At 55.8% G+C, this 170,387-nt stretch carries 142 protein-coding genes, 1 other RNA gene, 1 pseudogene and 2 CRISPR repeat arrays; of the genes and pseudogenes, 80 read left to right on the plus strand and 64 right to left on the minus strand.

The genetic code is table 11. From position 1 onward, the window contains the following. Positions 1-30 precede the first annotated feature (30 nt). Positions 31-774 carry an SDR family oxidoreductase gene (locus ACKC9G_RS13295; RefSeq protein WP_411406155.1) on the minus strand — a complete coding sequence of 248 codons (744 nt, stop codon included), beginning with the start codon at positions 772-774 and terminating at the stop codon, positions 31-33. Between the two features lie 339 nt (positions 775-1,113). Between ACKC9G_RS13295 and ACKC9G_RS13300 the strand changes: the two genes are divergently transcribed. The 5 genes from ACKC9G_RS13300 to ACKC9G_RS13320 all read left to right on the plus strand — a co-directional run bounded on the left by ACKC9G_RS13300 (position 1,114) and on the right by ACKC9G_RS13320 (position 7,945). Beyond that, positions 1,114-1,728: a glutathione S-transferase family protein gene (locus ACKC9G_RS13300; protein WP_411406157.1), complete on the plus strand. Its 615-nt coding sequence runs from the start codon at positions 1,114-1,116 to the stop codon at positions 1,726-1,728. A 219-nt stretch (positions 1,729-1,947) separates the two neighbouring features. Next, positions 1,948-2,904, plus strand: coding sequence for an MBL fold metallo-hydrolase (locus tag ACKC9G_RS13305; RefSeq protein WP_411406159.1), 957 nt, complete (start codon positions 1,948-1,950; stop codon positions 2,902-2,904). Positions 2,905-3,203: 299 nt separating this feature from the next. Further along, a complete protein-coding gene (locus tag ACKC9G_RS13310; RefSeq protein WP_411406161.1) occupies positions 3,204-5,771 on the plus strand; it encodes a CHASE domain-containing protein in 2,568 nt (855 codons plus the stop codon). Further along, a complete protein-coding gene (locus ACKC9G_RS13315; protein WP_411406163.1) occupies positions 5,761-6,213 on the plus strand; it encodes a response regulator in 453 nt (150 codons plus the stop codon). Before ACKC9G_RS13310 ends, ACKC9G_RS13315 begins: the two co-directional genes overlap by 11 nt. Continuing rightward, positions 6,194-7,945, plus strand: a complete 1,752-nt coding sequence (locus ACKC9G_RS13320) for a putative bifunctional diguanylate cyclase/phosphodiesterase (protein WP_411406165.1) — start codon at positions 6,194-6,196, stop codon at positions 7,943-7,945. The genes ACKC9G_RS13315 and ACKC9G_RS13320 overlap by 20 nt, the downstream gene beginning before the upstream one ends. On the opposite strand, the gene ACKC9G_RS13325 is transcribed toward ACKC9G_RS13320, so the two are convergent. Together ACKC9G_RS13325 and ACKC9G_RS13330 are read right to left on the minus strand one after the other, a co-directional pair. After that, positions 7,908-8,849 carry a DMT family transporter gene (locus tag ACKC9G_RS13325; protein ID WP_411406167.1) on the minus strand — a complete coding sequence of 314 codons (942 nt, stop codon included), beginning with the start codon at positions 8,847-8,849 and terminating at the stop codon, positions 7,908-7,910. The two genes, ACKC9G_RS13320 and ACKC9G_RS13325, sit on opposite strands and share 38 nt — an antisense overlap. A gap of 21 nt (positions 8,850-8,870) precedes the next feature. Further along, positions 8,871-9,776 (minus strand): EamA family transporter, encoded by a 906-nt coding sequence (locus tag ACKC9G_RS13330; protein WP_411406169.1) that lies wholly within the window; start codon positions 9,774-9,776, stop codon positions 8,871-8,873. Positions 9,777-10,018: 242 nt separating this feature from the next. Between ACKC9G_RS13330 and ACKC9G_RS13335 the strand changes: the two genes are divergently transcribed. Further along, positions 10,019-11,446 (plus strand): PLP-dependent aminotransferase family protein, encoded by a 1,428-nt coding sequence (locus ACKC9G_RS13335; protein WP_411406171.1) that lies wholly within the window; start codon positions 10,019-10,021, stop codon positions 11,444-11,446. Between the two features lie 12 nt (positions 11,447-11,458). On the opposite strand, the gene ACKC9G_RS13340 is transcribed toward ACKC9G_RS13335, so the two are convergent. The 3 genes from ACKC9G_RS13340 to ACKC9G_RS13350 all read right to left on the minus strand — a co-directional run bounded on the left by ACKC9G_RS13340 (position 11,459) and on the right by ACKC9G_RS13350 (position 16,693). Further along, positions 11,459-12,487: a hypothetical protein gene (locus ACKC9G_RS13340; RefSeq protein WP_411406173.1), complete on the minus strand. Its 1,029-nt coding sequence runs from the start codon at positions 12,485-12,487 to the stop codon at positions 11,459-11,461. Positions 12,488-13,298: 811 nt separating this feature from the next. Then, complete coding sequence (locus ACKC9G_RS13345) at positions 13,299-15,017, minus strand: thiamine pyrophosphate-dependent enzyme (RefSeq protein ID WP_411406175.1); 1,719 nt, start codon at positions 15,015-15,017, stop codon at positions 13,299-13,301. Continuing rightward, complete coding sequence (locus tag ACKC9G_RS13350; protein WP_411406177.1) at positions 15,014-16,693, minus strand: FMN-binding glutamate synthase family protein; 1,680 nt, start codon at positions 16,691-16,693, stop codon at positions 15,014-15,016. The genes ACKC9G_RS13345 and ACKC9G_RS13350 overlap by 4 nt, the downstream gene beginning before the upstream one ends. Positions 16,694-17,116: 423 nt before the next feature. Between ACKC9G_RS13350 and ACKC9G_RS13355 the strand changes: the two genes are divergently transcribed. Then, entirely contained in the window at positions 17,117-17,563 is a 447-nt protein-coding gene (locus tag ACKC9G_RS13355) for a hypothetical protein (RefSeq protein WP_411406179.1), read from the plus strand. A gap of 88 nt (positions 17,564-17,651) precedes the next feature. On the opposite strand, the gene ACKC9G_RS13360 is transcribed toward ACKC9G_RS13355, so the two are convergent. The 10 genes from ACKC9G_RS13360 to ACKC9G_RS13405 all read right to left on the minus strand — a co-directional run bounded on the left by ACKC9G_RS13360 (position 17,652) and on the right by ACKC9G_RS13405 (position 27,365). Next, on the minus strand, positions 17,652-19,304 hold the full coding sequence (locus ACKC9G_RS13360; RefSeq protein WP_411406181.1) for a phosphoethanolamine transferase: 1,653 nt from the start codon (positions 19,302-19,304) through the stop codon (positions 17,652-17,654). Positions 19,305-19,334: 30 nt separating this feature from the next. Beyond that, a complete protein-coding gene (locus tag ACKC9G_RS13365; protein ID WP_411406183.1) occupies positions 19,335-20,105 on the minus strand; it encodes a phosphatase PAP2 family protein in 771 nt (256 codons plus the stop codon). Continuing rightward, the gene (locus ACKC9G_RS13370) at positions 20,090-20,446 is read right to left on the minus strand and encodes a diacylglycerol kinase (RefSeq protein WP_411406185.1); all 357 of its coding nucleotides are present in this window, start codon (positions 20,444-20,446) and stop codon (positions 20,090-20,092) included. The genes ACKC9G_RS13365 and ACKC9G_RS13370 overlap by 16 nt, the downstream gene beginning before the upstream one ends. A gap of 160 nt (positions 20,447-20,606) precedes the next feature. Further along, positions 20,607-21,035: an META domain-containing protein gene (locus ACKC9G_RS13375; RefSeq protein WP_411406187.1), complete on the minus strand. Its 429-nt coding sequence runs from the start codon at positions 21,033-21,035 to the stop codon at positions 20,607-20,609. A gap of 9 nt (positions 21,036-21,044) precedes the next feature. Beyond that, complete coding sequence (locus ACKC9G_RS13380; RefSeq protein ID WP_411406189.1) at positions 21,045-23,390, minus strand: FdhF/YdeP family oxidoreductase; 2,346 nt, start codon at positions 23,388-23,390, stop codon at positions 21,045-21,047. Continuing rightward, on the minus strand, positions 23,383-24,273 hold the full coding sequence (fdhD, locus tag ACKC9G_RS13385; protein ID WP_411406191.1) for a formate dehydrogenase accessory sulfurtransferase FdhD: 891 nt from the start codon (positions 24,271-24,273) through the stop codon (positions 23,383-23,385). The genes ACKC9G_RS13380 and fdhD overlap by 8 nt, the downstream gene beginning before the upstream one ends. Before the next feature lie 191 nt (positions 24,274-24,464). After that, on the minus strand, positions 24,465-25,526 hold the full coding sequence (locus ACKC9G_RS13390; protein WP_411406193.1) for a LysR family transcriptional regulator: 1,062 nt from the start codon (positions 25,524-25,526) through the stop codon (positions 24,465-24,467). Then, complete coding sequence (locus ACKC9G_RS13395) at positions 25,441-25,959, minus strand: DUF6515 family protein (RefSeq protein WP_411406195.1); 519 nt, start codon at positions 25,957-25,959, stop codon at positions 25,441-25,443. Before ACKC9G_RS13395 ends, ACKC9G_RS13390 begins: the two co-directional genes overlap by 86 nt. Before the next feature lie 165 nt (positions 25,960-26,124). Further along, the gene (locus tag ACKC9G_RS13400; RefSeq protein WP_411406197.1) at positions 26,125-26,607 is read right to left on the minus strand and encodes a hypothetical protein; all 483 of its coding nucleotides are present in this window, start codon (positions 26,605-26,607) and stop codon (positions 26,125-26,127) included. Positions 26,608-26,669: 62 nt separating this feature from the next. Further along, the gene (locus ACKC9G_RS13405) at positions 26,670-27,365 is read right to left on the minus strand and encodes a TetR/AcrR family transcriptional regulator (protein ID WP_411406199.1); all 696 of its coding nucleotides are present in this window, start codon (positions 27,363-27,365) and stop codon (positions 26,670-26,672) included. Positions 27,366-27,727: 362 nt separating this feature from the next. Between ACKC9G_RS13405 and ACKC9G_RS13410 the strand changes: the two genes are divergently transcribed. From ACKC9G_RS13410 to ACKC9G_RS13425, 4 genes are all read left to right on the plus strand, one after another. Continuing rightward, positions 27,728-28,804: a BMP family ABC transporter substrate-binding protein gene (locus tag ACKC9G_RS13410; RefSeq protein ID WP_411406201.1), complete on the plus strand. Its 1,077-nt coding sequence runs from the start codon at positions 27,728-27,730 to the stop codon at positions 28,802-28,804. Positions 28,805-28,877: 73 nt separating this feature from the next. Further along, entirely contained in the window at positions 28,878-29,843 is a 966-nt protein-coding gene (locus tag ACKC9G_RS13415; protein WP_411406203.1) for an isopenicillin N synthase family dioxygenase, read from the plus strand. A 52-nt stretch (positions 29,844-29,895) separates the two neighbouring features. Beyond that, positions 29,896-30,096 carry a hypothetical protein gene (locus ACKC9G_RS13420; protein ID WP_411406205.1) on the plus strand — a complete coding sequence of 67 codons (201 nt, stop codon included), beginning with the start codon at positions 29,896-29,898 and terminating at the stop codon, positions 30,094-30,096. Positions 30,097-30,649: 553 nt separating this feature from the next. Continuing rightward, positions 30,650-31,624, plus strand: coding sequence for a porin (locus ACKC9G_RS13425; RefSeq protein WP_411406207.1), 975 nt, complete (start codon positions 30,650-30,652; stop codon positions 31,622-31,624). Positions 31,625-31,830: 206 nt separating this feature from the next. Here the strand turns inward: ACKC9G_RS13425 and ACKC9G_RS13430 are convergent, their stop codons facing one another. Next, positions 31,831-32,466 (minus strand): C40 family peptidase, encoded by a 636-nt coding sequence (locus ACKC9G_RS13430; protein WP_411406209.1) that lies wholly within the window; start codon positions 32,464-32,466, stop codon positions 31,831-31,833. A 310-nt stretch (positions 32,467-32,776) separates the two neighbouring features. On the opposite strand from ACKC9G_RS13430, the gene ACKC9G_RS13435 reads away from it, so the two are divergent. Genes ACKC9G_RS13435 through ACKC9G_RS13445 form a run of 3 tightly spaced genes read left to right on the plus strand, consistent with a single transcriptional unit; the run spans position 32,777 to position 35,125 of the window. Next, positions 32,777-33,508: a 5-oxoprolinase subunit PxpA gene (locus ACKC9G_RS13435; protein ID WP_411406211.1), complete on the plus strand. Its 732-nt coding sequence runs from the start codon at positions 32,777-32,779 to the stop codon at positions 33,506-33,508. Between the two features lie 10 nt (positions 33,509-33,518). Next, the gene (pxpB, locus tag ACKC9G_RS13440; RefSeq protein WP_411406213.1) at positions 33,519-34,208 is read left to right on the plus strand and encodes a 5-oxoprolinase subunit PxpB; all 690 of its coding nucleotides are present in this window, start codon (positions 33,519-33,521) and stop codon (positions 34,206-34,208) included. Next, positions 34,205-35,125: a biotin-dependent carboxyltransferase family protein gene (locus ACKC9G_RS13445; RefSeq protein WP_411406215.1), complete on the plus strand. Its 921-nt coding sequence runs from the start codon at positions 34,205-34,207 to the stop codon at positions 35,123-35,125. Before pxpB ends, ACKC9G_RS13445 begins: the two co-directional genes overlap by 4 nt. Positions 35,126-35,192: 67 nt before the next feature. Here the strand turns inward: ACKC9G_RS13445 and ACKC9G_RS13450 are convergent, their stop codons facing one another. Then, on the minus strand, positions 35,193-37,019 hold the full coding sequence (locus ACKC9G_RS13450; RefSeq protein ID WP_411406217.1) for a DEAD/DEAH box helicase: 1,827 nt from the start codon (positions 37,017-37,019) through the stop codon (positions 35,193-35,195). A gap of 535 nt (positions 37,020-37,554) precedes the next feature. On the opposite strand from ACKC9G_RS13450, the gene ACKC9G_RS13455 reads away from it, so the two are divergent. Together ACKC9G_RS13455 and ACKC9G_RS13460 are read left to right on the plus strand one after the other, a co-directional pair. Next, positions 37,555-37,767 (plus strand): cold-shock protein, encoded by a 213-nt coding sequence (locus ACKC9G_RS13455; RefSeq protein ID WP_411406219.1) that lies wholly within the window; start codon positions 37,555-37,557, stop codon positions 37,765-37,767. A 398-nt stretch (positions 37,768-38,165) separates the two neighbouring features. Then, complete coding sequence (locus ACKC9G_RS13460) at positions 38,166-39,581, plus strand: sugar porter family MFS transporter (RefSeq protein WP_411406221.1); 1,416 nt, start codon at positions 38,166-38,168, stop codon at positions 39,579-39,581. A gap of 81 nt (positions 39,582-39,662) precedes the next feature. Here ACKC9G_RS13460 and ACKC9G_RS13465 read toward each other — a convergent pair whose 3' ends face one another. From ACKC9G_RS13465 to ACKC9G_RS13510, 10 genes are all read right to left on the minus strand, one after another. Continuing rightward, positions 39,663-40,943, minus strand: a complete 1,281-nt coding sequence (locus ACKC9G_RS13465) for an amino acid aminotransferase (RefSeq protein WP_411406223.1) — start codon at positions 40,941-40,943, stop codon at positions 39,663-39,665. A gap of 64 nt (positions 40,944-41,007) precedes the next feature. Then, the gene (locus ACKC9G_RS13470) at positions 41,008-41,607 is read right to left on the minus strand and encodes a DUF924 family protein (RefSeq protein WP_411406225.1); all 600 of its coding nucleotides are present in this window, start codon (positions 41,605-41,607) and stop codon (positions 41,008-41,010) included. 20 nt (positions 41,608-41,627) lie between these two features. Beyond that, positions 41,628-42,068 carry a hypothetical protein gene (locus ACKC9G_RS13475; protein WP_411406227.1) on the minus strand — a complete coding sequence of 147 codons (441 nt, stop codon included), beginning with the start codon at positions 42,066-42,068 and terminating at the stop codon, positions 41,628-41,630. Next, on the minus strand, positions 42,022-42,594 hold the full coding sequence (locus ACKC9G_RS13480; RefSeq protein ID WP_411406229.1) for an O-acetyl-ADP-ribose deacetylase: 573 nt from the start codon (positions 42,592-42,594) through the stop codon (positions 42,022-42,024). Before ACKC9G_RS13480 ends, ACKC9G_RS13475 begins: the two co-directional genes overlap by 47 nt. A gap of 18 nt (positions 42,595-42,612) precedes the next feature. Next, the gene (locus tag ACKC9G_RS13485) at positions 42,613-46,467 is read right to left on the minus strand and encodes a translocation/assembly module TamB domain-containing protein (protein WP_411406231.1); all 3,855 of its coding nucleotides are present in this window, start codon (positions 46,465-46,467) and stop codon (positions 42,613-42,615) included. Then, the gene (locus tag ACKC9G_RS13490; RefSeq protein WP_411406233.1) at positions 46,464-48,326 is read right to left on the minus strand and encodes an autotransporter assembly complex protein TamA; all 1,863 of its coding nucleotides are present in this window, start codon (positions 48,324-48,326) and stop codon (positions 46,464-46,466) included. The genes ACKC9G_RS13485 and ACKC9G_RS13490 overlap by 4 nt, the downstream gene beginning before the upstream one ends. Positions 48,327-48,533: 207 nt before the next feature. Next, positions 48,534-50,456 (minus strand): diguanylate cyclase domain-containing protein, encoded by a 1,923-nt coding sequence (locus tag ACKC9G_RS13495; RefSeq protein WP_411406235.1) that lies wholly within the window; start codon positions 50,454-50,456, stop codon positions 48,534-48,536. An 84-nt stretch (positions 50,457-50,540) separates the two neighbouring features. After that, complete coding sequence (locus ACKC9G_RS13500; RefSeq protein WP_411406237.1) at positions 50,541-51,140, minus strand: histidine phosphatase family protein; 600 nt, start codon at positions 51,138-51,140, stop codon at positions 50,541-50,543. Beyond that, positions 51,140-52,279 (minus strand): glycosyltransferase family 4 protein, encoded by a 1,140-nt coding sequence (locus ACKC9G_RS13505; protein ID WP_411406239.1) that lies wholly within the window; start codon positions 52,277-52,279, stop codon positions 51,140-51,142. Before ACKC9G_RS13505 ends, ACKC9G_RS13500 begins: the two co-directional genes overlap by 1 nt. Next, positions 52,249-53,544, minus strand: a complete 1,296-nt coding sequence (locus ACKC9G_RS13510; protein ID WP_411406241.1) for a glycosyltransferase family 4 protein — start codon at positions 53,542-53,544, stop codon at positions 52,249-52,251. Before ACKC9G_RS13510 ends, ACKC9G_RS13505 begins: the two co-directional genes overlap by 31 nt. Before the next feature lie 156 nt (positions 53,545-53,700). Between ACKC9G_RS13510 and ACKC9G_RS13515 the strand changes: the two genes are divergently transcribed. The 4 genes from ACKC9G_RS13515 to ACKC9G_RS13530 all read left to right on the plus strand — a co-directional run bounded on the left by ACKC9G_RS13515 (position 53,701) and on the right by ACKC9G_RS13530 (position 60,306). After that, the gene (locus ACKC9G_RS13515; RefSeq protein WP_411406243.1) at positions 53,701-56,316 is read left to right on the plus strand and encodes an ABC transporter transmembrane domain-containing protein; all 2,616 of its coding nucleotides are present in this window, start codon (positions 53,701-53,703) and stop codon (positions 56,314-56,316) included. 42 nt (positions 56,317-56,358) lie between these two features. Continuing rightward, a complete protein-coding gene (locus ACKC9G_RS13520) occupies positions 56,359-58,539 on the plus strand; it encodes a mechanosensitive ion channel family protein (protein WP_411406245.1) in 2,181 nt (726 codons plus the stop codon). 39 nt (positions 58,540-58,578) lie between these two features. Next, positions 58,579-59,538, plus strand: a complete 960-nt coding sequence (locus tag ACKC9G_RS13525; RefSeq protein WP_411406247.1) for a LysR family transcriptional regulator — start codon at positions 58,579-58,581, stop codon at positions 59,536-59,538. A gap of 315 nt (positions 59,539-59,853) precedes the next feature. Further along, positions 59,854-60,306, plus strand: a complete 453-nt coding sequence (locus ACKC9G_RS13530) for a NirD/YgiW/YdeI family stress tolerance protein (RefSeq protein ID WP_411406249.1) — start codon at positions 59,854-59,856, stop codon at positions 60,304-60,306. 238 nt (positions 60,307-60,544) lie between these two features. Here the strand turns inward: ACKC9G_RS13530 and ACKC9G_RS13535 are convergent, their stop codons facing one another. After that, the gene (locus ACKC9G_RS13535; protein ID WP_411406251.1) at positions 60,545-61,999 is read right to left on the minus strand and encodes an NAD-dependent succinate-semialdehyde dehydrogenase; all 1,455 of its coding nucleotides are present in this window, start codon (positions 61,997-61,999) and stop codon (positions 60,545-60,547) included. A gap of 398 nt (positions 62,000-62,397) precedes the next feature. Here ACKC9G_RS13535 and ACKC9G_RS13540 point away from each other — a divergent pair, with 398 nt between their 5' ends. Continuing rightward, complete coding sequence (locus tag ACKC9G_RS13540; protein ID WP_411406253.1) at positions 62,398-63,150, plus strand: sulfite exporter TauE/SafE family protein; 753 nt, start codon at positions 62,398-62,400, stop codon at positions 63,148-63,150. 24 nt (positions 63,151-63,174) lie between these two features. Here the strand turns inward: ACKC9G_RS13540 and ACKC9G_RS13545 are convergent, their stop codons facing one another. After that, complete coding sequence (locus ACKC9G_RS13545) at positions 63,175-64,071, minus strand: LysR family transcriptional regulator (protein WP_411406255.1); 897 nt, start codon at positions 64,069-64,071, stop codon at positions 63,175-63,177. Between the two features lie 163 nt (positions 64,072-64,234). On the opposite strand from ACKC9G_RS13545, the gene ACKC9G_RS13550 reads away from it, so the two are divergent. Further along, positions 64,235-65,485, plus strand: coding sequence for an MFS transporter (locus ACKC9G_RS13550; RefSeq protein ID WP_411406257.1), 1,251 nt, complete (start codon positions 64,235-64,237; stop codon positions 65,483-65,485). Between the two features lie 18 nt (positions 65,486-65,503). On the opposite strand, the gene ACKC9G_RS13555 is transcribed toward ACKC9G_RS13550, so the two are convergent. Together ACKC9G_RS13555 and ACKC9G_RS13560 are read right to left on the minus strand one after the other, a co-directional pair. Beyond that, complete coding sequence (locus ACKC9G_RS13555; RefSeq protein WP_411406259.1) at positions 65,504-66,076, minus strand: GNAT family N-acetyltransferase; 573 nt, start codon at positions 66,074-66,076, stop codon at positions 65,504-65,506. Then, positions 66,076-66,549 (minus strand): Lrp/AsnC family transcriptional regulator, encoded by a 474-nt coding sequence (locus ACKC9G_RS13560; RefSeq protein WP_411406261.1) that lies wholly within the window; start codon positions 66,547-66,549, stop codon positions 66,076-66,078. The genes ACKC9G_RS13555 and ACKC9G_RS13560 overlap by 1 nt, the downstream gene beginning before the upstream one ends. A 267-nt stretch (positions 66,550-66,816) precedes the next feature. Between ACKC9G_RS13560 and exbB the strand changes: the two genes are divergently transcribed. From exbB to leuA, 4 genes are all read left to right on the plus strand, one after another. Next, a complete protein-coding gene (gene exbB / locus ACKC9G_RS13565; RefSeq protein ID WP_411406263.1) occupies positions 66,817-67,824 on the plus strand; it encodes a tonB-system energizer ExbB in 1,008 nt (335 codons plus the stop codon). Positions 67,825-67,826: 2 nt separating this feature from the next. Then, on the plus strand, positions 67,827-68,249 hold the full coding sequence (gene exbD, locus ACKC9G_RS13570) for a TonB system transport protein ExbD (protein ID WP_411406265.1): 423 nt from the start codon (positions 67,827-67,829) through the stop codon (positions 68,247-68,249). Then, complete coding sequence (locus tag ACKC9G_RS13575; RefSeq protein ID WP_411406267.1) at positions 68,249-69,103, plus strand: energy transducer TonB; 855 nt, start codon at positions 68,249-68,251, stop codon at positions 69,101-69,103. Before exbD ends, ACKC9G_RS13575 begins: the two co-directional genes overlap by 1 nt. Positions 69,104-69,598: 495 nt before the next feature. Then, positions 69,599-71,263 carry a 2-isopropylmalate synthase gene (gene leuA, locus ACKC9G_RS13580; RefSeq protein WP_411406269.1) on the plus strand — a complete coding sequence of 555 codons (1,665 nt, stop codon included), beginning with the start codon at positions 69,599-69,601 and terminating at the stop codon, positions 71,261-71,263. A 119-nt stretch (positions 71,264-71,382) separates the two neighbouring features. Here leuA and ACKC9G_RS13585 read toward each other — a convergent pair whose 3' ends face one another. Both ACKC9G_RS13585 and ACKC9G_RS13590 read right to left on the minus strand, forming a co-directional pair. Further along, positions 71,383-74,928, minus strand: a complete 3,546-nt coding sequence (locus ACKC9G_RS13585) for a mechanosensitive ion channel domain-containing protein (protein WP_411406271.1) — start codon at positions 74,926-74,928, stop codon at positions 71,383-71,385. Positions 74,929-75,115: 187 nt separating this feature from the next. Then, positions 75,116-77,440: a PAS domain S-box protein gene (locus ACKC9G_RS13590; RefSeq protein WP_411406273.1), complete on the minus strand. Its 2,325-nt coding sequence runs from the start codon at positions 77,438-77,440 to the stop codon at positions 75,116-75,118. A gap of 201 nt (positions 77,441-77,641) precedes the next feature. On the opposite strand from ACKC9G_RS13590, the gene ACKC9G_RS13595 reads away from it, so the two are divergent. After that, positions 77,642-78,571, plus strand: coding sequence for an AEC family transporter (locus ACKC9G_RS13595; RefSeq protein WP_411406275.1), 930 nt, complete (start codon positions 77,642-77,644; stop codon positions 78,569-78,571). Between the two features lie 78 nt (positions 78,572-78,649). On the opposite strand, the gene ACKC9G_RS13600 is transcribed toward ACKC9G_RS13595, so the two are convergent. Beyond that, positions 78,650-79,111, minus strand: coding sequence for an EVE domain-containing protein (locus tag ACKC9G_RS13600; RefSeq protein ID WP_411406277.1), 462 nt, complete (start codon positions 79,109-79,111; stop codon positions 78,650-78,652). 293 nt (positions 79,112-79,404) lie between these two features. Between ACKC9G_RS13600 and ACKC9G_RS13605 the strand changes: the two genes are divergently transcribed. Further along, positions 79,405-79,536, plus strand: a complete 132-nt coding sequence (locus tag ACKC9G_RS13605; protein ID WP_411406279.1) for a hypothetical protein — start codon at positions 79,405-79,407, stop codon at positions 79,534-79,536. Between the two features lie 152 nt (positions 79,537-79,688). Here the strand turns inward: ACKC9G_RS13605 and ACKC9G_RS13610 are convergent, their stop codons facing one another. From ACKC9G_RS13610 to ACKC9G_RS13620, 3 genes are all read right to left on the minus strand, one after another. After that, entirely contained in the window at positions 79,689-80,366 is a 678-nt protein-coding gene (locus ACKC9G_RS13610; protein ID WP_411406281.1) for a 5-formyltetrahydrofolate cyclo-ligase, read from the minus strand. 29 nt (positions 80,367-80,395) lie between these two features. Then, a non-coding RNA gene (gene ssrS / locus ACKC9G_RS13615) (6S RNA) lies at positions 80,396-80,579 on the minus strand. A gap of 50 nt (positions 80,580-80,629) precedes the next feature. Beyond that, positions 80,630-80,947, minus strand: coding sequence for a cell division protein ZapA (locus ACKC9G_RS13620; protein ID WP_411406283.1), 318 nt, complete (start codon positions 80,945-80,947; stop codon positions 80,630-80,632). A gap of 335 nt (positions 80,948-81,282) precedes the next feature. On the opposite strand from ACKC9G_RS13620, the gene ACKC9G_RS13625 reads away from it, so the two are divergent. From ACKC9G_RS13625 to gcvH, 5 genes are all read left to right on the plus strand, one after another. Next, positions 81,283-81,879 carry a UPF0149 family protein gene (locus ACKC9G_RS13625; RefSeq protein ID WP_411406285.1) on the plus strand — a complete coding sequence of 199 codons (597 nt, stop codon included), beginning with the start codon at positions 81,283-81,285 and terminating at the stop codon, positions 81,877-81,879. An 87-nt stretch (positions 81,880-81,966) separates the two neighbouring features. Then, positions 81,967-83,304 carry an aminopeptidase P N-terminal domain-containing protein gene (locus ACKC9G_RS13630; RefSeq protein WP_411406287.1) on the plus strand — a complete coding sequence of 446 codons (1,338 nt, stop codon included), beginning with the start codon at positions 81,967-81,969 and terminating at the stop codon, positions 83,302-83,304. 20 nt (positions 83,305-83,324) lie between these two features. Next, on the plus strand, positions 83,325-84,587 hold the full coding sequence (ubiH, locus tag ACKC9G_RS13635; RefSeq protein WP_411406289.1) for a 2-octaprenyl-6-methoxyphenyl hydroxylase: 1,263 nt from the start codon (positions 83,325-83,327) through the stop codon (positions 84,585-84,587). A 20-nt stretch (positions 84,588-84,607) separates the two neighbouring features. After that, on the plus strand, positions 84,608-85,828 hold the full coding sequence (locus ACKC9G_RS13640) for a UbiH/UbiF/VisC/COQ6 family ubiquinone biosynthesis hydroxylase (protein WP_411406291.1): 1,221 nt from the start codon (positions 84,608-84,610) through the stop codon (positions 85,826-85,828). Positions 85,829-85,848: 20 nt separating this feature from the next. After that, positions 85,849-86,241, plus strand: coding sequence for a glycine cleavage system protein GcvH (gcvH, locus tag ACKC9G_RS13645; protein WP_411406293.1), 393 nt, complete (start codon positions 85,849-85,851; stop codon positions 86,239-86,241). Positions 86,242-86,352: 111 nt separating this feature from the next. On the opposite strand, the gene ACKC9G_RS13650 is transcribed toward gcvH, so the two are convergent. Next, positions 86,353-87,234 carry an HDOD domain-containing protein gene (locus ACKC9G_RS13650; RefSeq protein WP_411406295.1) on the minus strand — a complete coding sequence of 294 codons (882 nt, stop codon included), beginning with the start codon at positions 87,232-87,234 and terminating at the stop codon, positions 86,353-86,355. Positions 87,235-87,515: 281 nt separating this feature from the next. On the opposite strand from ACKC9G_RS13650, the gene ACKC9G_RS13655 reads away from it, so the two are divergent. After that, complete coding sequence (locus tag ACKC9G_RS13655) at positions 87,516-88,712, plus strand: class I SAM-dependent rRNA methyltransferase (protein WP_411406297.1); 1,197 nt, start codon at positions 87,516-87,518, stop codon at positions 88,710-88,712. 136 nt (positions 88,713-88,848) lie between these two features. On the opposite strand, the gene ACKC9G_RS13660 is transcribed toward ACKC9G_RS13655, so the two are convergent. Continuing rightward, on the minus strand, positions 88,849-89,763 hold the full coding sequence (locus ACKC9G_RS13660) for an alpha/beta fold hydrolase (protein ID WP_411406299.1): 915 nt from the start codon (positions 89,761-89,763) through the stop codon (positions 88,849-88,851). Between the two features lie 117 nt (positions 89,764-89,880). Here ACKC9G_RS13660 and ACKC9G_RS13665 point away from each other — a divergent pair, with 117 nt between their 5' ends. Next, positions 89,881-90,249 (plus strand): MerR family transcriptional regulator, encoded by a 369-nt coding sequence (locus tag ACKC9G_RS13665; protein WP_411406301.1) that lies wholly within the window; start codon positions 89,881-89,883, stop codon positions 90,247-90,249. A gap of 70 nt (positions 90,250-90,319) precedes the next feature. Here the strand turns inward: ACKC9G_RS13665 and maoP are convergent, their stop codons facing one another. Beyond that, positions 90,320-90,679 (minus strand): DUF413 domain-containing protein, encoded by a 360-nt coding sequence (maoP, locus tag ACKC9G_RS13670; RefSeq protein WP_411406303.1) that lies wholly within the window; start codon positions 90,677-90,679, stop codon positions 90,320-90,322. A gap of 134 nt (positions 90,680-90,813) precedes the next feature. Then, on the minus strand, positions 90,814-91,710 hold the full coding sequence (locus ACKC9G_RS13675; protein WP_411406305.1) for a LysR substrate-binding domain-containing protein: 897 nt from the start codon (positions 91,708-91,710) through the stop codon (positions 90,814-90,816). Positions 91,711-91,908: 198 nt separating this feature from the next. Here ACKC9G_RS13675 and ACKC9G_RS13680 point away from each other — a divergent pair, with 198 nt between their 5' ends. The 5 genes from ACKC9G_RS13680 (at position 91,909) to hemW (ending at position 97,076) form a co-directional block, all read left to right on the plus strand. Next, the gene (locus ACKC9G_RS13680; RefSeq protein WP_411406307.1) at positions 91,909-92,949 is read left to right on the plus strand and encodes an NADP(H)-dependent aldo-keto reductase; all 1,041 of its coding nucleotides are present in this window, start codon (positions 91,909-91,911) and stop codon (positions 92,947-92,949) included. 70 nt (positions 92,950-93,019) lie between these two features. Next, a complete protein-coding gene (locus ACKC9G_RS13685; RefSeq protein WP_411406309.1) occupies positions 93,020-93,727 on the plus strand; it encodes a response regulator in 708 nt (235 codons plus the stop codon). Then, positions 93,717-95,177, plus strand: coding sequence for an ATP-binding protein (locus ACKC9G_RS13690; protein WP_411406311.1), 1,461 nt, complete (start codon positions 93,717-93,719; stop codon positions 95,175-95,177). The genes ACKC9G_RS13685 and ACKC9G_RS13690 overlap by 11 nt, the downstream gene beginning before the upstream one ends. 77 nt (positions 95,178-95,254) lie before the next feature. Continuing rightward, entirely contained in the window at positions 95,255-95,845 is a 591-nt protein-coding gene (gene rdgB / locus ACKC9G_RS13695; protein WP_411406313.1) for an RdgB/HAM1 family non-canonical purine NTP pyrophosphatase, read from the plus strand. A 94-nt stretch (positions 95,846-95,939) separates the two neighbouring features. Continuing rightward, positions 95,940-97,076, plus strand: a complete 1,137-nt coding sequence (gene hemW / locus ACKC9G_RS13700; RefSeq protein WP_411406315.1) for a radical SAM family heme chaperone HemW — start codon at positions 95,940-95,942, stop codon at positions 97,074-97,076. Positions 97,077-97,316: 240 nt separating this feature from the next. Here the strand turns inward: hemW and ACKC9G_RS13705 are convergent, their stop codons facing one another. After that, on the minus strand, positions 97,317-97,940 hold the full coding sequence (locus ACKC9G_RS13705) for an arylesterase (RefSeq protein WP_411406317.1): 624 nt from the start codon (positions 97,938-97,940) through the stop codon (positions 97,317-97,319). Between the two features lie 19 nt (positions 97,941-97,959). Here ACKC9G_RS13705 and ACKC9G_RS13710 point away from each other — a divergent pair, with 19 nt between their 5' ends. From ACKC9G_RS13710 to ubiA, 6 genes are all read left to right on the plus strand, one after another. Beyond that, a complete protein-coding gene (locus ACKC9G_RS13710) occupies positions 97,960-98,667 on the plus strand; it encodes an ABC transporter ATP-binding protein (protein ID WP_411406319.1) in 708 nt (235 codons plus the stop codon). Further along, positions 98,657-101,146 (plus strand): ABC transporter permease, encoded by a 2,490-nt coding sequence (locus ACKC9G_RS13715; RefSeq protein WP_411406321.1) that lies wholly within the window; start codon positions 98,657-98,659, stop codon positions 101,144-101,146. Before ACKC9G_RS13710 ends, ACKC9G_RS13715 begins: the two co-directional genes overlap by 11 nt. A gap of 159 nt (positions 101,147-101,305) precedes the next feature. Further along, on the plus strand, positions 101,306-101,770 hold the full coding sequence (gene trmL / locus ACKC9G_RS13720; protein WP_411406323.1) for a tRNA (uridine(34)/cytosine(34)/5-carboxymethylaminomethyluridine(34)-2'-O)-methyltransferase TrmL: 465 nt from the start codon (positions 101,306-101,308) through the stop codon (positions 101,768-101,770). A gap of 137 nt (positions 101,771-101,907) precedes the next feature. After that, complete coding sequence (locus ACKC9G_RS13725; RefSeq protein WP_411406325.1) at positions 101,908-103,182, plus strand: HDOD domain-containing protein; 1,275 nt, start codon at positions 101,908-101,910, stop codon at positions 103,180-103,182. Positions 103,183-103,229: 47 nt separating this feature from the next. Next, positions 103,230-103,751 carry a chorismate--pyruvate lyase family protein gene (locus tag ACKC9G_RS13730; protein WP_411406327.1) on the plus strand — a complete coding sequence of 174 codons (522 nt, stop codon included), beginning with the start codon at positions 103,230-103,232 and terminating at the stop codon, positions 103,749-103,751. Positions 103,752-103,875: 124 nt separating this feature from the next. Beyond that, complete coding sequence (gene ubiA / locus ACKC9G_RS13735; protein ID WP_411406329.1) at positions 103,876-104,748, plus strand: 4-hydroxybenzoate octaprenyltransferase; 873 nt, start codon at positions 103,876-103,878, stop codon at positions 104,746-104,748. A gap of 31 nt (positions 104,749-104,779) precedes the next feature. On the opposite strand, the gene cysQ is transcribed toward ubiA, so the two are convergent. Further along, entirely contained in the window at positions 104,780-105,613 is an 834-nt protein-coding gene (gene cysQ, locus ACKC9G_RS13740) for a 3'(2'),5'-bisphosphate nucleotidase CysQ (protein ID WP_411406331.1), read from the minus strand. A 268-nt stretch (positions 105,614-105,881) separates the two neighbouring features. Here cysQ and yrfG point away from each other — a divergent pair, with 268 nt between their 5' ends. The 5 genes from yrfG (at position 105,882) to ACKC9G_RS13765 (ending at position 111,385) form a co-directional block, all read left to right on the plus strand. After that, entirely contained in the window at positions 105,882-106,541 is a 660-nt protein-coding gene (gene yrfG, locus ACKC9G_RS13745; protein WP_411406333.1) for a GMP/IMP nucleotidase, read from the plus strand. An 80-nt stretch (positions 106,542-106,621) separates the two neighbouring features. After that, positions 106,622-107,047, plus strand: coding sequence for a ribosome-associated heat shock protein Hsp15 (gene hslR, locus ACKC9G_RS13750; protein WP_411406335.1), 426 nt, complete (start codon positions 106,622-106,624; stop codon positions 107,045-107,047). Positions 107,048-107,154: 107 nt separating this feature from the next. Beyond that, entirely contained in the window at positions 107,155-108,045 is an 891-nt protein-coding gene (gene hslO / locus ACKC9G_RS13755) for an Hsp33 family molecular chaperone HslO (protein WP_411406337.1), read from the plus strand. A gap of 264 nt (positions 108,046-108,309) precedes the next feature. Continuing rightward, a complete protein-coding gene (locus ACKC9G_RS13760) occupies positions 108,310-109,875 on the plus strand; it encodes a phosphoenolpyruvate carboxykinase (protein ID WP_411406339.1) in 1,566 nt (521 codons plus the stop codon). A 250-nt stretch (positions 109,876-110,125) separates the two neighbouring features. Next, a complete protein-coding gene (locus ACKC9G_RS13765; RefSeq protein ID WP_411406341.1) occupies positions 110,126-111,385 on the plus strand; it encodes a malic enzyme-like NAD(P)-binding protein in 1,260 nt (419 codons plus the stop codon). A gap of 98 nt (positions 111,386-111,483) precedes the next feature. Here the strand turns inward: ACKC9G_RS13765 and ACKC9G_RS13770 are convergent, their stop codons facing one another. Both ACKC9G_RS13770 and ACKC9G_RS13775 read right to left on the minus strand, forming a co-directional pair. Then, a complete protein-coding gene (locus ACKC9G_RS13770) occupies positions 111,484-112,836 on the minus strand; it encodes an ATP-binding protein (protein ID WP_411406343.1) in 1,353 nt (450 codons plus the stop codon). 20 nt (positions 112,837-112,856) lie between these two features. Then, positions 112,857-113,567, minus strand: coding sequence for a response regulator (locus ACKC9G_RS13775; RefSeq protein WP_411406345.1), 711 nt, complete (start codon positions 113,565-113,567; stop codon positions 112,857-112,859). Positions 113,568-113,809: 242 nt separating this feature from the next. Between ACKC9G_RS13775 and ACKC9G_RS13780 the strand changes: the two genes are divergently transcribed. Next, complete coding sequence (locus tag ACKC9G_RS13780; RefSeq protein WP_411406347.1) at positions 113,810-116,593, plus strand: putative bifunctional diguanylate cyclase/phosphodiesterase; 2,784 nt, start codon at positions 113,810-113,812, stop codon at positions 116,591-116,593. Between the two features lie 13 nt (positions 116,594-116,606). Here the strand turns inward: ACKC9G_RS13780 and ACKC9G_RS13785 are convergent, their stop codons facing one another. Next, complete coding sequence (locus ACKC9G_RS13785) at positions 116,607-116,972, minus strand: diacylglycerol kinase (protein ID WP_411406349.1); 366 nt, start codon at positions 116,970-116,972, stop codon at positions 116,607-116,609. Positions 116,973-117,080: 108 nt separating this feature from the next. Between ACKC9G_RS13785 and ACKC9G_RS13790 the strand changes: the two genes are divergently transcribed. After that, positions 117,081-119,432 carry a Tex family protein gene (locus ACKC9G_RS13790; RefSeq protein ID WP_411406351.1) on the plus strand — a complete coding sequence of 784 codons (2,352 nt, stop codon included), beginning with the start codon at positions 117,081-117,083 and terminating at the stop codon, positions 119,430-119,432. 192 nt (positions 119,433-119,624) lie between these two features. Next, positions 119,625-121,205 carry a glutamate--cysteine ligase gene (gshA, locus tag ACKC9G_RS13795; protein ID WP_411406353.1) on the plus strand — a complete coding sequence of 527 codons (1,581 nt, stop codon included), beginning with the start codon at positions 119,625-119,627 and terminating at the stop codon, positions 121,203-121,205. Positions 121,206-121,319: 114 nt separating this feature from the next. On the opposite strand, the gene ACKC9G_RS13800 is transcribed toward gshA, so the two are convergent. Beyond that, positions 121,320-121,751, minus strand: a complete 432-nt coding sequence (locus ACKC9G_RS13800; RefSeq protein WP_411406355.1) for a flagellar basal body-associated FliL family protein — start codon at positions 121,749-121,751, stop codon at positions 121,320-121,322. 144 nt (positions 121,752-121,895) lie between these two features. Between ACKC9G_RS13800 and ACKC9G_RS13805 the strand changes: the two genes are divergently transcribed. Beyond that, entirely contained in the window at positions 121,896-122,384 is a 489-nt protein-coding gene (locus ACKC9G_RS13805; protein ID WP_411406357.1) for a disulfide bond formation protein B, read from the plus strand. Between the two features lie 115 nt (positions 122,385-122,499). Then, on the plus strand, positions 122,500-123,012 hold the full coding sequence (rsd, locus tag ACKC9G_RS13810) for a sigma D regulator (protein WP_411406359.1): 513 nt from the start codon (positions 122,500-122,502) through the stop codon (positions 123,010-123,012). Between the two features lie 219 nt (positions 123,013-123,231). Next, positions 123,232-123,919: direct repeats of the CRISPR family, unit length 28 nt; unit sequence TTTCTGAGCTGCCTATTCGGCAGTGAAC. Positions 123,920-124,049: 130 nt separating this feature from the next. Here the strand turns inward: rsd and cas6f are convergent. The 8 genes from cas6f to ACKC9G_RS13850 form a co-directional block, all read right to left on the minus strand. Continuing rightward, complete coding sequence (gene cas6f / locus ACKC9G_RS13815) at positions 124,050-124,613, minus strand: type I-F CRISPR-associated endoribonuclease Cas6/Csy4 (RefSeq protein WP_411406361.1); 564 nt, start codon at positions 124,611-124,613, stop codon at positions 124,050-124,052. A 2-nt stretch (positions 124,614-124,615) separates the two neighbouring features. Then, positions 124,616-125,638 carry a type I-F CRISPR-associated protein Csy3 gene (gene csy3 / locus ACKC9G_RS13820; protein WP_411406363.1) on the minus strand — a complete coding sequence of 341 codons (1,023 nt, stop codon included), beginning with the start codon at positions 125,636-125,638 and terminating at the stop codon, positions 124,616-124,618. 17 nt (positions 125,639-125,655) lie between these two features. Beyond that, positions 125,656-126,627 (minus strand): type I-F CRISPR-associated protein Csy2, encoded by a 972-nt coding sequence (gene csy2 / locus ACKC9G_RS13825; protein WP_411406365.1) that lies wholly within the window; start codon positions 126,625-126,627, stop codon positions 125,656-125,658. Beyond that, positions 126,620-127,966 carry a type I-F CRISPR-associated protein Csy1 gene (gene csy1 / locus ACKC9G_RS13830; protein ID WP_411406367.1) on the minus strand — a complete coding sequence of 449 codons (1,347 nt, stop codon included), beginning with the start codon at positions 127,964-127,966 and terminating at the stop codon, positions 126,620-126,622. The genes csy2 and csy1 overlap by 8 nt, the downstream gene beginning before the upstream one ends. A 33-nt stretch (positions 127,967-127,999) precedes the next feature. After that, positions 128,000-131,401 (minus strand): type I-F CRISPR-associated helicase Cas3f, encoded by a 3,402-nt coding sequence (gene cas3f / locus ACKC9G_RS13835; RefSeq protein WP_411406369.1) that lies wholly within the window; start codon positions 131,399-131,401, stop codon positions 128,000-128,002. Continuing rightward, positions 131,398-132,390, minus strand: a complete 993-nt coding sequence (gene cas1f / locus ACKC9G_RS13840; RefSeq protein WP_411406371.1) for a type I-F CRISPR-associated endonuclease Cas1f — start codon at positions 132,388-132,390, stop codon at positions 131,398-131,400. The genes cas3f and cas1f overlap by 4 nt, the downstream gene beginning before the upstream one ends. Before the next feature lie 207 nt (positions 132,391-132,597). Continuing rightward, entirely contained in the window at positions 132,598-133,083 is a 486-nt protein-coding gene (locus ACKC9G_RS13845; protein ID WP_411406373.1) for a hypothetical protein, read from the minus strand. Next, positions 133,067-133,276, minus strand: a complete 210-nt coding sequence (locus ACKC9G_RS13850; RefSeq protein ID WP_411406375.1) for a hypothetical protein — start codon at positions 133,274-133,276, stop codon at positions 133,067-133,069. The genes ACKC9G_RS13845 and ACKC9G_RS13850 overlap by 17 nt, the downstream gene beginning before the upstream one ends. A gap of 195 nt (positions 133,277-133,471) precedes the next feature. On the opposite strand from ACKC9G_RS13850, the pseudogene ACKC9G_RS13855 reads away from it, so the two are divergent. The 8 genes and pseudogenes from ACKC9G_RS13855 to ACKC9G_RS13890 all read left to right on the plus strand — a co-directional run. Next, positions 133,472-133,585: pseudogene (locus ACKC9G_RS13855) on the plus strand (IS5/IS1182 family transposase); the annotation flags it as partial. Between the two features lie 5 nt (positions 133,586-133,590). Further along, positions 133,591-135,783: direct repeats of the CRISPR family, unit length 28 nt; unit sequence TTTCTAAGCTGCCTACTCGGCAGTGAAC. Between the two features lie 221 nt (positions 135,784-136,004). Beyond that, complete coding sequence (locus ACKC9G_RS13860) at positions 136,005-136,631, plus strand: hypothetical protein (protein WP_411406377.1); 627 nt, start codon at positions 136,005-136,007, stop codon at positions 136,629-136,631. A 171-nt stretch (positions 136,632-136,802) separates the two neighbouring features. After that, a complete protein-coding gene (locus tag ACKC9G_RS13865) occupies positions 136,803-137,726 on the plus strand; it encodes a nuclease-related domain-containing protein (RefSeq protein WP_411406379.1) in 924 nt (307 codons plus the stop codon). A 146-nt stretch (positions 137,727-137,872) separates the two neighbouring features. Beyond that, positions 137,873-138,886 (plus strand): ABC transporter substrate-binding protein, encoded by a 1,014-nt coding sequence (locus ACKC9G_RS13870; protein WP_411406381.1) that lies wholly within the window; start codon positions 137,873-137,875, stop codon positions 138,884-138,886. After that, positions 138,883-139,650 (plus strand): ABC transporter permease, encoded by a 768-nt coding sequence (locus ACKC9G_RS13875; RefSeq protein WP_411406383.1) that lies wholly within the window; start codon positions 138,883-138,885, stop codon positions 139,648-139,650. Before ACKC9G_RS13870 ends, ACKC9G_RS13875 begins: the two co-directional genes overlap by 4 nt. Continuing rightward, positions 139,635-140,372 carry an ABC transporter ATP-binding protein gene (locus ACKC9G_RS13880; protein ID WP_411406385.1) on the plus strand — a complete coding sequence of 246 codons (738 nt, stop codon included), beginning with the start codon at positions 139,635-139,637 and terminating at the stop codon, positions 140,370-140,372. Before ACKC9G_RS13875 ends, ACKC9G_RS13880 begins: the two co-directional genes overlap by 16 nt. Positions 140,373-140,419: 47 nt before the next feature. Then, positions 140,420-140,722, plus strand: a complete 303-nt coding sequence (locus ACKC9G_RS13885; protein ID WP_411406387.1) for a hypothetical protein — start codon at positions 140,420-140,422, stop codon at positions 140,720-140,722. 136 nt (positions 140,723-140,858) lie between these two features. Continuing rightward, positions 140,859-141,299, plus strand: coding sequence for a hypothetical protein (locus ACKC9G_RS13890; RefSeq protein WP_411406389.1), 441 nt, complete (start codon positions 140,859-140,861; stop codon positions 141,297-141,299). Positions 141,300-141,372: 73 nt separating this feature from the next. Here the strand turns inward: ACKC9G_RS13890 and ACKC9G_RS13895 are convergent, their stop codons facing one another. Then, entirely contained in the window at positions 141,373-142,140 is a 768-nt protein-coding gene (locus ACKC9G_RS13895) for a siderophore ferric iron reductase (protein ID WP_411406391.1), read from the minus strand. Then, positions 142,127-143,446 carry an MFS transporter gene (locus tag ACKC9G_RS13900; RefSeq protein WP_411406393.1) on the minus strand — a complete coding sequence of 440 codons (1,320 nt, stop codon included), beginning with the start codon at positions 143,444-143,446 and terminating at the stop codon, positions 142,127-142,129. Before ACKC9G_RS13900 ends, ACKC9G_RS13895 begins: the two co-directional genes overlap by 14 nt. Positions 143,447-143,746: 300 nt before the next feature. Here ACKC9G_RS13900 and ACKC9G_RS13905 point away from each other — a divergent pair, with 300 nt between their 5' ends. Genes ACKC9G_RS13905 through ACKC9G_RS13915 form a run of 3 tightly spaced genes read left to right on the plus strand, consistent with a single transcriptional unit; the run spans position 143,747 to position 147,554 of the window. Continuing rightward, positions 143,747-144,514 (plus strand): ABC transporter ATP-binding protein, encoded by a 768-nt coding sequence (locus ACKC9G_RS13905; RefSeq protein ID WP_411406395.1) that lies wholly within the window; start codon positions 143,747-143,749, stop codon positions 144,512-144,514. A 38-nt stretch (positions 144,515-144,552) separates the two neighbouring features. Continuing rightward, positions 144,553-146,583 (plus strand): Fe(3+)-hydroxamate ABC transporter permease FhuB, encoded by a 2,031-nt coding sequence (gene fhuB / locus ACKC9G_RS13910; protein ID WP_411406397.1) that lies wholly within the window; start codon positions 144,553-144,555, stop codon positions 146,581-146,583. Continuing rightward, the gene (locus ACKC9G_RS13915; RefSeq protein ID WP_411406399.1) at positions 146,580-147,554 is read left to right on the plus strand and encodes an iron-siderophore ABC transporter substrate-binding protein; all 975 of its coding nucleotides are present in this window, start codon (positions 146,580-146,582) and stop codon (positions 147,552-147,554) included. Before fhuB ends, ACKC9G_RS13915 begins: the two co-directional genes overlap by 4 nt. Positions 147,555-147,596: 42 nt before the next feature. On the opposite strand, the gene ACKC9G_RS13920 is transcribed toward ACKC9G_RS13915, so the two are convergent. Next, the gene (locus ACKC9G_RS13920; protein ID WP_411406401.1) at positions 147,597-148,631 is read right to left on the minus strand and encodes a LacI family DNA-binding transcriptional regulator; all 1,035 of its coding nucleotides are present in this window, start codon (positions 148,629-148,631) and stop codon (positions 147,597-147,599) included. A 204-nt stretch (positions 148,632-148,835) separates the two neighbouring features. On the opposite strand from ACKC9G_RS13920, the gene ACKC9G_RS13925 reads away from it, so the two are divergent. The 6 genes from ACKC9G_RS13925 to ACKC9G_RS13950 all read left to right on the plus strand — a co-directional run bounded on the left by ACKC9G_RS13925 (position 148,836) and on the right by ACKC9G_RS13950 (position 155,005). Then, complete coding sequence (locus tag ACKC9G_RS13925) at positions 148,836-149,339, plus strand: gluconokinase (protein ID WP_411406403.1); 504 nt, start codon at positions 148,836-148,838, stop codon at positions 149,337-149,339. Between the two features lie 99 nt (positions 149,340-149,438). After that, complete coding sequence (locus ACKC9G_RS13930; RefSeq protein WP_411406405.1) at positions 149,439-149,996, plus strand: TRAP transporter small permease; 558 nt, start codon at positions 149,439-149,441, stop codon at positions 149,994-149,996. Beyond that, positions 149,993-151,270, plus strand: a complete 1,278-nt coding sequence (locus tag ACKC9G_RS13935; RefSeq protein ID WP_411406407.1) for a TRAP transporter large permease — start codon at positions 149,993-149,995, stop codon at positions 151,268-151,270. Before ACKC9G_RS13930 ends, ACKC9G_RS13935 begins: the two co-directional genes overlap by 4 nt. 162 nt (positions 151,271-151,432) lie before the next feature. After that, complete coding sequence (locus ACKC9G_RS13940) at positions 151,433-152,458, plus strand: TRAP transporter substrate-binding protein (RefSeq protein WP_411406409.1); 1,026 nt, start codon at positions 151,433-151,435, stop codon at positions 152,456-152,458. A gap of 246 nt (positions 152,459-152,704) precedes the next feature. Next, positions 152,705-154,312, plus strand: a complete 1,608-nt coding sequence (locus ACKC9G_RS13945; protein ID WP_411406411.1) for a Na/Pi cotransporter family protein — start codon at positions 152,705-152,707, stop codon at positions 154,310-154,312. Positions 154,313-154,366: 54 nt separating this feature from the next. Next, on the plus strand, positions 154,367-155,005 hold the full coding sequence (locus ACKC9G_RS13950; protein WP_411406413.1) for a hypothetical protein: 639 nt from the start codon (positions 154,367-154,369) through the stop codon (positions 155,003-155,005). 61 nt (positions 155,006-155,066) lie between these two features. Here ACKC9G_RS13950 and ACKC9G_RS13955 read toward each other — a convergent pair whose 3' ends face one another. The 4 genes from ACKC9G_RS13955 to ACKC9G_RS13970 form a co-directional block, all read right to left on the minus strand. Next, complete coding sequence (locus tag ACKC9G_RS13955; RefSeq protein ID WP_411406415.1) at positions 155,067-155,912, minus strand: 23S rRNA (adenine(2030)-N(6))-methyltransferase RlmJ; 846 nt, start codon at positions 155,910-155,912, stop codon at positions 155,067-155,069. An 88-nt stretch (positions 155,913-156,000) separates the two neighbouring features. Continuing rightward, complete coding sequence (locus ACKC9G_RS13960; RefSeq protein WP_411406417.1) at positions 156,001-157,968, minus strand: transglutaminaseTgpA domain-containing protein; 1,968 nt, start codon at positions 157,966-157,968, stop codon at positions 156,001-156,003. After that, positions 157,965-158,981, minus strand: coding sequence for a DUF58 domain-containing protein (locus ACKC9G_RS13965; RefSeq protein WP_411406419.1), 1,017 nt, complete (start codon positions 158,979-158,981; stop codon positions 157,965-157,967). Before ACKC9G_RS13965 ends, ACKC9G_RS13960 begins: the two co-directional genes overlap by 4 nt. Positions 158,982-158,985: 4 nt before the next feature. Next, positions 158,986-159,900 (minus strand): AAA family ATPase, encoded by a 915-nt coding sequence (locus ACKC9G_RS13970; protein WP_411406421.1) that lies wholly within the window; start codon positions 159,898-159,900, stop codon positions 158,986-158,988. A gap of 404 nt (positions 159,901-160,304) precedes the next feature. On the opposite strand from ACKC9G_RS13970, the gene hemB reads away from it, so the two are divergent. The 3 genes from hemB to ACKC9G_RS13985 all read left to right on the plus strand — a co-directional run bounded on the left by hemB (position 160,305) and on the right by ACKC9G_RS13985 (position 164,119). Next, positions 160,305-161,318 carry a porphobilinogen synthase gene (gene hemB, locus ACKC9G_RS13975; protein WP_411406423.1) on the plus strand — a complete coding sequence of 338 codons (1,014 nt, stop codon included), beginning with the start codon at positions 160,305-160,307 and terminating at the stop codon, positions 161,316-161,318. 45 nt (positions 161,319-161,363) lie between these two features. Continuing rightward, a complete protein-coding gene (gene ppk1 / locus ACKC9G_RS13980) occupies positions 161,364-163,523 on the plus strand; it encodes a polyphosphate kinase 1 (RefSeq protein ID WP_411406425.1) in 2,160 nt (719 codons plus the stop codon). A 113-nt stretch (positions 163,524-163,636) separates the two neighbouring features. Continuing rightward, positions 163,637-164,119 (plus strand): CreA family protein, encoded by a 483-nt coding sequence (locus ACKC9G_RS13985; protein WP_411406437.1) that lies wholly within the window; start codon positions 163,637-163,639, stop codon positions 164,117-164,119. A gap of 76 nt (positions 164,120-164,195) precedes the next feature. On the opposite strand, the gene ppx is transcribed toward ACKC9G_RS13985, so the two are convergent. Continuing rightward, positions 164,196-165,716 (minus strand): exopolyphosphatase, encoded by a 1,521-nt coding sequence (ppx, locus tag ACKC9G_RS13990; RefSeq protein WP_411406427.1) that lies wholly within the window; start codon positions 165,714-165,716, stop codon positions 164,196-164,198. Between the two features lie 224 nt (positions 165,717-165,940). Between ppx and trxA the strand changes: the two genes are divergently transcribed. The 4 genes from trxA (at position 165,941) to ACKC9G_RS14010 (ending at position 170,327) form a co-directional block, all read left to right on the plus strand. Next, on the plus strand, positions 165,941-166,264 hold the full coding sequence (gene trxA, locus ACKC9G_RS13995; RefSeq protein ID WP_411406429.1) for a thioredoxin TrxA: 324 nt from the start codon (positions 165,941-165,943) through the stop codon (positions 166,262-166,264). Positions 166,265-166,659: 395 nt separating this feature from the next. Next, positions 166,660-167,919, plus strand: coding sequence for a transcription termination factor Rho (rho, locus tag ACKC9G_RS14000; protein ID WP_411406431.1), 1,260 nt, complete (start codon positions 166,660-166,662; stop codon positions 167,917-167,919). Positions 167,920-168,074: 155 nt separating this feature from the next. Next, positions 168,075-169,544 (plus strand): 4-hydroxy-3-polyprenylbenzoate decarboxylase, encoded by a 1,470-nt coding sequence (gene ubiD, locus ACKC9G_RS14005; protein WP_411406433.1) that lies wholly within the window; start codon positions 168,075-168,077, stop codon positions 169,542-169,544. 60 nt (positions 169,545-169,604) lie between these two features. Beyond that, on the plus strand, positions 169,605-170,327 hold the full coding sequence (locus ACKC9G_RS14010) for an NAD(P)H-flavin reductase (RefSeq protein WP_411406435.1): 723 nt from the start codon (positions 169,605-169,607) through the stop codon (positions 170,325-170,327). The last annotated feature ends 60 nt before the right edge of the window (positions 170,328-170,387 follow it).

The raw sequence follows: 170,387 nt of genomic DNA on the forward strand, positions 1-170,387 counted from the left end.
GCGCCTGACAGCGAGCCCTTTTTACGACGATTACAGGTCGAAATTGGTGGGCATCAGCACCACATCCCGAATGGTCACATGGCGCGGACGAGTCAGCATAAAGAGGATGGTGTCCGCCACTTCGCTGGGTTCAATCAGGCTGCCACTTTCACGGGCTTCCTTGAGTTTTTCTGCGGGCCAGTCAGACAGCAAACCTGTCGCCACCGGGCCGGGAGACACCGAGCCAACGCGCAGGCCGTGCTTGAAGACCTGACGGCGCACCGTCTGTACAAAGCAATTGATTGCCCATTTGGAGGAGGCGTAGACCGGCTCCCACGGCGTGGGATAGTGCGCGGCCAGTGAGCTGGTGACGATAATATCGCCGACGCCGCGTTCAATCATGTGAGGCAGCACGTCGTGGACATTCTTCATCACCACGTTAACGTTGAGGTTCAGCATGCGGTCGATGGCGCTGCTGTCGGCATCGACCAGATCACCACCAACGTAAATGCCAGCATTAGCGTGGAAAATATCCAGCTGGCCCGCCATTTCCAGAATCCTCGGCAGCAGGGTCGCGCAGGCGGCCGGATCCAGCAGGTCCAGCGGCAGTGCCATCAGCTGATCACCGTGTTTTTCAATCAGCGCTGCCATCGCTTGCTCATCACGATCGACCATGATGACGCGGGCGCCCGCCGCCAGCAGCATTTCTGTGCTTGCCAGACCAATACCGGACGCTGCGCCGGTGACGGCGGCGACTTTGCCTGCCAGAGGGTGAATACCTTGTCCGTTTGTCATTATTTTCTCCTTGAAGGGACAGAAGCCACCGGGGATCTCTGTGGGTGAGACTCATCGGTGCTGAGTAAAAGCAGAATGGATTCAGCCTGCAGGGTATTTGGGAGAGATTCCCGCGCAGGCAAGGGGGAAAGGCGTCCTGAGTCGGGCTTTCCGATGCTCTGCAATTTACATACGAAACATGAGGATTACCATACATTCTTGTCATCGCCAAGGTCGGTATCACTGCCCGCCTGTAGGCATGGCGATAACCCCTGCGGCGTGGTAAAAACGTGGCTCGGAATACGATCGGTTACCGGCGAGCCATCGCCGCTTTTCACGCCAGCCTTCAGGGGAATCGTTATGTTGAAAGTCTTTGGGATGTTGCAATCGGGCAACTGCTTCAAGGTCAAAATGCTGCTGACCTTTTTGGGTATCGAGCATGAATGGATCAACACGGATGTGATGAAAGGCGAGAGCCGCACACCTGAGTTTCTGGCGATGAATCCCAATGGCAAGATTCCCAGTGTGCTGCTGGAAGATGGCCGGGTACTGAGTGAGTCCAACGCCATTCTTGGCTATTTCGCCGAAGATACGCCGTTTTTACCCAGTGATCGTTACACCAAAGCCAAGGTGTATGAATGGCTGTTCTTCGAGCAGTACAGCCATGAACCGAAAATTGCCGTGGCGCGCTTTATCAAGGTATTCCAGAACATGCCCGAAGCGCGTAAGGCCGAATACGAGAAACTGTTTGAGGGCGGTTACAAGGCTCTGGACCTGATGGAAGCAACCCTGTCCAAACAGGATTATCTGGTGGGCGATAGTCTGACCATCGCTGATATCTGCCTCTATGGTTATACCCACGTGGCGGATGAAGGCGGCTTTGATATGAGCCGTTATCCCGGCATTCGCGCCTGGTGCGAGCGTATCGCCAGCCGCGAGGGTTATCGCGATATGAATGATCAGCCGCGCAGCTAATAGTTTTACTCACTCACTCATTAAATCAGTTAGTCGCGCTGATATCAGAGCGCCTGCCGGGAAACCTGCAGGCGCTTTTGCTTGATATGTGCGCATTGAGTCCACAGTGAAGGAAGGTTGCCATTAGGCGGCGTGTCGGGGGTTAACCGGTGCGTCGATATCTCAAAGGCACTGTCACAACCTTGTGCCAGCTGCCTGACGACCTCTGGAGACTTCCCTGTGACTCGACTTTTTCCCGCACGATCTTCCCACGCTTCGGCGTATCCCGGGCTATCCCGACGCGCTTCATGGCTGATGACGCTGAGCACCGCGCTCATGCTGATGGCGTCTTTGCTGGCAGCGCCCGTTCAGGCGGCACCGGCGTACACCATCGACAAAATGAAGGACAACGTCTATCGCTATACCGCCGGTAACTACCGCTCGGTCTTTATGGTGACCACCGAAGGCATTGTTGTGACGGACCCGATTAACCCGGAAGCGGCAGCCTCGCTCAAGGCGGCGCTACAGAAAGAATTTAACCTGCCCATTAAGTACATGATCTACAGCCATAACCATGCTGATCACACTCTGGGGGGGGAGGTTTTTAAGGCGGCCGGAGCCACGGTGGTTGCTCAGCGTTATGCCGCTGAAGATATCGCCTGGACCAGGTTGCCGACGGCGATGCCGGAAGTCACCTTTAAGGACAAGATGACTGTCTCTCTGGGCAACAGCTGGGTTGATCTTGAGTACCACGGGCCGAATAACGGCCGGGGCTCCATCAGCATGCGGTTTATGCCCGCCAATGTGATGTATGTGGTCGACTGGATTGTGATTGGCCGCATGCCCTACAAGGATCTGCAGGGATATGACATCCACGGCATGATTCGCTCGACGCGCGAAATTCTGGCCGAGCCGGATTTTGATCTCTTTGTCGGGGGCCATGCTGAGAAGGGCAGCCGTGAAGATGTTGAGCAGTATCTCGGTTACATCGAGGCGCTTTATACCGCAGTGCGCGACGGCATGCTGGCGGGGAAAGACCTGCCGACCCTCCAGCAGGAAATCCGCCTGCCTGCCTATAAAGACCTCAAGATGTACGATGCCTGGTTACCGCTCAACATCGAGGGGGTCTATAACACCTTTATCAACGACTCCTACTTCAGGTTCCGCACAGACATTCCGGGGCAGGAGAAGTCCTGATCTCGATTATTATCAGCACTCACCCGGCGCGGTTCGGGTGAGTGCTTTGCGGTTCACTCTGGCAGTCTTATGACGACACAGGCTCAGATGGATTGTTTGCTGCTGTCTTCCTGACGCATTGATTTCTCATGATGTTTGCCCTGATTACGGGGTTGTGATGAGTTTCTGAGGCCTCCCGCTGCTGAGTGCCAGTTTGTTGGTTGATATTTCCTTTGTATTTTTTGATCAGATTGAGTGGCAGAAGTGCGTTTCTTGGTCAGGCTATAAGGGAGAGTATTCAGCGACTCCCTGAGAGGCACATGGAATATCAACGTTCTTCCCTGCCAGCATTGCACTTTTCTCGCTCCTCACGCCTGCACTGGTGGCACTGGCTGGTGGTGGGCTTGTCGCTCGCCATTACCTTTATTGCCTGGTTGATTACCTCAGAGCAGGCGCAGGAAAAGTCGAAGGCGAAATTCGCAGCCGAATCTGCTCAGCTGCTGGAGCTGGTGCAGGAGCGGATGGCCATGTACGAAGAGGCATTGTGGTCAGGGGTGGCGGCATTGCATGTGATGGCCGCACCGGCGACAAGGCAGCAGTGGCGAACCTTTGCTGCGAGCCTTGAGATCGAACGGCGCTATCCGGGGGTGAATGGCATGGGTGTCATTCACCATGTGCCGCCGACGCAACTGCCTGAGTATCTGCGCTGGCAGCGCGAGCAGTTGCCGGACTTTGACATTCACCCTGAGCACACTACGCCGGATCATTGGACTATCAGTTATATCGAGCCTGAGCCCGGTAACCGGCAGGCGGTGGGGCTGGATATGGCGCATGAACGTAACCGCTATGAGGCCGTGCAAAAGGCGCGGGATACCGGCAAGGCCACCATTACCGGGCCGATTATTCTGGTGCAGGATGCGAAGAAAACCCCGGGATTCTTACTATTCGTACCCTGGTATCGCGATATTCAGGTACCGACAAGTCTGGAAGATCGCCGTCAAAGCATTATTGGCCTGGCTTACGCTCCCTTTGTGATGGCTTCCCTGATGGATGGCACGCTGGCGAAAACCCGGCGTTATATCCATTTCAGCATCCGCGATGGCGAGGTGCCGCTCTATAGCGAGCTGAATGATGAGACGCCGGGTTTTGATGCCCAACCGCTATTTCGCAAAGAGCAAAATGTCGCCATGTATGGTCGGCCCTGGCAGTTTACCTTTCAGAGCAGCGCACTGTTTCGGCAGGAAAATACCACTCAGCAGCCGCTCTTCATCCTGATCGGCGGCCTGCTGATTGATGCCATTCTCCTGTCATTTTTCATTATGCTGGGGCGCTCCAGCACTCGCGCGCATGCCTATGCCGATAAAGCCACTGAACATATACGCCAGCAGCAGACCCTGCTTGAACGAACCCACCAGCGTCTGAATAGCGCCATGAATGCGATGATCGACGGGCTGGTCGTGATCGACACCCAGGGCATTATCCGCGACAGCAACAGTACTACGTATGAGATCTTTGGTTATCCGCCGGGTTCGCTGATCGGCAAAAACATCAGCGTACTCATGTCGCCCGACAGCGCTTCAGTGCACGATATGTTTTTACAGCGTGCCCGTGATCACTCCAATAACGAGCTGGCGGCGATCGGCAAACATCGGGCACTGACGGCACTGCGCGCGGATGGCAGAGAAATCCCCATCAAGGTTTGTATTACCCGTGGTGATACCGAAGAGGGTCAGTTCTTTACGGGCATCATTCATGACCTCTCAGCGCTGACCGATACCCGCCAACGCAATGAGGAGCTGAGTAACATCATGCAGGCGGCGGTCCATGCGGCGGGAGCAGGCTTTCTGCTGTTGTCGCCGGATAATCGTATTTTGCAAGCCAATGAGGCGCTGCTGGACTGGCTCGGTTTCTCTTTGGAAGAAGCTCCGCTTAAGCAGCTGGAAGACATTATTGTGAGCCGTGCTGAGCTGCTGCTATTGCAGGAGCGGCTGCGTCAGGAAATCGTCCAGGCCCTGTCGTGCAATCTGGTGTTTTTCAGTGCGGATGGAAGCCCGCGCTGGGGTTATGCGACGCTGGCCAAGGTCCATGACCAGCGCGGCCAGATTACCTACTGGGTACTGCAGGTCATTGATATTGATGAGGAAGTTCGCTTGGCGCGGGATTTGGCTCAGCGCAACACCGAGCTGGAAGAGGCCAATAAAGAGCTGGACCAGTTTGCCTTTGTGGCCTCCCATGACCTGAAAGCCCCCCTTCGTGGTATCCAGCAGTTACTGGAGTGGATTGAAGAGGAGCATCCTGCGCAGCAGAGCAATGAGGTAAAGGAATACTTTGCGCTGGCCTTCAGCCGTATTGGCCGCCTGCAACGGTTGCTGGATGACCTGCTGGATTATTCCCGCGTTGGTCGTAAAGCCGATAGCTTCAAGACTATTCACCTCAGAACCACGGTGGAGGAGGAGTTCAGAGTGCTTGGCGCTGGTCAGCACGTGACCTTGCATAATGGCGTTACCCTCGGGGAAATCACCACGCTGGCGGCGCCCCTTGAGCTGATCCTGCGTAACCTCATGAGCAATGCCATCAAGCATCATGATCAGCCCACCGGCAATATCTGGGTACGAGGCTGGGCGGAAGAAGACTCCTATCACTTTGCCGTGGAGGATGATGGGCCGGGGATTGCGCCAGAGCATCAGCAGCAGGTTTTCGGACTCTTTAACACTCTCAAACCCCGTGACGAAGTCGAGGGCAGTGGTATCGGCCTGACCGTGATCAAGAAGATACTGGACCGTTACGAGTGCCAGTATCTGCTGGAATCGGACGGCGTGCGCGGGACCTGTTTTCATTTCACCTGGCCCGCTGAAGAAGTGCTAAGGAGAAGCAGCCATGCCAGCTAGCCCCCATGCACTGGTCAGCATCCTGCTGATTGAGGATGACGATATTGATGCACGGGGTGTCGAGCGGGCGCTGAAAAAACGCCAGTGGACTAACCCGCTACTGCGAGCACGCAGTGCGACCGAGGCGCTTTGTCTGTTGCGAGATGGCAGGGTGGTATCGCCTTTTGTGGTGTTACTTGATCTAAACCTGCCGGGCATGAGCGGTATTGAATTCCTGAAACAACTTCGTCATGACCCTTCCTTGGCACAGACTATAGTTTTTGTATTGACCACTTCGCGCCGCGATGAAGACATTACTGCGGCTTATCATCAGCACGTCGCCGGCTATATTGTGAAATCCTGTATGGACAGGGACTACAACGCCCTGCTGTCGATGCTGGAATCCTATTGCCGTGTGTTGGCGTTTCCTATAAGGAGATCGGATGGACGTCCTGATCATTGATGATGATGCCGTAGATCGAATTGCCGCGAAGAAAACCCTGCGCTCTGCTGGTCTGCAGGTTCGCCATATCGTTGAGACCAGCTCCGCCGAAGCAGGCATCGAGCATGCCCATGCCCATCGCTTTGATCTGGTGCTACTGGATTACCGTCTGCCACCCACCAACGGCATTGAAGTCACCCGCCGGTTACGTGAGCAGGGCATGACGTCTATGGCCATCATCATGCTGAGCCACAGTCAGGATGAAAGTATCGCTATCGAAAGCGTGGAGGCCGGGGCGCAGGACTTTCTTATGAAGTCTGAACTCTCCGGGATGCGTCTGAAGCGGGCCATTCTCATGGCGCGGGAACGTTACCAGATGGAGCAGCAGATTCGCTCCAGCCATGATCAGCTCAAGCAACTGGCCGAGTGCGATACGCTGACCGGGCTGGCCAACCGCTATTATTTTGAGCAGAGCCTGAAAGTGGCGCTGGACACTGCCGGAGCCTCGGAGGGTAACGAGGTCGCGCTGTTATTGCTCGACCTCGACAAGTTCAAGGACATTAACGATACCCTCGGCCATGCGATCGGGGACCGCTTTTTACGGGAAGTCGCTAAACGTCTGTCTCTGTGTATGCGCGAAGGGGATCTGCTCAGCCGACTCGGGGGCGATGAGTTCTGTATCCTCATTCGGCGGGATGCCAATATCGGTCGTATCCGTATGATTTTGCATCGGATTTTTGACAGCTTTCGCGAGCCTGTGAGGCTCCTTGGCCATGAACAGCGCATCAGTAGCAGTATTGGGGTGGCGACTTTCCCGGAAAGTGCGACGACCCCGGAGGAGTTGATGAAGTGCGCCGATGTGGCGATGTACAGGGCCAAGGAGTCAGGCAAGAATCAGGCGCATCACTATTCCCGTCATATTCATAACGAGCTGCAAAAGCGCATTCGCCTAGAAGGCGAAATTCAGGCGGCACTGGCGCAAAAACAGTTCGAGCTCTACTACCAGCCGCAAGTCAGTGGCGAAACGCTGCAACTGGTCGGCGTTGAAGCGCTAATTCGCTGGAATCATCCACGGTATGGGCTTTTAGCGCCGGATCAGTTTATCTCCATCGCAGAAGAGTCAGACCTGATTAACCAGCTTGGGCGCTGGGTGCTGCAGGAGGCATGCCGGCAGTTTAATGACTGGGCGGACGTGCTGGAGCCGCGTGGCCTGCAGTTCACCATCGCGGTGAATCTCTCTGCCCGGCAGCTGCGTAATTCGGGTCTGCTCGACGACTTGAGAAAACTGATTGCGCACTATGACATTCCGCCTGAACTCTTGGAGCTTGAGTTGACAGAAAGCTCGCTGGAAACCAGCCTGTCGGCGATGGAAACCCTGAACGAGATTACAGCGATGGGGATTCAGCTAGCGCTGGATGACTTTGGCACCGGCTATTCATCACTTTCTCATCTGCACGAATACCCGTTTCATGTTCTTAAGATCGACAAATCCTTTGTACAGAGTGCAGAGACTCCGGCACGGGCGAATTTTTTGCGCGCCGTTAGCGCCTTTGCCCATTCACTGGAATTTGCCACCGTCGCCGAAGGGGTGGAAACCGAAGCTCAGAGTGAGCTGTGTCAGAGCCTCGGAATCCATCGATTGCAGGGTTACTACTTCGCCAAACCGATGCCAGCCAGTGAGCTGAAAGCCCAGTGGCTCATGGAGTCGGGCGAGTTTAGCGGCGCGCCAGCCAAAGCAGGGCAAGTACACTAGCGGCGACCAGCCCCGTCATCCACTGCCAGGGTTCATCGAACAGCACCATGGCGTAGCCGTAGGTGAAAAAGGGCTGCAACAGCTGAATCTGGCTGATACGGGCCACTCCACCTTCAGCCAGCGCACGGTTCCAGGCAAAGAAGCCGAGTAGCGAGCTGACCAGTCCCACGTACAGAAGCGCACACCAGCTACCTGCATCCAGCGCGGACAGGGATTGCAGCCAGACGCTCGGCTCCATCACCCACCAGCACCCTAATGCCAGCGGCAGTCCAAGGGCATTGCTCCAGCAGCTGACCTGCCAGCCCGGCATCTTCTGACTTAAAAGCGCGCCCTGGCTGTAGCCGCAGCCGCAGAGAATCACTGCGCCGATCAGCGCCAGATCGCCCCAGTACAGATCATTCGCGCCGCTCTGCCAGAGGTTGTAACCCAGCACAATCGCGGCGCCGCTACAGGCATAACCCCAGAATTTCGGATGTGGCGGATGCATGCCGTTGATCAGCGCAGCACAGCTGGCGGTGGCCAGTGGCAGCAGGGCGATGGTTAACGCGCCATGACTCACCGGCAGGTAGTTCATGCCCACTGCAATCAGCACCGGGAAGCCGATGTTATTGCAGATCAGCACATGGGAAATCAGCCACCACTGACGACGGCTCGGTAAGGGCGCTCGCCCCAGCCACAAGAGAGGAACCGCGACCAGCGATGCGATGATGATGCGAAGTACGGTGATCGCCAGCGGCGAGAGCTGACCGGCCAGTACTTTGGTGGCGGGCAAGGTCATGGCAAAGCTGGCAACAGCAATAAAACCCAGCACGACCGCCCGTTGCTGGCGGCGTTTCTCGGTGCTGAGGTCATCCGCAGTGACCGAAGTCACTGCTGTGTCGTTGGCGGAGATAAGGCTACTCATGATCAGGATTCCCTGCGGTGATCAGCTTGGGGTGGAGAGGGATAGCTCGCGGCGCTTCAGTCGGGCCTGCTGCCAGCGCGGGCCAAACATGTTGATCACCACGGCCAGCAGAATCAGCACCACGGCCAGGGTTTTGTGCGCATCAATGGTTTCGCCAAACATCAGGTACGAACCGAGAAAGCCAAAGATCGGCACCAGCAACGTCAGCGGCGCAACGGTGGCGGCGGGATACTTGACCATGAGCGAGTTCCAGATCCAGTAGCCGATTAGCGTGGTCGGGTAGACCTGTACCAGCAGCGAGATCACCGCATCACGGTCAAAGGCTTGCCAGGTGGCGACAAAGACCTCTGGCCCCTGCGTCAGCCAGGCCAGCGCAAACAGTGGAATCGGCGCGAAAAGACTGGTCCAGACCACAAAGGAAAACTGCGCCTGGACGCGGATTTTCTTCACCAGAATATTGGTGCCCGCACGGGAAACCGTCGCCAGGATTACCAGCAGAAAGCCTGCGACGGTCATACTGCCATCGGTCACACCCATCACCAGCAGCAGGCCAAGCAGGGCAAAGGCCATGGAGATCAGGTTAAAGCGGCTGAGCTTTTCATTGAGTAGCACCGCGGCCATGAAGATCGTCACAAACACATGAAACTGCATCACCAGCGCGGCCAGCCCCGCCGACAAACCAAAGTGAATACCCAGAAAGGCCATGCCCCAGAGGCCGACGCCAAAGAGCACGCCATAGAGCGCCATCCAGCCCATGTGAATGGCGGGTCGCTTGATAAAAAACACCAGCGGCAGGGCGCTCAGGCTAAAGCGAAGCCCGGCAAGAACGAAGGGATCGAGGCTTTTCAGCCCGAGTTTGATAAAGGAGAAGTTGATACCCCAAAGCGCCATAACACTGATGCCCAGGGCCAGATCGCGGAATTTCATGATGGCCTCTCGCTCAAATCCCGTTTTGGAATTCGTGGTGATGAATTCTCAGAGGGCGCCGTTTGAAAGCGCCATGAAACCTCATGCTAGCGAAGTGTTAGGTCGATGAACCTAGACAGTTGCGGACACTTTTTACAAACTGTTAGGTGTTATTACCAATACACTTTGCGGGCCGGGTCGCAGTACACTGGGCACTTTGCGGATGTGATAGGCCCGTTATGAAGCCGGGCGGGAGCAGCACGATGATTTCACTGGATCGGGACAGCAGCGTCCCGCTGGTTAACCAGATCTGTGATGGGGTGATTGATGCCATCGCCCGTCAGGTGTTTATCGCCGGTGCCAAGTTGCCCTCGGTGCGACGGTTGGCGGATCAGTTGGCGGTCAGCAGCTTTACCATTGCCAGCGCTTACGACCGGCTTTCCGGCCTTGGCATCATTCAGTCCCGGCGCGGCAGCGGTTATTACGTGATGCCACCGGCTAAGCGACCTTCTGCCCCGGCGACACGGGCCATTACCACCGATGACCTGCCGAGTAGCGGCAGCGTTTCCGTCGACTTCTTCCGCGAAGCCCTGAATACCCGCCACTTTGCCTTACCTGTCAGCTGTGGATTCCTGCCGCCCAGCTGGATCGGCGATGCACTGTCGCCGGTCGTGACCGGCAAGCTGATGCGTCAGGCCTTTATGCAGGGCGAGCCTGCGGCCATTGCCGGGGGTGAAGTACTGCGGGAACGACTGGCCCAGCGCCTGCGTGAGCTTGGCCTGACTGCCGATGCATCACGAGTGCTGATCACCAGCGGCGCGACTCACAGTTTTTACCTGATCGTGCAGACGCTGCTCTCGCCTGAGGATGTGGTGGTCGTGGAAGATCCGAGCTATTTCCTGCTGCAGATGCGCCGCTCTGATGCCCGGATCTCTGCGCGCATGATGTCGGTGCCGCGAAAAGAGGATGGGCCGGATCTTGATGCGCTGGAAGCGCTCTGCAAAACCCATCGGCCAAAGCTGATCCTGACTCAGACGCTGGCGCACAATCCGCTGGGCGGGAATACCTCCATGGCAGTGGGGCATCGTCTGCTGCGACTGGCGGAAGAGTACGATTTCTACATTATCGAAGATGACATCTTCGGCGACCTGGCGGGCAAAGACCGGTTCTATTTATCGCAATTGAACGGCTCGGGCACGAAACAGCGGGTGTTTTATATCAGCAGTTTCAGCAAGACACTGAGCGCCTCGGTGCGTGTTGGTTTTATGCTGGCACCGCCAGAGCTGATGTCGCCTCTGCTGGAGACCAAAGTGGCCACGGTGCTTTCCGGTTCACTGCTCGATGAAACCCTGGTTCAGCACGTGCTGGAATCCGGCCGTTTTCAGCGTCATACGGAAAAGCTGCGTGAGCGCGTTTGGCAGGCGCGGGCCAAAACGGTTCAGGCACTGAAAAAGATGGGCGTCATGGAGAATGACCCGCCGCAGGATGGGCTGTTCCTCTGGGCAAAAATGCCCGATGGCGTCGATGTGCCCGCACTGATTGATGAGGCGCGCCAGCGCAGCATCTTCCTCTGTAGCGGCGATATCTTCAGCCAGAAACCGGGCGCAGAACGATACCTGCGCCTTAACGTCAGCTACGCCTGCCAACCGGCCTTTCTTGAGTGGCTGGCAGGAGTGGTTGCACAGTCTTAGAAGGGAAGAATCTTATTTTTTCTCCTTGGCTTTGATCTGCTCGCGCAGTTGTTTATAGACATCATCCGGCATATCACGCCAGTAGCGTTCAGGGCGTCCAGTGAGTTTGTCATGGTGAGAGGTGGTTGGATCAAGAGGGCGCCACGCCTCGAAGGAAGGAATATCCGGCAAAGGTCGGGTCACATCCATGTACTGCTGCAGAAAATCCCAGCAGATTTTGGCTTGATCGATAGTGTTGGCGAAAGGAAAGAAGCCACGCGTAAGTCGGATCGTGTGGTTTGGGCTATCGACCTGCCGCAGGTCCATTTTTACCCCGATCTGAATACCGTTATCCGCCATCATATCGCTGCATTCTGCAACCATGCGACTAAAAGGTACCTCGGCTTTGACACGCCCCCGTTGTCCACTGGTGTCGTAGAGAATAACCATGCCGGTACGGCGGTTAAAGGCAAATGCTGGGCGGGCAAGTTTGACTACCAAGCGGGCAAACAGCGGCATGGCCCAATAGGAAATAAACCAAGCAGCTCCGAATATTAAAGCTCCAATTAAAGGGACTCTAGCCAACCCAACCGCTGCCTCTTGATCTACTGAAGTCCCTATAAGATACAAAGGTAAGATGAAAATGATGCTTAGCCAGAATAAAACACGAGAAAACCCGTAAAACAAAGGGAATAGTCCTATTAAGTAGTCTAGTTTTCCTGTAGAAAAATGGCGCATCATTTCGCAATCCATCCGAATAGGGTGGTCTACGATATCCGGATTTTTTAAATCATCTAGTTTCGCATTTCTTAGTTTATGACTATCTTCGATGGTATTGGCTGAGACAGCCCCTTCCACTAAATAACTGGAAGGAATTCTATTGGTATAAGGGCGGCCCTTCGGTAGAACATAGTGTGTAAGACGAGGGCTATAATTATTCAGACTATCGTCATATTGGGCACGGTAGACGGTTGTGGAATAGAAAATATCCTCTGATGTTTCGGTATAGCCTGATTTGCCCTGAAGAGCATACTTCTGAATGGCGAGAGTCTGAGTCGACATTTAAATTCCATCCCTGAGAATTTAAGTAGATAGGAGGGCCTGCGTAAGGGCGTATCCTAGCAAACGGGACGCTGTTCTCCTAATCAGACGACAGGTCACTTTTATGGTCTGGTAGCTTGGAGTTCTAACAACACATGTGCATCATGGGCTTCATAAGCGCTAGATGAAGTTACAGGAGTTGATATTGATGCTGATGGTTGGGGGGCAAAACTCCTAGAAAACTTGGTGCTCATATTCTCTTACTTGAGAGAAGACATCCCCCCTCTAAAAAAGCGCCAGTCACAGTATTGCCCAAACAAGCAAGTTGGTAATGGATATGAATAAGTTATTTTATCTAATCGCGATATTGATTACAGGATGTGCAGGCTTAATGAAAAATGATGAATACCCATTTGATAAAGTTGAAGTGATAAATTCTGCTATTGTTGGGGAGTAATTGCATTTAAATTATAATACTTTTTTGGAAACGATGTTTTACTCTCCTGGGATTAATGTAGAACATAATAAGAATGCATTGATACTTCATGTGGTTCGCTGTGAGCTCAATGCTGCATGTGATGTCGATGTGAAGTCTAAAACTGAAAATGGCGGATACTTGGCAATAATTAATGTTCCAGAGAATACTAAGCATATTTATATTTTTAGTGAGAAAGATTCAAATAGAATTTCTATTGACTCACCATAATAGACAGTGGGTTGCTCAGAATTTTTCATATACGAAGTGATGACTAAAAAACTCATTTTCGTTCTGATTTTTAATTAAAAATCCCCACTTCATGCAAATATAAGCGTTCTGAAGTGGGGATATGTTTTATCGCAAAAAATTATCCCGCAGTAGCGATACCACTTCATCGGCGCGGCCATTTAGTACGGCTTTGACGCCAAAGAGAGCGGTGGAGGCGACTTGTCCTGCTTCAATTTTAGGTGGCATGACCAGCTCCATGCGGCTGACCCGCACATCCAGTAAAGCCGGGCCGGGTGCGGCGAGCCACTGGCTCATGGCGCCTTCGAGCTGCTCCATCTTTTCGACGCGCCAGCCATCCATGCCGACCGCCTGAGCGACGCGGGCAAAGTCCGGGTTTTTCAGATCCGTAAAGGCATCCAGCAACCCCGAGACGCGCTGTTCCATTTCCACAAATGCGAGAGACTCGTTATTGAAAATCAATAACTTAACGGGGATTTGCTCTTGCACCAGTGTGAGTAAATCGCCCATCAGCATGGTCATGCCGCCATCGCCGCACATGGCGATGACCTGCCGGTCGGGATAGGCTTTGCTGATACCGAGGGCTTCGGGATAGGCATTGGCCATGGTGCCGTGCAGCAGGCTGGTGAGGAACCGACGCTGGCCAGAGGTGCGCAAATGGCGCAGTAGCCAGACCATGGGCGAGCCGCCATCAGCGGTGAAAATCGCATCGGGCGCAGCCATCCGGTTGAGTTGGTGAGCAACGGTTTGCGGGTGGATCAGGCCATGCTCAGAGACCGATTCGCTCTCGTAGCTTTTCAGGTCTTTTTGCCATTGTTCAAGGGCACGCTGAAGATGCTTGTCACTGCGACTTTTCTGCTGATCAATCAGGGGCATCAGCGCTTTGAGTGTCGTGGCCACATCGCCGACCAGACCCAGATGCACCGGGCTGCGGCGGCCAAGGTTCTGGGCTTCAATATCGATCTGCACGACCCTGGCTTTCTCAGGATAAAACTGGGTATAAGCGAAATCCGTGCCGAGGCAGAGCAGCAGATCGCAGTCGGCAACCGCTTCCATGCCGGCCTGATTGCCGAGAATCCCGGTCATGCCGATGTGATAAGGATTGTTGGGCTCGATAAATTCTTTGGAGCGAGTGCTGTGAGCAATCGGGGCGTTCAGGGTTTTGGCGAGGGCCAGCAGTTCCTGATGAGCGTCTTTGGCGCCAATACCTGCATAGAGGGTAATGCGTTCAGCCTCGTTGATCAGACCGGCCAGTTGCTGTAGCTCGGTGTCGCTGGGCAGCGCACGGGGCGCAGGGCGGTGTACTGACCAGGCCAATGCATCCTTGGTGGTTTCCTCAAACATGTCGCCATTGACGATAATGACCGCCACGCCTTTCTTGTTGAGCGCCGCCTGGGCGGCCTGAACGGTGATACGCTTGGCCTGATCCGGATGGCTGATGCGTGCACAGAACACCGAACATTGTTCATAAAGTTTGGCCTGATCGACTTCCTGCGGGAAGTTAAGGCCTTCCTGGGTGCGGTCGACGGTGGAGGCAATCAGCAGCACGGGCGCACCGTTACGGTGGCTCTCAAAGATGCCGTTGATAAAGTGCAGGCTACCGGGGCCGCACGTGCCCGCACAGACGGCCAGTTCGCCGGTCATATAGGCTTCGCCACCGGCGGCCATGGCGCCGACTTCCTCATGGCGCACATGTATCCATTCCAGTTCAGAGTCGCGAATGGTGTCCGTCAGGTGGTTAATGGTATCGCCGACGATGCCGTAGCAGCGCTGGGCACCTGCCTCAAGCAGGGTATCGACAATAATGCGCGAAACGTTCCGGCTCATAGTTCGTATCCTTTCTGCTGATTAATTTTGCTCTTGCGGAAGGCGTCCACCAGATCCGTGCGTGGCGCGAACGTATCCGCATCAGCGGCCTTCCACCAGGCGGCGTAAGGCGTTTCTTCAGGTTCATCCAGCAGGATGTTACGGGGCAGGAAGGGGTGGATTTCGATGAGGGGTTTGGACTGAGTGGCATCAATGCGTGCGGTGAGGTGATGGGCATCCAGATCCTTGGGGTGGGTGTGGCCCGCGGAGGAGACGATATCCATCAGTGCTTCGATCGTTTTTTCATGGAAGCGGGCGGCGCGTTCCGCCTGCACATCAACGACCAGGCCGCGCTGACGCCAGGCATCCTGTGTGGTGATGCCAGTGGGGCAGGTGCCTAGATGGCAACGTTTGGCCTGAATACAGCCGATGGAGAACATAAAGGCGCGGGCCGCATTACACCAGTCAGCGCCGAGGGCGAGGTTTTTGGCAAGGCCCATGCCGGAGTAGATTTTGCCGCTGGCCGCGAGTTTCACATGCTGACGAAGACCTGTGCCGACGAGGGCATTACGCACCAGCACCAACCCTTCGGTGAGCGGCATGCCCACCCAGTCGGAGAGTTCCTGGGGCGCTGCGCCGGTGCCGCCTTCGCCGCCGTCAACGACGATATAGTCCGGGTAGATGCCCGTCTTGAGCATGGCTTTCATCAGCGCAAAGACTTCATGCGGCAAACCCACGCAGAACTTGAGACCGACAGGTTTGCCGCCGGATAGCTCACGCATTTTGGCAACAAACTCCAGCATCTCCACGGGGGTTGAGAAGGCGGAATGGCCGTGGGGTGAGAGGCAGTCCTGGAAGACGGGAATGCGGCGGGCCTCAGCGATTTCCGGTGTGACCTTGGCGCCGGGCAGCATACCGCCATGGCCGGGTTTGGCACCCTGATTCAGTTTGATTTCGGTCATCTTCACCACATCCTGCTGGGCCTGATCGGCAAAGAGGTGTGGGTCAAAATTGCCCTTGTCATCGCGGCAGCCGAAGTAACCGGTACCCAGTTCCCAAACGATATCGCCGCCGTGTTTAAGGTGGTATTTACTGAGGCCGCCTTCGCCGGTGTCATGGTAGAAGTTGCCGATCTTCGCGCCCTTGTTCAGGGCTTCAATGGCTTTGGCGGAGAGGGCGCCAAAACTCATGGCGGAGATATTCAGTACCGAGGCATCGTAGGGTTTGCTGGTCTGCTCGTTGCCGATGGTGACGCGGGGGTCTTTTTCCGGCTCATTGGCGGGTGCCATGGAATGGGAAACCCAGATATAGCCTTCACGGTCGACTTCCTGTTCGGTGCCGAAAGGCTGGGTATCGGTTTTGCCGCGAGCACGGGCATGCACCAGGTTGCGGGCTTCAAAGGAGTAGGGCGTCCCCTCCAGATCCCCTTCAACAATGTACTGGCGAAGGAAAGGGCGCAGATCGTAAAACAGCCAGCGAATGCGAGCGGCGACGGGATAGTTACGGGTCAGGGTGAATTCACGCTGGTTGAAGTCATAGATGCCGAAAATGATCACGGCAACACTGACGACAGCGATAATCCAGAACCAGGGGCCGGGATAGAGCGAAATGCTGGCGAGAATCAGCACCAGTACGGCGACCAGTGGCACGATGGCCCGAATAGCAAATTCAGAAAGGTGGTTTAACAAGCTTTTCATACGCAAGGTTCCTTATCGAGCGTGGCGAAGCAACAGGAGGTTCCTGACTCTTGGGGAGCTGGCTCAGGAATCACAGGTCGTCCGTGCCGGTGTTTCGCTGCCATGGGTTACTAATCCAGCCAGCGCGAGGTGAAGCTGTGCAGGAAAAGGGTAAATGTGCGGCAACCATGAAGGTGATGCCTGACGAAGCAGGCGACTTGAGCATAGACCTTCGGCTGCGGCTTTGCTGCTGAGGAGAGCACGGAGCATGCCGCAAGTGTTGCGCAAGGGGCTACAGAATGGGCGGGAAGCATAAATGTGCAAGAAAATGGAACTTCTGCTGAATGGCAGCCACTTACTTTCACGATGGGACTTTTGTACTGTCTCGCCCGGCGTTAAGAGCTGGTAAACTGACGACGTTTTTCTATCCACAGGTAATGCTTTATGGACCGTGTAGCCTCCATGACCTCACAGATGAGCCCGTTCGCTGATGCGTTCAACGGCGGTTCGTCCATGTTTGGCGATCAGGGTGGTTTACTCGGTAAAGGGCCTACCGAACTGGGTGGCACTCAGGCGCTGGATTTTGGCGGCGGTCAGGATGCTCCCAAGGAAAACTTCTCGCAGAACGCGCCTTCTCCGGGTGGAGCTGATCTCTTCGGCTCCGGTTCAGACAAGGTCTCCGATCTGCTGAAGGATATGCTTTCCTCCTTTTTTCAGTCGTTTAAAACCGATACCCAGAACGGTGTGAACCCCTCAAGTCAGGGTGGCTTTGGTGCCAGCATCGGCCCTGTCGGCGGCAAAACGGGTGGTAATACACTGGCCGTGGCCGGTGCCGATCAGGGCGCTGCGGGTCAGTTTAATACCCGCTATCAACGCCCCGTCGAATACTGATTCACTTCACCGCATCGATTGCCGGTGAATGAAAAAAAGGCGACCCAATGGGTCGCCTTTTTTATTGTCTGCATTATTTACCGCAGGATTAGCTGCCGGTGGCGCAGCCGTGGAACATGTCATCCTTGGATTCATATACGGAGGTCTGAATTTTCAGCATGCCGAGCATGGTGGAGAAAAGGTTGTCCTGACTGAAGGGCTCCTTGGTCTTGTCGCGCATACAGCTTTGGTTGATGCCGTAAGTGGCAGTGAATCCTTGCGATAGCCAATAGAACATGGGGACATGCTTCTGCTCGATGGGCGCCAGCATGTAAGGCATGCCATGCAGATAAATGCCGTTCTCTCCCAGCGACTCACCGTGATCCGCCAGATAGACCATGGCGGTGTTGTAGTCGCCATTTTCCTGTTTCAGCCAGTCAATAACGCCTGCCAGGAAAGTATCGGTGTAGCGCATGGTGTTGTCGTAAGTGTTGATCAGTGCTTCGCTGCTGCAATTCTGCAGCTGATTGGTTTCACACTCGGGCGTGTAGACTTTGAACGCCGATGGGTAGCGGTGGTAGTAGTCCGGCCCATGGCTGCCATGCTGATGCAGCACGATAAAGACATCTTTGTTGTCGGCGGGCAGTGCCTCTTTCAGCTTGTCGAGCATCACCAGATCAAAGCACTCGCGATCATTACAGTGCTCGGGGTCTTTCCAATGGCGCATATCGGTCTCGCCAACACGGTCGCAGGCGCCATAGCAGCCGGAGTTGTTGTCACGCCAGATCACATCGACACCGGCATGATTCAGCACATCCAGCAGACCTTCCTGTGCCAGCCCTTTGCGGGTGTCATAGTCATCACGGTGATAGGCCGAGAACATGCAGGGGACGGAAACGGCAGTGTTGGTGCCGCAGGACGTAAACTGCTCGAAATTCACCAGCTCATCTTTCATGGCGGCCAGCTTGGGCGTGGTTTCACGGCGGTAACCATTCAAACCAAAGTGATCGGCGCGGCCGGTTTCACCCACTACCAGTACAGTCAGTGTCGGCTTATCGCGATGGGTCAGTACCTGTTTTGCATCGGTGCCATAAGGCTTGGCAATGATAGGCCCGGTCGGTTCCTTGAAGGCATAAGCACCCGCAGCGTAGAGGTAGCTCATGGGAATGACTTTCTGACGGACTTCCTTGTGGTTACGGAAGAAGGAGGCGTAATCCTGCGACATGCTAAAGAGCAGGCCGACCAGTACCGCGAGCACGCCAACCATGAGTGCCGGGCGCTGCCAGAGCTCGCGTTTGAAACGAGGGAACGTCGGTTTAATACGCAGCACCACAAGGGTTGGAATCACGCCAAGCACCAGCAGATACGCCAGCAGCTGTGGGCTGAACAGGGCGCCGGCTTCAGCCGGGTCGGTTGACATCGTGTTCTGCATCATCGAGCTGTCAAAGACTATGCCGTACGTCTGCATAAAGTAGGACACCGCCGCGCCGGTAAAGAACAGGAAGATGGCGATTGGCTTGTTCAGCCTGGGCAATGAAATCAGCGTGAGCACCAGAAAGGTCAGACCGCCCACCAACAGGCTGATATTGACAGTGAAAAGCACACCGCGAACGCTGTTGGGCGCATCAACCTGCCATAGCGCTTTATAGAATGGCGCGTTGTAGGCCAGGGTCATAAAAGCGCTGATGAGCGCATTAAACAGGTGATGGTTCATTCGCCAGGCAGGGCGGAACCAGCGGCGTAATTCGTTTGCGAAAGCCATGGGTAAGACTATCCAGCTAATTGTTATTCGTTAATTCGATGATGCTGCGAACACCGTGGTGCTGGAGACAGCAGCACGGCGTGGGGCAAAGAAAAACCAGTAAAGGCAAAGGCTGATGCTCCAGCAGATCGTCAGCGTCCATACGTCATGCATGATGAAGTGGGCACCGCGTAACTGTTGGGAAAAGCCAAACACCAGCCCAAGACCGAGTCCGAACGCCAGAGCGGCAAAGCGCCAGCGAGGAAATGCCTGACGGGCAAAGAAGTACAGCGCGACCCAGATATACCCGGCTGTCGCATGGCCTGCCGGAAAGCAGCGGCCGGGGCCGGGGTTATTGGGGTCGAGTAATTGTGAGATTAGTGTGCGGTAGGGCAGCCCGCCACCATAGCGGGTGAATTCCCACGGACAATTCACATGGGTGAAGCCTTTGAGCAAGGGAATTGTCATTGAGCCTAAAATCAGGCTTAAAAGAAGGACGCCCAGTGCACGGCAATAACCACGGAGTTTTTCAATACGGAAGCTGGCCAACCAGCAAGCAAATACCACGACAGCCAGCACAATGGAGAAATTTTTGCCGATCTGGTGGATCAGGTCATCTGTGAACCAGTTGCGCTTGAGCGCCCATTGATGGCCTTCGAGGTTGTAGAAGAAGTCAGCCAGCAGTACGTCCAGATCCCAGTGGGTACTGGCAAACAGGATGATGCTCAAGGTCAGTAACGGGCACAGTAGATGTCCCTGCCAGAATGCCCAGCCGTTGGCGTCAGGCTTTGTCGCCTCAGTCAGTCTTACACGAGAATACATAGCCACACTCCGGCTGCGACCAGCAGGGCCACAGTGACTGCGGCGGAGCCGATGTCTTTGGCCATGCCGCTTAAGGGGTGATGCTCGTGACCGATACGGTCGATGGTCGCTTCGATGGCGCTGTTGAGCAGCTCAACAATCAGCACCAGGCCGAGAGAGGCAATCATCAGCGCGCGCTCAACCCCGGTCACTGGCAGAAAGCACGCCGTAGGAACCAGCACCAGTAGCGCAAGAATTTCCTGACGTACGGCCGCTTCGTTTTGCCAGGCGGCGCGAAGGCCCTGCCAGCTGTACCGTGAGGCATGCCAGAGGCGAGTCAAACCGGGGGCTTGCTGTTTCATCGAAAGGCTCCGATAGCAGTTTGGAGCCCATTGTGGTGAGTGAAACTTAACTCTTGCTTAAGGGATCATGAAACGAAAAAGGCCGGATCATTGCGTTGATCCGGCCTTGGGAGAAAAGCGCTTCACTGCGCGATGCAGTGGAGCGTTATCTGAAAGGAGGTTACATCTCAGGTGCAGCCTTGAAGCGTAGCAGCGGCTGCTGGTCTGCGTTCATCAGCCACAGCTCAGTGCCTTTGGCTTCCCAGCTGCGTACGGAGCTCAGGGCATCCATATAACGCTGCTCGGTGTTCATGTCACGGCAGGCCATCTTGGTGGAGATCAGCGGTTCAAAGCTCATGCGACCACCATAGAGGCTGTATGTGCCGCTAAAGCGGTTACAGCCACTGTAACCCGATACCTGATTGCCCTGAGTGGCAAACTGAATCGATAGAGGTCGCGTCGTCTCCACGGTCACAGGCTGATCCAGCACCTGATAAAGCTGCCAGTCTGTACCCTGTAATGGCTCGGTCTGACCGCGCTCATTGGCAGGAGTCAGTGAACAGCCAGCGATCAGGGCGACCGCTGGCAAGACAAGTAGCAAACGCGTCATTCGACGTCCTCAGGTAATGCGTCCGGACTCATGACGAGCCAGGCGGACCGCGACAGATTTGGAAGTCGGGGTCAGGCTGGTTTGGCCCACACTCTCCATCGGGATGAGCGGGTTGGTTTCCGGGTAGTATGCCGCCAGATTGCCCCTGGGTATGTCATAAGGCACTAATTTGAATCCTTCAATAGTGCGCTCACGTCCATCGTTCCAGATACTGGTGACGTTAACCTGCTGGCCCGCTGTAAAACCGAGGCGAGCCATGTCTTCAGGATTAATGAAAATCACGTCACGGTCGCCTTTGATGCCGCGATAGCGGTCGTTGTAGCCATACACCGTGGTGTTGTACTGATCGTGTGAACGCAGGGTCTGCATGATCAGGGTTTCGGCATCAAACCGGGCGGCGACTTCATCAGGCACCAAATGGTTAGGTAGCTTGTGAGTGAAGAAGTTGGCCTTGCCGGTCGCGGTTTTCCAGTTCAAGTCGCGAGCGCTGTTGCCAAGATAGAAACCGCCAGGCTGACGAATACGCTCGTTATAGCCGGTAAAGCCCGGAATCACCGCAGCGATATGATCACGAATCAGGTCATAGTCGCCGGCCAGCTCCAGCCAGTTAACCGGATAGTCGCCCAGCACGGCCTGCGCCATACCCGCAATGATGGCCGGTTCAGAGCGCATCTCGGAAGACAGTGGCTCAAGACGGCCGGCGGAAGCGTGAATCATGCTGAAGGAGTCTTCCACGGTCACTTGCTGTGGACCCTTGGCCTGCACGTCGATATCGGTACGACCCAGGCACGGCAGGATCAGAGCATCCGCACCGGGAACCAGATGGGAGCGGTTCAGCTTGGTGCTGACCTGCACGGTCAGCTGGCAGGTCCGCATGGCGGCTTCGGTACGGGCGCTATCCGGTGTGGCGCGGACGAAGTTGCCACCCATGCCGATAAAGACCTTGCTCTCACCGTTTTCGATGGCATGCAGGGATTCTGTGACGGCATGGCCGTTTTCACGGGGCGGCTCGAAGCCAAAGCGGTCACGAATGGCGTTCAACAGGGCTTCTGAAGGACGCTCGTTAATCCCTACCGTGCGGTCACCCTGCACGTTGGAGTGACCACGAACCGGGCAGAGGCCATTACCTTCACGACCAATGTGGCCGCACAGCAGCATCAGGTTGGTGATTTCCTGAATGGTCTGAACGGAATGGCGGTGCTGAGTGACACCCATCGCCCAGGTGGTAATAACATTCTTGCTGGCAACATAGACTTCAGCGGCTTCGGTGATCTCTTCACGGGTGAGGCCAGACTGCGCCAGAATCATTTCCCACGGTGTGGCTTCCACTTCAGCAAGATAGTCTTCCATCCCCTGGGTGTGAGTGGCGATGAACTCATCATCAAAGACTTTGGAGCCTTTCTCGCGCGCGGCTTCATCCATGGCTTTGACGACTTTCGCCATGCCACGAACGACGGCCATATCACCACCCAGTTTCGGGCAGTAATAATGGGTGTTCATTGGCGTGGCGCGGTTAGTCAGCATTTCATCCACATGTTGAGGATGCTGGAAGCGCTCCAGACCACGCTCTTTCAGGTTGTTGAAACACAGCACCTTGCTGCCGGCTTTCAGGGCTTCGCGCAGGGTTTCCAGCATACGTGGATGGTTGGTGCCGGGGTTCTGACCAAAGACGAAAATGGCATTAGCCTTGGGGAAATCATCAATGGTGGTAGTGCCTTTACCGATACCAATAGCAGGTGTCAGGGCGCGGCCAGAGGCCTCATGACACATATTGGAGCAGTCAGGGAAGTTGTTGGTGCCATAAGCGCGACCAAACAGCTGCCACAGGAATGCGGCTTCGTTGCTGGTTCGGCCAGAGGTGTAAAACTCCACTTCGTTAGGGGACGACATGGATTTCAGCGTCTTGGCAATCAGCGCGTAAGCATTGTCCCAGCTGATGGGCTCATAATGATCGGTTTCAGCGTTATAGCGCATCGGTTCAACCAGACGGCCCTGAAACTCCAGAAAATAATCAGTCTGCTGATACAGCCAGCTGACAGAATGCTCGGCGAAAAACTCACGACCTACCTTGCGGCTGGTGGCTTCCCAGTTCACCGCTTTGGCGCCGTTCTCACAGAAGCGGATCGCAGCATTCTCATGCTTTTCACCCCAGGCGCAGCCCGGGCAGTCAAAGCCGGTAGGCTGGTTGGTTTTCAGCAGGGTGGAAATATTGCGAACGGCATTATCACTTTTAAGCCAGTGGGTTGCCGTCGCCTTCAGTGCACCCCAGCCACCCGCCGGGCCGCTGTAAGGTTTGTAATAAGGCATGTCCTTGGCAACGGCCTGATAGGCTTTGGTTTCAGTCGTACTACTCATGGTGGGCTCCTGATTCCATGTCCGTAATAGTGTGGGCGGCGTGAGAAAACACGCGCGGGCTGCCATGACGTGGCAGATGAATAAGAGTGAGGCCATAGCGCTGTGCGCTGGCCACAGCCAGGGTGCTGGGTGATGCCAGACTGATCAGCGTCGACAGTCCGGCGCGTACTGCTTTCTGGACCAGTTCCAGTGAGCAGCGACTACTGATAATGAGTGTACGTTGGTACAGGCTGATGCTCTCTCGCAGGCTGTGTCCCACCAGCTTGTCGAGCGCGTTATGGCGACCAATGTCTTCGCGCACGATCGCCGGGGTGTCGGAATGCAAGTCTTTGGGCAGCAGCCAGACGCCGTGTAAGGCTCCGGTCACAGAACCCACAGGGCGAAGCTCATCAATGCGTGACCGCCATGCTCCGAGTGCGTCCAGAGGAGGGAGATCAGCCGGAGGCAATTTTTCCAGCTCAGGGAGGGCGCGCTCCAGGCTGTCAACGCCACAAAGTCCGCAACCTGTTGCGCCAAGACGTTGGCGACGGTCCTGTCGGTAAGCTTGCTGGCGGCGTGCCGTCAGTGTGACATCGACCTGCCAGGTCAGGATATCGCCCTCGGGACAGTGCCAATGGAGATCCAGAATATCCGGACGGGCTTCAATCACGCCTTCAGCCAGCGCAAAACCATAGACGAAGTCCTCAAGATCGACGGGCGTGACCATCATCACCGCATGGGCAAGACCGCCAAAGCTGATGGCCAGGGCAATTTCTTCTACCAAAGGGATCCCGGCAAGTGCTGAAGTGTCAGCATCGCCTGATGAGTTCAATGTGATTGATCGATAACCGGGATGACTTTTTGGGAAACTGCTGGTGTCTGCCGGTATGACCTGATCCTGCATGCCAAGTTCCTCGCCTGTTTCCACGACCCGGAGGGGCTAGAAACCTTTTTCCCAGACTACCCCGCAGTACGTACAGCGTCCAATCATTCACCATGATGAATCAATAGAGGCTGTCTATTGAAATCGCCAGTAGTGAGGCGTGAAGTTGCAAAAAGGCTTATCGGATAAAGGAAATACAGGTGTTTGCTCTGCTATGCCAAAGGGAGAAGCGATTGCGCTCTTTGCATGAACAGTCTGGTGTTTTCGCGTTCGTCGTCATTGCGACAGGCAAGCACCAGTGTTGGCGGAGTTAATGCGCTGTCGATTTCGCGTAGGCGAAGTTCCGGATCGCGGTGCATTTCACCGGTTGGAAAGACGCTGCAGCAGATGCCCTGACGAACGTAGTCCATCAGCAACGAGGCTGAGTCGACTTCAATTTTTGGGCGAACCTGTAAGTTGCTTGAGTGCAGGCACTGCTCAATACGTTGGCGAAAACGCATTTGGCTGGTGAGTAAACCGAGGGGGTAGTCCAATACCTGAGACCAGGACAGGGGCAAGTCGCGGCCGGTGGCCTCGGCTATTTGCGGAAAATGCTGCGGGTGATAGAGCAAGGCAAATCGGGAAGGTATCAGAATCAGTGTTTGCAGGCCGGTCGCTTCCACGTCTTCAAGATAAGTAAGAACGATATCAAGGCGGTTGGAGCGCACATCATCCAGCAGCGCCTGGGCACTTTGGATGCTGAGTTGCAGGCTGACTTCGGGGGCTTCTTCGCCCATGTCTTTTAACAACGGTGCCAGATTTACCGCACTTAACGGCACCATGCCAAGCCGCAGCGTGCCGGTCAGCTGGCCTTTTAGCACGCGTGCTTCACTTTGAACTCCCTGAAAAGCCCGCAAGCTCTGTCGTGCCCAGGGTAACAGTCGTTCACCTTCCAGAGTCAGGCCTTCGAAGCGGCTGCCACGGCGAATCAGTGTCAGTCCAAGCTCTTCCTCAAGTTGACGCAGACGCATCGACAAGGTCGGTTGAGTAACGTTGCATTGTTGAGCCGCGCGGCCAAAATGCTGGCAATCGGCGAGGGCGCAGAGGAACTGTAGCTGTCGAATATCCATAAAAAAGCCGCCCAGCGAGACTGAGCGGCCATTATGCCAAAGGCGTTTATTCGCCTCCAGCGCATCACCCGAGGGTGAATTACATATCCAGTACCAGGCGGAAGCCCGAGCTGAATGAATCGTACCAGTAATAGCGGTCGTGATAGCGATAATAGGGCTGACCACCCACACTCACCCGCACCGCTGCCGATGGCAGGTTGAGCATCAGCTCACCGAGCGGAGCATTTACCACACGGTAACGTCCATCATGGTGACGGTAAAAGTGGTTATCGCGAACGTAATAAACACGATCCCGATACACCACCCGACGGCCAAAGTCCCGGCGGGGCTCCTCACGATGAATCACTACGGTTCGTCGTTCTTCTTTCCAGTGATGACGGTCACGATCATGGTGATCCCACCGGTCATCCCTGTCCCAGCGACCTCCATGGTCATTATTTCCCTGCTGGTTATCCCAGTGCGGATTGCCATGGCCATTGCCTGGATTCGCCTCGGCAAGAACCGGACTAAGTGCCAGGCAGATTCCGGCTGCAGCTAATAAGCGAACCAGAGTAGAGCGCTGTTTTTTCATTGTTGTACGAGCCGACAAAATACTCATGGATAGTCTCCATGACTGCCTATGGATTGCCTAAGCGATCCTTGCCACCCGATTACTTCTGTAACCACCCGTTTAGGGGTCAGGCAAGCCACGCCACATGGCTTGCTGATATTGCTAACTTTTCTTGCTTGGTACAGGTGAAGCGTTGGCTTCAACTGAGCTGCTTCAGGCCAGAACTGGCAGATGAATCTGGAATCGGGTTCCACCCAAATGGGATTCAGTCTGCTCAATGTAGCCATGGTGAGCATCAACCACTTCGAGCAGCTCGCTCAGGGGACGCAGGTCATTTAGCGGCTGGTCCTGATCCAGAGTCAGCGTGATTTCGTTTTTAACCACATCCATCTTTACCAGGACATAACGCTTGGCAGCATCAATACTGACCTTGATCATTTCCAGCAGGCTGCCGCCCAGGCGCTGACGATCAAAGCAAGCAGAAGTGCTGTCTTCTGGGTAGCTGACGGACAACATCTTGTCAGTGTCGGCATGCAGGGGCAGGGTAATCTTTTCCAGCCATGCACTCATGTCTTCCACAACGCGCAAGGGCTCACGGGTAACCCGGCTGGTAAAGCTCGGGATAACCTTGATGCCATTGCCCATGGAGTTAGGCAGAACATTCAACAGCAGTGATGTTGCACTAGTGGTGTTCATAGTTTTCAGACTTTGTGTATTGCTCATGGCGGCCATAATCCACCCCCTCTCTCGAAATCTTGTTAGTGGCTCGCCAGCTGGGTGGCTGACGATGCGCGAGCAGCCCGATGGCATGCTGTACCGGAGACAGGTGCCGTAATGCTGCTGGTAATAAAACCGTTAATCATGTCCAAGAAGTCTTCCAATGTGACATCAGAATTAGGGACTTCCTGGAATTCGTTACGCCAGACTTTCGCCATCGCTCCGTCGAAAATGGAGTGAATTGGCAGAATCAATTGCTCAACAGGGCGTACCGGAATTTGTCCGTTCGCCATGCCTTGCTGAAGTACATCAGCAAAGAATCCAAAAAATGCCGCATCCAGTTGCTCTCCACGAATACGCAACGGATCAGGTAAGCCCTGAATAAAACTGCTACCGCGGCAGGTATAACTGACACGCGCTGCTGCTGGGTGAGCGATGTAGTGTTCAAAAGCTCGACGGATCATGTCCTGAATGAGTTGCAGAGCGTCATCGTTAGGCAGTGCGGCATCGAAGCTTTTCAGCAGGCCTTCATGGAAGTCCAGCATAATTCGGCCACAAAGCTCTTCTTTACTAACGAAGTGTTTGTAGACCGTGCCTTTGGCAATCTGTGCTTCCTTGGCGATATCTGCCACGGTGACCTGCTGCCAATGGTCCTGATCAAACAGTTTGAGCGCGGCGCAAATAATGGCGTCTTCGCGTTCCTGAAACTGTTTTTGTTTAAGACTCGGTGCGGTCATGGTTTTTCCTGTGCTTGGCATGGGAATAAACAACGTTGTGACTGGTAGTCATTTTATGACCGCTGGTCACGAAATAAAAGGGGGGAGTGTATTTTCTTTTGCTTCAGCGCATTGACAAAGCTGTGACACACCGTTGCGTATAAGTGGTTGATCGAATTTGGTGCGTGGTCTGGCCTATTCATGCACCGTGATTGCACGGAGCTTGGCGAGCATGCGAGAGTAATTCTGTTTGTCGCGTGATAATGCAAGGTTTTACATTATCTGACCGATTGGCCGGATTTTTGCTTTTAAACAGCCATTCATTGTGAACCCGATGGATTCACTGGTGACGACTAATCCTTCTATATAAGAGAGTGAGAGTAATGAAACGCAAAGTGCAGCAGTGGCTTGCGGGCGTAGGCATGATGACATGCGCTGCCCTGGTTCATGCAGAAGACCCAATGAAAGTGGGCTTCGTTTATGTCGGCCCTGTGGGCGACCTCGGTTGGAGCTATGAGCACGACCAGGGCCGTCAGGAAATGGAAAAGCATTTCGACGGGAAAGTGAAAACCACCTACGTGGAAAACGTCCCTGAAGGAGCCGATGCTGAGCGTGTTATTACTCAGTTGGCGAAAGACGGCAACAAGATCATCTTCACGACTTCTTTTGGTTTCATGAATCCGACCTATAAGGTCGCGCGTAAATTCCCTAATGTCATTTTCGAACATGCGACCGGCTACAAGCGCGCCAAGAATATGGGAACTTATGTACTGCGTACTTATGAAGGCCGTTATGTTTCCGGTGTGGCGGCAGGCATGCTGACTAAGTCCAACACCATTGGCTATATCGGCTCCTTCCCGATTCCTGAGGTTATTCGCGATATCGATGCCGTTTACATGGGCGCCAAGAGCGTTAACCCAAACATTAAGCTGAAAATCGTCTGGGCAAATACCTGGTACGATCCCGGCAAGGAAGCTGATGCCGCCAATGCGTTGATGGATCAGGGCGTGGATGTGCTGATCCAGCACACCGACAGTCCGGCTCCGCTGATCGAAGCCGAAAAACGGGGTGGTGTACGTGCGATTGGCCAGGCTTCTGATATGTCCAAGTTTGCCCCGAATGCGCATGTGTTCTCTGTGCGTGACCACTGGGCACCTTACTATACCAAGGTGGTGCAGTCTGTAATGGATGGTACCTATAAGCCTCAGGATTTCTGGGGTGGCTTCCATGAAGACATGCTGCAGCTGGCTTCCGTCAACGATAACCTGCCTGAGGATGTCAAAACGGCGATCCACAGCACCTATGAAAAAATCAAAACCGGCGACTTTAAGCCCTTCACTGGTCCTATCACGGATAACACCGGCAAGGTTGTTGTCCCCGCTGGTCACTCTTTGACAGATGAAGAACTGGCCAAGGTGAACTGGTACGTTGAAGGTATCGACGACAAGCTGCCTCAGTAAGTCGCTCGCGCACCTGTCGTTTTACTGCGAAGGCTCCGTTAGGGGCCTTCTTCTTTCTATATAGGTAGTTGTGATGGCCTCACTTCCGCTCATCGACATTTCGGCCTTATTAAACCCTGAGGCTGACCCGCAACAGGTACAAGAAGTCGTCGCTACTATTGATGCGGCCTGTCGGGATGTCGGCTTCTTCTACATCACCGGCTATGGCATTGATGAGGCGCTGATTAGTAATGCCTTTGATGTTGCATCGGCCTTCTTTGCGCTGTCGGAAGCGGAGAAGCTCAGGATTGATATCACCCAAAGCCCTAATCATCGTGGCTATGGCTCAATTGGTGCAGAGCAGCTTGAGGCCGGTATTCCTGCGGACTGGAAAGAAACCTTCGATATGGCGCTCGATCTTCCGGTAACGCATCCCTACGTGCAGAAAAGCCCGGCCTTTTATGGGCCTAACCGGTATCCGGACTCAAACGACTTTGTGGTCGCCATGGAGGCCTACTATCAAGCGCTCTTCCCGGTGGCCATGCGTTTGCTGGAGGCGATGGCTCAGGGGCTGGGAGAGGCGTCTGATTATTTCACGCGCTACTTCACAACTCATGTCAGCGTGTTGCGTATGATTCACTACCCACCACGTCCTTCTCAGACCCACGAAAATGGCGCTGGTGCTCATACGGACTATGGTTGCATTACATTGCTGCGTCAGGATGAGGTTGGAGGCCTGCAGGTCAAAGGTAAGAGTGGTGAATGGCTGGCCGCACCGCCTATCCCCAAAAGCTTTGTGGTGAATATTGGGGATCTGATGCAGCGCTGGACCAATGATGTTTATCGCTCTACAGCCCATCGGGTGATGAGTCCGGGAAGTCAGATTCATCGCTACTCAAGCCCTTTTTTTGTCGAGCCTGACTTCGACACGCCGGTATCTACGTTACCGGGCTGTGTCAGTAAAGAGCGTCCGCTGCAGTATGACACTGTGAGTAGTGGTGAATGGATTCAGTCACGCTTTGCCGCAACCTATGCCTATAAGTCGGGTTCTTCTGCCTAGCTGGTACGCTTATTGCTGTTTAAATTGTGAACAGTCATTAAGGAGAGCCGCTATGGGGATTACTCTGACTTCTATGGGCCGTGGTTTGCATCGTTTGTTGAGTTATTCCGCCAAGGCGGCCAGAACGCCACTGGTGGAAGATGATGAGCTGTCCGGGCAGAGTTTGCGAAAGCCAAGAGATGCTGGTTCGACTGCGGCATCAGCTAACGGTGCTTATCGCGCTGGCAGTGGGCGTTTTATTCATCCTCTTTAGTTATCAAAGAGCACTGTCGGACAGGCCGTGGATCTGTCCGAGGTGTTTCATTAGGACGCAGTCTGCCTTGAGTAAAAATGTTACCTGCAGGTAGTAAATACCCAATTACCCCAGGCAGAACCCTATCCCACTTCCGTCTTTCAGGCGTTTGATTGCTGATTCGCCGCTATTGTTCCTTCTAGTGTTCCTATCATTACTACTGTCTTAAAAAGTGCAGATATTATGCATCGTTTTGCAGAACTATTTGTTTAGTGACCGTTAAATAAAGTGCAAGAGGAATATCAAAGTGGTTCAAGGCTGGCCACAGTTTGGGTATCTTGTATCCCAGATTTTATTAATTTAATGATCAATACAAATATTCGGCACTTCTTAAGGTAAGTGTCTACTATTGCCTGTTTGCACAGGGAAATAGATCGTCGAAGTTATGAATGTGAACTTTTGCTTAGATACCTGAGCGTGGTGACTCCAAAGGGGTTGCCAGAAGCGATGGGAGTTATTGCAGCAACGTGCTGGCACTCCCGCATTCGATTTCAGGATTAAGGAAGGTCTCTTCATGAAGAAGTCCCTGTTAGCCATTGCCATCGCCAGTGCCAGCATTCTGCCGGTGGTGGCCAATGCCGACGCAACCCTGTATGGCCGTCTGCATTTCCGTGTGAACTTTGATGATGGTAAAGATGCAAGCATCAACAATGCTGGCCATCGTCTGGGTGTTAAGGGTGAGAGCGAGCTGGACTCCGGTCTGACTGCTTTCTACCAGCTGGAAACCGAATACCACAATGACCGTGATGGTCAGTCCAGTGCTACTTCTGGTGCAGCTGATGCCAACCTGGCAGTACGTCATGCTAACGCTGGTGTGAAAGGTGATTTCGGTAAAGTGACTATCGGTCGCTTCGAGAACCCCATGTACCGCACTATTGTTGGTGACGTTTTCGAGCGTACTTCTGCAGCCTTCACTCAGACTCAGGAACGTATCGGCAGCGCGCTGTCCTATGAAACTCCCTCTTTCGCTGGCCTGAATGCTTACGCGACCGTTGTTGCAGCGGGCGAAGGCGACAGCAGCGACTACAAAGATGTTGATGCTTACTCTGCAGGTCTGAACTACGAGAACAACGGCTTCTACGCTGGTATCGGTTACTGGCAGGCTGAGTTCACTGAAGACCAGACCAACCATGACAAACAAGACCTGTCTGTGGGTGTGAGCTACAACTTCAACAACATCTATGTTGCGGGTAACTACGAGCACAACGAAGAAAGCCTGACTGATGATGGCGGCATCGACGTATGGGACGTAGCAGCAAGCTACACCATCGACAAGACCCGTTTCGGTATCAACTACAGCGAAGCTGATCCTGATCAGGGTAGCAAAATGACCCGTGGTATGGTCGGTGTGTATCACGACCTGGGTGGCGGTGCAGACGTTTATGCTGAGTATGCAAACGTTAACGGCGCAGCCGAAGACGGTAACGATGCCTGGGGTATCGATGGCCTGTCTGATAGCGTAACTCTGGGTTACCGCGTTAAGTTCTAAGCAGTATCCTGCTTGAATAAAAAAGGGCCGCTTTGCAGAGCGGCCCTTTTAAGACAGTTGGCAATCATTCCCCGTTGCCTACTGGCTGTACACCATAACGTGCTAATGATGTGACAGATTGCGATTTATTCAAGCTCGATAAAACCCTGGTTTCGCACCCAGGGTTTTTTTTCGTCTGCAAACAATGCCGACAAATGGCTTTGGAATCAAGAGCCTGAGGCAATTACGCGTTTGGCTTCCAGATAGGTTTTCTGCCAGTAGCTGGTGCGCAGATTATCAATTCTTACGCTGCCACCGGAGTGGTTAGAGTGAATGAATTTATTTCCACCCAGATAGATGCCAACGTGGCTTACGCGTCCGCGGCCATTAGCGCTGAAAAACACCAGATCGCCCGGCTTGAGGGACGTGCGGGCAATTTTTGCCATAGGCATGCGGATCAGCTCGCGTGTTGTGCGTGGTAGTTCTATCCCTGCAGCTTCGTTATAGACGTAATTAAGAAAGCCGCTGCAGTCAAAGCCAGAGTCAGGGGTTGTGCCGCCCCACTGATAAGGCGTGCCTTTTAGTGACAGAGCTTCTTGCAATACTCTATTAACTGTTGGGCCGCCCAGCTGGTAATCGCTACCTGGTAATGCGGGTTTGTCACGTTTGGTGACGTCGTAGTCGATCGCATCGCTGCCATCCGTCAGGGAATCGGTCGCTTCCTGATCTGCGGCGATGGCTGCATCACCATAGATGTCGGTTTCAGCCGCTGCAGAAGTCGATGGGCGGGTGCCATTGGAAGAGCAGGCCGCGAGCGTTACAGAACATAATATGACTAGTAAAGGTAAAAAACGTTGCCGCATTAAGTCACCTGCTGCGCCCCCGAACTGATGACTGCAGAGCCACGATTTTGCTCTGCCACCCCGGCGCAATCGAAAATAATGAAAATCCGATGAACTCTACAGCAACGCCCCTGCCAAAGTCTTGCCTCAACACAAGATTTTGCAGGGTTTTTTGTTTCTGCGGCGGTAATGGTGGTTTTTTAATCCCTGTGCAATAGTCTTTTCTATAGAGTTATTCCGGACTGAGCAAATTCCGGCAGGTGGTTTGCATCGGTTTGTGCTCAGAACATTGACGGCGCATTGCCAGAATATGCATCAGGAGAGAACACAAATGTGGCTTAACTGCGATATGGGGGAAAGTTTTGGTGCCTGGAAGATGGGGTTGGATGAGCAGGTCATGCCCTTTATAGATCAGGCCAATATCGCCTGCGGTTTCCATGCCTCAGACCCCCTGATCATGCAAAAGACGGTGCGCCATGCCCTGCAGCATGATGTGATGATTGGTGCGCATCCTTCCTATCCGGATCTGGTGGGATTTGGTCGCCGCTCCATGCAGTGCTCACCCACTGAGGTCACCGCGATGATTCGTTATCAGACCGGGGCGCTACAGGCGATTGCCGTGGCTGAAGGGGGGCAGGTGGCATACATCAAGCCCCATGGTGCGCTTCATAATGACATGATGAAGCAGCCTAAAGTGCTGGAGGCTGTCATGGAGGCGGTCGCCACCTTTGAGGTACCCCTGATGATTATGACGACGGCAGATAACTCGGCTGTCGAGGCGATGGCCAAGCGTATTGGTGTTGATCTCTGGTTTGAGGCTTTTGCTGATCGGGCCTATGACGCAGAAGGCTATCTGGTCTCTCGCAGTATTCCGGGCGCAGTTCACCATGATGAGTCCACTATCGTGCGTCAGGCGATCACCCTGGCGCGTGGGGAGGCGCTGAATTCCATTGATAACCGACCGCTTTATCTGCAGGCAGTGACGCTCTGTGTGCATGGTGATAACCCGGAGTCAGTGCGGGCGGTAAAAGCGATTCGTGAACAGCTGTCGGCATCAGCCTGAGGAGGAAGATGTGTCCTGGCAGATTACGGTCAGTGGTGTGGATACCCTGACAATTTATTTTGGCGACCAGATCGACGAGCAGCTTAGTCCGCGAATTTTGCAGGCCAGGCGGTGTATTGAGAAAAAGCTCCATGATCGGGTGCTGGAAATGGTCCCGTCATACACCAGCCTGCTGGTGCAGTATGATCTTCTCAAGGATGACCGCGCTTCGATCACGGCCGCTCTGGAGAAATGTCTTGCATCGCTTTCTGCCACAGGGCTGCAAACGTCCTCGGGCGAGCTGAAAATTATCCCCGTTTGTTATGACAAGGTGCTTGCGCCGGATCTGGAATTGCTGGCGCATGACAAAAGACTGTCGGTCGAGGAAGTGATTCAGCGCCATTGTGCCAAGCGTTACGTCGTCTTTGCGGTGGGCTTCATGCCTGGTTTTGCCTTTCTTGGAAAGGTTGATCCGTCTATTGCTACGCCACGCATCGCAACTCCCAGAAGTCGTGTCCCTAAAGGTGCTGTCGGTATTGCTGATCAACAAACAGGTATCTACCCAAGTCCCTCGCCGGGTGGCTGGAATCTGATTGGACGAACGCCTGTCGACATGTTTGATCCTAAGCGCGCTCAGGCGGCTTTTTTGCAGGTAGGGGATCAGGTTAGCTTTGAAGCGATCAGTCTTGAGCAGTTTGACGCGATGGGAGGTGAGCGATGAGTCAGTTACGCATCATTGATCCCGGTCGATTATCGATGGTTCAGGATCAGGGGCGGCGCGGCGTGATGGCGGCCGGACTGTCGGTCGGCGGTGCTGTGGATGGTCATGCCGCCGCCTGGGCCAACCATGTGCTGGGTAATGATCCACAAAGTGCTCTGATTGAGGTGACTCTGGGTGGTCTGGTGGTGGAATTCTGTGAAGCGACAAGTTTTAGTCTGACGGGGGCTGACTGTGGTGCTCTGCTGGACGGTCGTCCGGTGTCATTGTGGCAAACCCAAAAGGCTCAGGCGGGTGAAGTGCTAAAGCTTGGGTTTCCTCGCGCCGGCTTACGCAGTTATCTGGCGGTGGCAGGAGGCTTTTTGGTGACTAAAAGCTTGGGCGGAAGCTGTACCACGGTAATGCGTGAGGGGACAGGAGGGCTGTGTCAGGATGGCAGCAGTTTAAAAGCACAGGATGCGCTGTCTTACTCTCCGGGCTTTGTTGAAGATCATGCGATGAGTACGCGCTTTATACCGGACTATCAGCAGACGCTGACGTTGAGAGTCATCCTGGGCGCCCAACAGGAACTGTTTTCCAATGAGGCTTTGTCGCGCTTTTTTAGTCAAACCTACCGGGTGTCGCCCAAGAGTGATCGCATGGGTGTGCGTCTTGAGGGAGCGCCTGTATCAGCTAACAAGCAGGGGTTGGTGTCAGAGGGGATTGCGCTGGGAGCGATTCAGGTGCCTGCGGATGGGCAGCCTATTATTCTAATGCAGGATCGACAGACGATTGGTGGCTATCCCAAGCTTGGAGCGGTCTTGCCACTGGATCTGTATGCTTTGGCTCAGCGGCCGCCTGGTGCGACATTACGCTTTCAGCCTGTAGCGCTGTTTGAAGCACAAGGTTTGATGCAAACCTTCCTGCGCTTCTTTCACTAGTTGCAGCACCCGTAATACGCAGCCATAAAAAAACGCCCCGAGGGGCGTTTTTTCTTACTGTGAAAGCTTAGCGCTGACGGCTGCTGCTACGACCAGAGAAGCGGTCTTCACGCTTGCCGCCAAAACGGTCTTCGCGGTTGCCTGCAGGGCGGTCATCGCGACGACGTGGCGCGCCACGGTCCTGACGAGGACGGCGTGGGCCGCGATCCTGAGCGTCATCCGGACCTTCTGCCCAGGGAGACAGCTCCATGGACTGGTTACGGATGCTGCAGCCAGTCAGAGCGGAACGCTGGTTAGCATTCAGGTTCTCAGGCAGGTAAACGGTAGAGTAGTTACCGTACAGCTTGATGTGGCCGATGCGGCTACCGGAAATGCCTGCTTCGTTAGCGATGGCACCAACGATGTCGCGTGGTTCAACGCGCTGATCACGACCCAGAGCAATGCGATAACGAGTCATTGGCTCGGTGTCCTGAGGACGCTGGCGACGTTCACGTGGTTCGCCACGCTCATTGTTGCGGCCTCCACGGTCATTAGCACCGCGACGGGCTTCGTGTTCGATGATGTCAACGTCAGTAGAACGTGGAGCTGCCTTGGAGTCGCGAGCCATCCAGTACAGTGCTGCTGCTACATCGTTCAGGCTGACACCCTGCTCTTCGCACAGGCGGCTCAGAATGTTGCGACCTTCTTCCTGGCGCGCATCTTCCATGGAGTTCAGAACCTGTTTCAGGAACTGAGTCTCACGCAGTTGTGCCATTTCTTTCTTGGTTGGCAGCTTGTAGCGGTCCAGAGACTTGCCGATATGGCGCTCCAGAGCCTGCAGTGAACGACGCTCACGAGGAGTGATCAGTACCAGTGCGCGACCGTCACGGCCTGCGCGACCGGTACGGCCAACACGGTGAACATAGGCTTCACGATCCATCGGCAGATCGTAGTTAACAACGTGGCTGATACGCTCAACGTCCAGACCTCGTGCTGCTACGTCAGTCGCCACGATGATATCGATCTTGTTTTCTTTCAGGCGATCAACCACTTTTTCACGCAGAGGCTGGCTCAGGTCACCGTGCAGAGCCGCAGCGCGGTAGCCGAAGTGATCCAGCTTGTCAGCCAGTTCCTGAGTGGTGCTCTTGGTGCGAGCGAAGATGATCAGGCCGTCAAATTCTTCAACTTCCAGCAAACGAGCCAGAGCGTCGAACTTCTGGTGGCCGCTGACTTCAACGTACAGCTGCTCAATAGAAGAAACGGTTGCGGTTTTGCTGTGAATCTTGATCTGTTCGGCATCACGCAGATGACGATCAGCAACTTCACGGATAACCTGCGGCATGGTTGCAGAGAACAGGGCGATCTGACGGGTGGCAGGAGTCTTTTCCAGAATCCACTCAACATCGTCGATAAAGCCCATTTTCAGCATTTCGTCAGCTTCGTCGAGAACCAGTGTTTTCAGGTCGTCGAGTTTCAGCGTGCCGCGCTCCATATGGTCCATAACGCGACCGGGGGTGCCGACAACAACATGGACGCCGTCACGCAGGCCGCGAAGCTGGGTACGGTAATCCTGGCCACCGTAAACAGACAGAATGCGAATACCGCGCATCTTGGAAGCATATTCTTCCAGAGCGGTAGTGACCTGCAGGGCAAGTTCACGAGTAGGAGTAAGAATCAGCGCCTGAGGAGCGTTGTTTTTCAGGTCAATTTTAGCCAGCAATGGCAGGGCGAAAGCCGCAGTTTTACCGGTACCTGTCTGAGCCTGGCCCAGCATGTCCTTGCCTTTCAGTAGGGCAGGAATACTCTGCGCCTGAATAGGGGAAGGAGACTCGTAGCCCATGGTAGCCAGTGGCTCCAGCAGAAATTCAGGCAGGCCGAGATCAGCAAAGTTCAAAGTCGTTGCTTGTGCAGACATTTAATTATGAGTTCCGTATGAGTGAACGCTAAGTAGACCCAGTAGGGTCGTGAAAGACATATCGGAACTCACGGAAGGGCCCGGCCAGCTTCTCTGATTAAAGCTGGGCGATAAAGACCTGAATCAGACACGTCATTGGCAAACGGCTCGTTACCGAGTCGCTTCAACAAAACGCTGTCAGCAGGGATTTTATAGCGGCATCGGCCTCTCTGGTTAGGAGGCGCCGCGGGAACCGGACTGAACGGGAGTGCGATACATCGAGGGCGAGTATTCTATAGACTTTATGTTGATTTGGCAATCCGACCAGACAGGTCAGTTTTATCTTTTGACGCCAGGGATGGCGTTATTTACGACGATTGACCCGCATCATGGCCTCAACCATTAAATTTCATTGGCTGGCTAGTAATTGCGGGGATATACTCGGCTTCTGGTATCTTTTGAGGTACCCTACGATTGTTCGGTCGCGCGTGTGCGCGGACGCACAATGCTTCCTTGTACGCTGACGATGTCAGCACGTTATATTAAAGAGAGTTATATGTCTCAGTTAGTTACCGGCACCGTAAAGTGGTTTAACGAAGAGAAAGGCTACGGCTTCATCGCTCGTGAAGGTGGTTCAGACGTTTTCGTTCATTTCCGTGCTATCAACGGCACTGGCCGTCGTACCCTGCACGAAGGCCAGAAGGTTACTTTTGAAGTAACTCAAGGTCAGAAAGGTCCTCAGGCTGAAAACGTAACTGTTGTTGCCTAATAGACCGCTTTTTTCCTGGCCCAATATGCAGCGCATCGTCATTGTTTGAGCCCTGTAGGTTGCCCAGGTAACTAAAGCAAAAAACCCTGAAGTAAGCTTCGGGGTTTTTTTGTGCCTGAAATCCGCAAATAACGATATTTCTGCCTTATTTGTTGCCAAAAAATGAGGCGTATTACCAAGTTGTAAGGTCGCGTTCCAGACTGAATAACTCCGCGACCATCCACGGCACTAAACTCCTTTGCCCTTGAGTAAATCACCGTTAGAAGAACGGTGTTCGCTAAGGATCGGCTGGTCACAGCAGGCGCAATGCCTGAAGGCCATCTGCAAAATGACAATAACCCCTAAAGCCTGGCCAAGGGGAAATCAGCAGATTGTGCTGTATGTTCTAGGAGAGTGTTATGGCTTATGTTCCCGCTCAGGAGCGCAAAGACGGCAGCATGCCTGAGTCGCACCGTCTTGTCCCAATGGTTCTTCTAAGCTGCTTTCTGGCAGCTCTGGCCGGATTGTTGTTCGGTCTGGATATCGGCGTCATTTCTGGCGCTCTTCCTTTTATTGCTGACGATTTCAAAATCGATGACCAGATGCAGGAGTGGATTGTTAGCTCCATGATGTTTGGGGCAGCGGTGGGTGCCTTGTTGGCAGGCTGGCTGTCCAAACGTCTTGGACGCAAGTACGGCCTGATGGTTGGCGCATTGCTGTTTATTCTCGGCTCAGCGCTGGCTGCCGGAGCCTGGAGTCCCGAGGTGCTGATTTTCGCTCGTGTCATTCTGGGCCTGGCCGTCGGTATCGCGTCCTTTACTGCGCCACTTTATCTTTCTGAAATTGCGCCTGAGCACTTTCGAGGCTCGATGATCTCGCTTTATCAGCTGATGATTACCATCGGTATTCTGGCGGCCTTCCTGTCCAACACGGCGTTCAGCTATCTCGAGAGCTGGCGCTGGATGCTTGGCGTGATCATATTTCCTGCGGCAATTCTGTTTATCGGAGTGCTGGCCCTGCCGCGAAGCCCTCGCTGGCTGGCAACGCAGGATCGCTTTGATGAGGCCAAGGAAGTGCTCACCAAGCTGCGCGAGTCTTCTCAGGAAGTCTCAACTGAACTTCAGGAGATTCGCGATAATCTGAAAGAAAAAACCGGCGGCTGGGCGATGCTCAAGTCCAACCCAAACTTTCGCCGCACACTGATGCTGGGGATTGTGCTGCAGATCGTTCAGCAGTTCACGGGCATCAACGCGGTGATGTATTACGCACCACGTATCTTTGAAATGGCCGGCTTTGCCTCGACTGAGTCCCAGCTGTGGTCAACGGTATCCGTCGGTGTGGTGAATGTGCTGGCGACTTTCATTGCGATTGGCTTGGTGGATCGCTGGGGCCGTAAGCCGATCCTTTACAGCGGCTTTGTGGTGATGGGTATTGGTATGGCGGTGCTTGGCACGCTATTAAATATTGGTGTTGCATCAGGCCCGCTACAGATCTTCGCTGTCGCAATGCTACTGATTTTCGTGGCAGGTTTTGCCATGTCTGCAGGGCCGCTGATCTGGATTCTTTGCTCAGAAATTCAGCCGCAGGCAGGTCGTGACTTTGGTATCACCTGCTCCACGGTCACCAACTGGATCATGAATATGCTGATCGGTGCCTACTTCCTGACGACACTGAATACGCTGGGCGGGCCAATGACCTTCTGGGCATTTGCGGTACTGAACGTGGTCTTTATCATCATTACAATCAAGTATGTGCCTGAGACCAAAGGGGTTTCTCTGGAGCATATCGAGCGTAATGTGATGCGTGGCGAGGCGTTGGTAAATCTGGGGAAATGACCTTCAGAATACTGTAATCGGCCAATGAAAAAGGCACTCTGTTGAGTGCCTTTTTTGTATTCCTTACACAGCAACCGATGCTTAGCCGGCCAGAACCTTCGCAATGGATTCCGTCACGTAGCCGATATTGCCGCTATTCAATGCGGCGACACAGATGCGACCGGAGTCCAGGGCATAAATGCCGAACTCATCACGCAGGCGGATCACTTGCTCAAGGGTTAGGCCAGAGTAAGAGAACATGCCTCGCTGCTCACGTACAAAGCTGAAATCCTGGTTGACGCCCAGCGCCTGCAGACGGTCAATCATTTCTTCGCGCATGGCTTTGATGCGGGTGCGCATCTCGCCCAGCTCTTCTTCCCACATAGCACGCAGGGAAGCATCTTTCAGTACAGAGGCAACAACAGTTGCGCCGTGTGTGGGCGGGTTCGAGTAGTTGGTGCGAATAACGCGTTTAAGCTGCGACAGTACTCGTACCTTCTCTTCCTTGCTGGAGGTGACTAGTGACAGCGCGCCAACACGCTCGCCATAAAGTGAGAAGGATTTGGAGAAGGAGCTGGAGACAAAAAAGTTCATGCCTGAGGCTGACATGATGTTGACTGCCGTCGCATCCTCAGCAATACCGTCGCCAAAGCCCTGATAGGCCATATCCAGGAAAGGTACGTGGTTTCTGGCTTTCAGCACTTCGACTACCTGATGCCAGTTGTCCTCGGTCAGGTCAACACCAGTCGGGTTATGGCAGCAGGCGTGGAGGACTACGATAGTCTGCTCTGGCAATGACCGCAGGCACGCCAGCATGGCTTCGACATCGGCTCCATGGGTGCTTGGGTCGTAGTAGGGGTAGTCAACGACATCAAAGCCAGCGCTGGTGAAGAGCGCGCGATGGTTTTCCCAGGAAGGGTTGCTAATGGCCACTGCAGAATTCGGCAGCAGACGCTTAAGGAAGTCCGCGCCGATTTTCAGTGCGCCGGTACCACCGATGGCCTGCGTCGTAATGACACGGTCTTCCGTCACCAGGGCTGACTCTGCCCCGAACAGCAGATGTTGTACTGCGGTGTCGTAATCTGCGATGCCTTCGATGGGCAGGTAGCCACGGGGGGCAGCTGCCTGAATACGTGCCAGCTCTGCGGCCTGGACAGCACGCAGCAGGGGCAAGCGGCCCTGATCATCAAAATAAACGCCGACGCTCAGGTTGACCTTGGTCTCACGGGGGTCAGCTCGGAAAGCTTCGTTCAGGCCCAAAATAGGGTCGCGGGGGGCCAGCTCGACGGAAGAAAACAGACTCATGACGTAGTAGCTCACAGGTTGGCAAGGGGCGGGCGAGTCATCAGCGGCAGCATTGGGCTGCGTTCTGATTGATGGCACGCTGCCATCATTGATTCAGAGGCATCAGTATAGCGAAGTGCGATGCACGATACAGTGTTAAAGGTCAATTTCCTGTGTCGAAATGCTCCGCCTCACGGGGCGAGTTTGCCCGGCCAAGGGCTGCGTTTCGGTAGGGAAAACGTCCAAAATTGAGAATGTCCTGATAGTGCTGCTGAGCGAACTGCTCGAACTGCTCAAAGGCTTCAGCAAGATTGGGATACTGAGCCTCACCTTGCTGGCGCAGATAGCGGAACAGGGTCAGGGATTGTTGCTGATCACTCAGGTTCTCGCTGTGCTCGAAGGGCAGATAGAAGAAGAGGCGCTGTAGCGGCGGAATTTGCTGATCCATGCCTTGAGCAATGCCATCCCGAGCGAGCATCAGCGCTTTGCCATCCTGACTGTAGGCTGAGGCGCTGCCGCGATAGAGTTGCCGCGAGACCTGATCGAGCAGAATGATCAGGGCAAGTCTGCCTACCGGGTCATTTGCCCAGCCATCCAGCTCACCCAGACACGCGCGGCGGTGAAGCTCGCCCAGCTCCTCTGCGACCCTCTCATCCTCCCTTGCCGTGGCGTTAAACCATAGCGACTGCTTTTGGGAAAGAATCTCTGCCGGGTCCGTGTGTGAACCAAACCAGCAGAACAGGACGGGACGCCAAGGGGTCATAAGGTCTCCAGCGGTGATGGTCAGGGAATGAATGCACGTAACATATCAATGCCCATTTGGCCCTGGGCGTTATTCATGTCGCGCTCGTCACTGTCGTCAGCGGACTGCCAGTAGTAATTACTTAGTGGTGGCTTGAGGCGGATTTGCCAACGTCCTGCCTTAGCATAGATCCTGTCTTTCTGTTGCACAAAACCGAGCAGTACGCCTTCTTCGACATCCCTTTCTGCCAGAACTTCCTGGTCTGACTTGCGGATCAGTTTCCAGTGACTGTTCTCGGTGATAGGCCGAAGTGAGCTTTCTGGGCCGGTAGCGCAGCCTGCCAGGGCAAGGAGAAATACGGACAGCAGGGCCAGGCCGGCGCCGCGTAGTGCAGAAGTGTGCCGTACAGAACTGCGTCGGGAAAAGGCTGGTCGGTCAGGGCGGCGTAAATTGCGCCAGATGCTGATGGGAGAGAAAGACATGGGCATCGCTCTCAGTAAAAAAGATCAGTCGGATCAATTGGATAATACGGCCGACCTCTTCACGCGCCAACCGCTCCTGAAGTACCGAGGATACGATTTCTGCTGCCTGTTCGCGAGGGAAACCAAAGACACCGGTGGAGATCGCCGGAATCGCCAAAGAGTGAAAGCCGCGGCTGGCTGCCAGATCAATCACACTGCGGTAGCAGTTGGCGAGTAACCGCGCAGCATCACTGGGTTTGTGCTCATGATAGACCGGACCTACGGTGTGAATGACCCATGGGGCAGAAAGTCGTCCACCGGGAGTGATGACGGCTTCCCCCGTAGGCAGGCCGTTAGGGTAGCGGGTTTGCCTCAGCCGCTGACAGGCGCTCTGAATCACGGGGCCACCGGCGCGATGAATAGCGCCATCAACGCCTCCGCCGCCGAGCAGGGTGCTATTGGCGGCGTTGACCAAGGCGTCAACACTGGCTTTTGTAAGGTCTCCGCATTCGACGGAAACTCTGGCGGTCAGGCGTACTGGTTCCATGGCGCTGGTTCGTCTGGCTTAACGTTCAAGGGTATAGAATATATCCGCACCACTTGAGGTGGTACCTGCCTGTGACTCGAAATTGACATGGTTAGTCAGTTTGTAGCGCACCAGGAAGGTATTTGCCGGGTCCACCAGACCCACGCCGTACTTGATGTACAGGGACGGAGTCAGATACTTGCCAATATACACCGAGGCTGCATCAAGGCTGTCGCCGGTATCGATACCGATATCATCCAGATTAAAGGTATCGCCAATCCCGCCCAGTATCTTGTTACTGCCGCTGGCACCCAGCGCGAGGGCTGCCTTCATCATCATTTCCTGCTCAGAGCTGGAAGCCGCATCCGGGCCACGGCCCAGAATAAGGTAGGAAAGCTGGGCGCTGTTTGGCATCGCGGGGGTGGAGAAAAGATCGAGCTTGGGTGCCTTGATGGTGCCACTGACCCGCGCGCCAACGGTTACGCCATCATCCTCGAAGTCACGAGTGACGCGCATATCCAGTCCTGGGTTACTCACCGGTCCGCCGGTAAAGACCAGGCTGCCGCGGTCAATGTTGAGATCCTGTCCGTAAATGCGGTACTGGCCAGCGGCGACATTGATATTCCCGCTGGCAGTCGCCGCGCGATTGGCACTTTGATTGACCATCAGGCTGCCTTCGAGGCGACCATTAAAGCCAAAGGCATTTACGCGCACATCTTTGCCGAGGTTAAGTCGCAGGGCGACATTCAGCGCCTGCTGGCCGGGCAGCTGGCTAACATCATCTCCTTCGCCTTTGACGATCACCGCATCGCTGGAGCTGGTGATCGCGGAGGTATAGGTTGGCGGGCTGATCATCGCTTTGGGTACGGTAATCTCGCCTGTCACATCAATGCTTTGCGGCGCCACTTTGACCTGCATGTCCGGGCTGATGTAAGCCTGAATTTCCTCTGTTCCCATCGCCTGGAAGTTGTCACCCTTGATCTGCAGATTCACCTTGCCCGCCAGTGGCTCAAGATCGCCACTGAGATTGAGTTTACCCTTGCCGGACGTCACCGCACCGGTAAGGAGCATCTGCTCGGGATTGGCCGGATCATCGGCAAGGTTCAGGCTCATGTCTTTCAGCTCAAGCCCTGCCATCGGGATGGCCGCGCTGGCATTTTGCAGAGCAAGCTGGCCGGAAACCTTGGGTTTGGCGAGTGTACCGGCCAGGTTGATATCACCGTTGAGCTGACCTTTGATCTCCTGCACTTGTGGGGCAAAGACGCTGATCAGTGTCAGATCCTGAAGGTTCGTGTTGAGGTTGCCACTGAGCTGGCCTTTCTTGCTGACACCGGTGACTTTGACGTTGGCATCCAGTTGGCCATCCAGCTCCTTCAGTGCCAAACGCAGGCGGGCCGTGAGATTATCCTTCGCGCCCTCCGCATGGACGCTGACGTCATTCAGGCTCAGGCGCGTGTTCTGTGCCGCGGCGACCGTCATCGCTGCGCCTTGCAGGTTCACATCCGCCTGATAGGTGGGAAAGCCTGTGGCTCCCTGTGAAAAGTTAGCTTTGGCGTTCACTGTGCCTTCGACGCTGTCGGTGCCTGGCAGGAAGCCTGTGAGCTGCGATAATGGCAGGGCGCTCAGCTCGACGTTTGCCTTGGTGCCGGATTTCTGGCTCCAGTTGGCCGTCGAGCACAGGCGGCCATCACCGCCACGTTCCTGCTGCAGGCACAGATTGGTGAGTTTGGCGCTGCTGGCGCTGGCTTCAAGCGGGGTGGCTGAGGCCATCGCCCAGGGCCCGATCAGCTCCTGGAAAACACTCAGCTTGCTGATCTGGCCTTTCCATACCTGCGAATCCTGCCAGTCGCCATTGAGCTGGGTGTCGAGGCTGAGGTTCGGGCCTTTGGCCTGAACGGCCAGCTGATGCTGATGCTGACGGCCACTACCCTGCACCTTCAGGCTATCAATACGCTGGGTTCCCGCCTGAATACCGGAGGCGTTGAGCTGAATATCCGCAGGCTTGCTCCAGCCAAGGTCGACAAAGACCTGGGTATCGAGGTTCGCCAGACGATTCTGGCCATAGCCCAGGTCTTTTGCCGTCCCTTTGGCATTAATGATGGGGGCTTGTCGTGTGCCGGTCACTGTGCCGTTGAGGCTTAATGCGCCGCGAGCAGCAGGCATCAGCGCGTGAAGATCAGTGGCGCTCAGTGCCCAGTCCAGATTGACCGCATCACCGAGTTTGCCGCTACTGATCAGCTTGGCATTACCCCAGCTGACGTTGAGCTGGTTGATATCCACACTCTGACCCGCCAGTTGCAGACTGCCGGTGCCGGCGATCTTCTGCTGATGCAGCTCACCGTCCAGTTTTTCGATGGTCATGGCGACAGTGGGTGAGCCTGCCTTGATGGTGCCGTCGGTTTGCAGACGGGCGTTCAACTGGCCTTTCATATCCGGCCACTTGGCGCCGGGATTGATCTTGTCTGCGGTCACCGCCAATTTCCACAATGGCTGAGGAGCCCAGCCTGCCTGGCCGCTGGCTTTCAGCTGACCTTCCAGCGTATTGAGAACCAGATCCAGCTGGCTGAACCCTTCCGTGTTGCCGATGCCATCCAGTGTCAGATCTGTGGGGGGAATATCCTGACCCGCGACACTGGCGGTGGTGTTGAGCCTAAATTTATCCAGCGGCCCGGTGACGGCCAACGTGCCCTTGCTGCTTTTTACCGTGGGCGTTGCTGAAACAGGGTAAGCCAGCTGCTGCCATTTGCCCTTGAGATCCAGCACTGGGGTGCCGGTTAGCTCGGTGACTTTACCTTCGAGGTGAATCCGGGCTTGTTGGTCTTCCTGCTCAGCAGAGTCCGGCAGCAGCAGATCCAGCGTATCGAGGGTGACGGAGCTGAAGTCGGATGCCAGACGGCTATCGAGCTGCGTTTTACCGACTTCAGGCAGGCTGGTTTCCAGATGAATCACTGCAGAAGCCTCAGACAGGCTGCCTTTGCCTTCAATGGTGCCGTCCAGTTCGCTGCCTTCGAGGCTGGGAGTTGCCGCACTCAGGGCGACTTTTTCTGCGGTGATTTTCGCCTGCCAGGTCAGCTCGCTCAGCACCTTGTTGAGCGTAGCATTGAGGTCCAGATCACCGGCGCCAGTGATGTGCTGGTCGACGGTTAACTGTTCTGTGAGATTGCCTGACACCTTACCCTGACCGGTCAGCGTTGGGCGGTCAGGCAATGTCAGGGTCCAGTCCAGATTCATGGCCAGCGGATAGTTACCCTGCGGGGTCAGTTGGCCGGTCAGACTGGCTTTCCCCTGAGGCGCATCCACCGCGAGCTGCTGCAACTGCCACTCATCGCCATCAACAGACAGCGACAGTCGGGCATTATTGATGACGATGGTGCTGCCGCTGGCCTGATGGATCTGGGCGTTATTCAGGCTGATGTCCTGGATATCCAGCGCAACAGGCAGCTGAATATCAGGCAGGGTAAAGGGTTCATTACTGGCGGGCGTTTCGGTGGGCGGGGGCAGCGTAAGCTCCAATCCGTTGGCGCTCAACGTGTTGAGACGCAGGCGCGGCGTCAGGCTGATCAGTCCAAGAGGGCGCCAATCCAGCACGATGTCTTGCAGGGCGACCTTGAGCCCCTGTTCATTCTGATAACTGAGATTGGAGAATTCCAGCCGGTCACTGAGGCTGCCTTCGACGCTTTCATAGCTGAGCTTTCCGGGAATAACGCCTTGCACCTGTCCGAGCAGCCAGCGTGTGCCGGAGGCTGTGCTCACCAGCCAGCTGAGGCCGACTGCTACCATCAGGATCAGACCAAAGAGCACGGCCAGCAGCCAGTGCCACCAGCGTAAACCCTTGCGGGGAGAAGCGGGCGGTGGCGTTGGCGGTGTTGCAGGTGAAGCGGAGGGTTGGCTCACAGGTCAGGTCCCAGACTGAAATGAAGACGAACGGTTCGGTCCTCGTTAAGGGGATGGGCAAGGTCGACCCGCACGGGGCCAACGGGCGATTGCCAGCGCACGCCAACACCTACGGCAGAGTTCATGGATTCGCTGTAGTCATCAAAGGCATTTCCGGAGTCGAAGAACACGGCGGCACGCCAGTCTTCCTTGACCTGATAGTCGGCCTCAAGGCTGCCCACCAGCAGGTACTGGCCGCCGACGACGTCGCCATCGCTGTTGGTCGGGCCGAGGCTCTTGTAGGCATAGCCACGTACGCTGTTATCACCACCGGCATAGAAGCGGTGGGAAGTGGGGATCTTGTTGAAGTCATCGGCCCAGGTCGAGCCGACATCGGCACGGGCGAGCAGGCGCATCTTTGGCGTGACCGAGAAAATGTATTTGCCGTGGGCGGCACCCTGCACAAAGGTGGTATCCGACAAGGCACCCTCAAGCCCGCCCAGCACATTGAAACTCAGGCGATAACCCTGACGCGGGTTCAGCGGGTTCCTGGCTTTGGTATAGCTCCATTCTGCCCCCGGTAGCAGGAATAAAGAGGATTTATCCTCGTTATCCAGCGTGTAGTTTTCCTGCTCAAGATCGATGGACAGGGTGCGTTGCCAGTTGTTGTCCAGTGTCTTCTGCCAGCTTGAGCCAACCGAGAGGGTTTCTGACTTGGTGGTGTCAGAGTCTTCGGTGGCATAGCTGGTGGTAAAGCGGTACTCATCCGTCTGCGGTTGTTCTCCGGGGATGATGTAGTTCAGGGTCAGGTCATTTTTGACCTCGGACAGCAGCAGCGAGGTATTGAACTTGTGGCCGCGGTCATTCACCCAGCGGCGGGTCTGATCGAAGCGCATACGGGCGCCGGTATCGGTGCCATAGCCAAGGCCAAAACGGTAGCGGCTGCGTTTATTGGGTTCGAGGGTGACATCAATGGGCACCACGCCATCTTTGGCCTGATCCCAGCGAGGCTGCACTTCAATACGGCCGAAGTATTCGCTGTCGGCCAGCGCACTCTGCAGATTTAAAAGCTTGCGCGAGTTGATGTAGTCGCCTTCCTTGAAGGTGAGGTAGCGTTCCAGCAGCTCCTGCCGAACAGGAGAGTCGGAGAAACTGATCTTGCCAATGCGATAACGCGGCCCGGTTTTCAGCACCAGTGTGACGCTGGCTTCGTAAGTGTCGAGGTTAATGCCGAGACGTTGGGTTGAGTAGGTCGCATCGTAATAGCCGCGCTCAATCGCCTCATTCTGCAGGTAGGTTTTAAACCCTTCATAGTCAGCATGGCTCAGAGGCTGGCCGGTTTTCAGCGGCGACTTGTCCAGCAGGCGTTCCAGATAGCGGTCATCCTTGCCTTCACCTTCTAAAGCAATGGAAATTTTGCCATAGGGCATGACGGTGCCGGGGGTAATGGTATAGGTCGCCTGCCAGCGGTCGCCGTCCTGCTTGAGTGAGGTGTCAATTTCGGGATGGTAGTAGCCAAAGGGCGCCATGGCTTGACGAATATCACTCTCTGCCTGCTGATGCAGGTAGCGCAGACGCGCCGTTCCGGGAACGGTTTTGCCGTTAAAGCGGTAAATGCCCAGCAGCGCGCGAATGTTCTCGGCAACTTTGTCCGGTACGCCGGTAATGGTGACATTCAGGGTATTGGCTTTACTGGCCGGCTTGGTGCTCGTGGGCTGGGCTTTATCTGCCGCCGCACCATCGGCAGCGTGACTCCTGGCTGGAATGACGAGTAGCGCAATCGCTGCAAAAACGATCGTTAGCAGGAGAAGACGCCAGTGGTTGGAGATCGATTCGCTGCGAGGACAGCGAAGCGTCCGGGTCACTAAAGCCTGAGTCACAATGAGTCCTTGCATTGCGGCATGGGACGACTGAACGCTCGTCCGAACAACGGCCAGTCGATAAAGCCTGTGGGGTTAAATGCGCTTTTCATTATGTAGGGATAAGTGATCACAAGTAAAAGCATCTGCCTGCATTGAAACATCAAGACCCAATTGTCAGTGCCCGTTCAAAGCGAAAGAAGGCGAAAGAAGGCCAGGTCGTGCAGATCAGTTTAGCCGTTCATTGCGTGGAGCGAGGGTGGAGTTTGGCTGAGACAGATAATGGGACAAGACCCGATCAAGACTTTCGCCCTTGCTGAAGCGCGTACCTTGCAGAAGATCGGCACCGGGGGTGGGAGGGAGCGGTTTGCCTTCATCGTCGGTGGCAAAGGCCAACAGACGAATGCCCAACTGATCGGCCATTTCTGAGAAAACCGACAGTACTGTGTGATAGCGCGGCTGCGAGGCACTTTCGCGGCTCAGGCGTGGTTCAATCATCAGAATATCCAGAGGCAGGTTGGCAACCATTTGCAGACTGTCGTAGCTCTCGCCGGTGCTGTACAGCTGAGTACGAATCCCCATGGCACGCATCTCATTCATGATCGGAATGCCACGCGATACATCATCGCGGAACATGCGCTCGTTAAAGCCGACAATCAGCTGTGAGGCATTAATAACATGACGTTGCAGCGTCTGTGCGACCCAGCTTGGCAACATGGGGGTCAGCAGTGAGGGCGGCACATCCAGCTGGATATCCAGATGCAGGGGCAGCGGATTCTCACTGTGATGGTAATCGTAGGTCAGGCGTTCAAACACCCAGTGCGCCAGATTCTGCGAGAGGTTGGCAGGCTCGGTCAGGGCCAGAATGCCGTAGGCATCAATGGAACCCTGTGTAGGGTGGTGCCAGACCGGATGGGCGCGCAGTGCCTTAAGTTCGCCGGTGGATTGGCTCTCGATGGGGGTGTAGGTCAGCTGCAGGGTCGAGTTCTCATCACAGAAACTCAGCTGCTCGCGCAGCTCCATCATCAATTGGCGCTGACGCTGGGCTTCATCGGCCAGCGCCTGTTGGTATAACTCAACGTGATCCGACGTTGCACGGCGTGCCAGCTCCTGCGCCTTATAACCGTTACTCAGCAGCTCCTGCGGCGTGGTGCCGTGAATCGGATAAATACAGATGCCAATACGGGTGTCGAGCTGGGTCTGGCGGCCGCTCATCTGATAATCAAACACCAGTGACTGGCGGAAGAAACGCGCCTTTTCCAGTGCCTCAGCTTCGCTTCTGACCTGGCGCAGAATGACCGCAAAGCTGTCCTGCTCAAGCCTTGCGACCATGTCCTGACTACGAATGTGTTCACGCAGGCGCTGGGCAACCTTAATCAACAGCTCATCGCCCTGAGCATGGCCAAGCCGCTGGTTCAGCTCTTTAAAGCCGTTCAGCTTGATCATCACCAGCGCAAAATAGGGCATGTCCGGTTGCGCGCGATGAATCAGCTCGTTGAGTTGATCCTGCAAACGGGCACGGTTGGCCACACCGGTAAGCGCATCCTGATGGGCCAGGCGGCCGTAGAGATTAACCCGACGAATCAGTACGTAAATCAATGCCAGTGTCAGGATAAAAAGCCCTGCCAGCAGCCAGGCCATGTGCTTTTGCGAGGCCAGAATCCCCTCATACATCTTGGTGGATTCTTTGCCGGTGAAATTCATCATCACCAGTTCGCGGACCTGATCGAGAAAGGGGAAGAAGGCCTTTTCCAGCCCGCGAATACTGCTTTGATCATCCGCCTTGAGCTGGGTGATGGTCTCTTCATTGTTCTGCAGTGTGGTATAGAGATTGCGAATCTTGGATTCAGCATCAAAGCGGGCGCGCAGGGTGCGGTTTTCCTTGCCGATCAGAAAGACATTGAGCCGATTCCACAGCAGGTCATAGGAAAACATCAACTTGTCATGATCGATATTGCCCGCATCGTAGAGGGCAATATTGGTGTAGAACTTCTGCAGCTCCAGCTCCATTTGTGCCAGAGACCAGGCCGAATACTGGATGTGGTTGGAGACCAGACGGGCAGTACGGTACTGATTGACCATCGACACGCTGGTCGCCGTCATCAGGACAATAAGTATGGTGATAAGAATGACGAGAGGAAGACGCTTCATCACGTTATCCGGCTAGCTGATAAAAAGCCCAGTCACGCAGAGGTGTTGAAGGCGCGAATACGCCGAACATAGCACGCCGGTCGATTATCGCCAATCATCCTCATGGCCTAGATTGGCGGCCTGCAGGCGTAACTGGCCATTCTCGTAGTGAAAAAGCTGTGCGGCTTCCCAGTCCAGACGCACCGGCGCTTTCCCCAGCATGGGCCAGCCGGTGGCCAGCGCCAGCGCCGAACGGATCACACCTTTATGGCACACAGCGCCGACGTCGCTGAATCCTTCCAGCAGGCGCTGCTCGCAAAAAGCCAGCAATCGCTGGCCGACTTCACGGGGGCTTTCTCCCCGAGGCGGGCGCATATCCAGACCCTGATCCTCCATTTGCTGCATCTCGTCGCCCAAGCGTGCGCGAAGTTCTGGCAGGCGCTCACCTTCCCAGTCGCCCCAGTCCATTTCGATGAGTAGCGGGTCGATGCTGACGTTCAGTCCCAGCGCCTCTGCCGTTTGCCGGGTGCGAATCAGCGGGCTGCTAAACCAGCTCAGATGCTGGCTGCGCTTTGGCAGAATGCGGGTTGCCTGAGCATCCCTGCCTGCTTCACTCAGCGGAATATCCGTTCGGCCCTGAATGCGCTTTTCGCCATTCCATTCAGTAGGGCCATGACGTAATAAAAGCAGGTGAAGTCCGGCCATCAGTGAGTCTCCAAAAGGGGGCGAAGAGTGTTGGCCAGTTGCTGGCTGGCGGCGGTAAGACTATGACGTTTCGCCATTTGCTCCCTGGCGTGCTGGCCTCGTTGTGCAAGTTGCGCGGCCCAGTCATCGGCTAACAGTAGCGTCTCCAGCTGGCGGGCAAGGGCATCGGCATCACGCCTGGGCGTCAGCAGGCTGGCCGGTGTGGCGACGACATTGGCGACGCCGCCTTCCTCCCCGGCCAGTACCGCCGTCCCCATTGCCTGGGCTTCCAGGAGTGCCATACCAAACGCTTCGTTGACCGCAGGCCAGACGAAGAGATCGGCGGCGGCAAGCCAGGTGTACACCTGCTCGGGCGGCTGTTGGCCGAGGTAGTGCACGGGCAGCCCGGCAAGTGTTGCTTCCACCTCGGGTCGAGCCTGACCATCGCCAATGACGATCAGCTCAAAAGGCGCGGTGAGCTGTGCCAGCGCTTTGCCCAGCAGCGTAAAAGAGGCGAGCTTATCACCCGGACGCATCATGGCCACGCTGATCAGCCAGGGCCGCTCGGATGTGATGCCCTGTTGCGCTGCCAGCTTAGCCTTGGTGGGCAGTGCCTCAGCCGCAGGCAGACTGGCTAAGTCCATAAAGGGCGGTAATGCGACCAAGGGCGCCTGCTCGCCCAGCACGGTGCTTAACCCCTGCTGATCCTTCGGATTGAGACAAAAAAGTGCTTGCGCTGCGCGCAGGGCATCCAGTGAGTGAGACCAGTTAAAGTGCCAGGGGCCATGGGCCTTTCGCTCTGACCAGGAGCCCTCGGCAATCACATAGGGAATCCCCAGCGCCTGGGCTACCCGCGGGCCGATCCAGTCCGGTGCCTTGTGATAATGATGGTAGGTAAACCACAGGCGCGGGCGCAGCTGCGCGGGAAGTCGCTGATAGCGCCGCACCAGCCGGTCCGCGAGCTTCTCGGCCACGCTTTTGAGTCGGCGCTGATAGCCCTCATCACCTTTGCCATCGCGACTGCGCAGCCGTGATGCCAGATGAACCTCGAAGCCTGCCAGCGTTAAGGCCTGACAAAACAGCCGCGCCAGTGCCCGGTCACCCGATGGGTTGGGGTGATCTGGTGCCTTTAGTGGGGCGTAGAAGGCGATGGGCAGCATGATGCGCTATCAGTATGCGGGTGGTCGTGATGGAACAGATGCTGAAGCTGATCAATACCGCGATCCATGGCGAATACCTCCCGCACGCGCTCATAGCCCCCATTTGCCAGACGCTGACGCAGTTCAGGCTCGCGGATCAGCCGGGCGAGGGCGGTGGCCAGCGCCGGTGCATCACTCTGCGGCACCAGCAGGCCGGTCTCTTCATGACGGATCAGCTCGGGGATGCCGGAAATGTCGGTGGAGAGGCAGGAAAGCCGCTGGCTTTGGGCCTCCATCAGTACGTTGGGCAGGCCATCGCGGTCGCCATCTTCAGTGATGCGCGAGGCCAGTACAAAAAGATCAGACTGGCGGTAGGCCTCCAGAACTTCAACCTGCGCCAGTGCCCCTTGCCAGTGAATATGCTCGCTGATGCCGAGGCGCTCCGCTTGTGCTTTTAGTGTCTCAAGCTCGCTACCGCCGCCGATGTGGGTGAATTGCCAGTGCAGGTCTTTGGGCAGGCTGGCCAGTGCTTCGAGCAGGATGTCATAGCCTTTTTTCGGTACGGCCCGACCCACAGAGACCAGACGTACTGGCTGCGAGGCATCACTGCCGTCACGCTGGGAGTGCTCCGTCGGCGGCGTATCAAAGCGGTTAAAGTCCAGCCCGTGGTAGACCAGATTGACCCGCGCCGGTTCCGCGGCAAGGCTCTGCAGGTAGTGATAGTTTGCCTCGGTGCAGGTCGCGATCCACTCCAGCTCCTGCAGCTTTTCCTTCAGTTCCCAGCTTTCCAGCGTCCAGATATCCTTGGCGTGGGCGGAAGCGGACCAGGGCAGGTCTTTCAGCAACGCTGTGTAGCGTGTTACCGAGGCGGGGGTGTGAATAAAATGCGCGTACAAATGCTGGTACTCAGGCGGCAGCTCATGCGCCAGCACCAACGCCTGCCCGAAACGCCGAACCCGGTTGCGGTTCAGGTCGCGGCGCAGGTCCCGCCAGAAACTTTTCAGCGCTTTGCCAAACCCTGGCGCTCGCAGGCTACCGAACAGCGCTTTCAGCACACGCAGCGGCTCTTCATGCAGATACTCTGGCAGATAGAGTACCGGCGCCTGGATCTCATCATGGATCGGGTGCGTGCGTTTATCGGTGGGGTGACGCAGGGACACCAGCAGAATCTTCATGCCCCGCTTTTCCAGCGCACGAATTTCCTGAGCGATAAAAGTTTCCGATAGACGTGGATAGCCTTTTAGAATGAGGGCTATAGTGTTGGGTTTGCCGTCAGTGTGATTCAAGCACAGGCTCCTTGCGAAATTCGGTCGGCCACAGGCGGATCAGAGCGGGAGCGGCAGTTTTCCACGGCATCCAGACCACCTTGCGGCGTGACGGGCCTTCTCGGCGCGCAGGCCAGAGTGTGGTGGGGCGCTCCCCAGAGGTCAACAGGCAGGATCATGGAATCATCGATCTTCAGATACATCCTTAAGCATACCAAGCGGGATCAGGTCATCATCCTGTTGCTGACCGTGGCATCTCTGCCTTTTATGTATGCCACGCTCGAAGTTCCCAAGAAAATCATCAACGATGCCATCGGTGGCGCCAACATCCCGGACCAGATTCTGGGTTTCCCCATGGAGCAGATCACCTATCTGGTCGTGCTCTGCGTGGTCTTTCTGGTGCTGGTGATTATCAACGGCGTCATGAAGTACATTCTGAATGTCTACCGCGGGGTGGTGGGCGAGCGCATGTTGCGCCGTCTGCGTTTTGAGCTGTTCGGGCAGATGCTGCGTTTCCCGCTGCCGCACTACAAAAAAATCTCCCAGGGCGAGATGCTGCCCATCCTCATTTCCGAGACTGAGCCGATTGGTGGTTTTGTCGGTGAGGCCTTCGCCTTGCCAGCCTTTCAGGGTGGCATGCTGCTGACCTACATCTTCTTTATTTTTAACCAGTCGATCTGGCTGGGCCTGCTGGCGACGGCGCTCTATCCCTTTCAGTTCTGGCTGATTCCGAAACTACAGGCGGTGGTGAACCGGCTGGCCAAAGAGCGCGTGCTGACGGTGCGTAAACTCGGCGATCGCCTAAGCGATTCCATTAATGGCATGCAGGAAATCCACGCCAATAATACTGCGCGCTATGAGCGAGCGGTCATCAGCTCCTGGCTTGGCACGATCTTTCGTATCCGTTACGACATTTACAAGCGCAAGTTCTTCATCAAGTTTCTGAACAACTTTCTGGCGCAGGTGACACCGTTCTTTTTCTATCTCGTCGGTGGTTATTACGTCATTAACGGGCAGCTGTCCCTCGGGGCACTGGTCACTGCTATCGCGGCCTTCAAAGAGCTGAATGACCCCTGGAAAGAGCTGCTGACCTATTACCAGACCCGTGAAGATGTGCGCATCAAGTACGAGCAGATCATCGAGCAGTTTCACCCCAACGGCATGCTTGATACCGAGCTGCAGGAAGCGCCAACGGCACCGCTCAGGTTTGGCAAGGAATCCTGGCATGCCAGTAATCTGGGCTACGCCGAACATGCCGGTTACCAGTTGCTGGAGCGGCTGAACTTTCGTCTGCCGATGAACCAGAGCATCGCTATTGTCGGTAATGCCTCCAGCGGCAAGGATGAGCTGGCGCGTTTGCTGGCGCGGCTTTACTGGCCGACCCAGGGCAAGCTGACGCTGGGGGAGGCGGACATTCGCCAGTTACCTCAGTCGACGTTGGGGCACCAGCTCGGTTATGTCAGCGACAGCGCCCATATTTTCTCCGGCAGCCTGCGCAATAACCTGTTTTACGGCCTGTTCTCGGCGGCGCGTGCCTATGCTGAAGAGCAACAGTGGCAGGTCAAACAGGCCCAGCTTTCCGGTAATGCCGAGGATGATCCGGGTCAGGACTGGACCGACCTTGACCGTCTGGGGATTGAGAACGAACACCAGCTTCACGCCAAACTGGTGGATGTGCTGGAGCTAGTGGATCTCAAACAGGATGTGTTGCAACTGGGGCTCTTTGGCAAGCTGGCCGAGGAAGATCCGGCATTGAGTGAGCAGATTGTCTCGGCGCGTCATGTGCTGCGCCAGCGTCTGCAGGAAGACGACTATCAGGGGCTGGTTGAGGTCTTTGATGAGCGTATCTACAACGAAAACCTGAACGTGATTGAAAACCTCATGTTTGGCATCGTCGCCAACAATCAGTGGAGCTACGAAGAGCTGGCGGCGCGGCAGGGACTGCAGGATTTTCTGCGCGAGCAGGAGTTGTTCAGGCCTTTCGTGAAGATCGGAATCGAGATTACCTCCACCATGGTGGATCTCTTCTCGGACATGGAAGAGAACGCTGATCTGTTCGAGCGTTTCAGTTTCATCCAGTTTGATGAGCTGCCGGAATACCGCGCCATGCTCTCGCGCATTCGCGATACCGATAATCTGGAGTCGCTGGGTAGCGAAACCGTGGCCAAATTGCTGGCGCTCACCTTCCAGCTGTCCGTGGCCCGCCATCGTTTGGGACTGGTCGACAAAAGCCTGCAGGGGCGCATTCTCTATGCAAGGCAGCACTTCGCCACCCGCATGAAGCGCATTGGTATTGAGTTCTATCCCTTTGATCCTGAGGCCTACAACATCGGTCTCAGTGTGCAGGATAACCTGCTGTTCGGTCGCACCGCCTTTGGTCAGGCTCGTGCTCAGAGCCGCATTGGTACCCTGATGCGCGAGGTGGTGGACTCCGAGGGGCTGGAAGGCAGCCTGTTGGAAATCGGTCTGGACTTTCATGTGGGGACGGCCGGTTCACGTCTCTCGGTCACCCAGCGCCAGAAAACGGCGATCGCCCGTGCGCTGCTCAAGCAGCCGGATATTCTTATTTTCAATCAGGCCACCTCCGGTCTGGACCCCAGCGCGGAAGTGCGTCTGATCGACCGTATTCTGGCGAGCTACCATGAGACGACTCAGGTATGGGTGCTGAATCGGGCGGATCTGGCCAGTCGTATGGATCAGGTGCTGGTCATGGAACGTGGACAACTGGTCGATCAGGGCAGTTACGAAGAAGTCAGTCGGGAAGGTTCCACCTTTAGCCAGCTCAGCGGCTAGGTGATCTTTACCTCTTACAGGGAATGCGGGCAGGAGCAGGAAATGATCGCAAAGGGGCGTGATTTTCGGTGGTTGTGGTGTCGGTTAGGTCTTTTGTTGCTGTGTTGCCTTGCGGGTGTGAGCTCCGCCGCAACATTGCAGAGCAGTGATTACAATACCCAGGCCAATGCCCGCGCAGCGACCATGCTGCAGCAGGTACGTGAGCAGTCCAGCATGTTTCAGGGGCGGGTCGATGAGGCCCGTCAGGCGCTGAGCGATTTTTCTCCGCTGGAGCCCGTCTGGGGGCGCATCACCGATTACCGCGGAACCAGCGGCGTCCTGATGCTGGTCGGGTTATTGATCGGTATGGTGCTGGTGGGCTATCTGGTCGAGCGGCTGGTGAGCTGGCGTATGAGGTCGGTGGAGGCGCGCCTTGAAGATGCCCGCTCGGAAGAGCTGGCGACCCGCCTGGGTTACATTGGCCTCAGGCTGATGATGGATCTGATCCGGGTGTTGTTCTATGGGCTGGGCGCCTGGTTTTTTGCCCTGTACAGCGTCGAGGAGGATAACCCTATGCGGGTCGTCTTGCTGGCGGCATTACCGGTGGCCATGACGTTCCGGCTGGTGCGGGTTTTCTCCCGCGCCCTCTTTGCTCCTCATGCCAAGGGCATTCGCATGCTGCCACTGGCGTGCCATCCTGCCCAGTCCTTTCATCACTGGGTGCTGCTGTTTACGCTGGTGGTGGCCCTGAATACCCACGGTGCTAATCTGCTGTTTGATATGGGCACGCCGGAGATTTATCTGAATCTGCTGGTGCCCATCAATGGCCTGATCATGACGGCGATTGCCCTGGTCTGCCTGGTGCGCAATCGCGCTTCTCTGGAATTTATCTTCAATGACAGCACGCGCTGTCAGAACGACACGGTGCGCCGTGCCATCCTGCAAAGCTGGCCGGTCATGGCGACGGTCTGGCTGCTGGTGCTCTGGCTGGTGTGGAGCTACAACATTTTCACGGGCAACGACATGCTGGCCGAGCGGTTATCGCGGGCATGGTGGCTGACGATTCTGTTCCCGCTGATTGACCGGGTGTTTAATGCCTGTCTTCGCAAGCTGGTGGCCCTGCCCTTCCTGCAAAGCCAGACCTTCCGTGCCCGTAGCGAGCGCTTCATCAGCATCCTGCAAAATGGCCTGCGGCTTCTGATGCTGTCAGTGGCGCTGGTGACGCTTCTGGATGTGCTGGGTTACGGTGCCTGGCGCATGATGGAAAACTCCATGGTGCACCAGCTTGGTCAGGCGCTGATCAACGTACTCATTATTGCGCTGGTGGCCTACGTTGCCTGGGAGATGATTCAGTCGCTGATTGAACGGCATTTGCCGGAAGAATCGCTGGAAGGCGGTAATCTGGAAGGTGAGGGCGGCGGTACCGGCGCGACCCGCACCGAAACCCTGCTGCCGCTGCTGCGCTCCTTTATTCTCGTGATTCTTGTGGTCACGACCGTGCTTAGCATGCTGAACGCCTTGGGCGTGCAAATCGGCCCGCTGCTCGCCGGTGCCGGTGTGGTCGGTATCGCGGTCGGCTTTGGTGCCCAGAAACTGGTGCAGGACATTATCTCCGGTGTGTTTTTTCTGGTCGATGATGCCTTTCGCCGGGGCGAATATATCGAGGTGGCCGGCCTCAAGGGCACGGTCGAGAAAATCGCCCTGCGCTCCATGCGCTTGCGCCATCACCTCGGTGCGGTGCAAACCATTCCTTACAGCGAAATTGCCACGGTCAAAAACCTGAGCCGTGACTGGGTCACCATGAAGCTGGAGTTCCGGCTGCCTTATGACACGGATGTGGAGCAGGTGCGCAGGATCGTTAAAAAAGTCGGTCTTAAAATGCTGGAAGATGAGGAAATGGGCCCCTCTTTCCTGTTGCCTCTCAAATCTCAGGGGGTGATGCGGGTGGAAGAGTCCGCACTGATCTTCCGTATGAAGTTCACGACCAAGCCCGGTGAGCAATGGGTGATTCGCCGTGAAGCTTACCGGTTGGTGAAAGAGGCGCTGGAAGCCGCCGGGCTGTCGTTTGCCCACCGTGCTGTGCATGTGCTGATGCCGGGGGCTGCCAGTGCTGAAACCCTGACGCCCGAGGAAATGGAAGCGCAGGCTTCAGCCGCCGCAACGGCGGTGGCCAGCAGTGTGGCGGCGGAAGAGGCGCGGCGCCAGTCCCGGGTGGATGAAACCACGCCCTCGGATGACCGCTAATCGTTCGGCTGTCTAACTCATTGCAGACAAGGAGACCGCGTGGCCACGTCCGGATTCGGTTTTGATCTCAAGGCATTGCAGGTGTTTGTGCAGGTCGTGGAAACCGGCAACCTGACCTATGCTGCCGAGCGTCTGGGGCTGACCCAATCGTCGGTCTCCCAGACCCTGTCGAACCTGGAGCGCAGCATGGAGGCGCAGCTGCTTGATCGCTCGGTGCGACCGCTGCATGTCACTACCGCAGGGCGCTTCTTTTACGACCGGGCCTGTCAGTTACTGGATGAGGCGCGCAAGACCAGCCTGGATATGCAGCGCGGTCACTTTAAACTGCGTCATGTGCGCATTGCGCTGGTGGACTCGATGGCGACCGCTATTGGTCGTCCGTTGGTGGACATGGTGCGCAAGCGTACCGAAGACTGGTCGATCAGCACCGGCCTTTCCCATATGCACGCCCAGTCGCTGCTGAGCCGTCAGGTGGATATCGTCATCTCTGATGATGCGCTGGTGGATTACGATGACCTCTCACGCCACCCGATTCTGCGCGAGCCTCTGGTCATCGCCTTGCCGCCCCATTTCGAGGGTGACATTTCCAGTCTGGGGGCGATTCAAAAGCGGCTGGAGTTTGTACGTTACCAACCCCACTCGCTGATTGGTCAATCCGTGGAGCGCTATCTTCGCCGGGTGCAGATCAACCTGCCGCCAAGGCTTTATCTGGATAACACCTACGCCATCATGTCGATGGTCGCGGCCGGCGTCGGCTGGACCATTACCACTCCGCTTTGTCTCTATCAGACCGGCCTGATGCAGCATCAGGTGCGCTGTGTTCCTCTGCCCGGTGAGCCGGTGTATCGCGAGCTGACGCTGGTTTCACGTCGGAATGAGCTGTGGGATCTGCCCCGGGTGATCGCCGAGGACAGCCGTCAGATTTTGCAGGAGCAGTTCCTTACCCACATTCTCGACAACCTGCCGTGGCTGGCGGATCGTATTCAGATCGGCGAATAAACCGCGCTGATACATGCCTCACTTCTTGCTGCTGTTGATCGAGGAAAAATCTGCGCTTTCCCGTGCGCAATGATGGCTTTCAGGAAAGGCTGCTTGTGGATGGTTTTTCTGAGGCCCAGGCACGGCGCACCCTGGCGGCCAGCCCGCTGATGAGACAGAGCGAATCCTTGCTGAGGTTGGCACAGATGGCAATGAGGATGGAGGCCTTGGCAATGGCTCTGTGTAAATCGCGCATCGGCAGGAATCGCACAGAAACAGCTGGGTTAACAGGCGGGTGCTAGTATCGCTTCACCTTCCACCTCAGGTGATTGCACCATGAAAACCCTAACAAAACTTGGCGTATTAGCGATGGCAAGCACGTTTTCTGTGATGGCGGCGGCAGCGGAAACTGCTCCGGCCTCAACAGCAACGGCGGCTCCCCTGACTCACCAGAGTGCACCGGTTTCTTCCGGGAAAACGGCTGAAGCAAAAACCACGGCGACGAAGAAAGTGGCTGCTGAAAAGCAGGCGACCGCCAAGAAAGTCAGCACGGCCTACACCACGCCTGTCACGCTGCAGGGTCGTATCACCAAGCATCATTCCGGTGATCTCTACAGCATGAAGACTGACCAGGGCAAAGTGGTTTCCGTTCATATCCCGGGCAAGGTGCTGGCAAAGCACAAGCTGGCAGTGAACGATGAAGTCATGATCCACGGCAAACAGAGCAAGGCGAAAACCGTGATGGCCAGCAAACTGGACTTCGCGCCAAAAAAGGCCAAAGCCAGCTAAGCCCAAAACCTTCCGGCTCGGATGATGCCTCAGACTGGCCCGGCAGTGCGGGTTTGGGGTATCAGTCAGCACCGCAAGGTGAAGTGATGAGTCCGACAGACAAGGGTTAGCCCTTCCAGCAGGTAAAACGCAGCAGGCAAGACCGTTTCATTACAAAAGCCCGGGTTAGGTCACTCAGGGAAAACAAAAAGGGAGAGCTAATGCTCTCCCTTTTTTATGTGTGCAGGGTTAGCTGCTTTTAAAGCCCGGCAAGGCAGACGTATTTGATATTGAGGTAATCCTCGATGCCGTATTTGGAGCCTTCACGGCCCACACCGGATTCCTTGTAGCCACCAAAAGGGGCGACCTCTGAAGAGATTGCGCCGGTATTCACGCCGACAATACCGCTTTGCAGCGCCTCGGCGACCTTCCAGATACGACCGACATCACGGGCATAAAAGTACGAGGCCAAACCAAACTCGGTATCGTTGGCCAGGGTGATCACCTCATCATCTTTCTCAAATTTGAAGACGGGCGCCAGCGGGCCGAAGGTTTCTTCGCGGGCAAACTTCATCTGCGCAGTGGCATCGGCAATCACCGTGGGCTGGAAGAAATTTCCCCCCAGTGCATGTGGCTTGCCGCCGGTGATAAGTTTGCCACCTTTGCCGAGGGCATCCTCAATATGCTCTTTCACCTTGGTGACTGCATCGCCATTGATCAGCGGGCCCTGATCGACCCCTTCCTCAGTACCTTCGCCCACTTTAAGCGCTTCCACGGCGGTTTTCAGCTTGCTGACAAAGGCATCGTAGACGCCTGCCTGAACATACAGGCGGTTGGCGCACACGCAGGTTTGGCCGGAGTTACGGAACTTCGAGGCAATCGCACCTTCGACTGCCGCATCAATATCGGCATCGTCAAAGACGATAAAGGGCGCATTACCGCCAAGCTCCATGGAAACTTTCTTCACCGTGTCTGCGCTGGCACGCATGAGTGCTTTGCCCACATCGGTGGAGCCGGTGAAGGTGAGTTTGCGCACGATGGGAGAGTCAGTGAGGGTTTTACCAATGTCGGAAGAGGAGCCCGTGATCACGTTCAGTACACCGGCGGGCACGCCTGCCTCCTCTGCCAGTACCGCCATCGCCAGTGCGGTAAGCGGTGTCGCCGAGGCAGGCTTGACGACTAGGGTGCAGCCAGAGGCCAGCGCCGGGCCGGCTTTACGGGTAATCATCGCGGCAGGGAAATTCCAAGGGGTGATGGCGGCGCACACACCGACAGGCTCTTTCATCACCAGCACACGACGATCATTGGCAAAAGTCGGGATGGTATCGCCATAGATACGTTTGCCTTCCTCGGCAAACCACTCAATAAAGGAGGCCGCATAGCTCACTTCGCCTTTGGCTTCCTTCAGGCTTTTACCCTGCTCAGTGGTCATAAGCAGGGCCAGATCATCGGCGTGCTCATTCATCAGTTCAAACCAGCGACGCAGAATGCCGGAGCGTTCCTTGGCGGTTTTGGCGCGCCAGGCGGGCAGGGCTTTCTCTGCCGCCGCAATGGCCTGAGTTGTTTCCTTGCTGCCCAGCTTGGGCACTGTGCAGATCCGCTTGTCGGTCGCAGGGTTGGTGACTTCAATGGTCTCGCCGTTAATGGCATCAACCCATTCACCGTTGATCAGACACTGGGTTTTCAACAAGTCGGTTTTTTTCAGATTCAGCATGACAATCCTCATCCTATCCGGGGCATGTGAAAGGGCAGTCAGGTGAGAGAGGGACTCCCGACCTTGTCCTGGCTGTCCTGTCCAGGCAGTGGGTTCTTGCAGGCCCGCCATCAAGGCGCGTTACCTGTAAAACATCGTGTTGTTATTTGTGGGGCAGGGCGGTCCGGCTTTAAAGGGCGTCAGGCTATGAGAAAAGCGGGTGTGACGCGCAAGCGTACGCATGACGTGCTCCGGCCGGGATGTGCGCAAGCGTGTAAGTGTGTTTCCTGACGGCAGAGCGTTTCCGGATTTGCCGCAGTCAAGTGTGCGCCTAAGGTGTTAGCATGGTGTGTTCTTTGATGTGCCATCCGACAAACCGGTGGCGGTCACTACCTCAGTTTCTGCGATAGCGAGAAAGCATGAGCCCCGTCGATATTATCGTCACCCTTGGGTTGGTGGCGCTTGGCAGTTATGTCCAGACCCTCACAGGATTTGCCTTTGGGCTTATCGTGATCGGCAGTATGACCCTGACGGGCATGGCGCCGATTGCCACCTCGGCGGTGGTGATCAGTGCATTGAGCCTGTTTAACAGCCTTTGCTCTGTGTGGGGAAAGCAGCGCTCGATTCGCTGGCCGCTACTGTGGCTGCTGCTTGCAGGCTCGGTACCAACGATTGCGCTGGGGCTGTGGCTACTCACGGTACTGGGCGATTACACCGGCAGGCTCGAAGCCGGGCTTGGGGCGTTGATTGTGGCCTGTAGCCTGCTGATGACCTGGAAGCCAGCACCACGCACGACCCTGGCAGGCAAAGGCACCTTTGTGTTCACAGGCTTGCTCTCAGGGGTGATGGGTGGCTTGTTTGCGACTTCCGGCCCGCCCTCGGCCTTTACTCTCTACCGTCAGCCATTGCCGATGGCGGAAATCCGCGCGACCCTGCAGACCCTGTTTATCTTCACTGCGCTCATTCGTATCGGTATGGCGATTCCCACCGGGCAGGTGAATCACACCACGCTAATGCTGAGCCTTGCCGGCATGCCCGTGGTGTTTGTGGCCACCATGATAGCGCGGCGTTTTCGTCCGCCGGTGAGTGATGAAGGCCTGCGGCGCATTGCTTTTGGTTTGCTGATGCTGACCGGTTTCAGTTTGATGGCCGCCGGTTTAATGGCGCACTGAGAACGATCACATCAGACGGCCACTTCAGACTGGAGTGGCGCGATGCTGCTCATCGCTCTGCTCCAGCACAAAGTCGACAAAAGCCTGATTGGCGCGGGACAGATAACCCTCCCGGCGCCAGGCCAGGCAGAGATCGAGAATAATCGGCGGGTTAAAGGACAGAGTGATCAGCTCCGGATCATCCTCGATGGCCATCTTCAGCAGGGTGGAGATCCCGAAACCGTGTTTGACGATGGAGCGAATCAGCGGCACCAGATTGGTTTCAAAGCTGATATTGGGCGTGCAGCCCACCTCGCCAGCCAGGCGATCCAGCACCTTGCGGTGAAAGTAACCCTGACGAAACATCACCAGTTCTTCCTGAAAGAACTCCTGCAGAGTGACGCTGGAAGTGTCAGCAAAACGATGGTCACGGCTGACGGTGACCAGCATTTCCTCGCGCAGAATGGTGCGCGCTTCCAGCTCCGGCGGCACCAGTTCGGACTCAATCACCGCCAGATCCAGCTCACCTTTTTCCAGCATTTGCTGCAGTTGCCAGGTGCCGCCTTCCTGCACGGAAAAAGTCAGGTTGGGATAGCGGTGTTTAAAGGCCATTAGAATCGGCGGGAAATGGAAGGAGCCGAGCATGCTCGGGATACCAACACGTACCGTGCCCTGGGTCAGGCCCTTCAGCTCCTGCATTTCCAACTGTGCATCCTGCACCACCTGAAGGATTCGCCCTGCCTGCTCAAACAGACGTTTGCCTTCATCAGTCAGGGCAATGGTGCGTTCATGACGGTGAAACAGGGTCAGTTCGAGTTCGGCTTCCAGCTTGCGAATCGCCATGCTGACGGCGGGTTGGGCGAGCTTTAACTGCTCTGCGGCACGGGTAAAACTGCCAAGACGTGCGACTTCATAAAAGTAGCGCAGCGGTTTGATTTCCATGGCGGGGCCTGCGGGCGTTCAACACGGGCGCCAACCCGGCGAAGCCATAAGTGATAATTATTGGTTTGATAATAGGCATATATTTTAATTATGGAAAGCCGGTCGCTATAGTGCCCAGCATTCGCTATTGCGGATTCACTCAAGCACGACAAGGGTACTGATCATGACCGAAGCACGCATTCATGCTGGCAGCCGCGCGTACTGGCGGGCCACACTGGCGTTGTGCCTCGGCTCATTCATGATTTTCTCGAACCTTTATGTCACACAGCCGCTGCTGCCCATGCTGGCGCACACCTTTGGTATCTCGGCGCTGGAAGCCTCAGCCAGCTTCACCATCTCGACCCTGACGCTGGGAATCTCCCTGCTGGTGTACGGCCCTTTGTCCGATGCGCTTGGGCGCCGCGGCATCATGCTGTTCACCATGGCAGGCGTGTTGCTGACAACGCTTTGCCTATCGCAGGTGCAGGAATATTCCTGGCTGATAGTGCTGCGTGCCTTGCAGGGCTTTTTCCTCGGAGGCCTGCCGGCCATTGCTGTGGCCTATATGGGCGATGAGTTTGACCGCGAAGCCTTGGTCATGGCGGTTGGGCTGTATATCTCGGCCAACTCTTTAGGGGGCATTGGTGGTCGTCTGATGGGTGGCTTCTTTGGTGAAGCCTTTGGCTGGTCGACCACCTTTCTGATCGTCGGGGTGGTGAGCCTGATCATACTGGCGGTGTTTTTTGCCCTCCTGCCGCATTCGCGCCATTTTCAGCCGCAGCGTTTCCGCCTTGGTGTCTCCCTTGGCAACATGGGCGCTCATCTTAAGAACCCGCTACTGATCCTCGCTTATCTGATTGGCGGCTTTAACTTCTTTATCTTTATTAACCAGTACAGCTACATCACCTTTGTGCTGGGCAGCGAGCCGTATTCACTCTCGCCCAAATACCTGGGCCTGCTGTTTCTGACGTATCTCACCGGTACTCTGGCATCGACCGTTGCCGGTAAGGTCGGGCGGCATGTGCCCCAGCCGCTTTGCATGGCGGGCGGTATCGTCATTTTGATGATTGGTACGCTGGTGACCCTGTCTCATGCGCTGCCGCTGATTATTCTTGGCTTCTTTATCAACAGCTTCGGCTTCTTCTTTGCGCATTCCACGGCGAGTAGCTGGGTCAGCCGTAATGCGCTGAAAGCCAAGGCCAGCGCCAGCTCCATGTACCTGGTGTTCTATTACATCGGCGCCAGTACGGGAGGGCTCTATCTGCATCCCTTCTGGGAGTGGATGGGTTGGCAGGGTGTCGTGATGGGCTCGTGGATTGTGCTGGCAGGAACGCTGACGGCGGCGCTCTGTCTTTACCGACTGTCAGTGAAAGCGCAGGACAAGGACACGCAGAGCGTGTCGGCGGCAGCCAGCGCCGTCGGGCAAGGCAGCTGAGTTCGTCACGCGACTCACTCAGTTATCGCCGACCAGTTTCCACCACCAGTGCCGCAGAACGGAGCGGCTATGGCGGTATTCCCAGGCATCCGTAAGGGTTGGCTGTCGATAGAGATAGCGCACACGCACGAAACCGCGTTTTTCCAGCACCCGCTGTGAGGCATGGTTATCCACATTCACCGTCGCGGTCAGATAGCGAAAGCCCTGAGTGCGATAGGCCAGTTCCATCAGCTCAGTCAGCGCCTGCGTCGCAATCCCCTGATTACAGGCATGTTCGGCAATACGGTAACCCACTGAACCGCCACGACGGTCGCGGCTTAGACGCCGCAGATTGGCGCGGCCGACCAGTTCGCCATCATCACTGAATACCAGCAGTGGCCAGATGCGGCCATGACGGTGATCTTCCCCCAGCTCGGCAATATGGTTACGCACACCCTTGTGCGAATAAAAGTCGGGCTCGCGATCTTCCCCGGTGCGGCGAAACCATTCGCGGTTGGCATTCTCAAAGGCCAGCAAGACTTTGGCATGGTGTGTTCCCAATGCTGAGAAGCGCACGCCATCAATAGGGTGGGGAAAGTGGTGGGGTGCCATCAGTCCAGATGATCAGTGCTGATGGCGGACTTGTTGATCGGCGACTTCATGACGAAGCTTGAGTGCACGCCGGTCACCCCTTCAATGGTGGTGATGCGGTTCAGCAGAAAGTCCTGAAAGGCATCCATATCCTTCACCAGAATCTTAAGCACATAGTCGGCGGACTGGCCGGTGATCAGGTGGCATTCCAGCACTTCAGGATAGCTACCCACCAGCTGTTCAAAGTTGGCAAAGCGCGCGGGCGTGTGGCGGTCCATACTGATCTGAATAAAGGCCATCAGACTCAGGCCAAGTTTGCGGGCATTCAGGTGCGCCCGATAACCTTCGATAATGCCTTCATCTTCCAGCCGTTTGACCCGGCGAAGGCATGGGGAGGGGGAGAGCTGAATGCGATCAGCCAGATCCTGATTGCTGATGCGGCCTTCCTGCTGAAGGATATCCAGAATGCGGCGATCATAACGGTTAAAGCTCATGACGCTGAACGTGCCCTGTCCTGAGTGAAAGTCTTCTGGGCTATGATGCGGTGGGTCGCTGGTAAAAGGCAATGCCTGAGAAGGGCTGCCTGGAAAATGCCTGCTCTCTGCGACAGAGCGATGCGCCATTCATAAGCGAACGAGGGTTGTAAGTGATAATGAGAGAAATTATCATTACCAAATACCTTACTGAACGATATGCCTCTGACTGGCCATTATTCGTCTTATTGCAAGCGAGCCAGAACTGAGCAGGATGGATGCAGGCTTATGAAACTCACCTCTTGGGTACTCCGGGTTCTCTTCCTGACAGCAGCGCTGGCAGGAACCTCCATGCAGGCTTCGGCCGATGAAGAGCCGGGTAGTACACCGCCTGCAACACTCTCGGCTCCCGCCGAAAACGCCACTCCTTCTGTCTCTAATGTCACTGAGCCTTCTGATAACACCGGTCTTTTGGATTCAGCAGCTCCTAGCCAGGCAGCTTCTACTGAACAAGCCAATGCAGACACTTCACTGGCGACCGCACCAGATGCCGCGCCTGCCGAAGAAAACAGTCCACAGGCGATTGAAGCACTGCTTCCTCATGACCTGACCCCGATGGGCATGTTCAATGCTGCCGACTGGGTGGTTAAGGCGGTGATGCTGGGTCTGGCCTTCGCCTCTCTGGTAACCTGGACCGTCGCGCTCTATAAAGGCATCGAGATTCTGCGCGCCAAGCGCCGTGCCCGTCAGCTGTTAAACGGACTGGGTGAGAGTGGCACCTTGCGCGATGCTCTGGCCGTGGTGAAAGGAGACAACTCCCAAAGTGCGGTAATGGTGCAGGCTGCGGAGTACGAGCTGGTGCTGTCTGCACGCCATGAAGCCTTCGACAAGGAAGGGGTCAAAGAGCGTGTGGATTCCCGTCTCAATCGAGTTGAAGCCCAGGCGGCGCGCCGTATGAACCTTGGCACAGGCGTGCTGGCAACCATCGGCTCGACCTCTCCCTTTGTCGGTCTTTTTGGTACCGTCTGGGGCATTATGAACAGCTTTATTGGTATCTCTCAGTCGCAGACGACCAATCTTGCGGTTGTCGCTCCCGGTATTGCCGAAGCACTGCTCGCCACAGCGATTGGCCTGGTGGCGGCAATTCCTGCCGTTGTGCTCTACAACCACTTCGCCCGCAGCATTGGTGCCTACAAGGCACTGATGGCAGACACCTCGGCGGAGGTCGGCCGTATTGTTTCCCGTGATCTGGATCGCCAGCCGATTGCCACTCCCCTGCGTAAAGTCGGGAGCTGAGCATGGCCGGTGGACTCCATCACGGTGATGATGACCTCACCGAAAACCACGAAATCAACGTCACTCCTTTTATCGACGTCATTCTGGTGCTGTTGATTATCTTTATGGTGGCTGCGCCGCTGGCGACTGTGAGTGTGCCGGTGGACCTGCCAAGCTCCAGTGCTAAGCCTGTGCCTCAGCCGGAAAAGCCCATTTACCTTACGCTGAAGGACGATCTTTCGGTGGTGCTCGGTGAAGCGCCGGTCGCCAAGGGCAGCCTTAAGGCGATGCTGGATCAGGCCACGGGTTCTGATCATGACAAGCGACTCTTCCTGCGTGCAGACAAAGGCGTGCCTTACGGTGAGCTGATGACGTTGATGAATCAGCTGCGCGCAGCAGGTTATCTCAAGATCGGACTGGTCGGGCTGGAACAGGCGAGTCATTGATGATCCCCGGAATCACAGAACCCCAGGGTATCCGCTGGCGTAAGGTCGCGGGCATCAGTGCCTGCGCTTTGGTTATCGCAGCGCTGCATGCGGCTATCTTGCTGCCCTTGGTGATGGCCGATGCTGAGCCACCGCTGCCGCCCACCGCACCGGAAGCCATCATGATTGAGCTGGCGCCGATGCCGGAAGCTCCCAAGGTGGCAGAAGAAATCGCGCCGACGCCACCTCCGCCTCCACCAGAAGAAGAGCCACCTGCACCGCCCGAGCCGGAGGTGTTGCCTGAACCTGAGCCTGTGGAAGAAACCCCGGAACCACCGCCTGAGGTGAAGCCCGAGGTGGTGATTCCCAAGGTGGAAAAGAAGGTTGAGAAAAAGCCTGAGCCCAGGGTAGAGAAAAAACCGGAGCCTAAACCCGAACCTAAGCCAAAGCCCAGACCCAAGCCACCTGAGCCGCCCAAAAAAGTCGAGCCGCAGCCTGAGCAGCCACCCAAGGCGCAGGCTAAAGAAGCGAAACAGGCCGAAGTCGCCAAAGCAGCCCCTGTGGATCCGGGAGTGCTGGCTCAGCGCAAGCAGGCCGAGCGCTCATGGAAAAGCGAGCTGATGGCGCATCTGGCGCGTAACTACCGTTATCCGCGGGCGGCAAGGATTCGGCATCAGTCCGGTATCGTGACTGTCAGCGTGACGGTTAGTCGCAGCGGTGAGGTGCTGTCTGCCCGAGTGGTTAAAAGTGCGGGTTCTGAAATTCTCGATGACGATGCCGTCCAGCTGTTGCACCGTTCGAGCCCGTTGCCAGCACCGCCTTCGCATCAGTCGGAAAGCTTCAGTATTCCGATCCGCTATAGTCTCAATCGCTAGGCGCGAGCTTCTCCTCTGACTTTCCTCTCCAGACAGGCCACCTTCGGGTGGCCTTGTTGTTGCTGCTGCCTGTGATTTTCACCTCTGCCTATTGAAGCTTTGCTTAAAGTGGTTAATTGCGCTTAATTTTTTAAAGTGTGGAATATTGTGCTCGTATATTTATTTTTATGGCATTTAAATAGCTGTTTATCGTGATTGTTCGTGTAATAACGCAAGCACCTGCTACTTGGCTTTACCTATAATGGTTTCCATGATCAGAGACGCCGAGGGCGATTTCTGACTGGCTGGTGACACTTCACAAGAGTAAGCTGGCAGGCCCGTTATCCTCGGGTGGGTGAGTGGTTTAAGGTGGCTTCATCAGCCCTTATAAAACCTGAACCCCACGTTTACAGTGGCTGGCTACCCGCCGGCATTGTGGATGAAAGAGTGATCCATCTTTCATGAGCGTCCAAACGGGCGCTCGAAAATAACAGCAAGAACATCAGGACAACTTCCATGAGCTTTGACCATCGCAAATACCGTCCCGCGCCTACCATTGCTTTGTCTGACCGTACCTGGCCTGACCAGGTGATCGACAAGGCGCCGCTATGGTGTGCCGTTGACCTACGTGACGGTAATCAGGCGCTGGTTGAGCCCATGAATGTGTCCCAGAAGCGCCAGATGTGGGACCTGATGGTTCGCGTTGGCCTGAAAGAAATTGAGGTGGGTTTCCCTGCCGCTTCTCAGCCGGATTTCGACTTTGTCCGTGTACTGATTGAAGAAAACCTGATTCCTGAGGACGTCACCATTCAGGTACTGGTGCAGGCTCGCGAAGACCTGATCGCCCGTACCTATGAGGCCCTGAAAGGTGCCAAGCGTGCCGTCGTTCACGTCTATAACTCGACCAACCCGACCCAGCGCAACTATGTCTTTAACAAAGACAAGGATGGCATCAAGGCTATCGCCGTGCAGGGAGCCAAATGGGTGCGTGAATACGCCGAGAAAAACCCCGGTACTGACTGGAGCTTCCAGTATTCCCCTGAAAGTTTCTCCAGCACCGAAGTGGATTACGCCGTTGAGGTCTGTGATGCGGTTATCGACGAATGGCGTGGCGCCAATGTAGGCAAGCTGATCCTTAACCTGCCTGCAACGGTGGAAATCAGCACTCCTAACGTCTTTGCTGACCAGATCGAATGGTTCTGCCGCCATCTGAAATCCCGCGCGGAAGTGCTGATCTCCATCCATACCCACAATGACCGTGGCTGTGGTGTGGCGGCAGCTGAGCTGGCTGTCATGGCCGGTGCAGACCGTATCGAGGGTACCTTGCTGGGTAACGGCGAGCGTACCGGTAACATGGACCTGGTCACTATGGCCATGAACCTGTACAGCCAAGGCGTTGATCCTGAGCTGGACCTGTCCGATATCGATGGCATCATCGCCACCGTGACCTCCTGTACCCAGATCGCTCTGCATCCTCGTCATCCTTACGCCGGTGAGCTGGTGTACACCGCCTTCTCCGGCAGTCACCAGGATGCGATCCGTAAATCGCTGGCGGCGACCAAGCCTGATGAATTCTGGGATGTGGCTTATCTGCCCATCGATCCAGCCGATCTTGGCCGTACCTACGAAGCGGTGATCCGTATCAACAGCCAGTCCGGTAAGGGCGGTGTGACCTATGTGCTTGAGCGCGACCTGGGTCTGCAGTTGCCACGCTGGTTGCAGATCGACTTCAGCCGCAAGATTCAGGCGGCTGCAGAAAGCTCTTCCAGCGAGGTCAGTCCGGCTCAGATCTGTGGCATTTTTGAGGATACTTACCTCAAGCCCGAGCATGGCTACAAAATTGGCCGCTTCCAGTTAGGTCATGACGAGCAGGAAACCCTGCAGGTGGAAGTCAATACGCCGACTGGCGTGGTGAAGCTCTCCGGCGAAGGTGAAGGCGCGATTACTGCCCTGACCAATGCCTGGCAGAACGAAACCGGCGTTCATATCGACGTACTGGATTACAGCGAACATGCCCTGACCGAAGGTACGGACTCCCGTGCCGCGGCCTATGTACTCTTGTCCGTTGAAGGCAACCGCGTGTGCGGTGTCGCCATCGGCCATGATGTGGTGAACGCCTCCATGCAGGCAGTCATCAATGCTGCAGCCTCTGTACCGAGCCTGCGTCAAAAGATCGCCTGACGATCACACCCAGGCGGCGCCTTGAGTGACCGCCGGGATAAAAAACCAAACCTGTGAATGACAAAAGGAGGACATGATGTCCTCCTTTTTTTATGCGCTGTTTTTGAGTTGTAGTGCGTCTAGCCACCGTCCTGCGGACGGCTGGCGCCCATATCGCCGGTGTCCTTGCTGTAAGGCGGAAGTTCTGGACGAGGGTTCGACATGATCACTGCACCTTCAGGCAGCATGGGTTTGACGCGATCCTGCTTGATATGGATATCCAGCTGCGGGAAGGCAATCTCGACACCATTTTCTTTAAACAGGCTGTTGATGCGGTTCAGAATCATGTGCTTCGAGGGCAGCAGATGGCCCAGATCATTGACGAAATAACGCAGGTCAAAGTCCAGGGTCGAGTTATTGAAGCGCATAAAGAACACTTCCGGCGGCGGCGTATCCAGCACCAGCTCACATTCGCTGGTGGCCTGCATGATCAGCTTTTCGGCAAGCTCGGTGTCGGCGCCGTAGGCAATGCCCACGGTGGTGACGACACGGGCAATATCATCCGTCAGTGACCAGTTCACCACCTGTTGAGTGATAAAGGTCTTGTTCGGCATCACGATCTCTTTGCGATCCCAGTCGACGATGGTGGTCGCGCGAATCTGAATCTTGGTGATGGTGCCGGTCAGACCATTGATGGTGACTGTGTCCCCAATACGGATCGGCTTTTCAAACAGCAGGATCAGGCCGGAGATAAAGTTGGCGAAGATTTCCTGCAGACCAAAACCCAGTCCCACACCCAGCGCGGCCACCAGCCACTGCAGTTTCGACCAGTCAAAGCCCAGAATCGAGAAACCGGCCAGCACCCCGATAATCACCAGAATGTATTTGCTCAGCGTGGTGATGGCGTAACCGGTGCCGGGAGTCAGCTCGATACGCTGCAGAATCAACAGCTCCAGCACACCCGGCAGGTTGCGCACGCCAACAAAGGTGACGATAAAGACCAGCAACGCCAGCAGCGCCGCTTTGAGGGAGATGGGCGCCAGCTCTGCGGTGCCATTGACCATGGTGCTGGCATCCCAGAGTTTGACCTGATCCAGGAAGCTCAGCGAGGTGAAGAGATCCGACCAGATACCCCAGAGGGTCACGATCAGGCCGGCAAACATCAGCAGGTTCAGAACCTTGCGCGACTGCTCGGATACTGTTTGCAGGTCAATCAGGTTCTCTTCCGGCGCCTCGATGGTGGACTCTGCGCTGGCCACCTGACCGGCGGCTTCCGCTTCTTTTTCCTTGGCACGTTGGGCCAGTACATCGGCGCGGCGGGCTTTGGCGCGGCTGAAGGCAAGACGGCGTTCCTCGATCAGCAGCCAGCGAATCGCCAGGCTCTGGACAATGTAAAACACCGAGGCGGCAAAGAAGGACATGTGCAGCTTGATGTTGATCAGCAGGGCACTGAAGTAATAACCCTGAATGGTCAGACCCAGCAGAATCAGCTGACTGAGAGGGAAACCCCAGTGCAGCAACAGATAGCCGCGCTTGCGCGCGCCGGTCGGCTCATCGCCCAGCCACAGGCGGCGATCTTTGAAGATGCGCCAGTAATAGAGGGCCAACCCGGCGCTCAGCACCATAAAGGCCAGTCGCCCCAGGGTATTGCGCAGCTGATCATCCAGATGGTTCTCAGTCAGGGTAATAAAGAAGATGGCTGGCATCGCCACCCAGAACAGGCGCCGGGAGATGCGACGAATCAGCGCCACCTGTGCCGCGGGCCAGTTAAAGTGGGTGATGTACAAATGCTCAGGACTGGAGAAGCGGCGGTTCAGCAGGTGCAGGGTCGCCAGTGCACCCAGCACCAGCAATCCCTGTTGCATCGCCAGCACGATATTGGCATCCGAGTTCTGATGCACCAGCCAGGCCAGTGCCATAAAGGCCAGACCCCAAGGTGCGCTGGCCAGCAGCGCCAGAGAGATCAGCTGCAGGGTGAGGCCAAAGCCATCCTGACTGACCTTGCCCAAACGGGCGGCAAGCTTGCTGGCCTGACTATCATTCCGGCGCCGGGCAATATGTGCCAGAGCGAGCAGGGCAATAATCAACACGCCCACCACCAGACTTTTGACCTGATCAGCAGCGAGGGAATCCCACAAAGGTGCCCACTGGTGCGGTGAAAACAGTACCGTGGCGGCATGGGCCATGCCGCTGATCCAGCTCAGGCTAATGGTGCGTGCGGAAGGCACCCACAGCAGGTGTTCATCCACCAGATTGTGAAACTGGTCAAGCTGCTGTTGTAGCTGGCTGTTGGACAGATCCAGCTGAGCCAGAGTGCTGATATAACTGCTGGCGGAGTCACTCAGTTTGCTCAGGATTTGCTCACGCACATCCAGCAACTGACGGAAGGTCTTGCGGTCTTCCTCGCTGAGCGCCTGAAAGTCCGGGTCGTTGCTGTAGCCTTCCAGAATCTTGTCTTTGTTCTGCAGCTTGTCGAGTCGCTGGTCGTAGTCGTAGACCTTTACCTGCAGCTCGGTCAGTTCGGTATTCAGTTCCTTGGTCGACATGGCCTGAGGCAGGTCACGGACTTCATTGCGCAGGGTCTCGCCAAAGGCCACGCTGACCTTCAGCAGATCAAGCTGTTTGCGCAGTTCCTGATAACGCTGAGACAGACGGCGAGTCTGTTGCTCAATCTGGTCGTTCTTGGCCTGACCTTTCTCGATGTCGCTGGTCAGCTCGGTAAGATCCTGACTCAGGCTTTCGTTTTCAGCGAGCTGCTGCTTGATCAGCGGCGGGCTGTCGGTCGCCTGGTCCGACAGCTTGCGGTTGGCCTCGACTGTGCGCTCGGTATCCTGTCGGCGCAGCAGGCTGATCTGCTTCTGCAGGGCATCGACCTGTTGGCTGACATCATCGGCCTGCAGTTGTAGCAATTGGCGGCGCTGTTCTGCCAGCGTTGCGCGGTTAGGCACACTCAGCAGCTCCAGCTCCAGCATGCGAATTTCCGACTGCAGTGAACCGCGTTTGGCCTGCAGCTCCATCCCCTGCGCATCGCCCAATGGCTCGCCGGTACTGGCCGGTTGCTGGGAAATGGCATCATTGACCTGATCCAGCTCGGTCTTGCGCTGGTTGAGTTCCTCGCGGGCGGTCAGGCTGCGGTCATTGATGGAGGTGATGTTATTGCGTGCCGCGGAGAGATTATTTTGCAGGTTGTAGAGATCAGCGTTCTTAATGGATAACGCCTGCTGTAACTGTTCCAGACTCTGGTTGGCATAAGAGTTGGTAGTGGCTGCGCGGTAGTTCTGAATGCGCCGCTGCAGCTCACGGGTTTGCTCGGAGAAATTCTTCAGCTGCTGATCGTAGGCATTGGCCTGACGCTGGTACTGCTGCTGATCCTGACTGAGCTGGATAATGTCGTTGTAGATTTCGCGCAGCTGCTGGGTATCGCTGCTGGTGTCTTCACTATCCAGCGCCGAGAGCTTGCGCTGGGCCACGTCAGCCGGAGCATTGCTGTTGTTGTGATTGGGAGAGCCGCCACTCGTGGCGCTCACAGAGCCATCGCCCCCGGCGCTGCTGGCAGCTTCAGCCATTGGCTGCATCAATAACGAGACGGCCAGTGTCATTAGCAGACCAAAAGCCACAGGCAACGAGCGCCCGTGCAGATGGCGAGACAGGCGCAGCCAGACGCTGGCGTGGTGTGGAAAAAGCATCGTGCGTCCTTCGGACTGAGTGCGCATGCGCGAAAGGCTCCAGAATCCCTGACAAGAAGCTAATGAGCAAAAGCAAATGTGCAAATGGTATGTAAGCCAGCCCGTAGGCTCAAGGCCCGGAGTGACAAGCGTCACCAACTGACACCATAACAGCGGGTTTTTACCGTCGTAAGCCTGCCTTTTTGGCTTAGCCGATCATCGGGCCGCGTTTTACTGGCGATGCCTTGGGCAGAACAATACGGAAAATAGCGCCACCCTCGGGGTGGTTACCGGCATCCAGAATGCCGCCCAGATGCTCAATGATCCGGTGCGAAATCGACAGGCCAATACCCAGTCCCTGCCCCGTGGGCTTGGTGGTGAAAAAAGGCTCGAACAAGCGCTGTAGGTGCGCCTGGTCAATCCCCGGTCCATGATCACGAATCATCAGGCAATGCATATCGGTACCGGAGGCAGATGCCTCTGTCGCCACGTCTGGCTGCCCGGAATAAATCTCTATCCGCACCAAAGGCTGCGGCTCCGCCGTCGACATGGCTTGCAGGGCGTTGGTCAGAATATTGATGAGCACCTGCTCTAGTTGCAGCATGTCGCCCAGTACCCAGGTGCTGGCGGCATCCTCGTCGATCTCGATTACCGCCTGCTGCTTCTCCAGTGTCGGGCCGAGAATGGCCAGCGCGCCATCCAGTACCTGTCGCCATTGCAGAGGCTCAGGTTGGCCGCTGGATTTGCGGGCAAAGACTTTGAACTGGGCGACCAGACGGCTCATACGGTCCGTCAGCTGGACGATAGTATCGAGGTTGCCACGGGTTTTGGCTTCGTCGCCACGAGCAAGAAAAGCGCGGGCGTTATCCGAGTAACTGCGAATGGCCGCCAGTGGCTGGTTCAGTTCATGGTTAATCCCGGCGGACATCTGCCCCAGCAGGGCCAGTTTGGCAGTCTGAATCAGCTCATTCTGGGTATGCTGATGTTCATCCATTTCATGGGTCAGGCGCTCATTGGCGAGGGTCAGATCGCGGGTGCGTTCCTCAACCCGATGCTCCAGTTGCTCACGGGCCTGATGTAGCGCGTGCTCATAGCGTTTGCGCTCGGTGATGTCGTGCAAGGTCAGCAGCAACTGGCGCTGATCCGACAAGTGCATGTCGCCGATGATCCACTCCAGCGGGAACAGGCTGCCATCCTGCCTGCGCCCCTGCATTTCCTGCACCGTGCTGGTGACAAAGGTCTCCGGTTGCTCGGTCATGAGGTTGGCAATCTGGCGACGACAGCGTTCGCGGTACGCCGGGTCAAACAGGAAATCCACATGCTTGCCACGCACTTGCTGCCACTGATAGCCAAAAAGACGCTCGGCGGTGGGGTTAAACGACAGAATTTCGCCAGCAGGGTTGAGGGTCACCAAGCCCGCGTGGGTGTTGTCGATAATGGCCTGAATGCGGGCCTCGTTAAGTTGTCGGGTCTGGCTGGTCTGCTGACGAAAGGCGGCGCGTTCTTTATAGAGGCGTCGGCGCAGCATCAGAACCCCCGCGATCATCAGGGCGATCACAAACAGGGTTGAGACCAGTACGGTATGGCTGATCACCTGACGATACACACCGCCAAGGCGGGTGAAATTCATCAGGGTGAAGCCGTAATCCGGCACGGGCTGGGTCTGGCGCAGATAATCGACGCTTTGCAGACTGGCAGGAGCGCCAGCAGCGGCTGGTTTACCGGGCTCAAGCAGCGTGACCAGCGAAGTGCCGGGGTTAAGCTGGCGCTGTTCAATCATCGACAGTGAGCGCAGTTCGTCCTCGCCATAGCGCAGGCTTTCCTGAATACGCAGACGGTCACTGCCGGTCAGAGGGCGCAGGGTTTTGAGCTGCCATTCCGGGCGGGTCGAGATAAAGATGACGCCGTCCTTGTCCACCAGCACTGTGGAGGACTGCTCGCTGTGCCAGAGGGTTTCCAGCTGGGAAACGGCCACCTTAAGCACCAGCACACCAATGATGCGGCCATCGCGTTTTAGCGGGTAAGCGAAGAAATAGCCACGAATCTTGGACGTCGTGCCCAGGGCAAAGTAGCGGCCGGTACGGCCTTCCATTGCCTGGGTGAAATAGGGGCGGTAGTTGAAGTTTTTACCGACGAAGGAGTCACTTTGCTGCCAGTTACTGGAAGCGAGGGTATTGCCCTGAGTGTCCATCAGATAGATGACAGAAGCCTCGGCGACGTCATTAAAGTGCGCCAGTTGGCGATTGATGCGCTGCACTTCTTCGGGGTTATCAGGCCGGGCCAGTAAAGCCTCAAGACGTGGATCGCTGGCAAGCAGTTCAGGCAGGTATTCGTACTTGGACAGTTCCCGCTCAAGACTGGCGCGAAAACGCTCCATCAGGTCTTCCCCCTGAAGTTCCATTTCGTCCAGTGCCTGCTGGTAGCTCACCAGCGCCGTGAGGCCAATCAACAGCGCGCCTGAAGCCACAATCGCCAGCGCAATTAGCCAGAGCGTCGGGCGGCGAAGGGTGGAGGAAAAGGGCGAAAGCGTCATGGGCGGCGAAGGCTCGTCATGGAAGATGGCTGCAACGTGCGTTAAACAGCCAGTCTATCTGCCGTGGCAGGCTTTGTCCCGGTATCCTTTGGTCCCGTCATTGCGGCTGAAAGTGTTGTCCGGCAAAAGGTGCATTGAGAGCGCAGAACCAAGGGGGTATAACTGCCTGAGGTGTCAGCAAATCCATCCACGAGTGGCCCCATGATCTCTTCCCTGAATGCTCTTGGTCCTATTTTCCTTGTTGTGCTTGTTGGTTTTCTCCTGCGTCGGCTGGCCTTTCCGGGAGAGAGCTTCTGGCCAGCAGCTGAGCGCCTGACCTATTACCTGCTGTTCCCGGCGCTACTGGTGAACAACCTCGCCAGCGCGCATTTTGGCGAAGTGGCACTGGGCGATGTGGTGTTGATGGTGGTTTTACTGCTGGTCATCATGACACTGGTACTGGCAGCGCTTCGGCCCTGGGTTGCGCCCACTGCGGCGGCTTTCACCTCGGTTTATCAGGGTGGCGTGCGTTTTAACACCTATGTTGGACTGGCTGCGGCCAAAAGCCTGTATGGCGATGCCGGGCTGGTGGTGGCGGCAATTGCCATTGCCATCATGATTCCGTTGGTTAATGTGCTTTGTGTGCTGATCTTCGCGCTTTACTCTGATCGGCAAGGCAAGATCAGCTGGCTCGCGACTTTCAAACAGATGGGCAAGAACCCGCTGATTCTGGGGTGTCTTGCCGGAATACTGCTGAATATCACAGGCATTGGTTTGCCGTTCTGGAGCCAGCCGATGCTGAAGATTCTTGGTCAGGCGGCGCTACCGCTGGGATTGCTGGCGGTAGGGGTGGCGCTTGATCTTCGCGCACTGCGGGGTGGAATGTTGCCACTGGCGTGGTCGAGCCTGATCAAGTTTGTAGCGATGCCGCTGACGGCGGCAGGGCTTGGCGTGCTGCTTGGCGCTTCCACTCTGGTGATTCAGGTGATGGTGCTCTTTGCGGCGCTACCGACGGCATCGTCGGCCTATATTCTTGCCCGCCAAATGGGGGGAGATGCGCCGCTGATGGCGGGCATCATCACTGCGCAGACGTTGCTGGCAATGCTGACGCTGCCTGTCACGCTGGCGCTTTTAAACTATGGACTGGGCTGAAGAGGTCTTTGGCTTAAGCCAGGCGCACAGTCCTGCTGTGGTCAAACGTACAGCCATAGTGTGGTCAAACGTAAAGCCTTAGTGTGGATAGTTGGCGAGGATGTGCTGCCACTCTTCTGCGGAAACCGGCTGCACCGAAAGACGGCTGCGATTCAGCAGGGCCATGTCGCTAAGCGCGCTGTCCTGCTTTAACGCCTGCAATGGAATGACCTGGGCAAAGCGGGTTTTCAGCTTGACCTGCACCTCAAACCAGCGCGGAGTCTCCTCGCTGTGCTTCTCATCATAAAGCGGAGATTCTGGCTGACTGGCGGCTTTTTCCGGTTGTCCGTTGGCGCTGATGTCGACGATACCGGCAATGCCAGGCACCTTGCAGCTGGAATGATAAAAGAAGGCCTGGTCACCTGCTTTGAGCTCATCGCGCAGAAAGTTGCGTGCCTGATAGTTACGAACCCCATCCCAGGGCGCTTGCTGGTCGGGCAGTGCCGCTAAATGGTCAATCCCAAAAGTGTCAGGCTCGGATTTCAACAACCAGTATTTCATTGAGTTCCTGTTTTATTGTTAAAAAAAGTAATTTTATGAAGCCTGAGTTACACAGGTGGAACCCCGACTTTACTCCGCCGGCGGGCGCGTTTTCAAACAGTTAGCCGCATCCGAAAAGTGCGGCTACCGGAACTTTGTAGCGAGGTGTCGTCATCCGTGCATGGATTATGCGCCAAGCGCTCGCAGAGGTAATAGAACGTTACAAAGACCGGTTTTGCATCGCCGTAATAGGTGATAACTTCCTCTTGCAGTTTTTTACTTGGCGTCGGTTGAATTAGAGGATTATTAACGCCATGAAAAGTCGTTTTGACTTGCTTACTATTCTTTTTTTCGCCTTTATTATCGGCGTCTGCGTGACTGGCTATACACAGAGTGATGTGCAGCTGGCTTCGTTATGGCAGTACATTTTTGGCGCCGTCAGTTAACCCTTTTACAAGAGTCTTTAATCACCCGGTACAGTTAAACAATAAGATCACTCAAACCTCACAACAGCGCGCCTTCGGGAGCGCTGTTGTCGTTTTGGGCGTAGCCAAAATTCAGGGGCTATGTAATTCAGAAGCTCTTTAAGGTTCAGGGGTTATTTATTGAAGCGGAAAATGCCCTGATCGGTGGCAATCGCTGCCAGCGGGATATCCCAGCTGCCTGTCGGAACATGCTCAACCTGCTGGCAGTGATGGGCCAGTCCGACCAGCGGTACCTGCCAGCTCCCCTGTTTCAGAAAAGCAAAAGCGCGGTCGTAAAAGCCGCCTCCCATTCCCAGCCGGTGCCCGGCATGATCAAAAGCAACCAATGGCATAAATACCAGATTCAGCTGCTGCGGACGCAGCCGGTCAGTCGGGTTAAATGCAGGTTCTGCGATGCCAAAACGGTTATTGACCAGAGGCGTGTCTTCATCAAAGTGCTGAAAGTGCATTTGTGTGCCAACAAGCGGATCCAGTACCGGTAAATACACCGACTTGTTGCTGGCCAGTGCCAGCTCAATCAGCGGTTGGGTGTCAATTTCGCCATCGCTGCTGAGAAACAGCGCGATACGTTTGGCGCGGCGATAAAGCGGGTCGGCGACCAGGTGATGGGCTAACGCCAATCCCGCCAGATGCTGTTGTTCCTGAGTCAGGCTATTGCGACGATCCCGCACCATGCGGCGAATCGCCTGCTTTTGCTTGTCGAGCAGTGTTTTTTCATCTGCCAGCGGGGCGCCAGAGGAATCAGTAGAGGAAGTTAAAGAGGTATCTGGGGTATCGCCGGTCATCGTCATGGGGATTCTCATCGGCGGAAAGAAAGGTGGGGCTCCCCGGTGATGCCGTTCTCCACATGTACCCTGAACCCAAGGTTCAGAGCGGGAAAGTATGAGTTACCAGAAGGCTTTCCGACAAGCGGACATGCGCAGAGGTAACACCGAAACTTTCCCTGGTAGAAGTGATTATCGGCTCAAGGGATGTAGTGGAAGTGTCGAACACCCCAGGGAGCAAAAGGAATTATACATACTTGCCATGGGATGTCAGGACTTGAAATTTGGCGTTATTGTTCTTCCGTTACATCGTTGTCGTGATCGTTGTTTAAAACCTGATCAACACGATCTGCCAACGCGCGCGCTTGCTGATCAGCGGCTTCATTGGCTTTTTGCAACGTAAGTAATTCGTAGGAAAGATTGAGCGCGGTCATCACTGCAATGCGTTCCAGACCGTAAACTTTGCCGGTCTGACGTACCTGACGCATGCGCTGGTCAAGCAGTCGGGCGGATTGCAGCAGCTCGTCCTTGTTCTCATCAGGGCAGTTGATGAGAAATTCCTTGTCGAGAATGGTGATAGCCACTGTAGTGCTATTTTGACGATTCATGGCTTGTGACGCTCCGAACCCTGTCTGGTTTATGGTGGGCTATTTCTTTGCGTAGGGTTCTGCCTGTGCAGTGTACCTTACTGACAAATAAATGGGAGACTGCCTTTCCCTTCGCACCCGCGAATTTGCGAGTGTAACCCAGAGAAAAGGGTAACAAACGTATCGAATTGTCGCCATGTGGATGTGTCATGCCCGAGTATGCGCTGACGAGTCTGTCGCCGTGGATGGGGTCAATCCCGGCAGCGGAGTATGATAGACTGGCGCTTTGTTTCGGCGGGTTCTCCTGCCCACATTCCAGATTGCTGCCTCGCAGCGACACAAGCCTGAGAGATTTCATGTCTGACGCAACCGTCACGCCCGATTTCGAGACCCTAAGCAACACCTTGCTGCAACTGGGAGCCCTGGGTTCACCTGCTGAACTTCACGGTGCGCTTTGCGGCTATCTCAGTGCCAGCCTTAACACCAATAAAGACTCCAATGAAGAAGGCTGGCAACGCATTGCCCGCCAGATTCTGGATGTCGAGAATCTGGGTAGCGAGGCGCAGCAGGCCCTTTTTAACAAGCTGTTTGCCGCAACGGATGAACAGCTGCGTCAGGGCGTTTTCGAGTTCGAATTACTGCTGCCGGAAGATGACTACAGCATCGCCCAGCGCTCCGAAGCCTTGGGCTTCTGGTGCAGTGGCTTTATGAATGGATTTGCCCTGGCGGGCGGTCGCATTGATGAAAAAGCCGATGATGATGTGCGCGAAGCCTTCACTGACCTGTCACGCTTTACCCAGCTGACCACCATGTCGCTGGAAGAGCAGGAATCAGACGAGGCGGACCTGATGGAGCTTACCGAGTACGTTCGTGTGGTTGCGGTCATGCTCTACACCGAAATGCACGGTGTGCAACAGGACCCACAGGCAGACCAGCCACCGCTGCTGCACTAAGGCGCACCGGGTATCCAGGAGTGTTGTATCGGTCGGCCAGAACCTTCTCTGGTCAGTGAATATTGTTGTGGATAAGGAAGCTGCATCATGCTGAAGATGCCGGAATTGTGGGAGCAACAGCTGCAGGAGTGTGCGGATCGTCGTGAGCGCCTGATGGAGAAGATGGCTCCCGACAGTTTGCTGATTCTGGCCGGAGCGGAACTACAGCGGCGCAACAGCGATGTGGACTATTATTTCCGTCAGGACAGTGACTTTGCTTACCTGAGCGAATTCCATGAGCCGGGCGCCTGGCTGGTGCTGGCTCCCGGTCGTGAAGAGGGCGAATTCTTGCTGTTCTGCCCCGACCGTGATCCGGCAACGGAGCAGTGGACAGGCTATCGCCTCGGCGTGGAAGGCTGTGAAGAGGAGTTGGACGCCGATCAGGCCTTTACGCTGGATGAGCTGGAAGAACTCATGCCGGAGCTGATGCTTGGCATCACCACACTCTACACGTCCTGGTCGAGTGCGCAGGATGTTCAGCCCATGGTGCAGGAGTGGTTAAAGTCTGCCCGCAGTAGCGCTCGCGGCAAACAGCCAACGCCTGTCCAGTGGCTAAACAGCGATGATGTGCTGCATCCACTGCGTTTGATTAAGTCCCCGTTTGAACAATCCCTGATGCGCACCGCTGGCAACATCAGCGCCGAGGCGCATATTGCCGCCATGAAAGCCTCAAGAGCGGGTCTGGCTGAATTCCAGCTGGAAGCCGAGCTGCATTATCACTTCGCCAAACAGGGTGCCCGCTGGCCGGCGTATGACTCCATTGTGGGTGGCGGAGCGAACGCCTGTATCCTTCATTACCTCAACAATGACCAGCCGCTGGTCGATGGTGACATGGTGCTGATTGATGCAGGAGCAGAGTGGCAGGGCTACGCCGGGGATATTACCCGCACCTTCCCGATTAATGGCCGTTTTAGCCCGACGCAGCGCCTGCTGTATGAGCGTGTACTCAAAGTGGAGAAAGCCTGTATTGAGGCTGCCCGTCCCGGAGTCACCGTGGATAGTCTGCAACGGCTGGCAGCGCGCATGCTGTGCGATGCCTTGCTGGAGCTGGGGATTCTTGAGGGCAAGCTTGAAACTCTCATTAAGGAAGAGGCTTACCGGCCCTATTACATGCACAGCATCGGTCACTGGCTGGGACGCGATGTACATGATGTGGGTGCCTACCGAGTTGCTGGGGAATCCGTGGTGCTGCAGCCCGGCATGGTCATGACCATCGAACCCGGCCTGTATTTACCGCTGGATGATGAAAATCTGGCACCTCAGTGGCGTGGTCTGGGTATCCGTATAGAAGACAATATTCTGATCACCGAAACCGGCGCAGAAGTGCTGACGGGTGCAGTACCTGTCGATCCCGATGAGATTGAAGCGCTGATGGCCAAGGCCTGATTTCTGTGGAGAACAACGCTGTGAGCGAAAACGCACATCAGGTGGACATTCTGATTGTTGGTGGGGGGCTGGTAGGTGCCAGTCTGGCTTGCGCACTGCTGCCTTATGCCCGCTCAACGGGCTTGTCGATTGCGGTGGTTGAACAGGTGGCTTTGCCTTCGGAGCAGAGCCAGCCGTGGCAGCCAAGCTATGATGCGCGGGGCACGGCGTTGTCTTTCGGCACACGTCTGATTTATGAGGATATGGGCCTCTGGCAGCAACTCAGCGAACATGCGAGTCCGATTGAACACATTCATGTGTCTGATCAGGGCCACTACGGCACCACGCGCCTGCATGCCGAGGAAGAGGGTGTGCCTGCTCTGGGGTATGTGGTGGAAAACCATTGGGTCGGCCGTGTGCTTCATGGGGCGCTCAGCAATGAAGAGGCCATCGAATGGCTGTGTCCTGCCACGGTAACGGGCATTGTGATGCAGGCGGATGGCGCCGCCGTCACGATTGATCAGCAGGGCGGGAAAAAGACGCTCAAGGCTTCGCTGGTGGTCATGGCCGATGGCGGGCGTTCGGCGCTGGCCACCGAGCTGGGTCTCGACTATCTGGAAATGCCCTATCACCAGAGTGCGCTGGTCTCGACCATTACCCCTTCTCATCACCATAACCAGGTGGCTTACGAGCGTTTTACCGAGGAAGGCCCACTGGCGCTGTTGCCATTAGAGAATGGTGCGGATGGCAAACCGCGCATGGCGCTGGTCTGGACCACGCCCGAGGAAGAACTCGAGGCGCGCATGGAATGGGTTGAGGACGATTTTCTCGCCGCCGTGCAGGATGCTTTTGGTTATAGGCTTGGCCGCTTTGAAAAAATGGGCGAGCGCTATGCTTATCCGTTGGCGCTAAAACAGGCGCGTGAGCAGATTCGCTCGCGACTGGTGGTGCTGGGGAATGCGGCGCATTCGTTACACCCGATTGCTGGCCAGGGCTATAACCTGGCGCTTCGCAGCGTGGCCATGCTGGCGCAACTGCTGCAAGAGGCGCATCAGCAAGGTCGTGATGTCGGCCATCTGGATACCTTGCAGCGCTTCCTTGAGATGCGCCAGCAGGACCAGCTGTTAACCATCGGCTTTAGTGACAAAGTGATGAAACTGTTCAGTCAGCCACGTTGGCCTGCCCGTCTGGCGCGGGATACAGGGCTGGTGGCACTTAATCTGTTCGCACCTGCGCGCCATCGACTGGCCAGAGCCGCGATGGGTCTGGATGCTCCCCGTGCGCGTTTTCGTTTTCTCTTCTGAGCTTCAAGGTGAGTGATGCCATGAGTGAAATGCACACCGAAATCGCTGTGGTTGGCGCGGGCATGGTCGGTGCCGCGGTCGCCCTGGGCGCGGCGCAGCAAGGTTGGCAGGTGACGTTGATTGATCCGCGTCCGGCGCCAATGACCTCGTTGCCTTCTATAGACGCCAGCGCTGGCGATGAGGTCAGCAGTTATGACGTGCGTGTCAGTGCGCTGACCGAATCGAGCCGCCGCTTGCTGGAGCAGCTGGGGGTCTGGGAAGCCATGGCACGCACGCGCATCAGTCCATACCAGCACATGCATGTCTGGGATAGCGAAGGCATCGGTAAGATTCATTTTGATGCTGCCGAAATGCATTGCCATACCCTGGGGCATATTGTCGAAAACCGGGTAACGGTGATGGCATTGCATCAGCAGTTGGAGCAGGCCGGTGTTCGCTGGTTGAGCGGCAAGGTAAAGAGCCTGTCGCTGCCTGAGAGCGGTATGCGGTGTATTCAGCTCGAAAGCGGCGAGCGTCTTCAGGCCAAAGTGATTGTGGGTGCCGACGGTGCCGAGTCACGTGTCCGTCAGCTCTCGGGCATTGCACGTGTTGATCGTGACTATGGCCATTCTGCGCTGGTAGCCACTGTTAAAACATCCGGGACGCACCAGTACACAGCATGGCAGCGCTTTATGCCCAAAGGGCCATTGGCCCTGCTGCCTCTGGCGGACCCGCATTTGGTTTCCATCGTCTGGTCCAGTGAACCTGAACATTGCCGGGAACTCATGGCACTGGATGATGACTCATTCTGTGGTTTGCTGACCGAGTGCAGTGAAGCGGTGCTGGGCACCGTGGAGGCCGTCAGTGAACGTACCAGTGTGCCACTTAAAATGCGCCATGCTCTCAGCTATCAGACTGATCAGGTCGTGATGGTGGGCGATGCAGCGCATACGATTCACCCGCTGGCCGGGCAAGGCGTCAATCTGGGCTTTAAGGATGTCGAAGCCTTGTTGACTCAATGGCAGCAGGCAAAGGCCCGGAAACGATCTCCCGGTGAGGCACGTTGGTTGCAGGCCTATCAGCGTCAGCGCAAGGCCGATAACTGGCTGACCATGGCCGGAATGAGCGGTTTTAAACATTTGTTTGGCAGTCGTCAGCCTGTACTGACGCTGGCCAGAAACCTTGGTTTAACGTGGACGGATCAGCTACCCTTGCTGAAACGTCAGATGGCAGCCCGGGCAATGGGCTTGTCTGAATTTTAATGTCGAGAGGATGAGTAATCATGAGCCAGATTCCCAGTGAGCTCAAATATGTCAGCACCCATGAGTGGATCCGCATGGAAGACGATGGCACCGTTACTATCGGTATCACCGATCACGCACAGGAACTGCTGGGAGACGTGGTCTATGTCGAAGTTCCTGAAGTGGAAACGTCCTTTGCCAGCGGTGAAGAGTCGGGTGTGGTCGAGTCTGTTAAAGCGGCCTCTGACATTTATGCGCCACTGAGCGGCGAAGTCGTGGAAGTGAACGAAGATCTGGCCGATTCACCTGAGCTGGTGAACAAGGACCCTTACGGTGCCGGCTGGATTTTCCGTCTGCGTCTGACTGACAGTGATGAGCTGCAGGATCTGATGGACGCCGAAGCCTACGCTGAGCTTTGCGAGGAAGAAGCCTGATTTCAGGGCCGTCTTCATAAAAAAACACCGCTTCGGCGGTGTTTTTTGTTTTATGTGAGGTAGTCCCGACGAGGAATTTTATCGATGTGATCGCCGGTTAATGGGCACGACTTAATAGTCGCTGCGCAGCCCCATGTCATTTAAGCGGTCAATCAGATCCGCCAGTTCATCTTCATCCAGATGCAGCTGCTCCAGAATCGGCTCCTTATAGCCTTCCCATTCGCGGTCCACACTCTGGTTACCCAGCAGACGATAAGCACCGCACACGTGCTCGGCGACTTTCAGAATGGCGATCAGGCTGCGCCGCTTGTCGTTAACAGCGGGGCCCTGAAAAATCTCCGCCAGATTATGGTGCTGCAGAATGCTCTCAGTCAGATCCTCCGGCAGATGCCACACCCGTGCCATGTAATAACCCACGGTCGCATGGTCCGTTTTCAGGAACTGGTCCTCGACGGGAATAATGCGGCCTTTCTTGTAGGCGACCGTCATCACCGCGCGGTAGTCCTTGAAGCGTGTCAGCATCAGCGGTACGCCAACGTTATGAAACAGTCCCAGGGTGTAGGCTTCTTCCGGTGTCGAGAAGTTCAACTCGCGGGCAATGGTGACGCAGGCCTGAGCGATGTCCTGCTGCATGTCCCAGAATTTGACCAGCAGCGGATCTTCATCGAAGTTGGCCATGGCCTGACGCAGAGCCAGCGCATTGGCAATGTTCAGGGCATTTTCCAGACCGAGCATCGCTAAGGCATGCTGTACGGTGCTGACCTTGCGGGCGAGTCCAAAAAAGGGCGAGTTTACCGTTTTGATGATGGCGGCCGTCAGTCCCACGTCCTGACTGATGATATTGATAATTTCGCTCAGGCTGGGTTCAGGCTGGGCGCTTTCCAGATGTAAATCGACCAGTACCTGCGGACGGGGCGGAATGGTGATGCCCTGCAGGGTTTTGGAGATGTCTTCGTCAGCGAGTGTATTTGGGGCTTTTGGTGTGTCGGCCATTACGGCAGGTCCTTTGAACTGGCAAGGGCAGGGTGAAAACAAGTGCAATGACTATTCTGGCAGCAGCTGCACACCCTCGTAGTGATCCCAATCGTTAATCAGCACGAACTGTCTGAAGGAACTTTCACTATAGTCTAGACGTTGATGGGCGCCTATAGCGGATTTGCCGTTGAGATGGCCGTCAGTCGCACTATAATTGCCGCCTTTGTGAGTCTTAGGCAGCGTCGGTGAGCTGGCGCTCGGTGCTCACTCCATCGGCCGATCCAACAAGAGGTGATCTCATGAGTTTCCCCATTCTGCGCCTGCAGTCCAACGCAGATCGTCGCCTTCGCGCCGGTCACCTCTGGATCTATTCCAACGAAGTCGATGTGGCTAAAACTCCTCTGACCCAGTTTCAGGCTGGCCAGCAGGTCATGGTCGAAAACGCCAAAGGCAAGGCCCTGGGGCTCGCGTACATCAACCCTAATACGCTGATTTGTGCACGACTTTTCAGCCGCGATACGGATCTTGGACTGACCCGCTCCTTGTTGGTTCACCGACTGAATCAGGCACTGTCTCTGCGTGAACGCGCTTTTGACAAGCCCTGCTACCGTCTGGTTTTTGGCGAGGCGGATGGTCTGTCCGGTTTGGTGGTGGATCGCTTTTATGACTATCTCGTGGTGCAGATCTCTACCGCTGGTATGGAAGCCGTGCGGGATGACATCATTGATGCGTTGCTGAAAGTGATCAAGCCCGCAGGTATTTTGCTGAAGAATGATGGCAAGATGCGCGCAGTGGAAGGGCTGGATGAGTATATCGCCGAAGCCTATGGTCAGGTGCCTGACTTTCTGGAACTGGAAGAAAATGGCGTCAAGTTTATGGCCCCCGTGCGTGAAGGGCAGAAAACGGGCTGGTTCTATGATCACCGTATGAACCGTGCTCGCGTACAGCATTACGCTAAAGGTTTGAAAGTGCTGGATGTTTTCAGTTATGTCGGTGGCTGGGGTGTTCAGGCGGCAGCCGCAGGTGCTGACTCTGTCACCTGTATCGATGCCTCTGCCTTTGCCACCGAGCAGGTCGCCGCCAACGCCGCGCTGAATGGCCTGGAGGACAAGGTCACCAGCATCAAGTCCGATGCCTTTGATGCGCTGAAGGCGCTGGCGGAGGAGAAAGAGCGTTTTGACATGGTCATCCTTGATCCGCCAGCCTTTATTGCCCGTCGTAAGGACAAGGCCAAAGGCGAGGCGGCCTATCAGCGTGCTAACCAGCTGGCGATGCGTTTGCTGAATAAAGACGGCCTGCTGGTTTCTGCTTCCTGCTCCATGCATCTGGAGAAAGGTAAGCTGACCGAGATTCTGCGCAGTACTTCCCGTACCCTCGACCGTCATCTGGTCATGCTGGAGCAGGGCGGTCAGGGGGCTGACCATCCGGTGCACAGCGCGATTCCTGAAACCGACTATCTGAAATCCGTTATCTGCCGGGTGCTGCCCTCATTCTAAGTCGGCATCGGCACCCAAGTGTCTCAGGACGGATACGAAAAACCCCTCAGGATGAGAGTCCGAGGGGTTTTTTAGTGGGCATCGTTTCGCTCGATGAACGATGAACGATGAACGATGAACGATGAATGTCCGAGTGCTAGTGTGACGTGGCTTTTTTCACGAAGTGGAGCAGATCCTGATTAAACCGCTCGGCTTCCTCAAGAAAGGGCGCATGGCCTGAGTTGGCATAGAGGCTAGTCTGGATATTTTTGTTGAACTCGCGGGCACGGGCGATCGCTGCAGTAGGCATCACCAGTGCATCTTTCTCACCGTAAATCAGCATGATCGGTACCTGCGCTTTCCCCAGCCCCTGTTCGGCAGCAACGCTCATGGACTGAACGGACTGCTGCATCTGCCAGGATGCCAGTGCCGCATTCGCCAACAGCAGATCAAAGGTGTCCTGATCCGGTTGTTGGTTGAAGCAAAGGCGCAGGAAGGTTCGCTCTCCTTCCAGATGAGTCTGTAAGTCCGTTGAAATCATGTCGCGATAAACCGCCGGGTGTGAGGTGATCTGGTCAGCTTTAAGCTCAATCACCCCATCGACGTACATCGCGCCAGACAGGTTTTTGTCCCCGTAATAGGTCAGGTAGTTAGAGATGACGGCGCCACCGAGTGACCAGCCTACCAGCACAGGTTTCACCGCTTTGGTCGCAGTGATAACCGCGTTAAGGTCATCCGCCCAGCGGCGCCCGTCCGTATAGGCCTCAGCAGAGTCAGGCTTGGATGATAAGCCGTGACCGCGAAGGTCATAGGTAATCAGCCGATACTGTTGAAGTGCAGGATCCTGCAGCTGCTTGCTCCAGTTCAGTCGGCTTCCCAGCAGTCCATGAATAAGGATGATGGGCTGCCCTTGTGGGTTGCCGCTTTCCTGTACCGCAAGCTGAACGCCATCGGCGGCAGTTACCTGATAGGCCTTTGGCTCTGCGTTAGCCTGTGCCTGTGTAGCAAAGAGCAGAAGCAGAAGTGCCGAGAGCAAGGCGCGAAGGGTGAGGTAGAAGGGTCGTTGATGCATTGAAAAGCTCCTGAGAGGTGAGTGTGGAGAGCGATTCTCAGGCTTCACATTGATGTGAAGGTCAAGCAGTAAACTGCTATCCTCAGTGAAATTTTTTATGAAAGGCACATTCTATCTATGTCTGCTAAGTCCCTGTCTATCGGCGAGCTTGCCAGCGAGACGGGTGCAAGTTTGCGCTCTATTCGTCATTACGATGATAACGACCTGTTGTGTTCGGTGCGGGCAGAGAATGGCTACCGGGTCTTTCCTGCTGCGGCTATTTCACAGGTACGCCAGATTCAGCGTTTGATCGCGACGGGCTTTAGTCTGGCGGAAATTCGCCAGTTTCCGGATTGTATGCGGATGGTCGAAGGTGCTACTGCCTGCCCGGAAACGACAGAGCTACAGCGCAGCCGCTTGGCGGCGATTGAACAGCAGATTACAGAGCTGGAGCAGCGCCGTGCACGTCTTCGTCAGATGCTGGAGGAAGGACAACAGACAGAGTAGTGGCGTGCTCAGATGATAAAAAACCCCTCATGGCCGAAACCAGAGGGGTTTTTTGTTGTTCGTTCAGGGCTCAGTCGTCGAAATCGTTACTGGCGCCTTCAGAGAAATCGGTCTCTTCACCGTCACGTACGGTCGACAGGCTCATTGAGGCAATGAAGTTGTCATCGTTGGTTTTACGCAGGTACTTGGTCCAGGTTTTTTCCAGCTCGGATGCGGCAGCCTGTTCACTGCGGACAACCGCAACCAGTGCACGATCTTCATCGGTCTCAGGTTCCAGAACGCCATCGGTCAGCGCACGACACAGAGCACCCTTCTGGGTTAGAAGCTTGGATTCCTTGATGGAGAAGTCACCGGAGCTTTCCAGCCCGTATGGATAATGTTCGTCATCAAAGAACGGCTTTTTGAGGTAGTACTGACGATCTTTATTCATGGGACGCGTTGTTTACCAAGGTGATAGAACGGATGACCTCTTGACAAGAGGCCTCGCTTGGATTTTGCGGCGATTGTCTAAAATGCCCGGTGGGCAGTACAACGAAAATTTTTAATCTTTTCAATAAATATTATTTATTGATTAGGGCCGCCATTGTGCTGAGTCACGCGTGCGCTTTCGAGCAGCAGATTCATCACCAGACTGATCTCTTCCTGATGGGCAGCGCTACTGTGATAGACGCCGTAAACATCGCGTGGAATCACGGGCGCATCGGAGACCTGATAAAGGCTGCCTTTTTGTAGCAAAGGCTGCACCAGACGGCGGGGCAAATAGCAGCAACCGCCTTGTGACAACATCAGATCGAGCGCCATGCGGCTGTGACTGGTCTGTAGCCAGGGTGGCGTCATGCCGGTTTCCTGCTTGTCATGAAAGATCTGAAAAGCCGTGCCCCAGTCCACCATGATATAACCCTGAGCCTGGGCTTCTTTAACACTGTCAGCCGGTTGGGCGCTGACCAGAATCAGCTCAAGCCGGGTCAGGGGCAGGGCGACCAGCTCCTGTGCCTTGGGCGGATCATACAGCAGGGCGACATCCAGTGTTCGCTCAAGCAGTTTGCGCACCAGCAAATCGCTGTTGAAGGTTTCTGCTCGCAACCGCAGCTCCGGGTGGCTGGCATGGACGGCGCTGATTCCGGTTTGTAGCAGGGTATCCCAGAGACCTGCTGTGCTGGCAATGGTTAGGCTGACGCTGTATCTGTCATGCAGGGCGATATCCTGTCGCGCACGCTCCCAGCTGGAGAGTACGTTGTCGGCATGCAGGAGCAGCCGCTCGCCCGCCGGTGTCAGCTGGATGTTGTTGCGCTGGCGGCTAAAGACTTCACAGTTCAGCAGCCCTTCCAACTGGCGGATGCGGGCGCTGACCGCTGACTGGGTCAGAAACAGGTTGTCAGCAGCGCGTCCAAAATGACGGGTTTTGCAGACTTCCAGAAAGGTCTTCAACAGTTCGATATCCATGGGACGGCAGGTACTCACAGCCAGTCCTGGCAGAAGAACGCCGAAGTTTGCACGAGCGTTATCTGAACACAGGAGGTTGATCAGGGTGGAACAGGCAGGCCTTGCAATAAAGCGTTGCGGGCGTCCGGTTTGGAATTTGACACACTTTGCCGTATTAAGAAACCTCAGAACGACCCCGCCGACGGTTCACGTCACCTTTCTCAAAGAGGAATATCCGTGCTTTTTCACAAGATTCCCCATACTGATCTGAATGTCAGCAAAATCTGCCTGGGCACCATGACCTATGGCGAACAGAATACGGAAGCCGAAGCGCATGAGCAGCTGGACTATGCCCTGAGCACCGGTATTAATTTTATCGATACCGCAGAAATGTATCCGGTTCCGCCCAAGCCAGAGACGCAGGGCCGCACCGAAGCCTATATCGGCACCTGGCTGAACAAGCGCGGCAAGCGTGATGATCTGGTCATCGCTTCCAAGGTTGCAGGCCCTAGCAGCCGTGGGGTGGATCATATTCGCCCCGACATGCGTTTCACCAAAGAGAGCATTCATGCTGCCATCGATACCAGTCTTGCGCGTCTGCAAACGGATTATATCGATGTTTACCAACTGCACTGGCCCGGTCGTGATGCCAATTTCTTCAGTAAACTGAACTACGAATACGGTCAGGACCTCCATGATGTGCCAATGGAGGAAACCCTGTCAGCACTGGGTGATCTGGTGAAAGCGGGCAAGATTCGCTACGTCGGCCTGTCCAACGAGACCCCCTGGGGGGTGATGAAGTTCCTGCATCTGGCGGACAAGCTCGGTCTGCCACGTGTTGCCACCATTCAGAACCCTTACAGCCTGCTGAACCGCAGTTTTGAGGTTGGTCTGGCTGAAGTGGCTCATCGTGAAGGTGTTGAACTGCTGGCGTACTCGCCCCTGGCGTTCGGTGTGCTGTCGGGAAAATACCGACATGGTGCTCGTCCCGAAGGTGCTCGCCTGTCACTCTACAGCCGCTTTCAACGCTACTTCACCGAGCAGGGTGAACTGGCCGCTGAAGCCTATTGCGCGCTGGCGGAAAAACACGGTCTGACGCCAACACAGATGGCGCTGGCCTATGTTAACACCCGTGAATTTGTGGCTTCCAACATCATTGGGGCTACCACTATGGTGCAGCTTAAAGAGAACATTGAGAGTGTTAATATCACCCTCGATGAAGCAGTGCTGGCGGAAATTGAAGCGATCAGTACCCGCTACCCCAACCCTTGCCCCTGAGGTGGATTTCCTCAGAGGGTATGACTGGAGCCCGATATCCGGGCTCCTTGACTGAGGAACACACCCCGCAATGAGTACCGGCAAACGCATCCTGATCGTTGATGATGATGAAGATATTCGCCAGCTGATTGCAGACTATCTCAGCCGGCATGGCTTCGAGTGCCAGATGGCTGCCGATGGCTCCGGTCTGGATCAGGGCTTTGCCAGCCATGCGCCGGATCTGGTGATTCTGGATCTGATGCTGCCCGGTGAAGACGGCTTCTCCCTGTGTAAAAGGCTGCGTCAGCAGTCGCAGGTGCCGATCATCATGCTGACGGCCAGTGCCGACGATACTGACCGTATTCTCGGCCTGGAACTGGGGGCTGATGACTACCTCGCCAAACCCTTCAACCCCCGTGAGCTACTGGCACGTATCAAGGCGATTTTACGCCGTACTCAGAGTTTCGGCGGGCAAGCACGCTTCCAGCGTTTCGGACCCTGGCAGCTTGATCGCACGACCCGTGAGCTGGTGGGTAACGATGCCCAGCGTGAAAGCTTAAGTGGAGCAGACTTTGCCCTGCTGAACGTGTTTCTGAGTCATCCACAGCAGGTATTGTCGCGGGATGATTTGTTCGACCTGTCCCGTGGTCGTGATGCGCCCCCGCTGGATCGCTCGATTGATGTGCATATCTGCCGCTTGCGCGCCCGCCTGGGTGACGATGCCAAAAGCCCGCAGCTGATCAAAACCATTCGAGGTGCGGGCTATATTCTGGCGGTGCCGGTCGAGAATGTCGGTTAGTCGCTGGCTGCCGCGCACCCTGCGTGGCCGTTTTGTCTTTCTGATGCTGGGCGGCGTTCTGCTGGCTCAGCTTCTGAGCTACGTGGTCTGGAGTTCACAGGTGCGTGCCAGTCATCTTGAGCTGGTGGACCGTGTTTCCAAAAGCCTGAGCTACAACATCGCTTCCACCGCGCGCTTTTTCGTGTCCCTGCCATTGGAATATCGTCACCTCGTGCTGGATCAGCTACGCCGGATGGGCGGAACGCGTTTCTTTGTCAGTATCAATGACCATCAGATTCCGGTCAGTGATATTGGCCCGAGTCAGGAAAAACAGCTGGTCGAGCAGAATGTCGGGCGCATCATGCGTCAGGAACTGAATGTCGATCAGGTCTTTGTGGCTTTTTCTGACCCGCGCCGGTTGCGTGTCCTGAACTCTGAAACCCTGGCGCTGGACTTGCCGCCACGCTGGGCGCAGTCACTCTTTCTTGAGCCGCTGTCGCCGCCGGTGATGGTGGTACAGCTGCAGCTTGAGGCCAATACCTGGCTCTATATCGCTACCTTGTTGCCGGTGCCGGGCTTCCTCGACAAAGGCAGCTGGATGAGCGCGGACAAGATCGCTTTTCTGGTACTGATGCTTGTGGTGGTCATGCTGCTGTCTCTGGTGGGGATTCGCTGGATGACGCGTCCTCTGGCGAATATTGCCCGTGCGGCGGAGGATTTTGGTCGTGATATCGACCATCCGCCGATGGTGGAGACCGGCCCTTCGGAAGTGCGGGCAACGGCGCGGGCCTTTAACTACATGCAGGAGCGTATCCGCCGTTATCTCGATGAGCGCGACCGTCTGTTCTCGGCCATTTCCCACGACTTGAAAACGCCTATCACCCGGCTACGGCTGCGTACTGAACTGTTGGATGATGACACGATGCGCCAGCGCTTTGCGCGTGATCTGGAAGAGTTGGATCTGATGGTCAAAGGGGCGCTGCAGTATGTGAAAGAGACTGATATTCACGAAAACAGCGAGTGGATAGAGGTCCCTGTTCTGCTTGAATCCCTGCTGGCGGATTACCAGCAACAGGGGCGACAGCTCATGCTGGAAGGGGCGTTCAGTCCGCTCAAGGCCAAGCCACTGGCGCTCAAGCGTTGCCTGACCAATATCATTGATAACGCCCTGTTTTACGGGGGCAGTGCCACTCTGAATATGCTGCAGGATGAGGTGGTCTGGATGCTGCAGATACGTGATCACGGACCGGGGATTCCGCCGGAAAAGCTCGAGGATGTGTTCGAACCCTATGTGCGTCTTGAGCCTTCACGTAACCGCCACACCGGCGGAACAGGGCTTGGGCTGGGCATTGCCCGCAGTCTGGCGCAGGGACACGGCGGTGACCTTGTGCTGCGTAATCATCCCGAGGGTGGCCTTGAGGTGACCGTCATCCTGCCTCGTCAAAGCGATGGGCTTTCTGACTCAGACTAAAACCCCGTGCTATCATTGTCCTTTACTGATGATGAGTTAACAGTCTTCTCTCCGGGAAGCAGCAATGGGGTTTCACCATGAAGCAGATCGTACTGGCCAGTGGCAACAAAGGTAAGTTGCGGGAATTCAATGAGCTGCTGGGCGGGCTGGATTTTGAAGTCGTGCCCCAGTCCGCATTCAGCGTACCGGATGCCGATGAAACCGGCCTGAGCTTCGTGGAGAATGCGATCCTTAAAGCGCGTCACGCCGCACGGCTGACGGGGTTGCCTTCCCTCTCCGATGATTCCGGCCTGGAGGTCGATGCACTCAAAGGTGCTCCTGGCATTTATTCGGCACGTTTTGCCGGTCAGGGCGCTACCGATGATGATAACTGCGACCTGCTGCTGGAGAAACTGCGTCATATCCCGGAATCCGAGCGTACTGCTCGCTTCCAGTGTGTGCTGGTGTTTATGCGCCATGAAACCGATCCCACGCCGCTGATCTGTCAGGGAACCTGGGAAGGTCGTATTTTGTTTGAGCCGCGAGGTGAGGGTGGTTTTGGCTATGATCCGTTGTTCTGGCTGCCCGAGCAGGGGCTCAGTTCCGCCGAGCTGGCGCCGGAGGAAAAGAACCGCCAAAGTCACCGTGGTCGTGCGCTGGCGCAGCTGATGCAGCGCTTTAATCCCTGAGACAATACCGCTCAGCTTCACTTACAGGTGTCTGCCTGTCTTCTGATTTCGTGTTTTGACCGGCTGCTCGGCTGAGCTGCCAACGGAAATAATCGTGCTGCAACTGCCTCCTTTAAGCCTGTATATCCACATTCCCTGGTGTGTCCGAAAGTGTCCCTATTGCGACTTCAATTCCCATGAAGCCAAAGGGGAAGTGCCAGAGGATGATTATGTTGATCGTCTGCTGGAAGATCTGTCTCTGGAGCGGGTCGCCGCTCAGGGCCGTGAATTGCAATCCATCTTTATCGGTGGCGGTACGCCGAGTCTCTTTACCGCTCCTGCGATTGCCAGGCTGCTTAAGGGGGTTGGTGAGATTGTCCCTATGGCCGCCGATTGTGAAGTCACCATGGAAGTGAACCCCGGAACCTTTGAGCGCGAGCGCTTTGCCGGTTTCCGTGCAGCGGGAATTAATCGTCTGTCAGTGGGTGTGCAGAGTTTCAATGATGAAAAGCTCAAACGCCTTGGCCGGATTCATTCCAAAGGTGAAGCGGTGGCGGCCATTGAGCAACTGCATCAGCTCGGCTTTGATAACTTCAACATCGATCTGATGCATGGTCTGCCGGATCAGTCGCTGGAGGAGGCGCTGGCGGATTTACAGCAGGCGATAGATCTTAACCCTGCCCACATTTCCTGGTATCAGCTTACCATCGAGCCTAACACCGCGTTTTACAGCAAGCCGCCGGTTCTGCCTGAAGATGATGCGCTGTGGGAGATTCAGGAGCAGGGGCATGCCTTGTTGCAGTCAGCCGGTTTTATGCAGTACGAAACTTCCGCTTACACGCGCGGGCGCAGGGCGCGGCATAACCTTAACTACTGGCAGTTTGGAGACTATCTGGGTATTGGTGCTGGAGCCCACGGCAAAGTCACCTGGCCCGGGGAAGGTAAAATCGTCCGGCGCTGGAAAACCCGGATGCCAGCGCACTATCTCGACAGAAATCGCTTGTTGGCGGCAGGGGAAAACGAAGTATCCCGAGAGGAGTTACCCTTCGAGTTCATGATGAATGCGTTGCGTTTGATTGATGGGGTGCCAACGAAGTGGTGGGAGCAGCGCACCGGGTTGCCCATGCAACTGGTTGGTGAGCCGGTTGAGCTGGGACGGACCCGGGGGCTTCTGGACAAGAACGAAGATCTTTTCAGAGCAACCCCAATGGGACAACGTTACCTGAATGATTTGCTGGAGCTCTTCCTGTAAAGCAGCGTGCAGGTCGGTTCATTCCATGATCACGGCCTGCGCTCTGCCTGTTCCATTTGCATCCTGCGGCTATCGAGTCCTTGATAGCAGATCCTTTCCCTGAACATCTTCCTGATGTCGTCCATGTGGAAAAGATTACCGCTGCCCGCCGAATGTGCCCATAGGAAAAAGTCTGAATTTTTTCGTTATCAAATGTTTTTATGACGCCTTCGTGTGTATTTTTTTATCATTAAACCGCTACTAATCTTGCTTAGGCCCCATTTCTTGCGGGATTTCAGATAGTTGGGGCTCTAACCAGTTTCCCACCCGATCCGCGATCAGAGGCTGACCTTTCGCATTGGGGTGTAAGCCATCGCTTTGCATTAGCTCAGGCTGTAACGCTACGTCACGTATAAAGAACCCAAGTAAGGGTGTATTCAGTGTGTTACTGATCTCTTGATAGCTGTTTTCAAAAGCCTGAGTGTAGGCAGGGCCATAGTTTGGCGGCAGTCGGATACCGAGCAGCAGAGGAGTGGCGCCTGCCGCTCGACTCATCTCGATCAGTTTTTGTAAATTTTGCTTGAAGCGCTGGGGTGGCAGGCCGCGCAGGCCATCGTTACCGCCCAGCTCTATCAGTACCGCCTGCGGATGATGACGCTCCAGCAGTGAGGGCAGGCGCGAGACGCCGCCGTCACTGGTATCACCGGAAATGCTGGCATTGATGACCTGCCAGCCGGTTTTTTCCAGCCGGGGGGTTAACAGACTTACCCAACCTTCTTCTTTGGCTATGCCATGGGCCGCACTCAGGCTGTCACCCAGTACCACCAGGGTATTGGCAGATGCCTGGGTAACGTAAACCGTGCCGAGGCAAATGACGGCCAGCATTTTGATCAGGAACAAACGTATGCGTGATGGGCAGGACCACCGGGATAACACAGTAAACACCGACACTCTGATTCTCCGTACTGAAAATGTTGCCAAACAGGTGGCGACCCCGGAAGGGTCTCTGACGCTGCTGGAAGATGTCAACCTGAGCGTTGCTGCGGGCATGAGCCTTGCCATTGTTGGGCGCTCCGGTGCGGGAAAGTCGACTTTGCTGGGGATTCTTGCCGGACTGGATCTGCCGACCACCGGAGAGGTTTATATCGATGGAACAGCGCTCAGCCAACTCAGCGAGGATGAACGCGCTGCACTGCGTGCCCATCAGGTAGGTTTTGTATTTCAATCCTTTCAGCTTCTGCCTGCGTTATCGGCGCTGGAAAACATCAGTTTGCCGCTGGCGCTAAAGGGTGAGAAAAACGCTGATGAAAAAGCCCGTGAATGGCTGGAGAAGGTCGGACTCGGGCATCGCATTGGCCACACCCCTCGTCAACTGTCGGGAGGGGAGCAGCAGCGTGTTGCCCTGGCGCGAGCTTTTTCCAGTGAGCCGTCGCTGCTGTTTGCCGACGAGCCCACGGGCAATCTGGATGAGGCAACCGGCGAGCATATTATGTCGCTGCTCTTTTCTCTGAATGCATCATCGGCCACCACGCTCGTCATGGTGACTCATGATGAAGGTCTGGCTGCTCGCTGCGACCAGCGCGTCATTATGGAGGCTGGCCGTGTCCTCTGAGACTCTAACCTTCGGCGCCGCCTGGCGTTACGCCCGATTTGGCTGGAGAGATTCCCAACTGCGTTTACTGGCGTTGGCAGTATTTCTGGCGTGCGTCGCCACGACCTTGCTGGGGTTCTTTGCTGACCGTCTGGAGCGTGGTGTTACGGCGCAATCGCAACGCTACCTCGGAGCGCCTCTGGTGATTCGTTCCAGTCGCGAAGCTCCGCAGGTCTGGTGGGATGAGGCGAGCAGACTGGGCTTGCCCGCACCGCTGGAGATTACTGACTTTATCAGCATGGCGAGTACCGGCGATCAGTTTGCGCTGGCGGGAGTGAAGGCGGTGCCAGCAGGCTATCCATTGCATGGTCAGCTGACGCTTCGCGATGCCGAGGGAAAGGTCAGTGAGGTGAGCTCTGGCCCCGCGCCGGGTGAGGTATTTGCTGCGCCGCGCCTGTTGGCGATGTTGGGTGTGAAGCCCGGCGATACACTTCAGCTTGGTTACAGTACTTTCACTATCACAGCCACGCTGTTACAGGAGCCGGACCCCGGCATCAGTCTGGTCGATATTAACCCCCGCCTGATGATGAACAGTGCCGATCTGGCCGCTGCCAAAGTGATTCAGCCGGGCAGCCGGGTGAGTTATCGCTATCTGGTGGATGGGCCGGATACGGCGATCAGCCAGTTTCATCAGTGGCTGGAGACAAAGCTTGATGCCTCTGCTCGCATACTGGACCCTGCCTCGGAAAATCAGCGCCTGGGGCGGACCCTGACGCGTATTCATCAGTATCTGGATCTTGGCAGTGTGCTCGCCGTGTTGCTGGCGGGCATCGCCCTGTCGTTGGCGGCCCGGCAATACAGCGTGCGTCATCAGGATGAGCTGGCGCTTTGGCGCTGTCTGGGGCTTGGGCGAAAAGAACTGGCGCTGATGCTGGGCATGCGTCTTGGCGTACTGCTGGTTGCCGCGCTGGTCGCGGGTATCGCCGTTGGCGCTGTCGCGCAGCAGGGGCTGGTCATGCTGTTTCGCCAGTGGCTGCCTGATCCTCTGCCGCCGGTATCCTGGTGGCCGGCACTCAATGGCGTGTTTACCGCTGTGTTGCTCGTCGCTGCGCTGGTGATTCCGCACTGGTGGCAGCTGCTGAATATCAGCCCGCTTCGCACACTGCGTGACGATGTCATGATGCCGCCGGTGCGTCGGGTGCTTTGGATCGCTTCTGCCTTGATTGCTTTATTGCTTTGGCTATGGGGGCAAAGCAGTTCGCCGAAGCTGACCTTGCTGCTGGGTGCCGGTCTGGTGATTGGCATGCTGGTGCTGTATGTCCTCGCTCGAGCGCTGGTACTGAAATTGCCCGGCGTTAAGTCAGGACAGAAACAGCGGCATCATCAGGCATTGCAGGTCACCGCATTTGCTCTGGTCAGTATCGCGGTGGGGGTGGTGATGCTGATTCGGCTGGATCTTCTCGATAGCTGGCAGGCGCAGCTGCCTGCCGATGCGCCTAACTATTTCGCCATTAACATTCCGGCGACGGATGGCGATCAGTTCAACCAGTATCTGGCGGATCAGGGCTGGAGCAGTAATCCGCTGTACCCGATGCTTCGTGGTCGGCTGCTGCAGGTCAATGGCAAGACGCTGCCAACCAAGCAGCAGTTGCGGGATCAGGGCAAAGACGATGAGTCTGAACCTACGTCACCCGGTCGTGAGTTGAACCTGACCGAGTCAAGGGTGCTGGGCAATGACAATGCTCTGCTGAAAGGCGAGTGGTGGCCGAAGGCCGGGCTTTTATCCGGCGAGGTGGGTTTGTCACTGGAGCAGGAGTTTGCCCAGCGTATTGATGCCGGACTGGGTGATACCCTGACTTTTGATATCGCCGGAGAAACTATCGCTGGCAAAGTCACCAGTATCCGAAGCGTCGACTGGAACTCCTTTAACCCCAACTTTTTTGTGATCTTCTCGCCCGGAGCGCTGGCGGATTTTCCGATCTCCCTGATGACCAGCTTTCATGCCCGGTCCGCTAATCTTGAAGCCATTACCGGGCTTAACCAGCGCTGGCCGGGAGTCACGCTGGTAGGAGTGGATGCCTTGCTCGATCAGCTTCGTGAGCTGCTGAATCAGCTCTCCAAAGCCGTGCAGTATCTCTTCGTCTTTGTGCTGGCTGCGGCCTGGCTGGTGATGATTGCGGTTTTGCAGGTCAGCCTTAATGAGCGCCGCCAGGAAGCGGCTCTGCTGCATACATTAGGTGTGGCAAGACAGCGCCTGCGACAGCGTCAGTGGGGCGAGTTTCTGTGGTTAGGTGCGTTGGCCGGAGTGGGCGGTATTCTCGGTACCCTCGGACTGGGGAGTGTGATTTTTTCGCAAGTGTTGAATGTCACGATGCCTTGGCCTGTATGGCTACTGCTCTGGCCGCCTGTGTGCGCGGTACTGGTGGCACTGCCCGCACTGTGGATGTTGCGCAAAGTCGGGCAGGAACCACCGCTGGAAGCGCTGCGCCGCTATGGATAGCTGCGCCCGTCGGGTGTAGAGATTCTGCACACTGTAACGACCAGAAAGAGGGGCTATAATGCCCCTCTTTTTTTATCCACGAGACGGACGAGCCTGCGTGCTTAGCGCCAGTGAACAACGACCGCCAGATCACCTGTTTTTTGCCGGAGTGCCAAACGCATGTTGCATATCATGCTTTATCAGCCTGAAATCCCGCCCAATACGGGAAATATCATTCGGCTGTGCGCCAATACCGGCTTTACTCTGCATCTGATTGAGCCCCTGGGCTTTGAGCTGGATGACAAGCGCCTGCGGCGTGCGGGTCTGGATTATCATGAGTTCGCTCCGGTTCAGATCCATGCCAGTCTGGAAGCGGGCCTGGAGGCCACGGCCGGTGGGCAGGTGTATGCGTTCACCACCAAAGGCAGTCGTCCCCACAGCGATGCCAGCTTTAAGTCCGGTGATGTACTTTTATTTGGTCCGGAAAGCCGTGGGTTGCCGGCTGAGGTGTTGGCGCAGTTCACAGGGGAGACTCGCCTGCGTCTGCCCATGCTGGAAAACAGTCGCAGTCTTAACCTGTCTAATACGGTGGCGGTGGCTGTTTATGAGGCCTGGCGCCAGCTGGGTTATCCGCAGGGTCGCTAGGGGAAGATTTTTAACTGATTGGATTGAAGTTGGCGAAAGGATGGGTGACATCCCATGAGAAAACTTCATAATACGCCTTTGCAGGCTGGCAGAGTGTCAGCCATTCTTGATAGGCAGTGATCAGGAAGGAGTGCAGTGTGGTTCAGGCCAGAATCGCGATTCTTGAAGATAGTCGAGGCAAAGTGCTGGCGATTTTGCCCGAGCAGCAGCTGCTGCATTTGGCCTTGCTGAATCACAGCTATCAGAGGGCGCTGCGTGCGCTTGCTGCTGAGCAGGTGCAAAAGATCTTCCTGCCTTCCTTGCTTAGCCAGCCTCACCTTTTCGATAAGCTCTTTACGCTGCCTATTTTGCTGGATCATTCCCTGCGCGATGCGACGAGCCTTGAGGTCTATGAGCCTGTCAGCGGGCTGCGTTTCCCTCTGGATGCCAGCGCTTTGCAGAATGCGCAGATCTTCCGCTTTGCGGTGGATCCACAGCAGCTGGATCACACCTCAACGCCTCTGGAGGATGACGAACAGGCTATCTTGCTGGCGGTGGACCGTTTTACTTCGCTGCGTATTAAAGAGCGTCTGGCCGATACCCTGGAAATACCGCCGCTGCCGATGACCGCTCAGCGCATTATTCAGCTCGGTAGTAATAAAAATGCGGATGTCGATGATCTGGTGCCGCTGGTGGAAGATGACCCCAGTCTGGCGGCGCAGGTGATCAGCTGGGCCAGTTCGCCTTATTATGCAGCGCCTGGGCAGATCCAGTCGGTCAAGGATGCCATCGTCCGTGTCCTGGGCTTTGATTTGGTGATGAATCTGGCGCTGGGGCTGTCATTGAACCGCTCCCTGCGAGTGCCAAAAGACAACAAACTTGAAGTCAAAGCCTACTGGAAACAGGCAGTCTGCTGCGCCATGGTCATGGAGCTGCTGGTGAAAGCGATGCCCGCCGCTAAGCGACCTGGCAAAGGCATGGCCTATCTTGCAGGACTGCTGCACAACTTTGGCTATCTGGTGCTGGCGCATGTGTTTCCCCCGCATTTCTCCCTGATTAATCGCTACCTTGAATGCAATCGCAATCTGGCATCTCAGCATGTGGAAAAGCAGGTGCTGGGCGTGACGCGTGAGCAGGTAGGCTCCTGGTTACTGCAATGCTGGCAGCTGCCACCGGAGGTCTGGAAAGGCATCCGTTATATGGGGCATCACCGTTATGACGGCGAAGCCGATATCTTCGCGCACCTGCTGACCGTGACTCTTGGGCTGCTGGCTGAGCGTGGCATTGGCCACTGTCCGGGGCCCGGGCTCGATGAGTCTCTTATCGCTTCCCTCGGACTTGATCTGGTTGTATGCCGGCAACAGGTTGATGAGTTGCTGAATAACTCAGATCATCTGAATACCTTGCTGGCTGCGCTGGAGCAGACCGCTTAGCCGTTATTGATTAGCCTCATAACTGGCGTCTGATTGGATCATCCTTCATGCAGTTTCCCGCCCTTATCGATTGGCGACCCCTGACTTGTCCAGATCGACAACTCGCGCCCTGGCTAAAGAAACCGGGGTCGCTGACCAGCAATCTTGAGCGACAATTACAAGGCAGGGTACGTGTAGAAATTATCTTCGAAGGCTGGCGTTTACTTTCCCCTGATGACTGCGCCTATCTTGGTCTGAGTTCACGAACGTTTCAGCGTGGCTGGGTGCGAGATGTGATTCTTTGGGTTAACGGTCAGGCCGTTGTTCGAGCGCGAACCCTGATTCCACGCAAAACCTTTCTGGGCTCGGGCCGACGTCTGCGTCGGCAGGGCGTCAAGCCGTTGGGGCATACGCTGTTTCGGCAGGCCGGGGTCGGGCGAAGTCCGATTATTCCGGGCAAAGGGCGAACGCAGGAAGGTAATGTGATCTGGGGTCGCCGTTCCCGCTTTTATCTTGAGCATCAGCCTCTGGTCGTGATGGAATTCTTTCTGCCGGCCTTTGTGCAGCAGATTCATGCCGCCTCGCAATAAACCCTCTCTGTTCATAAGCGGCTATCAAGCGATACCGAACACTGATTTGCCGGTGTGCGGTTTTCTTTCTTCTGAGTGATATGTCTCAATGGTGCGGCTGAGCTGGCCGTTTCAAGGAGTTTTCATGAGCGAAATGACGCGTTTTCAAGCCTATGTGCAGCTAATGCGTGCCGATAAACCTATCGGTACCTACCTGCTGTTGTGGCCAACCCTCTGGGCATTGTGGCTGGCGGCAGATGGCTTGCCCTACCGGCATCTGCTGATCATCTTTGTGCTGGGAGTCTGGCTTATGCGCGCTGCCGGTTGTGTGATCAATGACTTTGCCGATCGTAAGGTGGATGGTCATGTAAAACGCACCCGCCTGCGGCCACTGGCCAGCGGGCAGGTGACCAGTCGTGAAGCACTGATTCTGGCTGGGGCTCTGGCGCTGCTGGCATTTATTCTGGTGCTGCAAACGGATACCTATACCGCCAGCCTGTCATTTGTCGCGCTGGCGCTGGCCGCTTGTTATCCCTTTATGAAACGTTATACCCATTTGCCGCAAGTCGTTCTGGGTGCGGCCTTTGGCTGGGGGATTCCCATGGCCTTCGCGGCGCAACAGGGCGAGATTCCGCTGATGGGCTGGCTGGTCTTTCTTGCCAACCTGCTGTGGACGGTGGCTTATGACACCTATTACGCCATGGTGGATCGTGACGATGATCTACGTATTGGGGTGAAGTCGACAGCCGTGCTTTTTGGGCGTTTTGATCGACGGATTATTGCCTGTCTGCAGCTACTGGCGCTGTGGTTGATGGCGTGGGTCGGGCAGTTGGCAGAGCTTGGCAGCTGGTACGCGGCCAGTTTGTGGATTGCTGCGGCGATGTTTGTCTGGCAATACTGGATTACCCGTTATCGTGATCGTGATGCCTGTTTTAAGGCTTTCCTGCACAACCATTGGGTAGGGCTGGTGATTTTTATCGGCATCCTGATGGACACCTGGCCGAATATTCACGGCTAAGGGAGACAGAAAGGTTATGAGCCAGCACGTTTCAGTGCTGGTTTAGTCCTTCCAGAATCTGCTGCCAGTCACGGCCTGGATCTCCAATGACCAGAAACGGCCGCTGCAGCAAATCTTCATGGCAGTTGTAGCGCACCGGTTCAAACCGGAAGTTAAGGACCTTGCCTCCGGCAGCTTCCACAATGGCCTGCGCAGCGGCTGTATCCCATTCGCTGCAGGGCGCATTACGCACATAGATATCCGCCAGTCCTTCTGCAATCAGACAGAATTTGAGTGAGCTGCCCATGGTGGTCAGCGTGACGGGAGCAACGTTGTTTTCCAGTCGCTCTCTGACCCACAAATCCAGTGGATCCTGATGATGGCGGCTACCCAGTTGCGTGACGGCACGATAGCTCAGTAACGCACGGGTACTGAGTGCCTGCTGCTTACCCTGACCCGTTAGTTTGTAGGCTTCCGGGGCTTCGCCCGGAATGCCGACATAGGTACTGCCGCTGACCGGCACATGCACAATACCGAGAACAGGTTTGCCATGCTGGATCAGCGCGATATTGACGGTGAATTCATCATTCCGTTTGAGAAACTCCTTGGTGCCATCCAGCGGATCAACCAGCCAGTAAGTCGGCCACTGCTTGCGCTCGGCCAGTAGCGGTGCTTCCTGTTCCTCGCTGATAAAGGGAATGTCCGGTGTCAGGCGTTGCAGACTGGCTTTGATCAGATCATGAGCGGCCAGGTCAGCTTCGGTCAGGGGGGAAGCATCTTCCTTCTGGCGAACATCGACATCTTCACGTTGATAGACCGTCAGAATCGCCTTGCCGGCTTCCTGAGTAATCCGCAGTAACTGTGGGATCAGTGCTTTAGCATCCATGGGTGAAGGCTCCGGTACGACGAACAGCGCTAGGACTGGCTACGCAGCCGCATGGGCTGGAAGCACAACAGGTGATGGCTAAGGCAGGTCTGATACTCAACGTCAAAGCAGTCATAAACCTCATTTAAAAGGCGGGTTGACCGGGGATTATCACATGCGACCAAAGTCCGAGGGAATACCCCTGCGCGAGTACACGGGGATGACGCCAGATAGCGCAATAAGCGAGAATAGGGCGCGAAATTCTGAGAAAAATGAGAGAGGGCGGTTCATGTTGCCGTGGGAGAATATCGATACCGTCATGCTGGATATGGACGGTACCTTGCTGGATCTTCACTTTGATACCTTCTTCTGGCTGGAGTACCTGCCGCAGCGTTATGCGGACATTCATGGCCTGGCAGCCGAGAAGGCGCGTGAGTCTCTTCACCATCAGATCCGTAAGACCCAGGGGAAGCTGAACTGGTACTGCACCGATTACTGGGCCCGGCAACTGGAAGTCGACATCATGGCATTCAAAGAGGAGATTGCCCATAAAGTGGCGCTGCGGCCTGCTGTTGAGCCTTTCCTCGCGGCGGCTCGGCAAAGTGGCCGTCGGGTGGTGATTGTCACTAACTGCCATCCGGACCCGCTGGCGCTCAAAATGCGGCAGGTGGATCTTCGTCCCTGGGTGGATGACATCATTGTGTCCCATGATTTTGGTATGCCCAAAGAGGACTCGGCTTTCTGGGAGCAGCTGCAGAAGGTTGAGCCCTATACGCCAGCGCGGACGCTCTTTGTGGATGACAGTACATCGGTACTGGCGTCGGCGCAGAATGCAGGCATTGGTTATGTGCTGCAGATTGCAAAGCCCGATAGCCAGAAGCCGCCGGTTAATACCGCCGCTTTTCCATTGCTGGAAAGCTTTGCTGATATTCTGCCGCCAGTGCTTTGATTTTACGGGTTCGCCCCCATATCGCAGACAATCACCTCATTTTCTGAACGATACCTTTCCTGGGTATCAAGCGAGTTTTCATGTCCAAGAAAAATAGTGAGAGCGATAGCGCCAACGGAGTCCGTCTGGACAAGTGGCTGTGGGCGGCTCGCTTTTATAAAACCCGCGGTCTGGCCAAGGACGCCATTGAAGGCGGCAAGGTGGATTACAACGGCGCCAAAGGAAAACCCAGCAGAATGGTCGAGCTGGGCGCCCTGATCGGTCTTCGTCAGGGTTACGATGATAAGGTCGTCGAGGTGCTTGGTTTGAATGATCAACGCCGCCCGGCAACTGAGGCGCAAGCCCTCTATCAGGAAACGCCGGAGAGTATCGCCGCACGTGAGCGCAAGGCCGCAGACCGTAAGGCCAACAATGGCGCGCTGGTGAGTGAGCATCGCCCCAGCAAGAAAGAGCGCCGCCAGATCCATCGTTTCAAAAGTGATGTTTTTTCCGGCGAATCCCTTTAACGGCAGCCTGTGTTGCTCCTGTGCTATAGTGCGCGCCATTTTTGCCTCAGGCAGTTATTGAATCGACCAGTCCCCGGCGTGTTCTGAGGGATGGCAAGTGAGAAAGTATGAGTAATCCTGACCAGATCCAGCGTTTTTTGTTCGATGACATCAGCGTGCGCGGTGCGATCACCGGACTGCAGAGCACCTATCAGGAAGTGTTGAGTCGTGATGCCTATCCCAGGCCAGTGCAAACCCTGCTTGGGCAGATGCTGGCGGCATGCAGCCTGATGAGCACAGTGCTCAAGTTCGAAGGGCGTCTGGTGATTCAGGCGCGCACTGCCGGAGCCTTGCGTGTGGTGCAGGCCGAGTGCAGCCATCTGGCGGACCTTCGTGGTATTGCCCGTTGGGATGGCGACATTGCTGATGATCTCGACCCCATGATGCTGCTGCAGGAAGGCGGCCAGATGGCGATCACCATTGAGCCTGAGAAAGGACGTCCTTATCAGGGGATCGTGCCGCTTGAGGGGGCGACTCTTGCTGAATGTATGCAGGGCTATTTCAACCAGTCAGAACAGCTGCCTTGTCGCTTGTTCCTGGCGGCAGACGGTAAAGATGCGGCGGGCATGATGCTGCAGGCGGTGCCTGAAAGCAGTGGCCCCACTGATGTTGCTGATCTTGAGGACTGGGAACGTCTGACCGTGCTGGCGGATACCCTGACCAGTAAGGAAATGCTGGAGCTGGACAATACAACGGTGCTGACGCGTCTGTTCCATGAAGAACAGGTGCGTGTATTCCCTGTGCTCGATCTTCGCTTCCATTGTGACTGCTCTAAAGAGCGTTGCAGCGCGGCACTGGCAACCCTGAACGCTGAAGATCTGAACGATGCAATTCAGCAGGATGAAGAGCTGAAGGTGCAGTGTCAGTTCTGTAATGAAGAGTACGTCTTTGACAAGGCAGATCTGGAAGCCTTGCAGCATGAGGCTTCGGCGCCCGGTAATCCCGACGTTCTGCATTGAGCGTTCGGATAGCGTGTTGGCTTTGAGGTGTCATGGCTAATGATGATCCTCATCCCTCTGTCTTTGATGCGCTAAACATCCTTGTTTCTTGCCCAAAAAGCCGGTGCCTTCGCGCCGGCTTTTACTATCTGTTTCACCCTACCTTCGTCTTATTGTGGCATAATGTCAGGATTGCTCCCGACCCTGTCATCTAAGACACGCAGCCTCGGCTGACGAAATAACAACGGAGCAACATAAGGCACTCAACACTAGGGAAACACCAGCATGACCAAAATGCTTGATGACGCAGGCTCACGGCTTGCGCATGTCAACTTGTCTTCAACTGCTCTGGTTGAAGCTGCGATCGCCCGTCAGGAAGGCCGTCTGGCCGATAACGGCGCACTGGTTGTCGAAACCGGCAAGCGCACGGGCAGAAGTCCAATGGATCGTTTTATTGTCGAGGAAGCCTCGACTCGCGATCTGATCCATTGGGGTCCCGTTAACCGTCCTTTCGATGCGGATAAATTCGATGCGCTGTGGGAGCGTGTTGAAGAGTATCTGTCTGATCGCGAGCGTTTTGTGTCCAACGTCCATGTTGGCGCGGATACCCAGCATTATCTGGCGGTCAAAATGACCACCGAGACTGCCTGGCAGAACCTCTTCGGTAAGTGTCTGTTTATCAATCCGGACAATTACAATCCCAAATCCAAGGAAGAGTGGCAGATCCTCAACGCTGCAGGTTTCACCTGTGATCCCGAGCGTGACGGCACCAATTCTGACGGCTCCGTTATCATCAACTTTGCCAAGCGCAAGGTTCTCATCGCCGGTATGCGTTACGCCGGTGAGATGAAAAAAGCGATGTTCTCTGTGCAGAACTTCCTGCTGCCTGAAAAAGACGTGCTGCCAATGCACTGCTCGGCAAACGTTAGCGAAGAAGGCGAAACGACGCTGTTCTTCGGTCTGTCCGGTACCGGTAAAACCACCCTGTCTGCAGACCCTTCACGCTACCTGATTGGTGATGATGAGCACGGTTGGGGTAAAGGCGTTGTCTTCAATCTGGAAGGCGGCTGCTATGCCAAGTGTATCGACCTGTCTGAGGCGAATGAGCCCATCATCTATAAGGCGATTCGCTTTGGGGCGGTGCTGGAAAACGTGGTGCTGGATGACGAGCGTCACCCTGACTACAAAGACGGCTCTCTCACCCAGAACAGCCGTGCGGCTTACCCGTTGACTCATGTCGACAAGCGTACCGACACCAACATGGCTGGTGAACCCAAGCACATCATCTTCCTGACCTGCGACCTGACTGGCGTACTGCCACCGGTCTCCGTGCTGTCCAAAGAGGCGGCGGCCTATCACTTCCTGTCCGGCTACACCGCCTTGGTGGGAAGCACTGAGATGGGCTCAGGCGGCGGCATCAAGTCCACTTTCTCAACCTGCTTCGGCGCGCCTTTCTTCCCGCGTCCTGCCGGTGAATACGCTGAACTGCTGATGAAGCGTATCGAAGAGTTCGACTCGCAGGTGTTTCTGGTGAACACCGGCTGGACTGGTGGTGGCTACGGTACTGGCAAGCGTTTCAGCATTCCTACCACTCGTGCCATCATCGGTGCCATTCAGAATGGTCACTTGGATAACGTGGCGACTGAGCATCTGGCGGGTATCAACCTGTCTGTGCCTGTGGCGGTGGAGGGCGTTGAAACTCAGTTGCTGAATCCCAAGAAAACCTGGGCGGATCCTGCGGCGTATGACGCAGCGGCCCATGAACTGATTCGTCAGTTCGTAGATAACTTCAGTGCCAAAGGCTTCTCTGTGGATCCTGCGGTACTGGCGGCAGGTCCTGTACTGGACTGATCGCCACTGCCAAGGCAAGAAGCCTTGCGGCCGGGAGTGGCCAGAGGCTTCTTGTTATTGCCGACTGTGGACTTCGTGTCCCAGTGAATGATGGGCAGGTTGCCAGGAAGGCAAAACCTGCCTGAAGCAAAAAATCTTCCCTGATGACGCGACTCAAAGGTGACTGCATCGCCGCCAGTGGTGGTTATCAGGGTTTTGCATTAAGATTTTTCGCCCGACTCACTCGAACAAAAGCATCGGAACCTCGAACATGTCTGACTTTAAACAAGCTGCGCTTGATTATCATGAGTTTCCCCGTCCCGGGAAGCTTGCCACCGAAGTGACCAAAGCCACGGCAACTGCGCGTGACCTGGCCCTGGCCTACAGCCCTGGTGTGGCCGAACCTGTTCGGGAAATCGCGAAGGACCTGGACAACGCTTACCGTTATACCGGTAAAGGCAACACCGTGGCGGTAATCTCTGACGGTACTGCCATCCTGGGTCTGGGTAACCTTGGCGCACTGGCCAGCAAGCCTGTAATGGAAGGCAAGTGTCTGCTGTTCAAGCGTTTTGCAGGCATTGATGGCGTGGATATCGAGCTGACCGCAGAAAGCCCACAGGCTTTTATCGACACTGTTGCCCGTATCGCCGACACCTGGGGTGGCATCAACCTCGAAGACATCAAGGCGCCAGAGTGCTTTGAGATCGAGCGCGCTCTGATTGAAAAGTGCAGTATCCCTGTATTCCACGATGACCAGCACGGTACCGCGATTGTGACCGCAGCCGGTCTGCTGAATGCTCTTGAGCTTCAGGATAAAGATATCGCGACCGCCAAGATTGTCTGCCTGGGTGCAGGTGCTGCGGCAGTGGCTTGTATGAAGCTGCTGGTCAGCTGTGGTGCCAAGCTTGAAAACATTTTCATGCTGGACCGTAAAGGAGTGATTCACGCTGATCGTGATGATCTGAACCAGTACAAAGCGATGTTTGCTAATCCTACTGACAAGCGCACTATGGATGATGCCATTGCCGGAGCTGATGTTTTCATCGGTCTGTCCGGTCCGGATCTGCTGTCTCCTGCACAGCTGAAGTCCATGGCAGCTAACCCCATCGTTTTCGCGTGCTCCAATCCTGATCCTGAGATCAAGCCTGAGCTGGCACACAGCGAGCGTGATGACCTGATCATGGCCACCGGTCGTTCTGACTATCCTAACCAGGTAAACAACGTACTGGGCTTCCCCTTCATTTTCCGTGGTGCGCTGGACGTTCGTGCGACCGCCATCAATGAAGAAATGAAGCTGGCTGCGGTTCATGCACTGGCCGCACTGGCGCGTGAAGATGTTCCTGCAGAAGTTTTGGCGGCTTATGGTCTGGAAAGCCTGAGCTTTGGTAAGGAGTATATCCTGCCCAAGCCCATGGATAGCCGTCTGTTAGGCGCCGTCGCGACAGCGGTTGCTCAGGCTGCGATTAACTCTGGTGTTGCGCGTCTGCCAATGCCTGCGAACTACCCTCTGAAAACTGTGGCTGACGTCTAAGCTGCATATCTCAGAATCAGGCCGGTACCGAAGGGTATCGGCCAATAAAAAATCCGGCTTATGCCGGATTTTTTATGTCTGAAACAAGGAGGAGTACATCAGCCCATGGTTTTGGGCTCGTCTGCCTTGGGTGCATCCAAGGACTTCGCTGGCGCTTCTGCGAGCAATGTCAGCTGCATCATGGTGCCGCCAGCGGGGTTATCCAGCACTGACAGGTGCCAGTTATACATTTCACACAGCTGAGCCACGATAGCCAGACCCAGGCCACTGCCACCGGTATGTTTATTACGTGAGGCTTCCAGACGGAAGAAGGGTTCAAAGATCTTCGCTTTGGCGTCCTCCGGGATTCCGGGGCCTCGGTCCAGAACTGTCACCATAATCTGTGGGCCTTGAGCTGTGGCTTCCACTGTTACCGGGCCGGGGGCGCTATAGCGCAGTGCGTTTTCTACCAGATTGGTCAGTACGCGTTTCAGTGCCAGTGGTGGCAGCATCAATTGTTCAGGCAGGCTGGTCAGACGAATGTAACGCAGCCGCTCGTTCTGGAAGGACTGGCTGAAGTCTGTCAGCCAGAGATTGATGTCCAGCGGCTCCAACGGTGCCTGCTCAAGCCCGCGTGACAGGGCTAGCGTGTCGCCAATCAGCGTGTCCATCTCCTTGAGGTTGCGTGTCAGGCGTTCCACCATTTCAGGGTTGGAGCCATCATCGAGAACCTCAATTGCCATCTGCATGCGCGCGATCGGTGTGCGCAGGTCATGAGAAATACCTGCCAGCAGCGTCGTCCGGTGCTCCAGTAGTTCGCGTACTTCCTTGCCCATCTTGTTAAAGCTGCGAGCCAGTACGGCCATTTCCTCCGGACCATTTTCATCCAGCGGCTCAAAGTTGAGCCCTTTACCGATGCGTCGTGCAGCGCGAGAGGCGGCTACCAGTGGTCGCGTAATACGCGAGACGATGGTCAGCGAGGTAATCAGTACCAGTAATGAGGCAAACGTCAGAATCAGAATCGCAGCGATAGGAATCGGGAAGGCACGCCGCTCCCGGGCAAAGCCGATATAAACGGTGCCGGTAGGCAGGGCAAAAGAGGCCCACACCAGATTATTGTCATCACTGTCGAGACGAAGGTGGATATCGGTCTGCAGACGTCGGGCCAGTGCCTGAGTCAGCATATCGAGGAACATGTTGGACTTTTTCAGCTCACGCGTTGTTGGCGGGGTTTTGGTGAGCAGTAATAAGTGTTGTCCGGCGAGCTCAAGCTGATAATAGCTACGAGCGTAAGGCGGTAATTCCACCCAGGTTTCTGCGGCAAGCTTCATCAGCGCTGCCTGGTCATCCGCTGACTGACGGGATACGGGCAGAATGATGAATTGGGTAACAATGAGGGTATAGCAAAGCAAAATGGCCAAGACGGTCAGGGCCAGTATCAGCCACGTCTTGGCCAGCAGAGATCGAAACATGCTCGATGGTTTACCTGTTATCAGCCTTCAGGATTGGGAACAAACAGGTAGCCCTTGCCCCAGATAGTCTGGATATGGTGAGGCGAGCCTTCCGCTTTTTCCAGCTTGGCGCGCAGACGAGTCACACGAACATCGATGCTGCGGTCAAAAGGAGAGCGGTCATAACCTTTCAGCTTGGAGACCAGCATGTCACGGTTCAGCACCTGATTAGGATGCTGTACCAGAATTTCCAGCAGTTCATACTCGCTGGTCGTCAGGTGCAGCAGCTCGTCACGGTGAGTCAGCTGGTGGCGCTGAGTATCCAGAACGAAATCACCAAAGGTGAAGCGCTGAGTACTTGTTTCACCCTCGGCATTCTGGCCAGGACGGCGCATAACTGCGCGAACACGGGCCAGCAACTCACGAGGGTTGAAAGGTTTGGAGAGGTAGTCATCCGCGCCGACTTCAAGACCCACGATGCGGTCCACGTCTTCGCCTTTGGCAGACAACATGATGATAGGCAGATTGCCATGACTGGCTTTCAGACGCTTGGCGATGGACAGACCATCTTCACCAGGCATCATCAAGTCGAGAATCAGCAGGTCGGGAGTACTTTCCTGCAGAGCCTGATCCATAGCTGACGCACCATCAACACAGGTTACCTGAAAATCATGATTCATCAGGTAGCGGCTCACCAGCTCACGAAGTTCTGAATCATCGTCAACCAGGAGAATTGAATGTGTATTACTCATAGGATTTGTCATTCTCAGTCTTTGGTTGAAAGGATAATAGCGGTTCCCGAAAATGTTTCTAGAGTAACGCTCTTTTGCTCTGTATCACAGTGTATCCTAAGAACGGTAAAGTGTCGTGACAGTGTTTCGAGGGCAGGGGGAAATGTTTCATACTGACAAACTATCCCCCTTTTGAACGATACTTTGTGGGTTTATGTGACGCCGCTGACGATAAAACCCTGTGATATCAGGTAGATAAAACCATGACGAACTGGCTATTCAAAAACGTGCTCAAGCTGACTTCCTGGCGCCTTGCGACGGGAGTGGGTGTGCTCGTGCTGCTGGCATTTATTCTCTGCCTGAGCTGGCTTTACCGCCAGGCAGAACATGAGCAGCTGGCCACGGTTCGCCAGGATGAAGCGCGTCTGGCCAAAGTACTGGCCAATGAGGTGGATGGCGATCTGCACAAACAGCTGGTGCGAACTGATCAGACCGGCTCTGCACTTTATCGGCAGGTGATTGAGCCTTTAATTAAAGCCCATTCGCAAATGCCGGATGTCTATTACCTCTACACCATGGTGCATAAAAAGAATGAACTCTATTTCATTCTTGATACGGCGGTTTACGCCAAAGAGGTGAGCTCGCCGTTTAATCTCCAGCCCAGCAAGGTGATGGAACTCTATCAGACGGTCGATTCGCGCACCCAGCAGCTGGTGGATACGCTGGACTCTGGTGGAGTCTATGTCTCAGCGCAGCCGCATCAGGACAGCTATGGCGAGTTTCTGTCAGCTCTCGCGCCGATTTATGACTCAAGCGGCACTATCGTCGCTTATCTGGGAGTGGATATCAGTGCTGCAACGCTGGCTGAGCGTATGGCGCACATTCGTTATGCCTTTATAGGCTCTGTAGCAGCCGCAGTGCTCCTGAGCCTTCTGCTGGCTTTTCTTACTTACCGGGTGCGACAAGCCGCCGCCGCGCAGGAAGCCCGGCGTGCGGAGAGTGAGCATTACGCACGTCAGCATGCCCGCCGCACAGAGCTGATTATTAATTCCATCATGGATGGGGTGCTGGGTCTGGGGACCAATGGCAGCATCCTTACAATGAGTCAGGTGGCCGCCGATATGTGGCATCTCTCCGCAGAAGATGTGCTGCATCAGAGCTTTACCCGCCTTATTGATGGGCCTGATCAGGCGATCGTATTAAGTGCCATTGAGCGCGCGAGTCGCGGGCAGCATTCGCAATTGCAGGTGCGTGGCCGGCGCGGTACGGAAGTCTTCCCGCTGAATCTGGTGATAAGCCCTGGGCTTGAAGGTGAGGATGCCCGCTTTGTTGTCACTGCACGTGACTTAAGCCGTGACATGGCGATGGAAGATGAAGGGCTGATGGCCGCCCAGGTTTTTTCCACCATGAACGATGCCGTCATCATTACCGATGCGGAGGGTCGTATTCTAATGGTGAATGAAGCCTTTACCCGTATCACCGGTTACGCCAAGGAGGATGTGAAGGGCCAACCGGCATCGACCCTGCGCTGTGAGCGTCATGATGACAGCTTTTATGCCAGTCTGATCAATCGCATTGAGCAGACCGGGCACTGGCAGGGTGAGCTGTTCTATCGCCGACAGAATGGTGAAGTCTTCCCTTTGTCGGCATCGATCAAGGCACTTTATGACCGTCAGCAGCGTATCACCCGACTGGTAGGAGTATTTACCGATGTGACCCTGCGTAAGGAGCAGGAACAGCGGCTGCACGATCTTGCCAATAATGACAGCCTGACTCGTCTGCCGAATCGCTCGACCTTTCGCCGTCACTTCGATGAGTTGCTCTCGGAAGCGCGGGGGAGCGGTAAGGGATTTGCGGTATTGCTGATGGATGTGGATGGTTTCAAGCGTATTAATGAATCGCTGGGCCACACCCTGGGTGACAAGGTGCTGCAGCAACTGTCCAAGCGGCTGGAAGGTCTGCAGAATATGTATGAGCTGCTGGCACGCGTTGGTGGTGATCGCTTCGGCCTGTTGATTCGCGCTGAAGAAATGACGGAAATGCTGCCACTGGTGAACCGGCTGCTGAATCTGCAGAAAACGCCTTTCACCCTCAATGACCATGAAGTGGAAATCACCCTGAGTATCGGCATCAGCCGCTATCCCACGGATGGCCACGACAGTGAAACCTTGTACAAGCAGGCCGATATTGCACTCTTTGAAGCGAAAAGCTCGGGCGGCAATACCTATCAGTTCTTTACCACTGCCATGCATGTACGTGCGCTGGAGCGCACCACACTGGAAGCTCAGTTGCATCATGCACTGCAGCGCAAAGAGATCCGCCTGATCTATCAGCCCCAGATCTGCATTAATGATGGCCATTTGATCAGCATGGAAGCACGGCTGATCTGGGGGCATCCGGAGTTGGGCGATATCGACTGCGAGCGTTTCCTGCCAGTTGCTGAGGAAGCCGGCCTTATCGGTACGCTGACCAGCTGGACACTGGATAAAATGTGCCAGCAAATGAGTCTCTGGCATGAGCGGAATATCAGAATTCCAAAGGTATCCACGGCACTTAGCGAGAGGCAGGTCCTGCTGGGTAATCAGTTACTCAGGCTGATAGATGAAACCAGCCTGCGCTATGGTCTGGAGCGCAAATATATTGAGCTTGAGATCCCTGAGACAGTGCTGACTGACCCCGGTGCCAATGTGCGCGCCACCATGGATGGGCTGAAAAATCTGGGCGTGAGTCTGATGGTTAATCAGTTCGGGATGGGTGAGGGCTCCATTACCGGATTGCGCCGCTTTGAGCTTAAAAAGATCAAGTTACCCAGAGCACTTGTGCAGCGTCTGCCGGAAGACGAGGAAGCCTGTACGCTGGTGCGTGCCATTATTGGCATGGGCTCGGCATGGAAAGCACTCGTGCTGGCGGATGGCGTTGAGACAGCAGAGCAGCTGATTTTCCTGCAGGAAAATGGTTGCGATGGGGTGCAGGGTTTGCTGTATTCCCCACCGCTGGAAAGCGGCGCAGTGGAGCAGTTCTATCATCAATTCCAGTTGTCGGTGTAATGCGCCAGCGGTCTTACCAGCGCATCAGAATAACGCCGCCCCAGCAGAGCGCCGCAAAGATCAGGCTCAGCAGCACAGCGGCCGACCCCATATCCTTTGCTTGTCCTGAAAGTGGATGACGCTCTGCCCCAACCCGGTCGACCACACTTTCAATCGCCGAGTTTACTAATTCGCAGATGAGTACGCCGATCAGGGAGCCGATCAATATCAGCCACTGAGGAATGCTGGCGGCGACGATAAATGACAAAGGTATCGCGGCGATCATCAGCCAGACTTCCTGTCGGAAAGCCGTTTCGTGACGATAGGCCTGACGGATACCCTGACAGGAATAGCCTGTGGCATTACGTATTCTCTGCCAGCCCTGCACCTTTGATGTCATTCTCAACTCCTTGAATTATCGCCACTTCTTCCCGTTGAGTGGCATTTCGCGCTGTTTTTATGTTGGTGGTATGCTGGCGCCATCATCCTTATGGAACGTGCCAGTGTTATGAGCAGCTCGACTTTACTTCAGGCCACGCCCCTTGCCCAGCGCCTTGCCACCTCCCTTGCCATTAAGCCCTGGCAGGTCGAGGCGGTGATCAGTCTGATGGATGAAGGCGCCACCGTGCCCTTTATTGCCCGTTACCGGAAAGAGAAAACCGGTGCGCTGGATGATGCAGTGCTGCGTGATCTGGCCCAGGCGCTGGATTATCAACGGGATCTGGACAAACGTCGCGACTCAATTCTTGGCAGCCTGAAAGAGCAGGGCATTACGACGCCTTCCTTGCTAAAAGGCATTCTTGACGCCGAGAGCAAGCAGGTGCTTGAGGATTTATACCTGCCGTATCGACCTAAACGTCAGACCAAAGGCAGCAAGGCGCGTGAGGCCGGTCTGGAGCCGCTGGCGGATCAGCTCGTGCGTGACAGCTCATCGGCACCGGAAAAGCTGGCTGTTACTTTTGTGAGTGCTGAAAAAGGGATCAACTCTGCCGCCGAAGCGCTGGAAGGTGCTCGTGCCATTCTGCTTGAGCGTTTCTCTGAAGCACCTACCGTATTGGCCTCGCTTCGCCAATGGCTATCGCAGAATGCCTGGTTGGCGGTACGAGCAAAACGCGGCAAGGCTGACCCCCAGAGTAAGTTTCGGGACTACTTTGATTACCGTGAACGCCTTTCGCGTGCGGCGGGCCATCGTCTGCTGGCCATCTTTCGCGGTGAACGTGAGGGTGTGCTGAATATCGATATTGAAGCCGGCGAGCAGCAAAACCGTGAAGCTGATGCGCTGGCTCTGCTGCAACAAGGGTTGCGCCAGGATCAGCTGATAGGCAACCAGTTGAGTGTCTGGCTGCGCGAAACCGTGCAGGCAACCTGGGCAGAAAAGCTGTTACCCGGCCTGGGTAAGGATGCGCTGAATCAGGCGAAGGATCAGGCTGAGCTGGAAGCGATTAAAGTCTTTGCCCTGAATCTGCGCGATGTACTGCTGGCCGCGCCAGCGGGCGGCAAAGTGACGCTGGGGCTCGACCCGGGGATTCGAACAGGCATCAAACTGGCGTTGGTCGATGCGACAGGCCGGGTGGTGACCACGGATACGCTCTATGCCCATGCGCCACGTAATGAGTGGGACAGAAGCCTCGCGACCATCGTCAAACTGTGTCAGCAGCATCAGGTGGAACTTATCGCCGTCGGTAACGGCACCGCCTCACGAGAAACAGAACAGCTGGCGCGGGAAGCGGTGGCTAAACTTGCGAATGACAGCGCAAAGGCACCGCAGGTGGTGATGGTCAGTGAGGCGGGAGCTTCCGTCTATTCAGCCTCGGCGTTAGCTTCTGCCGAGTTGCCAGCACTTGATGTCAGCCTGCGGGGCGCAGTCTCTATTGCGCGGCGCTTGCAGGACCCATTGGCGGAGCTGGTGAAAATCGAACCCAAAGCCATCGGTGTCGGGCAATATCAGCATGATGTGGCCCAGACCCAGCTGGCACAAAGCCTGGCGGCGGTCGTTGAAGACTGTGTAAATGCGGTGGGTGTGGATCTTAATACCGCTTCTTCGGCGTTATTGGCCCATGTGAGTGGCCTGAATACGGCGCTGGCTGAGGCGATTGTGCTGCATCGTGATCAGCAAGGGCCGTTTGAGCGACGGAAGGATCTGCTCGCGGTGCCTCGTCTTGGGCCGAAAACCTTTCAGCAGGCGGCGGGCTTCCTGCGTATTCGTGAAGGTAAAGAGCCGCTGGATGCCAGCGCGGTGCATCCGGAGTCCTACGATATCGTCAAACAGATGGCTAAAAGCCTTGGTGCCAGGGTCGAGCAGCTGTTGGGTGCGCCTGAACGGGTAGGGCAGCTTAATCTCTCCGCCTTTGCTTCGGACGCTGTAGGTGAGTACACCCTTAAAGATATTTGCGAAGAGCTGCTCAAGCCGGGCCGTGACCCTCGGCCTGCGTTTAAAACCGCTCAGTTTGCTGAAGGGGTGAATGCCATCAGTGATCTGGCCGAAGGCATGCAGCTGGAAGGTGTCGTCACTAACGTCACGGATTTCGGGGCGTTTGTTGATATCGGTGTCCATCAGGATGGGCTGGTGCATATTTCCCAGCTGGCGGACGTTTTCGTCAAGCATCCCCGGGATGTGGTGCAAAGTGGTCAGTTGGTGAAGGTGCAGGTCATGGAAGTGGATGTTGCCCGTAAACGTATCAGCCTGAGCATGCGCCAAAACCCTGAGCTGCCGGTGAAGCGCAGCTCAAACGAACGGCCAGCGCCAGCAGCGCGGCCCCGTCATCAACAAAGTGCGCAGACCCCATCCCGACAGCCGGAGCAAAGTGCTCCTCAGGGCGCCTTGGCCGCTGCACTCAGTAAAGCCCGGGATAAACGCTGAACGTTGGGTGACGGCAGCTCTCAGCGTCCGGCTGTCGTCCCCAGGTATTCTCAGCGGGTGGCATTGAGCTACACTGAATTGCATTCAGCGACAGTCGCCCACACTTGAATACGGCCTGATGCAACCCAAAATCTTGCCCTTCAAGCCAAGCATGTGGCGATCGATTCACAACAATGAGAGAGATTTAAGACCGTGAGTGCATTGTTGCAACAACGCCTTGCCTGGCTAAAAGGACAAGGAGCTGATCAGACCCTGAAAGGGATTCGCCGCGGGCTGGAAAAAGAAGGCCTGCGCGTGCTGCCTGACGGTCATCTCTCCCATCAGGGGCATCCCGAAGCCTTGGGCTCGGCGCTGACCCATGATTCCATCACGACGGATTACTCCGAAGCGTTGCTTGAATTCATCACCCCGGCGATGCATTCGCCCGAAGAGGTGGTGCATTACATGGAGCAGCTGCACAAGTTCAGCTACCAGCATCTGGATAACGAGGTGGTTTGGGCGGGCTCCATGCCTTGCTATCTCGCTGGAGAGGATGATATCCCGGTCGCCCGTTATGGCAGCTCCAATACCGGGCAGATGAAGAGCATCTACCGCCAGGGGCTGGCGTATCGTTACGGCAAGGTGATGCAGACCATTGCCGGCATTCACTACAATTTCTCCTTCAGCGAAGAATTCTGGCAAGCCTATGCCACCATGACGGAAGACACAGAGTCACTGTCTGAAGTGCGCTCCAAAGGCTACTTCCGCCTGATCCGAAACTTCCGCCGCTACTACTGGTTGCTGTTGTATCTTTACGGTGCCTCTCCGGCGATTAGCCGCAGTTTTCTGGCTGGCAATGCCTTTGGCCTGGCGCCCTGGGGCGATGAAACTTTGGTTGCACCGGCAGGTACGACCCTGCGTATGAGCGATATTGGCTACTCCAATAATGCCCAGTCTTCGCTCAACATCTGTTACAACAAGCTCGGCTCCTACATCGATTCGCTGGATCACGCGATGCGGACTTCTTACCCTGCCTATCGCCATATTGGCGTGAAGGTGGAAGGTGAATACCGTCAGCTGAATACCAACATTCTGCAGATCGAGAATGAGTACTACAGCGAAATTCGTCCCAAGCGCACCACCGCGCGGGGTGAACGTCCGCTGGATGCGCTGCGTCAGCGTGGCGTGGAATACATTGAAGTGCGTTGTCTGGACATCAACCCCTTTATGCCGGTGGGCATCGATGCGGCGCAAATGCGTTTTCTGGATGCTTTCCTGCTGTTCTGTTTGCTGGTTGATGACAGCGACAATGACCGCATCGAATGCGAGCGTCTGGCGTTTAACCGCAAGCTGGTTATCCGTGAAGGCCGTAACCAGAGCATCAAGCTGGTTGAGCCGGAAGGGTTGGTGAGTCTGGAAACCTCGGGTCAGCGCATTATGGATCAGGTGATGCAGGTGGCGCAGTTACTGGATGACCAGCACGGTGGCACGGCGTATGCCGAAGCCGTTGTCGCTGAAACCCAGAAGCTGCTGGACCCGATGCTGACTCCTTCTGCGCGGATGCTGGCTGGGCTTAAAGCTAATGATCAGAGTTACACCGAATGGATGCTGGAGCAGTCCACCTCGCAAAGGGCTTACTTTGAAACGCGGGAGGCGGATCAGACCATGATGCAGGCGCTGGAAGCGACCAGCCGCTCCTCGCTTGATAGTCAGCATCAGCTGGAAGGCGCTCAGGATCTGTCACTGGATCAGTATCTGGCGAACTATTTTGGCGCGCGAGTCTCCGCGACCTGATCGCCTGACTGCGCAATAAAAAACGCCCCAACCGTAAGGAAGGGGCGTTTTTTGTAGTGGTCTCAATCGTCCGGGCTTTGAGTGCCGCTCAGGCGCTTTTCAGTAGCACTAAGATTAATCCTGAACGATAAAGCTTGGCATCAGCAGGTTGGTCACGTAAGAGTTGCCCTCTTCGGTGGTCATGACGTCCTGCACTTCTTTAAGCGCATCCTGACGCAACTTTTCGCGACCTTCGACGGTTTTCATGTCATCTTCCGTCTGGCGGCTGAACAGCAATACCAGATTATTGCGAATCTGAGCGGAGTGATATTTCACCAAATAAGCACCTTCATCGGAACTTACCCGCAGGCTGATGGTCGCTTTAATATAGCGAAGATGATTACCGGGCTTGCCAAAGTTGGCGACCAGCGGCTCTTCAAATTCGACGTACAGGGCTTTAGGCGCCGCTGGCTTGGCCTCTTCCTCTGCTGCATAAGCAGATGTGATCTGGACCAGTGCCGTCAGCATGAGCAAAATCTTGAACACGGATAAGACAGAATTTTTCATGGTCGCTCGCAAGGGTGACTGGGCATGAATGTCAAATTACTATAAATCCTGGCTATGGGTGGCGCCAGCATCAGGCGGCGTTAATTAACACCTGATAATCAGTGTAAACCATCACATTTACAGAGGAACCCGAAAGGAATGGTAGTGAGTAATCGTGTCGTCAACGGAGTGGTTGCACTGGGATGTATCATCCTTTTGGCTATCGCCTTTTACATCGAATATGGCATGGGAATGGAGCCTTGCCCGCTCTGTCTGATGCAGCGCATTGTCTTTGGTGTGGTGGGGCTGGTGTGTCTCGCCGCCTTTATCCACAACCCGCAGAGCCGTGGGCTTAAAGTCTATGGAGGCCTGACACTGCTCGTCGCACTGATGGGAATTGGCCTTGCGGGCCGTCAGCTGTGGCTACAGAGCTTGCCGGCGGATCAGGTGCCTGCCTGTGGTCCCGGCATTTACTTTATGCTGGAACGCTTCCCCTTCTCCAAAACGCTGGAAACCATGATCATGGGCTCCGGTGATTGCGCTGAAGTGCAGAAGTTCTGGGGCCTGAGTATTCCTTTATGGTCACTGTTTGGCTTTATTGGCTGCGCACTTGCCGGGATTTTCGGCATTTTTCGCACGCAATCGTCAAAATAGGTAACGTGCGGTTAGCGACAGTTTTTACCTCATGAAACGACTTGTAGCCCTGTGACGTTGGCAGGGCTAACTCGACTTGATAGAGTCCTAAAGGCTGCACTATGAGGGATTCGGTATGTTGGAAAAATGTCGTTCTGCTCAGGAGCGCTGGGGGGGCGTTAGTGAACTGATTGATAAATGGCTGAAAGATCGCCAGAGTCTGTTGGTCACGTACTTCCGGTGTTCAGACAAGAGCACGGAAAAATCACTGGAATCACGCGTTCAGGCGCTGTGTTCCTGGTTGGTCGATTATGCCTCCAAGGGGCATTTTGAAGTCTTTGAGCACCTGCTACAGGAAGCTGAGGAATTCAACGACGGTGGCGTCGAGTTCGCTAACGGGCTGATGCCGCGTATTCAGGCGACGACTCATCACCTGCTCGATTTTAATGATGAGTTCTCGGTGGAAGATCTGACGCTGGCACAGGAAGCGGCCTTGCCTGATCGCTTGTCAGAGCTGGGTGAAGTGCTGGAAGAGCGCTTTGCGCTTGAGGATCAGCTTATCGAACTGCTGCATCTTGCTCATAAGGATGTGGTGGCCAAAACTGAAACAGAAGCTGCTAACGACCCGGTCGCCGCGATTGCAGAGTAATCGGCCACGTGCTGATGCTGTTCACCCGTGAGTTCCGTTCTATTGCAGCTTTTGATGATTCAATCCTGAGTGGTTAACGACATCAGGATTTAAAAAACGATTTCTGTACACCACAAAGCCGGCATGCCGAAGAGCCATCTTCAGGATGCCGGCTTTGTTATTTATTACTGCCTACTCGGCAGTGAACATGATGAAGGTCTTTGTCTTTTCGTCGCGGCATTTCTGAGCTGCCTATTCGGCAGTGAACGGCAACGTTATGAAAAAACTTCGGTTTCTAATTTTCTGAGCTGCCTATTCGGCAGTGAACCGTTGTGGTGCTGTCGACTTTCGAGCCGTCCGTTTCTGAGCTGCCTATTCGGCAGTGAACGAATGGGTCAGGGAGGAAAATTTGAAAGTTCTTTTCTGAGCTGCCTATTCGGCAGTGAACGGATCGCGGCCATTGCTCGCGTGCATCAGCAATTTCTGAGCTGCCTATTCGGCAGTGAACCAGTCGTTGAATCACCGTTAGATGAAGTAACGTTTCTGAGCTGCCTATTCGGCAGTGAACTCGACCATGGAAAGCTCTTTCGCCATATCTAATTTCTGAGCTGCCTATTCGGCAGTGAACTCCTTTTGTACGCCATGTACTTCGTTCTCTTGTTTCTGAGCTGCCTATTCGGCAGTGAACCCACGGGAGAAAAAAAGCTGGGCGCGGCCTTTTTTCTGAGCTGCCTATTCGGCAGTGAACATGAGTAACATATATCACACGTGACACACGGATTTCTGAGCTGCCTATTCGGCAGTGAACGGATTCGTTCTCTGCCTCTCGCTGAGTAAGCATTTCTGAGCTGCCTATTCGGCAGTGAACATTTCACATCGACAGCTGACACTGGCGGCACTTTTCTGAGCTGCCTATTCGGCAGTGAACTAGAGCGTTTAAACCCTAACTGTCTGATTTTTAAAGAGCAATCACCGAAATACGGCGCTCACCCCTTTTTCGAGGAGGCGCCGTAAGTGGTTGATTTTTATAGGGCTAAATAACGGCCCTAAAAAAAGGGTCAGAACCAGGGCAGGGTGGCGCTCTGGCTTAACCCGTAGCTGTTAAAGCTACCCTCTGTCGGTTGGGGTTGCGGTTCACCCAGCGCGAGAAATAGCCGAAAGTGCTGGCCACTACTGTTGCTTCGCATCTGGATAAAGGGCAGTTCCAGCGTTTTCGCGGCGCTGTCCGGCAGGTGCAGGGCAGCCTCGGCTTGCGTCACACTGTGGCGGCGCATATAGCGACGGCGCAGGCGCTCAGGGTTGCTTTTAGCCTGTACGCGACGCAATGCCCGGTAGCTCACCCCGGCAGGGACGGGTTTAATATCACCACGCTCTACATGGTCCAGCATGCCGGTTAACCAGGGTTGTCCCATCAGCTGGTCAAGGTCGGCCGCTTTGCCATGCAGGCGCAGTACGCCTCCGAGTGCTTCGCGTTGCTGCTCAATACGCGGGAAGCTGACGCCGATTTGCTGGTGCTCCCCCGCCGCCAGTGCCCGATGCAGTTTGCTGTAAAGGGCGCTCATCAGTTGCGAGGCGGTAAAGTCCGGATCAGGCCGCAAGCGGATATCAAGGTAGTGAGTCATGATCAGTCCGCCTTGCCGAAGACGCCACCGCGAATCAGCGTGGCCATCACGAAGTGCTGTTGCTCAATCGCCGGGACTTTATCTTCCGTCACCCAGCTATCCAGCAGGGTGTAGAAGTCCATCTTGGCTTTTGGCTGGCGGTAAGCTTTACCTTCGGTGGTGACAGAACCATAGGGTTCGACAGCGATAGGGCCAAGAGCATCGCCACTGTCGTTCGGGTACCAGGTGTCGATAGTGCGCAAGGCATTGCCGATTTTCTGGGAATGGATGCCGGCGATGTCACTGACCTGATAGAGCGTTTTGCTTTTGCCATTGCTGGACTTATCAAGAATCAGCTCCTGCGAGGGGAAAGCTTCCTGGCCTGCACCCATGCGCACAAAGGCCACCACGGACAGCAGCACATGGCGCTTACCTGCCAGACCTTCAGCGATCAGGCTGGCCAGTTCATTGACGGCGGCAGTGCTATCGAACTCGCGCAGCGAAAAGCTCAGGGCATCAAAGGTCCATTGCTGGGCGGCTTTGCCTTCGACCAGATGGCTCACCACAACTTCGACTTGTTCAGCGCCGATGCGGTTACGCCACAAAAAACGGCCATTAGCGAGGTTGCTGGCATAACGCTTCGCCAGCTCGGTAAAGCCTTGCTGGTCGGTATAGCTGGCAACGGTGGACAGCAGTTTGCTGCGGTAGTCGCTGTCGTTGCAGGCCGAAGGCGTGCCAGCGCCTGCCAGTACGCGCAGGGTGAAGCGTACCATCAGGGTGTCGGCATCGCTGGGCAGGGCGGCAAAATCGACGGTTTGCAGGTTGGGGTTCTCAATGGCCGCATCCAGTTTGGCGGGGTCCTGATCTTTGGTTTTCAGGCGGTTGGAAATCGTACCGCGAATCGATTTTGTGCCAACGGGAATGCCTTTCCATTGCTGGCTGCTTGCGCGATCACTCCAGTTTCCGGCAAACAGCAGGGCATCGGAGGGGTCCAGTTTGCGTTCAAAGGCCAGAACTGAAGCGGTTTTAACAGTAGTAGTTGCCATCGTTAGGTTCCTTTTACTTAAGCAATATCGTTGAACGAGGAAAGAGTTTGGTTGTTCACGCAGCGGTACAGACCATCGCTACCATCGGTGCTGTGCCAGAGAAACTGATCATGATTATCCAGACGGTGTGGGCTAACCCACTGGCCGACGGAGTAGAGGCTTTCGACAAAGCGCAGTGGCACCGACATATCACGGGCATTGGCGACCTCGCCGGGCGGGCAGAGGGGCGCTAGTGCACCAAAGCCAACGGGAATGGGCACCAGCCACCCTTGTGGGCGACTGGCTTCCCATATCACTTTGGCCGCAGTGTTGTCTTCTGTGGGGCGCGGGCGAATATGCAGGCGCGAGAGATCAAGCCAGGCATCCAGTCGACTCGCTTCTGGGTTGTGTTGTTGCAGTTCATTCAGCCGCGTGGCGAGCAGATCATCCCGCCCGACCAGCGCGAAACCCGGCAGCCAGCGACGACGTAAAGCGCGAAACGCTTTCGCCCGTGTTTCCGGATCATCATCCAGCGGCACCAGCTGGGGTTGCTGGTAAAACCCCGGTGTTCCGGGCAGAGCAGGCAGCACGCTGCCACCGGCAATTCGCAGGGTCGCAAGCTCTTCGGCGCAGTACTTGGCTGCTTCTGCCTGCTCCTGCGCGGTGCCACCCATGCCTTCTGCGCCAACGCCGAACACCAGTGTGATGTCCATATGGGCCCGGCCTTCTTCGACGATAGCTGCCGTGCTGCCATCTTTATCGACAGGGTTGCGCGTCAGGCAAAAGGTGCGGGTATAACCGCCTTGCGTCACCTGCGCTTCAAAGTCGTGGCACACCACGCCCACACTTAACAGCGTCAGGCCGGTGCGTGCGTTTACCTTGCGCTCCAGTGCTGTCATCAGGCCGGTGAAGGCGGTGATGGCGGGGAAGCCCCAGGTCATCGGGCTGGAAATGCAGTTGGCATTCTGTACCCGAATCCGCGGGATGATCAGTAAGCCTTTTTCACTCATCGCACAGCTCCTTCTGCAATTGATCCAGCTCTTTCTCGAGGTGCTTTAGCCACTCACGCCAGTCATCGGTCTGCTTGACCTCGTTATTCCATTGCCGATGCTCAGGGTCGCCCACTTCGAGTCCCACCTGTCGCAGGTAACGGTTGAGCCAGTTGGCAAAGCGCTCACGGATTTCCTGTTTCCAGTCACCCTGACGCCACTTTTTACGAAACTCCTCATCCTCTTCCGTGCGATAAGGGTCAAGCCATAAGGCTTCCGCTTCTGCCAGTCGGCACTCAGGGGCTTTGCTCCAGCCTGCCGGAAGTTGCCAGAACTCAGCGCTGAACTGCAGCAGTTCATCGACCAGTTTGGAGGTCAGGGAGAAACGGGTTTCACGCGTGCGCAGGTTTTTTGGCGGATTGCCCACGAGAAAACCCTGCAAGGCGCGCACGGTTTGCCAGACCTCACGCCGACGACTAAACCGTGGGAAAACAGAATCGGTCCGCAGCGGCGGTGTTACTAAGCGGCGGTCCCAGCGCGGGGGCAGCGAAGCGAGCAGGTAGTTGTTACCACCTCGTTCGCTATTGAGCTGGCTGATATTTTGAGGCTTGGTGCCACCCAGTTTCTGCACCGCGAGGGCAGGGTAGTCGTAATAACCGGTGTCGTGCGGCTCGCCTTTGCGACGGGCCTCACGCGCGGCTTTAGCTTCCTCGCCAAAGCGGTGCTGGTTAATCTGCTGAAAGACCTGATGGCTGAGCGAGCTGGCATAAAGCGGTGCCAACAGGTGGTAATGCTCGTCATTCAGAGGATCATCTCCCGTCATCCAGTACACCTGCTTCGCCCGTTGGTGGCTGGAAGTATTACCACGGCTGGCGACCAGACCGGCGAAAGCATCGCGCCACTGCTGTGCCTGCCCGGCATCTTCACTTAAGGCAGAGGTGAAAGCCGCGTCATTGGCGCAGGCTAGCGCCAGCAAGCTTTGACCTGCCTCATTGCTGAGCTTGAGGAATTTATACACATCCAGAGCGGCGGCATTACCTACCACATCGGCGCTGAAGTTGGCCGGTAAGTCATGGCTGCCAAGGACTTCATGCTGGGGTAAGTCGCTTGGTGTGACATAAAGATTCGTCCCCCGCGCATCGGGGTGAATCGCTTTTAAGGTATGGGTGACGCTTTGAATTTGCCCCACACGTCGCGCGGCATCCTCCAGCCAGGTGCTGTACTGATATTGTTCGGTCAGCGCGTGGTATTTCGGGTCATCAGGCGAGAGCTTATCAAGCTTTGCCTCTAAGCGTTCCTTGATAAAAGCAGCGATCAGCGCACGGAGCTTGATCGCTTCATTTTGCGGGTTTTCTGTCATAGCTACTCCTTCAGTCATGAACGTAAAAGTGGGCTATCGGTGTTGCCTGAATCCCAGCACCGGGTGAAAGCGCCAGCCTTGGGTATTCACTGGCAGTCGCATGGTGGCAAAGCGCCAGGCGCAGTCTTTAAGGGGCATGTCCAGCTCATCCGCTAATGCGGTCAAAGCGCTGAGAAGATCTGTTTCTCCCCAGGGGCTGATGCCATTGCTGGTAAAAATACCCTCGCCGTCATAGCGCATCAGGCTGTTATCAATCAGCAGGGTTTTGGGCGCGCGTGGGTCGCTGCGGTCGATTTCATGGCAGAGCAAACGCTCTTCGTCTTCATCGGGGAGGAAGACCAGCTCCTTATAGCGGCGGTCGTCCTCCCGAAACGGGAAATGCTGCGCCATCACGCCAGTTAAATGCAGATGCGGGATGTCCCAGCAGCTGTAAGCGCCGAGTGGTGCAAGGGTTGGGGTAGTGCTGGCGCGGCCTCGGCGACTATTACTGGCGACGGGGCTTGTGGTCTCGGGTGCCAGCATCGTTGTGCGGGTCCTCTGATGCTCCAGATCGACCAGATTGGTGTGAGGTTCCAGCGGCGTGCGCTCAAGCAGTCGTGGACGGGCATCCATCTGCTGGTATTGCGATGGCGTCAGAATGTCCCCCAGCCGGTGGCTTTTCAGCTGAGTTGATTGGGTTTCATATCCCGGACGGCAGAAGGCGGGTTTGTCTGGTGCTTTCAGATGGTGGACGTTGGTATCGAGAATCAGCAGGTTGGGTTTCTCACAACCTCCTGAGCGATGGCGACGGACGCGCCCCGCCAACTGAATCAACGAGCGCATCGAGGAAGGTTCTGCAATGGCCCAGTCATAGTCATGGTCGCGGCCGACTTCGGTGACAGGGCTGCCGAGTACCACAAAGACCTGTTGCGGCTCAGGATGATGATCAATGCGCTGGCGAATATCCGGTAAATCAAACACCGCCTGAGGCTGGCGACGGTTTAACGCCTGATCCAGCCGGTACTCAATCGCGGAGCGTAAAAATAGCGGAAATTGCGAGTGATAAACGCAGAGGTGAATACGCCAGTCTGCCGCGACAGGATGGGTAAACAGCGCCACAGCGACCTCGATCAGCGGCTCGATATTGGCCATGCGGATTAACCCAAAACTGATGCGTTTTTGGCTATGGGGATCCTTGCTGGCGTGGGCGAAGTGCAACGCCTGTAGGTGCTCGACCAGTAAAGGCGCGATGGCGTTGCCGATATCCTCACGTTTGATGATGGGCGCGGGCATGGCCAGCAGCTGTGCTAACCGCCGCGCCTCTTGCGCTGCCAGTCGGCTGGCCCGCTGTTCAGCAAACTGCCTATGCTGCTGGCTAAAGAGGGCTTCGGTGGCGCAATCACTGGCCAGACATTGATGTTCATCCACCCAGGCGCAAGCAATATCGACCGCTAAACCCGGCTCACCGCGCTGCTGCTGGTAAGCTTCGCGACCTTGCCGATAGGCATTGAATAACCCTTGTAAGAGCGCAGGCGGTAAGGTCGCGGAGGACAGCACAATACGGCTGCCCAGCAAACCGCACCAATACACCAGTCGCGTCAGTGCGTAGCTGTCGGCCAGATCAAAATCGTCCGGCTCATCCAGAATCAAATCACTGCTTAACAGGCGCAGCATCGGCAATATTTGTGCGCCGCCTCGCAGGCTTTCGGTGGTGGGCATCAGGTGGTCAATCGTACAGACCAGAATCGGCGCTTCAAGTAACTGGCGGCTACGGCCTTCCAGCATCAGGCGTGATAGCAATGGATGCCCTTCGGTGTTGCCCTCAAAACGCAGATGGTTGTCTTCTTCCAGTAACGAGGCGGCAGAGGCAGAGCCGTTCTTCTCGGCCTGTTCCTGATAGTGTTCCTGCAATTGTCGATGGGCACTGCCGCCGACGAGTACCGCTAGCTCATCATCCTGTAAATGCAGATGATCCCGCAGGGCGTTGCCGGTTTGCAGCGTCAGGGTGCGAAGACCGAGGGCGATGGTGAAGCGCGCACCTTGCTGCGGGTCCGCCAGTGCGTAAGCGATGCGACCATTGGCGAGGGTTTTGCCGCAGCCGGTAGAGGCCATGTTGACGACAAACAATCCCTGTCGCTCTGATCGTTCCCGTAACGAGACGGCCATATCGGCGGCTTTGTCCTGCCAGCGAAAGGCGACATTCTCGCTGCGGCGGCGAAGACCACGGTGACGCGCCAGTCGGGGCAACTGCCGTTCAACATTGGGGAGCGCATGGCTGACCAGACTGGCATGGGCACATACGCCCAGCAGATGCTCATCCAATGGTTGGTTCATCGCGCCGGTGGCACGCAGGGTGTTGGCAAAAAGCGGGTAATCTTTCTCGCCGCTGACACGTTGCGGGTGTTTGATAAAACCCTGATCAGCAGGCGCGTGGGGTGAGGGTTTAACGCTACTGAGTGAGGAGTAATAGTGATCGGCCAGCATTAGCGTCAGACGCGACAAATGCATGATGTAAGGGCTATTCAGCCACTGCTCAGCACTCCCCTGAGTCAGCGCGCTAAGCAGCCGTTTCGCCAGACGCGAGGCACGTTTTTTCCACAGAGGGGTAAGGCTGGGGAGCGCATGGTCAAACTGCCAGTAACCTTTTAGCTCCTTCGGTGTCGCGGGGGTGACGACTTCATTCCAGCGCGCATCAATCTTCTGCAAAATATCCTGCAACCCCACGCTGTTCAGGCTCTGGGGTTTGGCTCCGGCCCAGAGCTGCTGTTGCTGTTCGTCATAAGCAGGATGAGCAGGTAAACGGTGGTGGCTAAGAATCAGCCAACCCACTGCACTGGCAATGGCCGGTAAACCGGCAAAGGGGCGGGTGCAATGTTCATCCAACCCGTCGCGTTGCAGCAAGTTAAGCCAGCGCTGGTCATCCTCAGGCGTGGGGTCGAGTAAGCGCGTCAGCCATTGCTCGTCAGTGTCCTGCCCGACAAAGGCGAGAAATAACCGCAGGGAAATCCATTCATGACGATAGCGATTACGCTCCGTGAGCTTGCCCGTTAACCGTTGCTGAAAAGCCCGGCAGGCTTTGCCCAGATCATGCATTAATGCCGCCAGTGCCGAGAGCAGGTAAATCGCATCGCCACAGTGCCAGTCGTTTTCATCCTCCTGACGCAGAACGTCTTTAGTGGTGGTGTTGGTAGGTGTGGCTCCTTGCAGATTAAAACGGCTGCCATCGCCCACCACCCACAGCAACTCGCTGTGATCACGCCCGCGTATCCAGTGGCACGCCACGGCGGTATTGCGTCGGGCGGACTGGCGCAGCAGTTTGCGCAAGGTCGTCAGCCCCGCCTGAGTGATGGCGGTTTGCCAGGTGCGATCACCTCGGCGCTCTGCAAACTGATCAAGAATGCGGCGGGTTTGGGTCAGGGCGCGTTTGTCACATTGGGAAATCAGCAGAATATTCATCCTTGTGACGATTCCTGCGCTGTGTGCCCAAGGGATTCGGCGGTGGCCTTGAGGGTGTCGATCATAAAATCCAGCGCTTCACTGCGGGTGAGGCCTTCAATGCACTGCTGGCGGAAGGTTTGCTCCTCATCACCCCGCATCGCGCAGATAAAGGCCAGCGGCAGAATGATGGCGTCTTTCACCAGATCGGCGACATCAAACACCAACCCGCCGCGACGGGTTTTACCATGCAGCACGGCTAAGCCGTGGGGCAGGCCCAGCACCCAGCAAGCGGTGGCGCCGAGGCCATAAGCGAGATAATTGCCGTGATCGAGAAAGCGGTTAGCCGGGTCGGTTCCGCCACCGCGTTTAGCGCGAACAAAGTCGCCGTAGTGGGTGGTCTGCGCTGCCAGTTTAAACAGACGCTTGCTGAGTCTGGCCTCTTCGGTCAGCAGAAAGGTATGGTCAGGCGCGGCGGCAATGGCGTGGGCCGACTTTTCCAGTGCAGCCTCAAGCGACTCATGATCAGGGGAAAAACCGGCGTCTTTGAGGACTTTATCGTGTAGCCATTGCTGGCGGATACGCTCAAGGCGGGCGAGCTGAAAAGCTTTGGCGGCCTCCAGCCGTAATTCATCAGAGAACCAGAAGCGCACCCAATGTTGCAGGTATTCGGTCGGGCGGTATTCACTTTGCGGCGAGAACCACGCCACTTCGATATCCATTTCATTGGCGCTGAAAAGCGGTGTGCCGCCACCACCGCAAAAACCGACCATGACACCTGCTTTGGCCAATTCCCGCATGGCAGCTTGGGTGATTGAGGTGCCGGTGCCAAGCAGTAACGTCGTGGTATTGGCAATCGGAATATTCCAATACAGCTGGCGCTTGCCTTCATCGGTGACATATTCCACCCGCCCACCGTTGACCAATACCCGACAATGTTGCAGGTAATAAAGGTTGGCGCGTTTGGAATGCAGAATGGTTTTTAGATCGGAGGGGCTAAAGTCTTCCATGACACCGTCATTCATCTGCGAAATGAACTGACAGCTATAGCCCAGCCAGTAACCAAGAGCAACATAAGGACGGAGAGTTGTAATAGACAGGTCAATTGACCTGTCTATTACACGACGGGCTGCCTATTCGGCAGTGAATACTTATTGCTATTCGACGGTGTTGTTATTTATTGCGTTACTCGCGCTGCAGACGTTTGCCAAGTCCACTCATCTCGCTGTTTTGATCTCCTCGAGCATTTCCTTACGGCTTTGCCTGGCCGCCTGATAATGCCGAATCATCTCCACCGCTGCCTTACTGTGATAAAACCATCCTGAGAAGAGGCTGGCGGTAATACCCACCAGAGCGGCCCAAAGCAGGGCTGGCGATTGTCTGAAAGCGAATAAGCTCAATACCAACAGCAGCATAACATTGGTGTAAACAAGCAGTCGCATCCACGTCATTGGCCACATTTTTCCGCGCGTCATCATGATGTTGGGATGAATGAGCAGCAGGATATAAGGGATAAGTCCGAAGAAGAGACCTTTGGCAAACATGCGAAAGTCATAGAACTGACTCAATACACCAGCAAGCAGAGTCATCACCATAGCGATAGCAACGATGCTGCCCATGATTGAGGCGACAAACCAGAGGGTATGCGGTGCAATCAATGCCAAAGGTTCATTGGGCGTTGCCTGTTTACTCAACTTCTTCATAGACACCTACTGCAAGACTGCCCGTCTGGCGAAGAAGCCCACCAAGAGCACTGCCCGTGAAACCCGCGGTAGCAGCAAGGACATCACGGATGCGGCGTTGTGTCGCTTCAGTAATCTGCTGAGTGGTATAGCGCTTTGGAAGAGAGTTGCTTCTGCGCATAAGACGCAGGGTAGAGAATCTGGTTGATGGCATCCATTTGCTTAATCCATTAAGTCCACTAGGAAAGACGGCCATAGTTTAATAACTGGAGAGAAGCTGACAACCCTGTTGCGGGGCTGATGGATATCGGAACAGGGCCCATGTCGTAGACTGAAGGTAGAACAAGCCTGCCTCCCCGAAGTACAAAACAACGAATGGGACGTCCTACAACGCCGCGCTTAAAGCGTATGGAAAACGAAAAAACACGGTGCAGACTACAGTCGCCAGTGGTGCAAAGTGCCTATAGGTATTGATGCGAAGACGCTGGAAATTCGGGCCATTGAGGTCACCGACACCACCGTGTGACGCCCCGATGCTGCCTACTCGGCAGTGAACTCGAACTTTCCGAAACCGAACCGTTAGCGTCTTTTCTAAGCTGCCTACTCGGCAGTGAACTTCAAGCGGTAACGTCTCGGCAGGCTCGATGATTTTCTAAGCTGCCTACTCGGCAGTGAACCTGCAGTCGATCTATCTCGACAAACCCCCGCTTTTCTAAGCTGCCTACTCGGCAGTGAACTGAAAGATGAGCTGAAAACGCTTCAGGGCAAATTTCTAAGCTGCCTACTCGGCAGTGAACTCTCTTGTGATCAGGTGCACCGGTGCGGTCTATTTCTAAGCTGCCTACTCGGCAGTGAACCCGTACACCACAAAAGCTGTGGTTAACTGGCTGTTTCTAAGCTGCCTACTCGGCAGTGAACGTGCAAAAGGCGGATCGGTCTGGTTTCTGGGCTTTCTAAGCTGCCTACTCGGCAGTGAACTTGACGGTGATTCTACCTTTGCACCTGATGACTTTCTAAGCTGCCTACTCGGCAGTGAACATAGTTGCGGCCATGTGTTAGCTCCGTAGTCTTTTCTAAGCTGCCTACTCGGCAGTGAACCAAGAGGCTAAAGCAGCCGGGGTTAACTGGCATTTCTAAGCTGCCTACTCGGCAGTGAACAGGTCTGAATCATGCCTTCCTTACTTCGCCACTTTCTAAGCTGCCTACTCGGCAGTGAACAGTAGCTGGATCAGTGGCCACAGAGTTACTTATTTCTAAGCTGCCTACTCGGCAGTGAACGCACGAGTGGTGGTGACTGCCGATCCGTTCCATTTCTAAGCTGCCTACTCGGCAGTGAACATTACCGTGAACCGCCGCGCCAAGTTCCTGCTTTTCTAAGCTGCCTACTCGGCAGTGAACGGATGTACACCTGATTCTGAGCGTCTGTCACTTTTCTAAGCTGCCTACTCGGCAGTGAACTATGACTCCTGCACTATTGGCTTTTTTCATTTTTTCTAAGCTGCCTACTCGGCAGTGAACCACCAGCTTTTTACCTGTTTCCAGCCGCTGGTTTTCTAAGCTGCCTACTCGGCAGTGAACTCGGTAGCTATTACCCAGTCGATAACATTCCATTTTCTAAGCTGCCTACTCGGCAGTGAACAAGCGCCAGGCATTGGAGCAGGCAAACACTCATTTCTAAGCTGCCTACTCGGCAGTGAACTGCCGGGGTAGTTTCCTTATCATCGCCGATCATTTCTAAGCTGCCTACTCGGCAGTGAACCACTCGATCGCCTCGGCCTGCAACGCCCAGAATTTCTAAGCTGCCTACTCGGCAGTGAACGACATGATCTTCTTAGCCCGCGCAGCCATCTCTTTCTAAGCTGCCTACTCGGCAGTGAACTTCGCTCAGCAACTGGTCATTCTTTACCTTCATTTCTAAGCTGCCTACTCGGCAGTGAACTGTTCGGCGTCATTTCAGTGATGTAAGCGATTTTTCTAAGCTGCCTACTCGGCAGTGAACCCACATCAACGACCAAAACAACGTGTACAACTTTTCTAAGCTGCCTACTCGGCAGTGAACACACACTGGATGCCAATTCCACCAGCGCCGGATTTCTAAGCTGCCTACTCGGCAGTGAACGACGTTGGTGAAGCAAAGATCCCATCCAAAATTTTCTAAGCTGCCTACTCGGCAGTGAACATTGTCATAGCCTTCTTCCTTAGCCGTCTTCATTTCTAAGCTGCCTACTCGGCAGTGAACTGACTTCCTTGCTGCTGCACTGGGCGGCACATTTTCTAAGCTGCCTACTCGGCAGTGAACCGAGCAGTTGGCGTTCAGCGTAGTGAACTTGCTTTCTAAGCTGCCTACTCGGCAGTGAACATTACCGCTTGTCGGCTTGGTTCCTGTTGATTCTTTCTAAGCTGCCTACTCGGCAGTGAACCAGGCGGTACCGCGACCGCCGTTAACTCGACATTTCTAAGCTGCCTACTCGGCAGTGAACCTGCCGGTCTATTACGTCTGCACTCTGAACTATTTCTAAGCTGCCTACTCGGCAGTGAACTAAAGCGTTGGGAAAATTCTTGTCTTCGTTCTTTTCTAAGCTGCCTACTCGGCAGTGAACTACGTTACCGTCACTATCAACAGAGTTTTCAATTTCTAAGCTGCCTACTCGGCAGTGAACGCAAAGGTACGCTTGTCACCGGCAACGCATTCATTTCTAAGCTGCCTACTCGGCAGTGAACTAGAGCTTATGATCCACAGGCTCTTGTTCTTTAAGTACATTGTTCTGGTTTCGGCGTAAAACCCTTTTTTTAGCCGCCCCGCCAAGTCATTGATTTTGCGTAAATTTAAAACGGGCGTAAAAAAAGGGTCTGAATCTTCTGCTAAACTACCGCGCTGTCGCTTTCCCATTTCGTTAGCCTGGAAGCTAGGCTTTCACTTTTTCTGATTTCTTAAGGACCCCATGAAAACCTCCACTTTGCTGACCTGTTGTGCGCTTTTCTCGCTGTCAGGATCAGTGTCTGCCGAGCCGCCGACGGCTCACTTTGACCGGATTCTTGATACTCGTCTTGAAGCAACTAACTTTGCGGCAATCCAGCAGGAATGGGGAGAGGCGCCTGTCATGGAGTCCGGGCAGGGCGGTGAAAAGGTCTATGCCTTTTGTTATCAGCTGGAGGGTGAAACTCAGTTAACCCTGCTGTCCGGTGAAATGGGCGGAGATGATCACCAGTTGCTGGGTTATCAGCTGACGGCACAGGGTAAAGAGAAATGCGCCAATCCTGCGAAGCCGATCGTGGCGTCTGATGTGCTCGTTCCGGGATTAAGCCTGGGAATGACGCAGGAGGCTTTTGCCGATTACTTTGGTGATGTCAGCTGGAACAAAGGCCAGCCTTATCATTATTACGAGTGGGAACGGCCCTTAAGTGAGCAGGAGCTAAGCGGATTGCCTCCAAGCTTTCGTGATCTGGTGAAAAGCGGTGAGCATTCCGGCAAGGCGGATGTGGGGCTGTCAGTGTCGGGCCACTTTATCGAAACCGCTGGTAGTAAAAGCATGAACCAAATTACGGTTTGGCAGGTCTCGACGTACTAAGCTTGCTGGATAACTATTGAAGAAGGCGCCTTGGCAAGTGATTGCCCTGAGCGCCTTTTTTATGACTGAGCATTTATCACTAATGAGTTTTCATAGGAATGGGTAGTTTTTTGTGAGGCTTTCTATTTAAATCAGCCTGCAGAGATAGATATATGGCTGGGGTTTAAATAAATGGATTTGAGTGTTTATGTTACGCAGTTTGTTGTGCAATTCGGTGCGTTGATTCTTTATCTTGTACCGCTGTTTTCAGGAATTGGCCTGCTATTCATCTTTAAGCAGGCAGCAAAAAAGCATCGAATTAATCCTTTGCTTGGCGACCTCTTGAGGCCGGCTGGTTTTAGCCTTCAGCAAAAAATCGATGATCAGCAATGGGAAGTAATGAAGTACTGCTGTGGTTTACCCATGGTTGCAACCATTGCCCCTTTTTCAGTGCTGGTCGAAGAAAAGCTCGTTGGTGTTCATATCAGTACTACGTCATGGATTTTTATTTCTCTCCTGAGTCTCATAGGAGTTATCTACTTCATTTACAAAATGATCTCGGCCGCAATGGAGCTACCTAAACTACGTTTAGGCCTTGCCTGTGAAATGGCGGTTGCTCAATCGCTAGAACACGTGATTTATCCTGAACAGACTCAGTGCAGAGTATTTCATGATATTCAGTTTGAAGGCTTCAATATTGATCATCTGGTAGTTCTTGCTAATGGCGTTTTCGTTATTGAGACGAAGGGCCGTTCCAAATATCTTTTGGAAGGCAAAAAACAGGCGAAAGTGACTGTAGAAGGTGGAGCGCTCAAGTTTCCTACTCACACAGAAACGCAGCCGCTTGAGCAGGTCAGAATGAATATAAGAGCAGTTAAGCAATGGCTTGATAATGCGACAGGGCTTTCTGTTCCTGTCGCAGGCGTGCTCGTGCTTCCAGGCTGGTATGTGGAGCTTAAGGAGCGGACTGCAGATCCCTATGTGATGAATGACAAAGGGTTGAGTAAAAATTTAGCGAGCCTTCGCAATGGCTATCTTGACCCTGCACAGATGAAAGCCATCGTTTATCAGGCGGAACAAAAGTGCAGAACAATAGACCGGCATTCTGTTAAGTGAGTCGGTTATGAGACTGCGCCCAGCCGACTCGCAGTCACTTATAGCTAACTTCACCTAGATAGAACCAAAAGATATAGATGTTTGGTTAATTTGTAGCCCGACATTATATAGCATGGTCAGATTGCAGAGATTGTCGGAGCTGTATCATGCGCAAATTGTTATCCCTTCTTGTTGCTTCCGTGCTTGCGGTTAGTGTGGGTGCTCAGGCCGTTGCGGCGGAGAAATCCTCGCTGGAAATCGGCTACATGCCCATTATTCCTGTGTCTCAGGCCTTTGTAACACTGGAGAATGGCAGCCTGGAAAAAGCCGGAGTGACAGACCCTGAACTGGTTAAGTTCCAGAATGGCCCGGCCATTGTGCAGGCGCTGCTGGGCGGTCAGCTCGATGTCGCCTATCTGGGGATTGGCCCGGCCATGGTCGCGCGTGCCAAGGGGGCGGATATCAAGGTGGTCGCTTCCGATATTGTTGAGCAGATCAGCATTGTGGCGCTGGGCAATCTGGCTCCCTATTTTGCCGATGGCGATGCCAGCACCGCTTTCGCACGCTTTGCCAAGGACCATGGTCGCAAGCCCGTGATTGCCACCTTCCCGACAGGCTCCGTGCCTGAAACTGTCCTGCAGTACTGGCTGCAAAAGCAGATTAAAGCCAACCCTGATGATCTCGACATTATTTATCAGGGCGCGGCGCAGGTGCAGCAGTCACTGATGACCGGCGCAGTCGATGGTGCGGCGATCCTGGAACCCGTGGTCAGCATCGTGACGCACAAGCTGCCCGAGGCCAAAGTGGTGGCGCGCGGTGGCGAGCTATTCCCGCATCAGCCCGGCGCGGTGCTGGTGGTGCGCGAAGGTTTGATCAAAGAGCATCCTGAACTGGTGCAGTCTTTGGTTGCCGCCCATGTCGCCGCGACCCAATTGCTGCGCGAGCATCCCGAGGAAGCGGTCGATATGGTCGGCAAATATGTCGGCGGTGGTCGTATGCCGAAGGAGATCGTGCAGAAGGCGCTGGAAAACTCCAAAGCGAATTTTGAAGCCGATCCGAATGCCATTATTGATGGCACCCGCGAGATGCGCGACTTCCAGAAGGCTCAGGGCACTCTTAAGGTGGATCTGGACCTGAACACTCTTTTTGATACCTCTTTCTACGATAAGGTCAGCCAGTGAGTCAGCCTTATTCACCCGCGCGCCGGGCCCTGTTGGGCCTGGTTGGCGTTCTGGCCTTTGTGGGCCTGTGGAAGTTTGCCCAGGTATCCGGCTGGGCTCCGCCCGGTACTATTCCTGACCCGATGTTGTTACCTGCGACCCTGATGGATGAGTGGCAGTCGGGGCGCCTGTTGCCTGCCATTGGCTCCAGTCTGATTCATTACGTCTGGGGCTTGGCGCTCGGCACGGCGTTTGGTTTTCTGGTCGGCGCACTGGCAGCGTCATCCAATGTGATTGATGGTCTGCACAGCTGGCTGGCGCGCATTCTGCGCCCGATTCCTCCGCTGGCCTGGGTGGTGTTTGCCATCGCCTGGTTCAAGGTGAGCCATGCGGGCGCCGCCTTCGTGATCGCCATTGGCGTGTTCTGGGTGAACTACTTCGCCACTTACTCTGCGGTGCGCCATGTCGATCCGAAATACTACGAACTGGCCCGCGCTTTTGGGCAGGCGGGTTTTATCAACCGCGCTTTGCATGTGACCTTGCCTGCCGCGGCACCGGGGATTTTCTCGGGTATCCGTACCGGTATTGGCCAGGCCTGGATGACGCTGATTGCCGCCGAACTTCTGGGTGTGCCCGGCATGGGGCAGGAGATGAATTCTGCTGCAGGCGTCGGTGCCTACGAGGCCGTGGTGGTCTACATGCTGGTGATTTCGCTGGTCTACAGTCTGAGTGATTTTGCTTTCTCCCACATTGAAAAACGGGTACTGACATGGCGTCCCTCCTGAGTATTGACGGGCTCACCTACCATTACCCCGGCGCCGCGCAGCCGGTGTTCCAGAATATCTCCCTTGATGTGCAACACGGCGAGTTTGTTGCCGTCGTCGGTGGTTCCGGTGTGGGTAAATCGACCTTGCTTCGCTGTGTTGGCGGGCTGATCAACGCTCAGTCCGGCGGTATTCACTGGCATTCCCAGGCCAATGCTGACAGCCGTCAGCACGGCATTGTCTTTCAGGATGGCCGGCTGATGCCCTGGCGTAACCTGCGGGACAACATTGCTTACGGCATGCAGGGGCTGGCGCTGGATGATCACCAAAAGCAGGAGCGTATCGCGGATGTGCTGGAGCTGACCCGCCTGGCTCATCTCGCCGAACGCTGGCCTCATCAGCTCTCGGGCGGACAGGTGCAGCGTGGCGGCATTGCCCGTGCGCTGGCGGTGCATCCGGATCTGTTGCTAATGGATGAGCCTTTCAGTGCGGTGGATGCCATCACCCGCGAGCATCTGCAGGATGAGCTCAGCGCCATCATGGAGCGTATCGGTGCGGCGGTGGTGTTTATCACCCACGATATTGAAGAGGCGGTTTATCTCGCTGATCGCGTGGTGGTGCTGGCAGGTTCGCCTGCCGGGCTGGCGCTGGAAGTGCAGGTGAAGGATCATCTCAGCGGTAAACGTGATCGCCAGGATCCTGCCTTGCAGGCACTGGCTCAGCAGATTGCCCAGGCACTCTGATCTGTGTCTGGCCAACGGATAACCTCTTTTCCACAAGTGAGAATGCCATGAATGAACTGCGCGTAGTCATCCACAGCCCCACCGAAGCGTCTTTCAAGCGTGCCCAGAATAATGCGCGTAATTTGCTGAAGGATCGCCCGCAGGCAGAGGTTGAGCTGGTGGTGAATGGCCCGGCGGCGGCCTTTGCCGTGCAGTTGGAAGATGAGCAGCTGCGCTCCTTGCTGGTGCTTTGCCATAACAGCCTGAAAGCGCAGTCACAGGAGGCACCGCAGGGTGTTCGCATCGTCGATGCGGCGGTGACGCATCTGGCTGAGCGTCAGCAGCAGGGCTGGAGTTATATCCGCGCTTAAGGCTATGCCGTGGCGGGTGAACTGAGTCATTTTCAGCCAGAGATGGAAGCGGCAGTCGGGAGTCTGTGGTAAGGTAGCGACCGGTTTTTCCACAGACTCTTTTTCACCGAATGATTTCTCTGACAGGGTGTGCGCCGTGAAGTTTCCAGCCAAAAGCTTTTTCCTCTTTAACCTGGTCCTGGTGTTGGCGATTGGTTGTTTTGGTGGCTATGCCATCCATTTGACCTCGCAGGATAACTACGAAACTGACGACCTCCACAGCATTGGCCACTGGATTCTTTCCGGCCCGGATACGGTGCATCTTGAGAATGTGCTGGGTACTGAGCCGTTCGCACGTTACACCTACAGCTTTAACGATAACAACCCGACGGAATCCCTGTTTTTCCGTGCGGATCTTTCCGACAGCGACATCGATGCCCTGCGTCAGAAACTGCTGGATGATGGTTACGAAGTGCAGCCCGCGGATGACAACGGCAAAACGGCCCTGCGTCGCAAGGGGGGCGATTACCTCTACCTTGAGCTGACTCCGCCCAAGCAGATCTTTATCCGCGCGCGTGAGAAGCGTCCTCTGAGCTGAGTTGAAGCAGCATCAGATAATTAGAAAACCGGCTTAGCAGCCGGTTTTCTTTTGCCTGAATGTCGGGGATTAATTAGTTGAGTGCCGTCTCAAAGGAGGCTTTCTTGCGGCGCGGGCAGGATTCGCAATACAGCCCATCCTTGCAGCGAAATTGCAGACAACAACCGCGACGCTCCAGTAACAGGCGGCTCTCGCCACTGGTGGCATCCTCGATCTGCTGCAGTCGGCTGGTGCCCGTCAAATGCAGGGCGCTGAGCCAGTCTTCGGCCAGTTGCAGGGTCGCTTCACAACTCAGACCCGGCATACGTTGCTGGCAACTGATCAGCGCCGAAAGGGCATAGTCTGCCATCAGGCGTTCTGCCGCCGTGGGCGATAAACGAATCAGCTGGCCCAGACGCTCCGCCAGTTGTCCGGCCTGCTCGCGCAGTTTGTTGGCAGAAGCCTGCAGGCTGCGGCAATCCTGACTGCACACCGCGCCGGGTGTCAGGCGATAGCCGCAGGGCAGCTGGTTTTCCCCCAGATGCAGGCCGAGTTCACGGCAATCCAGCGGGCTGTCGAGTTGGGTGGCTGCAAGCACGGCCAGCGTGACCGGTTGCCAGATCAGCAGCGCCCAGCAGCGCAACGCCCAATAGCCGTGACCGGCTTCCGGGTGCAGTGCCGCCAGATGCTGGTATTGCTGAATCAGCTGCACATCGTCGGTGTGATGCCAGGCGGTGACCTGCGGCACCAGTTGTCCGTCCCAGCCAGCGATGGCCCGCTGTGACAGTGCAATCAGCGACTGACTCGTTACACCGTAAGCGCCTGAGCGGGCGATCAGCTGTGAGGGTTCAGCCCGGCGCATGAGTTGCCTCAGTGACCGCGCGTTGCGGTGCCGGATGGTGACGGTCGATCATCACCCAGAAAAGGTTGATCAGCAGCGCCACCAGAAAACCTGCGACGGCGGCGAAGAAGGTCATTTGGGCGCCGATGCTTTCCACAATCACACCCGCACCGAAGGACGACAGCAGGGCTCCGACTTTCTGAAAGAGGTTGGTAATGGCGAAGTCACGAGCGTAATTACTGGGTTTGCTGATACGAAACAGGCTGACTTCGATACGCACGATCAGCTGAAACAGGCCCCAGCCGTAAAGCATCTGGCCGAGCAGCAGCAGGGCGGTTTGCTCGCTGCCCTGCAGTAACAGACCCACGGCGGTAATCACCATATTGGTGGCAGTATGGCCGAGCCGATGCTGCCAGACCTTGCCGAGTTTGCGGTTCACCAGCAAACCGGCCAGCGCCATCATGCCGGGAATGGCGAACACCAGACCGCTGACGGTGGTGTCACTGATACCGCTTTGTTCCTGCCAGTAAACCGAAAAGAACGGGCGGCTGACGTAAGCGCTGAAGTTAAAGATCAGCATCAGCACTGACAGACCAATCAACGCCACCCAGGGGTTGAGTATCGGCGTGTGGGACAACGTAACTGGCGTATCTGTCGCCAGGGTTTCGGTCAGGTTTTCACTGGCAGAAGCGGCCTCCTCAGCTCTCGCTTTGTCCGCCTGTTCCTGCCTGGCTTGCTCTCGGTCGGCAGCTGCGGTGGCAACAATACGGCCACTTTTCAGCAGCCACAGGCTCAGACCCATCTGAATAAAATCACCCAGCGCCATTAGGGCAATGCACTGAGAAGGGCCGAGGTATTCCAGAATCCAGCCGCCGATGGTCGCGGCGAAGATCATCGCCATGTGGATGACCACGGAAAGCATGGCCACGGTATCACTGTGACGCTCCGGGGTTTCCAGGCGCATCAGGTACGGGAACATCAGCAGGTAGCTGGCCTTTATGACGAACATGCTGATGCTGAGGGCCGCGTAGCTGTTCGCGGTCGGCGCCCAGATGCTCAACAGGCACAGACAGCCCGCGATGAACTGGGTGCCGATCAGCAAGTGAATGGTTTCAATGTGCCGGGCCAGGCGAGCCCACACCGGCAGGGCACACATCACTGCGATGGAGATGCCCGCCATATAGCTGCCGATCCAGACCGGATCAGTCATGCCATAGCGGTTACCGAAAAACTGGGGATAGAACGCAATCAGCAGGGAATCGCTGACCACGCCGCAACCAGTCATCAGCAGCACAATATTGCGAAGCTGAGTCAGAGAGCCAAACATCAGGTGTGATCTCCACTCTGGCGCTGCAATGGCAAAGAAAGCAGGCTGGCCGGTGATCTCAGGGAGCAGGCGAAGTGCGTGGCGGTCATCGTCAGGCAGTCTCGTCGGTAACGCGGTGAGAGGGGAATCCGCGACAGCGACGGGCGAAGTTTTCCCGTCGGCGGATCAGGGGTAAATGATCCTTGATCGCATTCAATAATGCAAATGACAATGATTATCAGGTATTATTCCCGGCTTACTTTCTCAGGCTCTGGCTCGATATCTGTTCGCGTCGCCAGAGCCCGCATCGCGGGAGTGATTATGTTCGAGTTGCAGCAGGTCAAGGTGGTACGTGCCGGTCGTACGCTACTCAATGTGCCGTCGCTGCGGCTGGATACCCGTAAATTCACCGCGATTCTGGGCCATAACGGCTCCGGTAAATCGACCCTGCTGAAGCTGCTGGCGCGGCAGATGGCGCCCGATGAAGGCTCCATTACCCTTGATCAGCAGCCGCTTTCCCGGTTTTCCACCAAAGCGCTAGCACGACGTTTGGGTCTGCTGCCTCAACATTTAGCGGATACTCAGGGCCTGAGCGTGCAGGAACTGGTGCGCCTGGGGCGATACCCCTGGCATGGCATGCTCGGGCGTTTTAGCCCGGAGGATCAGCGTCAGGTCGAGCGTGCGATCGAGGAAACCGGCCTTACGCAGTACCGCGATGCCATGACAGACCGCCTTTCCGGCGGTGAACGCCAGCGGGCGTGGATCGCCATGTTGCTGGCGCAGCAGTCACCTTTATTGCTGCTGGATGAGCCGACCTCGGCGCTGGATCTTGGTCATCAGTACGATGTGCTGGGGCTGATGCGTCGCCTGAATCAGCAGCAGGGGCTGGGAGTGATGGCCATTCTCCATGACATCAATCTCTCGGTGCGCTATGCCGATCATATTGTCGCTTTGCGCGGTGGCGAGGTGGTGTATGACGGTGAAGCCGAAGCCATTCTCGACCCGACGCTGCTAAGCCGGCTCTACGATATCGAGATTGCGCTGGTGGCAGGCACGCCTAACCAACCCACACTGGCCGTTGTCTCGTGACCGATTTGTCCCACTCCCTTTCCCGGAAAATCTGCGACGTGCGCCACCATCGCCTCGGGCTGATCGGCAGTTTGCTGCTGTTCAGCCTGTTACTGGTGCTGGCTCAGTGGCATTTCAGCTCCACGCTGACATTGGCGGAGCAGGGGCGCCTGTTGTGGCAGCGCCTTTTTACCTCCCCGGTCGAGCACTTAACCGCGCTGGATCAGGTGCAGTTCTGGTACAGCGCTGCGCCGCGTGCGCTGGTGACGGTGCTGGTGGGAGCGGCGCTGGGTTTCTCCGGCAGTCTCTTGCAGCAGCTGACGCAAAACCGGCTGGTATCACCAATGACGCTGGGCGCTTCTTCCGGTGCCTGGCTGGCGCTGGTGATTGTGGCGATTGTCTGGCCGGGAGTTCAGGGTCAGTGGAATGCGCTGGCTGCCTTGTTGGGCGCCATGCTGGCGGCGGCGCTGGTGATGCTGATGGCCGGACGCGATGGCCTGGGTGGTGTGCGGCTGGTGCTGGCGGGCATGGCCTGTAACCTGCTGTTTGGTGCACTGGCCAGTGGTCTCATGATGATGCATGACCAGTACACCCGCGATCTTTTCGTCTGGGGCGCGGGGGATCTTACTCAAACCGACTGGCATGCCGCCCGGACGCTGCTCTGGCGACTGGCCCCGGCGGTGCTGGTGCTTTGGCTGGCACCCCGTGCCTTGCAGTTGCTGCGACTCGGTGCTGGTAGCGCCCAGAGCCTGGGGCTGGCTGTGTGGCCCTTGATCACGGTGCTGTTTCTCGCGGCCATGTGGCTTACCTCTTCTGCGATCACCGCCGTGGGGCTGATCGGCTTTATCGGTTTGCTTACGCCGAATCTGGTGCGTTTGCTCGGTGTGAAAAGCCCGCGCGCTGAGCTTATCGCCAGTGCCGTGCTGGGTGCGCTGGCACTGCAATGCGCTGATGTGCTTGCCCTCTGGGCCAGCGAGTTTACTTTGGATCGAGTGCCGACCGGCGCAGCGGCGGCCTTGCTGGGGGTGCCGGTGCTGATCTGGCTGACACGGCGCAACCTCACCAGTGCTGATCAGGCGCAACCTCCGGCGGAGACGGCTTCTGCAGCAGGCAGTGCGTTAGGGCGAAATGTGCTGCTGATGACGCTGCTGCTGGCGGTTTTTCTTGGATTATTTGTGAGTCCCGGACTGGCGCAGACGCCCTCGGGTGGGCTCGTCACCCAATGGCAAATCACTTGGCCGGATGCGCTGGTGTGGTCTTTGCGCTGGCCGCGGCTGGTGGTGGCCATGAGTGCGGGAGCGGGGCTTGCGGTCGCCGGTGTGCTGCTGCAACGTTTGCTGCGAAATCCGCTGGCGAGCCCGGATATTCTTGGTCTTTCCGCCGGTGCTACGCTGGCAATGCTGATATGCGCCATGATTTCCGGCGCGACGCTGCAGTCCGGTGGGCCGCTGGTGGCGTTTCTCGGCGCGATGGTGACGCTGGTGATTCTGATCTGGCTCGGCCGTCGTCACCAGTTTGCGCCGGGCATGATGGCATTGGTCGGTATCTCGCTGGCGGCGCTATTGGATGCGGTGCTGCAGTTTGTGCTGGTTAAAGGCACCCTTAACAGTTTTGCCATTCTTGGCTGGATGGCGGGTTCCACTTATCGGGTGCTGCCTGAGCAGGCTTTGCTGTTGGCAGGGTTAGTGACCGCGCTGACAGTGGCCGCGCTGGTGATGGGCCGGGCAGTCACGCTGCTTGGGCTCGGCGCACCGATTGCTTCTTCCCTTGGGGTTTCTGTCGGCATCGTGCGGCTGCTATTGCTGTCGCTGGCGGCGATGCTCTGTGCGGTCGTGACCAGCCAGACCGGGCCGATTGCCTTTGTGGGCTTGCTCGCTCCGCATCTTGCGCGCTTGAGTGGCGCGAGGCTAGTGCAGCATCAGCTACTGCTGGCGGCGGTGATGGGCGCCACCCTGATGCTGCTGGCGGACTGGCTTGGGCGGGTGGTGTTATTCCCGGTGCAGATGCCGGTCGGCATTATGGGCGCACTGCTGTGCGGCGGCTATTTCCTGCTGATTCTGGCAGCACAGCGCTGGAGGGCACGGTCATGATTCGGCAGCTGCTATGCCTGCTTGTCTGCGCAGTGGCGCTGCTGTCCGGTAGTGCGCTGGCCGCCAATACAGAACCCTCGGAATCCTCAGAGCCATCAGTCTCAGCAGAGCGCGCGCAACCTCATTACGACAACCGCCGAGTGGTGTCGATGGCGTGGGAAATCACCGAGTCCCTGCTGGCGATGGGCATTACTCCGTTGGGTGCAGCGGATGGGCCGGACTACCGGCAGTATGTGGTGCACCCTGAACTGCCGGAGTCCGTCGTGAATGTAGGTTCACGTCTTGAGCCGAATCTGGAACTGCTGGCGGCGCTGCAGCCCAGTGTGATTCTGATCTCGCCCCTATTGGCCGATTTAAAACCGGTGCTGGAGCGCATCGCACCGGTCTGGCAGCTCAATACCTATGGGCAGACCCACGATAATCTCGCCGCCGCGCGGCAGTATTTCCTCGAACTGGGGGAGCGGCTGGGAAAATCCGAGCAGGCCAACGCGGCGCTGTACTCACTGGATGAGCAGTTAGGGCAGTACAAGGCAGCCCTGGCGCGCCAGTATCCACAGGGGATTCCGCCGGTACTGTTGCTGCGTTTTGGTAATGCCAAGGTGAGCTATCTTTACGGGGAGAACTCTCTGCCGCTGGCGGCCTTGCGAGCGATTGGAGCGGATACCGAATCGCCTGCTGCATCGACCTTCTGGGGCGCCGTGCAAAAGCCGGTCACGGAACTGGCGGCCGAGCCGTCGCCGATCAAACTCTACTTTTTACCCTTCGCAGAAAAAGACACTCTCTTTGCTTCGCCTTTGTGGCAAGCCATGCCTTTTGTGCAACAGGGGTGTGTCGGGCCGATTGCCTCGACCTGGTCTTACGGCGGGATTATCTCGCTGGGCTATCTGGCCGACAGCATCAGCAAGGCGCTGCTGGCCTTGCCGAATCAGGGCCGCCAGTGCCGGGCTTCACAGGCCACACTGGCGCGCTGACGGATGATCGTTGTCGCGTGGTGTTAAGGTATGCGCTGCGGCTCAGGAGCTTTCGCGGGCGACCAGCTCAAAGCCAACATCATAGGCCGTGCCGGGAGCAATCTGGCCATCGAGCTGTTGCAGGAACATGGTTGCCGCACGCTGGCCAATTTCATGGCGGGGCGTGGCGATACTGGTGAGCGAAGGCACAGTCCAGGCCGATGCCGCCAGATCGTTAAAACCGCCAATAGCCAGTCGTCCGGGGACACTGATCTGCTGGCGCTGACAGTGGAAGAGGGCGCCGTACGCCAGGTCATCGTTACAGCAGAAAAGGGCGTCAAGATCCGGCGCGCGCTCCAGCAATTGCGCTGTCAGCTGGGCTCCCAGACCGACGCTTGAGGAGTCCGGGACATAGATTTCCCGTGTCTCATCATAAAGCCCGGCTTCCTGCATGGCCGCGCGATAACCTTCCCAGCGCTTGAGGGTACGGGCATCGCCCTGAACGGCCATAAAGCCGATGCGGGTATAGCCTTTATCCAGCAGGTGGCGGGTCATCGCCTTGCCGCACTCAAACTGGGAAAAACCGACGCAGAGCCGCTCCTTGCGTTCATCCAGCTCCATCATGTGCACCACCGGACAGCGGCTGTTGGCCAGTTGTGCTTCAACGGCGGGGGTGTGATCAAAGCCGGTAATCAGAATGCCATCCGGGTTGTGAGCCAGATAGGCACTCAGCAGGCGCTCTTCTTCCTCGGTGTTGTAGCGGGTGTTGCCGATCAGAATCTGATAGCCCTTCGGGTGCAGGGTCTCATAGATGCCGCTCAGGGTGTCGACGAACACTTCGTTAGCCAGCGAGGGCACCAGCACCACCACGGTGTGCGAGCGGGCAGAGGCCAGTGCTCGGGCAGCATGGTTCGGGCGATAGCCCAGTGTCTGCACCGCTTCTTCAATTCGGGCACGCAAGGCTTCGGAGACTTTTTCCGGGGTGCGCAGGGCGCGGGAGACGGTAATACTGCTGACGCCGACATGGGCGGCAACGTCGCTCAGGGTTACCTGACCTGCTGCACTGCGGCGAGCCCGTCCCGGCATTTTGGGATACATAGGCGGGATGGTCCTTTTGTCGTAGGCATTATTGTTAGACTTGACAGAGGGTATGTTACCGCTAACATGACGCCCCACTCCATCTTTTTTCCTGTCAAACGCCAGGATGAAGCGGAACATAGAAATAACAATAGCTGCTTGAAAAGGCGAAATACGGCAAAGCAACCCTTGCCGATTTTTAGCAAGAAGGATGTTAGCGCTAACATGAAGCCTCCTGTGATTGTCGTGATGGGCGTCTCCGGCTGCGGAAAAAGCAGTATCGGGATGCGACTGGCGGGCCATCTGGGTGTTCGCTTTGAGGAAGGGGATAGCTACCACCCTCAGAGCAACGTCGAGAAGATGAGCCGCGGTATTCCTCTGGACGATGATGATCGCAAGGGCTGGCTGGAGATTCTGGCCGGGCTGCTGGGTACTGCCCATCAGCACAATGAAGGCCTGATCCTGTCCTGCTCAGCATTAAAGGCACGCTATCGTGATCTTCTGCGTGCGAGCTGCCCGGGACTTCAGTTCGTGTATCTGCAGGGAAGTTTTGACACCATCAGTGAGCGAATGGCTGCCCGTGCCGGGCACTTTATGCCAACCTCATTGCTGGAAAGCCAGTTCAACACGCTGGAGGAACCGACCGGTGAGCCGGGAGTGGTGACCTGCGATGTACAGCTGGCCCCCGAGGTGCTGGTTGAGGAGGCCCTGCAGGCGCTGACGCACTGAGTCATCGCACCTGCCACGGTTTCCCGCCGCACGGCAACGGCAAGCAGTCTTTTTCGAGCCGGAATGCGCACCGGTTATGAAGTATGAGGACACAAAAAAATGACAACCCTCAGCAATCGTGTTGAAGCCCTGTTCGACAAGGTTTCGCCGCTGGTCCGCGGCATTGAACGCCTGATCGAGTTTCTGATGGCCGCCTGCCTGGCCGTCATGTTCGTGGCGGTGTTCGGCAACGTCATTCTGCGTTACTTCTTCGGCAGCAGTATTCCCTCCTCGGAAGAACTCTCCCGCCTGCTGTTTGTCTGGCTGATTTTCCTCGGCGCGGTGCTGGCCACGGCCCGGCATTCCCATATCGGTTTTGATCTGGCGCAACGTGCGCTGCCCAAGCCCCTGCGTTATCTCTGCGCCGTTGTCAGTCATGGCCTGATGCTCTATGCCCTGTGGCTTTTCTGGCAGGGGAGCTGGCAGCAATTTGTTATCGGCCAGAAGATTTTCTCCACTGTCATGCATTACCCGCTGGCCGTCATGAATGCCGCGGGGCTGGTGGCTTCCCTGGGTATTGCCCTGTATCTGGTGATTAACCTGTTGCGTGTGCTGATCGGCAGTCCGAAAGCGCACATTCCCGGCAATCGTCTGAGCACTGAGGAGTCTTCGAAATGACACTGGGGCTATTTTTGCTGGCCTTGATGGTCTTCATGTGCCTGGGCATGCCGATTGCCTTTTCCCTGATCATGACGGGCGTGGTGCTGATGTGGCACCTGGATTTCTTCGACCCTCAGCTGGTCGCCCAGAATCTGATCAGTGGTGCCGACAGCTTCCCGCTGATGGCGGTTCCCTTCTTTGTACTGGCCGGTGAGGTCATGAACGCAGGCGGTATCTCCCGCCGCATCATCAACCTTGCCATTGCCTGCGTCGGTCACCGCCGTGGCGGTCTGGGTTTTGTCGCCATCATCGCCTCGGTGATTCTGGCTTCCCTGTCCGGTTCGGCGATTGCCGATACTGCCGCACTGGCGACCCTGCTGTTGCCAATGATGCGTGACAACGGTTACCCCGTGGGTCGCTCCAGTGGTCTTATCGCCTCCGGCGGTATCATCGCGCCGATCATTCCGCCCAGCATGCCCTTCATTATTTTCGGTGTGACCACCAACCAGTCCATCAGCCAGCTCTTTATGGCGGGTATTGTGCCCGGCGTGATTATGGGTGTGGGTCTGGTCTGTGCGTGGATCTGGAGTGCCAAGCAGATTGATGTCGAGCCTCAGCCACGTCAAAGCATGAAGGCCCGTCTGGCGACCGCCAAAGACGGCATTTTTGCCCTGCTGATGCCGGTCATTATCGTCGGTGGTTTGCGTGGCGGTGTGTTTACGCCGACCGAAGCGGCGGTTGTCGCGGCAGCCTACGCATTGGTGATCAGCGTCTTTGTTTACCGTGAGCTGCGTATTAAAGACCTGCTGCCGCTGTTTGTGCGTGCCGCGCAGACCACTTCTATTGTCATGTTCCTCTGTGCCGCTGCCATCGTTTCCTCCTACATGGTGACGCTGGCGGACATGCCGCAGCAGCTGGTTGAGCTGCTTGGCCCGATCATGGACAGCCCGCGCACGCTGATGGTCGCGATTGTGATTGCTATGATGCTGATCGGTATGGTGATGGACCTGACGCCGACCATCCTGATCCTTGGCCCGGTGCTGATGCCTATCGTGATCAAGGCCGGTATCGACCCGATTTATTTTGGCGTGATGTTCGTGATGGTCGGCTGTGTGGGACTGATTACCCCGCCGATCGGCACGGTACTGAGCGTGGTGTCCGGTGTGGCACGCCAGCCCATGGAAGTGATTGTGAAAGGCGTCATGCCCTTCCTGCTGGTGTATCTGGTGATTATTGCCCTGCTGGTGGCTTTCCCCAGCATCATCACCTGGCCGGCCAGTTACCTCTACTAAGCCAATAAAACGTTTTACCCGAAGCCCGTTAAACCCGAAGCCCGTTAAACCCGAAGCCCGGACAGGCCTTGTGCCTGTCTTCCCAAGAGCAAACCGCTGCCCACCCGGCAGCACGCCGGTGCCTGGCACCGCATCAGTCAACAAAAACGGATGACTAAAACAATGAAAACATCAAAAAGCATGCTAAAAACCCTGACCGCTGCTGCACTGGGCGTTGCCCTGAGCGTTGGCGCTGTTGCTGCCAGCGCAGCTGATATCAAACCCCGCCTGATTCGTTTCGGCTACGGTCTGAACCAGGATTCCAAGCAGGGTCGTGCGGTTGACTATTTTGCGGAAGAGCTGGGCAAACTGTCTGGCGGCAAATTCAAGGTGAAAACCTTCGGCGGCGCTGCTCTGGGTAGCGACGTACAGATGCAGAACGCACTCATTGGCGGTGCGCAGGAACTGCTGGTCGGCTCCACTTCCACGCTGGTCGGTATCGACCCACGCATGGGCGTATGGGATCTGCCCTTCCTGTTCGACAGCGCTGAGCAGGCAGACAAGGTACTGGACGGTGACTACGGCCAGAAACTGCTGGACGGTCTGCAGGAACACGGTCTGGTCGGTCTGGTGTACTGGGAAAACGGTTTCCGTAACCTGACCAACTCCAAGCGTCCTATCGAAAAAATGAGCGATCTGGACGGCATCAAACTGCGCGTCATGCAGAACCCCATGTATCTGGACCTGTTCAAGTCCATGGGTGCCAACGCTGTGCCTATGTCTTTCTCTGAGCTGTTCACTGCGCTGGAAACCAAAGCGGTTGATGGTCAGGAGAACCCTGTTACCACTATCCAGTCCTCCAAGTTCTACGAAGTTCAGCCTTACCTGAGCCTGACCCGTCACGTTTACAGCCCCTGGATCGTGACCATGAGCAAGGTGTTCTGGGACAAGCTGTCTGATGACGAAAAAGCAATCGTGATGGAAGCGGCGAAAAAATCCCGCGACTTCGAGCGTAAGGACAGCCGTGAACAGGCCGTTAAAGCCATGGCGTTCCTGAAAGAAAACGGCATGAAGATCAACGAAGTGCCTGCTGACGAAGTGGCCAAAATGCGTGAGAAAGCCCAGGCGGTGATCAACGCTCAGGCAAGCGTTGTCGGTCAGGACACTCTGGATGGTCTGCGCGCAGCAATCGCGGCCACCAAAGAGTAATCAGACCCGCGTCTGACCCGAACACGAATGCCGCCTCCGGGCGGCATTTTTTATGACGCTAATGCTGCCTGCCTTGTGCATCCACTCATGCTTTTTCCACAGTTTCCTGTTCAACGCCAATCACGTCTTTTTGCTTTCGTTTAACGCATTTTCCCTTTCCGCACTTTCCTTTACCCTTCATCGCGTTAGGATGAACGCCTGATGCGGCGATTTCGGCCCGCAATTTCTGTTTTTCCAAGGACGTGTATGAGTGAGCTGATTCATCTGGCTGGTGCCATTGCCCTGCTGTTGTGGGGTATTCGTATGGTTCGGACAGGGTTTGAGCGCGCCTATGGTCGACGGCTGGAGACGGCCGTTCGCATTCTGACCCGCCGACGCCCCATGGCGCTGGCGCTGGGCGCGGGTGCGGCCGCCGCACTGCAATCGTCAACCGCGGTGATCCTGCTGGCAGCAGGCTTTGTTTCTACCGGTGCGCTGGGTTTGCTCCCGGCGCTGGCCCTGGCAATTGGTGCGGATATCGGCTCCAGTCTGGTGGCACTGTTGCTCAGTCTGGATCTTTCACTGCTCTCTCCGGCATTGCTGCTGGTGGGCTATTTCTGCTTTGGCCATGCCCGACATCGGCTGATGAAATACTGGGGGCGAATTGCTCTTGGTCTCGGTATGTTGCTGCTGGCGCTGAAGCTGGTGGCGGATACCACCTCGGTAATGCGAAGTGGCGATGGCATGGAAATTCTGACCTCCATGCTCGCTCATGACACAGCACTGACCCTGTTCCTGATCGCGCTCTTTACCTGGCTGGTGCACTCCAGTCTGGCGGTGATCCTGATCGTCGCCCATCTGGCGACCGACGGCGCGATTCCTGCGGACATGGCGATGATCATGGTGCTGGGGGCCAATCTGGGCGGTGCCTTACCGGCGATTTCTGCGGGCTGGGGTATTCCCCGTGATGGCCGTCTGGTCATTCTGGGCAACCTGACCTTGCGCCTTGGTGCGGTGGTCACAGGCTTTGTGCTCTACATCCTGTTGCAGCTGCCCTTTGTGACTCAGTATGTGGGCGAGCTTGAGCATCCGGTGGTGTTCCATGTGCTGCTGAATCTGGTGAACGGCGCCATCATGCTGTTCCTGCTGCCTAAGCTGATTCCTTTCCTGCAGAAACTCTTCCCTGCCTCGGCAGAACACGTGCCCGAGCATGCGCAGCCCATGTACCTGTCGCGGCAGGATATTCAAAACCCGGAGCGCGCGCTGGCGAACGTTGCCAACGAGGCGCTGCGTATCGCCGATATTGCCTACCAGATGCTGGAAAGCGCACCCAAGGCGTTTGAGGATGCGACCCTCATCGTCAGCATTAAAGAGCTGGACGATGACATCGACCGCATTCACCGTGAGGCGACTTACTATCTGGCGGCGATTGATGATCGTGAGCGCACCGAAGAGGAACGGGCGCGCTGGCAGCATACGTTTAACTTCATCACCAATCTTGAGCACGTCGGTGACATCATCGACAACAGCCTCATGGTACTGGCGCGGCAGAAGCACAAATCCAGCATGAAGTTCTCGACCTCCGGCCGGGAAGAACTGGAAAGCCTGTTCGGCGACCTGTTTGAGATTTTCCGCTTGTCACAGGCGGTCTTTCTGTCCCAGAACAAGCAGCTGGCGAAAGAGCTGATCGACGCCAAACGCGAATTCCGCGGCCGGATTTTCAGTTGCCGTGAACAGCATGCCAAGCGTCTGCGCCAGCAGGTGCCGGAAAGTCTGCAATCCTCGCAGATCCACATGGACATCCTGCGCGATCTGCAACGTATCAGCTCCTATCTCGTCGCCACTGCCTATCACATGGTTGAGTCGGGTAAATAAGCCGGTGCTGAAGCGTCAGCGCAATGTACGCTGTGGTATCAGGAGTTACCTGAAATGAGATTCTTACTACCATTTTTTGCTTTGGTGGTATCGTCATCCGCCTACTGCTCCGAGGCAGGTGACGTACATTCTGATTTGGGTGAAGCATTAGCGGATCCCGCCACTGCGCTTATTGTCCCTCGACCTTCTATCCATTTTGTTTCCGGGGCAGTGGTCTTCAACTGTGAGCAGTATTTGCAGGCTAAACGTACATCGACATTGGCCGAAGACGTCAACAACATCAGGCAGTCTGCTAACTACCTGACCTGCGATACTCTGGCCTTGCTGCAACAGGCGAAAGCCAGTCTGCCTGTCGCGGGGCAGGATTATGGCAAGGCCTTGGCAGAGTCGCTGGATTTACGCAGTTTCCCTTCATCGCTTGCGCCAATGCTGGACGATGATCGCTATACCCTGAGCCGGATGGACAACCCCGCAGTGCAGTTGAGCAATGAAGTGGTGAGCTATAGTTCGGAGGAACTGAATTTCAGTTTACAGCTGATGGCGTTAGCGGATGCTGATGGTGATGGCGTTGATGATTGGATTGTGTGGATGAGCGATGAAGCTAAAGAGGGCAACTATGCCGATTATGAAGTGTTGCTGATCCATGACCCCCAGCCCGGAAAGTTGATGACGGCGACGTTACCTAATCACTGATGTCATTAATAAAAACGGAGCCAATGGGCTCCGTTTTTTGTACGCGAAGCGCAGGCGAAGGTTACTCCGGCACCAGCCAGTCGATCTGGCAGACCGCCTGTTCATCGCCCCAGTGTTTGGCCAGCCAGTCGCCTGCAGGCTGGAGCTGTTCTTCAATCTTCCAGGGCGGGTTGATCAGAATCAGACCTGAGCCGGTAAATTTGCCGGTTTCCGAGCGAGTGGTGTGTAGCTCTGCCCGCAGGATGCGACGAATACCGGAGAGTTCGAGGCGGCGGTAAAACTGCTGTAGTTCCGCGCGGTTCTTGATGGGATACCAGATACCATACACGCCGGTGGGCCAGCGCTTGTAAGCGCCTTTGACGGATTCTGCCAGACGGGCAAATTCATCGGTCTTTTCAAACGGCGGGTCGATCAATACCAGACCGCGCTTTTCCGCCGGAGGCAGGCAGGCGCTCAGGCTCTGATAGGCATCTTCATGACGCACGCTGACTTTACGCTGGCCGCGCATGGTCTCACGCAGGGTTTCGACATCCTGCGGGTGCAGCTCGTTCAGCACCAGTGAGTCGTTCTCGCGGCGCAGGATCGACGCCAGCCAGGGTGAGCCGGGGTAAAAGCGAATCCCTTCTTCCACGCCTTCGATCCGATTGTCTTCAAGAATCAGCTCACGATAGCGCTCAAGCAGGGGCGGCAGGTTGTCTGCGTTCTCCAGCGTGCGAATGCCCTGATCGGCTTCGGCGGTGCGGCGGGCCTGCTCGGCGTTAAGGTCATAGCGACCAATGCCTGCGTGGGTATCCAGATAGCTGAAGGGCTTGTTCTTCTGTTTAAGCGCATCAAAAAGTGCGACCAGAACGGCGTGCTTCCACACATCCGCAAAGTTGCCGGCATGATAGATGTGTCGGTAGTTCACGACCTCAGGCTCCGCAGTCAAAAAGGGCGGCAAGCATAGCACAGCGGCAGGTTTATTGCCGAGATGAGCCGGTGTGCAAATCCTTTATTCAGCGGGATTTTTTCGCCCGGCGAAGCCTGGCATAAAGGCGTCGAAAGCGTGGTTGCAAGGACGAAGAAATCGCCGCTTCAGGCTGATAAAGCCGCTGTTGCAGGGGGCTGAAGAAGTCCTGAATATCGGCGCGTAATTGCGGATAGGCTGCAAGCAATTGCTGGCGTAACTGTTCCGGCGTCTGGGCGTTGTCGATGGCGGTCTGGGTGGGCGATAGGCGCTCCCTGAGCAGGTTCAGCATCGTCGCTTCGCTGCGGGGACGGCGCTGCCAAAGCCAGCCCAGTGCCAGCAGAAGAACGAGAGGAAGGGGCAGCCAGGGTTTGAGATCCAGCAATGCCCTGGCAAGCTGGTCGGTACTGGGCAAGGTGAATTGCTTGAGTCTTTGCAGCAGGCCCTGAGTCGCGCTGGCCTGCTCGTAGTTCACGACCTTTTGTTGCCAGAGAAACTCCCACGATGACCACTGCTGTTGCAGCTCCAGAAAGAAGGGCAGGTGGCTGGCAAAGGGCGGGTTTTCGGTATCCGTCAGGGTATTGCGGTCCTGATTGATCCGCTCCGGCGCCACCATGGCGGTAGGGTCCAGGCGGCGCCAGCCCTGATACTCTATCCAGACTTCGACCCAGGCATGGGCGCTGGACTGGCGAACTTCAATAAATTGTCCCTGAGCATTCCACTCCCCACCCTGATAGCCACTGATCACCCGGCTTGGCAGGCCTGCGGCTCGCAATATTACCGCAAGGCTGCTGGCGTAATGGCCACAGAAACCCTGGCGTTCATCAAAGTAAAAGCGATCAAGCCCATTCGGGGCGTTGTCATAGGCGGGCGGCGTCAGCGTGTAATAGAAAGGCTGCTGACGGTAGCTTTGCATAACCGCGTTGATCAGCGCCTGGCTCGAATCATATCGTTCTGCCAGTTGCCGCCCAAAGGCGACGAGACGGGGGTTACTGTTCGCCGCGTTATTGCCGGGCAAATACGTATCCAGCTGGCGTTGCCAGTCGGGCAGGGTGGTTTGCTGATAGCGCTCATCCTGCACAAAGCTGAAGCTGGCGAGATCATCAAGCCGCTCGCGACTGGTCCAGGTTTCATCGGCCACCGGCAGGGCATCGCCACGGCTCAGGCGGGAGTGTTCAAGCACAAACAGCCAAGACTGCTCAGTCGGGCTCATCAGAATTTCATACGAGCCCTGGCTGACCGTCGCCAGCGGGATGGCAAGGCGTCGAAAGGCGGCTGGCCCCTGCGCCCAGGTGGTGCCATCAAAACGCGACAGTACCAGCCCGCGCCAATAGCGCTGTTGCGGCGGGGGAACCGGCATGCCGGTAAATTGGGCGCGAAAGGCGAGCTTACTGGACTGCGCCAGCGAGGCAATGCTGCCCGGCGACAGGGTATCGCTGATCCCGGTCACGCCGGTGCGCTGCATCGGCATGCTCCACAAAGGCGGCAAGCGGGGGAAGAAAAGGTAGCACAGCAGCATGATCGGCAGGCTCATGCCGAGCAGTTTGGCGCTGGTGCGATACGCTTGCAGCGCACTGCCACTCTGGCCCTGTTCAAAACTGACAAAGGCAGCCAGCCAGCTCATAAAGGCCAGGGTGACAAGCAGAACCTGCAGGAAACTCTGGGAAAACAGAAAACTCACGGAGAGTACAAACAGTCCGCAGAAGCCGACAACCCAGGCATCGCGGCGGCTTACCAGCTCCAATGACTTAAGCGCAAAAGCCAGCGCCAGAACGCCGCTCATCCCTTCGAGGGTGGTAAAGCTGGTGCCTTGCAGGGCAATGACCGCACCCCCGGCGATGGCCAGCAACAGGCGCAATAGCAAAGAGGGTCGCTGCCACTGGCTCTGAAACCGGCTCCAGCGCCAGAGGCTGGCGATCAGCAGGGTCGACACCAGCGAGGCCGAGAGAATGCCGTACAGGCACAGGAGCGTCAGGCTCTGGGCCACGGCCATCATCAGCAGGGTGCGCTGAGTCATACGCCACCTGCCGGAGTGTTGCCATGCCACACCGAGGACGCGGGCGCTGCAGAAGGCTCGTCGCTGGACGTGTCTGCTTCAAAGAGGGCCAGAGCCTCCAGACAGTGCTGTCGGTGACCTTCTCCCTGGGCCTTGTCGATCACCTTGCCCGGTAGTCGCAGACCAAAAATCCGGTTCTCTGTACTCAGGCGCAGCACTTCGGCACAGAGCAGGCTCAGTCGGGTTTCTGCCTCATGCCCGGAGAATTGCTCCCAGCTTAGCCAGTCCGGCTCCTGGCTGGGGGTGCCGAAGTGGCGACTCATCAACTCGCCTTCCCGGGCATAGGCCGGCCAGTGAATGCGCTTGAGGCTGTCCCCCGGCTGATAGGGTCGCAGATGGCTGAATTCGGTATCGGCCGTGTGCGCTGAAGCACTGGTGCTTTTACCGCTACTGGCTTGCAGGGGTTGAGCACCGCGGGAGAAAGGCTTGGGGTAGGCGATGCCCTGCCAGTCAAAATCAATCCAGGTCCAGGCGGTGATCAGCCCACTCGGATAACGACTCTGCAGGCGTAGGCGTCCGGGATGGTAATGGCCGCGCTTGCGAGTTTGCCAATAAACCGAGACCTGACTTTCGCTTTCATCCAGCAGCTCGGCTGCCGTCATGTCTGTTTGATTCCAGCCAGTTTCCACCCGTGTTGCGCGCCCGGAGTGACTGCGGCGCAGATGCAGCTGGCATTCGGCGACATCGCCAGCGAAGCAGGGCTGACAGGCGACTACCCGCACCTGCACACCGCGCAGACTGGAGAAGGTGCGCAGGATAATGGCAACAAATAAACAGGCGAGCCAGAAACAAAGGGCATAAGCCATGGAGTTCTGGAAGTTCACCGCCAGTAGAAAGACCAGCAACAGCAGCACGATAAACCCCCAGCCTGCTTTACTCGGCAGCAGGAAAATGCGCTTGTGGCTGAGGGTGACTTCGCCGGAGGCCGCCAGTCTGGCTGCCAGCGAGCGCTGAAGAAAGCCCGGCAGCTGCATGAGGCTAGATCACCACCGCAGTCTGTTTGAGCAGTTGCCGCGCCAGCGCCACACCCTGCTCATGGCCACGGCCGACCAGACGGTGAGCGGCGACAGGGATAAACACCGCCTGCACATCATCAGGCAGCACATAGTTGCGACCCTGCAGCAGGGCATGAGCCTGGCTGGCGGCTTTCAGCCCCAGCGCAGCACGAGGGGAAAGGCCAAGTTGAATCTTTTCATGTTCGCGGCTGCCATGAACCAAACGCAGCAGATAATCCACCAGCGCTTCGCTGACACTGACCCGCTTCACCTCCTGTTGCAGTTGCAGCAGGGTTTCAGCCGGCATGAGAGCGGTCAGCTTCTCCAGGGAGGCACGGCCAGCATTGCCGAGCAGCAGTTGGCGTTCCGCCTGCGGATCCGGGTAACCCAGCGACAGGCGCATCAGAAAGCGATCCAGCTGGGACTCCGGCAAAGGATAAGTCCCGGCGTGGCTTTGCGGATTCTGGGTGGCGATCACGAAAAACGGTTTGGGCAGCGGATAGGTCTGGCCTTCAATGCTGACCTGCTTTTCTTCCATTGCCTCCAAAAGAGCGCTTTGAGTTCGCGGTGAGGCGCGGTTCAGCTCATCGGCCATGATGAGTTGCGAGAAAATGGCGCCGGGATGAAAGCGAAAACTCTGCTCATTGGGGTGGTAGATGGTGGCGCCGAGAATATCGGCAGGGAGCACGTCGCTGGTGAATTGCACCCGGCGATAATCCAGTCCGAAACAACTGGCCAGCGCATGGGTCAGCGTCGTTTTACCCAGTCCCGGCACATCCTCCAGCAGCAGGTGACCCCCCGCGAGCAGGCAGGTGGTCGCCAATTGGGTAATTCGGGGTTTTCCGAGTAACACCCCGTCAAGGGTATGAAGAACATCAGTCAGCACGCTATGGCTCATGCTTACCTCTGGCTTGGCCGCGTGGAAAGGAACGGGCTTGTCACCCAAGTTCACACTCATGTCAGGAATTGGCACTAAAATCAAGGCAAAGTGTTTCCCGCCCATGAAGGCCGGGGGTCTAAGGAGTACAATTTCGCCGTCACAGGACGGCGGGATTAAAAGGGCGCTGGGTGGTTATCCTGCGGTGGTCGGCGCAGTCGCCGATTGGCGGAGTGAGACTATCACCGTCCGGCAGGCAGAGTGCTTTTGCAGTGTCTTTTCAGCGAAGCGAGCGATCATGATCGTCTTGCGAAGAGGCCTGTTAGAGGATTTTCCTGCTTCCTTCCTGGCTGTCATTGTGCTGTCATGTTTTTGTCAAATAATGGGGCCCGCGAATCGGGTGCCGTTACCTGCCGGAGGTTGTCGTGCGTTTTAATTCCAGTCAGCGTTTTTATCCCGAAACCCGCATGCGTCGTATGCGCGCCAATGACTTTTCCCGCCGTCTGATGCGTGAAAACGTGCTGACGACCAACGATCTGATCTACCCCGTTTTTATTCTCGATGGTGAAAACCGTCGTGAGCCTGTGGCCTCTATGCCCGGCGTTGAGCGCATGAGTATTGATCTTCTGGTGCGTGAAGCCCGTGAGCTGGTCAGCCTTGGTATTCCTGCCATGGCGCTGTTTCCGGTCACCCCTTCAGAGCGCAAGTCCCTGCTGGCGGAAGAGTCCTACAATCCGGATGGTCTGGCGCAGCGCGCCACTAAAGCCATCAAGGATGCCTTCCCTGAGCTTGGCATCATCACCGATGTGGCGCTCGACCCTTTCACCACTCACGGTCTGGACGGCATCATCGACGATGAAGGCTATGTGCTGAATGACCGTACCGTCGATACCCTGATTCGTCAGGCGCTGTCCCATGCCGAAGCCGGAGCCGATGTGGTTGCACCGTCAGACATGATGGACGGTCGTATTGGCGGTATTCGTGAGGAGCTGGAAGATCAGGGGTTCGTCAACACCCGTATCATGGCCTATTCTGCCAAGTATGCCTCTGCTTATTATGGCCCCTTCCGCGATGCGGTGGGTTCGGCAGGTAATCTTGGCAAAGGCAATAAATTTACCTTCCAGATGGATCCCGGCAACTCTGATGAGGCGCTGCACGAAGTCGCGCTGGATCTGGCCGAAGGGGCGGATATGGTCATGGTCAAACCGGGCATGCCTTATCTGGATATCGTCCGCCGCGTGAAAGATGAATTCGGTGTGCCGACTTTTATCTATCAGGTGTCAGGTGAGTACGCCATGCACATGGCTGCCGGTCAGCAGGGCTGGATTGATGCTGATGCCTGTCTGTTTGAAGCCCTTGTCGGCATGAAGCGGGCCGGTGCCGATGGCATCCTGACCTATTTTGCCAAACAGGCCGCGCGCCTGATTCACAATCAGTAACGGGACCTGCGGGTGCCTGTTCGTTGCCAGAGTGAGAGGAGAGAGATGAGTACCGTTACCGTCGCGCAGGCACTGGATGCAGAGAAGCCCGTGGTATCACCAGAGGCTGTCGAACAGGAAGAACAGGTACCCAGTATCGATCTTTCCTCTCCCGAGCTGTATATCAACCGGCACCTTAGCCACCTGCAGTTCAATATTCGCGTGCTGGAGCAGGCGCTGGATGAGCGTTATCCGCTGATCGAGCGTCTGCAGTTTCTGTTGATCTTCTCCAGCAACCTTGATGAATTCTTTGAAATCAAAGTCGCCGAGTTACACCGTCAGGTGCGCTTTGGTCGTGAGAAAGTCGGCCCGGATGGCCTGCAGCCTCAGGAAGTGCTGCGCCGTATTCGTGAGCTTTGCCATGAGCAGATCGAGCGCCAGTACGCGATTCTGAACGATGTGCTGATTCCAGCGATGGAAGAGCAGAAAATCCGCTTTCTGCGTCGTCGTGAGTGGACCAAGGCGCAGCGTGAGTGGATTCGCGAGTATTTCTTCGACACCCTGATGCCGGTGATGACGCCGATTGGTCTGGACCCGGCGCACCCGTTCCCTCGTCTGGTGAACAAAAGCCTTAACTTTATCGTCGCGCTGGAAGGCAAAGACGCTTTCGGTCGTGACTCCGGCATGGCAATCATTCCGGCGCCGCGCTCCATGCCGCGTCTTATCCGTTTACCGGATGAACTGTGCCGTGGCGGCGATAACCTGATCTTCCTCTCCTCGGTGATTCACGCTTTTGCCGATGAGCTCTTCCCCGGCATGGAAGTGCTGGGTTGCTACCAGTTCCGTCTGACCCGTAACGCTGACCTGGATTTTGACTCGGAAGAAGTCGATGACCTGGCGCGCGCACTCAAAGGTGAGCTGCAGCATCGCCAGTTTGGTCAGGCTGTGCGTCTTGAGGTGGCTGATAACTGCCCGGATGACATGGTCGCCTTCCTGCTGAAAGAGTTTGGTCTGGGCGAGAATGACCTGTTCCGTGTAAACGGTCCGGTGAACCTGACCCGTATGGGCGCGGTGCGCAAACTGGTGCAGCGTGCTGACCTGTGCTTCCCGTCCTTCTCTCCCGGTTTGCCCAAGCGCCTTCGTGATCGTAAGTCGATGTTTGAAGCGCTGCGTCAACGTGATCTGCTGCTGCATCATCCCTATGAGTCCTTTACTCCTGTGGTTGATCTGCTGCGCGAAGCGGCGCGTGATCCACGGGTGCTGGCGGTCAAGCAGACCCTGTACCGGACGGGTAATAACTCTGAGATCGTGGCAGCGCTGATTGAAGCGGCGCGTAACGGTAAGGAAGTGACGGCGGTTATCGAGATCCGCGCCCGCTTTGATGAGGAAAACAACCTCAAGCTGGCCAGCCTGCTGCAGGAAGCCGGAGTGGTCGTGGTATACGGCGTGGTGGGCTATAAAACCCACGCCAAACTGATGATGATCGTTCGTCAGGAAGATAACGAGCTGCGCCGCTATGTGCATCTGGGGACGGGTAACTACCACCAGGGGACTGCGCGCCTGTACACTGATTACAGTCTGCTGACGGCGGATCAGGAAGTCGGCGAGGACGTGCACAAAATCTTCCAGCAGCTCACCGGCATGGGCAAAATTCTGCGCCTGAGTAAGGTGCTGAATGCGCCTTTCTCCCTGCATCCGAAGATGGTGGAGTACATCCTGCGCGAGATGCGCCATGCGCAGGCGGGTAAAGAGTCCCACATCATCGTCAAGGTGAACTCGCTGACGGAACCGCGTCTGATTCGTACCTTGTATCGTGCCTCTCAGGCTGGTGTGAAGATCGACCTGATCGTGCGGGGCATGTGCTGTCTGCGTCCGGGGGTGCCCGGCGTGTCAGAGAACATCCGCGTGCGTTCGGTCATCGGCCGCTTCCTTGAACACAGTCGCGTGGCGTACTTCTACAACGATGGCGCCCCGGAAATGTATGGTGCCAGTGCCGACTGGATGGAGCGCAACATGCTTTACCGTGTGGAAACCTGTTTCCCTATGGAGCCGCTGCGTGTCGCCCCCCGTGTGCGTAAGGATCTGGACCTGTATCTGGAGGACAACACCGGCGCCTGGTTATTGCAGCAGGATGGCAGCTATCAGCGCGTGGCCTTTGAAGAGGGCGCAGAGCCTATCAATGCTCAGCAGGTGCTGCTTGAGCGTCTGGCGGCAGCGGCAATCTAGGGCCTGCCTACGTCTGGAAAAACGCTGCCTGTGCAGCGTTTTTTTATGTCTGCCATAATGTCGGCAATGATTTTCTCAGTGTGTTGGAAAAGGAGTTTGTGTCCTTGAAAAAGATGTTATCTCTGATGGTGGTGGCATCCGCTATCCTGCTGGCGGGTTGTTCTGACAAGAATGAAGTGGGCGATGTCAGCCTCGGGCTTTTCACCACCAAGGATATCAAGCTGGAAAAACTGGATGACCCGAAGATTCCTGGCGTGACCTGCTATATCAGCCATGTGGAAGCCAATCTCGATTTTGCTGATCCTTCGGATATGTCCATCGCCTGTCGCCAGACTGGCCCCATTACCTATGACATGCTGAAGACCATCGATCTTTCCAAGGGTGGAGAGGTGATCTTCTCGACCTCGAAGAGCATCCTCTTTAAGGCATTGAAAGTGCGAAGAATCTTCGATGAAGAAAACCGGACGCTGCTGTATGTGAGCTATTCCACTAAGGAAGTGAATGGCAGTCACAAACACGCTCTGTCGACGGTGCCGCTGTGGGGTAACCCTGTTTGGCAGGAGCTCAGCCAGCAGCCACTGACCAGCGGCAAATAAGCGGATGTTGAGCAATAAAAAAGGCACTCAGAGGAGTGCCTTTTTGCTTTATAACGGGAAAAATCGCTGCCTGAACTCAGACGATCTCCAGTGTCATATTGACGTTTTTCCAGTACTGCACTTCCTCGGTCAGCTCATCCATGGTCAGTGGGCGGCTTTCCAGCCAACCTTCCGGGAAGCGAATAGTCACGGTCTTTTCATCCGCACTCAGTACGAAAGCAGGCTGGCGCTGCTTGTTGCGATTACGGTGCAGTAAGACGGCAAGACGCAGAATCAGACACAAGCGCAGACAAGGCTGACGGTAGTTTTCCGGTAAGGCTTCAAACACCGACTTGGAGATCTTGCGGCGGTGGCAGCGTACCAGACTGGCCAGTGCACGTTGCTCCTGACGGGTAAAACCGGCCAGGTCCGCATTTTCGAGAATATAGGCACCGTGCTTGTGGAAGTTGGAATGCGCAATAGCCAATCCCATTTCGTGCACGCGCGCCGCCCAGCTCAGCAGATCGTGATATTCCTGATCCATCAGATCCCAGGACTGGCGAATCTGCGCCAAAGCAATTAATGCTGAGTTCTCGACCCGCGCGGCCTGACGGCGATCGACCTGGAAACGGCGCATCTGGCCATCAATGGTGGTTTCACGAATATCCTCATGGTGCAGTCGGCCCAGCATGTCATACAGCAGGCCTTCGCGCAGGGCGCCGTCGGACTTGCGCATTTGCTCAATATCCAAACTGAAGAAGATCGCCCAGAGGATCGCAAGTCCGGCAGGCAGCAGATGCTGACGATCAGGCTTGAGACCTTCAAAGTTGAGCTCGCTGATATGCTTGCAGGCCAACACTTTCTTACGCAGCTTTTGCAGGGACTCCTGCGTGATGCCTTCGGTGCTCCAGCCCTCAGCGACACTGATGGACTCAATAGCCTTGATCGTGCCCGAAGCACCAACCACATTGACCCAGCCCACTTTACGGAACTGGCTGCGGATGCTCATGAGCTCACGCTGAGCCGCAGAAATCGCGCGGCGGAATGACTTCTCGGAAATCTCACCGTTCGCAAAGAAACGCTGATTAAAGGACACGCAGCCCATGTGCAGGCTTTCGAGATGCTGAGCTTCGAAGCGCTCACCGATAATAAATTCGGTGGAACCACCACCAATATCGATCACCAGACGGCGGCTGCCGTCATCCGCCAAGGAGTGGGCCGCACCCAGATAAATCAGACGGGCTTCCTCGCGTCCGGCAATGACTTCAATCGGGTGCTGAATCACCTGCTCGGCGCGGGCGATAAACTCTTCACGGTTGCGCGCCGCGCGCAGGGCATTGGTGCCGACAATCTTGATGGTGTTTTTAGGCATGCCGGCAATGCGCTGGGAGAAACGGCGCATGCACTCAAGGCCGCGCTCGATGGCTTCTTCAGAGAGAATATCCTGATCATCCAGGCCAGCGGCCAGCTGGACCTTTTCGCCCAGCTTATCGACGATCTGGATGTTGTCCTGAACCAGTCGGGCCAGAACCATATGAAAGCTATTGGAGCCAAGGTCGATTGCGGCGACCAGAGGAGACTCAGCGTTGTCTGTCAGAGATTGTGCTTCAACGGTCATACTGTCCCTTGAAATACCCGTGCAAGGCCTTATTTGTGTCGTAGATTAGCAGAAAGTCTTTTCCAGCGTCTCTGATAAATTCGGCCCGTGGGACTTTTGCTACCAAAGGATATTGTCCGTTGCCTGACAAGCGTCGCGGGTCTTGCGGTTTTCCGCTGACAGATGCGGTGCTAAGATGTCGAGCATCAGGCGCGTCCTGTTCTATTCATCTGGAGACAAGTTTCATGAGCGAGATTGTTAACGTAACCGACGCTTCCTTTGACGAAGATGTGCTGAAAGCTTCCGGTCCTGTACTGGTTGATTACTGGGCAGAATGGTGCGGCCCTTGCAAAATGATCGCCCCTGTTCTGGCTGAAGTCGCCAAGGAATACGCTGATCGTCTGAAAGTCTGCAAACTGAATATCGACGAGAACCCCGAAACTGCACCCAAGTTCGGCATCCGTGGTATCCCCACCCTGATGATCTTCAAGGATGGTGCGGTAGAGGCCACTAAAGTTGGCGCGCTTTCCAAGTCTCAGCTTAGCGCCTTCCTGGACGCTAACCTGTAATAGCGAAGAGCCGGTAACCCTTGTGGAGCCGGCTTTTTTTCTGCCTGTTTTCTGGCGCAAGCCGCGTCTTTTGTGAAACTCAGGTTTTAATGATCAATGAATAGACAGGGCGGATTTTTTTACCTATTATCCGTTAACCAGTCTGGAAGTCAGGCTTCGTGCTGGACCAATCCCCGGTCAAGGTACTGACCTCCGATAATTCGTTAATTCTACATACCGAGAATTTCGTTCCATTTAACCTCGCCCTGGTTTTTCCGTTTTTTGTATCGCTCGTTGCACCTGTGCCGGTTGCCCATGTGATGCTGTTTGGAAACCACCCGCTAGTTATTTTTTCTTAGCACAAGGGCGGCCTGTCCTTTACTCAACTGCGACCATTCGCGTCTCTGACTCAAGTTATGAATCTAACCGAGCTCAAACAAAAAACCGTACCAGACTTGCTGGAACTTGCTAACCAGATGGGCTTGGAGAATCTCGCCCGTTCACGTAAGCAAGACGTGATCTTCGCTATCCTCAAGGCTCACGCCAAAAGCGGTGAAGATATCTATGGTGACGGCGTACTGGAAATTTTGCAGGATGGCTTCGGCTTTCTGCGTTCCGCCGACTCCTCTTACCTGGCAGGTCCTGATGACATCTATGTCTCTCCCAGCCAGATTCGCCGCTTTAACCTGCGTAAAGGTGACAGCATCTCCGGCAAAATCCGTCCACCAAAAGAAGGTGAGCGTTATTTTGCCCTGCTGAAAGTCAGTGAAATCAACTATGACCGCCCTGAGTCTTCCAAGAACAAGGTGCTGTTTGAGAACCTGACACCACTGTTCCCCAATCAGCGTCTGGCGCTGGAGCAGGGTAACGGTAGTACCGAAGACCTGACGTCTCGTGTTTTCGACCTGATCTGCCCCATCGGTAAAGGCCAGCGTGCGCTGATCGTTTCTCCGCCAAAAGCGGGTAAAACTCTGATGTTGCAGACCATCGCTAACTCCATCGCCCGTAACAACCCAGAGTGCTATCTCATCGTTCTGCTGATTGATGAACGCCCTGAGGAAGTGACCGAGATGCAGCGTACTGTGCGCGGTGAAGTGGTTGCTTCTACATTCGATGAGCCACCAGCCCGTCACGTTCAGGTGGCTGAAATGGTTATCGAGAAAGCCAAGCGTCTGGTTGAGCACAAGAAAGATGTGGTCATCCTGCTTGACTCCATTACTCGTTTGGCTCGTGCCTACAACACCGTTATCCCTTCCTCTGGTAAGGTGCTGACCGGTGGTGTGGACGCCCACGCTCTTGAGAAGCCCAAGCGTTTCTTCGGTGCTGCGCGTAATATCGAAGAGGGCGGCAGCCTCACTATCGTTGCTACTGCGCTGGTTGATACCGGCTCAAAAATGGACGATGTGATCTTTGAAGAATTTAAAGGTACAGGTAACGCGGAAATCCATCTGGATCGTCGTATTGCCGAGAAACGTACTTTCCCTGCGATCAATATCCGTCGTTCCGGTACGCGTCGTGAAGACCTGCTGACCAGTGATGAAGAGCTGCAGCGTATGTGGATTCTTCGTAAGCTGCTGGATCCAATGGAAGATGGCGCGGCGATCGAGTTCGTGCTCGATAAGCTGAAGGACTTCAAAACCAATGATGAGTTCTTCCTGTCGATGAAGCGCGGCTAAGCCTGCGTCATCGAAAAAGGGGCAAGCCAACACTTGCCCCTTTTTGCTATCTGCCATTCGGCCTTTTTCTCGACTCTCTTCTTATTTACACTCAAGCGCCTGCAGGCAGATCAGCCTGTGGCCAGCGGCCGAAGTTCAAAGCCTGAGGGGTGCCAATGAAATACAAGGATTTACGTGACTTTATCCAGATGCTGGAAAAGCGCGGTCAGCTTAAGCGTATTAAAGCGGAAGTTGACCCTTACCTGGAAATGACGGAAATCTGTGATCGAACCCTGCGGGCGGGCGGGCCTGCTTTGCTGTTTGAGAACCCCAAAGGACATTCCGTACCGGTGCTGGCAAACCTGTTTGGTACGCCTGAGCGGGTGGCGCTGGGCATGGGTGAGGAAAGCGTTGAGGCTCTTCGCGAAGTAGGCAAGCTGCTGGCTTTCCTGAAAGAACCTGAGCCGCCTCGCGGCTTTCGCGATGCCTGGGAAAAATTGCCGATTTTCCGTCAGGTCATGCACATGGGTCCCAAGGTGGTGAAGTCTGCCCCGTGTCAGGACGTGGTGCTGGAAGGCGAGGCTGTCGACCTGTACAAACTCCCCATCCAGACCTGCTGGCCCGGAGATGCAGCTCCTTTGGTGACCTGGCCGCTGGTGATTACTCGCGGACCGGGAAAAGAGCGACAGAACCTTGGTATTTATCGTCAACAGCTGATTGGTAAAAACAAACTGATCATGCGCTGGCTCGCACACCGTGGCGGCGCACTGGATTTCCGTGAGTGGTGTCAGGCCAACCCAGGCAAGCCTTTCCCGGTCTCCGTTGCACTGGGGGCTGATCCGGCGACGATTCTTGGTGCCGTGACACCGGTGCCGGATACTCTCTCAGAGTATGCCTTCGCCGGGCTTCTGCGTGGCAGCAAGACGGAGGTTACGCCCTGTATTGGCAATGATCTGCAAGTACCTGCCAGTGCAGAGTTTGTGCTGGAAGGTCATATTTATCCGGATGAGCTGGCGGATGAAGGTCCTTTTGGTGATCACACCGGCTATTACAACGAGGTCGATCGCTTCCCGGTATTCACGGTTGAGCGCATTACGCATCGTAAGAATCCGATTTACCACAGCACCTACACCGGGCGCCCACCGGATGAGCCGGCTGTGTTGGGTGTCGCCTTGAACGAGGTCTTTGTCCCGATTCTGCAGCGTCAGTTTCCAGAGATTGTGGATTTCTATCTGCCGCCGGAAGGATGTTCCTATCGACTTGCCGTGGTCAGTATGAAGAAGCAGTACGCAGGCCATGCCAAGCGCGTGATGATGGGCGTCTGGTCGTTCCTTCGACAGTTTATGTACACCAAGTTTGTCATTGTGGTGGATGAGGATGTGAATACCCGTGACTGGAAAGATGTCATCTGGGCGATCACCACGCGCATGGATCCCGCACGCGATACTGTTCTGGTGGAAAATACGCCTATCGATTATCTGGATTTTGCATCTCCGGTATCAGGGCTTGGCTCGAAAATGGGGATGGATGCCACCAATAAATGGCCTGGAGAGACGCAGCGAGAATGGGGAGAGCCCATCGTAATGGACCCAGAGGTTAAATCACGGGTTGATTCGCTGTGGGATGAACTCAATATTCTGGAATAATCTGCCAAAGCAGAACCAGACCATAACTTCGCTTGAGCGAAGAGAGACAGAGGTGAGTGTGTGAAAGAGCTGGAGTGCCAGATCCTCAGCGTGCAGGCGATGAACCATGATGTGTATCGCATTCTGCTCCAGGCGCCGGAAACCGCCTGCTGCTATCAGGCAGGTCAATATATTCTGCTGATGCTGGAAGGTGGAGAGTCACCGGCCTTTTCGCTGGCCAGTAGTCCGGTGAACTGGCCCCAGCTTGAGCTGCATGTGCGGGTCACGCCGGGGGCGGGTCTCTCTTCAGTGGTACTGGAGCAGCTGCAGCGTGGCGGCAGTATCTCTTTGAAAGTTGCTGCTGGAGATGCGATCTGGGAAGCGCCGGTGGATGGTGAAACCCCCATCATTTTTCTGGCAGCATCCACTGGCTTCTCGCAGGCGAAGAGCCTGATCGAAACCGCGCTGGAAGAAGGCTGTCAGAACCCCTTTTATCTCTACTGGGGTGTACGGGAAGCCAAGGACCTGTATTGGCTGGCATTAGCTGAACTCTGGGCTGAACAGCATGAGCATGTGCACTTCATCCCGGTCATCAGTGACGGTCTGGAAAGCGATGCCTGGACAGGACGAACCGGGTTGGTTCATGAGGCCGTGGTGGCGGATGCTCATGACCTGTCTGCGGCTCAGGTATGGGCCTGTGGCTCTCCTGGCATGGTCTACGCTGCACTGGATGCCTTTGTGCTGGAGGGTTTACATAAGGATCAGATGCGCTCGGATGTATTTGCTTACGCTCCTCGTGATTAAGCTAACCCTGAGCCGGCCCTGATTTCTTATGGATTCAGGGCAATAAAAAAGGTGCCTCAA

Origin of the sequence: Pokkaliibacter sp. CJK22405, assembly GCF_046614695.1 — a bacterium.
Lineage (GTDB): Bacteria > Pseudomonadota > Gammaproteobacteria > Pseudomonadales > Balneatricaceae > Pokkaliibacter.

Bases quoted from the DNA above. Each gene is read 5' to 3' on its own strand.
- ACKC9G_RS13295 (WP_411406155.1), bottom strand. From the start codon at position 774: ATGACAAACGGACAAGGTATTCACCCTCTGGCAGGCAAAGTCGCCGCC.
- ACKC9G_RS13300 (WP_411406157.1), top strand. From the start codon at position 1,114: ATGTTGAAAGTCTTTGGGATGTTGCAATCGGGCAACTGCTTCAAGGTC.
- ACKC9G_RS13310 (WP_411406161.1), top strand. From the start codon at position 3,204: ATGGAATATCAACGTTCTTCCCTGCCAGCATTGCACTTTTCTCGCTCC.
- ACKC9G_RS13315 (WP_411406163.1), top strand. From the start codon at position 5,761: ATGCCAGCTAGCCCCCATGCACTGGTCAGCATCCTGCTGATTGAGGAT.
- ACKC9G_RS13320 (WP_411406165.1), top strand. From the start codon at position 6,194: ATGGACGTCCTGATCATTGATGATGATGCCGTAGATCGAATTGCCGCG.
- ACKC9G_RS13325 (WP_411406167.1), bottom strand. From the start codon at position 8,849: ATGAGTAGCCTTATCTCCGCCAACGACACAGCAGTGACTTCGGTCACT.
- ACKC9G_RS13330 (WP_411406169.1), bottom strand. From the start codon at position 9,776: ATGAAATTCCGCGATCTGGCCCTGGGCATCAGTGTTATGGCGCTTTGG.
- ACKC9G_RS13335 (WP_411406171.1), top strand. From the start codon at position 10,019: ATGATTTCACTGGATCGGGACAGCAGCGTCCCGCTGGTTAACCAGATC.
- ACKC9G_RS13340 (WP_411406173.1), bottom strand. From the start codon at position 12,487: ATGTCGACTCAGACTCTCGCCATTCAGAAGTATGCTCTTCAGGGCAAA.
- ACKC9G_RS13345 (WP_411406175.1), bottom strand. From the start codon at position 15,017: ATGAGCCGGAACGTTTCGCGCATTATTGTCGATACCCTGCTTGAGGCA.
- ACKC9G_RS13350 (WP_411406177.1), bottom strand. From the start codon at position 16,693: ATGAAAAGCTTGTTAAACCACCTTTCTGAATTTGCTATTCGGGCCATC.
- ACKC9G_RS13355 (WP_411406179.1), top strand. From the start codon at position 17,117: ATGGACCGTGTAGCCTCCATGACCTCACAGATGAGCCCGTTCGCTGAT.
- ACKC9G_RS13360 (WP_411406181.1), bottom strand. From the start codon at position 19,304: ATGGCTTTCGCAAACGAATTACGCCGCTGGTTCCGCCCTGCCTGGCGA.
- ACKC9G_RS13365 (WP_411406183.1), bottom strand. From the start codon at position 20,105: ATGTATTCTCGTGTAAGACTGACTGAGGCGACAAAGCCTGACGCCAAC.
- ACKC9G_RS13370 (WP_411406185.1), bottom strand. From the start codon at position 20,446: ATGAAACAGCAAGCCCCCGGTTTGACTCGCCTCTGGCATGCCTCACGG.
- ACKC9G_RS13375 (WP_411406187.1), bottom strand. From the start codon at position 21,035: ATGACGCGTTTGCTACTTGTCTTGCCAGCGGTCGCCCTGATCGCTGGC.
- ACKC9G_RS13380 (WP_411406189.1), bottom strand. From the start codon at position 23,390: ATGAGTAGTACGACTGAAACCAAAGCCTATCAGGCCGTTGCCAAGGAC.
- fdhD (WP_411406191.1), bottom strand. From the start codon at position 24,273: ATGCAGGATCAGGTCATACCGGCAGACACCAGCAGTTTCCCAAAAAGT.
- ACKC9G_RS13395 (WP_411406195.1), bottom strand. From the start codon at position 25,959: ATGAGTATTTTGTCGGCTCGTACAACAATGAAAAAACAGCGCTCTACT.
- ACKC9G_RS13400 (WP_411406197.1), bottom strand. From the start codon at position 26,607: ATGAACACCACTAGTGCAACATCACTGCTGTTGAATGTTCTGCCTAAC.
- ACKC9G_RS13405 (WP_411406199.1), bottom strand. From the start codon at position 27,365: ATGACCGCACCGAGTCTTAAACAAAAACAGTTTCAGGAACGCGAAGAC.
- ACKC9G_RS13410 (WP_411406201.1), top strand. From the start codon at position 27,728: ATGAAACGCAAAGTGCAGCAGTGGCTTGCGGGCGTAGGCATGATGACA.
- ACKC9G_RS13415 (WP_411406203.1), top strand. From the start codon at position 28,878: ATGGCCTCACTTCCGCTCATCGACATTTCGGCCTTATTAAACCCTGAG.
- ACKC9G_RS13420 (WP_411406205.1), top strand. From the start codon at position 29,896: ATGGGGATTACTCTGACTTCTATGGGCCGTGGTTTGCATCGTTTGTTG.
- ACKC9G_RS13425 (WP_411406207.1), top strand. From the start codon at position 30,650: ATGAAGAAGTCCCTGTTAGCCATTGCCATCGCCAGTGCCAGCATTCTG.
- ACKC9G_RS13430 (WP_411406209.1), bottom strand. From the start codon at position 32,466: ATGCGGCAACGTTTTTTACCTTTACTAGTCATATTATGTTCTGTAACG.
- ACKC9G_RS13435 (WP_411406211.1), top strand. From the start codon at position 32,777: ATGTGGCTTAACTGCGATATGGGGGAAAGTTTTGGTGCCTGGAAGATG.
- ACKC9G_RS13445 (WP_411406215.1), top strand. From the start codon at position 34,205: ATGAGTCAGTTACGCATCATTGATCCCGGTCGATTATCGATGGTTCAG.
- ACKC9G_RS13450 (WP_411406217.1), bottom strand. From the start codon at position 37,019: ATGTCTGCACAAGCAACGACTTTGAACTTTGCTGATCTCGGCCTGCCT.
- ACKC9G_RS13455 (WP_411406219.1), top strand. From the start codon at position 37,555: ATGTCTCAGTTAGTTACCGGCACCGTAAAGTGGTTTAACGAAGAGAAA.
- ACKC9G_RS13460 (WP_411406221.1), top strand. From the start codon at position 38,166: ATGGCTTATGTTCCCGCTCAGGAGCGCAAAGACGGCAGCATGCCTGAG.
- ACKC9G_RS13470 (WP_411406225.1), bottom strand. From the start codon at position 41,607: ATGACCCCTTGGCGTCCCGTCCTGTTCTGCTGGTTTGGTTCACACACG.
- ACKC9G_RS13475 (WP_411406227.1), bottom strand. From the start codon at position 42,068: ATGTCTTTCTCTCCCATCAGCATCTGGCGCAATTTACGCCGCCCTGAC.
- ACKC9G_RS13480 (WP_411406229.1), bottom strand. From the start codon at position 42,594: ATGGAACCAGTACGCCTGACCGCCAGAGTTTCCGTCGAATGCGGAGAC.
- ACKC9G_RS13495 (WP_411406235.1), bottom strand. From the start codon at position 50,456: ATGAAGCGTCTTCCTCTCGTCATTCTTATCACCATACTTATTGTCCTG.
- ACKC9G_RS13500 (WP_411406237.1), bottom strand. From the start codon at position 51,140: ATGGCCGGACTTCACCTGCTTTTATTACGTCATGGCCCTACTGAATGG.
- ACKC9G_RS13505 (WP_411406239.1), bottom strand. From the start codon at position 52,279: ATGCTGCCCATCGCCTTCTACGCCCCACTAAAGGCACCAGATCACCCC.
- ACKC9G_RS13515 (WP_411406243.1), top strand. From the start codon at position 53,701: ATGGAATCATCGATCTTCAGATACATCCTTAAGCATACCAAGCGGGAT.
- ACKC9G_RS13520 (WP_411406245.1), top strand. From the start codon at position 56,359: ATGATCGCAAAGGGGCGTGATTTTCGGTGGTTGTGGTGTCGGTTAGGT.
- ACKC9G_RS13530 (WP_411406249.1), top strand. From the start codon at position 59,854: ATGAAAACCCTAACAAAACTTGGCGTATTAGCGATGGCAAGCACGTTT.
- ACKC9G_RS13535 (WP_411406251.1), bottom strand. From the start codon at position 61,999: ATGCTGAATCTGAAAAAAACCGACTTGTTGAAAACCCAGTGTCTGATC.
- ACKC9G_RS13540 (WP_411406253.1), top strand. From the start codon at position 62,398: ATGAGCCCCGTCGATATTATCGTCACCCTTGGGTTGGTGGCGCTTGGC.
- ACKC9G_RS13545 (WP_411406255.1), bottom strand. From the start codon at position 64,071: ATGGAAATCAAACCGCTGCGCTACTTTTATGAAGTCGCACGTCTTGGC.
- ACKC9G_RS13550 (WP_411406257.1), top strand. From the start codon at position 64,235: ATGACCGAAGCACGCATTCATGCTGGCAGCCGCGCGTACTGGCGGGCC.
- ACKC9G_RS13555 (WP_411406259.1), bottom strand. From the start codon at position 66,076: ATGGCACCCCACCACTTTCCCCACCCTATTGATGGCGTGCGCTTCTCA.
- ACKC9G_RS13560 (WP_411406261.1), bottom strand. From the start codon at position 66,549: ATGAGCTTTAACCGTTATGATCGCCGCATTCTGGATATCCTTCAGCAG.
- exbB (WP_411406263.1), top strand. From the start codon at position 66,817: ATGAAACTCACCTCTTGGGTACTCCGGGTTCTCTTCCTGACAGCAGCG.
- exbD (WP_411406265.1), top strand. From the start codon at position 67,827: ATGGCCGGTGGACTCCATCACGGTGATGATGACCTCACCGAAAACCAC.
- ACKC9G_RS13575 (WP_411406267.1), top strand. From the start codon at position 68,249: ATGATCCCCGGAATCACAGAACCCCAGGGTATCCGCTGGCGTAAGGTC.
- leuA (WP_411406269.1), top strand. From the start codon at position 69,599: ATGAGCTTTGACCATCGCAAATACCGTCCCGCGCCTACCATTGCTTTG.
- ACKC9G_RS13585 (WP_411406271.1), bottom strand. From the start codon at position 74,928: ATGCTTTTTCCACACCACGCCAGCGTCTGGCTGCGCCTGTCTCGCCAT.
- ACKC9G_RS13590 (WP_411406273.1), bottom strand. From the start codon at position 77,440: ATGACGCTTTCGCCCTTTTCCTCCACCCTTCGCCGCCCGACGCTCTGG.
- ACKC9G_RS13595 (WP_411406275.1), top strand. From the start codon at position 77,642: ATGATCTCTTCCCTGAATGCTCTTGGTCCTATTTTCCTTGTTGTGCTT.
- ACKC9G_RS13600 (WP_411406277.1), bottom strand. From the start codon at position 79,111: ATGAAATACTGGTTGTTGAAATCCGAGCCTGACACTTTTGGGATTGAC.
- ACKC9G_RS13605 (WP_411406279.1), top strand. From the start codon at position 79,405: ATGAAAAGTCGTTTTGACTTGCTTACTATTCTTTTTTTCGCCTTTATT.
- ACKC9G_RS13610 (WP_411406281.1), bottom strand. From the start codon at position 80,366: ATGACGATGACCGGCGATACCCCAGATACCTCTTTAACTTCCTCTACT.
- ACKC9G_RS13620 (WP_411406283.1), bottom strand. From the start codon at position 80,947: ATGAATCGTCAAAATAGCACTACAGTGGCTATCACCATTCTCGACAAG.
- ACKC9G_RS13625 (WP_411406285.1), top strand. From the start codon at position 81,283: ATGTCTGACGCAACCGTCACGCCCGATTTCGAGACCCTAAGCAACACC.
- ACKC9G_RS13630 (WP_411406287.1), top strand. From the start codon at position 81,967: ATGCTGAAGATGCCGGAATTGTGGGAGCAACAGCTGCAGGAGTGTGCG.
- ACKC9G_RS13640 (WP_411406291.1), top strand. From the start codon at position 84,608: ATGAGTGAAATGCACACCGAAATCGCTGTGGTTGGCGCGGGCATGGTC.
- gcvH (WP_411406293.1), top strand. From the start codon at position 85,849: ATGAGCCAGATTCCCAGTGAGCTCAAATATGTCAGCACCCATGAGTGG.
- ACKC9G_RS13650 (WP_411406295.1), bottom strand. From the start codon at position 87,234: ATGGCCGACACACCAAAAGCCCCAAATACACTCGCTGACGAAGACATC.
- ACKC9G_RS13655 (WP_411406297.1), top strand. From the start codon at position 87,516: ATGAGTTTCCCCATTCTGCGCCTGCAGTCCAACGCAGATCGTCGCCTT.
- ACKC9G_RS13660 (WP_411406299.1), bottom strand. From the start codon at position 89,763: ATGCATCAACGACCCTTCTACCTCACCCTTCGCGCCTTGCTCTCGGCA.
- ACKC9G_RS13665 (WP_411406301.1), top strand. From the start codon at position 89,881: ATGTCTGCTAAGTCCCTGTCTATCGGCGAGCTTGCCAGCGAGACGGGT.
- maoP (WP_411406303.1), bottom strand. From the start codon at position 90,679: ATGAATAAAGATCGTCAGTACTACCTCAAAAAGCCGTTCTTTGATGAC.
- ACKC9G_RS13685 (WP_411406309.1), top strand. From the start codon at position 93,020: ATGAGTACCGGCAAACGCATCCTGATCGTTGATGATGATGAAGATATT.
- ACKC9G_RS13690 (WP_411406311.1), top strand. From the start codon at position 93,717: ATGTCGGTTAGTCGCTGGCTGCCGCGCACCCTGCGTGGCCGTTTTGTC.
- rdgB (WP_411406313.1), top strand. From the start codon at position 95,255: ATGAAGCAGATCGTACTGGCCAGTGGCAACAAAGGTAAGTTGCGGGAA.
- ACKC9G_RS13705 (WP_411406317.1), bottom strand. From the start codon at position 97,940: ATGCTGGCCGTCATTTGCCTCGGCACGGTTTACGTTACCCAGGCATCT.
- ACKC9G_RS13710 (WP_411406319.1), top strand. From the start codon at position 97,960: ATGCGTGATGGGCAGGACCACCGGGATAACACAGTAAACACCGACACT.
- trmL (WP_411406323.1), top strand. From the start codon at position 101,306: ATGTTGCATATCATGCTTTATCAGCCTGAAATCCCGCCCAATACGGGA.
- ACKC9G_RS13730 (WP_411406327.1), top strand. From the start codon at position 103,230: ATGCAGTTTCCCGCCCTTATCGATTGGCGACCCCTGACTTGTCCAGAT.
- ubiA (WP_411406329.1), top strand. From the start codon at position 103,876: ATGAGCGAAATGACGCGTTTTCAAGCCTATGTGCAGCTAATGCGTGCC.
- cysQ (WP_411406331.1), bottom strand. From the start codon at position 105,613: ATGGATGCTAAAGCACTGATCCCACAGTTACTGCGGATTACTCAGGAA.
- yrfG (WP_411406333.1), top strand. From the start codon at position 105,882: ATGTTGCCGTGGGAGAATATCGATACCGTCATGCTGGATATGGACGGT.
- hslR (WP_411406335.1), top strand. From the start codon at position 106,622: ATGTCCAAGAAAAATAGTGAGAGCGATAGCGCCAACGGAGTCCGTCTG.
- hslO (WP_411406337.1), top strand. From the start codon at position 107,155: ATGAGTAATCCTGACCAGATCCAGCGTTTTTTGTTCGATGACATCAGC.
- ACKC9G_RS13760 (WP_411406339.1), top strand. From the start codon at position 108,310: ATGACCAAAATGCTTGATGACGCAGGCTCACGGCTTGCGCATGTCAAC.
- ACKC9G_RS13765 (WP_411406341.1), top strand. From the start codon at position 110,126: ATGTCTGACTTTAAACAAGCTGCGCTTGATTATCATGAGTTTCCCCGT.
- ACKC9G_RS13770 (WP_411406343.1), bottom strand. From the start codon at position 112,836: ATGTTTCGATCTCTGCTGGCCAAGACGTGGCTGATACTGGCCCTGACC.
- ACKC9G_RS13775 (WP_411406345.1), bottom strand. From the start codon at position 113,567: ATGAGTAATACACATTCAATTCTCCTGGTTGACGATGATTCAGAACTT.
- ACKC9G_RS13780 (WP_411406347.1), top strand. From the start codon at position 113,810: ATGACGAACTGGCTATTCAAAAACGTGCTCAAGCTGACTTCCTGGCGC.
- ACKC9G_RS13785 (WP_411406349.1), bottom strand. From the start codon at position 116,972: ATGACATCAAAGGTGCAGGGCTGGCAGAGAATACGTAATGCCACAGGC.
- ACKC9G_RS13790 (WP_411406351.1), top strand. From the start codon at position 117,081: ATGAGCAGCTCGACTTTACTTCAGGCCACGCCCCTTGCCCAGCGCCTT.
- ACKC9G_RS13800 (WP_411406355.1), bottom strand. From the start codon at position 121,751: ATGAAAAATTCTGTCTTATCCGTGTTCAAGATTTTGCTCATGCTGACG.
- rsd (WP_411406359.1), top strand. From the start codon at position 122,500: ATGTTGGAAAAATGTCGTTCTGCTCAGGAGCGCTGGGGGGGCGTTAGT.
- cas6f (WP_411406361.1), bottom strand. From the start codon at position 124,613: ATGACTCACTACCTTGATATCCGCTTGCGGCCTGATCCGGACTTTACC.
- csy3 (WP_411406363.1), bottom strand. From the start codon at position 125,638: ATGGCAACTACTACTGTTAAAACCGCTTCAGTTCTGGCCTTTGAACGC.
- csy2 (WP_411406365.1), bottom strand. From the start codon at position 126,627: ATGAGTGAAAAAGGCTTACTGATCATCCCGCGGATTCGGGTACAGAAT.
- csy1 (WP_411406367.1), bottom strand. From the start codon at position 127,966: ATGACAGAAAACCCGCAAAATGAAGCGATCAAGCTCCGTGCGCTGATC.
- cas3f (WP_411406369.1), bottom strand. From the start codon at position 131,401: ATGAATATTCTGCTGATTTCCCAATGTGACAAACGCGCCCTGACCCAA.
- cas1f (WP_411406371.1), bottom strand. From the start codon at position 132,390: ATGGAAGACTTTAGCCCCTCCGATCTAAAAACCATTCTGCATTCCAAA.
- ACKC9G_RS13845 (WP_411406373.1), bottom strand. From the start codon at position 133,083: ATGAAGAAGTTGAGTAAACAGGCAACGCCCAATGAACCTTTGGCATTG.
- ACKC9G_RS13850 (WP_411406375.1), bottom strand. From the start codon at position 133,276: ATGCCATCAACCAGATTCTCTACCCTGCGTCTTATGCGCAGAAGCAAC.
- ACKC9G_RS13860 (WP_411406377.1), top strand. From the start codon at position 136,005: ATGAAAACCTCCACTTTGCTGACCTGTTGTGCGCTTTTCTCGCTGTCA.
- ACKC9G_RS13865 (WP_411406379.1), top strand. From the start codon at position 136,803: ATGGATTTGAGTGTTTATGTTACGCAGTTTGTTGTGCAATTCGGTGCG.
- ACKC9G_RS13870 (WP_411406381.1), top strand. From the start codon at position 137,873: ATGCGCAAATTGTTATCCCTTCTTGTTGCTTCCGTGCTTGCGGTTAGT.
- ACKC9G_RS13880 (WP_411406385.1), top strand. From the start codon at position 139,635: ATGGCGTCCCTCCTGAGTATTGACGGGCTCACCTACCATTACCCCGGC.
- ACKC9G_RS13885 (WP_411406387.1), top strand. From the start codon at position 140,420: ATGAATGAACTGCGCGTAGTCATCCACAGCCCCACCGAAGCGTCTTTC.
- ACKC9G_RS13895 (WP_411406391.1), bottom strand. From the start codon at position 142,140: ATGCGCCGGGCTGAACCCTCACAGCTGATCGCCCGCTCAGGCGCTTAC.
- ACKC9G_RS13900 (WP_411406393.1), bottom strand. From the start codon at position 143,446: ATGTTTGGCTCTCTGACTCAGCTTCGCAATATTGTGCTGCTGATGACT.
- ACKC9G_RS13905 (WP_411406395.1), top strand. From the start codon at position 143,747: ATGTTCGAGTTGCAGCAGGTCAAGGTGGTACGTGCCGGTCGTACGCTA.
- ACKC9G_RS13915 (WP_411406399.1), top strand. From the start codon at position 146,580: ATGATTCGGCAGCTGCTATGCCTGCTTGTCTGCGCAGTGGCGCTGCTG.
- ACKC9G_RS13920 (WP_411406401.1), bottom strand. From the start codon at position 148,631: ATGTATCCCAAAATGCCGGGACGGGCTCGCCGCAGTGCAGCAGGTCAG.
- ACKC9G_RS13925 (WP_411406403.1), top strand. From the start codon at position 148,836: ATGAAGCCTCCTGTGATTGTCGTGATGGGCGTCTCCGGCTGCGGAAAA.
- ACKC9G_RS13930 (WP_411406405.1), top strand. From the start codon at position 149,439: ATGACAACCCTCAGCAATCGTGTTGAAGCCCTGTTCGACAAGGTTTCG.
- ACKC9G_RS13935 (WP_411406407.1), top strand. From the start codon at position 149,993: ATGACACTGGGGCTATTTTTGCTGGCCTTGATGGTCTTCATGTGCCTG.
- ACKC9G_RS13940 (WP_411406409.1), top strand. From the start codon at position 151,433: ATGAAAACATCAAAAAGCATGCTAAAAACCCTGACCGCTGCTGCACTG.
- ACKC9G_RS13945 (WP_411406411.1), top strand. From the start codon at position 152,705: ATGAGTGAGCTGATTCATCTGGCTGGTGCCATTGCCCTGCTGTTGTGG.
- ACKC9G_RS13950 (WP_411406413.1), top strand. From the start codon at position 154,367: ATGAGATTCTTACTACCATTTTTTGCTTTGGTGGTATCGTCATCCGCC.
- ACKC9G_RS13960 (WP_411406417.1), bottom strand. From the start codon at position 157,968: ATGACTCAGCGCACCCTGCTGATGATGGCCGTGGCCCAGAGCCTGACG.
- ACKC9G_RS13965 (WP_411406419.1), bottom strand. From the start codon at position 158,981: ATGCAGCTGCCGGGCTTTCTTCAGCGCTCGCTGGCAGCCAGACTGGCG.
- ACKC9G_RS13970 (WP_411406421.1), bottom strand. From the start codon at position 159,900: ATGAGCCATAGCGTGCTGACTGATGTTCTTCATACCCTTGACGGGGTG.
- ppk1 (WP_411406425.1), top strand. From the start codon at position 161,364: ATGAGTACCGTTACCGTCGCGCAGGCACTGGATGCAGAGAAGCCCGTG.
- ACKC9G_RS13985 (WP_411406437.1), top strand. From the start codon at position 163,637: ATGTTATCTCTGATGGTGGTGGCATCCGCTATCCTGCTGGCGGGTTGT.
- ppx (WP_411406427.1), bottom strand. From the start codon at position 165,716: ATGACCGTTGAAGCACAATCTCTGACAGACAACGCTGAGTCTCCTCTG.
- trxA (WP_411406429.1), top strand. From the start codon at position 165,941: ATGAGCGAGATTGTTAACGTAACCGACGCTTCCTTTGACGAAGATGTG.
- rho (WP_411406431.1), top strand. From the start codon at position 166,660: ATGAATCTAACCGAGCTCAAACAAAAAACCGTACCAGACTTGCTGGAA.
- ubiD (WP_411406433.1), top strand. From the start codon at position 168,075: ATGAAATACAAGGATTTACGTGACTTTATCCAGATGCTGGAAAAGCGC.